Raw genomic sequence first — 225,336 nt, 5'->3', positions numbered from 1 at the left:
CCTGGTCATCCACCAGCAGGACATCCAGGCCGTGGTCAACGCGCTGTGGCGGGGCGGCGCGGCCGGCGTGCAGGTGATGGACCAGCGGCTGATCTCCACCAGCGCCGTCCGCTGCGTCGGCAACACCCTGCTGCTCCAGGGCCGGGTCTACTCCCCGCCGTACGTGGTCAAGGCGGTGGGGAGGACCGACTCCCTGCGGTCGGCCGTCGACGGGGACCCGACGATCCGGAACTACCTGCAGTACGTCCAGGCGTACGGCCTGGGCTGGAAGGTCCAGGAGAGCGGGGACCTCACGCTGCCCGGGTACTCCGGCACCACCGAGCTCCGGTCGGCGGGCGGCCAGTAGCCGGCGAGTGGCGGACCGGCCTCACCGCTGTGGGTACCGGGTCTACTCTTGTCCCCAGTCTGATACCTAGAGGGAGCACCATGTACGGCTTCATCTGGCGTCACCTCCCGGGGAACACCCTGGTCAAGGCCGTCATTTCGCTGCTCCTGATCCTGGGGATCGTCTACCTCCTCTTCACCTACGTCTTCCCGTGGGCGGAACCGTTGCTCCCCTTCGGTGACGTCACAGTGGACGGCGGCGACGGCGCCTCGGCCGGCTGACCCGGCGGGTCCGGAACTTCCCCCCAGCACCGCATCCCACGGAGACCACGCGCGCAATGACCACCCAGTCGACCCCGCCCCGCATCCTGGTCGTGGACAACTACGACAGCTTCGTCTTCAACCTGGTCCAGTACCTGTACCAGCTCGGCGCCACCTGCGAGGTGGTGCGCAACGACGAGGTGACCGTCGAGCACGCCGTCCGCCGGGCGGGGGAGGAGGGCTTCGACGGGGTGCTGCTCTCCCCCGGGCCAGGCTCGCCCGAGGAGGCCGGGGTCTGCATCGCGATGGTGCACCACTGCGCGGCGATCGGGCTGCCGGTGTTCGGCGTCTGCCTGGGGCTGCAGTCGATCGCGGTGGCGTACGGCGCGGTGGTCGGCCGGGCGCCCGAGCTGCTGCACGGCAAGACCTCGCCGGTCGAGCACGAGGACGGCGGGGTGTTCGAGGGGCTGCGCTCGCCGCTGATCGCGACCCGCTACCACTCGCTGGCCGTCGACCCGGCCACCGTGCCGGACGACCTGGTGGTCACCGCCCGGACCGACAGCGGCGTGATCATGGGCCTGCGGCACCGTGAACTGCCGGTCGAGGGCGTGCAGTTCCACCCCGAGTCGGTGCTGACCGAGGGCGGGCACCGGATGCTCGCCAACTGGCTGGCGGAGTGCGGCTTCCCGCAGGCCGTGGACCGGTCGGCCGGGCTCGCCCCGGTGATCGGCCGGGGCTGAGCGGCGTGACCGCGGTGCGTCCGGAGGGGCGTTACCAGTCGGAGTCCGGCCCGTACGGGGGGCCGCCGCAGTACGCGGGCGGCCGGCCGTACGAGGGCGCGGAGTTCGGCACCCCGCAGTACGGCGATCCCCAGCACGGAGATCCCCAGTACGGAGACCCCCGGCACGGGACCCCGCAGTACCGCGAGGGCGCGCTGGGCGGGCCGTACCCGCAGGAGCACGCCGCCCAGGGCGGGCCCGAGGACGGCTGGGGCGTCTACGAGCAGGCCGAGCGGCCCGTCGAGGACGGTCCCGAGTACCCGTGGCTGCCCGACCAGACCCTCCAGCTGCGGCTGCCCGCCGAGGACGGGGCGTCGGCCGCCGAGCCCGCCGCGCCCACCGGTGGCCGGGCCGAGCGCCGCCGGGCCGCCCAGGGGCGGACCGCCGTCCGCGCGGGCGGTGGGCGGCGCCGGGCCAAGAGCCGGGGGGCCGGGGGGACCCGCCCCAAGGAGTCCGCGGTCGTGGTGGCCGCCCGGTTGGTCGGCGAGCTGTGCATCACCCTCGGCGTGGTGATGCTGCTGTTCGTCGCCTACCAGCTCTGGTGGACCAACGTGCAGGCCGACGCGGCCGCCAGCAGTGCCCGGGACCAGCTGGAGCAGCAGTTCGACGCCCAGCCGGCCGGCCCCGGCCAGCCCGCCGCCGACCCGAACAAGCCCGAGGTGTTCGCGCCCGGCAAGGGCTTCGCCATCATCTACCTGCCCAAGCTGGGACTGAAGTTCCCGATCGCCGAGGGCACCGACAAGGCGGCGGTGCTCGACAAGGGCCTGGTCGGGCACTACCCCGGCACCGGGATGCCGGGCGACCAGGCGGGCAACTTCGCGCTGGCGGCGCACCGCAACACCCACGGCGAGCCGTTCCGGTACATCAACGAGCTCGGCAAGGGCGACAAGGTCGTGGTGGAGACCGCCGCCGGGTACTACACCTACGAGATCACCGGGGGGATCCCGCAGACCTCCCCCAGCAACGTGAGCGTGATCAAGCCGGTGCCGAACGGCGCCGGCTACGCCGGTCCGGGCCGGTACATCACGCTGACCACCTGCACCCCGGAGTTCACCTCCAAGTTCCGCCTCATCCTCTTTGGCAAGATGATCGAGGAGCGGCCGCGCAGCCAGGGCAAGCCAGCGGCGATCACGGGCGGGTAGCCGTCCGGAGGCCCGGTTTCGGAGGGGAGCAGCGCAGATGCAGGACGACGGGACCGCGCAGTCGGCCAACACGGTCCAGGAGGCCCGGGAGGCCGAGGAGGCCTTCCCCCCGCCCGGAGGCGGGGCCCGGAAGGGCCGGAGCCGGGCGCTGGCCGCGCTCGGGGTGTTCGGCGAACTGCTGATCACCGTGGGCCTGGTGCTCGGCCTGTTCGTGGCCTACTCGCTCTGGTGGACCAACGTGCAGGCGGACCGGTCCGCGGCGGACGCCTCGGACAAGCTGCGCAGCTCCTGGGCGGCCGGTCCGACCGGCGGCCCCACGGGCGGGCCGGGCGCCGCCCCCGCGCCCGCCGCGGTGCCCGCGATCGGGGACGGCGTGGGCTTCCTGCACGTCCCGGCGATGGGCCGGGACTTCCAGGTGCTGATCCGGATGGGCACCTCCACCGCCGTCCTGGACGAGGGCGTGGCGGGCGTGTACGAGCAGCCCTACAAGGCGGCGATGCCCTGGGACGAGGCGGGCAACTTCGCGCTGGCCGCCCACCGGGACGGCCACGGCGCCAAGTTCCACGACCTGGACGCCGTCCACCGGGGCGACTCGGTCGTGGTGGAGACCAAGGACAAGTGGTACGTCTACAAGGTCGACAACACCCTGCCGGAGACGTCCAAGTACGACACCGGCATCGTCGCGCCCGTCCCGACCGAGTCCGGGTACACCGGCCCGGGCCGGTACATCACGCTGACCACCTGCACGCCGGTGTACACCTCGCGGTACCGGATGGCCGTCTGGGGGAGCCTGGTGCGGGTGGACGCCATGGACGCCAAGCGCACCCCGCCGCCGGAGCTGCACTGATCCGACGGCCGGTCGGGTGACGGTCCGTCGCCCGATGCGGCGTCAACGGAACGGCCGGGGGCCCCGGGCGGGGGTAGCGAGGGGGCCCCGGGCCGGTTGGAGGGCGTGGGCCCGCCCCCCTTGGCGGCGAAACGGTACCGGCGGGGGCCCCTCGGCGGTGATCGCGACGGGCCCCCGGCCGTTTCAGAGCACTTGCCCCCCGGTCTCAGAACCAGGGGAAGAAGGGCTTAGGGGTTCCCTTTGCCGGGGGGTGTGTTGAAGGGGTCCCCCCCTTTGGCCGGATCGGCCGGCCGGGTGAACAGCTGCACCTGGGTGTTCGGGTCCAGCTGGGTGCCGGCCCCGGGGTTGCTCTGCACGACCACCGCGTTCGGGTCCTGCGGACCGCTGACCACGGTGTACTGCAGGCCGGCCTTGTTCAGCGCGGCGATGGCGTCCGACAGCTTCTGGTTCTGCATCGGCGGGACCTGGGCCTTGTCCGGTGCCTTGAAGATGGTCAGGGAGATCTTCGTGCCGGCGGGTGACTTGGTGCCCGGCGCGACCGACTGCGAGGCGACGGTGTTGACCTTGGTCGGGTCGTTGGTCTGGCTGGTCTTGGAGGTGTCGACCTGGAAGCCGAGGCCCTGCAGCTGGGTCTGCGCGTCGTCCTTCTGCGCGCCGACCACGTTCGGGACGGTCTGCTTGGTCTTGCCCTGCGAGACGGTCAGCTTGACCGGGGCGCTCGGGTCGGCGTTGGCGCCGGCCGCCGGGTCCTGGGCGACGACGGTGTCCTGCGGGGCGGTGTCGTCGTCCTTGTAGTCGGGCGGGGAGACGTTGGTGAAGCCGGCCGCCGTCAGGGCCTGCAGCGCCTGGTCCTTGGTCTTGCCGGTCAAGGTCGGCATCTGGGCCTTGGCCGGACCGGAGGAGACCTGCACCGTGATGTGGGCGTCCTCGGAGACCGAGGTGCCCGACACCGGGTTCTGGGTGCAGACCTGGTCCTTCTTGACGTTGGCGTCCGGGCAGGCGATCTTGTCGCCCTCGGTGACCACGAGCTTGGAACCGGCCGCGGCCGCGGCGGTCTTGGCGTCCGCCAGGCTCTTGCCGACCAGGTTGGGCGCGGTGACCTTCGGGGCGTCCTTGGTGCCCTTGTCGGCGAACATCGCCTGGGCCACGAAGAAGGTGCCGACCAGGACCAGCACGGCGGCCACCGCCAGCACGATCCAGGAGGTGTTGCCCTTCTTCTGCCGGTCGTCGCCGCGCCGGCCGCCGCCCTGGCCGTAGCCGTCGTCGTAGCCGTCGTGGCCGCCGCCCTGGGCACCGGCGTAGGTCTGGCCGTAGCCGTCGTCCTGGTAGCCGCCCTGGCCGTAACCCTGGCCGCCGGCCTGCGGCAGCACGGTGGTCGGGCCGCCGGGCTGCTGCGGCAGCACGTTGGTCTGGCCGTACGGGTCGTGCTGCTGCGGGTAGCCGTTCTGGTCGTAGCCGTACCCGGCGGCGCCCATGCCGTAGGCGGCCTGCTGGGCGGCGGCGACCGGGAGGCCGTCGAGGAAGCGCTCGATGTCGTCGCGCATCTCGTCGGCGGTCTGGTAGCGGTAGTCGCGGTCCTTGGCGAGCGCCTTGAGCACGATCGCGTCGATCTCGGGGCGCACCTCGGGGTCGAAGACCGACGGCGGCTGCGGCTCCTCCCGGACGTGCTGGTAGGCCACCGCGACCGGGGAGTCGCCCACGAACGGCGGGCGGACGGTCAGCAGCTCGTAGAGCAGGCAGCCGGTGGAGTAGAGGTCGGAGCGGGCGTCGACCTGCTCGCCCTTGGCCTGCTCGGGGGAGAGGTACTGGGCGGTGCCGATCACGGCCGAGGTCTGGGTCATGGTCATCCCGGCGTCGCCCATCGCGCGGGCGATGCCGAAGTCCATGACCTTGACGTTGCCCTGCCGGGTCAGCATCACGTTGGCCGGCTTGATGTCGCGGTGCACGATCCCGGCCCGGTGCGAGTACTCCAGGGCCTGGAGGATGCCGATGGTCATCTCCAGCGCCCGCTCGGGCAGCAGCCGCCGCCCGGAGTGCAGCAGCTCGCGCAGCGTGGAGCCCTCGACGTACTCCATCACGATGTACGGGATGGAGATCCCGTCGATGTAGTCCTCGCCGGTGTCGTACACGGCGACGATCGCGGGGTGGTTCAGGGACGCCGCGGACTGGGCCTCGCGGCGGAAGCGGGCCTGGAACGACGGATCCCGTGCCATGTCGGCCCGGAGCGTCTTCACTGCGACGGAACGGCCGAGCCGGGTGTCATGGCCGAGGTACACCTCGGCCATGCCGCCGCGTCCGAGGACGCCGCCGAGCTCGTACCTGCCGCCGAGGCGACGAGGCTCTTCCATAGTTCCGACCCTCTCCCTCACCCGCCGGTGAGGTTGTGACGTAGGTGTCCCCGCACGCTCTGGGTGACGCCGCGTGGGCCGTGACCGGTTCTCCGGCCGGGCCGTGCGCCACCTCGCGGGCGGCAACGGGCACACCCGCTGCTGGCGGATACGCTACCGGTCGCACCGCGCCGGACCGGAGTCAGCCGTCGGCCGATATCAGACCGGTATCCGGAGGGGGGTGTCGATCGTGACATTCACCTCACCCCTCGCTCCTACTTGCCGAGCGCGGCCTGCATCACCGCCTTGGCGATCGGGGCCGCGAGGCGGCCGCCGCTGATGCCGTCGCGGTTCTGGGAGCCGTCCTCGACCACCACCGCGACCGCGACCGACTGGCCGTCCGCGGTCTTGGCCCAGGAGGTGAACCAGGCGAACGGCAGGCCGGCGTTGTCCTCGCCGTGCTGGGCGGTGCCGGTCTTGCCGCCGACCTGGAGGCCGGGGATCTTGGCGTTGGTGCCGGTGCCGTTCTCGACCACCGAGACCATCAGGTCCTGCATCTTCTGCGCGGTGGCCGGGCTCATCGCCTGGGAGAACTGCTTCTCGGTGTGCTTGGAGATGGTGGTCAGCGAGGCCGAGCGCTCCTGGTCGACCAGGTACGGCTGCATCAGGCTGCCGTTGTTGGCGATCGCCGCGGAGACCATGGCCATCTGCAGCGGGGTGGCGCGGGTGTCGTGCTGGCCGATCGAGTCCTGGGCGGTGCCGTCCAGGCTGGGGCTGTCCGGGAAGATGCTCTTCTCGGAGCGGATCGGGGTGTCCACCGTGCTGTTGAAGCCGAACTTCTCGGCCTGCGCCCGCATCTTGTCCTTGCCGAGGTCCGCGCCCATCTTGGCGAAGACCGTGTTGCAGGACTGGTCCATCCCGGACTTGACGGTGGCGTTCTCGCAGCGCTCGTTCGGGCTCTCGTTCTTCAGCACCGTCTGGGTGTTGGGCAGGGTGTACGGGTCCGGCGTCTGGGTGGCGTCGTTGATGTTCTGGTACAGGCCGTTCTCGAACGCGGCCGTCGCGGTGACCAGCTTGAAGGTCGAGCCGGGCGGGTAGGTCTCGCGCAGCGCCCGGTTGAGCATCGGCTTGTTCGGGTCCGCGTTGAGGTCCTGCCAGGCCTTGGTGTCGCCGTTGTCGCCGCCGGCGAAGGCGCCCGGGTCGTAGGACGGGGTGGAGACCAGGGCCAGGATCGCGCCGGTCTTCGGGTCGATCGCGACCGCCGCGCCCTTCTTGTCGCCCAGGCCGTCGAAGGCGGCCTTCTGCACCTTGGCGTTGATCGTCGTGACGACGTCGCCGCCGCGCTTCTGCTCGCCGGTCAGCATGTCCAGGGTGTTGCGGAAGAACAGCCGGTCGTCGGTGCCGGAGAGGATGCCGTCCTCCAGGTTCTCCAGCTGGCTGGAGCCGAAGGACTGCGAGGAGTAGCCGGTGACCGGGGCGTACATCGGGCCGTTCAGCCAGGAGCGCTTGTACTTGTAGCGCAGGCCGTTCACGAAGTCGGAGTTCGTCACCGGCTGCCCGCTGACGATGATGTTGCCGCGCGGGTGGGCGTAGCGGTCGTAGAGCTGGCGCTTGTTGTTCTTGTTGGAGGCCAGCGAGTCGGCCTGGACGCCCTGCACCCAGTTGGTGCGCACCATCAGCGCCAGGATCAGCACCAGGCAGAAGATCGAGACCCGTCGGATCGGCTTGTTCATCGGGCGGGTCCTCCCTGGCCCTCGGTGACCGGGGCCGGTTCGGCCCCGGGACGGCGCGCGCTGTCGCTGATCTTCAGCAGGATCGCGACCAGTGCCCAGTTGGCGACCACGGACGAACCGCCCTGCGCGAGGAACGGCATGGTCATACCGGTCAGCGGGATCAGCCCGGTGACCCCGCCGGCCACGACGAAGACCTGCAGCGCCATCGCCGAGGCGAGCCCGACGGCGAACAGCTTGCCGAAGGGGTCGCGGGCGGCGACGGCGGTGCGCAGGCCGCGCTGCACCAGCAGGGCGTACAGCAGGAAGATCGCCATCAGGCCGGTCAGTCCGAGCTCCTCGCCGAAGGAGCCCAGGATGAAGTCGCTCTTGGCGGCGAAGTTGATCAGCCAGGAGCGGCCCTGGCCGAGGCCGGAGCCGGTCACCCCGCCGGAGCCGAGCGCCATCAGCGACTGGCCGATCTGCTCGGTGGCGCCCTTGGGCGGGTTCGCCGAGAAGGCGGCCATCGGGTCGAGCCAGGCGTCGATGCGGACCTTGACGTGGCTGGTGGTCATGGCGACCGCGACCGCGCCGCCGACCGACATCAGCAGGCCGAACAGGATCCAGCTGGTCCGCTCGGTGGCGACGTAGAGCATCACCACGAACAAGCCGAAGAACAGGAAGGACGTGCCGAGGTCGTTCTCGAAGACCAGGATCAGCAGGCTGAGCAGCCAGATCACGATGATCGGGCCGAGGTCGCGGCCGCGCGGCAGGTACAGGCCCATGAAGCGGCGGCTGGCCAGTGCCAGGGCGTCCCGCTTGACCATCAGGTAGCCGGCGAAGAACACGGTCAGGACGATCTTGGCGAACTCGCCGGGCTGGATGGAGAAGCCGCCCATCCGGATCCAGATCTTCGCGCCGAAGTCCTCCGCCCGGGCCGGGAAGAAGGCCGGCGCGGCCAGCAGCACCAGGGCCACCACCATCGAGATGTAGGTGTAGCGCTGCAGCACCCGGTGGTCCTTCAGGAAGACCATCACGCCGATGAACAGGGTGACCCCGAGGGCGGACCACATCAGCTGGTTGCGGGCCGCCGGGAAGTTGCCGCTGAGCAGGTGGCCCGCCTTGTCCAGGCGCCAGATCATCACCACGCCCAGCCCGTTCAGCAGGGTGGCGATCGGCAGCATCAGCGGGTCCGCGTACGGCGCGAAGCGGCGCACCAGCAGGTGGGCGACCAGCGCCAGCGAGCCCATCCCGAGGCCGTAGCCGAGCATCCCGGCCGGGACCCGGGAGTCCATCGCCAGGCCCACGTTGGCGTACGCCAGGATCGGCAGCAGCACCGCGAAGACCAGCAGGGCCAGCTCGGTGTTGCGCCGGTTCGGTGCGCCCTGGAGCGAGATGGTCGTGTTGCCGCGGCGCCGCGGCACGACACGCCCGCCCGCCGCCCGGCGTCGGGCGCCGGTGCGGCCGGTGTCGCCGCTCAGGTCGTAGCTGCTCACGTGGTGACCGCTCCCTGACGGCCGGCGGGCCCGTTCCGGGCGGGCCTATGTCGGATCACGGACGTCACTGCTTCGGGCAGGCTTCGGCCCGGCTGCGCTCGTCGTCGGAGAGTGCGGGCGGCTGCGGCGGCTGGGTCTGCTCGCTCGGGGCGGCTGCCGGGGGGGTGGCGTTCTGCGTCGGGGCAGGCGTGGCCGGGGCGGACGGGGTCGTCGTGGCGGACGGCGCGCCCGCGGCGGGGTTGCGGGGCTTCTCCCGCTCGCCCGGGGTGGTCGGGGTGGCGGCCACGAACGCGGTCTTGGTGACCGTCGTCCCCTGGGTGCCCTGGGTGCCTTGCGGGGCCGCGGCGTTCGCCGTGGCGGCCTTCTGGCACAGCTTGGCCCAGCCCACGAGGTCGCTCATGGTCTTCTGGGCGTCCGGCAGGCTGCCGACCGAGATGGTCCGGTTCACCTGGGCGCGCTGGTCCTGCGGCAGCCACTTCAGCGGGGCGTCGCTGTGCGACTCGTGCACCGAGGACAGGCTCAGACCGGCCAGGTTCTGGTTGACGCCCTGGAAGATCGCGACGTGGTCGCCGTCCTCGCCGATGTAGTACTGGTCCTGGGTCCACTGGTAGCCGAAGTACCCGGCGCCGCCGAGCAGGCCGAGCGTGACCAGGACGGCCAGCGAGGCGGTCAGGCCCTTGCGCTTGCGCTTGGCGGGCGGCTCCTCGTCGAACTCCTCGGTGCCGTACACCGAGGGCTCGGCCGGGTAGCCGTAGCCGCCCTCGCCCTCGTAGCCCTCGGCGGGGCCGAAGCCGCCCTGGCCCGGGTCGTAGCCCTCGGGCGGGCCGAAGGCGCCCTGCGGGCCGCGGCCCAGGCCGGCGGCGCGGCCGGCCGGGGTGTCCGCGATCGAGCGGTCGGCGGCGGTCGGGGCCGGCGGGGTCTCGGCGACCGCGCCGACGACCACCGGGACGTCGTTGAACTGGCCGCTCATGGTGTCCGTGGCGCCGACGTCGATGACGTCCGCCACGATGCAGGTGATGTTGTCCGGGCCACCGCCGCGCAGCGCGAGCTGGATCAGCTCCTGCACGGTCTGCTCGGGCGAGTAGTAGCTGCCGAGGGTGTCCTGGAGCGTCTGGTGGCTGACCGGGCCGGAGAGGCCGTCGGAGCAGATCAGGTAGCGGTCGCCGGCCCGGACCTCCCGGATCGACAGGTCCGGCTCGACCTGGCCGCGGCCGTCCAGGGCCCGCATCAGCAGCGAGCGCTGCGGGTGGGTCTCGGCCTCCTCGGGCGTGATCCGGCCCTCGTCGACCAGGCGCTGCACCCAGGTGTGGTCCTGGGTGATCTGCACCAGCGAGCCGTCGCGCAGCAGGTAGGCGCGGGAGTCGCCGACGTGCACCAGGCCCATCCGCTGGCCGGTCCACAGCATGGCGGTCAGGGTGCACCCCATGCCCTCCAGCTGCGGGTCCTCCTCGACCATCTGCCGGAGCCGGTCGTTGGCGCCCTGGACGGCGTCGCCCAGCAGGGTCAGCAGGTCGGCGCCCGGCACGTCCTCGTCCAGTCGGACGATCGAACCGAGCACCTCGGAGGACGCGACCTCGCCGGCCGCGGCGCCGCCCATGCCGTCGGCCACGGCCAGCAGCCGCGGCCCGGCGTAGCCGGAGTCCTCGTTCCCCTCCCGGATCAGTCCCTTGTGGGAGCCGGCGGCGAAGCGCAGCACCAGGGTCATGCGACCTGTGCCCCCCTCTGGGTCATGGACGGGATGCTGTCCCTCATGCGCTACTACTTCCGCAGTTCGATGACGGTCCTGCCGATACGGATCGGCGTGCCCGGCTGGAGCGGGGTGGGCGCGGTCAGGCGCTGCCGGTCCAGATAGGTGCCGTTGGTGGAGCCTAGATCCTCGACCGTCCACTGCCCAGTCTGATCCGGATAGATCCTGGCATGCCGGGAGGACGCGTAGTCGTCGTCCAGCACGATGGTCGAGTCGTGCGCGCGGCCCAGCGTGATGGTCTGGCCCTGCAGCGCGACGGTCGTCCCGGCCAGCGAGCCCTGGACGACCACGAGCTGGGTCGGGGCGCCGCGGCGGCGGCCGCCGCCGCCCTGGGTCGGGGCCGCCGGGGCGTTGACGGGGGCGGGCGCCGCGGCCCGTCCGGGTGCCGTGGCGGTCGCCGCGGTGCCGCCGGACGCGGCGTTGGCGCCGCGACGGGAGCTGCGGGGGTTCACCTTGGTACCGAACAGGTCGCTGCGGATCACCTGGATCGCGACGATGACGAACAGCCACAGCACGGCCAGGAAGCCCAGCCGCATGACCGTGAGGGTCAGTTCTGACATGACCGTCCCGCCAGTCGGTGAGCGAGGCGCGCGAACAACTCGGACACTACCCTTCGACCTGCCGGTAGACGATGGTGGTGGAGCCCACGACGATTCGGGAGCCGTCGCGGAGCGTAGCGCGCTGGGTGTGCTGTCCGTCCACCACGATGCCGTTGGTGGAACCCAGGTCGAGGACCATCGCAGGGGTGCCGGGGCGGATCTCGGCGTGCTTGCGGGAGACCCCGGGGTCGTCGATCCGCACGTCCGCCTCGGTCGAGCGGCCGAGCACGCAGGCCGCGCCGGTGATCTGGTGGCGGGCGCCGTTCACCTCGATCCAGCGGCGGACCGAGGCTCCGTGGCCGGCGCCGGGGAAGGCCCGGACGTTGCCGCCGGCGGGCGGGCCCGGGGGCATCGCGGGGGGCGTCGGGGGCGCGGCCGGCGGCGGGGGCGCGCCGTACTGCCCGGCGCCGCCCTGCTGCCACGGTGCGCCGGGGGCCGGCGCGGCCGGCTGGCGGTCGTAGCCGGGCTGCGGCGGGGCGTACTGCTGGGGCTCCTCGGCGGCCAGGGTGCGGCTGCGCACCCGGTACAGGCCGGTGTCCAGGTCGTCGGCCTTCTCCAGGTTCACCTGGAGCGGGCCCATGAAGGAGTACCGCTGGGCCTCGGCGTACTCGCGGACCATGCCGGCCAGCTCGGTGCCGAGCTGCCCCGAGTAGGGGCTGAGCCGCTCGTGGTCGTGCGGGCTGAGCTCGACGATGAAGTCGTTCGGCACGACGGTGCGGTCGCGGTTCCAGATGCTCGCGTTGTTGTCGCACTCGCGCTGCAGAGCGCCGGCGATCTCCACGGGCTGGACCTCGGACTTGAACACCTTGGCGAAGGTGCCGTTGACGAGACCCTCCAGCCGCTGCTCGAACTTCTTCATCATCCCCATGGGGCACCCCCTTCCAGGGTTCGTTCGCCTGCCTGCCGACCGGTGCCCTCCGGGGAGCCGTCCTCCGGGGAGTCGGTCGTGCCTACTGTCGTGCCTACTTGCGGTACTTCCGTACTGATCGTATCCACGCCGGGCCCTTCCGTACGGTTCCCGGACCGCGTGGTGCCGGGGGGTGGGCTCGGACACACAGGGTGACGCATTCCGGGTGCGGGACGCCAGGTCCGCCCGTCGTAGCCGTGCACCGCCCCTCGTCCGTCCGTTCGTCGCGCACCCGTTCGGACGTGGTCGGTCTCCCCGGGAAACGGATTCGGAGCTGCCCCCGAGGTCGTGCTAATGTTTTCCACGTCGGAAGGGCCGCCCGGAAGGGAGCCGGACCGAGGAAGCGCGAAGGCCACATGGTACCGAGCGGTTCCGAGGAACGGACGGCAAAGAAGACAACACCCATGCGCGGGTGGCGGAATAGGCAGACGCGCTGGATTCAGGTTCCAGTGCCCGAAAGGGCGTGGGGGTTCAACTCCCCCCTCGCGCACAGCGAGGCCCCGCAGATCTTCGGATCTGCGGGGCTTTTTTGTCGTCCCGCCCGGCCCTGCTCGCCCCGACCCCGACCGGCCCGCCCGGCCCCGGAGGGCGGGGGCGGGGCGGGGTCAGGACTGGCCGGCGGGGAGCTCGGCGCGGACCTCGAAGCCGCCGTCCTGGGTCGGGCCGGCGGTCAGGGTGCCGCCCAGCAGCTGGGCGCGCTCGCGCAGGCCGACCAGGCCGTGGCCGCCGCCCGGCAGGGTCTCGGCCGGGCGGCCCGGCGGTGCCTCGTTGCGGACCTCGACCCGCAGCCGGCGGCCCTTCGCCCCGACCTTCACGTGCACCACCGCCTCCGGGGCGTACTTGGTGATGTTGGTGAGCGCCTCCTGGACGGTGCGGTAGGCGGCCCGTTCGACCGCCTCCGGCCACGGGCGGTCACCGGGGTTCAGCTCGGTGTCGGCGGTCAGGCCGCTCTCCTCGATCAGCCGGGGCAGGTCGGCCAGCCGGGGCTGCGGGGCGAGCGGGGCGTCCGGGAGCGGCCCGCCGGTGCCGCGCAGCACCCCGACCATCTGGCGCAGCTCCTCCAGGGTCCGGACGGACAGCTCGCGGATGGTGCGGGCGACGGTCGCGGCGGCCGGGTCGGCGGTGCTCACCTGGAGCGCGCCGGCCTGGATGCTGATCAGGCTGACCTGGTGCGAGACCACGTCGTGCATCTCCCGGGCCAGCCGGCCGCGCTCGCTGATCAGCACCCGCTCGGCGAGCAGCCGGCTCTCCCGCTCCTGGCCGCGGGTCAGCTCGTCCAGCCGGGCGGCCAGCTCCCGGCGGGTGCGCGAGAGCAGGCCGGTGGCGGCCGGGCCGGCGGACAGCATCACGGCCTGGATGGCGTCCAGGGCGGTGTTCCGGCTGAGGTCGATCAGCGGGGTCGGCAGCGGCCAGTGGAAGAAGTCGACCAGGGTGAACAGGGCCGCGCAGGGGAACAGCACCTTGGCCCTGGGGCGCTCGGTGGCGACCGTGTAGACGGCGGTGATCGGGGCCAGCCAGATCGCCTCGACCCAGGTGCCGGGCATGGTGAGCAGCAGCACGACGACCGGGAAGCGGCGCCGCCAGAACAGCGCCACGGCGGCCAGCACGGCGAGCGACACCTGCCACCAGGTGGAGTCCCGGGACACCAGTGCGGCGTCCATCAGGGAGTAGAGGACGGGCAGCAGCAGCATCAGCCAGGGGGCGGTGCACCAGGGCGGCAGCCGTCGGGACGGCAGCTGGTCGGCGGCCGTCATGCCCCGTCGCCGGACTTGGGCCGCACCAGGCCGGCCCGGTGGGCGACCACGGCGGCCTGCACCCGGTTGGCGGCGCCGAGCTTGCCGAGGATCGCGCTGATGTGGTCCTTGACCGTGCCGGTGCCGAGGAAGAGCCGGTCGGCGATCTCGGCGTTCGACAGGCCCTCGCCGAGCAGGGCGAGCACGTCCAGCTCCCGGCCGGTCAGGGTGCGGGCCAGCGCGGTGGCCTCGGCGTCCGGGCCGCCGCCGTCCACGTAGCCGCCGATCACGGTGCGGGTGACGGTCGGGGAGAGGATGTTGCCGCCCGCCGCGAGCACCCGGACGGCGTGCACCAGCTGCTCGGGGGCGGTGTCCTTGAGCAGGAAGCCGGTCGCGCCGGCCCGCAGCGCGGTGCCGATGTACTCGTCGGTGTCGAAGGTGGTGAGCATCGCCACGGCCGGCGGGTCGGGCAGGGCGCGCAGGCGGCGCAGCACGGAGATGCCGTCGAGGTCGGGCATCCGGATGTCGAGCAGCACCACGTGCGGGCGCAGGCGCTGGACGTGCTCCTCGGCCTGTCCGCCGGAGCAGTCGCCGACCACCTCCAGGTCGGGGGCGGAACCGACGATCAGGCCGAGGCCGGAGCGGACCAGGATCTCGTCGTCGACGATCAGCACGCGGGTGGTGGTGATGGGTGCCTCCTCGGTTCGGGCGGCCGGGTTCGGTCGGTCCGCGGGGGTCGCTTTTGAGGGTAGGGGTAGCCGGGGCGGGGTGCCGAACCCATGGGGGGTAAACACCCCCGCCGAACGGCGGGGGTGGGAATCCGCTACCCGGTTCACGCAATTCTCAGGAATGGTGCGGAACCATGGAGTTGGCTGCCCTTTTCCGGCCTGCCGCTCGATGCGTGCGGTCGGTGGGCGGAGGGTGGCCGGTCAGTCCGACGGGCCCGTGCCGGCGCCCGGCGCCGGGCCGTGTGCGGATGCGCCCCACCATCTGATCGTTTGGAATTGAGCTGTGTCGTCCACTGTGAAGTCGGAGCCGTCCGCCACCTCCGCCGGGCCCCGGCCCGACGGACCGCTCGATCGCTGGCGCCCGCGGGCCGCGGCAGCCTCGGTCTGGTACCTCAGGCTGCTGGCGCTGCTGAACGTGGCGACCGTGCTGCTGGTGCCCTGGGGGAACCAGGTCAACGAGCACAACGAGGGTGAGTACTTCACCCCGTACCTGATGACCTCCGGCCTGGCGGCCGCGGTGCTGTCGGTCTTCCTCGCCGTCGCGATGCGGCGGCGCAAGCGGGCCGCGTGGATCTTCAACGCGGCGCTCAGCGGCGTCTTCGCGCTGCTCTACCTGGCGGTCATGGTGCTGCCCGGCGAGCGCTTCAACAAGCACCCGCTCAACTACATCTCGACGGTTCTGACCTGCCTGTTCGTGCTGGCGCTGCTGATCGGGCGCAAGGAGTTCACGTCCAAGGGCGACCGCTCCAACCCGAAGACCGCGGCGGCCACCTTCGTCGGCGGGCTGTTCTTCGGCGGTGCCGTCGGCGCGCTGCTGGTCTGGATCACCAACCAGCTGAACGGCGCCGGCTGGTGGGACCTCTTCCGCTACTCGGTCGGCCGGATGATCACCATCACCCCGTCCGAGCACCTGCGTTCCGTGATCGAGGCCCCGACCTGGGTGAACGCGGCGATCAACGCGATGGGCGCGGTGCTGTTCCTGCTGGTGCTGTACGTGGCCTTCCGCAGCCCGCGCGGCAAGGAGCTGCTCAACCCCGAGGACGAGGCGAAGCTGCGCGGCCTGCTGGACAAGCAGGGCGAGCGGGACTCGCTCGGCTACTTCGCGCTGCGCCGGGACAAGGCGGTGATCTTCTCCCCCAGCGGCAAGGCGGCGGTGACCTACCGGGTGATCGGCGGGGTCTCGCTCGCCTCGGGCGACCCGATCGGCGACCCGGAGGCCTGGCCGGGCGCGATCGAGGCCTGGCTCTCCGAGGCCCGCGAGCACGCCTGGGCGCCGGCCGTGATGGGCGCCTCCGAGGAGGCCGGGGTGATCTACGCCCGGCACGGCCTGGACGCGCTGGAGCTGGGCGACGAGGCGATCGTCGAGCTGGACGAGTTCTCGCTGGACGGTCGCGCGATGCGGGTGGTCCGACAGGCGTACAACCGGGTCAAGCGGGCCGGGTACACGGTGCGGATCCGCCGCCACGAGGACATCTCCGAGGAGGAGATGGCCCAGCTGGTGTCCAAGGCCGACGAGTGGCGCGACGGGGCGACCGAGCGCGGCTTCTCGATGGCGCTGGGCCGGCTCGGCGACGCGGGCGACGGCCGCTGCGTGATGCTGGAGTGCAGCGACGGGGACGGCGAGCTCAAGGCGCTGCTGAGCTTCGTGCCCTGGGGCCCGGACGGGCTCTCGCTGGACCTGATGCGCCGGGCCCGGGACACCGAGAACGGCCTGATGGAGTTCATGGTCATCGAGCTGCTGCAGCGCGCCGAGGAGGTCGGGCTCAAGCGGGTCTCGCTGAACTTCGCGATGTTCCGCTCGGTCTTCGAGCGCGGTTCGCGGCTCGGCGCCGGTCCGGTGCTGCGGCTGTGGCGCTCCGTCCTCGGGTTCTTCTCGCGCTGGTGGCAGATCGAGTCGCTGTACCGCGCGAACGCCAAGTACCGGCCGATCTGGGAGCCGCGCTACCTGCTGTTCGAGAAGAGCAGCGAGATCCCGCGGATCGGTATCGCCAGCGCGCGCGCCGAGGGGTTCATCGTCGCGCCGAGCCTGCCCGCCCTGTTCCGGCGCCGGCACGCCGGGCCCGCCGTGGTGGCGCCCCGGGTTCCGGTGGCGGCCCGGGACGGGAAGGGGTAGCCCTCCGCCGGGGGGCGGAGGGGGGCCGGACGGCCGGAGGCGGAGGGGGCCATCGGTCGTACGGGGGGTCCGGAGGGGGGATTCGTCTCCCTCCTGAGGATGACCCCGATCCCCATCCATGCCGATGTGGATTTGTTAACAGGCTTCTAATGTTGGAGTAGCTGACAAGTTCGGGGATTCGGGAGAAACGTTGTGATTCACAGGACCCACGCGGGGGGCGTGCGAAAGGGGCCGCTGGCGCTAGCCAGAAAGGCCGCTGTCGCCGAGTGGGGGACGTTGTACCTGACGGTCCGGGGCGCGGTGGTGCGCAAGAAGTTCGCCGCCTTCCCATTGGCCACGGTGGCGACGTTTCTGATCCTGCTGTTCAGCATCGTCCAGCACCTGCCGGGCGGTGAGCGGTTCGTCAACCACATCGGGGTGGTGCGGGCCTCGCTGCCGCTCGACGTCTCGCTGCTGCGGACCCCGCTGTCGCTCTACGTGCCGGCCCTGGACCTGCCGGTCTGGGGCGCGCTGGCGCAGGTGTTCGTGGTCTTCGCGATCGCCGAGGTCGTGCTCGGCCGGCGGATGACCCTGGTGGTCGCCTACGCGTGCACCCTGACGGGCACGCTGTTCGCCCGGGTGGGCGTGGCGATCGGGCCGCACCACCTGTTCGGCTTCCCGAAGTGGGTCGCCTACGTGCGGGACACCGGGCCGTCGGCCGCGGTGGTGGCACTGGCGATCTGCATCGCGTTCCGCACCCGGGCCTGGTTCACCGCCGCCACGGTGGTGGTCCTGATGGTCGGCGAGGCCGTCCTGCTGCCGAACCTGGCGGGCCTGGAACACGTGGTCGCGGTCATCACCGCGCTGCTGATCGCCGTCTCGGTCGAGGTCTTCGGGGACTTCTGGCCGCGGGTGCTGGCCGGGGTCGGTGCCGCCACCTCGGTGGCCACGGCCGCCTCCCGGGAGGTCGCGGCGGAGGCCCGGCGCCGTTCGGCGGGCGCGGTCATCCCGTAAGGAAGGCTCCATCCGGCCTGTCGGCCGCGTACGGGCGATGCCCGTACGCGGCCGTCACGCGTGCGGGAGGGGCAGCTCGAACCAGACGACCTTGCCCACCGCCTTGCGGGCGGTGCCCCAGTGCTCGGCGAGTTTGGTGACCAGGGTGAGGCCGCGGCCGGTCTCGCCGAGCTGCTCGGCCGGCTCCAGCGAGGGCAGGTTGTGGTTGTCGTCGCTGACCTCGACCAGCAGCTTGTCCACCCGGATCAGCTGGAGCTGCACCCGGTCCCGGGCGACCCGTACGGCGTTCGTGACCAGCTCGCTGACCAGCAGCTCGGTGGTGTCGCTGAGCGCCTCCAGGTGCCAGGCGGCCAGCTGCTCGCGGACCAGTGAACGGGCCCGGCGGACCTCGCGCTGGTCCACGGTGAGGTCCCAGGTGGCCACCTCGGACGGGGCGACCCCGTCGAAGCGGGCCACCAGCAGGGCGACGTCGTCCTTGCGGTCGTCCGAGTGCAGCCGGCGCAGCACCTCGTCGCAGGCCTGCTCGGGGCTCTGCTGCGGGTCGATCAGGTTGCCGCACAGCGCGGCCAGGCCCGTCCCTATGTCCCCGCCCCGGACCTCGACCAGTCCGTCGGTGCACAGCACCAGCATCGAGCCGTCCGAGACGTCGATGGTCTTGGCGACGAACGGCACCCCGCCGACGCCGATCGGCGCCCCGGCCGGGATCTCCAGCAGCTCCCCGGTGCCGTCCGGGTGCACCAGGACGGGCGGGACGTGGCCGGCGCTGGCCAGCTCGCAGGTCCGGTTGATCGGGTCGTAGACCGCGTACAGGCAGGTGGCGAGGTGGTCGTCGCCGAGCTTCTGGGCCAGGTTGTCCAGGTGCCGCAGCAGCTGGCCGGGCGGCAGGTCCAGGGCGGCGAGGGTCTGCATCGCGGTGCGGAAGCGGCCCATCGCGGCGGCCGAGTGGATGCCGTGGCCCATCACGTCGCCGACCACCAGGGCGACCCGGCTGCCGGGCAGCTGGATCGCGTCGAACCAGTCGCCGCCGACCTCGGCCTTCGGATCGCCGGGCAGGTAGCGGTGGGCGATCTGCACGCCGGGGATCTGCGGCGGGCGGGTCGGGATCATCGAGCGCTGCAGGGTGGTGGCGACCCGGGCCTCGGCGCGGTGCAGCCGGGCGTTGTCCAGCGACAGCGCGGCCCGTACCGCCAGCTCCTTGAGGGTGGCGGCGTCGCTCTCGTCGAAGGGGGCGCGGTCCGGCAGCCGGAGCAGCTTGAGGATGCCCAGCACGGTGCCCCGGGCGGACAGCGGGACCACCAGCATCGAGCGACCGGAGACCACCGGGGCCAGCTTGGCGCCGCCGAGCGCGATCGCGTAGTCCACCGCGACGTCCGCGCTGACCACCGGGACCAGCACCGGCTGGTTCAGCTGCAGGGCCAGCCCGGGCGGGGTCCGGCGCGGCATGCTGACCAGCGAGCCCTCGGAGAGCACGTGGTCCCAGGCGCCGCCGGTCTGGTTGAAGACCAGGGCGACCCGGCGCAGCATCGTGTCGTCGTCGGGACGGGAGACCGGCAGCTCGGAGTCCGAGATCAGGCCGTCCACGAGGTCCACGCACGCGAAGTCGGCGACCCGGGGGACCAGCACCTGGCACAGCTCGTGGGCGGTGAAGCCGAGGTCCAGGGTGGTGCCGACCTTGCCGCCGACCTCGTTCAGCAGGGCCAGCTGCTCGCCGGCCTGGCCGTTGGTGAGGAACGGGCCCAGCCGGCCGTTCGGCGGCCCCTCGGCGCCGGCCGGGGCGGGGACGGTGCCGGGCGGGGCCTGGTCCGGGCGGCGCGGTGGGACGCCGTGGGCGGACGACTCGACGGCGGCCTGCTGCTCGATGGCGGCTCCTCCTCCGGTGCGCTGGGGTGCCTCCCGACCGGGGGCCGGGGGCTGGGCGGGCGGGGCGCCGAGCGGCCCGCCGACGACCGCGGCGGGGCTGCCCGGGGCGCTGCCCGGTCTTGGGTCGGGCTGGGCCGGGTCGCGCTGGGCCGGTCCGTGCGGGACCGGTTCTTGGGGGGCCGGTTCGCGTGGGGCGGGCAGCGGGCCCGGGGGACGGCGGCCGGGCGCGGACTGGTCGGCCTGCGGCGGGGGACCGAGCCGGGCCGCGCGTTGCTGGGGCGTCGGGTAGCGGCGGCCCAGTCCGGCGGCCACGTGGGCGGTGCCGGCCTGGGCGTCGGAGGGCAGCACCGGCAGCACGGTGGTCGCGTCCAGCCGCAGGGCCGGCAGCCCGCCCAGGGCCGCGGCCGCGCGCAGCGGGGCCCGGTGGGCGGCGGGCAGCAGCCGGGCCAGCGGCTCGGGCAGCTCGGCTGCGGGTGGGGTGAGCGCGGCGGTCAGCCCGTGGAAGCCGCCCCGGGCGGCGGGCGCCGCCGCGAAGGGCAGCAGGCGCTCGCCGAGGGCGAGCCGCGGGCCGGTGGTGCGCAGCGGGCGGGCGTCGGCGGCGAGCGCGAGCAGCCCGCCGGACGGGCCGGGCAGCGGGTAGGCCCACCACAGCACGTCGCGCTGGTGGTCCTCGCGGTCGGTCACGGTCAGCCGCCCGGCCCACGGGCGTCCGGTGGCGGTCAGCCCGGCCAGGGTGTCGAAGGCGTCGCAGCGGCGGCGCACGGCGCAGCGGCCGAGCACCCGTGACTCCAGGGCGGGCAGCAGCCCCGAGGCCGGACGGTCGGTGGCGGCCTCGGCGCGGTGCCCGAACAGCTCCTCGGCGGCCCGGCTCCACTGGGCGATCCGGCCGGCCCGGTCGACCACGACAAGGGCGAGCCGGACCAGGGCGGCCACCCCGGTCGGGTGGTCGCCCGGCGCGGTCTGGGCGCCCGCGGGAAGCGGTGTGGAGTTGGACTCGGCCACCATGGATTCGGTCTGCTCCCGCCTGGCCGCCACGCCTGGAGGCGGCCGTTTCTCCGGAGGAAGGCACGCTGTGCGGATACCAGCGAAGCACGGACCGGGCCGGGCTCGACACCGAAACGGGGAGATTCATCAGGATCGGTTGCGTGTCATGTCCCGCGCGCCGGTTCGTACGCCTGCTTCACCCGGACGGCGGCCCGGAACGCGGCGGTAGGGTGGCAGGCCGGGCCGCCCGCGCGGCGGCCCCGCGTGACCCGGCCGGACGGACGAGACAGAGGCGAGATCGTGACCGCGCAGAGCCCCGCCCGCTGGACGGACCCGGAGCAGCAGGAGCTGGAGGAGCGGGTCGCCGCCGCCGAGCTGGCCTGGCTCAGTATGGACGTGGACGTGCAGACGCTGCGGGTCGAGATCGACAACTTCGCGCTGATCCACCACCAGCTGCTCGGCCCGCTGTACGCCCGGCTGGACGAGCTCGACGCGCTGGTCGCCGAGGCCGTCGCGGCCCGCACCGGCCACCCCGACGACCTGCGCCGGGCCGCGGAGGCGCGGCAGCAGGTCGAGGAGCTGCCCGACCTGGACGCGCTGTTCGACTCGGTGGACGCGGTGCGGGCGGAGCGGTCCGAGCGCGCGGAGCGGTCGGAGCGGGGGGAGTCCGGTGAGGGCGCGGACCAGGCCGTCCCGCCGCCGCCCGCCGCGCCGACCCGGGTGCGGCCCGGCAAGGAGGCCCAGCGGATCTACCGCGAGCTGGTCCGCCGCGCCCACCCCGACCTGACCACCGACCCCGCCGAGCAGCAGCGCCGGGCGGACTTCCTGGTCCGGGTCAACGAGGCCTACGCGTACGGCGACGCCGCCGTGCTGGAGGGCCTCGCCGCCGAGTGGTCCACCGCGCCGGAGGCCGCGCCCGCCGTCGACTCCCCCGACCGGCTGGGCTGGCTGCGCCGTCGGCTGGACTGGCTGACCGGCAAGATCACCGAGACCGCCACCGAGCAGGTCCGGCTGGAGCAGACCCCGATGGGCCAGCTGCTCGCCCTCGCCCCGCAGGACCCGGACCGGCTGCTGGAACAGCTCGCCGAGGAACTGCTCGCCAAGGCCGCCGCCCAGCAGGCCGAGCTGGAGCGGCTGCTCGGGGCTCCGGAACCGGCCCACGGGCCGACCCCGGTGGGCGACAATGGCACCGACCCCGATCGAGCCCAGGAGGGCCACACGATGTTCGCGCAGATCCCCACCACCGACGCCGCCTCCGTACCGGCCGATGCCGCCCTGCTGGACGTGCGCGAGCAGGACGAGTGGGACGCCGGCCACGTGGACGGCGCGCTGCACATCCCGATCGGCGAGGTGATCGCCCGGATCGGCGAGCTGCCGGAGCAGAAGCTGTACGTGCTCTGCCGGGTCGGCGGCCGCTCCGCGCAGGTCGTCCAGTACCTGGTGCAGCAGGGCCGGGACGCGGTGAACGTGGACGGCGGGATGTACGCCTGGGAGGGCGCGGGCCGTCCGATGGTCAGCAGCACCGGCCAGGACGCCTTCGTCCTGTAGAACCTCTGGAACCTCTGGAACCTCGCCGGGCCCGCCCGGTGACGGGTAGGGCAGGATGGGCGCGCGACGCGCCGGTACCGGCCGGCGGCGCGCCGACCGGGCGGGGAGGCCATGACGGGGAGCACCGAGCGGACCGCTGAGCCGGCCGCCGAGCGGACCGCCGAGCGGGCCGCCGAGTCGGCTGCCCCCGGGAGGGTCTGGTCGACGCCCGCGCAGCTCGTCCTCGGCCTGGCCGCCGTCGTGCTGGTGAGCGGCACCGGGCTGTTCCTCGCCGCGGTGTTCCTGCACGTCGCGCCCGACAACGTGGTGTCCCGGCAGTACCGGGACGAGGTCGACGGGGTGGTCTACCCGGAGTTCGAGCAGAACTGGAAGCTGTTCGCGCCCAACCCGCTCCAGCAGAACGTCAGCGTGGACGCCCGGGTGCGCACCGTCGCGGACGGCGGCGCCACCCGGACCCGGGACTGGACCGGGCTGACCGCGCAGGACATCGCCGCGATACGGGGCAACCCGGCGCCCAGCCACGTCGACCAGAACCTGCTGCGCCGGGCCTGGGACTTCTACGACGGCTCGCACGACCAGGACGGGAAGCCGACCAATCCGCGCGGCAGGCTCGCCGAGCAGTACCTCAAGCGGATCGCGCTGCAGCGGATCGGCCGGGAGGTGGACGGCGAGCGAGTCCTGGAGATCGAGTTCCGGGTGACCACGGCCACCGTGCCGCCGCCGTCCTGGAGCGGGGAGACCGCGCCGCCGGCGCCCAGGGCGCGGGAGCTGCCGTGGTGGCCGGTCGGGGACGAGGACTACCGGGGGTTGGGGTGAACGAGGGGGCAGCGGGGGAGGGCGTGGAGGTCGCGGAGCCGCGGAGGTTGGAGCGGGTTCCGGCGCAGGGTGGACCGTTCCCCGGGGCGGCACCGGTGGCGCGCCGCGGGCCGGTCGCGGCCGTCGGGCGGGCGATGGAGGCCTTCACCGGGCGGGCGCTCGGACGGCACCAGGCCGCGGTGGTGCGGATCGGCTTCGGGCTGGTCTGGCTCGCCTACCTGCTGCGCGAATGGCCCCACCGGCGGGTGCTGTACGGCGACCGCTCGCCCTGGTCGATGGAGCTCGCCCAGCGGCTGCTGGCCGACGACGGCGCGTTCACCGTGCTGCCCTGGTTCGGCGGGCGGCTCTGGTTCGAGCTGGTCTACCACCTGGCCCTGCTGGCCGCCCTGGCGGTGCTGCTGGGCTGGCGGACCAGGGCGAGCAGCGTGCTGTTCCTGGTCACCGTGCTGTCGCTGCAGAACCGCGACGTCTTCCTCGGCGACGGCGGCGACAACGTCGTCCACCTGATGGCCGTCTACCTGGTCTTCACCCGCTGCGCCGAGGTCTGGTCGCTGGACGCGCGCCGGGCCCGCCCCGGGTGGGGCGGGGTGGCGCTCTGGGGGCTGCTCGGCGTTGTGCTGGCGGTCTGTCAGGCCGGTGGCTTCTCCGGGGACAGCCTCAGCTGGACCGGGCCGGCCTTCCCGTACCTCGGCTGGGCGCCGCTGTTCTGGGGGCTCTGGGCGGTCGCCGGGATCTGGTGGCTGCTCGGCCGGCTGCGCCCGGCGGGCGAACCGCGGGCGGTGCTCGACGCGCTGGCGAACATGGTGCACAACTGCGCGATGCTGGTCATCGCCACCGAGGTGGTGCTGATCTACGCCACGGCCGGCTGGTACAAGGTGCAGGGCTCGCGCTGGCAGGACGGCACGGCGCTGTACTACCCGCTGCACTTGGACTACTTCGCCCCCTGGCCGGGGCTGTCCGCGCTGGTCGGCTCGGCGCTGCTGCCGGTCTTCCTGATCTCGTACGGCACGGTGATCCTCCAGGTCGCCTTCCCGTTCACGCTGCTCAACCGGCGGGTCAAGAACGTGCTGCTGGCGGTGCTGATGGCCGAACACCTGGGGATCGCGGTGGTGCTCGGACTGCCCGTGTTCTCGCTCGCGATGGTCGCGGCGGACGCGGTGTTCCTGCCGACCGGGGCGCTGCTGTGGGCGGCGGCGGGGCTCGGGCGGAGCCGTCGGCGGATCGGTCGGCGGATCAGTAGGCGGGTCGGTAGGCGGATCGGTCGGTAGGCGGATCGGTCGGCGGTGGGGGAGGCCGGCGGCCGCCTAGGATGTCGGTATGTCCTGGTTCGCCGCCCTTCGTGACACCGCGCGGACCGGGCTCACCCTCGACCGGGCGCTCACCGACCCCAAGCGGGCGCTGCGCGGGGCGGTCGCCGTGGCGCTCGTGCTCTTCCCCACCCTCGCCCTCGGCGGGGTCGGGCTCGCCACCTCGGCCGCGATGGGCGCGTTCATCGCCGGCTCGGCCACCTTCCAGCGCAGCTTCCGGCCGCGCGCCAGCCTCGCCGTCGCGGCCGGGGTCGGACTCGGGGCCAGCACCTTCCTCGGCTACCTCGCCGCCGGGGTGTACGGGCTGTTCCCGGTGCTGCTCGCGGTGTGGGCCTTCGGGGCCGGCCTCGCCTGGGCGATCGGGCCGACCGCGGGCGTGGTCACCGCCAACACCGTCTCGGTGATGCTGATCGTGGTCCAACTCCCGGTCAGCGCGACCGCGGCGCTCGGCCACGGGCTGGTTGCCGCGCTCGGCGGGGTCGTCCAGGCCGCCGTCATCACCCTGTGGCCGATCGGGAGTTGGAGCGCCCAACGGGCCGCGCTCGCCGACACCTACGCCGAACTCGCCGACTACGCCCGCCGGTTGCGCCAGGACCCGACCGCACACGTGGACCCGGAACCGTTCATGACCGCCCGGGCCGCCTCCGCCGTCACCCCCTGGCAGGAGCGCCACCGGCCGCCCGAACTGCGCGGCCTGCGCGGCATCGCCGAACGCATCCGCCCCACCCTCGCCGCGCTCGCCGACCCCAAGGTCGGCGCCCCCGAGGAAGGGCCCGAACGCGACCGGGCCCGCGAAGTGCTGGCGGCCGCCGCCGAGGTGATGGACGCCCTCGCCCGGGCCGTCCGCGGCGGCGACCCCGTCCGGCTCCCCCGGTCCGCCCCCACCCTCACCCTCGTCCGGCCGGACCAGGGGGCGCAGCTGCAGGGCGCGGCCCGGCGCTCCGCCCGGCGGCTCGGCGGGCTGCTGCGCAAGGCCGCGGACACCCTCGACCGCAACGACGAGGACACCATCACCACACCCGTGGTCGGCGCGGGCGGGGCGCTGCACAAGCCGTCGATCTCGCGGATGCTGCCGGTCGCGCTGCGGGCCGTGCGGCGGCAGCTGCGGCCGCGCTCGGCGATCTTCCAGCACGCCGTCCGGCTGTCCGGGGTGGTTACCGCGGCCTACCTGCTGGCCCGGCTGGCCGGGTTCCACCACGGGTACTGGGCGCCGATGACCGCGGCCATGGTGATGCGGCCGGACTTCGCCCAGACGTACAGCCGGGGCGTCGCCCGGTTGGCGGGGACGGTCGTGGGGGTCGCCGTTTCGACGCTGGTGGTGCAGCTGTTGCATCCCGGGGAGTGGGTGCTGGCCGGGCTCGCGGTGCTGTGCATCGGTGGGGCGTACCTGGCGTTCCGGACGGGGTACGCGCTGACGACGGTCGGGATCTCCTCGTACGTGGTGTTCCTGTTGGGGTTGCAGGCGGGGGATCCGTTGGAGACGGCCTTCGAGCGGGTGGGGCTGACGGTGCTCGGGGGGTCGCTGGCGCTGCTGACGTACGCGCTGTTCCCGACCTGGCAGACGGCGCGGCTCGGGGAACGGCTGGCGGAATGGCTGGCGGCGGCCGGGCGGTACGGGGCGGCGGTGGTCGCCTGCTACGAGGAGCCGGGGGCTCCTCGGGGGCGGACGGTGCGGGCTGCGCTGCTGGACTCGCGGGAGGCGCGGTCGGAGCTGTTGCAGGCGATGGAACGGGCCGACGCGGAGCCGGGGCGGCACGAGTCGGGGCTCGCCGGGGTGAGTCGGCGGCAGATCGACCGGGCTCGGGCGGCGGTGGGGCACTTGGGGCGGGCGGCGGTGCTGTTGGAGGCGCATCTGCCGGCTGCCGACGCGGAGCCGGTGCCGGGGGCGGCGGAGTATGCGGAGGAGCTTCGGTTGGCTACGGCGTTGGCGGCGGGGGCGTTGTTGACGGGGCGGGCGGTGGAGTTCGGGGGGGTTCGGGAGGCGCAGGTGCGGTTGGAGGAGGGGCTGGTCGGGGGTGTGGCGGGGGTGCAGGGGGATGTGGTGAGGGCGGGGACTCGGTTGGTGGGGGTGGCTTTGCGGGATTTGGAGAGGGCGTTGCGGGGGGCTGGGCGGTGAGGGGGCCGCTGCGCGGGGCTTGGGTGGGGTGGGTGGGCTTTCGGGAGGGTGGGTGGGTCCGGGGGCGGTTCCGGGGGTGGGCGCTCCGGGGGCTGGATGATTTTCCGACCGCCGACCCTGTGGGTGGGGTGTTGAGACCGTTGGCGGTCTGAAAATCATCCGTCACGCCCCTCTCCGCACCCACCCCCTCCACCGCCCCCTCCCGCAGCGCGTCCCTCTCGCCTTGGGCGGGGAGGGGGAGGTGGGTGGTGGGGGTGGGTGGGTTGGTGTGGGTTGGGGGTGGGTGGGTTTTGGTGCGGGCGCGTGGGCTTTGCCCGCGCGCCCGTTTTGGGGTGTGGGGTCAGGCGGCGTGGGCGGCTTGGAGCCAGTTGGTGAACTCGCAGGCGAAGTGCCACTGGTGGCCGGTGGGGAGGAGGTCGGGGGCGGCTTCGGGGAACTGGACGGTGAGGCGGATCCGGAGGCCGGTGGGGGTGTCGGCGAACTCGTGCATGACGCGGAGGACTTCGGTGCCGTCGGTGAGGGTGCCGGTGGCGCCGATGCGGGTCGGGAAGGTGGCGTGGTCGGGGGCGGTGATGGGGACGTCGTCGTGGAAGTGGAGGAGGAAGCGGGTCGGGGTGGTGCCGAGGGTTTCGATGATTTCGACCCGGTCGCCGGTGGAGTCGGCGAGGTAGTGCTCGGGGTTGGCGGCGAGCAGGGCGGCGCGGTCGCCGGCCTGGAGGCGGCCCTGCCACCAGGTGAGGAAGCGGTCGGCGTCGATGCCGGTGGCGGTGAGTTCGGTGACGGCGGTGCGCCAGCGGCCCTGGGAGGCGTGGGCCCAGGTGGTGAGGGCGGCGTCGGCGGCGGTGGTGTCGGGGGTGAGGAGTTCGCGCATGCGGTCGTCGCCGAGGCGCTGCTTGAGGAGGCGTAGGGCGGCGCGGGCGCGGTGGAGTTCCCAGGTGAGGACGGCTTCGGGGGGTTGGGGGGTGTTGTCGAGGGTGGTGTGGATGGTGAGGGGGGTGGAGGGGGTGAGAGGGGTGGGGGTGGAGGGGGTGAGGGGGGTGGTGGGCATGGTGGCGCTCCGAGGGGAGGGCGGTAGGCGGAGAGATTTTCTCCGGTTGGGTGGACGGTAGCATAGGGGGAGAGAGTTTCTCCGGTTAGGGAGTTTGTGGATGAGGGCCGACGCGGAGCGCAGCCGGCGCAGGATCCTGGATGCCGCGTGTGAGGTGTTCCTGGAGCGGGGGCCGGATGCCCCGTTGGATGCGGTGGTGCGGCGGGCGGGTGTGGGGCCGGGGACGCTCTATCGGCGGTTTCCGGATCGGGAGGCGTTGGTGCGGGCGCTGGTCACCGATCTGCTGGGGAGGCTCACCGAGGCTGCGGAGGAGGCGCGGCGGGAGGAGGGGGATCCGTACCGGGCCTTGCGCCGGTTCGTGCATGCGGCCGCTGATCTGCGGATGGGGGCGGCGATCGTGGTGCTGCTCGAACGGCTGGTGGTGGACGAGGAGTTGGTGGCCGTTCGGCGGGGGGCGGTGACGGCGGTGGAGGGGCTGCTGGGGGCTGCTCGGGATGCCGGGCGGGTGCGGGCGGATGTGGGGATGGGGGATCTGGTGCTGCTCTGCGTCCGGGTCTCCCGGCCGTTGCCGGGGGCGCTGGCGGCGTTGGACGCGGATGGGGCGTTGGTGCACCGGCATCTGGATCTCGCGTTGGCCGGGTTGGCTGCGGTGGGGGGTCCGGTGGGGGTGCCGCTCGGGTTCGACGAGGTGATCGCGGCTGCCGGGCGGCCCGGGGAGCCGGGGGTGGGAGAGTGAGCGGCATGGACGACGAGCTGGTGCGGGAGTGGCGGGCGGCCGAGTCGGGGGCCGTGTTGCTGGACGGGTTCCATCCGCTGAAGCACGCGTTGCGGTTCGGGGGTGAGGTCCGGCGGGTGCTGACGGCGGATCGGGGGGCGTTGCTGGCGTTGGCCGGGGAGTTGGCGCCGGATGTGGTTCCGGCGCTGGACGTGCTGGCGGTGGAGGTGGCGGAGGAGCGGTTGCGGGGGTTGGCGCCGCGGCTGCATCCGACCGGGGTGGTCGCGTTGGCGGTGCGGCCGTCCGTGGAGGCGAACCGGGCGGCGTTGGGGCTGTTGCCGCGGCGGGCTCCGGTGGTGGTGCTGGAGAATCCGCGGAACCTGGGGAACGTCGGGGCGGTGATCCGGCTGGCGGCCGGGTTCGGGGCGACCGGGGTGGTGACCACGGGCGAGTTGGACCCCTGGCACCCGACGGTGCTGCGGGGCAGTGCGGGCCTGCACTTCGCCACTGCGGTGGAGCGGGTGAGCCTGCCGGAGCTGCCGGCCGGGCCGTTGTACGTGCTGGACCCGGAGGGCACGGACATCCGGGACCTGCCGTTCCCGGACGACGCGCTGCTCGCCTTCGGCACCGAGCGGCACGGGGTCTCGGCGGAGCTCAAGGAGCGGGCCGACCATTTGGTCGCGGTGCCGATGCAGGCGGGGGTGTCCAGCTTCAACCTGGCGACGAGTGTGGCGATGGGGTTGTTCCACTGGATGTCGGGCAGGCGGTGAGGCGCGGCGTTCGGGGCGCCGCGCCTCTGGGGGAGGGTCAGCTGAAGAGGGCGCGCCAGGTGTCGGGGCCGGGGTAGCCGTCGGCTTCGGGGCCGCGCCAGCCCTGGGCGAGTTGGAAGGCCTGGGTCGCTCTGCGGTCGGCCTCCGTCCAGCGGGGGCCGGGGCCCTGGGTGTAGGAGCCGCCGAAGCCCTTGCGGACCAGCTGTTCGCCGAGTCGGCGGACGTGGTCGTTGGTCTGGCCGGGGGCGAAGTACTGGGGGCCCGGGAAGGTGGTGGTGGGGGGCGGCGGGGGCGGCAGGGGGGTGGTGGGGATGTTGCGGCCCTTGTTGTTGATCAGGAGGTTCCAGGTGTCGGGGCCGGGGTAGCCGTCGGCTTCGGTGCCGTGCCAGCCCTGGGCGAGTTGGAATGCCTGGGTGGCCTTGCGGTCGGCGTCGCCCCAGCGGGGGTCGGGGCCTTCGGTGTAGAAGCGGGAGCCGCCGCGCTGCACCAGCATCTGGCCGAGCCGGGTGACGTAGCCGTTGTTCGCGCCGGGGCCGAACTTGTCGGTGCCCGGGAAGGCGTTCGTGGGGCCGCCGCCGTCGTTGCTGGGGCTGGAGAGGCCGGTGTAGCGGTACGGGACGTAGCCGCCGGAGTTGTTCCAGTAGGCGTACGGGGTGGAGCGCTTCTTGGTGCCGGGGGAGGTCTGCTCGTAGGCGACGTAGCGGGTGCGGGAGGAGTCCGTCCAGCCGCCGAAGATCGTCACGTGCGAACCGGCCTGGGGGTTGGCCGGGTTGTTGTAGATCAGCGCGTCGCCGGGCTGGAGGTCGTCGCGGTTGATCCGCTCGGCGAAGTTCGGCAGGGTCCAGGTGGTCTGGCTGCTGCCGAGGCCCCAGGCCATCGAGACGAAGCCGGAGCAGTCCTGGCGGTAGCCGTCCGACCAGTAGCGGCCCATGCTGTACGGCACCGACTGGTCGACCCAGGCCTGGGCGCGCTGGATGACCTGGGCCCGGGTGACGGGTTGGGCGGCGAGGCGTGGGGCGGCGAAGGAACGGCCGTAGAGGTCGCTGACCTCGCCCTGGGGGGTCTGCGGGGGCTGGGCGGTGCTGCTGCTGCCGCCGGGGGTGGGGTCGGCCGCGGCGGCGGTGCCGCCGGCTATCGCGGTGCCGACGGCGGCCATCAGTACGGCGGCCCGGCGGCGGACGCTGCGGGCCGGGGCGGCGTGCAGCCGGGCGCGGCGGCGGGCGTTGCAGCCCCCGCATATGCAGTCCTCCGCCGGTTCGACCTCGTCGAAGTCGATCAGGGGGGACAGGGGGTCGGTAAGGGTCATGCTCCGCCTCTTTCCCGGTCCGGCTCCGCGTGTCATCGGGACCAAAGTCCCAAAGCGGGCGGGGTGCGGCGCGGCGGATTGGGCTGGGAGGGTGACGGCCGTTCGGCTCCGGGGTGTGGCGGGGCTCGGGCGGAGCGGGTAGTAGCGGTACGAACCTGATGCGTGATCAGCGTGGGATGGCGGGCGAGTACTCGGGCTCGGTCCAGGCCAGCGGGGTGGCGTCGGTGAGTTCGCGCACTCCGGTGACGGTCAGTTCGACCATGCGCTCGACGCCGGGGCCGGCCTGCTCGGACCAGTCGGTGCGGGCCTCGCCGGTGATCAGCAGGGCCCCGCCGGTCTCCCAGTCGGGCAGCAGCAGCCCGGCCCGCGGGTCCAGCTCCAGGTTCCCGAGGGTCAGGAACATGCTGTTGCCGCGGTACTCGGGCCAGCGGACGGTGTTCGGTCCCACCGCCTCCAGGAAGCCGGGGAAGCCGCCGCGGTGCGAGGCGTCGACCCGGCCGTCGGGCCCGGTGGTGGCGATGAAGAAGGTGTCGGAGGTGGCCACGGCCAGCTGCTGCGCCGTGGACAGGACCGTGCCCTCGGCGACCGCGCGGGGCGCGCCGGCGCCCGGACGGTCCAGCGGGGTGCGGCGCTGGATGTACTTCGGGCAGTTGGACACCACCTCCTCGGCGCGGACCACCAGCCCGCCCCGGCCGTCCGGGGCGGAGCGGCCGTTGAGCCGCATCCGGCGGCGGCCGGCCGGGTCGAGGGCGATGGTGCCGAGCTGCGCCGGGCGGGCCAGTGCCTCGGCCAGCGGATCGGCCTCGGCGGGGCGGGCGGCGATCGTCATGGTGCGCTCGTCGGGGGCCCGCAGGAAGCCGGCCGGGCCGGACAGCTGGGTCGCCCAGACCCGGCCGTCGGGGTCGGCGGCGCCGACCACCAGCATCCGCCGCTCGGTCAGGAAGTGGGCGGCCACCGCGGGGATGGTGCTGCGGATCGACCGTCCGGCGTGGTCGGCCCGGTCGGTCACCCCGGCGCGGGCCTGGGCGGTCCGCTCGCCGGGGTGGTAGGGCGTGGTGGCGGTGGTCATCGTGTTCCTAGAAGAAGCCGCAGGTCGGGGCGTCGGTGTGGGGGGCCTCGGCGGTGGTCTCGTCCACTCCGGTACGGGTGTAGACCTCCAGCCGGATGCCGTCCGGGTCGCTGAAGAAGATGCCGCCGGAGGCGGAGCCCTCGCTGTGCGGGACGACGCCGTCGTAGGCGAACTCGGCGCCCAGGGTGCGCAGCAGGTCCTCGGTGGCGCGGACCTCGTCCAGGCCCTCCACCTCGAAGGAGAGGTGGTGCAGGCCGGGCGTGGTGGTGGAGAAGGTGCCGGTGCCCTGCTGCCAGAGGGTGAGCACCAGGCGCCCGTCCCGGCCGAGCATGGCGTAGCGGCGCTCGGGGTCGGCGCCCTGGGCGGTGAGCTGGAGGCCGAGGACGGCCCGGTAGAAGTCGACCGAGCGGTCGAGGTCGGTGACGTTCAGGCCAACGTGGCCGGTCTGCAGGGTGCGGAGCGCGGTGGTGCTGGACATGGCTGGTCACTCCCTGGGCTGGGGCTTCCGGCGAGGCTGCTGCCTAACCGATGTGAATGAGGCTATGGGTTAGGTGATGGAGAGTCAACCGGTGTGGTGGGGTGAAGGGGTTAGGTTTTGGGACATGGGAAAGCCCCGTCGGACTGTTGGGTCCGGCGGGGCTCTCTCGTGGGTGGGGGTGGCTCTACGGCCATTCCCAGCGGATGCCGATGTGGCCCGGCTGCTGGTCGGGGGCCAGGACGTGGGCGCTCGCCGAGGCGCCGATCCACAACTGCTCGCGGCGGTGGTCGACGTCGGCGCCCGGCTCGCGGTCGTAGCGCTCGCAGTGCACCGGGACGGCCGCCGGGTCGAAGTGCACCTGGAGCACGTACTCGCGCACCGTGGTGGCGAAGCGGCGGCTGTACTCCATGGTCGGGCCGCCCGGCGGGATCTCCACCTCGTACTCGAAGACCGTGCTGTCGCCGAGCCCGAGCGGGCGGTCCAGCATCAGCTCTGCGACGGTCAGCCCGATCTCCGGGCGGCGGCGGACCCGGCCGAGCCGGCCGTGCCGCACCGAGGTGATCTCCGGGCAGCCGGTCGCCTCCTCGTCGGCCTTGTGCACGACCAGGCAGCGGCCGACGCCGCCGACCGTGGCGCGCACCACCTGGCGCATCCGCAGCAGGTTGGCGCGCCGCTCGGCGTCCACGTAGTACGAGTCGTGGATGCTGAGCCGCTCCAGCTCGCCGGCCGGCGGGGCGTCCAGCTCGGTGAAGATCGCGGCGATGTCCACCTCGCCCGGCCAGACGTCCTCCAGCCCGAGGTGGAGGGTGTTGGCGGCGGCGGCCCAGCGGCCGCGCGGGCGGGGCGGGCCGAGCAGTGCGGAGAGCGCGCTGTGCGGCAGGCCGAGCAGTTCCTCCAGCAGGTGGACGGCGCGCAGCGAGCTGGCCCGTTCGGGCTGGCTGCGGCCGCGGCGCCAGTAACTCAGCGTCGTGACGCTGACCCTGACTCCGCGTTGGGCCAGGGCGGCGCGGATCCGGTCCAGGCTGAGGCCGCTGGCCTCGATCGCCAGGTGCAGGGCGTCCGCGAAGCCGCCGGGCGGGGCGGGGCGGCCGGCGGACGGCGCGGGGGCCGTCGGGGTCGGAGGGGGATTCGGGGCGGGCGCCGGGGCGGGCGGGTCGGGGCGCTCCGTACGCGATCCGACCAGCCGCAGCCGCGCGGCGTCCTGAGGCTGCTGTGCGGCCATGCGGTGACTCTCCCCACCAGGTGAGTTCGGCGGCACCTGGTCGGCGCCGGGGCGCGCCGTCAGCGGCTTCACCGAGCTTTGGGGAACCCTATGCACGGTCGAGAGGCTACGTCATCAGTCGTGCGTATGACAGTGGTCACGGGAGGTGGACCGGATGGTTATCGATCTTGAAACAGTCCGGAAACATGACCGGAACCCGGGCCGCCGGAGCGGGGGGAACCGGGTGGAAACGGACACCGCCGGGGCGGGCCTTCGTCGGCGCCGCCCCGGCGGGGGTCTGGGTGGTGCTACCGGCCGGTGATCACTTGACGTTCAGGGCGACGTCGTCGATCACGAAGCTGGTCTGGTTGGAGCCGTCCTCGGTGCCGGTGAAGGTCAGGTTCACGCTCTTGCCGGCGAAGGGGGTCAGGTCCACGGTCTGCTGCACGTAGCCGGTGGCCGCGTCCGCGTTCGACCAGGTCTTGAGCGTGCTGCCGCCCGCCTGGAGGGTCAGCGTGTCGTACGCGGTGCTGCCGGTCTCCGCGGTGTCGATGTGCAGCCAGAAGGTCAGCGTCGCGGAGGCGCAGCCGGCCGGGACGGAGACGGTCTGCGACAGGGTGTCGGTGTGGGTGCTGCCGTAGCCGTCCAGCCAGGCCTTCCAGGAGCCGGAGTGGGCGGGCTGGGAGGCGTTGTCGGTGATCACACCGGAGGAGGCGGTCCACGGGGCGGTGCCGCTCTCGAAGCCGCCGTTGCCGATCAGCTGGGCGGCGGTGCAGCCGGCCGCGGGCGGCGGGGTGGTGCTGCCGCCGGTGGTGCCGCCGAGCAGGGCGGTGGTCAGGGCGTCGGCGACCGGGCTGCCCCAGCCGGTGACCTGGTCGTAGCCGGTGCCGGCCGCGTAGTCCTGGTTGGCGCCGGTGGTCACGTCGTGGAAGGTGCTGCCGTAGCTGCTGCTGTTGGCGACCGCGTACAGCTTGGGGCCGGCCTCGCCGAGGGCGGGCTGCCCGGCGGCCTTGGCCTTCTGGTTGAACTGGGCCGCGTAGCCGGACCACAGCGGGGCGGCCGCGCTGGTGCCGCCGATGACCTGCCAGGCGCCGCTGGTGTAGACCGCGAAGCCGCTCTGCGGGTCGGCGTTGGAGGAGACGTCCGGGACGGTGCGCATGGAGCCGTTGATCCCGGTGCCGGTCTGCCAGCTCGGCTTGGCGAACACGGTGGAGACGCCGCCGCCGGCGGTGCTCCAGGCGCTCTCCGAGGAGTAGCCGTTGCCGCCGGTGACCTGGAGGTTGGTGCCGCCGACACCGGTCTGGTGCGGGCTGGAGGCCGGGAAGTCGACCGCGGTGACGTTCGCGCCGCTGGTGGAGCGGGTGCAGTCCTTCGAGCCGTCGTCGCCGGAGGCGGAGAAGATCGAGATGCCCTGGGCGGCGGCCTGCTTGAAGGCGTTGTCGACGGCCGTCATCGAGGAGGCGGTGGTGTCCGGCTCGCAGGAGCCCCAGGAGATCGAGATGACCGTGGCCTTGTTGTCGGCCACGATCTTGTTGGCCATGTCGATCTCGCCCTGGTCGTTGTTGGGGGCCTCGTAGACCAGCTGGGTGGCCTTGGGGGCCGCGCCGCGGACGATCTCGCTGTCCAGCTCGACCTCGCCGATGCCCTGGCCGGGCGCGGAGTCGTAGTTGGCGCCGTCCACCGACACGGTGCTGACGGCCGGGCCGGTCAGGCCGTACTGGGCGTCGTAGCCGGTGAGGTCGGAGGACTTGTAGCCGTCGAACTCCCAGAGCGCGACGGTGGTGCCGGTGCCGGCGGCGCCGGTCTTGTCCAGGTTGTAGGCGCCCTGGTACTGGGCCGGGGTCATGCCGCGCGGGGTGGCGGTGGCGGCGTTCGGGGTGACCGAGTGCGGCGCGGCCAGGTGGTTCCTGCGCACCGCGTGGTCGTCCAGGCCGCTGATGCCCTGGACCACGGTGGCCAGGTCGGCGGGGATCGAGGCGGCGTCGTCGTTGGCGAAGAAGGCGCGCTGCTGCTGCGGGTCCAGGTAGGAGCTCTCGTGGGTGCCGAAGGCCTGGGACACCTGTGCGGTGGTGCCGTGGGCGTTGACCACCTGGCGGTTGGCGCTGACGCCGCTGACCGTCAGGCCCTGGGCGGCGAGGTACGCCTTGACCTGCTGGACGTCCTGCTCGGTCGGGCCGAACCGGGCGGTGAACTGCTCGGGCGTCAGGTACTGCCCGTACTCGGGGGTGCCGGGGGTGGCGACCGCGCCGAGGAAGCGGTCCAGCGAGGCGGCGTCACGCAGCTTCAGGCTGACGGACACCGAGATCTGCTGCTCGGCCGGGACGTCGCCCTTCTTCTCCGAGTGGGCGACCGCGGGGTTCACGGTGTTCGGGAGGGCGACGCGCGGGGCGGCGTGGGGGGTGCTGGCGGCCTGCGCGGTGGAGACGCCGAGCGAGACGGCGGTCAGCGGCAGGACGGCTATCGCCGCGGCGATGGCGAGGGAACGGTGGCGCACGGATCCTCCTCCGGCCGACTGTGGGGAGTCGGCAAGGGGCAAGGCGTTCCGAGGGGTTCAGGAACGCTGGCTAGAACATGTCAGAGCGGATCGGTGCAGTGGATCATGGTCCGGCAATCGGTTGCTAAAAAACAGTCAACTGTGGAGGCGCGGAAAGCCGGGGATTCCATACAGTGAATGGCCGGAATTCCGGGGACGGTCCATACCAATTCCCCGTGCCGGGACCGGACGTAGAATCGGGCCGAGCCGAGGGAGAGCGATGACTGACCTGATGCCGGATCCGAGGGACCACCGACCGCTGATCGGCGAGCCCCTCGCGCTCGACCTGCTCAACACCCGCTGGTCCGGAACGCCCGTCAACGACGCGCTCACCGACGTGGAGCAGTACGGGATCTGGCTCTCCTCCAACGGGCTGACCGGGCGCTGCGCGGCCGACGACGCCGGGCTGACGGCCATCCGGCAGACCCGCGAGGCGATCCTGCTGGCGGCCCAGGACGTGCGCGGGCAGGGCGAGTTGGGCGCGGAGGCACGGGACGGGCTGGACGCGGTGCTGGCCCACGGGCGGATCCGGCGGACGGCCGGGCCGGCCGGGGCCGAGGAGCGGGTCGAGACCGACCGGCCGGAGTGGCTGGCGCCCTGGCTGGCGGCGGACGACTTCCTCGGGCTGCTCGCCCAGGGCGTTCACCGGGTGAAGCAGTGCGCACACGAGGCATGCATTCTGCATTTCTTCGACACTTCGCAGAACGGGCGCCGGCGGTGGTGCCGGATGGCCGTCTGCGGGAACCGGGCGAAGGCGGCGCGGCACTATGTGAAGGCCCGGGGTTAACCGACGACCGAATGCATGGTCGGCGGGTGCGGCGTCCGTGCCGCACCCGCCGACCATGCGTGTCAGGCCTCCGCGGGGGTGCCCAGCCAGGTGGTGAGGGCTTCGCGGAGTTCGGCCTGGCCGGGGTCGACGGCGGCCCAGGCGGTGTAGCCGTCGGGGCGGATCAGCAGGACGGTGTCGGCCAGCTTGCCGTGCGGGTCGGCGGGGGCGGCGGAGACCAGGCGGTCGGCCCAGGGGGCGGTGGCGGCCAGTTCGTCGTTGCTGACCAGGACGAACTTTCCGGCGCGCAGCGCCTCGTAGAGCCGTTCGGGGGCGGCCGGGTCGCCCTCGGCGGGCTTGCTGAGGGCGGTCAGCCGGAGGTCCGGGACGCGCTTGCCGACCTGCGGGTGGGCGCCCTTGGGGGCCGGGTAGGAGATCTCGATGCCGGAGACCATGCGGGCGCCGCGCTCGGTCAGCAGGTCGAGGTGGCCGCCGATGGCGGTGAGCGCGCCGCGCAGGGCGCGGGTGGGGGCGGACTCGGCGAGGGCGAGCCGGATCAGCGTGCCGGAGGTGCGCAGCACCGTCTTGCCGACCGGGTGCCGCTCGGTCTGGTAGGTGTCCAGCAGCGCGTCGGTGGCCCGGCCCCGGAGGGCGGCGGCGAGCTTCCAGGAGAGGTTGGCGGCGTCCTGGAGGCCGGTGTTCATGCCCTGGCCGCCGGCCGGGGAGTGGCAGTGGGCGGCGTCGCCGGCCAGGAAGACCCGCCCGGAGCGGTAGTTGGGGGCCTGGCGCTCGTCGCTGTGGAAGGTGGAGCTCCAGCGGACGTCGTGCAGTCCGTAGTCCTCGCCCTGGGTGGCCTGGACGACCGCGGTGAGCTGCTCGGGGGTGGGGGTGGCGCCGTCGGCCTGCGGCTCGTTGCGGTCCCAGGCGATGACCCGGTACCAGCCGTCGCCGAACGGGGCGACGAAGGAGAAGCCGGCCTTGTTGGCGCCCACGGCGATCGCGTCGGCGGGTTCGCGCTCCAGCCGGACGTCGGCGAGCATCACGGAGTCGACCACGGACTCGCCGGGGAAGTCGATGCCGAGCAGCTCGCGGACGGCGGAGCGGACGCCGTCGGTGCCGACCGCGTAGCGCGCCCGGTGGCTCCCGCCGTCGCCGGTCTCCAGGGTGACGCCCTCGGCGTCCTGGCGCAGTCCGGTGACCTCGGCGCCGCGCAGGATCACCGCCCCGGCCCGCTCGGCGCGTTCCTGGAGCACCCGCTCGACGTTGTACTGCGGGGTGATCAGGACGAACGGGAACCGGCTGGGCAGCGTGCTCAGGTCGATGGCGACCCGGTTGAACATCGTCAGTCCGCTGAGCGGGCGGCCGGTGGCGATGAGTTCCTCGGCGAGGCCCCGGGCGTCCAGCAGCTCCAGGCTGCGGGCGTGCACGGCGAAGGCCCTGGTGAGGTTGGACTCCGTGCCGCGCTTCTCCAGGACGGTGACGCCGACCCCGGCGGCGGCGAGGTCGCCGGCCAGCAGCAGTCCGGTCGGTCCGGCCCCGACGATGATGACGTCGGTTTCGGTCGTCGGCTTCACGGCCATGTATCAGCTCCCGTTGTTCGGAGGGCGGTTGGACGCCGTTTCCGGCGCTCTCCCAGCCTCCATCATCCCGGGCGCGGGTGGAGCTGTGAACCGCCGGTCCCCCGGTGGCCGATGGCCGACCGGGGGACCGTGCGGTGGTGCGGCTCAGCTGTGGCGGCGGATCTCCACCGTGCGGAACCGGTTGGCGACGAAGGCGCCGTCGCAGTAGGCGGAGTTGGCGGCCGGGTTGGCGCCGGTGCCGTGGAGGTCGGAGAAGGCGGCGGTCTGGTTGGGGTAGACGCCGCCGGTGAGGTTGAGCGAGAGCGAGACGCCGGAGTCCAGCGCGGCCTCGACCAGCAGGGCCTCCACCTCGGGCGAGGTGGTGTAGCCGGAGGCCGTCATGGCGCCCTTCTCGCGGACCGTGGTGCGCAGCAACTCCACGGCGGCGGGGGTGGATTCGACGGCGACCGCGAAGGAGACCGGGCCGAAGCACTCGGTGCGGAAGACCGAGCGGTCGTCCGGCTTGTCGGCGTCCAGCTTGACCAGCGCCGGGGTGCGGACGGTCGCGCCGGGGAAGTCGGGCGAGACCACCGCGCGCGGGGCGAGGGCGACTTCGCCGTACTCGCCGCCGGCCGCGGCGGCCGAGCGCTGCAGCACGCCCGGGTTGACCACGGCGCCCAGGATGGCGGCGGCGCGGGCGTCGTCGGAGAGCAGGCCCTCGATGGCGGCGGCGAGGTCGGTGACCACCTGGTCGTAGGACTTGTCGCCCTGGTCGGTGCCGATGCCGCCGCGCGGGATCAGCACGTTCTGCGGGGTGGTGCACATCTGGCCGCTGTAGAGCGAGAGCGCGAAGGCCAGGTTGCCCAGCATGCCCTTGTAGTCGTCGGTGGAGTCGATGACGACCGCGTTCACGCCGGCCTTCTCGGTGTAGACCTGGGCCTGCTTGGCGTGCTCCTCCAGCCAGTCGCCGAAGGAGGTGGAGCCGGTGTAGTCGATCATCTTGATCTCGGGGCGGACCGCGAGGGCCGCGGCGACGGTGCCGCCCTCGTGCTCGGCGGCCAGGCAGACCAGGTCGGCGTCGAAGCCGGCCTCGGCGAGCACCTCGCGGGCGACGGCGACGGTCAGGGCGAGCGGCAGCACGGCCCGCGGGTGCGGCTTGACCAGCACCGGGTTGCCGGTGGCCAGCGAGGCGAACAGGCCGGGGTAGCCGTTCCAGGTGGGGAAGGTGTTGCAGCCGATCAGCAGGGCGAGGCCGCGCGGGACGACGGTGAACTCCTTGGTCATCACCAGCGGCTCGCGCTTGCCCTGGGGCTTGGTCCAGCCGGCCTGCCGCGGCAGCCGGGTCTGCTCGGCGTACGCGTAGGCGACGGCCTCCAGGCCGCGGTCCTGGGCGTGCGGGCCGCCGGCCTGGAAGGCCATCCCGTAGGCCTGGCCGGTGGTGTGCATGACGGCCTGGGCGAACTCGTGGGAGCGGGCGTTGATCCGGTGCAGGATCTCCAGGCAGACGGCGGCGCGCTCCAGCGGGGAGGCGGCGGCCCAGCCGGGCCGGGCGGCGCTCAGCGCGGCGATCAGCGCGTCCGGGTCGGCGTGCGGGTAGGTGATGCCCAGCTCGATGCCGTACGGGGAGGCCTCGCCGCCGACCTGGTCGCCGTCGCCGGGGTGGCCGGCGAGGACGAAGGGCTTGCCGAGGAGGGCGTCGAAGGCGGCCTTGCCGTCGGCCGGGCCGGTCTCGCCGTAGGCCTTCGGGAACTCGGGGTAGGCGGACCAGTAGTCGCGCTTCGCGGCGGCGGCGAGCGCGGCGTCCAGGGTGGCCTGGTGGCGCTCGACCAGCTCGCCGACGAGGGGGTGGGTGACCGCTGCGGGCATCTGTGCGCTCCTCAGAGGGGAGGACGGGACACGTCACAGAGTAACCGAACGATCGGTCGGCTCAAGAGGGTGTGGGGGACGGATTCCGGCGGATACGGCGAGGGGGCGCGTCCCGGTCGGACGCGCCCCCTGCTCGATGTCGTCGGCCCGGATCGGCCCGGGTCGGCCGGTCTACGGCACGCCCAGCTCGAAGATCACGTACCCGGCGTACCAGCCCGAGGCGACCGCGCCCGTCCCCAGGACCGTCGCCAGCACCGGCCAGCTGAGCTTGCGCATCCCCACCGCCAGCGCGATGAACAGCGGGAACGCCGGCAGCAGGTAGCGCGAGACGTTGCCGAAGATGCCCAGGCTGCCGAGCACCGAGACGATCGTGGCCAGGGTGTAGGCGGTCAGCACCAGCGGCGGGCGCAGCCGGACCAGCAGCACGATCAGCACCGGCAGGCTGAACACGATCAGGGTCGCCAGCAGGTCCGGCACCGGGAACGCGAAGGGGTAGTCGTTGCGGCCCAGCAGCACCCCGCGGATCGCCTGCCAGGTGCCCTGGCCGCCGTCGAAGTAGTGCAGCCAGGCATCGTGCTGGATCCGGAAGTAGCCGCCCCACTCGCCGGTCTTCCACCCCACCCAGGCCACGTAGCCGAGCAGGCCCAGCGGGGCCAGCAGCATCCCGGCCAGCGGGCGCAGCACCCCGCTCTCCCGCCGGTACAGCTCGACCAGCGCGGCCAGGCCGACGGCGCCGATCAGCGCCGCCGAGGTCGGCCGGTTGAGCCCGGCGACCAGGGTGATCGCCCCGGCCGCGACCCACTGCTTGGTCATCGTGAAGTAGCAGGCCCAGGCGGCCAGCGCGACGAACAGCGAGTCCGAGTAGACCGCCCACTCGGCGCCCGAGCCGGGGGCGATCGCCCAGATCCCGGCCGCGATCACGCCCGCCCGGGGGCCGGACAGCTTGTCCACCACGGCGTAGATCCCGGCCGCGGCGAACAGCGAGGCCAGCACCGAGACCAGCATCCCGGCGCCGTACAGGCCGAGGCCGGTGACGTCCGAGGTCAGCCGCATCAGGCCGGGGTAGAGCGGGAAGAAGGCGGCCGAGTTCTGCTCGATGGTGAAGCCCGGCTGGCCGCCCGGGATCGGGATCAGCGCCGGGTGGTAGCCGAACTGGGCGACCTGCTGGTACCACCAGCCGTCCCAGCTGGCCAGCACGTCCCAGGGGTTGGTGCCGCCGCCGAACCGGGCCGGCTTCTTGGCGTAGTCGCCGCCGAAGGAGAGCAGCTTCATGAAGACGGTGAAGCCGATCAGCTTGAGCACCGCGTAGCACCACACGGCCGGTCCGTAGCGCACCACCAGTGCCTGGGTGCGCTCCTGCCAGGCGCGGGGGCCGCCCGCCGGCTCCTCGGAGCGCTGCTCGGGCACGTCCTCGGGCAGGTCGGAGGAGACTGCCGGTATTGCGTTCATCAGCTGCGGACCCCAGCCTGCTGGACGTGGACGATCGTCCGGAGATTCTAGGCGGTTCGCCCCGCGGCTGGTGTGGACCAGCCGGTTCCCCCTCCGGCTGCTGTGGACCGGCCGGACCCGATCGCGTACCCCGCCGGGCGGCCGGGGATACTCGGAGGATGGCCGATCACACCACGCGCACCGCCTACACCGTCGAGTCACTGCTCGCGGTGACCGTCGACGTGTTCAACGAGCGCGGATACGACGGCACGTCGATGGAGGACCTCTCCCGGGCCGCCGGGATCTCCAAGTCCTCGATCTACCACCACGTCCGCGGCAAGGAGGAGTTGCTGCGGCTGGCCGTCGGGCGGGCGCTGGACGGGCTGTTCGCGATCCTGGCCGAGCCGGAGGCGGTGACGGGCCCGGCGGTGGAGCGGCTGGAGCACGTGGTGCGGCGCACCGCGGAGGTGCTGCTGGCGGAGCTGCCGTACGTGACGCTGCTGCTGCGGGTGCGCGGCAACACGGCCACCGAGCTGTGGGCGCTGGAGCGGCGGCGGGACTTCGACCACCAGGTGGCGGAGCTGGTGCGGGCGGCCGTCGCGGACGGCTCGCTGCGCGGGGACGTGGAGCCGCGGCTGGCCACCCGGCTGCTGTTCGGGATGATCAACTCGATCGTGGAGTGGTACCGGCCGGGGCTGAAGGCGGCCGACGGGGTCGCGGACGCCGTGGTGCACCTGGCCTTCGACGGGCTTCGGGCGCGCTGATCAACACGGCCGCGCCCTGAGCCCGCGCCTGATGAGGGCGTCTAATCGGGCGGTACCTGGTCGGTCTCTTCGAACACCAGCATGGTTTGTGTACCGAGCACCTGCGGGATGGACTGGATCCGGTTGAGGACCAAGTCCCGCAGGGCGTGGTTGTCGGCGGTGTGCACCAGCAGCAGGACGTCGAAGTCCCCGCCGACCAGGGCGATGTGGGCGACCCCGGGCAGGGACAGCAGCTGCTCGCGCACGGTGCGCCAGGAGTTCTGGACGATCTTCAGGGTGATGTACGCGGACGCGCCCTGACCTGCCCGTTCGTGGTCCACCCGGGCGGTGAAGCCGCGAATGATGCCGTCCTCGACCATCCTGGAGATCCGGGCGTACGCATTGGCCCGGGACACGTGCACCCGCTCGGCCACCGAGCGGATCGAGGCTCGACCGTCCTGCTGCAGCAGCCGCAGGATCGCCCGGTCGACCCGGTCGAGTCTGGACATCTGTTCAGCCGACATGACCCCCCACCCTCGCCGATTGGACACACTGCCACCAGTCGACCGCCGCTCGGGCCGAATGTCCACCACCTTGTCACGCTTCTGGTCAAGATGAACAGACGACCGAACAATCGGTAGGGAGCCCCCGCCACCCCAGGAGGTGCCCCGAGATGACCGTTCTCGACCACAGACACCACACGGGCGTGCCGGGCTGGATGCCCGGGGCGACCGCCCCGCGCACCGATCCGGCCCCCCTCCTCCCGGACGTCTCCCCCGTCCGGGTGCTCGGCACCCCCGCGCTGGAGAAGCACGACCCGGCGCTGCTGCGCGAGCTCTACCGGCGACTCGTCGTCGGCCGGCGCTACAACCAGCAGGCCACCACCCTGACCAAGCAGGGCCGCCTCGCCGTCTACCCGGCCTCCACCGGGCAGGAGGCCTGCCAGGTCGCCGCCGCGCTGGTGCTCGGCGAGCGCGACTGGCTGTTCCCCAGCTACCGCGACACCCTCGCCGTGGTCTCCCGCGGGGTCGACCCGCTGGAGGCGCTGACCCTGCTGCGCGGCAACGCCCACACCGGCTACGACCCCCGCGCCAGCCGGACCGCCCCGCTCTGCACCCCGCTCGGCACCCAGGCCCCGCACGCCGTCGGACTGGCGCACGCCGCCCGGCTGCGCGGCGAACCGGTGGTCGCGATGGCCATGCTCGGCGACGGCGGCACCAGCGAGGGCGACTTCCACGAGGCGCTGAACTTCGCCGCCGTGCTGCGGGCGCCGGTCGTCTTCCTGGTGCAGAACAACGGCTACGCGATCTCCGTCCCGCTCAGCGCCCAGTCCGCCGCACCGACCCTGGCCCACAAGGCGGTCGGCTACGGCATGCCGGGCCGACTGGTCGACGGCAACGACGCGCCCGCCCTGCACTCGGTGCTCACCGAGGCGGTCGAGCGCGCCCGGGCCGGTGACGGCCCGACCCTGGTCGAGGCCCTCACCTACCGGATCGAGGCCCACACCAACGCCGACGACGCCACCCGCTACCGCACCGAGCCCGAGGTGGACGCCTGGCGGGAGCACGACCCGATCCTGCTGATGGACCGCGCACTGCGCGAACTCGACCTGCTGGACGACGAGTTGGTCCAGAGCGCGGCCGACGAGGCGGAGGCGCTGGCGGCCCGGATGCGGGCCGAGTTCCACGCCGACCCGGAGCTCGACCCGATGGCGCTGTTCGCCCACGTCTACGCCGAGCCCACCCCGCAACTGCGGGAGCAGGCCGCCCAGTTGTCCGCCGAGCTGGCCGCCGAAGCCGAGGTGCAGCACTGATGTCCACCGCTGTTTCCGCCCGTACCGCGTCGATGGCGCAGGCGCTCAACTCCGCGCTGCGGGACGCCCTGCGCGAGGACCCCACCGTCCACGTGCTCGGCGAGGACGTCGGCGCGCTCGGCGGGGTCTTCCGGATCACCGACGGGCTCACCGCCGAGTTCGGCCCCGACCGCTGCCTGGACACCCCGCTGGCCGAGGCCGGCATCCTCGGCACCGCGATCGGCATGGCGATGTACGGGCTGCGCCCGGTGGTCGAGATGCAGTTCGACGCCTTCGCCTACCCGGCGCTGGAGCAGCTGTTCTCGCACGTCGCCAAGATGCGCAACCGCACCTCGGGCAAGCTCCCGCTGCCGATCACCGTGCGCATCCCGTACGGCGGCGGCATCGGCGGCGTCGAGCACCACAGCGACGCCTCCGAGGCGTACTACACCAGCACCCCCGGCCTGCACGTGGTCACCCCCGGGACGGTCGCCGACGCCTACGGGCTGCTGCGCGCCTCGATCGCCTCCGACGACCCGGTGGTCTTCCTGGAGCCCAAGCGGCTCTACTGGGGCAAGGCCGAGTTCGACCCGACCGCGCCGGTCGAGCCGATCGGCCGGGCCGTGCTGCGGCGCCCCGGCACCTCCGCCGTGCTGATCACCTACGGCCCCTCGCTGCCGGTCTGCCTGGAGGCGGCCGAGGCGGCGCGGGCCGAGGGCTGGGACCTCGCGGTGCTCGACCTGCGCACCCTGGTGCCCTTCGACGACGAGACGGTCACCCGGGTGGTGCGCTCGATCGGCCGGGCCGTGGTGGTGCACGAGGCCAGCGGCTTCGGCGGCACCGGCGCGGAGATCGCCGCCCGGGTCACCGAGCGCTGCTTCCACCACCTGGCCGCGCCCGTGCTGCGGGTCACCGGCTTCGACATCCCGTACCCGCCGCCGATGCTGGAGCACCACCACCTGCCCGGGGTGGACCGGATCCTGGACGCGGTCGCCCGGCTGCAGTGGGAGGACTGAGGATGATGCCCGTCGTACGGGAGTTCCGGCTGCCCGACCTCGGTGAGGGACTCACCGGGGCGGAGGTGGTGCGCTGGATGGTCGAGGTCGGCGAGGTGATCGCGGTCGACCAGCCGGTGGTGGAGGTGGAGACGGCCAAGGCCGTGGTGGAGGTGCCCTGCCCGTACGGCGGGGTGGTCACCGCGCGGTACGGCGCGGAGGGCGAGGAGATCGCCGTGGGCGCGCCGCTGGTGACGGTCGCGGTGGCCTCGGCGGGGGGTGTGGGCGACGAGGTGTCGGCTGCTCCTGCCGCCGTTGCCGAGGTCGAGCGGCCGTTGGTCGGGTACGGGGTGCTCGAGAGCAAGGGCGGGCGGCGGCGCCGGGTCGGTGCGGCCGCTCCGGTTGCTCCGGTCGTTCCCGCAGTTCCCGTCGCTCCCGTCGCTCCGGTTGCCGTCGCTGCGGCTCCGGCGGCGCCCGCGGCTCCGGTCGTGCTGCCGGTGATCTCGCCGCTGGTGCGGCGGTTGGCCCGGGAGCAGGGGGTCGACCTGACCGCGCTCGCCGGGAGCGGGCCGGACGGGCTGATCATGCGGGCGGACGTCGAACGGGCGGTCGCGGCGAAGGTGGCTGCTCCGGTCGTCGTTGCGGTGGCGGCCCCGGCCGGGCCGGACGAGGTCGTCCCGCTGCGCGGGCTGCGCAAGGCGGTGGCCGAGAAGCTCAGCCGCAGCCACCGGGAGATCCCGGCCGCGACCTGTTGGGTCGATGTGGACGCCACCGAACTGATGGCGTTGAGGCGGCAGTTGAATGCCACCCCGGGCCCGAAGGTGAGCGTGCTGGCGCTGCTGGCACGGATCTGCACGGTCGCGCTGGCGCGCTTCCCCGAGCTCAACTCCAGTGTGACCGAGGACGGTTCGGGCATCGTCCGGCACTCTGCGGTGCACCTGGGCTTCGCCGCGCAGGGCGAACGCGGGCTGGTCGTCCCGGTGGTCCGGGACGCGCACGCCCGCAGCACCGAGCAACTCGGCGAGGAGTTGGGCCGGTTGACCGAGTCGGCGCGGGCCGGTTCGCTGACCCCGGCCGAACTGACCGGTGGCACCTTCACGTTGAACAACTACGGGGTGTTCGGCGTGGACGGCTCGACCCCGATCCTCAACCACCCCGAGGCGGCGATGCTCGGGGTCGGCCGGATCGTGGCCAAACCCTGGGTCCACGGCGGGGAGTTGGCGGTGCGGGAGGTGACCCAGCTGTCGTTCACCTTCGACCACCGGGTCTGCGACGGCGGGACGGCGGGCGGGTTCCTGCGGTTCGTGGCGGACTGCGTCGAGCAGCCGGGGATGCTGCTGCGGCAGCTGTGAGCGGGCCGGAGCGGGCCGGGGTGGGACCGCTCCGAGCAGGGTGGAGTCGCCCTGGGTGTGCTGTTCGGCACTCAGGGCGACCGCCGATCGAGCGAGAGTAGCGCGTTCCCCGGCCGGGTGTCCGGGCTTCCCGCGATTTGTCGGATGAGCAGTTCGGGCGTGCCACGCTGCCTAGGCGTCAGCAGAGACAAGCCAGGTGGTGGCGCAGGCCGGCCGGAGGCGAAACGATTCTCTTGGGTACTCGAAACGTAGCGGTGAAGTCCCGCAGAACACTCCTGATCCGCACCGGGCACGGCTCGGCGGGGGCCGCCTCCGTCCCGGGCCTGCCGCAGTCGCCGCCCGAACCCGTGGCGGTGGCGGTGGCGACGGAGGAGGCCCGGGCCGTCCGGCCGCCGATGCCGCTGGACCCGCCCGACCTCCCGCCGATGCCGCCGGTGCACCCGGTGATCCCGCCGCCGCCCGTCGAGCCGCCGGCCGTCCCCGCGCCCAGCTACCCGCAGGCGCCCTCGACCACCGGCACCTCGCCCGCCTTCCAGCCCCTGTTCACCGATGCGCCCGGGCTCAACTGGGCAGGGCCGGGCGACAGTTGGAGCGACGCCTGGGCGGCGCAGCCGACCGCCCAGTACACCCCGCCCGGGCCGTCCGCACCGCCCGCCATCATGTCCAGCGCCGTCGTGCCGAGTGCTGTCGTGCCGAGCGCCGACGGCACCGAACTCCCGCTCACCGCACGGGACATCGAGCTGATCCGGGACAGCCTCGCGCTCGTCGAACCGGTCGCCGACCGGGCCACCGCGCACTTCTACGCCCTGCTCTTCCTGCACCACCCCGAGGTCCGCTCGCTCTTCCCCGCCGCCATGGACGTCCAGCGCGACCGGCTGTTCCGAGCCCTGCTGGCCGCCGCCCGCGGCGCCGAGGACCCGGCCGCGCTGCGCACCCGGCTGAGCGCGCTCGGCCGCGGCCACCGCCGTTACGGCACCCTGACCGGCCACTACGCCCCGGTCGGCGAGTGCCTGGTGCAGGCGCTGGCCCGGTACGCGGGCAGCCGGTGGGACGCGGAGACCGAACTGGCCTGGCGGCGCGCCTACCGGCTGATCTCCACCATCATGATCGAGGCCGCCGAGGAGGCCGCCCGCACCTCCCCGCCCTGGTGGCAGGGCGAGGTGGTCCGGCACGAGCAGCGCACCCGGGACGTCGCGGTGCTCACCGTCCGCCCCGACCAGGCGTACCCGTTCCGGGCCGGCCAGTACTGCAGCCTGGAGACGCCCTGGTGGCCGCGGGTCTGGCGGCACTACTCCTTCGCCTCCGCGCCCCGGCCGGACGGGCTGCTGACCTTCCACGTCAAGGCCGTCCAGGCGGGCTGGGTGAGCAACGCGCTGGTGCACCGGGCCGCCCCCGGGGACGTACTGCGACTGGGCCCGGCGACCGGCGCGATGACCCTCGACCACGCCTCCGGCGCCGACCTGCTCTGCCTCGGCGGCGGCACCGGCATCGCGCCGATCCGCGCCCTGGTCGAGGAGGCTGCCGAGTACGGCGCCTCCGGCCGCAGCGTCGAGGTGTTCTACGGGGCCCGCAGCGCCGCCGAGTTGTACGAGCTGGACGGGCTGCGCGAGCTGGCCGGGCGGCTGCCCCGGCTGACCGTACGGCCGGTGCTGTCCGGCACCGGCCCGGCCGAGGGCGTGCTGACCGGCGAACTGCCCGAGGTGGTGGGCCGGTTCGGCCCGTGGGACGGTCGGGAGGCGGTGCTCAGCGGCCCGCCCGCGATGATCCGGCGCGGGGTCGGGGTGCTGCTGCGGGCGGGCCTGCCGGCCGAGCGGATCCGGCACGACCTGGTCGGCGAACTGGCGGCGGGATAGCGCGCGGAGGACAGGGGGTTGGGCCGGGGTCGGACCGGGCCCGGGCCGGGGCCCGGCCGGTCAGCCGAGGTCGGGCGCGAGGAGCGCGCGGATGCCCTCGATGTTGGCGGCGAGGTACGCCCGGAGCCGGGGCGGGACGACGTTCACCGAGGTCACGCCCTCGCGGGTGAAGGGCAGCCGGACCACCTCGTACTCGCCGTTCGGGTCCGTCACCTCGGGCCCGTGCCGCCGGCTGAGGTCCATCGAGGCCAGTCGGCAGACGAAGAAGTGCTGGACCTTGACCCCGTGGGGGTGCAGCAGGGTGCCGTCGTCGTGGTGCGTGTGGCTGATGGTGTCGACGAAGGCGGGCACCACGTCCACGACCTTGCCGCCCAGCTCCTCGTCCACCTCGCGGTGCAGCGCCTCGACCACCGTGCGGTCCTCGCGCTCGACCCCGCCGCCCGGGGTGATCCAGTACGGGTGCGGCGCCCCGGGCCGGACCCGCCGGATCAGCACGATCGAGGCCGGGCCGTGCGGGTCGTCCGGGTCCAGCTCCAGCAGGATCGCCCGCGCGGTCCGTTTGACCACCGGGCGCGGCGGCGGCGGGGTTCGGTTGTCGGGGCCCATGGCGACCTCCGGGGCTGGAGCGTTGTGCGGGAGTCTCCCCGTGGAGGGAAACGGTCGAAACCCTGGGAAAGGGTCGAAACGCCGCCCCTGTTCACCCGCCTGCGGCGTTCACCGGGGGAAAAGCACACCTTTGGAAAAGGGACACCTTGTCCACTTCATCCCCGAACAGGGACGATGAGGGCTGAACGTGGATGGCCTGCACGAAACCGTCGAAAGCATGAGGTACTGGCGCCATGCAGCACAGCACAGTCCAGGGGCACCTGGTGATGAACCTCGTGGTCTCGCCCGAGCTGTCCTTCAGCATCGTGGTGGACCTGGCGTACGAGGCCGGCGATCCGTACGCGGTGCGGTTCACCTTCCACCTGCCCGGTGACGCCCCGGTCCCCTGGGTCTTCGCGCGCGAGCTGCTGCTGGACGGCCTCAGCGCCCCGTCCGGCGAGGGCGACGTGCACATCCACCCGGTCGGCGGGGAGCTCTCGGAGGTCCGCATCGCGCTGCGCTGCCCCAACGGGGACGCGGTGCTGCACGCCCCGTCGGCGCCGCTGGTCGCCTTCCTGGCGCGGACCGACCGGCTGGTGGCGATGGGGCAGGAGCTCACCGGCAAGGAGCTCGAGGCCAAGCTCGCGGACATCCTCCGGGGGTGCGACGCGGGGTGAGCGCTCCCGGCCGGGCCGGTTCCGTCGTGCGGGCGGCGCCGGTTCCGGCCGGGCCGGTTCCGTCGTGCGGGCGGCGCCGGTTCCGGCCGGGCCGGTTCGGACGAAGGGGCCCGTACCCGGTGGACCACCCGGGCACGGGCCCCTTCCACGGCCGCGTGCGACACCGCGCACGACGGGTTCAGTCGTCGTCCAGGGCCAGGTGCAGGCCCCAGGAGACCAGGCTGATGATCAGTGAACCCACCAGCGCCGAGCCGAAGGTGGTCACGTGGAAGTCCAACTCCAGCCTGGTGGACGCCCACGAGGTGAGCATCAGCATCAGGGCGTTGATCACGAAGGTGATCAGTCCCAGCGTGAGGATGAACAACGGGAAGGAGAACAGCTTCACCACCGGCTTGATCAGCCAGTTGATGAGGCCGAACACCACGGCGACGCCGAGCACCGTCAGCGCCTTGTGCTGCCAGTCGGCCTTGCCCTCGGCGAGTTGGATGCCGCTGACGATCCAGGCGGCGACCCAGATGGCCGCCGCGTTGATCAGTGTTTTGATGACGAAACCCTTCATGCCGCCCAAGCCTGACAGGCGCCCCGCCGCGGGGGAAGCTCCCATCGGACGAGTTGGTGTTGAATGCCCCTGGTCCTGGAGGTGGACGGGGCGGAGCCGACGGGCGGGGGCCCGGCGGCCGCGGCGGTGGTGACGGACGAAGGAGGACGGCAGCGGTGAAGGTGTTCCGGCTGGACGAACTGGACGCCGAGCGGGCGGCCAACGACGGTGCGTACCTGCGGTTCCTGCGCGAACCGCGGATGTCCGCCGGGCTGTACGCGCTCGCCCCCGGCGACACCGACACCCAGACCGCGCACGACCAGGACGAGATCTACCAGGTGATCAGCGGCCGCGCCGAGTTGACGGTCGGCGCCGAGACCACGACCGTCGGGCGCGGCACCGTGGTGTACGTCCCGGCCGGCACCCCGCACCGGTTCCACCACATCACCGAGGAACTGCGGGTGCTGGTGGTGTTCTCCCCGCCGGAGGACTGAGGACCGGCCCCACGGTCGTTATGGTCGTTCGCATGACCCGTAGCCTCACCGACGAGCTCTGGGCGTCGATCGAGCCGATCTACGCCGAGATCCTCGCCCACCCCTTCATCGGCGGCCTCACCGACGGCACCCTGCCGCGCGAGGCCTTCCGCCACTTCGTCGTCCAGGACTCGCACTACCTGCGCGACTACGCCCGCGCCCTCGCCGTCTGCGCCGCCAAGGCCCCCGGCGAGGCGGACGTCCGGGCCTTCGCCGACGACGCGGTCGGCGCGCTGGCCGCCGAGCAGGGCATGCACGCCGAGTTCCTGACCGCCTTCGGCGGCACCGCCGCCGAGGCCGCCGCCGAACCGGTGCTGCCGACCACCCGCGCCTACACCAGCTACCTGCTGGCCACCGTCTACGGCGGCTCCTTCGCCGAGGCGCTCGGCGCGGTGCTGCCGTGCTACTGGATCTACGCCCGGGTCGGCGAGGCACTGCTCGCCCAGGGCTCCCCCGACCCGCTGTACGCCAAGTGGATCGCCACCTACGGCGACGAGGCCTTCCAGTCCGTGGTCCGCCGGGTGCTGGCGCTCACCGACCGGCTCGGCGAGGAGCTCTCGGCGGCCGAACGCCGCCGGGTGGTCGAGCACTTCGGGACCACCTCGCGCTACGAGTGGATGTTCTGGGACGCCGCCTGGCGCGGGGAGCGCTGGCCGGTCTGATCCGGCACCCCCCGCCGTTTCTCGGGGGTCCCCCCGGGGGGTCGGATCGGGGTGATCTAGGGGTTCTCTCCGGGCCGTTGGCCCTCGTTACGGCGCCCGCGCCACCGTACGATCGAAGCATCGAAAGCAAGCGGGATGCGGTTACCGGACGGCGGCCGACCCGAGGGGAGAAGAGGAACCGACATGGCTGAGCTCTGGAAGTCGCTGCCCTCCTGGGTGCGCAACATCGTCATCCCGGTGCTGGTCCTGGTGCTGGCCTGGAACATCATCGCCTTCGTGTTCGGCGTGGTCGGCGCCCTGCTGAGCATCGTGATCAAGCTGCTGGTGGTCGTCGGCATCGCCGCCGCCGTGGTGATCCTGGTCAAGAAGGCCGCCAAGGGCTGACCCCGCTCCGCGCGCCGCGCGGAGCACTCCCGGAGGCCCGGCACCCCGTCCGCGGGGGCCGGGCCTCGGCCTTTTCCCCGGTCGGTTCCCCGCCGGTTCCCCACCGGTTCCGTTCGGAGACCGTCTGGACCTGCGGCGATCGGCTCGCTACGGTGTTGGGCGTCATGTGCAGGCAACACCGCCTGCGACGCGGGAGCTCGGAGCACCGGGCTGAGAGGGCGCTGACCGGACCGTCGACGGACGGACCGACGGCTGCGTCGACCGCAGGAACCTGGACCGGGTAATGCCGGCGTAGGGAGTAGAGGTCAGATGACCACGTTCGACGCACAGCCGCAGTCTGCCCAGAGCGCCCCCAGCAGCGAGCGCACGGGCTACCCGACCCCGGCCTGGCGCAAGGCCTACCGCGACGGATCCCGCCCCGACCTGCGGGTCCCGTTCCGCGAGGTGCAGCTCACCAACGGCCGGACCGTCCCGCTGTACGACACCTCCGGCCCGTACACCGACCCGGCGTACGAGCCCGACGTGCGCCGCGGCCTGCCCGCCCTGCGCGACTCCTGGATCCGCCTGCGCGGCGACGTCGAGGAGTACGACGGCCGCGAGGCGCGCCCCGAGGACGACGGGATCAAGCACACCTCCCCGCGCGGCGGCAACCTGCGCAACCTGGACGCCGTCTTCCCCGGCCGCCCGCGCCGCCCGCTGCGCGGCCGCGGTGGCGCCGCCGTCACCCAACTCGCTTACGCCAAGCGGGGCGTGGTGACGCCGGAGATGGAGTTCGTGGCGCTGCGCGAAGGCCTGGAGCCGGAGTTCGTCCGGGACGAGGTGGCCCGCGGCCGCGCCGTCATCCCGGTCAACGTGAACCACCCCGAGGTGGAGCCGGCCATCATCGGCACCAACTTCCTGGTGAAGATCAACGCCAACATCGGCAACTCCGCCGTCACCTCCTCGATCGAGGAGGAGGTGGAGAAGATGACCTGGGCCACCCGCTGGGGCGCCGACACCGTCATGGACCTCTCCACCGGCCGCAACATCCACACCACCCGCGAGTGGATCCTGCGCAACTCCCCCGTGCCGATCGGCACCGTGCCGCTCTACCAGGCCCTGGAGAAGGTCGACGGCAAGGCCGAGGAGCTGAGCTGGGAGGTCTACCGGGACACCATCATCGAGCAGTGCGAGCAGGGCGTCGACTACATGACCGTCCACGCCGGCGTGCTGCTGCGGTACGTCCCGCTCACCGCGCGCCGCAAGACCGGCATCGTCTCGCGCGGCGGCTCGATCATGGCCGCCTGGTGCCTGGCGCACCACCAGGAGAACTTCCTCTACACCAACTTCGAGGAACTCTGCGACATCCTCGCCGCCTACGACGTCACCTTCTCGCTCGGTGACGGCCTGCGCCCCGGCTCCATCGCCGACGCCAACGACGAGGCCCAGTTCGCCGAACTGCAGACCCTCGGCGAGCTCGGCCGGATCGCCCGCGAGCGCGACGTCCAGGTGATGATCGAGGGCCCGGGCCACGTCCCGATGAACAAGATCAAGGAGAACATGGATCTCCAGAAGGAGATCTGCGACGAGGCGCCGTTCTACACCCTCGGCCCCCTCACCACCGACGTCGCCCCCGGCTACGACCACATCACCTCGGGCATCGGCGCCGCCATGATCGCCTGGTGGGGCACCGCGATGCTCTGCTACGTCACGCCCAAGGAGCACCTGGGCCTGCCCAACCGGGACGACGTCAAGACCGGCGTGATCACCTACAAGATCGCGGCCCACGCCGCCGACCTCGCCAAGGGCCACCCCGGCGCCCAGGCCTGGGACGACGCCCTCTCCGACGCCCGCTTCGAGTTCCGCTGGGAGGACCAGTTCAACCTGGCCCTCGACCCGGAGACCGCCCGCGAGTTCCACGACGAGACCCTCCCCGCCGAACCCGCCAAGACGGCCCACTTCTGCTCGATGTGCGGCCCGAAGTTCTGCTCGATGAAGATCAGCCAGAAGATCCGCGACGAGCACGGCGACGGCTCCACGGCCGTCTCCAGCGACTTCGACGCTGAGGCGCTGGCCGGCATGCAGGCCAAGTCCGAGGAGTTCGCCGCCCAGGGCAACCGGGTGTACCTCCCGCTGGCCGACTGACATCGCACCGACGCAGGCGCTGCTCCAGGGACGGTTCCTGGAGCAGCGCTTCGGGGTGGCGGGCTCCGGCCTCCGGGCTGGTGCCGGTCCGGCGGCAGGGCCGTTGCCGCGCGGAAATCCGCTCGGTGACGCGGGGCCGTGCCTGGGATGATCCGTGCCGTGAAGCCCTGGAATGCCTTGAGCCCGGCCGAGCAGACGCTGATGCGCTGTGGTCTGTGGCAGTCGTGTCTGGCCGGAACGGCCCAGCAGTACGGAATTGATCTCCGGTGGGCCGGGGCGAACGATGCTCCGCCGCTGCGCAGCTACACCCGGGACGAACAGCGCGCTCTGGTACCGCAGTTGGCTGCGGTTGCGCTGGACCTCGTCGAGCGCGGCCTGCTCACCGTCCGGACCCGGCAGGGGCTCGGTGCTGCCCCGACCGATCCCGTGGTGACCGGCCCGGCGCTCCGGGAGGTTCTCGCCGAGCCGGCCAACTGGCTCTGGAGCCCGAAGACGGCAGTGACGTTCGACCTGCACGCCACCGAGTCCGCACGCGAGTCGTGGCACGCGAGCGCGCTTCCGGCTCCGACCGGTGACGGTCTGCCCGCCTGGGACGAGCTCTCCCGCGAGCAACAGAGGGTGCTGATCTCTGCCGCCGAGTTCAGCGGCATGCTCACCGGGCCGTTCGGCATCTGGGAGGACCTGCCGACCGAGCTGACCGGCGTGGAGCTCTCCGAGTGGGTCGATCGCCAGCTCGCTCCCCTGCTCCCGTACGTGCGTGAGGGCTGGCTCGAGGTCCGCCACTTCCCCGTGGAGACGGGCGAGGCCTTCACGGTGATACCGCTCGAAGACCTCCGAACCGCCTTCGCGGACCGCTCCCTCCGCTGCGACGACGCCGAGGAGTGGGTGGGGCTCCGCTGTGTCTTCACGTACGAGGGCCTGGCTGTCTGGCGGAGTCCGGACGGGGGTGTGGCGGAATAGCGTGGGAGACAGCCGAGGACATTTCGTACACCGGCATCAGCGCCGACGTCGCCCTGGGTCGTGATGGGTCCCGCGTGGACCGGACGGGCGGCTCCTGATGATGCCGATTCCTCTCCCCAGCTCCGCCGCTCCAGGGCCGTGGACGGTGCCCGGTACTCCGCTGCTGCCGCGGCTGGAGCTCGAGCCGACGATGTCGCGGCAGGGCGTCTTCGACGGTGCCTGGTGGCCCCGCTCGGACCGGGTGCTGGCGGAACTGCCGGACCTGATCACCGCGCTCGGTGCCCACTTCGGGCGCATCGTCCGGGTCGGTCTGGACACCTCGGCGTGGAGCGGAGTGCCCCGGTCGGTCGCGGCGAACGGCCTGACGATCAAGATCAACTGGTTCACCGGCAGCGACGCGACGATCAGCGTCACCCGGGGCTTCCAGGACCACTTCCTGCTGCTGGTGGTGCCGCCCGGCACCGCCCCGGCGACGGCGGCTTCCGCGATGGCCGGCGCCTCGGCGACCGGGAACCACACCCCGGCCGCGGAGCTCCTGCTCGGCTGACGGCCGGCGAAGGATCTCCGCGAAGAATTTTCCCGGAGGGCGATGAGTTCTCGACGCGACTCCGGTCTACCCCTGTGCAAGCGACGATGTGATTGCTGAGGGGATACCGGGATGACCGAGATGACTGCGACGACCGAGATGACCGAGGGCCTGGGCGAGCTGACCCTCACCCGGGAGCTGCCGGGCACGCCGGCCGACGTGTTCCGGGCGTACGTCGAGCCGGAGCAGTTCGTCCGCTTCTGGGGCCCGGTGGGCACCCACGTGCCGCTGGACACGGTGACCATCGAGCCGGAGGTGGGCGGGCGCTACGACAGCACCATGGTCATCGAGGCCACCGGTGACCGGTACCCGCTGAAGGCGCGGATCACCGAGATCCGGCCCGACGAGTCCTTCACGATGGCGGTGGACGGCACCGCGATGCACTCCACGCTGACCTTCACCGACCTCGGTGACGGCCGGACCCGGGTGGTGCTGCACCAGCGCGACGTACCGGCGATGTTCCTCGGCCCGCAGGCCGAGGCGGGCCTCAACTCCAGCTTCGACCGCCTGGTCGAGCACCTCGCCGCCCGGGGCTGAGGCCGTCGTTCCGCGGGTGCCGTCCCGGTCCTCCCCCGAGGGTCCGGGGCGGCACCCTGCTCTGTCAGACGGCCGCGTCGGCGACGTCCTGGGGGTACCAGCGGAGTTCGACGGTGTTGCCGTCCGGGTCCTGGACGTAGAGGGAGGTGGCGGTGCCGCGGGCGCCGAAGCGGGGGCCGGGGCCGTCGAGGACGGTGAAGACGCCGGAGTCGACGACCTCCTGCCAGTCGAGGGGCTCGACGACGAGGCAGATGTGGTCGACGTTGGACTCGTGGCGGGGGCGGTGGAAGAGGTCGATGATCGTCGCGCCGTTGACCCGGACGGAGGGGAAGGAGACCTTGCCGGCCCGCCACTCGTCGACCCGGACGGGCTCCAGGCCGAGCAGGCCGGTGTAGAAGGCGAGCGACCGCTCGATGTCGGCGACGTTGAGGACCAGGTGGTCGAGGGCGACGACGCGCATGGTGATCGGCTCCTTGCTGGGGGTTCGCTTGGTGACGGGTTCCACGATCCTCCGGCCCGGGGTGATCATCAACGACTGATCGCCGTACGATCGTTGAGTCGGATTAAACGATGCATGGTGTGAAGGGGTGGGGCGGCATGCTGGAGCGGCTGGAGATCGAGGTCTTCCTCGCCCTCGCGGGGGAACTGCACTTCGGGCGGACCGCCGAGCTGTTGGGCCTGACCACCGGCCGGGTCAGCCAGGTGGTGCAGAAGCTGGAACGCCGGGTCGGCGCACCGCTGTTCGAGCGGACCAGCCGGTCGGTCCGGATCACCCCGGTCGGGCGGCAGCTGGCCGCGGACCTCGCCCCGGTGGTGGCCGCGATGGAGGAGGCGCTGCGCCGGGCGGTGGACGCCGGCCGCGGGGTGACCGGTGAGCTGCGGGTCGCGTTCCTCGGCGAGTGGACGGCGCCGGTGCTGCTCAGGGCGGTCGCGCTGTTCGGCGAGCGGCACCCGGACTGCCGGGTGGACGTGCGGGAGGTGCAGCTCTCCAACTCCCGCTCCAGCCTGGAGGACGGCTCGATCGACATCCTGGTCGCCTCCTACCCCTTCGACGGCATGGCGATCGGCCCCGTCCTGCTCACCGAGCAGCGCGCCCTGGCGGTGCCGGCCGGGCACCCGTTGGCCGCCGAGGCCTCGGTGTCGCTCGAAGTGCTGGGGGACCACCCGGTGGTGCAGTACCCGGCGGTGACCTCGGTCGGGTTCAAGCGCGACCGCACCCCCGACCGCACCCCGTCCGGCCGTCCCGTCCCCAAGGGCCCGTCCGGCGGGACGTTCTCCGAGATGCTCAGCCTGGTCGCCATGGGCCGCGGCGTCCTCCCGGTCGGCCTGCACTGCCGCCAGTACTACCCGCGCCCCGACCTCGCCTACGTCCCGATCCACGACGCCCCGCCGATCGAACGCGGCCCGGTCTGGCTGCCGGGCAACGGCACCGAGCGGGTCCGCGAGTTCGTCCGGGCGGCGGCCGAGGTGGCCGCCGGCGCCGGGCGGACGGGCGTGGCAACGGGCGGGTGAGGGTCAGGAGATCGCGCGGAGGCGGGCCGGGGACGGCTGGGTCAGCTGCCGGAGGTGGGCGGCGGTCGCGGGGTCGGCGGGGAGTTCCAGGGTCTCGCGGTGGAGGCGGTGGAACCGGAGTTCGGGTCCGGCGGGGTGCTGGAGGCGGAGCGGGCCGCGGCCGCCGAACGGGTGCTGAGGTGGCGCGCCGTGGGTCAGGGGAGCAGCAGGCCCCAGCCGACCGCCCAGGGCACGAAGACCGCCCCGGCCAGCAGGAGCGCGCCGAGCCGGGCACGGTCCGCGACGGGCAGGGCGGCCCGTCGGCGCACGGTGGTGACGGCGGCGGTGCCGACGGCCGCGACGGTGAGCAGGGCGAGCAACTGGACGGCCAGCCACACCACCGGGCGGCCGAACAGGACGGGGCCGGGGGACATGGCGGCGGTTGCGGCCAGGAAGAGCAGGTAGCCGAGCCCGCCCAGGACGGCGGCGGTGCCGGCCGCGGACGCCCAGCGGGCGGCTCGTGGCAGGGCGGCCGGGCGGGGGCGGCGGCGGATCCGGCGGACGGCGCCGGTCAGCGCGTATCCGAGGAAGCCCGCCAGGCAGACGGCGAGGGCGAGGGCCTGGAGTCCGCCGGACTCGTACCAGGCGAGTGGGGCGAGCGGACGGCTCACGCCGTCCTGGTGCGGCGCCGGGTCGACGGACACCGGCGGCAGGGCGGTGGCGAGCCGGTGGATCCAGGCGGCCTCGTAGTCGGCGTAGTCGGTGGGCAGTTGATCGATCCGGTCGTAGCCGCCGTCGTGGGTCAGGTGCAGGTTGTGCCGGACGCCGGGGATGGTCCGGAGGGTGTAGTGGGTGTTGCCGGCCCGGTCGAGGGCCTGGCGGATGATCGGGGCGCTCTCCTCGGGGGCCGCTTCGCGGTCGAGCGTGCCCCACTCGGCCAGGACGGGCTGGTGGACCCGTTCCCATACCGGCACCGGGTCGTAGTCGGCCTCGGCGAACAGCCCGGCGGCGGTGAGTTGGCGGACCGAGGTGTCCTGAAGGGCGGTCAGCAGCGAGCCGGAGATCCCCGCGTGGCGCAGGTAGCCGCCGTAGGCCCAGGCCTGCTGGCGGGCCGGTGGGAGCCCGGCCGCTCCGGCGGTGACCAGGTACGCGACGTCGGTGGAGCGGGTGGCGGCGAGCGAGACCACCCAGGCGCCCTCGGAGAGTCCCCAGAGACCCACCTGCGCCGGTTGGACCTCCGGCCGCGAGCGCAGGAGGCGGACGGCGGCGAGGGCGTCGTCGGCGAGCTGGCCGTAGTCCCGGTGGGTCGTCGAGTAGCCGTCGGTGCGCTTGTCGTAGATCAGCGTGGTGATGCCGCGCCGCGCGTACGCCTCCGCCGCTGCCCGCAGGCCGCTCGCCGGGCCGGGACCGGCCCCGGCGACCATGACCAGCCCGGGGGTGGGGGCGCCGGTCGCGGCGGGCGGCGTCAGGATCTGGCCGTGCAGGACGGTGCCGCCGGCGCCGGTGAACTCGACCCGGGTGGCCACGGGTTGGGCGTCGGCGGGTTGGGCGCCTGCGGTGCGGTCGGCCGCGCTCGCCCGGCCGGCTCCGGGGCACAGCGCGAGCAGGGCGGCCAGCAGTGCCGCGGTCAGCAGCGCCGTCGCGGCGGTACGTGGTGGTCTGGTCCGTGCGGTGCCCATGACTGGTCTCCCCCGGGTCGGTTCCTGGTGGGTTCCAGCTTGGCGGGGCGGGCGGTGCCGGGGGGATGGTGGCGGCCACCGGACCGGGGGTGGGGATTCCCCCCGGTCGGTCGAGTCGGGCCTGGTGCGGGCCCGGTGGGGTGGGGGACGGTGGTCAGCCGACCTCGTCCGGGCCGGTGAAGTCGGGCGGGGTGTAGCCGGGGCCGGTGAAGTCGGGCGGGGTGAAGGCGGCGGGGCGGGGGCTGCGGCCCGCGGGGTCGGTGATGCCGTCGGGGCCGGGGCTGGTGAAGGCCGGCGGGCTGTAGCCGGGGCCGGTGAAGTCCGGGCTGGTGAAGCCGGGGGCCGGGCGGCCGGCGACGGCGGGCAGCCGGCTGTGGAGGTAGGGCAGCAGGCCGTGTTCGCGCAGGGCGGTGCGCCACTCCGCGCGGGCGGCGGCGAGTTCGGCGGCCAGCTCGGGGTCGGTCCCGGCCGGGACGGCGGCGGCGCCGTCGCGTAAGGCGGTGAGCAGCAGGCCGATGACGCCGACGGCCATGGCGGCGACCCCGGCGGCCAGCGCCACCCAGCCGGCGGTGACCATCGAGCGGGCGAGGACGAGGCGGGAGTCGGTGGCGCGCATCAGGTAGCCGACGAGCAGCAGGACGAGTGCGGCGGCCCAGGCGAGGATCGGGGTGAGCACGGTGAGGACGGGGAACAGCCCGGCGCCGCCGTTGGCGGAGCGCAGCTGGCTGAGCAGGCCGGGGGCGTACGGTTCGACGTCGGCCGCCGGCGGGGGCGTGGCGCGCAGGTTCTCGCGCAGCGCGGTGTAGTGGGCGTACTCGGTGGCGGCGGCCGTGTTGACGGTGTCGGCGTCGCGCAGGGCGAGGACGCGGAGCTGGTCGGTGCTGAGCGCGCCGGGGGCGCGCAGGGCGGTGAGGACGGTGCGGTCGCGCAGGGCTTCGCCGAGGAGGCGCTCGTACTCCGGGCGGTCCTCGGCGAGCAGCGGCGGGGGGTTGGACATGGGGACCCCGTTCATGCGGAACCCCCGGCCCGGCGGCGAGGACGCGGGGCCGCATCGAGGACGCGGGACACCCTCAGGACGCCGGGGCGGGCGCGGAGGCGGGCCGCCGGACGGGCGGCCGGGTGTGGTGTGCCTCATGGTAGGGGCGGGTGTGCCCGGACTGACAGTAGGTTTCCGGAACTTCGCGCCCCGGGCCGCGCGCGTGCGGGGACGCGAGCGCCGGGAACAACTGTTCCATTGGTGCCGATGAGTGAGGGGACATCAGGGTTGCTCGGCAGGGCCGAGCTGATGGTCGGACCGTCAGATCGGCAGTCGCGCGACCAGCAGCCGGCCCTCCATGGTGACCCCGCCGTCCATCGCCACCGCCAGGTCGTCCGCGTACACGTAGGGCCCCGGGATGTGCGGCGGCTGCCCGTCGTCCGCGTGCACCGCGCCGGTGAGGTACGGGATCGGGCTGTGCCCGTGCACGATCCGGGCGCCGCCGAAGGTGTCGAGCAGCTCGTGGACGGCCGTCGGCCCGGCGTCGCCGCGGAAGGCGAAGCGCTTGGTGAAGCGGCGGAAGCAGTCCCACCACTCGTCCACGCTGCCGTCGGCGAGCAGGCTGTGCACCGCGTCGTTGACGTCGGGGATGGACTCGCCGTACTCCAGGTACGCGGTGGTGTCGGAGTGCAGCAGCAGGTGCCCGTCCTCCAGCCCCATGGCGGGCAGTCGGGAGAGCCAGCTGATGTGGTGGGCCTCCAGCCGGTCCAGGTCGTTCTGCTGGCCGCCGTTGAGCCGCCAGGCGGCGAGGAAGGAGGCGGTGCCGGCGGTGGACTGGACGGGCTCGTCGCCGTACTTGGCGGCGCCGAGGAAGAGCAGTTCGTGATTGCCCATCAGGGCGCGGCAGTAGCCGCCGGCCGCGGCCGCCTCGGCGGCGAGCTGCATGACCAGGTCGATGACGCCGATGCCGTCCGGGCCGCGGTCGGTGAAGTCGCCGAGGAACCAGATCCGGGCGCGGCCGGCCGACCAGTGGCCGCCGTCGTCGATCAGGCCCTGGTGGTGGAGTTCGGCGCGCAGCTCCTCGAGGTAGCCGTGCACGTCGCCGACGACGTAGACCGGGCCGGGGGGCTCGCCGGGGCCGGGGGCCGGGTACGGGTAGGTCGGCGCGGCGGGGTCGGGCAGCGGCGGGCCGAGTTCGATGGTCGGCGGGTCGTCGCGGTCGGTGAGCTGGTCGCCGCGCTGGTCACCGAGGTGGTCGCCGCGCTGGTCACCGAGGTCGCCGAGCTGGAGGGCGGGGGAGGGCTGGTCGGGCAGGGTGGGCTCGTAGCCGGGGTGGTCCTGGGGCTCGTAGCCGCCCTCGTAGCCGACCTGACCGTGGTTCTGCGGGTGCCCCTGGTCCTGGCCGGGCCCCTGGGCGTGGACGGTGTGGCCATGCCCCTGGCCGTCCGGCCAGTGCTGTTCCAGGTAGCGGGCGCCGCCGTAGCCGCTGTAGGTCTCCGCTTCGTACGGGGTGCCCTGGTAGCCCGGGGCGGGCTCGGGTTCGTAGTAGGTGCCGTAGGGCAGCACGTCGAGGTCCGGCTGGTGGCGGGGGCCTGAGTGGGGGTGCTCAGGTCCGGGGAAGCGGTCCTCGGGTGTCATTCGCCCATCATAGGAAGACCACTCTCCCGCCGTCGTCACCTGGTGGGTATCCAATCCTCCGGAGCGTCAGCCGGGCGGTCCCGCAGGGTCCGTTTTGCCCCGACTCGGTAGGGTCTCGTGGGTTTTTCGTGGGCGCACCGGCGGCTGTTCGTCGCCCTCCCGCCCGCTGCGCTACACCTCGCCCGGGGGGCGCGGCGGGCTGATGGTGGTGCGCGGACTGCGGCGCTGGGAGGAGGCGCGGACGATCAGTTCGGTCGGCATCAGGGTGCCCGGGGGCGGGCCGGTGCCGGCGGTGCGGAAGCGCGGCGGGAAGAGCCGGGCGATGTCCACGCCGGTGCCGGAGTCGACTCCCTCGATGGCGTCGATGAGGAGGTTGACGACGGTGGTGCCGATCTTGCGCGGTTTGAGCGAGAGGGTGGTGATCGGCGGTTCGGTGGTCGCGTAGACGTCGCTCTCGCTGCAGCAGACCAGCAGCAGGTCGTCCGGCACCCGCAGGCCGTACCGGCGGGCGGCGGCCAGCAGGTCGGTGCCGTTGGGGTCGAACAGGCCGTACACCGCGTCCGGGCGGTCCGGGCGGGCGAGCAGCCGGTCGGCGGCGACGGCGCCGGCGGCCGGGTCGTGCGCGGGGTAGGCCTCGTACACCGGCTCCTGGCCGACCTTGGCGCACCAGGCGAGGTAGGCCTCGGTGGAGAGCCGGGTGTAGGTGTCGGTGCTGGTGCCGGTGAGCAGGCCGATCCGGCGGGCGCCGGCTTCGGAGAGGTGGTCGAGGATGCCGAGCACCGCGGCCTCGTGGTCGTTGTCGACCCAGGCGGTGACCGGGCAGTTGCCGGGCTTGCCGTCGCTGACCACCGGCACGCCGGACCGGTACAGCTCGCTGACCAGCGGGTCCTGGTCGGGCGGGTCGATCACCACGGTGCCGTCCAGGGCGATGTTGCCCCAGACGTCGTGGCGGGAGGAGGCGGGCAGCACCACCAGCGCGTAGCCGCGGCCGAGGGCGGCGCTGGTGGCGGCCCGGGCCATCTCGGCGAAGTAGGCGAACTCGGTGAAGGTGAAGGGTTCTTCGCCGTACGTCGTGACGGTCAGCCCGATCAGGCCGGACCGTCCGGTGCGCAGGGTGCGGGCTGCCGCCGAGGGGCGGTAGCCGAGGCGCTCGGCGACCTCGCGCACCCGGCTGCGGGTCTCGTCGGGCAGGCGGCCCTTACCGTTCAGCGCATCGGAGACGGTGGTGATCGACACTCCGGCGGCTGCTGCCACATCCCGGATGCCGGCCCGCTCCAGACGCCGTGAGGTGGTGGGACGCCGACCGCTCTGGTTGGCTGCTGCTGTCATGGCGGACCGATCGTATGGCTCCTGACAAGGGTCTGTGACCGGCGCATCGGGAGCCTTCGGAGATACGTTTCTCCAAGAGTGAGCCGGGGTGCGCCCCTTCGATACCCTCCCGAAACCAGCCGACTTACCTCTGACATGTGCCAAAGGAACCGGGCAGAATGGCTGATCTGCGCCTGTAACCCGTCCGGGCAACTCACTCCTACGGGTGAGGGCGGTCGGTATCGTGCAAGGCACCCGACCGGGGTGGTCCGGGCGCGTTCCGAGAATCCCCGGAGCGGAGCCAGGTCCCGCGGTACGGCGGCGATCCCGACCGTACGAGGACGGGCGGACCGGCAGAGAAGACGAAGGAGTACGACCGTGAGCAGTGGTACCTCAGCCCAGGGCCCGCGCCTGCGCCCGAGCCTGGACGGCATCCCCACCTACAAGCCCGGCAAGCCGGCCGGCGCCGATGCCTACAAGCTGTCCTCGAACGAGAACCCGAACGACCCGCTGCCCGGCGTCCTGGAGGCGGCGGTCGCGGCGGCCGGCTCGTTCAACCGCTACCCGGACATGGGCGTCAGCGAGCTGACCGCCGTCCTGGCCGAGCGCTTCGGCGTGCCCGCCGAGCACATCGCCCTCGGCACCGGCTCGGTCGGCGTCGCCCAGTCGCTGCTGCTCGCCACCGCCGGCCCGGGCGACGAGGTGATCTTCGCCTGGCGCTCCTTCGAGGCCTACCCGATCATCACCCAGATCGCCGGTGCCACGCCCGTCCCGGTCCCGCTCAAGGCGAACGGCGACCACGACCTGGACGCGATGCTCGCCGCCGTCACCCCGGCCACCCGGCTGATCTTCGTCTGCAACCCCAACAACCCCACCGGCAACGTGATCCACCGCGCCGAGCTGGAGAGCTTCCTGGACGCCGTCCCCGGCGACGTCCTGATCGTCGTCGACGAGGCGTACATCGAGTTCATCCGCGACGCCGAGGTGCCCAACGGCATCGACCTCTACCGCGACCGCCCCAACGTCTGCGTGCTGCGCACCTTCTCCAAGGCCTACGGCCTGGCCGGTCTGCGGGTCGGCTTCGCGATCGCCCACGAGCCGGTCGCCAACGCGCTGCGCAAGACCGCCGTCCCGTTCGGCGTCAGCCAGCTCGCCCAGGACGCCGCCGTCGCCTCGCTGCGCGCCGAGGAGGCGCTGCTGGAGCGGGTCGAGGCGCTGGTCGGGGAGCGCACCCGGGTCGTCGCCGGGCTGCGCGCCCAGGGCTGGGACATCCCGGACTCGCAGGCCAACTTCGTCTGGCTCGGGCTCGGCGAGCGCTCGCAGGACTTCGCCGCGGCCTGCGCGGCGGCCGGGGTGATGGTCCGGCCGTTCCCGGAGGGCGTGCGGATCTCGATCGGCGAGACCGAGGGCAACTCGATCTTCCTGGCGGTGGCGGAGGCCTTCCGCAAGGAGATCGACGGCTGAGGTCCGGCTGAGGACCTTTGCTCTGTAGGGGCGCACTCCGGTCGGGGTGCGCCCCTGCGGCGTTCCCGGGTGCGGGCAGTGCTGATCTGAGGGCCGTCTGAGGAAGCCCTCCCGGATGGCCGGGGATCGCTGGGAGGACGCTGGGAGTTCGGCCAACGACCGCCCACGGCCCGGCCAAGCCGCCCGCACGGGCTGGTTGATATGGGCGTGATGTCCGGATCCGGCCGGTCAGTCTTCTCCCAGCCGGTGCCCAGGGCGCCGCAAGAGCGCCCGGCGAAGCTGTGCGCCATGAAGGTGTTCCCACGGCGGCGAGGTGCCGTCCTCGTCAACTCCGCGCTCGGCGTGGCCCTGCTGGGCGGTGCGGCCCTGGTGTACACCACGGTCGACGGCAGCGGCGGCACGGCCGCCGCCAAGCCGGTCGCCCGGACCGCGACCGTCACCAAGGGGACGGTCCTGGCCACCGTGTCCGGAACCGGCACGCTGGCCTCCCCGACCGACGCGGCCCAGGACTTCACCACCGGGGGCCGGCTCACCGCGGTCAAGGTCGCGGTCGGCGACGTCGTCAAGAAGGGCCAGCTGCTGGCGACGGTCGACACCACGGCGGCCCAGCAGCAGGTGGACGCCGCCCAGTCGGCCCTCACCACGGCGAACGCCAACCTCACCAAGGCGCAGGCCGGAGTCACCACCACGACCACCGAGCCGCTGCCCGGGGCCACACCCCCGGCGAGCGGCGGCAGCGGCAGCGGTGGCGGTCGCGGGGCGGGCGGGAGCAGTACGCCCGCCCCGCAGACCACCACCATCACCACCACCAAGGTCGACGACGCGGCCGTGGCCCAGGCCCAGCAGCAGGTCGCCACAGCGCAGACCAACCTCACCAACGCCCAGGCGGCGCTGACCGGGACGACGCTCACCGCCTCGGTGGACGGGACGGTCGCCTCGGTCTCGGCGAAGGTCGGGGACACCGTCGGGGCCACCGCCTCCGGGTCCTCGTCCGCCTCCTCCGCCAAGTCCACTGGCAGCAGCGCCGGTTCGGGCACCCCGAGCGGCTTCATCGTGCTGACCAACCCGACCGGGATGCAGGTCACCGCCAACTTCTCCGAGCTGGACTCGCTCAAGCTCAAGAAGGGCGAGGCGGCCACCGTCACGCTGAACGCCCAGTCCGACACCAAGCTCAACGCGACCGTCCTGTCGGTCAGTTCGCTGCCGTCGAGCAGCGGGAGCGGCGCGGCCGGCGCCTCCGCCGTCCAGTACGCGGCCACCCTGCAGCTCAACGGGGACACCAGCACCCTGCGCACCGGCCTCAGCGCGACCGTCCAGGTGATCACCGGCGAGGCGGACAACGCGCTCTCGCTGCCGACCTCGGCGCTCTCCGGCACCGGGACCTCGCGCACCGCCACGGTGGTGCACACCGACGGCAGCACCGAGCGGGTCGATGTCGGCGTGGGCGTCGAGGGCGACAGCACCGTGCAGGTGGTCTCCGGACTCCAGGCGGGCGACAAGGTCCAACTCCCCACCACCAGTGGCACCAACGGCTTCCCGAACGGCTCCTTCCCGGGCCTGGGTGGCGGCGGTGGCGGCCGGGGCGGCAACGGCGGTGCCGTCGGCATCCCGGGCGGCGCCGGTGGCGGCGGTGGCGGTGCGGGTGGCGCCGGTGGCGGCGGCCGGGGCGGTAAGGGCTGAGCATGCAGCACGTCATCGACAAGCGCGTCCCCGCGCACCCCGTACCCGTGATCCGGATCAGCCGGCTCACCAAGTCGTACGGGCACGGCGACGCCACCGTGCACGCCCTGCGCGGCCCCTCCCGGCCCGGGACGGACCAGCCGGCCGGCGTCGACCTGGACATCGCGCAGGGCGACTACGTCGCGGTGATGGGCAGTTCGGGCTCCGGGAAGTCCACCCTGATGAACATCCTCGGCTGCCTCGACATCCCCACCTCCGGCCGCTACCTGCTGGACGGCACCGACGTCGGCCACCTCGACGAGCAGCAGCTCGCGCTGGTCCGCAACCGCAAGATCGGCTTCGTCTTCCAGTCCTTCAACCTGGTGCCGCGCACCACCGCCCTCGCCCAGGTCGAGCTGCCGCTCGCCTACGCGGGCGTCCGCGCCGCCGAACGCCGGCGGCGGGCGATGGCCGCGCTGTCGCTCGTCGGCCTCGGCGAGCGCGCCGGGCACAAGCCCAACCAGCTCTCCGGCGGCCAGCAGCAGCGCGTCGCGGTCGCGCGGGCGCTGGTCACGGCGCCCGCGATGCTGCTCGCCGACGAGCCGACCGGCAACCTGGACAGCCGCTCCACGGAGGAGGTGCTGGGCCTGATCGACGGGCTCAACGCCACCGGCCGCACGGTCGTGCTGATCACCCACGAGGACGAGGTCGCCCAGCACGCCAAGCGGGTGCTGCGCCTGGTCGACGGGCAGATCGTCAGCGACGTCCGGCAGGCGCCGGTCGACGGGCCCCCGCCCGCCCTGCGCCGGGCGGGGGTGCCGGCGTGATCCTCTGGCAGACGCTCCGCTTCGCGGTCGGCGGCCTGGCCGCCAACAAGGTGCGCTCCGCGCTGACCATGCTGGGGGTGCTGATCGGTGTCGCCTCGGTGATCCTGCTGCTCGCGGTGGGCAACGGCTCCTCCCAGGCGGTCAAGGACTCGATCACCTCGCTCGGCACCAACTCGCTGACGGTCAGCGCCGGTTCGGCGGCCGGCGGCTCGCGGGCCACCTCCTCGGTGAAGAAGCTGACGGTCGCCGACGCCAAGGCGCTGGCGAGCGACGCCGATCCGTCGGCGGTCAAGTCCGTCGCACCGGTGGTCACGACGAGTGCGACGGCGCTGTACGGGAACGTCTCGTACAGCCCCGGGTCGGTGGTGGGCACGTACCCCGCGTACTTCGAGACCTCCAACCAGAAGGTCGCGCACGGGGATTACTTCACGGACGACGACGTACTCGGCTCGCGGAAGGTCGCGGTGCTCGGCGCCACGACGGCCAAGCAGCTGTTCGACACCGAGGACCCGGTCGGGAAGAAGATCGTGCTCGGCGGGACACCGTTCACGGTGGTCGGCGTGCTGGCCGCCAAGGGCGGCAGCGGGTTCACCGACCCGGACGACGTGGTGATCGCACCGCTGCCGACCGTGCAGAACGCGTTCACCGGGTTCGGGGCGGTCAACCAGATCCTGGTGCAGGCTTCGTCCGCCGACACGACGACGGCGGCGCAGAGCGAGATCACCCGGGTGCTGCTCGGGACGCACGCGATCACCGACCCGACGAAGGCGGACTTCCGGATCACCAACCAGGCTTCGCTGCTCACCGCCCGGGAGAGCACGACGAAGACCTTCACCGTGCTGCTCGGTGCGGTGGCGGCGATCTCGCTGCTGGTCGGCGGGATCGGGATCACCAACATCATGCTGGTGACGGTCACGGAAAGGACCCGGGAGATCGGCATCCGCAAGGCGCTCGGCGCCCCTCGGGCCGTGATCCTCGGGCAGTTCCTCACCGAGTCGACGCTGCTGTCGGTGATCGGGGCCGGGTTGGGCGTGGCGGCGGGGATCGTCGGCTCGCACTTCAGCATCGTCGGCATCAAGCCGGTGGTCATCCCCGAGTCCGTGCTGGGCGCCTTCGGCATCGCCGTCGCCATCGGACTGTTCTTCGGCAGCTACCCCGCCAACCGGGCCGCCTCGCTGCGGCCGATCGACGCCCTCCGGCACGAGTAGGAGCACTTCTTCGATGGAGCACGACGAACAGGTCGCCCTGCTGGCCACCCCGCCGGACGCGCGGGACGTGAGCGCGGAGCTGGCGGCGCCGCCGCGGCGGAAGCTGCCGTGGCTGTCGCTGGTCCTCGCGGGCGGCGTGATCGCCACGGGGGCGTTCGCGGGCGGGGTCTGGTACCAGCAGGGGCAGGGCGGGACCAGCGCTGCCAAGCCCTCGGCTCGGGCCGCTTCGGCGGCCGGCCCGGCGGCGGGTGGCGGGCAGGGCACTGGGCGCCGAGGGGGTCAGGGCGGCCAGGGCGGTGCTCAGGGCGGCTTCGCGCGCGGCACGGTCAAGGCCGTCGACGGCTCGACCGTGTACCTGACCGATGCGAGCGGCAACACGATCAAGGTGACGACCGGGGACTCGACCAAGGTCCAGCTCAACAAGGAGGGCAAGGTCGCCGACCTCCAGCCCGGCCAGAGCGTGACCGTCGTCGGCACGCCCGACGCGAACGGCGGCTACAACGCCACCCAACTCATGGAAGGCGCCGCTACGGGCGGCTTCGGTGGTGGTGGCGGTGGCGGCGGCGGTGGCTTCGGCGGCGGTGCACCCAGGAACCCGTCCGGCGGCTAACCCGGAGCCGACGGACGCCGCTTCGCCCCGCTGGACTCACCCAGCGGGGCGAAGCGCTGCCGGGGAACGGGACGTTACTTGTGATGGTCGACGAGACTCCAGAACTCGAATGATCACTGACGACTCGTCGTTGGCGTCGACTTCCCGACCAGCCTCGAGATCACCTCCCCCGAGGACGCCCCGTCCTACCTCGACATCCCGCTGCACCCGGTGGACTGACCCGGAGTGGGTCTGGCCCCACCCCGGCTGTGGGGTCAGACCCGTGTCGGGTTGATCGCGGTCTCCGTAGATTCGTAATCACCACGACACGGAGGACGGAACAATGGCGATCACGGCGACGGCGGACCTGGGCAACTCCCGTACGGACGAGGCCTTTTCGACCGCGAAGAAGTGCATCACGCTGTTCGGTGCGATCGGCGCGATCACCCTGGCGACCGTCGCGGTGATGGCCTTCGCCGGGCACGAGACCACCCCGTTCATGTGGATCCGCGGGGCCATCCTCCCCGCTCTGGCGCCGGTGCTCCTGCGCATCGCCGACCGCGCGGCCGGCGGCGAGTACAAGGCCTTCGACCGGATCCGGGCCGTCTCCACCGTGATGCCGATCGCGATTCTCGGCGTCGACCTCATCCCCGGCGTCTGCCCGGCCTGGTACGCCGTCCTCCAGGGCCTGTCCGCCCTGGCCGTCCTGCCCATCGCCTTCCTCACCCGCACCAAGGCCATGGCCACCGCCTTCCCCAAGCCGTGACCACCCCGAAGCTGCGGCGGCCTCTTGCTTCCCCCGGGCAAGAGGCCGCCGCTGTTTGATTCACCAGTTCCGCGCGGTTGGCCCTGGACGCCGCACCAGTAGTCCCTACGATCCACCCGTTGCTTCAATTCGGACCGCCTCGCGCAACCCCGACACGGAGGAACCGGCATGGATCTGCGAAAAGCGCTGCTCATCGGCGCCCTGATCACCATCGCGGTGCCGGGCGGCACGGCGTACGCCAACAGTGCCGCCGTCACGGTGCAAACCCCGGGTGCCACCCTCGGCCCCACCGCCATCGACTCGTCGATCTCCACCAGTGCCAGCTGCACCAGCGGCCTGGTCTCGGCGGGCGGCATCGACCAGGCCACCGGCACCGGCACCGGCTCGAACGGCAACCACGTCCTCGGCACCGAGCCCAGCCCGGACGGGACCACCGAGTACACCGGCACCACCGGCGTCGTCGGCACCGACCTCACCCACTGGATCGCCAAGGGCGGCAGCGGCGGCCAGCTCAACTCGGCCTTCTCCACCACCCCGTACGCGCTGTGCCTGACCAGCAGCCTGATCAACCACACCCAGGTGGTGATGAACAAGGCCAACACGCCCACCACCGCGACGACCGTCGGCCTGGTCACCGCGAGCTGCCCGTCCGGCACCGCCCTGCTCGGCGGCGGCGCGCTCGTCACCCCGGGCAACACCGGCAACCTGAAGGCGATCGCGAGCTTCCCGACCTTCAACGACAGCGCGCACGACTTCGGGAAGAAGGCCGCGGCGGACGGGGACACCAACCCGGACTCCTGGACCGCGGTCGGCTGGGACAACAGCACCAACGCCTCCAACGAGACCTACGCGTACGCGATCTGCAGCGGCAGCGGCATCAACGTCAGCGGCGTCACCGTGAAGGTCCGCTTCGCCGAGGCGAGCGGCCCGTCCACGGGCTCCACCGGCCAGACCACCACCGTCAGCTGCGGGAGCGGCGACGGGACGCTGGTCAGCGGCGGCGCCGCGATCAGCGGGGGCAGCGTGACCAGCACCGACTTCACCGGCCCCGGTTCGGCGGGCGACCACCTCAACGGCAGCTACCCCAGCGACTCCTCCGGCAACCCGGTGGGCAACGGCACCACCAGCGCCGCCTCCTGGACGGCCTACACCCACACCGGCGGGATGGGATCGAGCAGCACCCACTCCGACGCCTGGGCGCTGTGCGCCAACGACGGCGTCTGAGCCGCTCCTTCTCGAAAGGCCTGAAAGGTACGAACCCGATGACCATGAAGAGACCCGCCCGGGCGGCCACCCTGGCGAAGGCCGCGATCCCGGCCGCGCTGCTCGCCCTCGCCGTACCGCAACTCGCGTACGCCGACACCGCCGACGTCACCGTCGCCTCCCCCGGCGCCACCATCGGCCCCGGCACCCCGTTCACCGGCGTCTCCGCGCACGCCGACTGCCCGGACGGCCTCGTCTCCGGCGGCGGCATCACCCAGACCACCGGCGACGACCGGGCCGGCAACGGCAACCACGTCATGGGCGTCGCACCCGGCTCGGACGACCTCAGCGAGCTCACCGGGACCCCCGGGATCGTCGGCCAGGACGTGACCCACTGGCTCGCCTTCGGCGGCAGCGGCAGCAACTACAGCCCCGACTTCTCCACCACGCCGTACGCGCTGTGCCTGTCCAGCAACCGGATCCGGCACACCCAGGTCGTCATGAACAAGATCGCCGGGCCGACCGTCTCGCAGACCGCGAAGCTCGTCACCGCCACCTGCCCGACCGGCACCCTGCTGATCGGCGGCGGCGCCCGCACCACCCCGGCGAGCGTCGGCAGCCTCAAGCCCATCGCCTCCTTCCCCACTTTCGACGACGACGCCCACGACCACGGGCAGATCGCCGCCGCCGACGGGGAGACCAACCCCGACTCCTGGACGGCGGTCGGCGGCATCGGCGGCGGCCGCGACGCCGGCAACACGACGTACGCCTACGCGATCTGCAGCGGCGACGGGGACCACGTCAAGGGCATCACCACCGAGGTGCGCTTCGGCGAACTGAGCGGGCCGACGGTGGCCGGCACCCACCAGACGGCGACGGTCGGCTGCGACTCCCCGGGCTCCTCGGGCTCCCCAGGCGAGTGGCGTCGGCCCGGCGGATGGCACCTGCTGAGCGGGGGTGCGGCGGCCAGCGGCGGCAATGTGACGACCGCCGACTTCACCAAGGCCGGCTCCGGCGGCACCCACCTCACCGGCAGCTACCCCGGCGACGCCTCCGGCACCCCGGCCACCGACGGCTCCGCCGATCCCACCTCCTGGACGGCCTCCGTCCACGTCGGCGGCTCCCCCTCACCGGCCACCTACACCGATGTGTGGGCGCTCTGCCTGGACACCCGCCACGGGGCGGGCAACCGGCGGTAGGGGTGTGGGTCTGGCCCCACCCCGGCTGTGGGGTCAGACCCGTGTCGGGTTGATCGTCGGCTCCGTAGATTCGTACTCACCACGACACGGAGGACGGAACAATGGCGATCACGGCGACGGCGGACCTGGGCAACTCCCGTACGGACGAGGCCTTTTCGACCGCGAAGAAGTGCATCACGCTGTTCGGTGCGATCGGCGCGATCACCCTGGCGACCGTCGCGGTGATGGCGTTCGCCGGGCATGCGACGACCCCGTTCATGTGGATCCGCGGGGCCATTCTCCCGGCCCTGGCGCCGGTGCTGCTGCGGATCACGGACCGCGCGGCCGGCGGGGAGTACAAGGCCTTCGACCGGATCCGGGCCGTCTCCACCGTGATGCCGATCGCGATCCTCGGCGTCGACCTCATCCCCGGTATCTGCCCGGCCTGGTACGCCGTCCTCCAGGGCCTGTCCGCCCTGGCCGTGCTCCCCATCGCCTTCCTCACCCGCACCAAGGCCATGGCCGCTGCCTTCCCCAAGCCGTGACCACCCCCAAGCCCGGCGGCCTCCTACACTCCCCGGCATGACAGCCATGGACCCAGTGATCCGCCCGGCGGCAGCGGCCGACCTCGACGCGGTGGCCGCGATCTACGAGCACTACGTACGCCACACCGTGGCCACCTTCGACGAGACCCCGCCGCTCCTCGCCACCTGGCAGCAGCGGCTGGACGACCTCACCGCCCAGGGGCTGCCCTTCCTGGTCGCCGAGGTGGACGGCGAAGTCGCCGGCTACGCGTACGCGGCCCCCTGGCGCCCCAAGCCCGCCTACCGGCACAGCGCCGAGGACTCCATCTACCTCGCGCCCGGCCACACCGGCCGAGGCCTCGGCGCCGCCCTGCTGGAAGCCCTGCTGGACGCCTGCGCCACGACCCACGTGCGCCGGATCATCGCCGTCGTCGCCGACACCGGCTCCGACGCCTCGGTCGCCCTCCACCGCCGCTTCGGCTTCACCGAGGCCGGCCGGCTCACCGCCGTCGGCCACAAGCACGGCCGCTGGATCGACACCGTCCTGATGCAACGCCCCGTCGGCTGACCCGCACCCGGGGCATCGGAGCTCCGCTCAGGACCCGCCGCTGCCGGACTCGCGCACGGCCAGGTCCCAGAGGTCCAGCCCGGCCCGGAGGAGTTCGCGCACGGCCGCGGTCTCCCCGTCCGTCCACTCCTCCTTGTCCGCCCCGTCCTCCCCGCCGAAGATCTTCTCGTAGGCGCTGTCGTGGACCGGGCCCTGGGCGGGAAGCGGCGGGCCGGCCGGCAGGCTGCGGGAGAGGTCCTCGAAGAAGTTCCACGCCTCCAACAGCAGCCCCGGCGAGGCCGCGCCGAGGTCCCGGCGCTCGACCCAACCGCGGACCGGGGCCAGATCGAGATCGTTCTCGCCCTCCCAGACGACCTCCAGGCCGTGCCTGACGCAGTGCTCCCGCAGCTTCTCGCGGTTCGGGAACGCGAGGAGCCGTCCGAGCGCGTCGACGAGCAGCCGGTCGGGCGCGTCGTCCTCGCCGGGCCGCCAGAGCAGCGTCAGGTCCCCCGTCCTGGTCGAGATGCGGTACGGAAAGTGGTCAGCCATGCGGGGGCTCCTCTCTACTGGTACCAGTCGTCGCCGCCCTGGGCGAGGCAACGGCCCAGGTAGTCCTTCAAGTCCCTTGCCACCCACCGGCGGCTGTCGCTCTCGTGCTCCCAGACGAAGATGTCCGGACGTCGAGGCGTCCGCACGAACGCGAACTGGTCCCCACCCCCGTTGTCCCCGAAGAACAGCAGGGCGTCGAACGGCATGTACAGCTGGGCGAAGGAGGGGTCGGAGCGGAACAGCAGGTTCTGCTCGACGATCTGCTCGACCGCCCACACGGAATCCACCGCGGTGTGCCCGACGATCCCGTCACTCTCCAGCAGCAACCCCCGCAGCTCCCCCGGCAACCCGAAGCCGAGCCGCCGCTCCGCCTCATCCAGCGCCGCCACCTGCGCGGGCCCCCGCAACCCCACCTCGGAAAAGGCCCCACGAGCCACATCTCTCCACATCCCCCGAACACTACCCAGCCCCCACCGAGCCCTCGCTCGAAGGCGCTCCACGCAGGAAGTCGTGGCAGCCCGCCTACACGATGCCGAAGGAGTCCGAGAGCCTCTCGCGGTTCCTGCGCGGGGAGCCGAAGCCGGTCGATCACAACACGGCGTGGCACCAGCGGGTGCGCGGCTTCGTCGCTGCGGGGCGTGCGATCGGGCGAGTGCGGGAATCGCCCTGGAGCATTCCGTCCCGTTCGCCGAGTACCTGAAAGAGCATGGGTGAGGCTCGACCCCGACCAGCTCGGCAGATCGAAGTCGGATCTGGCCGAAACGCTGAGGAGGCTCCGCCTGGAAGCCGGTCTCACAGGAGACCGGCTTTCGGCGCGTTGTGGCATCTCCCAGAGCAAGATCAGCAAGATCGAGACCGGAAGGGTGACTCCGACCCTGGTCGACGTGGAGCTCATCCTCAGGGCGCTCGGAGTGTCTGGCTCCCTCCTTCAGGAGATTTCCGCGCTGGCGCGGATCGCGAACACGGAATGGCAGGACAAGCGTGCTTCCTGGCGGCGAGGGGTCGGGAAGCGTCAGGCCGAGCTGTTGTCGCTGGAGACGGACGCGACAGAGCTGCGGTACTTCCTGCCGGCGATGATCACCGGCTTGCTGGCGACACCCGAGTACATCCGGGCGAGCCTGAGCCATTCTCCAGGTGACAAGACGGCTGTCACCGGCCGGAAGCTGGAGCGTCAGGCGGTGCTCTACGACGAATCGAAGTCGTTCACGTTCCTGCTCACGGAGCAGGCGGTGAACTGGGCCTTGATTCCACCCCCGGCAATGGTGTTCCGGGATTCTCGGGACGTCCTGCACTATCGTGAGATCTTCGCAATGTTCGAAGATCGTGCGCTGTTCGGTGATGACGCCCGCGCCCGGCTGCGTGACTGGGCGGGGCGCTATCGAGGAACACCCCGAGATCTTTAATCGATTTCGGGAATACCATGGTTCGGCTTCCCGGAATTCTCGTAATGTGCTCCTCACCGGTCGGAGAGTTCATCCGCAGGAGGGAACGCACATGGGAAAGCACGGCGGAGGATCGGGCGGGGACGGCCCCGGCAAGGCCGGTGGGGGCAGCGGCGGCGGCCACTCGGGGAAGCCGGACACCGCGCCGCACGACGGTCGGCGGGACGCGCCGCCCACCAACTTGCCCAAGCCGTCGAAGCCGTAGGGGAAAGCCATGACGTGGGACAGGCTGACCGACGAACTCCGGGAGTCCGGGGCGCTGTCGGCAGATTGGGAGAAGACGTTCCGCGGCACTCCGCGTGAGCTGTTCACCCCGGACCGGATTCTGCACGGGGGCGAGTGGATCGACCGCGCCGAACAGGCGGATCGCTGGGCCGAGTTGGTGGCATCGGACCTGGCTCTCGTGACGCAGGTCTACGACGGGACCGACACCCCGTCCTCGTCCAGCTCCATGCCCACCGTGGTCGCGCAGATGCTCCGGCACCTGGACGTGGCCGACGGCATACGGGTCCTGGAAGTGGGCACCGGCACCGGCTGGACGGCAGGTCTGCTGTCCCGCCAGGTCGGTGCGGAGAACGTGACCAGCGTCGAGCTGGACCCGGACCTCGCGAGTCAGGCCCGGAACCGCCTCCGCGCCGCCGACCTGCGGCCCACGGTCGTCGCCGGTGACGGCACGCTCGGCCACTCCGAGGGCGCCCCGTTCGACCGGGTGCACTTCACTGCGGCCGTGCAGCGGCTTCCGTCGGCGATCATCGAACAGACGGCCCCCGGCGGGGTCATCCTGGTGCCCTACGGCACGCCGTTCTGCAACGGCGCGCTGCTGCGTCTCACGGTGGCCGACGACGGGCAGTCGGCGAGCGGTCCGTTCGTCGAGGACGTGTCGTTCATGTGGGTGCGCGACCAGCGGCCCGACAGCGGTGAGTTCGACATCGAGGACATCCGGCACAGTGCGTCCGGGATCGACCCGGTGGACATGGCCCAGCAGACCCATGCCGCGTTCGCCATCGGGCTGCGGATCCCGGACCTGTTCCGCCGGGACGTGTGGACCGGCTACGACCGGTTCGGCACCGGCCGGGCCGAGATCTGGGACGGGGAGTCGTACGCCCACTGCCGCTTCGCCGACTGGGACGGGCCGCACGCCGTGTCGCAGTCCGGCCCGCGCAGCCTGTGGGACGAGGTGACGGCGGCGCACAGCTGGTGGGTTCGCAGCGGCAAGCCCGACCTCACCCGGCTCGGCATGACCGTGACCGTGTCCGGCGAACACCGTCCGTGGCTGGACGATCCCGGGAACGTCCTGCCCTGACTCCGAGGGTGCTGGTGCCCCTTGCACTGGGCAGGGGGCACCGGTAGACACGGGGGATCTTGGTTCCCCGCAGATTGGCCGTTCGATGGCTCGTACGACTCCGCCGCGTCCGCTCGATGTCGAGGCGGTGTTTCCCGAGGTGGCTGCTTTCCGGCGGGTGGCGACCCGGTTGCATCCGCGGCTCGGGGAGCCGGGGCCCAGGGACAGTTCGATGGGTGGGCCGGTGTTGTGGCCGGCTGGGGAGCCGTGGCCGCATTGTGGGGACGAGCACCCGCGGACGGGGTACTCGCCGCCGAGGAATGCGGAGGGACCGGTCCCGATGGTGGCTGTGCTGCAGTTGTTCGCCGCTGACGTGTCTGGGGTCGAACTCCCGGACGGGACAGACCTGTTGCAGGTGCTGTGGTGCCCGTTCGACCATGAGCCCGGCTTTGCGCCGAGGCCTGAGGTCTACCGCTGGGACAGCTCCCGGAGCGACCTCGAGCCGGCCGAGCCGCCCCGCCCGGTCGGTGTGGACGGCGACTATCTGCCGAATCCGTGTGTCCTGCACCCGGAGCGGGTCGTCGACTATCCGAGCTGGGACCTGCCGGGCGACGTCTTCGAGGCGCTGGGAGCGAGGTTCGAGGAGGTGGAGGAGGAGACCGGCTGGTCGTACGAGTCCCACCTGTCGGTGTCCGACGGGATCAAGGTCGGCGGCTATCCGACCTGGACGCAGGACCCGGACTGGCCCGACTGCCCGACCTGTGACCGCACCATGCGGCACCTCCTGACCGTCAACAGTGCCGAGTTCGATGGTGGGAGCTGGCGTACCGGGCTGGCCGTCGAGGACACCCCGACGGAGGGCGAGATCTGGGACCTCCCGTACGAGGAGAGGACGTTGATCCAGAGGGCGCACGGGCTGATGATCGGCGACATGGGCGGCGTCTACCTGTTCGAGTGTCCCGACTGCCCTGACCGGCCCTTCGCCTACCGTTCCGACTGCTCCTGACGGATGGCGTGGACGATCCCCGCTCCCCCTGTGAGGGGAGGGGGTCGGGCCGACGAGACGATTCGGCGGCTGCCCCCGCGCGGCGACCGTGGAGGCATGAAGCGAATCCTTCGCCCCGCCGCCTACGCCGCCGCCACCTGGTCGGCCGCGTTCTCCTTCGTCCACCTCTACTGGCTGGTCGGCGGCCGGATCGGCCTGCCGGACGGGTTGTCCGTCACCGGGAACACCCCGCTGCTGGTGATCGACATCCTCGCCATCCCGGGCTGTGCCGTCGCGGCGGTGCTCGCCCTGGCGATCGTCCGGCCGTGGGGCGTCCGGCTGCCGGCCAGGCTCCTGAGCATCGCGCTCTGGGGGATCACGGCTGTTCTGCTCGTCCACCCGCTGCCGTCCGTCCCGGACTGGCTGGCGCTCGCCGCCGGCTCCCGGACGACGGCCGACTTCGACGCGATGGGGCGTTTCGCGACGTTCCTCTACGAGCCGTTCTTCCTGGCCGGCGGTCTGCTGTTCGGCCTCGCCGCCCTCGGCCGCCACCGTCGGGTCTGAGGGACACCTGGCACTACGCCGGGTGCTCCAGGCCGATGGCGCGCAGCACGTCGGCGAGCCACACCAGGTGGTGGCCGACGGCGCGGTCCTGGTCGGCCAGCAGGTCCCGGAGGTGGTCCCAGGACTCCGACACCTGTCCGATCGTCAGCTCGCCCGGCTCCGACGTCACGTCGTACATCGCGCGCGGTGGCACCGCCCAGAAGAGGTCGTTCGCCAAGGCGACGTCCCCGCCCGCTACGCGCGCCTCGACATGCCGCATCAGCACCTCGAACGAATCGCGCACCTGATCGAGGGGCACCCGCACCGGCTCGTTGTTCATCGGCCCATCCTGCCCCGGCCCGGCGGCGCGAGCGCAGCGGGCTCTGCCCGTCCGTGCCGTGGTCGGGCGCTTCGCACGCCATCAAACGTCAGGATTCGGCCCCCTTGCCCCGACGCGTTGGCTCGATCGCTCCCTTGTGAGTGACCAACCGTGTTCGTAGCGTGACGAACGCCGTATCGCGGCTCCCACACAACGACGTGGAGGTGGCTTCGCCATGCCTGGAACACCCGACTACACCGAGCCCATCGAGCCGACGCCCGGCGTCGCCGCAGCGAACCGGAAGGCCGCGGAGGCGGCCAAGGCAGCCGACGAGAAGGACGGCCGGGACTTCGCCGATGCGACCCGGTTCATGATCGCCCCGCCGGACGTGCCCGTCATCATGTCCCGCAAGAACCCGGACAAGGTGGTCTGGGACTTCACCGCCTACGAATTCCTCGAAGACCACGAAGCCGAGTTCCCCACGGTCAACGGCAGCCTCCACCGGCAGGGCCGACTGACCGCCGTGGCAGGCCTGTTCCAGGTCACCAGCTGTCCCGCGTACCGGGTCTACCAGGTGCGCGGCTACGACCTGTCCAACATGACGATCGTCGAGACCGACACCGGCCTGGTCATCATCGACCCGCTGGCCTGCTACGAGACCGCGCAGGCCGCGCTCCAGCTGTTCCGGGACAAGACCGAGCTCAGCAAGGAGCAGCGCCCGATCCTGGGCGTCGTCTACACCCACTGCCACGTCGACCACTTCGGCGGCTCCCGCGGGCTGTTCCACGAGCTCGGCGACCCGCTGGAGCCCGGCGTGCCGATCGTCGCGCCGGAGGGCTTCCTCGAGCACGCGATCAGCGAGAACGTCTACGCCGGCCCGGCGATGGCCCGGCGCGCCCAGTACATGTACGCGGCGCAGCTGGACAAGAGCCCGCTGGGGCAGGTCGGTTCGGGCCTGGGCCTGACCGTCTCGACCGGCGAGGTGACGCTGATCCCGCCGACCGTCCACATCGGCGGGCCGGACCACCCGGAGGTCCCGAAGCAGAGCTGGCAGGAGAGCTACGTCATCCCCTGGCGGCCGGGGTTGTACGAGTTCGCCCTGGGCGGCGTCCAGATGCTGTTCCAGCTCACCCCGGGCACCGAGGCCCCGGCGGAGATGAACATCTACTTCCCGGACGCCCGGGCCCTGTGCATCGCCGAGAACGCCACCCACACCATGCACAACATCCTCAGCCTGCGCGGCGCGCAGGTGCGGGACGCGCACGCCTGGTCGAAGTACCTGACCGAGTCGATCCAGACCTTCGGCAAGGAGACGGACGTCCTGTTCGCCTCGCACCACTGGCCGATGTGGGCCGAGGCGGAGCACGAGGACCCGGGCGCGAAGGTGAGCAACGCCCGGATCCTCGAATTCCTCAACGAGCAGCGCGACATGTACGGCTACCTCAACGACCAGGCGCTGCGCCTGCTCAACGCCGGCCGGACCGGCATCGAGATCGCCGAGGAGCTGAAGACCCTCCCGCCCGGCCTCAACGACCACTGGTACAACCGGGGTTACTACGGCTCGGTGAGCCACAACCTCAAGGCGGTCTACCAGCGGTACATGGGCTGGTACGACGGCAACCCGGCGCACCTGTGGACGCTCCCGCCGGTGCAGGCGGGCGCGAACTACGTGCAGGCGATGGGCGGTGCGGAGGCCGTCATCACCCAGGCGCAGCAGGCCTACGACACCGACACCCCGGACGGCTTCCGTTGGGCCGCCGAACTGCTCAACCACGTCGTCTTCGGCGCGGCCGCCACCACGGGCACCCCGGTCCCCGAGGACGTGCTCCAGCGGGCCAAGGACCTCCAGGCCAAGGTCCTCACCCAGCTCGGCTACGGCGCCGAGAACGGCACCTGGCGCAACGTGTACCTGACCGGCGCCCAGGAGGTCGTCAACGGCCCGCAGCCGCTGATCACCAGCCAGTCCTCGGCCGACCTGATCCGCAGCACCACCCTGGAGCAGTTCTTCTCCGCGCTCGCCCGCAGCGTGGACGGGCCGACGGCCGCCGAGCAGCACCGCGTGCCGATCGCGCTCAACTGGGTGTTCACCGACACCGGCGACACCTGCACCACGACCTTGCGCAACGGCGTGCTGGTCTTCGTGCCGGGCGGCGACCGCTTCGTCGACGCCCCGGACGCGACCATCACGCTCACCCGCCGGACGCTCGACCTGATCGCCGAACGCCCCGGGTTCCAGCGGAACTTCGACCAGGCGGTGCAGGAGGGGCTGATCACGTTGGCCGGCGAGTACGCGCAGCAGGCGACGGACAGCGTCTTCGGCACGCTGACCCTGCCGAACCCGAAGTTCCCGATCGTCACCCCGTGATCCGGTGACGCGGTGATGCGACGTCCGGGCCCCGGTCTCCCCGCCGGGGCCCGGACGCCGCGTACCGGGACGCCGTAAAAGCGGGCGATTCACGGCGGACCCCGCCGCTAAACTGCGGTTCCCCGTCGCGAAGACCGTCGCGAGACCGGCCTGCGCGGCAGCCCGTAGCTTCGCCGAGAGGACGGTGTCCGGCCCATGCGTTGGTCCCAGCTGTACGTACCCACCCTTCGGGAGGACCCGGCCGACGCGGAGGCGGTGAGCCACCGGCTGCTGGTCCGCGGCGGGTTCGTCCGGCAACTCATGGCCGGGCACTACTCGTTGCTGCCGCTGGCGGTGCGGGTGCGCGCCAAGATCATGGACGTCGTCCGCGAGGAGATGGCCGCGATCGGCTCGCAGGAGTTCGTGCTGCCCACCATGCACCCCGCCGAGATCTGGCAGCGCAGCGGCCGCTGGGAGTCCATCGGTGAGGAGATGTTCCGGCTCAAGGACCGCAAGGGCGCGGACCTGGCGCTCGGGGTGACGCACGAGGAGGTCTTCACCGTGCTGGCGCAGGAGCTGCGTTCGTACCGGGACCTGCCCCAGATGTGGTACCAGTTCCAGACCAAGTTCCGGGACGAGGCCCGCCCCAAGAGCGGGCTGCTGCGGGTGCGCGAGTTCACCATGAAGGACTCGTACAGCTTCGACCTGGACGAGGCCGGCCTCGACCGTTCCTTCCGGCTGCACCAGGCCGCCTACGAGCGGATCTTCGCCCGGCTCGGGCTGCCCGCGATCGCCGTCCAGGCGTCCAGCGGGACGATGGGCGGCAGCGAGTCGGTGGAGTTCATGGCCGCCTCGACGGCCGGCGAGGACCTGGTGGTCCGCTGCCCCGGCTGCGACTACGCCGCGAACACCGAGAAGGCGACCTCGGCTCTCCCCGCGGTGGTGGACGGCCCCGGCCTCGACGCCCCCGAGCGCTTCGACACCCCGGACGCGCGGACCATCGAGGAGCTGGCCCGGCTGCACGGCGTGCCGGCCGAACGGCAGGCCAAGACGCTGGTGTACGTGGTGGACGGGCAGTTGACCCTCGTCCTGCTCCGCGGCGACCACAGCCTGGTCGAGCAGAAGCTCATCGACACCCTCGCCGCCACCGCCGTCCGCCCGGCGACGGGGGAGGAGATCCGGGCGGCGCTCGGCGCCTCCCCCGGCAGCCTGGGCGCCGTCGGCGTCCCGGCCGACCTGCCCGTCCTCGCGGACGAGGCGCTGCGCGGCCGCACCGACCTGACCACCGGCGCCAACACGGACGGGGTGCACCTGCGCGGGGTGTCCGTCGAGCGGGACGTCGCCGTGCGGCGGTGGGCCGACCTGCGGGAGGTCACCGCGGGGGAGCCCTGTCCCCTCTGCGGCGCGCCGCTGGAGGTGGCGGTCACCATCGAGGTGGGCCACATCTTCAAGCTCGGCCGCAAGTACACCGAGGCCCTCGGCGTCGCGGTGCTCGGCCGGGACGGCGAGCGGGTCGTGCCGGTCATGGGCAGCTACGGGATCGGCGTGGAACGGGCGTTGGCCGCCGTCGTGGAGACCCACCACGACGACAAGGGCATCGTCTGGCCGGTCGCGATCGCCCCCTTCGAGGTGGCCGTGGTCGTCCTCGGGACGAAGGACGAGCGGGTCGTCGAGGCGGCCGAGGGCCTCTACCGGCAGCTGCGGGCCGAGCGGGTCGACGTGCTGCTGGACGACCGCGACGAGCGGCCCGGGGTAAAGTTCCGCGACGTCGAGCTGATCGGCGTCCCGTACCGGCTCACGGTCGGTGCCCGCGGGCTGGCCGAGGGCCTGGTGGAACTCACCACCCGGGCCACCGGCGAGACCCGCTCCGTCCCGCTGGCGGAGGCGGTCGAGCACCTCCGCAAGCTGCTGACCGCCGAGGCGTAGCCGTACGGCCCGGCCGGCCCTGCGGGACCTCCGGATCGGGGGCCCTACGGGACGTCGATGCCCGCGGCGTGCAGCTTCTGCTGGATCAGTGCGCTCAGCCTGGTCCAGCCGGGGCGCTCGTCCTCGCCGTGGTGGGTGAGCAGTTCCTGGCGGGTGTCGCCGTCGGCGCGGTTGCGGAGGCCGCCGAGGGTGGGCAGCAGGGAGGGGTCGGCGATGAAGTGGCCGGCGACCTCCTCGGCGAGCTGCTCGATCCTGGGGTCGTCCGGGTCCCACTTCCCGGCGCTCCAGGTGAGCCGGACGACGGCGATGTGCCGCGGGTCCTCCAGACCGTGCTCGATCTGCGCGAGGTAGTCGTCGAAGCCCTCCGGCATCAGGGCGCGGACCAGGACCAGGGCCTCGTGGGCGGTCCGGACGTCGTCCGCGTCGAAGCCGAGTCCGGCCGGGGGCGGACGGGGTGGTGTGCGCGTTCCGGTTCGTCTTCATGCCTCCAGCGTCAGCGTTGACCTCGGGTCAAGGTCAACCCCGGTTCCGCGGGCGGGTTTCACGCCGTCCGCGGGGCGTCGGCGGGTTCACGGACGGGCGGCGAGTTCGCGGACGGTGGCGGCGACGGCCCGGTGGTCCTTGCGCAGGATCTTGGAGTGGTTGCTGGGCACCTTGGCGGCGATCCGGATGTGCGGGTGGTCGGCGGCGACCTCGGTGATGACGGCGCGCAGGCCCTCGATGGTCTTCTCGTCGGCGCCCAGGTTGCCGCCGGTGGCCAGGACGTAGCGGGTGGGGACGGTGAGCCGGTCGAGGACGGGGAGGAAGGCGTCGGGGGCGGACAGGCCGATGAGTTCGAGGTTGATCTCGGCGTGCTGCACGGCGCTCATCCGGGCGGCCAGGCCCAGGCGGCGGCAGAGCGGGAACAGCGGGCTGAGGCGGGCGAAGAGGCCGCGGATCTTGGCCTTGGCGGCGTCGTCGAGCGGCTCGACCGGCATCGCGCCGTCCACCGAGACCGCGCCCAGGACGCGCTCGGGGTGCCGCTCGGCGTAGTGCACGGCGATCATCGCGCCGTAGGACCAGCCGACCAGGATCGCCCGCTGGACGCCGCGGGCGTCCAGGACGGCGTCCAGGTCGCGCAGGGTGGCCTCGAAGGAGTAGTCGGAGGCGGTGGCGGACTTGCCGCGGGCGCGCTCGTCGTAGCGGATGTGGCGGTAGCCGTCGCCGAGGTCGGCGACCACCCGGCTCCAGTGCGACTGGTCGGCGTAGGAGCCGTTGAGGTAGACCACGGCGGTGCCGGTGCCGCCGGTGTCGCTGACGGCCAGGGCGGTGTCGTCGACCCGCACGGTGCCGCTCCAGGCGGGGACGTCGAAGGCGGCGGGGGCGGTGGCGGCGGGGGTCTGGGTGGTGGCGGGCGTCCGCATGGTTCCTTCTCCTTCTCCGGCGGCGGGCCCTTTTTGGCCCGCTGCTTTCTGATGAGGGAAAAGCTACGTTGCGTTCATTGGTCTGGCAACAAGCAGATTGCGTCGTGCGTACGTCATTGCAGGTCGGAGGCGGGAAATCATTGCAACGGATCTGCCGGTAATGCAACGGCTGGACCGTCCTTCGTTGCAATGGATTGAGGATGAACGCTATGTTGTGCGGAGAGACCACGGATCACCGAGGAGGCCGCGATGCCGGGAGGCAGACTCACCCAGCAGGAACGCCAGCAGATCGCGCTGGGGCTGGCCGACGGCCTCGCGTACGCGGAGATCGCCAGGCGCCTCGACCGGCCGACCTCGACCGTCACCCGCGAGGTGATGCGCAACGGCGGCCCCGGCACCTACCGCGCCGACCTGGCCCACCGCGCCACCGGCCACCGGGCCCAGCGCCGGCGGCAGTCCGCGCCCCAGGAGCCGAACAGCGCCCCGCAGCCGCACGGCCGGGACGCCGAGGCGGTGCGCGCCTACGAGGAGGTGCTGACCACCGTCATGATGCAGTCGGGCATGCCCAGGATGATGTCCCGGGTGCTGGCCTGCCTCTACATCACCGACGAGGGCAGCCTCACCGCCGCCGAGTTCGTCGAGCGCCTCCAGGTCAGCCCGGCGACCATCTCCAAATCGATCGCGTTCCTCGAGGCCCAGGGCATGGTGACCCGGGAGCGCGACGAACGCCGCCGCGAGCGCTACTTCATCGACGACGACATCTGGTACCGGTCGATGATGGTCAGCGCCCAGACCACCGCCCAGCTCGTCGACACCACCCGCGAGGGCGTCGGCGTCCTCGGCGCCGGCACCCCGGCCGGCAACCGGCTGGAGAGCATCGCCCGCTTCCTCGACTTCATCTCCGAATCCATCGCCCGGGCCGCCGAGCAGGGCCGCTTGGTCCTCCACGCGAGGCCCGAGGACGCCGAGCCCGAGGGCGCCGAGCCCGAAGGGGCCGAGGGGTCGGACGACGCCAACGGCTGACGCGAACGGCTGATGCCAAGGGGTGACGCCAACGGGTGACGCGGACCACATCCGCACCGTGTCACACCCTGCCCCGCTGCCCGGTCATAGAGGCAGCACAAGCAGGACGCACCAGCGCACCCGAGGGAGCACACCGTGGAAGCCCGACTGAACCCCTTCACCAGCCCGGTCATGGGCAAGGTCTACAAGCACCTCATCGCCGCGAACCAGCCGATCGCGGACTCGGCACTGCCGTACGCCACCCAGGAGTTGGTGCGGCTGCGGGCCAGCCAGATCAACGGCTGCGGGTTCTGCGTCGACATGCACTTCAAGGACGCCGTGCACGCGGGGGAGGAGGCGACCCGGCTGAACCTGGTGGCGGCCTGGCGGGAGGCCACCGTCTTCACCGACGCCGAGCGGGCCGCCCTGGAGCTGGCCGAGCAGGGCAGCCGGCTGGCCGACGGGGGCGGGGTGACGGACGAGGCGTGGGCGAACGCGGCGAAGCACTACGACGAGGAGCAGCTCGCGGCGCTGGTCTGCGTGATCGCGCTGATCAACGCGTTCAACCGCGGCAACGTCATGCTCCGCCAGCCCGCGGGCGACTACCGGCCGGGGCAGTTCGCCCAGCACTGAGCCGGGACCGCGCGGGCGGCCGGACGGAACTCCGTCCGGCCGCCCGCCGCCGTCTGCGGCCGCCTGACCCCGCCCGACCCCGCCCGCCGCCGCCGCCCGGCCCCGTCCGCCGCCGTCCGAGGCCCCGCAGGAGAGCGGAGCCGGTACGCACACCACCGAGCCCCACCCCTGGGGGCTCGGCGCCCAAAAACCGACCGTTAAGGTGTTAATCCAACATTCATCCATGCCGCATAGCCTCCGGGGGCTAGCCTCATGCTGAACGTCATCGTCCGACCGGGAGGCGAAACCCCCGTGCAAGGCACTGTCACCACACCGGGCGGCCCCGCCGTGGCCGGGGGCCAGGGCGAGGCCTTCCTCCTCGTCGTGGACGACGAGCCGAACATCCGCGAACTGCTCGCCGCCTCGCTGCGCTTCTCCGGATTCCGGGTGGCCTCCGCCGCGAGCGGGACCGAGGCGCTGGAGCTGATCGCCGTCGAGCGGCCGGACCTGGTGGTCCTCGACGTGATGCTGCCCGACCTCGACGGCTTCACCGTCGTCGAGAAGCTGCGCGAGCGCACCAACCGGGGCCAGATAGCCGGGCCCGCGCACGGGCACCCGGGCGACCACCTGCCGGTGCTGTTCCTCACCGCCAAGGACGGCGTCGGCGACAAGGTGCAGGGCCTGGCCGCCGGCGCGGACGACTACGTCACCAAGCCGTTCAGCCTGGAGGAGCTGATCGCCCGGATCCGGGCGATCCTGCGCCGGGCCGGCGGCCCCGCCGAGGACGGGCGCCTGCTGGTGGCCGACCTCAGCCTCGACCCGATCGCCCACGAGGTGACCAGGGCCGGCATCCCGGTCGCGCTCTCCCCGACCGAGTTCAAGCTGCTGCACTACCTGATGGCCAACGTCGGCCGGGTGGTGTCCAAGGCGCAGATCCTCGACCACGTCTGGGCCTACGACTTCGGCGGCGACCTCTCCATCGTCGAGTCGTACATCTCCTACCTGCGCCGCAAGCTCGACTCCGGCCCCGCTCACGGCCCCAAGCTGATCCACACCGTGCGCGGCATCGGCTACGCGCTGCGCCGCCCCCCGCAGGGCTGATCGGCCCGCCCGCCCGTGTTCACCCGCTTCACCTCCCGGCTGTCGCTGCGCGCCCGGCTCCTGGTCCTCGCCCTCGCGCTGGTGACCACCGGGCTGGTGGTCAGCGACACCTTCGTGCTGGGCACCGTACGGGCCCAGCTGGTGGAGCAGCTGGACGAGCAACTCCAGCGCTACGGCGTGCCGTTGTCGCGCAAGGCGCCGATGCAGCTGGCCACCCCGGGGGGCGGGAAGCCGGTCGTCACCGGGCGCCGGATCAGCCTGCCCAGCCAGTACCTGGTGCAGTGGCTGTCCTCGGACGGCAAGGTCCAGACGTCCCTGCGCCAGCCCCTCTCGGACAGCGACCCGGCGCCGCAGCTGGCCGGACTGGACCCGACCCAGACCGCCGCGGACACCCCCTTCGACCTGCCCGACCAGCGCGGCCACCACAGTTGGCGGGTGCTGGTGCTGCCGCTCCAGGCGCCGCGCGCGCCCGCCCCCGGGATCGGCGCGTACGCCTCGCCGGCCGCCACCCCGACCTACGTCATGGTCGCCGTCTCCCGGGAGGACGTCGACGCCACCACCGGCCGGCTGAGCACCTCCTTCCTGGCCATCGGCGGGGGCGTCCTGCTGCTGATCACCGCGCTCGGCTTCTTCGCCGTCCGGGCCGGACTGCGGCCGCTGCGGCGGATCGAGGAGGGTGCCGCCCGGATCGCCGCCGGCGAACTCTCGCACCGGATGCCGGAACTCTCCCCCGGCACCGAGGTCGGACGGCTGTCGATCGCGCTCAACGGCATGCTCACCCAGATCGAGGCGGCCTTCGCGGCCCGCGCCGAGTCCGAGGCCCGGATGCGGCGCTTCGTCGCCGACGCCTCGCACGAACTGCGCACCCCGCTGGCCGGCATCCGGGGCTTCGCCGAGCTGTACCGGATGGGCGCGCTGCCCACCGAGGCGGACGTCACCCGGACCATGAGCCGGATCGAGAGCGAGGCCGTCCGGATGGGCACCCTGGTCGAGGACCTGCTGGTGCTCGCCCGGCTCGACGAGGAACGCCCGCTCGACCTGGCCCCGATGGACCTGCGCACCCTCGCCGCCGACGCCCTGCACGACCTCACCGCGCTCGACCCCAGCCGCCCGGTCGCCCTCACCGGCCCGGCCGGCACCGGCGCGCCCGGCGCGGCGCCCGTCCTCGGCGACGAGGCGCGGCTGCGGCAGGTGGTCACCAACCTGGTCGGCAACGCCGTCAAGCACACCCCGCCCGGCACCCCGGTGCGGATCGGGGTCGGCGGCGGGCCCGACGGGGTCTGCCTGCTGGAGGTCGCCGACGCCGGGCCCGGCCTCACCGAGGAGCAGGCCCAGCGGGTCTTCGACCGCTTCTACCGGGTCGACGCCTCCCGCAGCCGGGACAACGGCGGCGGCGGCGGACTCGGCCTCGCCATCGCCACCGCCCTCACCCGCGCCCACGGCGGCACCCTCACCCTGGACACCTCACCGGGCGCCGGCGCTACGTTCCGGGTCGAACTGCCCACGAATGGTGACCGGGTTTCCTGAGTCTTTGTCGACTCGTCAATTCCGCTGCGGACCGGGCAATTGCGGAGGCCGTTTCCTTGCCGGAAACCGGCATGGAGAGTAAAGAATCCGTATGCCTATGATCAGCGCTGCCGGAGCGTCAGAAGGCGCTCGGGCAAGGGCATTTGCGCTCATTCTCCCGACCCGAAAGGGGTCATTGTGAAACTCCGCCGTACGCTGGTCTCGGCCGCCCTCGTCGCCGCCGTGATCTCGCCCGCAGCCGTCCTCTCCGCGGCACCCGCCTTCGCGGAGTCGGCTCCGGCGGCGCAGACCCGCAACGACACCGGCTCGATCGCCGCCCTGGAGAAGGCCGCCGCCGACGCGGACAAGGCCTACCAGGCGGCCAAGGCCGAGCAGGCCGCCATCGCCGCCAAGCTCGAAGCCTTCGACCCGGAGCCCTACCTCGCCAAGCTCCGCGAGGCCCAGGCCGCCGCCAAGAAGGCCACCGAGGCCCGGACCGCCGCCGAGGACGACCTCCACAAGGCGATGTCCGTCTACGACAAGGCGTCGGACGCCGAGCGCGAGAAGGCCCGGCAGGACCTGCTGAAGGCGATGGACAAGGCCAACGCCGCCATCGCCGCCGAGAAGCAGGCCAAGGAGGCCGCCACAGCCGCCGGCACGGCGGCGGACGACGCCAAGGTCGAGCTCTACCGCAAGATCAACGCCGCCAACAAGGCGGTCGAAACCGCTCTCGCCGCGAAGAACAACGCCGACAAGGCCCTCGCCGACGCCAAGGCCGCGGCGGAGAAGCCCGCCGAGAAGCCGGCTGAGAAGCCGGCTGAGAAGCCGGCGGAGCAGCCCGCCCAGCAGCCCGACACCGTCACCCCGGCCACCGACAGCACGGCGTCGACCACCTCCACCGGCACCACCAACACCGACAAGTCGACCACTACGGCGAAGACTTCGAGCTCCACCGACACCAAGGCCGCCACCACGACCACCACCGCGACCACCGGCTCGACCGCCGAGCTCGCCGAGACCGGCTCCAACCCGGCCACCCCGTACCTCGCCCTCGGAGCCGCCACCGCCATCAGCCTCGGCGCCGCCGCCCTCTACGTCTCGCGCCGCAAGAGCGCCCGCCCCACCTCCTGACCCACCCGGTTCGCGCCCGCTCGGGAGGAGGCCGCGAACCCCCACCCCACCCCGAACCGCAGGGCAGGCCCCCTCCCGGCCTGCCCTGCGGTTTCGCGTTTCCGTACCCCAAACGCCCCGTTCGGGTGAACCCTGAACCATTCACCCGATCAGCCCTCGACCGCGTGCGATGGTCCACCTGTTGCCCAGGCACCGGGAGAGCGAAGTGGACATGGACCAGAGGTCGTGGAGGGTCTGGAAGGCCATGACCTTTCCGAGGCGTGTCCGTGCAGAGATCGATGAGGGCAGCATCAGCGTCTCGCTCATCGGCGACTCTCGTCATATGGCGGTAGCCGGTGCTCTGGGGAGAGGACTGAGGAAGCAGCTTCGGGGGACGGGCTACAAGCCCCAGGTCCGATACGTGATTTCCGGTCTGAGTGCCATGAAGCCCGACCTTCTCGTGTTGCCCGAGGACACCACGGAGATCGAACACCCAGAGGGAGTGGGTGTGTTGGCGTCCGGGGTTCCACTCGTCGTCGAGATCGTGGGGTTCAGCAGCTGGCGGGAACGGGAGTTGAAGCCAGGCTTCTACGCGGGTGCGGGCATTCCGGTGTACGTCATCGTCGACGACAGCGACCACGGTGGTGCTGTCACCGTCCTTGCGAGGCCGGATCCTGGGCGCCGAGCGTATGACTTTTCGTTCCGGTACCCGTACGGCAAGAACGCGGTTATTCCGGAGGGACCCGCCGAGGGCTGTGTGATCGGCCCCGAAATCACTGGAGTGCGTAGTGTCTGACCTGGCCGTCTCCTTCAAGCGGGACCTTTCCGAGTGGCGGATCGCCCTCGTCGCCTGGCGGCTGCTGATCCTGCAGGCGGCGGATCCGGTGGTGGGGGCCGGGATGCACGAGCACTCCACTTACCGGGCGCATCCGTGGCGGCGGATCGAGCACACGTTGGGGAGCGGGCGGCGGCTGTTCTACCAGGACGAGGAGGCGCTGCGTCGGGAGGTCGCCCGGCTGGAGCGGGCGCACAAGCGGATCCGTGGCGAGATGCCGGACGGCCAGGCGTACGACGCCCGGGACGCGGCGACCAGGGTGTGGGTGCTGCTGACGCTGTTCGAGTGCGTGGTCGCCATGCGGCGGCTCGGCGGGGACGCCTACGACGCCGGGCAACTGGAGCTCGCCTACCGGGAGTTCAGGGAGGCGATCGCGGCCTTCGACCTTCCCGAGGCGGAACTCCCCAAGGCTGCCGCCGACTTGCCCGGCTACTTCGCCCGGTACACCGCCGAGAAGCTGGAGTTCACCGAGGCCGCCCGCTACCTCCTGGACGACATCCTGCACGAGGCGCCCCGCCCGCGCCGGCTGTGGTTCCTCGGGGACGCCGGGTGGCGGGTCACCCGGGCGGTGGTGGCCCGGGTGATCCGTGAGCTGACGGTGGCCGACCTGCCGCCGGCCGTACGGGAGCGGCTCGGCCTGGTCCGGACGAGGCGGGGTGCCCTGCTGTCCGTGCTGCTGCACCGCGGGGCCGGGGTCGTCGTCCCGCGCCTCCCGGAGCGGATGCGCTATCGCTCCCCGGAGGAGCAGGCCCCGCCGGGCCGGCTGCGTCCGCAGCGCCGGGACGCGCGGGGCTCCCGGGTGGACCGGTTCTTCCGGGAGGTGCTCGACCAGACCGGCGACGGTGTCATCACCGTGCACGACCTGCGGGCGATGGCCCACAACGTGTGCTGGCAGCTGGAGTTGGACGAGGCCGCCGAGGCCCGGGTGTACGCGGCCTTCGACGGGTGGTGGGAGCAGCTGCGGGTGGCGATGGACGCCAACGGGGACGGCGAGGTGAGCCGGGAGGAGTTCGTGGCGGCGACCCTGGCGGGCTGCGACCGGGACGAGGCGTACCTGGAGCGGGGGCTGCTGCCCGCGCTGCGGGCGGTGTTCACCGCGGCCGACACGGACGGCAGCGGCTTCCTGGAGTTCGACGAGTACCGCGTGGTGTTCGGCGGCCCCCGGGTGCACCCGGCCGAACTGTCGCACGGTTTCCGCCAGTTGGACACGGACGGGGACGGGCGGATCACGGTGGAGGAGTTCGTGGGCGGCTTCACCGAGTTCTTCACGGCCCGCGCCGACTCGACCTCGGGCGCCCAGCTCCTCGGTCGTCCGTAGTCGGCCGTCCGTAACCGAGCAAGCACCTAGCACGCCCCGCTCGCCGCCGCGAGCGGGGCGTGCTGCTGTCAAGCGCCGGTTCGGCCAAGAGCGACGCGCCGTCCGCCCGCTCGTTCGTTGCCGCGGCGCCGGTCGGTCCGCAGACTGTGCGCACCGCCTGCGCTCACCGTGACGCACCGCACACGGGTGTCAACGCGACCCCACCTGCGGTTCCTCCGTAAGGATGGTGGATACTGTGCTTGTGAACGTGTTCACGTTCACAAGCGGACAAGCTTGCACGCTTGTGCAACGGTCTACGGCAATAGATGAAGTTTGTCCGGAACACGCCCTGAGAACGGGCCGGTTGGGAGAGAGGGCGACGTGGAACTGGCAATCGCTCACGAGACGATCGCGCGATGGCAATTCGGAGTCACCACCGTCTACCACTTCCTCTTCGTACCGCTCACCATCAGCCTGGCCGCCATCGTGGCCGGGCTGGAGACCGCCTGGGTGCGTACGAACAAGGAGAAGTACTTCCACGCGACCAAGTTCTGGGGAAAGCTCTTCCTCATCAACATCGCGATGGGTGTCGTCACCGGAATCGTCCAGGAATTCCAGTTCGGCATGAACTGGTCCGACTACTCCCGCTTCGTCGGCGACGTCTTCGGCGCCCCGCTCGCGATGGAGGCGCTGATCGCGTTCTTCTTCGAGTCCACCTTCATCGGCCTGTGGATCTTCGGCTGGGACAAGCTGCCGAAGAAGATCCACTGCGCCTGCATGTGGATGGTCTCGCTGGGCACCGTGCTCTCCGCCTACTTCATCCTGGCCGCCAACTCCTGGATGCAACACCCGGTCGGCTACGCGATCGACCCGGCCACCGGCAAGGCGCAGCTCACCGACATCACCAAGGTGCTGTTCCAGAACACCACGCTCACCGTCGTCTTCCACACCCTGACCGCCGCCTTCCTGACCGGCGCCGCCTTCATGGTCGGCATCGCCTCCTTCCACCTCTGGAAGGCCAAGCGCAGGCCGGAGAGCGCCGACCCCAAGAAGACCGCCGTGATGCGCACCTCGCTGCGGCTCGGCCTGGTGCTCGCCGTGGTCTTCGGCGCCGGCACCGCGCTCAGCGGCGACACCCTCGGCAAGGTCATGTTCGAGCAGCAGCCGATGAAGATGGCCGCCGCCGAGGCGCTGTGGGACACCCAGTCGCCCGCGCCGTTCTCGATCTTCGCGGTCGGCGACGTCAGCAAGGGCCACAACTCGGTCGAGCTGGAGGTCCCCGGGATACTCTCCTTCCTCGCCCACAGCGACTTCAGCTCCTCCGTCCCCGGCATCAACGACACCGCGGCCGCCGAGGCCGCCGCGCACGGCGGCAACCCCAAGGACTACATCCCGAGCGTCTTCGTGACGTACTGGGGCTTCCGCTTCATGATCGGCTTCGGGATGACCTCCTTCGTCGCCGCCCTGATCGGCCTCTGGACCACCCGGCGCACGTTCCTGCTGCGCCCCGAGTTCCGTACCGGCGACACCGAGGTGCCCCGGCTGATGCTCACCCCGTCACGGGAGATGGGGCCGCTGCTCACCAAGTGGAGCTGGCGGATCGGCATCCTGACCATGGGCTTCCCGCTGATCGCCAACAGCTTCGGCTGGATCTTCACCGAGATGGGCCGTCAGCCCTGGGCCGTCTTCGGCCTGATGACCACCGCGAGCGCCGTCTCCCCGAACGTCGGCATCGGCACCCAGATCGGCGCCCTGGTCACCTTCACCACGCTGTACGCGATCCTCGCCGTCGTCGAGGTCCGGCTGCTGGTCAAGTACGCCAAGGCCGGGCCGGTGGTGACCGAGCGGCCCCCGGCCAAGGACCCGTCGCTGCGCGGCCCGTCCGCGGACGAGGACGCCGACAAGCCGCTCGCCTTCGCGTACTGACCGGCACCACAGGGGATTTGAGGATCTGACATGCAACTCCACGACGTCTGGTTCGTGCTGATCGCGGTCCTGTGGATCGGCTACTTCTTCCTGGAGGGCTTCGACTTCGGGATCGGCATCCTCACCAAGCCGCTCGCCCGGAACACCGCCGAGCGCCGGGTGCTGATCAACACCATCGGCCCGGTCTGGGACGGCAACGAGGTCTGGCTGCTGACCGCCGGCGGCGCCACCTTCGCCGCCTTCCCGGACTGGTACGCGACCCTGTTCAGCGGCTTCTACATCCCGCTGCTGGTCATCCTGGTCTGCCTGATCGTCCGCGGCGTGGCCTTCGAGTACCGGGCCAAGCGCGACGGCGCCCGCTGGCAGCGCAACTGGGAGGAGGCCATCTTCTGGACCTCCCTGCTGCCGGCCTTCCTGTGGGGCGTGGCCTTCGCCAACATCGTCCGCGGCGTGGACATCGACGCGCAGAAGAACTACGTCGGCGGACTCGCCGACCTGCTCAACCCGTACGCGCTGCTCGGCGGCCTGGTGACGCTCACCCTGTTCACCTTCCACGGCGCGGTGTTCGCGGCCCTCAAGACCGTCGGCGAGATCCGCGAGCGGGCCCGCAAGGCGGCTCTCCAGGCGGGTCTGGCCGCCGCCGTCCTCGCCCTCGCCTTCCTGGTCTGGACCCAGGCGGACAGCGGCAACGGCCGCAGCCTGGTCGCCCTGACCGTCGCCGTGCTGGCCCTGGTCGCAGCCCTGGTGGCCAACCAACTCGGCCGCGAGGGCTGGGCGTTCATCCTCTCCGGGGCGACCATCGTGGCCGCGGTCGCGATGCTCTTCCTGGCGCTCTTCCCGAACGTCATGCCGTCCACGCTGAACCCGGCCTGGAGCCTGACCGTGACCAACGCGGCCTCCTCGCCGTACACCCTCAAGCTGATGACCATCGTGGCCGCCGTGTTCACCCCGCTGGTGCTGCTCTACCAGGGCTGGACGTACTGGGTGTTCCGCAAGCGGATCGGGGTGCAGCACATCCCGGGCAGCACCCACCAGCCCGCCGCCCCGCTCGACCAGGCCTGACGCCGTGAAGCCGGTCGACCCGAGACTGCTCGCCCACGCCCGCACCACCCGTGCCTTCCTCGCCGGATCCGTGCTCCTCGGCGGGGCGGGCGCGGCCCTGGTGGTCGCCCAGGCGAGCCTGATCGCCGAGATCGTGGTCCGCGCCTTCCAGCGCGGGGCCGGCCTCGGCGAACTGACCACCCCGCTGGTCCTGCTCGCCCTGACCGCCGTCGGCCGCGGGCTGGTCGGCTGGCTCACCGAACTCACCGCGCACCGGTCCGTCGCCCGGGTGAAGTCCACCCTGCGGCGCCGGCTGCTCGACCACGCCACCGCGCTCGGCCCGTCCTACCTGGCGGGCCGGCGCACCGGCGAGCTCACCGCCCTCGCCACCCGCGGCATCGACGCCCTCGACGACTACTTCGCCCGCTACCTCCCGCAGTTGGCGCTCGCCGTGGTCGTCCCGGTGATCGTGCTGCTGCGGATCGTCGGCGCCGACTTCACCTCCGCCGCGGTCATCGCCGGGACGCTGCCGCTCATCCCGCTGTTCATGGTGCTCATCGGGATGGCCACCCAGGCCCGGATGGACCGCCAGTGGAACTCCCTCGCCCGGCTCTCCCACCACTTCCTCGACGTCGTGGCGGGCCTGCCCACCCTCAAGGTGTTCAACCGGGCCCGCGCCCAGGCCGCCACCATCGCCCGGATCACCGCCGACTACCGCCGGGCCACCCTGCGCACCCTGCGGATCGCCTTCATCTCCTCCTTCGCGCTGGAGCTGCTCTCCACCCTGTCCGTGGCGCTGGTCGCGGTCACCATCGGCTTCCGGCTGGTCGACGGCACCCTCGACCTGGAGACCGGGCTGCTGATCCTGATCCTCGCCCCCGAGGTGTACTTCCCGATCCGCCAGGTCGGCGCGCTCTACCACTCCAGCGTCGAGGGGCTCACCGCCGCCGACGAGATCTTCCGGGTGCTGGAGACCCCGCTGCCCGCCGCGGGCACCCGCCCCGCCCCCGACCTCACCGGCGCCGTGATCACCGCCGAGGGCCTGACCGTACGCCACCCCGGACGCGCCCTGCCCGCCCTGGACGGCGCCGCGCTCACCTTGCGCCCCGGCTCCAGCACCGCCCTCACCGGGCCCAGCGGGGCCGGCAAGTCCACCCTGCTGGCCGTCCTGCTCGGCCTCACCGCCCCGCAGGCCGGCACCGTCCGGATCACCGCCGCCGACGGGCGGACGCACGACCTCGCCGAACTGGAACCCGGCAGCTGGCGGCGGCAGATCGCCTGGGTGCCCCAGCACCCCCACCTGTTCGCCGGGACGATCGCCGACAACCTGCGGCTCTACCGGCCCGAGGCGCCCGACGAGCAGCTGTGGACGGCGCTGCGGGCCGCCCACGCGCTCGACTTCGTCACCGACCTGGACGCCGAACTGGGGGAGGACGGCGCCGGGCTCTCCGCCGGCCAGCGCCAGCGCCTCGCCCTCGCCCGGGTGCTGCTCGCCGACGACCGGCCGCTGGCGCTCCTCGACGAGCCCACCGCCAACCTGGACGGCGCCTCCGAGGCGGCCGTCGTGGCCGCCGTCCGGGCCCTCGCCGAGGATCCGGCGCGCACCGTGCTGGTGGTCGCCCACCGGCCCGCGCTGCTGGCGGTTGCGGACCAGCGGGTCCGGCTCGCGGGGGCACCGGTCGAGCCGCAGCAGCCGGTCGCCCCGCCCACCCACGCGGCCCCGCCCCGAGCCGAAGGGCGCGCCGGTGCCGAAAGGGAGAGCGCGAGGGAGCGACGCAGGAGCGAGGGAGCGCCGACCGTCGGCGCCGGGTCGGAGCGCCCGGAGGCGAGCGGGCGAGTCACTGCCGAGCCCGCCGCCCCCCGGCTGGCGCTGTCCGTGCTGCTCGGCGCGCTCGCCCTCGGCAGCGCCGTCGCCCTGATGGCCACCTCCGGCTACCTCATCTCCCGGGCCTCCCAGATGCCCCCGGTGCTCTACCTGATGATGGCCGTCACCTCCGTCCGCGCCTTCGGCATCGGCCGCAGCGTCTTCCGCTACGCCGAACGGCTGGTCTCCCACGACGCGGTGCTGCGCACCCTCGGCACCCTGCGGGCCGCCGTGTACCGCCGGCTGACCGTGCTCGCCCCCGCCGGGCTGCCCGCCTTCCGGCGCGGCGACCTGCTCTCCCGGCTGGTCGCCGACGTCGACGCGATCCAGGACCACCACCTGCGCTGGCGGCTGCCCGCCGCCGTCGCGGCCGTGGTCTCGCTCGCCTCGGCCGTCGCGATGGGCGCCTTCCTGCCCTCCGCCGGGCTGGTGCTCGGCCTCGGACTGCTGCTCGCCGGGGTGCTGGTGCCCGCGCTGGCCGCCCGCTGGTCGGCCGACGCCGAGCGGCGCCAGGCGCCGGCCCGCGGGCGCCTGGCCACCGCGGTGGTGGACGGCCTGACCGGCACCGCCGAACTCACCGTGGCCGGCGCGCTGCCCGCCCGGCTGGCCGCCGTCCGCACCGCCGACGCCGCCCTCACCGGCCTCGCCGCCCGCTCCGCCGCCACCACCGCGCTCGGCACCGGGCTGATCGCCCTGCTCACCGGGCTGACCGTGGTCGCCGCGGCCGCCGTCGGCATCCAGGGGGTGCGCGGCGGCGCGCTCGCACCGGTCTGCCTGGCCGTCGTGGTGCTGACCCCGCTGGCCGCCTTCGAGGCCGTCACCGGGATGCCGCTCGCCGTCCAGGCCCGCCAGCGCAGCCGCGCCGCCCGGGCCCGGCTGGACGAGGTGCTGACCGCCCCCGCGCCGGTGTCCGAGGCGGCGGAGCCGGCCGCGCTGCCCGCGCAGCCGCTGCCCGTCGCGGTGCGCGGGCTGACCGTACGGCACCCCGGGCAGGCCGTGGACGCGCTCAGCGGCGTCGACCTCGACCTCGCGCCCGGCCGCCGGATCGCCGTGGTCGGCCCCTCCGGCTCCGGCAAGACCACGCTCGCCCAGGCGCTGCTGCGCTTCCTGGAGCCCGGCGCCGGGTCCGTCACCTTCGCCGCCGGTCGTCCACAGGCTGTGGACAGTCGCGCGCTCGCGGGCGAGGACGTCCGCCGGGTGATCGGCCTCTGCGCCCAGGACGCCCACGTCTTCGACAGCTCGCTGCGCGAGAACCTGCGGCTGGCCCGCCCCGACGCGGACGAGGACGAGCTGCGCGCCGCCCTCGCCGCCGCCCGGCTGCTGGACTGGACCGAGGGCCTGCCGGACGGCCTGGACACCATGGTCGGCGAGCACGGCGCCCGCCTCTCCGGCGGCCAGCGCCAGCGCCTCGCGCTCGCCCGGGCCCTGCTGGCCGACTTCCCCGTGCTGGTCCTGGACGAGCCCGCCGAACACCTCGACCTGCCCACCGCCGACGCCCTCACCGCCGACCTGCTGGCCGCCACCGCGGGCCGGACCACCGTGCTGATCACCCACCGGCTCGCCGGACTGGACGACGGCACCGTGGACGAGGTGCTGGTGCTGGAGGCCGGCCGGGTCGCCGAGCGGGGCCGCTGGTCCGAGCTGGTCGCCGACCCGGACGGGCGGCTGCACGAGCTGTGGCGCCGGGAGCGGGAGGCGGACGGGCTGCTGGAGGCGGTGGCGGTGTGACGGCGCACCGGCCTCCGTCCGGCCGCGTCGCCCCCCGCCCGGCTGCGTCGTCCTTCGGCTGAAAAGCGTACAAACTAGGCTTTCTCCATGGACCCCACGCCGGACCTCCCCGAGACCGCCCCCGAGCCCACCCCCCACCGGGTGCCCGAGATCGCCTCGCTCGGACTGGACACCCTGGTCACCGAGGTCGCGGAACGCCTGCAGTCGGCCGCCGCGGTCACCGACCGGATGCAGCGCCTGCTGGAGGCGGTGGTCTCCATCGGGGCCGGACTCGACCTGCACGCCACCCTGCACCGGATCGCCACCGGCGCCGCCGAACTCGTCGACGCCCGGTACGCGGCCCTCGGCGTGATCGCCCCCGGCGGGCACGGCCTGGCCGACTTCATCCACGTCGGCATCGACGACGCCACCGCCGCCGAGATCGGCGAACTGCCCGCCGGCCGCGGCATCCTCGGCGCGCTCATCGACCGCCCCGAGCCGCTGCGGCTCACCGACCTCGGCGCCGACCCGCGCTCGTCCGGCTTCCCGCCGCACCACCCGCAGATGAAGACCTTCCTGGGCGTGCCGATCCGGGTCCGCGAAGAGGTGTTCGGCAACCTCTACCTCACCGAGAAGAAGGGCGGCGGCGCCTTCACCCCCGAGGACGAACAGGTCGTGCACGCGCTCGCCGCAGCCGCCGGCGTCGCCATCGAGAACTCCCGGCTGTACGAGGAGGGCCGACGCCGCGAACGCTGGATCGCCGGCGCCGCCGCCGTCACCACCGCCCTGCTCTCCACCGAGCAGGCCGAGGGCGCGCTCACCGTCGCCGCCGAACAGGTACGGGAGTTGGCGGGCGCCGCGCTCGGCATGATCCTGCTGCCCACCGGCCCGGTCGGCGAAGGGGACTGCCAGATGCGCGTCGCCCACGCCTCCGGCGAGGCCGCCGAGTTCGTCCGCGGCGAGCTGCTGCCCAAGGACAGCTTCGCCGCCCAGCTGCTGGAGGGCGACAGCGTCCACCTCGACGACATGTCCAGTGACCCCACCGTGGTGATGCGGCTCGCCCGCAGCTTCGGCCCGTCGCTGGCCGTGCCGATGGTCGCCGCCGGGCGGGTGCTCGGCGGACTCTGCGTCTGGCGCTCGCGCGGCGCGCTGCCCTTCACCGACTCCGAGAAGCAGCTCGCCGAGACCTTCGCCTCCCAGGCCGCCCTCGCCCTGCGGCTCGCCGAGGGCCAGCGCGACCAGCAGCGGCTGGCGGTCTTCCAGGACCGCGACCGGATCGCCCGCGACCTCCACGACCTCGTCATCCAGCGGCTGTTCGCCACCGGGATGATGCTGGAGAGCGCCGCCCGCCGCTCCGTCGTCCCCGAGGTCAAGGTCGGCATCGGCAACGCGGTCGACGAACTGGACGCCACCATCCAGGAGGTCCGCACCACCATCTACGCCCTTCAGCACGACAACCACGGCGACGCCCCCGACACCCTGCGCACCCGCGTCCTGCGCGAGGCCAGCCAGGCCGCCGCCGCGCTCGGCTTCAAGCCCTCGGTCAGCTTTGTGGGCCCGGTCGAGAGCCTGGTCGGCGAGAACACCGGCCGCCAACTCCTCGCCGCCCTGCGCGAGATGCTCTCCAACACGGCCCGGCACGCCCGCGCCTCCCGGGTCGGCGTGGAGGTCGACGCGACCGTCCACCTGGCCGACGACGGCCGGCCCCTCGGCGGCGACCCCGAGTCGCTCGACCGGGCCGGGCGGCCCGGCGTACTGCTCACCGTCACCGACGACGGCGTCGGCATCCCCCAGGGCGGCCGGCGCAGCGGACTGCTCAACCTCACCCGGCGGGCCGAGGCCCTCGGCGGCGCCGCCTGGCACGAGCGGGGCCCCTACCGGAAGGGCGCCATGGTGCGCTGGACGGCCCGGCTATAAGGGTTCTTACACCGATAGGTGAAAGCTGAACGAGGGAGAACTTCCCGACCAACAGCGCAAGTTGTGAACGTTCTGGGCTTTCGGCGGTTCCGTGTGCACACATAGCTTGGCTCCCGTCCCGGAGGGGACGGCGCTGATCTGTACCACTGGACGGAGGGGCAGTGGACGGTTCCGGCCGCGGTCACACCGCAGCAGGGGCGAGTCGAGGGGGGTTCCGGACCGAGCGCGCACCGGACGGGCGCTACCGCTGGCAGCTGAAGGCTCCCAACGGCCGGGTGGTGGCGATCACCCCCGCGCTGTTCGAGACGCCCGGCGAAGCCGAGCGGGGCTTCGACGGACTGCGCATCGGCGCCGCCGAACTGACCGCGCGGATCACCCATGTCCGCGACGGGATCGGATGGGTCTGGGTCATCCCCGGATCGCGCAGCCTGCCCGAGGTGCGCTCCAGCCGCGCGTACGAGCGGTACGCGACGTGCCAGAACGCCTTCCGCCGGTTCGTCGTGCTGCTCGCCAAGCAGCCACCGCGCGAGGCGCCCGTACGCGAGGCGCCTGTACGCGACGTGCCCGTGCGTGACGTGCCCGCCCGCGACCTGCCCGCGCGGGAACTCCCGCGGAGACCCGTGCCGTCGAGACGCCCCGATGGCCGCTGAGCGGCGCGGACCGCGGCTGCTGATCGTGCCCGCGGCCGACCGCTGCGTGGGCTGGGCGCTGCGCGCCGCCAACGGACGGCCGCTCGGCGTCGGCGTGCGGACGTACCGCAGCGAGGACGAACTCGCCGAAGCGGTGCGCGAACTGATCATCGAACGGGCCGCGCTGCGCTGCTCGACCGCCCAGGCCGAGGGCCGCCAGTGGGTCTGGTCCGCCCACCTGCCGGTGCGCACCACCCGCCCGGGAGCGGCCGCCGGCGTGCCGGTCGCCCGCAGCGCCCGCGGCTACCTGCGGCGCGACCAGTGCCAGGCGGGCGTCGAGGGCTTCCTGGCCGGACTGCAGTGGGTGGGGCAGGAGTTGCGGCGGTCCGGACGGGACGGCCGCTGGCCGCTGTAGCCGGTGCTCCGTCCGTGCTGTCCCGGTGAAGCGGAGGTTTCCGGCAACACCCCGAGCCGCCTCCTGGAGAAGAACGTCGACCGGGTTCGGCCACCCCGTAACGCCCCTGTCGCGTCCACGCTGACCAGTGCCTAAACCTCGTCGAACCGATGAGTCGACAATCCCCGGCCGCCCTCGACCACCCTTCCGACCGAACCTCCCGGCCGGACAGGATCTGCACTGCCGGAGCGGCCGCAGCAGACACGGCCCCCCGGCCCCGAACTCCCCCCGGAGCACGGGTTCACGCGATGTACGTCTCTCCCACGGAGGAAGAGGAACATGCGTAAGACCGCTGCCAAGCTGCTCACCGTCGCCGCGCTGGCGACCTCGCTCGTCACCGTCGTCTCCGGCGCGGCCGTCGCCGACCCGGCCGCCGGTGTCACCCCGGCCGCCCAGGACATCGTGGGCGTCGGCTCGGACACCACCCAGGCCGTGCTGAACCAGTTCTCCGCCGACTACAACGCCTCCCTGGGCTCCGGCTCCACCCTGCCGCACCTGTACAGCTGGGACGCGACCGGCGGCTCGCCGATCACCACCAAGACCGGCGCGACCTCGATCACCCGCCCGAACGGCTCCGGCGCCGGCATCGCCGCGCTGAACGCCAACACCAGCGCGACCGTGGACTTCGCCCGCTCCTCGCGCGACCCGCAGTCCACCGACCCGAACACCTTCGACTTCGTCGCCTACGCGACGGACGCGGTGTCCTGGGCGGCCCAGAACGGCGGCCACGCGCCGGCCAACCTGACCACGCAGAACCTGAAGGACATCTTCAACTGCAACGTCACCACCTGGAACCAGATCGACCCGAGCCTGTCGACCAACACCATCAAGCCCTTCCTGCCGCAGGCCAACTCGGGCACCCGCGCGTTCTTCCTGAAGACGCTCGGCGTCACCACCATCAACTCCTGCGTCACCCAGGGCGTCCAGGAGAACCAGGGCAGCGACGCCGCGCTGAACGACCCCGACGCGCTGGTCCCCTACTCCGTCGCCCACTACATCGGCCAGGTGTACTACAGCCGGGGCAGCGGCAACGACGTGCAGGGCCCGCTGACCATCCGCAGCATCGACGGCGTCGCCCCGGTCGACACCACCAACAAGGTGATCACCGACGCCTTCGCGGGCACCAACTACGCCCGCTCGGTGTACAACGTCCTGCGCCACGCCGAGTTCGTCGCCACCGACACCCACGGCACCGCGCTGCAGGCCATCTTCGGCACCAACGGCTGGATCTGCACCAACTCCACCGCGACCGCCGACCTCCAGAGCTTCGGCTTCCTGCCGCTGCCGGCCGGCGCCTGCGGCAGCACCATCCACTCCTGATCGACCCCGTACGACCCGGCGGCCACGGACCTGGTGCCCGTGGCCGCCGGCCTTCGGGCCGCCGGCCGTGGCGGACCCGGGAGGGCCGACGCTGCCGGCCACAACGCGACCCTCCCGAGTCCTGACACGACCTCCGAACCCTTCTGACCACCTGTCACCACCGCACCACCTCACCTCTCCCAGGGAGTACAACATGGCAAGAATCGGCGCCCGTCTCGCTGCCACCGGGGCGGCCGTGGTCCTCGGGATCACCGGCTTCAGCAGTGTGGCCGCGGCCGACGGCACCGTCGCCACGACCACCGCGCCCACCGGCAGCGCGGTGATCACCGTCGATCAGCAGTTCCTGGCCAACACCGCGCTCAACGGCATCGTCGTCCTCCCGCTGCCCTCGGCCACGGCGGACGACACCAACAACGTGCTCACCACGACCTTCCCGGTGACCGGTGGGGTCGCCAACATCCCGGCCTTCAACGGCTCGGTGCAGTTCGGCGGCGGCCTGCTGTTCGTGAACCTCAACAACGGCAAGAACGTGGCCTTCAAGCAGCTCGACTTCGCCGTCCGGGCCTGGAACTTCTCGGGCGTCCCGGACGGCGGTACCACCTCGGTGGCGCTGCTGGACCCGCGCGGCTTCACCCAGCGGGGGCGTACCGGCACCACCCAGACGGTGTCGGCCACCAGCCTCCAGGTGGACGCGGCCGGGGCGCAGTACCTCGACACCGCGCTCGGCACCACGTACTTCACCGGCGGCCAGTCGGTGGGCTCGCTCGCGCTGTCCTACACCCCCGGCAGCTGATCCGGCGCTCCGCGGGGAGCATTCGCCGGTCGACGGGCCCGCGCTCCGGCGCGGGCCCGCTCGTGCGCAAGGGGAGTTCCCAACTCCGTTCCAGGGGAGCCGCGTTGTGTTCTCGTACACCCTGTCGACCGGATCCGGACACGTCCGGCTGGCCGAATGGTGGGTACTGGGAGTGCCCGGCCGTCGGCATGCCCGATTCCCTTTGCGCCGGCTCCTGGGCGGCGCGGATTCGCACGGAGGTGCCCGCCATGAGAGTCCGACTGCCCGACCGGAGGGATCCGGGGTGGTGGCGCCGCCGCCTCCCGGCGGCCGCGCTGGTGTGGTCGGTGGTGGTGGCCCTCGGGGTGGTGCCGATCGGCCTGGGCGCCGGGCCGCAGGCGGTGGCGGAGTCCTCCACCGTGACGGTCCAGGGGCCGGCCCTGTTCGACCCGAAGAACCCCGGGACGCCCGGCAAGCCCGGGAGCATCACCGTCTCGCAGACCAGGGACCTCACCAACCAGGTGGTCCAGGTCTCCTGGAGCGGCTTCACGCCGACCGTGGACGGCGTCGGCAACCCGCGACCGACGGCGCACCGCGCGGACGCCACCACCTTCTACGCCGTGCGCATCTACGAGTGCCAGGGCGCGACGCCCAACATCACCGACTGCTACGACAGTTCGCTGTACGGCGGGGACGCGTCGGCGGGCTTCCAGCAGCAGGCCCCCAAGGTGACGGCCCCGGACTTCCCGAGCAACATGGTGATCGCCCCGACCGGCCCGGACGGCTCCGGAGCCGCGGACATCCAGCTGTACACCTCGGATCAGAGCCCGCACCTGGGCTGCGACGCCACCCACGCGTGCTCCCTGGTGGTGGAGGCCAACTACGGCGGGGACAGCCTCGGGGCGACCACCAAGGACCGCACGGTGGACTGCGCGAACCACACCGTCGACAAGCAGCGCTCCCGCACCACCGCAGCCGACGCGGTGTTCAACCGGGTCGCCATGAACGGGATGTCGAGCGGTGAGCAGTGCGCCTGGGCGAACGCCAAGGTGATCCCGCTGTCCTTCGCGCCGACGCCCGCCGCCTGCGACTCGCAGGCGCCCGCGTTCGTCTCCGAGGGGCTGGAGATGGCCAACCGGGCGGTCCAGAAGTGGCGGGCCGGCCTGTGCATCGGCGACTCGCCGCTGTCGTTCCAGTACCTGTCCGCCAGCGGCGAGCCGCAGGCCCGCAGCCGCTTCCTCTCCGGGACGACGGACGTGGCCCTGACGGCGCGGCCGGACACCGACCCTCCGGCGCGCCCGTACGTCTACGCGCCGCTGGCGACCTCGGGGGTGTCGGTGGTCTTCCTGGTCGACGACTCGGCGACGGGACGGCAGATCAGGGACATGAAGCTGAACGCCCGGCTGCTGGCGAAGCTGCTCACCCAGTCCTACTCGCCGAAGGGCGCCGTCGACTCGGTGAAGGGGAACCCGACCTGCATCTTCGCGGACCCGGAGTTCCTGGCGCTGAACCCGCTGCCCGACTCCTCCGGGCTCAAGTGGCCGAAGTTCTGCAACGTCAACGAGTTCGCCCCGACCGTCGTGGGCGGGACGACCGACCTGGTCTACCAGCTGACCTCGTGGATCGCCGCCGACCCGGACGCCGCGCGGTTCCTGGACGGCGAGCCCGACCCGTGGGGCATGCACATCGACACCTACTACCTGCGGCCCGCGTTCTCCGGCTACCCGGTCGACACCTTCATCCGGCAGGACTCGTCCGGGATCGACAAGCCCAAGCCCACGAACGAGGAGCAGCACTGGCGCGAGTTCGAGTGGAACCCGGTCACCTCGGGGCTCGGCGACCTGGTCCGCAGGACCCTGCAGAACAAGCCCAGTTGCATCCAGGCGACGCTCAACGGCGCGGGCGGCCATGACGCCTGCGTGCCGATGGAGCCCGGCACCCGGACGCTGTTCTCGATCATGGACACCGGCCAGGCCAAGGCCTACTCCCTCCCCGAGGCCCAACTGCTGAACCCGGCGGGCTCGTTCGTCTCGCCGAGCACCACCGGCTTCCAGGCCGCCGTCGCCGACATGACCGTCGACGCCTCCACCGGTGTGCAGTCGCTGCCGTACGGGACCGCCGACACGGCCTACTCGCGCGACCACCGGGCCTACCCGCTGACCACCGTGCAGTACGCCATGGTGCCGACCCAGGGCGTCCCGGCCGACAAGGCGGCGGCGATCACCAGGTTCCTGCGGAGCACGACGACCAGCGGCCAGGTCTACGGCAACGAGCCGGGCCACCTGGCGCCGGGCTTCCTGGCGCTCACCAGCGCCCAGCGGGCCCAGGCGGCGGACGCCGCCACCCACGTGGAGACGCAGGACGCCAAGCTGCCCGGCAACCAGGCCGCGCCGCCGAACCCGCCGGCCGTCACCCCCGCCGACGGGGGCACGGCCGGGGGCACCGCGGCGGAGGGCTCGGCGGGCGGTGCCACCACCCCGGTCAGTGCCGCGGCCGGCGACGCCACGACCGGCGGGGGCTCCGGCTCCGGCGAGGCCACGACCGGCGGCCTCGGGGCCGGCACGGCGGCGGCCGGTGGCACCGGCGCGGCGGCTGCCGCGGTCGGCGGGAAGGCCCCGAGTGCCACGCCGAGCGCGCCCGGCAAGTCGCTGAGCGCCGCGCCCGTCGCGGCCGGGACACCGGCGGCGGACCGCTCCGGCGCCGCCCGGCTGCTCCTCCCGATCGCGCTGATCGGCGGCCTGGTGCTGCTGGTCGGCGGGCCGGCGGCGCTGATCCTGGGCGGCACACCGGCTGGGGAGCGGACGCTGGCGGGGCTGCGGAGCGGCTGGTCGCGGCTGCGCCGTCGGCCCTGAGGGCACGAGGGCTCGACGGGACCGCCGTTCCGGTCCCGTCGGGCCCTCGGTCGCTCTGATCAACTCCCTGATGTGCAAAGGCAGTTGATCGGAGTCGAACGGGTGGCCGGATTCCGTCCGGCCCGCGCCGGTCGGCCGGTGATCACCGTCCGACCCGCCAACTCCTGCACCCAACTGCCTCGTTGGGGTCTCGTACACACGCGCGACCCGATGCGGCCACCTCCGGATGGCCGAATGGGTACGCACCGGAACCGCCGCCCGCCGCCAACCGGCCGTCCCCCGCACCGACTTCGCGCCACCGTCCAGTCCGGGCGCCGCCCGGCATCCGCACCCGAGCACGGAGAGCAGAGCATGACAGCCGCCGCCGAGCCCGCGGCCTCGTCCGCCGGGCCCCCGGGCACACCCGACCGCGGAGCCGACGCCGACGTCCCGCGCACCATCACCGCCCCCGCGACCCCCGGCGACCGGGTGTTCCGCGGCGTGCTGCGGGTGGCCGGGCTCTCGGTGTTCGCGATCATGGGCCTGATCGCGTTCTTCCTGCTGCTGCGCGGCTCGGACGCGCTGCGCGCCGTGGGCTGGTCGTTCCTGACCGAGCAGAAGTGGCAGACCGCGGCGCACACCTTCGGCATCGCCGCCGTCCTGCCGAACGGCCTGCTGATCGCCGTGATCGCGCTGGTCATCGCCGTTCCGGTGGCGCTCGCCACCGCGATCTTCATCTCCGAGTACGCGCCCGCCCGGCTGCGCGCCTCGCTGGTCTCGCTGATCGACCTGATGGCGGCGATCCCGAGCATCATCTACGGCCTGTGGGGGTTGTTCTTCCTCCAGCCGCGGATCATCGGTTTCAGCCGCTGGCTCTCCAACCACCTCGGCGACACGATCCCGTTCCTGAAGGTGCGCACCGGCGACATCGGGACCTCCTACACCTCCTCCACCTTCATCGCGGGCGTCGTCGTCTCGCTGATGATCATCCCGATCGTCACCTCGCTCAGCCGGGAGGTCTTCTCCCAGGCCCCACAGGGCGAGCGGGAGGGCGCCTACGCGCTCGGCTCGACCCGGTGGGGGATGGTGCGCACGGTGGTGCTGCCGTTCGGCCGGGGCGGCGTGATCGGCGCGATCATGCTGGGCTTCGGCCGGGCCATGGGCGAGACGATCGCGGTCGCGCTGATCATCTCGCCGAACTTCAAGGCCATCACCCACATCCTGGAGAACGGCGCCAACTCGATCTCGGCGCTGATCGCACTGCGCTTCGGCGAGTCGGACGCGCTCTCGCTCTCCGCGCTGATGGCGGCCGGCCTGGTGCTGTTCGCGCTGACCCTGCTGGTCAACGTGGCGGCCGGCTTCGTGATCAACCGGTCCCGTTCCGGGGCCTCCACCGCCGACTGAGGCGGCGTACGGACATGACCGGTCCCGTGCGGACCCCCGAGGACACCCCCGCCGACACCCCGGCTGAGACCCCGTCGAAGGGAACGACCCGATGACCACGCTCGACCTGCCTCCGGCCGACGCCGCGGCGCCCGGACCGGGGGCCGCCGCGCCCGCGGCCGGCCCGGCGGAGCCGCGTCCGGAGAAGCGGGTGAAGCTCGGCGGCGTGACCCGCGAGGACGTGTTCACCGTGGCCGGCTCGGCGATCGGCTCGCTGGCGCTGAACTGGATGCTGTACGAGCGGGTGCTGCCGTTCAGCGGCGCCTTCGGCTTCCTGGTCTGCTGGTACCTGCTGTTCCTGGGCGCCTACTTCACGCTCGGCCGGCTCCAGTGGGGCCCGCTGCTGGTGCGCGAGCGCTTGGTGTCCGTGGTGGCGTGGAGCGCCGGCCTGCTGGTGCTGGCCCTGATCGTCGACCAGGTCGGCTACCTGGGGGTGCGCGGGTACGAGGCGGCCCAGCACCTCAACTTCTTCACCGAGTCGATGGAGCGGACCGCCGCGCTCTCCCCGATCACCTCCGGCGGCGCGCTGAACGCGATCGTCGGCTCGCTCGAACAGGTGGGCCTGGCCACGCTGTTCGCGGTGCCGCTGGGCATCGCCGCGGCGATCTTCATGTCCGAGGTCGGCGGCCGGATGGCCAAGCCGGTGCGGACCCTGGTCGAGGCGATGACGGCGCTGCCGTCGATCGTCGCGGGCCTGTTCGTGCTCGGCATCGTGATCCTCACCCTCGGCTTCGACAAGAGCGGCTTCGCGGCCTCGCTCGCCCTCACGGTGATGATGATGCCGATCGTCACCCGGGCCTCCGAGGTGGTCATCCGGCTGGTGCCGGGCACCCTGCGCGAGGCCTCCTACGCGCTCGGCGGCAGCCAGTGGCGGACGGTGTGGAACGTCGTCCTGCCGACCGCCCGGCCCGGCCTCGTCACGGCGGTCGTGCTCGGCGTGGCGCGCGGCATCGGGGAGACCTCGCCGGTGCTGCTGACCTCGGGCTTCACCCCGCAGTTCAACGCCGACCCGTTCCACGAGCACCAGGTGTCGCTGCCGCTGTACATCTGGAACTACGTCAAGCAGCCCTACCCCGAGATGGTCGCGCGCGCCTTCGCGGCGGGGCTGACCCTGATGGCCCTGGTGCTGATCCTGTTCGTCACCGCGCGGGTGCTCGGCGGCCGCCGCCCCGGTGAGCTGACGCGCGGGCAGCGGCGCCGGATCGACCGGGAGGCGCGGCGGGCCGAGAGCGCCGCCCGGTCCACCCGGCGGGCCGGGACGGTCCGTCCGGTCGCGGTCGCCCGCTCGACCGTCGCCCGCTCGACCGGAGCCCACCCGAGCACGGCCCGAACGGCCGTCCACCCCACCGCGGCACTGCCCGGGAACAGCTGATGACCCACCCAACCACCCTCCGTACCAGAGGAGTTCTCATGTCATGGGAGGCCGCAAGGCGCTCCGTGGCCCGTGTCCTGGCGGGACTGCTGTCCTTGCTGCTCGCCTCGGGCACCCTGCTGTTCGGGCAGGCCGCACCGGCCTTCGCCGCATCGGTCGCGCTGAGCGCCGACGGGTCCAGCTGGGCCGGACCGGCCATCGACCAGTGGCGCCAGGACGTCGGGCCGCAGGGCATCCAGATCAGCTTCAACCCGGTGGGCTCGGCCGCCGGCCGGACCGCCTGGAGCAACGGCCAGGACGACTTCACCGCCTCCGACGTGCCGTTCCGCAGCTCCGAGGACACCGGCCTCAACTCCGGTGCCCGCACCAGCGGTCAGGGCACCAGGGAGAACCCGGTCTACGGCTTCTCCTACGTGCCGATCACCGCGGGCGGCACGACCTTCATGTACAACCTGGTGGTCGGCGGCAAGCAGGTCCGCGACCTGCGGCTGTCCCCGCAGACCATCGTGGACATCTTCACCAACAAGATCACCAACTGGAACGACCAGAAGGTCACCGCCGACTACGGCAAGCAGCTGCCCAACCTGCCGATCACCCCGGTGGTCCGCTCGGACGGCTCCGGCGCCACCGCCCAGTTCACCCGCTGGATGGAGCACACCCACAAGGACCAGTGGGACGCCTACTGCTCCTCGGTCAACGGCACCACCTGCGGTGACTACACCGAGTTCTTCCCGCCGTCCGGCCGGATGGTCGCCCAGAACGGCTCCGACGTCGTGGCCGGCTACATCAAGGCGGCGGCCGGCCTCGGCACCATCGGCTACGACGAGTACGCCTTCGCCAAGCGCAGCAACTGGCCGGTCGTGAAGGTGCTCAACCAGGCCGGCTACTACTCGCTGCCGACCGCCTCCAACGTGGCCATCGCGCTCACCGCCGCCAAGATCCGCGGCGTGGACGACGACACGCCGGCGTCCGACCCGAACTACCTGCAGCAGAACCTCGACGGCGTCTACACCATGGACGACCCGCGCTCGTACCCGATCTCCAGCTACAGCTACGTGATCGTGCCGCGGGCCGGCGCCGAGCTGCCCCCGCCGGGCCGCTTCAACAACGACAAGGGCGCCGCGCTCAGCCGCTTCCTCGCCTACGTGCTCTGCCAGGGCCAGGGCGAGGCCGACGGCCTCGGCTACTCGCCGATCCCGCGCGGCCTGGTGAAGGGCGGGCTGCTGCAGACCAAGTCGATCCCCGGCAACGCCAGCCCGGTCAACCCGGACACCCTGTCCAACTGCGCCAACCCGACGTTCAACTCGGCCGGCGAGCTGACCGTCCTCAAGAACGCCCCGCAGCCGAGCCCCTGCGACAAGCAGGGTTCCCCGCTGGACTGCACCGTGCAGAACGGCCAGGCGGTCAAGACCGGTTCGGGCGGCACCGGCGGCTCCGGCGGCACGGGCGGTTCCGGCGGTTCCGGGGGCACGGGCGGCGGCGCCGCCGGCGGCACGGGCGGCACCGGCCACGGCGACGGCTCCGGGGGCGGCGCGGGTGGCGGCGGTGACGCGGCCGGTACCGGCGGCGCCGCGGCGGGCGGCGACCCGAACGCCGCCGCGGCCGGGGACCCGAACGCGGGCGGCGACGGCTCCGGCGACGCGGTCGACCCGCAGACCGGCCAGGTGGTCGCGCGCGGCCGGGGCGGCTCCACCGAGGTCGCGGCCAACGTGGTCGAGGTGAGCGGCAAGCCCGAGGACTGGATGCTCTCCTCGCTGACCGCCGTCGAACTGCTCGCCGTCGTCCTCGTCCCGCCGCTGCTCGGCCGCCGGCTGCTGCGCCGGCGCAAGGGCTCGGGCGGTGCCTCGTGACGGCACCGGTCCTGGAGAAGCCGGTCGTCCCGCCGCCGTCCGTGCCGTCCGCGGTGGCCGCGGCGGGCCCGGCGGCCGGGCCGGAGACCCGGGTCACCCCCGCCCGGCGCCGCTTCCTCCAGGGCGCCTGGGCGGTCAGCCTGCTGGCCGCGCTGGTGCTGGGCTTCGTCGGCTTCCTGTTCACGCTCTCGCACGTCCAGGAGCGGCACTACCAGTCGACGGCGTACAAGACCTTCCAGGACCAGCTCGCCCGCGCCGTCGCCCCGACCGGCGCGGCCGCCGACGGCGACCCGGTGGCGCTGGTGGACATCCCGGCGATCGGCCTCCACCAGACCGTGGTGGTCGAGGGCACCACCGGCCGGGACCTGATGCGCGGCCCCGGCCACCGCCGGGACACCGCGCTGCCCGGCCAGGGCGGGGTCGCGGTGCTGTTCGGCCGCGGCGCCACCTTCGGCGCGCCGTTCGCCCGGCTGTCCGAGCTGCGGGTCGGCGACCGGATCGAAACCACCACCGGGCAGGGCAAGTTCACCTACGTCGTCAACGTGTACGGCGACGGCGACCACCCGATCACCGACCCGGCCCGCAACCGGCTGGTGCTGGTCACCGGCGACTCCGACTGGATCCCCGGCTCCACCGTGATGGTCGGCGCCCGGCTGGAGGGCGACCCGGAGCAGAACCCCGGCGGCCGCCCCGCCGCCGTCGGGTACGACAAGGCGCTGGCCGCGGACAAGGGCGCGTTGGCCACGCTGCAGCTGTGGTCGCTCGCGCTGCTGTGCGCGGTGGCCGGGGCCCTGCTGCTGGCCCGGTACTGGCGCCGCTCGACCGCCTACCTGAGCGCCGCGCCGGTGGTCGGCGCGCTGCTCTGGGCGGTCTACGAGAACGCCGCCGCCCTGCTGCCCAACCTCTACTGACGCGCGCCCGGAGGACGTACCGATGACCGACACCGCCGACACCACGCACCAGCCGCACGACGCGGCGCTCGACCCGGCCGCCGACACCCTCACCCTCCCGCCGGTCCCGCCGGCCCCCGGCCCCCACGACGGGGTGCTGGCCGGGCTGGAGACCCGGGACGTCTCCGCCTGGTTCGGCAGCCGCAAGGTGCTGGAGCGGGTCTCGCTGGCGATGCCGGCCGGCGAGGTCACCGCGCTGATCGGCCCGTCCGGCTGCGGCAAGTCCACCTACCTGCGGATCCTCAACCGGATGCACGAGATGGTGCGCGGCGCCGCCCTGGCCGGCGAGGTGCTGCTGGACGGGGACGACGTCTACCGGCCCGGACGGCGCCCCGCCGAGGTGCGGCGCCGGATCGGCATGGTGTTCCAGCGGCCCAACCCGTTCCCGGCGATGTCCATCCAGGACAACGTCTCCAGCGGGCTCAAACTGGCCGGGATCAAGGTCTCCAAGGAGGAGCGCCGGCACCTGGTGGAGACCAGCCTGCGGCGCGCCGGGCTGTGGGACGAGGTGGCCACCCGGCTGCACACCCCGGGCGGCTCGCTCTCCGGCGGTCAGCAGCAACGCCTGTGCATCGCACGGTCATTGGCCGTCTCGCCGGACATCCTGCTGATGGACGAGCCGTGCTCGGCGCTCGACCCGACCTCCACCCGCCGGGTCGAGGAGACCATCGCGGAGCTGCGCGGGCGGCTCACCATCGTGATCGTCACCCACAACATGCAGCAGGCCCAGCGGGTCTCCCAGACCTGCGCGTTCTTCCTGGCCACCCACGACACCCCGGGCCGGATCGTCGAGGCCGGGCCCACCGCCCAGGTCTTCGGCAGCCCGCGTGACCAGCGGACCTCCGACTACGTCAACGGCCGCTTCGGCTAAGGGAGTCGGAGCGCCAGGGGAGTCGGAGGGGCTCGGCGGGTCGGAGCGGCTCGGCGGGTCGGAGGGGCGCGGCGGGGCGGAGCGGCTAGCGGAGCTTGATCAGCTCCTCCAGCACCGCCGCGACGCCGTCCTCCTCGTTGCTCACCGTGTGCAGCGGCACCGCCGCCAGCACCTGCGGGTGCGCGTTGGCGACGGCGTACGCGGTGCCGGCCCAGGCCAGCATCTCCAGGTCGTTCGGCATGTCGCCGAAGGCGACCACCTCGGCCCGGTCGATCCCGTGCTCGGCGCACCAACGGGCCAGCGTGCTGGCCTTGGTGACGCCGGGCGCGCTGATCTCCAGCAGCGGGATCGGCGAGGAGCGGGTGATCTCGGCCAGGTGCCCGGCCGCCGTACGGGCCTCGGCGAGGAAGGGGTCCGGGTCGAGGTCGGGGTGCTTGGCCAGCAGCTTGAACAGGTCCCGCACCGGGCCGCCGTCCGCCAGCAGCTCCTCGGCCGGGCCGATCGCCCGCACCTCGTCGTCGCCCCACATCAGCACCTCGTACCCGGGCTCCCGGGCCCAGCCGTCCGCGTACTCGAACGCGAAGGCGGTGCCGGGCAGCTTCGCCCGCAGCGCCTCGACCACGGCCAGCGTGGTCTCCGCCGACATCGGGAAGTACTCGATCAGCTCGCCGCCGCGCCGCACGTCCACGATCGCGCCGCCGTTGGAGCAGATCGCCACCCCGTGACCGCCGATGTGCGGGCTCACCTGCTGCATCCAGCGCGGCGGCCGGCCGGTCACGAACACCACCTGCACCCCGGCCGCCTCGGCCGCCGCCAGGGCCGCGGCGGTGCGATCGCTGACGGTGCCGCCCGAGCACAGCAGGGTGCCGTCCAGGTCGGTGGCGATGAGGCGGGGAGCGCTGCGGGGTTCGGTCACCGGTCCATCTTCGCCCATCGCCGCCGCCGTCGACTCCGGCGGTACCCGACCCGCACCCGACCTGACCGTAGGGACGGGTTCCGGCCCTTCCGGCGCCGCTTTCCGGCCGATCCGCCCCCGTCCGGGGTGTCGCCGCGGCCCGGCGGGCAGGAACCCCCTGGTCACCCCGTCGGCAGGAAGAGCCATGCCCACTCGCCAGCTCCGTGACGAGCCGCCCCCGACCCTCCCCTCCCCGGATCCCGACGCCGCCTCCCGCGAGCCGGTCCTGCTCGGCGAGGTGCTCTTCCACACCCTCGCCGAGCTCGCCCGCCGCACCCCGGACCAGCCGCCGGCCTTCCCGGCGCAGCGCACCCGCCCGCACCCCTGACGGGCCTCAGCCCAGCTGGGCCAGGCCCTCGGTGGCGATCCTCTCGAAGACCGCGAGGTCGTTCTGGTAGATCGAGTCCGGGACGGGCCAGTGGATCACCAGCTCGGTGACGCCCAGCTCCCGGTAGGTGCCGGCCCAGTCCACGAAGGCGTCCAGCGACTGGAGCGGCTTCTCCGCCGTCGAGCCCTGGAGCAGCATCTTCTCCAGCGTCGCCACGTCCCGGCCCTCGGCCTCGCAGGCCGCCGTCAGCTTCTCGATCTGTGCGGCGATCACCCCGGGCGCCTGCTCCACCGGCACGTCCGCCGGGCCCTTCGGGTCCCCGTACGTCACCCAGCCCTGCCCGTACTCGGCGGCCAGCCGCATCCCGCGCGGCCCGGCGGCGGCCACGTAGAACGGCACCCGCGGCGTCTGCACGCAGCCGGGGATGTTCCGCGCCTCGACCGCAGAGTAGTACGTGCCCTCACGCGTCGTGGCGTCGCTGCGCAGCAGCTCGTCCAGCAGCGGCAGGAACTCCCCGAACCGGTCCGCCCGCTCCTTCGGCGACCACGCCTCCTGTCCCATCGCCGTCGCGTCGAAGCCCGTCCCCCCGGCCCCGATCCCCAGCGTGACCCGCCCGCCGGACACGTCGTCCAGCGTGATCAGCTCCTTCGCCAGGGTCACCGGGTGCCGGAAGTTCGGCGAGGTCACCAAGGTCCCGAGCCTGATCCGCTCGGTCGCGCACGCCGCCGCCGTCAGGGTCGGCACCGACCCGAACCACGGCTCGTCCCGGAACGACCGCCAGGACAGGTGGTCATAGGTGTACGCGGCATGGAACCCGAGCTCCTCGGCCCGCCGCCAGATCTTCTGCCCCTCGCTCCACCGGTGGATGGGGAGGATCACCGTGCTCAGTCGCATACCGCCGACCCTACGGCAGCCGTCAGCGGCTCCCGGTCGGACTCAACGCAGCAGCCAGCTCAGCAGGGCCGTCGCGATGAACACCGTGCCGGACGCCAGCCAGACCGCGCGCGCGGTCAGCCACCCCGGGCCTGCCAGGGGCCGGGACTGCGGGACGGGAGCCAGCAGCGCGTCCGCGAAGGCCCGGGCGGTCGGCGGTCGGTCCGCCGGCTCGACGGACATCGCAGCCCGTAGCAGCAGGGCGAGGTTCGGTGGGAGCTCCGCTCCGGCTGGGAGCGTCGGCAGCGTCGAGGCCGTCGGCTGCCCGGTCATCAGGGCCGTGGCGCGTCCGCCCGGGCCGAACGGCTTCCGCCCGGTCAGCAGCTCGTAGGCCACGACGGCCAGCGCGTACACGTCGGCCCTCCCGTCGAACCCGCCGGTCTGGAAGGCCTGCTCCGGTGCCATGTACGCGGGCGTGCCCGTGGTCACCGTCAGCCCGGACGCGTCGGCCAGTTGCTTCGCGCTGCCCAGATCCGCCACCAGCACCGCGGCGGGCGCGGGGCCGGTGGCGAGCAGCAGGTTGGACGGCTTGACGTCGCGGTGCACCACGCCCGCCTCGTGCAGGACCTGGACCGCGTAGCCCGCCTCCGCGGCCAGCCGCAGCGCCTCCTGCGGGTCGCACCGCCCGACCCGGTCCGCCAGGGTGCCGCCGCGTACGTAGTCCATGACGAAGTAGGGCCGGTCCTCCTGCACCCCGACGTCGTGCACCCGGACCACCCGCGGGCTGGCGATCCGGCGCAGCAGCCTCGCCTCCACCAGGAACCGCTCGCGCACATCGGCGTTGGCGGCCCAGTTCTCGGCCAGCACCTTCACCGCGACCTCGGTGTCGAGCTCCGGATCGTAGGCCTTCCAGACCGTCGCGAAGGAGCCGGCTCCGAGGCGCTCCAGGAGGAGATAACGGCCGAGCTTGCGCATGTGGCAGCATTCTGCCGGAGCCGGGGGGAGCGCGGAACTCCCGTGCGGCGGGTGGGCTGCCAGGCGGGACGAAACGGGGGATCCGGGTGTTCGAGGAAGTCGAGCTGGAACGGTTCGTGACGGCCGCTCAGGCGGGCGACGCGGAGTCGATGGAGTACCTGCTGGCCAAGCTGCGGCCGGTGGTGCTGCGCCGCTGCTCGCGCTTCCTGCCCCACCACGCCGACGCGGAGGAGGCCGCGCAGGACGCGCTGCTGTCCATCAGCACGCACCTGGGCGACTACGGCGGCCGAGGCTCCTTCCTGGGCTGGGTGACGGTGATCGCCTCGAACGCCGCCCGGTCCACCTACCGCTCGATGCGCCGGCGCGCCGAGGACAGCCACGCCGACCTCCCCGAGTCCGCCGACCCGCGCACCACCAGCGTCATCGCCGGGACCAGGCTCGACCTGATGGAGGCGCTGGCCGCGCTGGAGCAGCAGCACCCCACCCTGGTGGAGGCCTTCGTGCTGCGCGACCTGGGCGACCTGACCTACGTCCAGGTGGCCGAGGAGCTGGGCGCCCCGTTGGGCACGGTCAAGGACCGCATCCACCAGGCCCGCCGCTTCATGCGCGAGCGCCTGGTCACCGGTCCGTGAACGGCGGTCCCGCGGCGGGCGGCGGCCACGCCGTCGTCCGGCTCCGGTCCGCCGTCGCCGCCCTGGTGGCGGCCGCCGCGCTCGGGCTGGCGGCCGGCCGGTTCGTCCTGCCACCGCCCCCGGGCGGGTCCGCCCCGGCGCCCGCGTCCTCGGCGACCGGCTCCGCCTCGCCGACCGGTGCGACCGGTGCGACCGGGCCGGTGACGACCGCGAACCTGCTGGAAGCCGCGGCGTTCGGCCCGGATGTCGGCGTCGGCCGGATCCACGTCACCGACCGGTACGGCGACGGGGCGTACGCCAACGCGGCCTGCTCCGGCGAGAAGACCCTCGGCCAGACCGTCGGCGGGCCCGGTGCCCACTTCCGCGGACTGATCACCGGCACCCGCACCAGCCCGGACGACCCCACGCTGGCCGCCGACAACGTCGACCAGGTCGCCCGCGAGGTCGCCGCCGAGGCCGAGAGCCCTTCCCTGGCGCAGAACTACGCCGGGCGCCTGCTGCTGGAGGCGGCGGCCTGCCAGGAGGAACCGGCGGGGCACTGGCTCTACGGAAGGACCACCACGGTGCAGCTCGCCCCGGACGTCACCGCGAGCTGGATGGGCACGTACCAGGGAGCGCTCAACACCACCGGCAGCGCGCCCGAGGGCAAGGAGCCCTGCGGCGGCATCGCCGTGCTGCGCAGCGGCAACCACTACGGGGTGCTGGAGGTCTACGCGTGCCTGGGCACGGCCGCGATGGACCGCGTCGTCAGGACCGCTTTGTCACGGCTGTGAAACAGCCGGTCCGGGCTCCAACTTTCCCTCCTCCGGCGGCATCTCCCCGGTTGTACGAGGACGCAGCAGGCGTCCCGACCAGCAGGGGGACCAGATGACCGAGAACCGGACCGTCCAGCAGAAGTCCGTCCGCCGCAACCGGCTCGCCGCCGCGGCCTGCTTCGCCGCCTCGCTGATCACCGTCGGCGTCGTCGGCGCCCAGTCGGCCACCGCCGACCCGGCCGCGCACAGCTCCGCGCACAACTCCGTGCACCGCACCGCGGTCGCCGCGTCCGGATTCGGCTCCGCCGCCCTCGTCCAGAGCCAGGACTTCCCGAAGGGCCTGAACCCGGTCGGCGCGACCGTCGAGCTGACCGGACGCGAGGGGCTGTCCGCGTGCTCCGGCGAGGAGACGATGAGCGACCTGACCAAGGGCCAGGCCACCGGGTACGCGTCCGTGACCTGGACGCTCGACAGCAAGGCCAACCTCCACGAGCTGGCCGCGAACGCCCCCACCGAGGCCGCGGCCGCCACCTGGGAGCAGCAGCTCGTCGCGCTCGTCCAGGACTGCCAGGACGAGCCCGCCGGCCACTGGCACTACGGCGAGGCCCACACCTTGACCGCCGCCGGCGGCACCGCCCGCTGGTACCTGGCCCACAACGGCGACGGCACCGTCAGCGGAGGGGTCGCGGTCCTGCGGAGCGGCACCAGGGTCGCCCTCGTCGAGCTCAACCGCCAGCCCACCGACGCCTCGCCCTACGTCGAAGGCATCGCCACTGCGGCACTGAACCGTCTCTCCTCCTGACCGGCAGCCCCGCTCCGCCCGCGCCACCGGGCGGAGCCGGGCCGGCCCCGGACATCGAAGGGGCCCGCACGCCCAGGGGCCGTGCACCGTGTCCTCAGCCGACCCGTGGTTGTGCCCAGGCCGGGCCCAGCCGACGGAGTCAGGTCCTTCCCGCACGCGCGGGACCTCACCGCCGCCCCCGTCTATGCGCTCCTGAGGGCGGTCAGGGGGTCGGTGCGGGCGGCGCGGAGGGCCGGGTAGAGGCCGGCCAGCAGGCCGACGACCGTGCCGATCAGCGGGGCGGGCAGGGTGGTGGCGGGCTGCAGGACGGCGGTCCAGTCGCGGGCGGCGGCCACGCCGATCACGGTGACCGCGCCGAGGCCGGTGCCGATCAGCCCGCCGAGGGTGCCGAGGGCTGTGGACTCGGTGAGGAACTGGGCGGCGATGTGGCCGGTGCGGGCGCCCAGGGAACGGCGCAGGCCGATCTCCGGGGTGCGTTCCAGGACGGCGACGAGGGTGGTGTTGGCGATGCCGACGGCGCCGACCAGCAGGCAGATCCCGGCCAGGGCCAGGAAGAGTCCGGTGAGGTCGGAGGTGACGGTGTCCTGGAGGCTGTGGGGGTCCGGCGGGGGGACGACGGTGAACGCGTCGGGGGCGTCCGGGCGCAGGGCGAGGGGGAGTTGGGCCGCGACCACGGGGGCCGCGCCGATCCGGGTGGCGACCAGTGCCTGGGCGGCGCGGTCGGGCTGCGGAGAGGGGTTGCCGAAGTGTTCGAGTGCCGTGCTGGCGGGGATGAGCAGGCCGAGCAGGGCGCCGGGCTGGCGTTGGACGTCGGTGTAGACGCCGATGACGGTGTACGGGATGCGGTCGATGAAGACGGCGGGCTGGGCGTCCAGGCGGCTGATCCCGAGGCGTTTGGCGGCGGCCTCGCTGAGCAGGACGACCGGTTGGGCGGTGTGCTGGGCGAAGTCGTCCAGGGTGACTCCGGCGGTCAGGGTGGGTTCCATCGCGGTGACCGCGCCCGGGGTGACGGCGAGGACGGACAGTCCGGCGCCTTCGTCGGGGCCGTCCGGGCGGCGGGAGAGGGTCGGGGCGGCGGGCACCGGCCACCAGAGGCCGCCGGCCCGTACGCCGTCGATCGAGGTGATGCGGTGGTCGGCGTCGGCGGGGAAGTCGCTGGGCGGGTTGGTGCCGGGGGCGGTGCCGTCGGTGCGCGGTCGGTCGGTGACGGTGACGGTGGTGGCCTTGGTGAGGCTGAACCGTTCGCCGATCTGGCCGGTGGCGGTCGCGGTGAGGCCGAGGACGGCGACGAAGGCGCCGATGCCCAGGACGGTGCCGAGCAGGGTCAGGGCGGAGCGGCCGGGGCGCTGCAGGATGCCGGAGAGGGCCTCGGAGAGCAGGTCGCGGGGGCTGAGACGGGAGGGCGGCCCGGGGAGTACGGAGCGGGCCACTCAGGCCTCCTGGGGTGCGGTGAGGCGGCCGTCGCGGATGACGACCCGGCGCTGGGCGCGGGCGGCCACGGACGGGTCGTGGGTGATGACGACCAGGGTGAAGCCCTGGGCGTGCAGGGCGTCGAAGCGGTCCAGCACGGCTTCGGCGTTGGCCGAGTCCAGGTTGCCGGTCGGTTCGTCGCACAGCAGCAGGCTGGGGCGGTTGACCAGGGCGCGGGCGATCGCGACCCGCTGGCGCTCGCCGCCGGACATGGTGGCGGGCAGTGCGTCGGTGCGGTGGCCGAGGCCGACCAGGTGCAGGGCTGTCAGGGCGGCGGTGCGGCGGGTGCGGCGCGGGGTGCGGTTGTAGACCTGGGCGAGGAGGACGTTCTCCTCGGCGGTGCGGTGCGGGAGCAGGTGGAACGACTGGAAGACGAAGCCGATCCGGTGTCCGCGCAGGGTGGAGCGGTCCCGGTCGCGCAGGCCGGCGGTGTCGATGCCGTCGAGTTCGTAGCGGCCGCTGGTGGGGGTGTCGAGCAGGCCGAGGAGGTGGAGCAGGGTGGACTTGCCGGAGCCGGAGGGGCCGGTGACGGCCAGGTACTCGCCGCGGTGGACGGTCAGGTCGGTGGGGTGCAGGGCGGTGACGGGCGGGTGGCCGGGGTGGGTGCGGGCGACGCCGTGCAGGGCGATGACGGGCGGGGCTGGTGCTGCTGCTGTCGTCATTTGCCGACCACCACCTGGTCGCCGGGGCGCAGCCGGGTGCCGTCGGCCGGGGTGACGGCCACCAGGCCGTCGGCGGTGACGCCGGTGGTGACCGGGACGGTGGTGCGGTTCCCGGCGGGGTCCACCGTGGTGACGGAGGTCCGGCCGGCGGCGTTGGTGGAGATCGCGGCGACCGGGACGGCGGTGACGGGGGCGCCGGCCTTGGCCTTGAGGACGGTGAGCCGGACGTTCTTGCCGTTCATCGTGGCGGGCAGCGGGGTGTCCGGGGTGATCGTCACCGGGACGTAACTCTGGGCGCCGGGCTGGTTGTTGGGCACTCCGGGGGCCGGGCCCGCAGCGCCGGGCTGGGCGGGCCCGGCGGCCGGGGCGCCCGCGCCGCCGAGGGCGATCACCTTGCCGGCCGGGGCGGCGGTGGTCGGGGCGCCGACCTCGGCGACGGTGCCGGGGACGGTGGTGCCGGTGTCCTCGGCGAGCAGTTCGACGGCCATGCCCGGCCGCACGCCCGCGGTCTGGGCCGGGGTCAGCTGGCCGGTGACGGCCAGGCCGCCGCTGGTGAGCGACAGCAGGGTGCCGGAGACGGGTGAGCCGACCGCGCCGTTGACGGCGGTGACGGTGGCCGGGAGCGCGGGCAGGAACAGGACGTGGGCGGCCGGGACCATCGGGCCGTTGACGGCCCTGGCCTTGCCGAGGGCGGTCTGGTCGGCGGCCAACTGCTTCCTGGCGTTGGCGAGTTGCTGGTCCAGGTCGCCGGTGGGGGGCTGCTGGTTCGGTGGCGGGGTCTGGGGCGGTGCGGCGGTGCCGGCCTTCTTCTGGGCGGTGAGGGTGTCCACCGTCTGCCGGTCGGTGTCGACGGCCTTCTGGGCGGTGTCCACGGCCTGCTGGGTGGTGGCGCCGGTGGTCGGCACCGGGTAGCCGAGCCCGCGGTAGAAGGCCGACACCGCGGCGGCCGTGCCGGGCCCGTAGGAGCCCTGGTCGTCCTCGCCGCTGCCGTGGCCCAACCCGGCCAGGGCGGACTGGAGTTCGGCCACGTCGGGGCCGGTGCTGCCGGGCTTGAGGTCGCGGTAGGCGGGCACCGGCCCGGGTAAGGCGAACAGCGGCTGTCCGGACACCTCGGCGAGCAGCCTCCCGGCCGTCACGGCGTCCCCCTGCTTCACCCCCAACTTGGAGACGAACAGCGCGGTCACCTCGGTGGAGGCGGCGGCCGGGACCACGTTGTACTGGGCCGGCGGGTACACCACGGCGCGGGCGGCTATCGAGGGGGTCAGCACCTGGCTGACCACCGGCGCGGTGAGCAGGCTGCTCGGCGGCGGCGCGGTCCGCGCGGCCCGCTCCGCCGGGGACTGCACCAGCGTCGCCGCCCCCACCCCGCCCACCGCCACCAGCCCGGCCGCCAGTGCCACCCCCAGCAGCACCCGCCGCCGCCGCGCGGCCCGCGATCGGCCCGGCGGGGAAGACGGAAGAGGCTGGGCCATGTCGTCAGCGCCCATCGTCGTGGTCAACGGTGCCTCCTCCTTGACGGTGCCCTCGGGAAGAGCATGGCCTATCGGATGTCGTGCGACGTAAGGGGGTGTGGAGACGATCGGCCGACAACGAACCCGAGTTGGTACCGCAGTATCGCGGGAGCCACCCCTGGTCTGCCTTCAGCACTCCGACAGCAGGAGCCAACCACGGCGACGGCCGCCTGCCACCGCCGTCATGCCTGGCCCAGCAGCTTCTTGGCTGCGGCGATCCGTTGCTGGGAGATTTCCCTGTCTGCTTGGAGGGCCTGCTCGTTCCTGCTGATGTACACCTGCTGGTAGGCGGTCAGCACGGCATTCCAGGTGCCCAGCAGCTTCACCTGCTCTTTGCAGTTCATGTCGGCGACCGCTGTGTCCCGCTCCTCCTGTGACACCTGCTCCGGCCAGGCCGCCGAACTCGCCTGTACCGGATTCGCGTAGTTGTAACCCAGCTTGGTCATGCAGCTCTGCCAGTCCGCGAGCGCGGCGCGGACCCGGCTGTCGACGGCGGCGTGGTCGTACGCCTTGGCGCGGAGAGTGCCGACCAAGTCCGAGGCGGTGTTCTTGACGCCCTCCGCCTGGAGCCGCCGTTCGAACTCTCCCATGCAGCCCCGGTCTGCCTTGGGATCGGCGGCACCGGCCTTGGTCCCGTGATCCCCCATCAGAGCCTTTTGGTATTCGGGGCCCTGCCCGGACGGATTACCCGTACCGGAGGTGCCGTTGCCTCCTGGCCTGGGCGGCCGGTGGTACCCGGTCTGCTGCGCGGCGGAGACGGAGAGCAGGCCCAGGAGCGAGGTGTCGATGGGAGTCGGCGGGGGAGGTGTCGACACCGGCCCAGGGTCGTAGTCGAACCCCTTGGCGGTCATGCAGGTCCGGGTGGCCTGGCCCATGGCCCGGAAGATCAGCGCGGACTCCTCGGCCCCTACCGAGTAGCCGTCCAGCGGATGGGTCACCGGCGAGCCGTCTGCCGGGTCCGCGCCGATCTGCGGGACCACGGGCTCGCCCACGTTGTCGGAATCACCGCCCGCCTTCGTGTCGTTGCTGCAGCCTGCGGCGAGCACCGCTAAAGCCACGACAGAGATGACCACTTGAGCCCTGTTCAGTCGCATCTCAACGCGCCCTCTTCATGTCCGACGTCGCCTGTCGACGCAAGCCTCGCACCGTCGCGGCCCCGCCGGGGTCCGGCAACCTCCCCCGGCACCCGACCGGGCAGACCGAAAACTTCTGGAAAACCACCTGCAACCTCCGCAGGGGATGGACGTCTTTAGGTTCGAAGGCTCGGGGAACGGACCCGCAAGCCGGGGGAGCACCAGGGGCCGGCCGCCTTCGTCAACTGCAGTACGCCATATCCAGGGGGATTCCGTCATGCGCGCATACCTTTCGTCCCGTTTCGCGAAGAACGTGGCCGTCGTCACCGCCGCTCTCGCGGTCGCGGGAGGCACGGCCGGTACTGCCGCCGCCGACCAGGGCAACTGCACCGGTCAGTCGGTCGTCGACCGCCCGGGCCGGCACCCGGTGAAGGACGCTCCGGTGCATCGCGGTGGCATCACGCTGGGCTACGAGAGCCCCGGCCCCGGCACCCCGCTGACCGTCGGCCGGCCCTGGGAGTTCACGCTCAGCGAGTACAACGCGACCGGCGCCGACTACCGGAACATCGCTGTCGACCTGTTCATCCTGGGCTGGACGGAGGTCGGCCCGGGCCGACTCGGTGGGATGACCCCGCAGAACACCCACCTGGAGGCCCGGATCAACGGGGTCTGGAAGAACGTCCCGCTGAAGACCGGCTGCGACCCGGCGTTGGCGATCAACAGCACCCTGGTCGACCACTCACTGGCCGCGGGCGCCCGGTGGGAGCAGACCTTCCGACTGACGGTCGACGCCAGTGTGTCCCCCAAGCTGACGTCGTTCCAGTTCGGCGATGCCGTCACGGCGGACGGCACGTGGCAGTACCTGAAGTCGGACGGCGTCGTTCAGGCGACGTACGACATCGCCCGCCCTGCGGCCACGGCCCCCCGGCCGGCCGCCACCGAGGTGCCCGCCCCCGCCGTGCCCGCGGCAGCCGCGACCCCGGGGGCCGGCGCTCCGGCGGCCGCCAAGACCGCAGCCCCGGCCCGCGCCGTGCCGCCTGCCCGGACCATCCCGGCCCCCGTCGCACCGGCCCCGGCCGCCCCGGCACCGGTGACCACAGCGCCGGCCCAGGCCACCCCGGCACCGGCCACCACCACGCCGGCTCCGGCGACCACCACGCCGGCTCCGGCCACGGCCACGTCGGCCCAGGCCGCCCCCGCGGCCGTATCGGCGCTCGCACCTGTCGCCGCGTCCGCACCCGCCTCCGGCTCGGGCGCCGTTCCGGGCATCGCCGCAGGTCTGGTCGCCGCAGTCGGCGGGGTCGGCGCGCTGGTCGTCGCCCGGGCCCGCCGCCGGCGCCGTGCATAATCCGAACGATCACGGGGTTTCAGGGGGGATAGATGTCAGCAACGGCTGCCCACGTCCAGTCGGTCATGCCGCTGCGCGCCGGCCGGTCGACCGGCCGGGCCGTCGGCCGAGGTGCCAGGCTGCTGCTCGCGGTGCTGTTCGGAACGCCGGCCGAGTCGGCGGCTCCGAGCCGCCCGCGGTTCCAGCTGCTGCGCGGAGGCGCCGGCCGGGCCGAGGAAGGGCCGCGACCGACCGTGACCGACCTCTACCACGCCCACCGCCTGGGACTCGTGCGTCTCGCGGTGCTCCTGGTCGACGACCTGCAGAACGCCGAGGACGTGGTGCAGGAGTCGTTCACGTCGCTGTACCAGCATCACGGCGAGAACCTGGACGACCTGGACAACGCACTCGCCTACCTCCGCACCACCGTGGTCAACAACGCCCGTTCGGTGCTCCGGCGCCGGAAGACCGCACGCGCCTACGTGCCTCCGCACGAGCCGGACGCGGCCTCCGCGGAGGACCACGCCGTCCACCACGATGAGCACCGCCGGGTACTGGCGGCACTGAAGGAACTGACGCCGCGTCAGCGCGAGGTGCTGGTCCTGCGCTACTGGTCGGACCTGAGCGAGGCGCAGATCGCGGAGACCCTCAACCTCTCCCGAGGTGCCGTGAAGTCGACCGCCAGCCGGGCACTGGACGCCCTGGAGAAGAAGCTGGAGCAGGTGCGATGAGCAGACCCCGCAACCCCCGGGACTCCGGGGGCGACGACCCGGCGTCCGCCGCGAGCCGGACGGAGCTGCTGCTCCGGGCCGCACTGGCGGCCCGCGCCGACGAGGTCGGTGTGCACGACCTGCGCCCGGCCGCCCCTCCCGCCCGGACGGCACGGCGGAGCCGGCGCCTCCGCACCACCGCCCTGCCGCTGATCGGCCTCGCCGCGGCGGGTCTCGTGGGGTACTTCGCCCTCGATCACCCGATGCTCACCGGGGACCGTACGGTCCGGCCGGCCGTCCCGGTGACGAGTTCGCCCACGCCGAGTCCGACCGCCCCCACCCCGACCCCGTCGGCAAGCGCGTCGGCCTCCCCGACCGGGACACCCGACACAACGCCCTCGGCACCGGCGTCACCCCCGCCCGCCACGGACGCGCCCACCACGGACGTGCCCACCACGGACGTGCCCACCACGAGCCCCCCTGCCGGGGCGAACGCCACGTCCGGCCAGTACGTCGCCGCGACCTGGCTGAAGGCTTCGGAGCTGCCGCTGAACCCGGTCTTCCACTGGCAGGCCGCTGCCGGCACCCCGACCAACAGAACCGGTGACTTCCAATGGCTGTGGGTATGCGGTAAGGGCAGCCCGACCGGGGAACTGCAGAGCACGTCGATCTCCCTGCTGGACTTCAATGCCACGCGCAACGGGGCGAGCACACCCCGGGCGGCCCAGCTGATGTTCTACTTCAAGGACGCCGACGCGGCGGCCACGGCACTGGACCGGATCCGGCAGGACTACGCGGGGTGCGCGGCGGACAGGGCGGCGCACGGCCCGGTCGACACGACGGGTGCGACGTACGACTGGCAGATCACCCGCACGGCGAGCAGCACCGCCGGTTTCGCCTACCGCACCGTGGCCCGCGGGGCGGGGAACAAGCCGGCCGAAATGTCCAACTGGCCGCCCGACTCGCAGGAGTGGTTCGCCCGGTCCGGAAACGTCATCACGATGGTCAGCGTCTCCGGCTTCGACGCGTCGGTCGATCCCACCGGTGACGCCGCCCGGACGCTCGACGCCATGACGACCCGGCTCGGCGGCTTCCCCCGGTGAGGGACGCCGTGCACGAGCCATGGCGAGGAACTGCCGTACCAGTGCGAAGCCGGTATCACGAGCGGGAGCCCCGCCCTGGTGTCGCCAGAGGGTCACGGTGCTCGGTCACATGCCCAGGCTCTATGGGGCGGGGAGGGGCGCCCCTTCTGCGTAGGGCCGTGCTGCTGCAGAAGCCGTCACATAATCCGGCAGCTCGGGGACCGAGCGGAGCTCTCAGTTCGAATCCCTGATCCAGTTGGAACTCTTCATCAAGAATTGACTGCCGGAGCCCAATTATTTCGGCCTGAATCTTTCGGTTCCGATAATGGGAATTACGCCCTCCCCGTCCAATACTTTGAGTGTTCCCATGAGCTTTCCTTGGGCCCAGCTGTTCCATGATTTGACGATGAGATTGTAGGAGCTCTTTCGTCCGGCGCTTGTTCCTAGGATTACGCGTTCACGAAAGAATCGGTTTCGTAGAACTAGGCGAGGGTCTTTCTGGTCCATGTTGGCGCCTGAAATCAACCCACTCACCCAATCTTCGATCCTGTCCGAGTACTCGGTTCGCGATGCCTGGGCGAGAACGGCAAGGTGTGTCGGCTGATTGATCCCAGCAGCTCGATAGGCGGACGCGACCGACGGGGCCAGGCTCACTAGTTCGGGCCACGCTGCCACTGCCTTCAGAATGTCAGATGTCGGGGCCTTGGTGTCATAGAAGCCGTCGAATAGCGTCACGGGGTCCCACATCTTATAGAGATTCCCCACGATACGTGCGGCTGCCGCCACAATTACCCGGTGGGGGATCTTCAAGAGTTGAGCAGCCTGGCGACGATGACCGGCATCCAAAACGTCGAATGTCTCCACTAGGCAGTTCGGAATGACGAGCATCTCAATAGAGGTGCCCGAAATTTTGACGCCCATCAGCCGATGTTGGCCATCCAAGAGATTTCCTTCTGTGTCGAAGGCGATCCCCTGATGCGTCGTTCTCCACTCTCCTCTTTCCATGGCCCTGGCATACCGCTCATAAACGGTATCCGAAAGAACTCGGTTGTGCTCCGGGTTGCAATGGGTGAGCCACAGGCTTGCCATTTCGGGGGTCACGATCATATATGTCGGCCCCTCAGGGAGGGTGGGGAGATCCACCATTTTCGTTCTGCATCCTTCGGTGCGTGCGTCATCTACTTCAAACGCACTGTATGCCAACTCGACCAAAGGGGCAAAACTAAATTCGGAATCTGATCAATATTGACCATTTATGAGCCCTTGGATTCGGAAGTGATCGCTTCATGGCCTGTATTGCTACTGGTGTCCAGTAATGTGCCGCCAAGAGGGTTGGGCTGAGAGTGGCATGATCGCCATGAGGGAGGTGCAGTGCTTGCGGGGCATGAACAAGAGCTCATCCAGGGCATCAAATATCGAGATCTGATGGATTAGAGCTGACCGTGATTACGCGATCCAGGGCGTTTGATCGACCCTGCCTGCGGCCGGTTCGAAGAACTGGCCAGCGGGTTTGCCGGTGGCCTTGAGGATCACGGTGGCGGAGAGCATCGGATCGACGCCCGTGCTGTCCCGGTGGCAGGCGTCGGCCGGGAGGCGGCTGGTGATGGCGCCGCGGTGGTGGAGGATGTCGACCATTTCGTTGAGCGCATCCCGGTACTCGGCGTCGTTCAGTTTCAGCCAGGTTCCTCCGTCCTGTTCTGCCGACAATTTCCCTACTGTAGCGACTCGTCCGGGTTCCGACCTGGGATCTCGGGGCGGCGGGGCCCTGGGGGTGGGGTGGGAGGCGCTAGTGTGTCCGCCGCAGCTTCATCTGATCATGTGTTGAACAACGGGGGTTCTTTCGTCATGTCTGCATCCAGGAGACTGCTCGTCGCCGCTCTGGTCGCCACCGCCGGGCTGGGCCTCACCGCCTGTGGCCCGGACGACCCGTCGACCACGGGCGCCGGCAGTGCCGTCACCACCGCGGCCACGGCGCCGGCCACCGGCGGCGCGGCCCCGACCACCGCGGCGCCGGCCACCGGCACCGGCAAGCCCGCTCCGGCGGGCAAGCCCACCGACGGCGGCCCGGAGGGGTTCTGCACCCACGAGCCGCTGCCCGCCGGGCAGAAGTGGGTCAACGTGGAGAAGGGGACCAGCGCGACGGCGCTGGTCTACAAGGAGACCAAGGACGCCTGCGGCGTCGACGACGTCGCCCTCGAGCCGGTGGGCGCCGACAAGACCGCGACCTTCGCGCCCGGCGCCAAGGGCCACCTCAAGTCGGTCGTGGCCGCGCCGAAGGACGTCAGCGCGGCCGACCTGGCGAAGCACATCAACGAGTGCATCGCCACCCCCGGCAACCAGAAGGGCTTCTACCCCTGCTCCAGCGGCACCTACAAGGTCGCCCTGGACGCCTCCGGCAAGGTCGTCGAGATGTGGGAGCGCCCCAGCTCCTGACTCATGGCGGGGAGGGCCCCCTAGGGGTGGCCCTCCCCGGCGTCATACCGGGGCACTAGAGGACGTCCTCATTCCAGCTCATGGCCCCTGCGGCGCCGGGCCGTTACGTTGAGGGCGTGTCCACTGCTGTCATCAAGACCGAGGGCCTCACCAAGAGGTTCCCCCGGGTCACCGCGCTCGACCAGCTGACCGTCGAGGTGCAGCCCGGGGTCGTCGGGCTGGTCGGGGCCAACGGGGCGGGCAAGTCCACCCTGATCAAGATCCTGCTCGGGCTCGCCCCGGCGACGTCCGGCCGCGGCGAGGTGCTCGGCCTGGACATCGCCACCCGGGGGTCGGAGATCCGTGAGCGGGTCGGCTACATGCCCGAGCACGACTGCCTGCCGCCGGACGTCTCGGCGACGGAGTTCGTGGTGCACATGGCGCGGATGGCGGGGCTGCCCGCGACCGCCGCGCGGGAGCGCACCGCGGACACGCTGCGGCACGTCGGCCTGTACGAGGAGCGGTACCGTCCGATGGGCGGCTACTCGACGGGCATGAAGCAGCGGGTGAAGCTCGCCCAGGCGCTGGTGCACGACCCGAAGCTGGTGCTGCTGGACGAGCCGACCAACGGCCTGGACCCGGCCGGCCGGGACGAGATGCTCGGGCTGATCCGCCGGGTGCACAGCGACTTCGGCATCTCGGTGCTGGTCACCACCCACCTGCTGGGCGAACTGGAGCGGACCTGCGACCACCTGGTGGTGATCGACGGCGGCAAGCTGCTGCGCTCCTCCTCCACCGCCTCCTTCACCGAGGCGACCGCCGTCCTCGCCGTCGAGGTCACCGATCACCCGGAGGACGCGGTCGCCGAGCCTGGCGCCGAGGTCCGGGCGCGGCTCGCCGCCGGCGGGCTGGAGGTCCGGGCGGAGGGCTCGCACCTGCTGCTGGTCCGGCTGGCCGGCGAGGACACCTACGACACCATCCGCGACACGGTCGCCGAACTCGGCCTCGGCCTGGTCCGGTTGGAGCAGCGCCGGCACCGGGTCGCGGAACTCTTCACCGACCACGACGAAGCCGACGCCCTGGACGACGAGGCGTACGACGGCGACCACGACCAGAGCACCAGGGGAGGGACGGACGATGCCGCAGCCTCCTGACACCAGGCCCGCCGACACCGGTGTCATCCACGACATCGGCTACCGCGGCTACACCGGCCCGCGCCTCGGCCGCGCCTACGCGACCCGCTCGCTCTTCACCCAGAGCCTGCGCGCCGCCTACGGCCTGGGCCGTTCCGGCAAGTCCAAGGTGCTGCCGATGCTGCTGCTGGGCGTGGTCACCGTCCCGGCGATGATCTTCGTCGCGGCGGCGGTCGCGCTGCACCGGGACGAGCTCCCGGTCGAGTACGCCGGCTACCTCTCCAGCCTCGGCCTGGTGGTGTCGATCTTCCTCGCCGCCCAGGCGCCGGTGCTGCTCTCCCGGGACCTCCGGTACCACACCGTGCCGCTCTACTTCTCCCGCCCGATCACCCGCGCCGACTACGTCCGGGCCAAGTTCGCCGCCATGGCCTGCGCCCAATTCCTGCTGATGGCAGCCCCGTTGGTGGTGCTGTACGCGGGGGCGCTGCTCTCCGGGATGGACTTCGGGCACAACACCGGCCAGTTCCTGTACGGCCTGGCGGCAGCGGTGCTGTACGCGCTGGTGCCGACCTCGGTGGCGCTGGTGATCGCCGCGAGCACCCCGCGCCGGGGCTTCGGCGTGGCCGCCATCATGGGCTACCTGGCGGTGAGTTCGGTCATCGCCGCGATCGCGGTCGGCATCAGCAACCCGGGCCCGGGCGGTTCGGACGCGGCCCAGTGGACGGCGCTGATCTCGCCGAACGGCCTGGTGGAGGCGCTGGTCAACGAGGTGTTCGACCTCGGGTCCGGGATCGACCGCCGGCACGCCCCGGGCGGGCTGGGCACGCTGGTGTTCGCCCTCGTCGCCGTGGCGATGGTGGCCGGCTCCTACCGCCTCCTGCTGCGCCGCTACAGCCGCGTCTGATGCGACCGCCCCTGATGCAACCGCGTCCGATGCACCCGCAGTATCTGAGCGAGAAGGTCTGAGAGGGCGGCATGGCCACCATCACCATCGACAAGGTCTCCCGCTGGTTCGGGAACGTGGTCGCGGTCAACGACATCTCGATGTCGATCGGCCCCGGCATCACCGGCCTGCTCGGGCCCAACGGCGCGGGCAAGTCCACCCTCATCCACATGATGAGCGGCTTCCTGGCCCCCTCCAGCGGCGCGGTCACCCTGGACGGCGCGCCGATCTGGCGCAACCAGCAGGTGTACCGGCAGATCGGGCTGGTCCCCGAGCGGGAGTCGATGTACGACTACCTGACCGGCTGGGAGTTCGTCCTCGCCAACGCCGAACTGCACGGCCTGCCCCAGCCCGGCGCCGCCGCCCGGCGCGCCCTGGACCTGGTCGAGATGGCGTACGCCAAGGACCGCCGCACCGGGACGTACTCGAAGGGCATGAAGCAGCGGGTCAAGATGGCCTCGGCGCTGGTCCACGACCCGGCGGTGCTGCTGCTGGACGAGCCCTTCAACGGCATGGACCCGCGCCAGCGGCTCCAGCTGATGGAGCTGCTGCGCCGCTTCGGCGCGGACGGCCGGACGGTGCTGTTCTCCTCGCACATCCTCGAGGAGGTCGAGCAACTCGCCCGGCACATCGAGGTGGTGGTGGCCGGACGGCACGCCGCCTCGGGCGACTTCCGGCGGATCCGACGGCTGATGACGGACCGCCCGCACCGCTACCTGGTCCGCTCCAGCGACGACCGCCGACTGGCCGCCGCGCTGATCGCCGACGGCTCGACCACCGGCATCGAGGTGGACGAGCGGGAGCGGGCGCTGCGGATCGAGGCGGTGAACTTCCAGGGCTTCACCACCCTGCTGCCCCGGGTCGCCCGGGAGGCGGGCATCCGGCTGTACACCGTCTCCCCGGCGGACGAGTCGCTGGAGAGCGTCTTCTCCTACCTGGTCTCGGCATGACCCCCGGCTCCACCCGCGCCACCCACCGGACCCAGGAAGGGGTCGACCGACCATGAACCCGACCGTCGCCAGGCTGACCCTGCGCGGCCTGCTCGGCCGCCGCCGCGGCGCGCTGCTGCTGGTGGCCCCGGCCCTGCTGCTGATCGTCGCGGCGATCGCCGCCGGGTCGAGCGGCGACGCGCACAGCCTGACCGTCAAGATCCTCGGCCAGCTGGACCTCGGCACCCTGGCGCCGATCCTCGGCCTGGTGATCGGCACCGGGGTGATCGCCACCGAGATCGACGACGGCTCGATCGTCTACCTGCTCGCCAAGCCGCTGCCGCGCTGGCAGATCATCACCACCAAGCTGACCGTCGCGATCGGCACCACCTGGCTGTTCGCCGCCGTCCCGACGCTGTTCGCCGGACTGCTGCTGTACGGCACCAGGGACGGCGTGGCGCTCGGCTACACCGTCGCGGTGCTGGTCGCCGGGGCCGCGTACAGCGCGCTGTTCCTGCTGCTCGGCGTGGTCACCCGGCACGCGGTGGTGGCGGGGCTGGCGTACGCGCTGATCTGGGAGTCGCTGATCGGCAACTTCGTCGAGGGCGCCCGGACGCTGAGCATCCAGCAGTGGGGCCGGGCGGTCGCCGAGGCGGTGGCCGGGGACGCCGCGATCGGCGCCGACATCTCCTTCGGGGCGGCCGTCCCGCTGCTGCTGGTGGTCACTGTCGGGGCGACCGTCCTGGCCTCGGTGAAGCTGGCCGGGCTGACCCTGGCCGCCGAGGAGTAGCCCCCGCCCCATGCGACAGGGCCCGGACTCCCACGGAGTCCGGGCCCTGCAGTGTTGTGGGTGTGCCCTACAGCGTCCGGTTCCGCCCGGCGCCGAGGCCGGCCGCGCCGACCACCAGGACCAGCACCAGCATCAGCACCAGGGTGGCGTCCCAGCCGCCGGTGAGCTGGTGCAGCACACCGGCGCCGACCGGGCCGGCCGCGGCGACCAGGTAGCCGATCGCCTGGGACATGCCGCCCAGCTGGGCGGCGCCGGCCGCGGTGCCGGTGCGCAGCACGATGAACGCCAGGCCGAGGCCCAGCGAGCCGCCCTGGGCCAGGCCGAGGATGGTCGCCGACACCCAGGCGCCGGAGACCGGGGCGACCAGCAGCAGGGCGATGCCGACCCCGTTCAGGGCGGCCATGGTGACCGCGAGGGCGCGCTGGCTGGTCATCCGGCCGGCCATCAGCGGCACCAGGAAGGCACCGGCCACCTGCACCAGGTTGGAGTAGGCGAAGACCAGGCTGGCCTGGCCGCGGTCCATGCCGTGGTCGGCCAGGATGGTCGGCATCCAGGCGACCAGGGTGTAGACCAGCAGCGACGAGATGCCCATGAACAGGCTGATCTGCCAGGCCAGCGGGGACTTCCAGATGCCCTCGATCGGCTTGGCGGGCTTCGCGGTCTCACCGGCCCGGGCGGGGGTGCTCACCGCGGCCACCGCGGCCATGGCGCCCTTCGCCTGCCGGGAGCGCAGCACCTGCGGCAGCCAGGCCACCGCGGCGATCAGCGCGAGCAGCGACCAGGCGCCGAGCGAGGCCCGCCAGCCGCCGCCGAGCGCGTGCTCCAGCGGGACGGAGGTGCCGGCCGCGAGGGTGGCGCCGACCAGCATGGTGGTCGAGTAGACGCCGGTCATGGTGGCCGCGCGGTCCGGGAACTCCCGCTTGACCAGGCCCGGCATCGACACGTTGAGCACCGCGATGGCCACGCCGATCACCATGCAGCCCGCGTACAGCGCGAACACCGAGGGCAGCACCCGCAGCAGCACGCCGGCGCCGAGCACCAGCACCGCGCCGAGCACCACCCGCTCGGTGCCGAAGCGGCGGGTCAGCCGGGGGGTGAGCGGGGCGCCGACGCCCTGGAACAGCACCGGGATGGTGGTGATCAGCCCGCCCGCGGTGGTGGACAGCCCGAAGGTGTGCTGGATCTCCTTGACCATCGGGGAGATCGCGGCCAGACAGGCGCGCATGTTCAGCGCGACCAGCAGGATGCCGATCAGCAGCAGCGCGGGGTGGGCCAGGCGGCTGCGGACGGGGAGCGGGGCGGGAGTGGTGACAACCGGCTGCGGGGCACGGGTGACGGCCATGGGTGTGCAGTTCTTTCCGGGCTCGGGGGTGGCGCGGGCACGGCGGGAGGAGGCCTCCACCGGCCGCGGGCAGGACGGGAGTTGAGCAGGCAGCGGGGCTGCGTGCGGAAGCGGGGCCTGCGCCGTCCTACTTCCGGGCCGCGATGGCCGCGAGGAGCTGCTCGACGGCCGCGGTGGGCTCGGCGAGCAGCGCCCGACACGCCGTCTCGGCGCGGTCCGGGTCGCCGCTCTCGATCGCGTCCACCAGCGCCTCGTGGGTGGCCACGACCGCCTCGGGCATCTCGTGGTCGCCGAAGGCGGAGGTCATCGCCTCGCGTACGGAGGCGCCGAAGTAGTGGTACACCTCGGCCAGGGCCGGGTTGTGCGCGGCCTCGACGACGGCGGTGTGGAACTCCAGGTCGTGCTCGACGGTGGCCTCGCGGCTCGCCCGCTCGGGGTGGGTCGCGAAGACCTCGGCCTCACGGGCCAGCGCGGCCCGCATCCGCCGGACGTCCTCGGGGGTGTGCCGCAGCGCCGCCAGTCGGGCGGCCTCGGTCTCCAGCGCGGCGCGGACCTCCAGGACGTCCCGGATGCCCGAGCGCTGGACGCCGCGCAGCACGGCCGCCGGGTCGCTGGTGGACCGGACGAAGGTGCCCTCGCCCTGCCGGGAGACCAGCATCCCGGCGTGCACCAGCACCCGGATCGCCTCCCGCACGGTGTTCCGCCCGACCTGCAGCTGCTCGGCCAGCTCGTGCTCGGTGGGGATCTGCGACCCCACCGGCCAGGCCCCGCCGGCCAGCTGCTCGCGCAGCCGGTCGATCGCGGTGTCCACCAGGGAACGCCGCCCGGCCGCCTGCAAGCCGTTTCCGTCGCCGCTCATGCCGGGCCTCCCTTCGCACACCGCTCATCGGTCGTAGGTCATCCTACAACCGCTTGCCCGGTCATCCTACAACTGGGAGTGAACCGCCCCTGAACAGTCTGGTCCCTGAACAGTCCCGGGGCCGCCGGGCGCAGTGGGGCCCGGCGGCTCAGCGGGCCGGGTAGAGGCGTTCCAGGACGGCGGCGACGCCGTCCTCGTCGTTGCTCGCGGTGACTTCGTCGGCGACGGCGAGGAGTTCCTCGTGGGCGTTGGCCATGGCGACGCCGTGGGCCGCCCAGCCGAACATCGGCACGTCGTTGGGCATGTCGCCGAAGGCGATGGTGTCGGCGGCGCGCACGCCCAGGCGGCGGGCGGCGACGGCCAGGCCGGTGGCCTTGGACAGGCCCAGCGGCAGCAGCTCGACCACGCCCGCGCCGGCCATCACCACGCCGACCAGGTCGCCGGCGGCGCGCCGGGCGGCCTCGGCGAGGGCGTCGTCGGTCAGGCCGGGGTGCTGGATGTAGAGCTTGCTGAGCGGGGAGGTGAGCAGTTCGCCGCGCTCGACCCGGACGACCGGGAGGTCGGAGCCGATCAGCAGCTCGTAGCCGGGGCCGGCCAGCACCTGGCCGTCCAGGCCGTCCTGGTTGGCGGCGATGGCCAGCGGGCCGGTCTCGGCCTCGATCTTCTCGATCGCGACCGCGGCGAGCCGGCGGTCCAGGGTGAGCGAGGTGAGCAGCTTGTGCGCACCGGCGTCGTAGACCTGGGCGCCCTGGCCGCAGACCGCTATCCCGGTGTAGCCGATCTCGTCGAAGACCGGGCGGGCCCAGACGGCCGAGCGGCCGGTCACCACGATGTGCAGCGCGCCCGCGCCGGTGGCGGCGGCCAGGGCCGCGCGGGTGCGCTCGGAGACGGTCTCCGTGCTGGTGAGCAGGGTGCCGTCGAGGTCGGTGGCGACCAGCCGGTAGGGCAGGTCGCCACCGATCGGGTGTGCGGAGGAGGTCACTTGACCGGCTCGAGGACGGTCCGCCCGCCGAGGTACGGGCGCAGCGCCTCGGGCACGACGACCGAGCCGTCGGCCTGCTGGTGGTTCTCCAGGATCGCCACGATGGTGCGCGGGACGGCGACCAGGGTGCCGTTCAGGGTGGCGAGCGGGCGGGTCTTGCCGTCCTCGCGCATCCGGATCGACAGCCGGCGGGCCTGGTACTCGGTGGTGTTGGAGGTCGAGGTGACCTCGCGGTACTTGCCCTGGGTCGGGATCCAGGCCTCGATGTCGAACTTGCGCGCGGCCGAGGAGCCGAGGTCGCCGGAGGCGACGTCGATCACCCGGTACGGCAGCTCCAGCGCGTTGAGGAAGTCCTTCTCCCACTGGAGCAGGCGGCGGTGCTCGTTCTCCGCGTCCTCGGGCGTGGTGAAGACGAACATCTCCACCTTCTCGAACTGGTGGACCCGGATGATGCCGCGGGTGTCCTTGCCGTAGGTGCCGGCCTCGCGGCGGAAGCAGGACGAGTAGCCGGCGTAGCGCAGCGGCAGCTTGTCGGCCTCGATGATCTCGTCCATGTGGTACGCCGCCAGCGGGACCTCGCTGGTGCCGACCAGGTACTTGTCCTCTTCGGCGAGGTGGTACACGTTCTCGGCGGCCTGGCCGAGGAAGCCGGTGCCGTCCATGGCGGCCGGGCGGACCAGCGCCGGGGTGATCATCGGGATGAAGCCGGCCGCGGTGGCCTGGGCGATCGCCATGTTGACCAGGGCGAGCTCCAGCAGCGCGCCGGGACCGGTCAGGTAGTAGGAGCGGGCACCGGCGACCTTGGCGCCGCGCTCGGTGTCGATCGCGCCCAGCAGCTGGCCCAGCTCGACGTGGTCGCGGGGCTCGAAGCCCTCGGCGGCGAAGTCGCGCGGGGTGCCGATCTCCTCCAGGGTGACGAAGTCCTCCTCGCCGCCGACCGGGGCGGCCGGGTCGATGAGGTTCGCCAGGGAGCGGAGCAGGCGGTCCGCCTCCTCCTTGGCCGCGCTCTGCTCGGCGTCCGCGGCCTTGACCTCGGCGGCCAGGTCCTTGGTGCGCTGCAGCAGGGCGGTCTTCTCGTCGCCCTTGGCCTGGGCGACCTGCTTCCCGAGCACCCGCTGCTCGTTGCGCAGTTCGTCGAAGCGGCTGCCCGAGGACCGGCGCCGTTCGTCGGCGGAGAGGAGGGCGTCGACGACGTCGACGTCCTCGCCACGGACGCGCTGCGAGGCGCGCACTCGGTCAGGGTCCTCACGAAGCAGGCGAAGGTCAATCACAGGCCCAAGCGTACCGGGCGGGCGTTCCTCCACCGGTACCGGTTTTCCCCTGGGGATAACTCACCGGATCCTGTGGATAACTCCTGTGGGGAAAACGCCGGCCCCGGACCGGGGGCGGGTTATCCACAGCCTCGGCCCCCGGCCTGTGGATGAGGGGTGGGGATCGGGGGTCGCCGGTCGAAACCAGGGAATTGAGGTTTCAAACCTCAATGAACCTTCTCGGGTGAGGGAATTGAAGCACTCGCACGGGTGATTTGCAGGCAAGCGGGTGACTCTGGTCCGATTAGTCATCTCTGCGGCGCAAACCGATGGTCCGACCAGTTCTGGGCAATGGCTATACCGGTTTGTCGACTCATCCCCAGGCCTGTGGATAACTTCCGGCTGTGGACAGCGGGGAGGCCTGTGGACAGCGGCCTCCGGAGCCGGAGGTTCCTGTGGATGACGGTACGGTCACCCGCCGCGTTTGATCAGGCCGGTCGATAACGGTCGGAAAAGGTCAGAAAGACATGAGATGGCGCCCGGGTATCCGGAGCCGGGCCCGACTCGGGGCCCGACTCTGGGGATCACTCGGGGATCAGGGGATCAGATGTCCCCGCGCCCGTCGAGCGCCCGGGAGAGCCAGTCCGCCGCCGCGGCGAAATCCTCGTCCGAGGTCCCCGGCCGCCGGTGCCTGGACGCCTGCCGGTCCGCGCGCGGATAGGAGCCGAGGAACCGCACCTGCGGGCTGATCCGCTTGAGCCCCATCAGCGCGTCGGCGACCCGGCGCTCGGACAGGTGCCCCTCGCAGTCGATCAGGAAGCAGTAGCTGCCCAGCCCCTCACCGGTCGGCCGGGACTCGATCCGCATCAGGTTCACCCCGCGCACCGCGAACTCCTGCAGCAGCTCCAGCAGCGCACCCGGGTGGTCGTCCGGCAGCCAGACCACCATCGAGGTCTTGTCCGCCCCGGTCGGCGAGGAGACCCGCCCCGGACGGCCGACCAGCACGAACCGGGTGGTCGCGCTCTGCGCGTCCGCGATCTCCTTGACCAGCGGGTCCAGCCCGTAGATCGGCGCCGCGAACTCGCCCGCGAACGCCCCGTCGTACCGGCCCTCGGCGACCAGCCGGGCGCCGTCCGCGTTGGAGGCCGCCGACTCCCAGACCGCGTCCGGCAGGTTGGCCGCCAGCCACTTGCGCACCTGCGGCTGGGCCACCGGGTGGCTGGTCACCGTCTTGACCCCGGACAGCTCGGTGCCCGGCCGCACCAGCAGCGCGAAGGTGATCGGCAGCAGCACCTCGCGGTAGATCATCAGCGGTGCACCGGCGGCCAGTTCGTCGTTGGTCGCGGTGACCGCGCCCTCCACCGAGTTCTCGATCGGCACGAACGCCCCGGCCGCCTCCCCGCCGCGCACCGCCTCCAGCGCCAGCGCCACCGAGGACAGCGGCACCAGCTCCCGGGTCGCCGCCTCCGGCAGGGTGTGCAGCGCCGCCTCGGTGAAGGTGCCGGCCGGGCCGAGGTAGGTGTATCGGGTGGCCGACATGACGCCTCCGTTGCCAAGGGGATGTGCACGAGCGGGTGGTGCCGAAGCAGTCACCATAACGATTCCGCGGCCCCGGCAGGAAAGCGTTCCGCAGACCGGGACCGCGCTCCCGAACGGGCTTCCGAACGGGGTTTCGGAACGGGCCGCCTGACGGTCCGGCTAACCCTCCAGCAGCTGCTGCCCGAGGTAGCCCCCGGCCGGCACCCCCGGCGGGACGACGTACAGCCCGCTCGCCTCGTGCCGCAGGAAGCGGGACAGCCCGTCGCCCCGGGAGAGCTTGCGCTGCACCGGGGTGAAGCCCCGGCGCGGGTCGGCCTGGAAGGCGAGGAAGAGCAGCCCGGCGTCCGGTGAGCCGTCCGGCAGCGCCCCGTCGTGGTACGAGAAGCCGCGCCGCAGCATCGCCGCCCCGCCGTTGCCCGCCGGAGCGGCGACCCGGACGTGGGCGTCGGAGGGGACGGCGAGCCCGCCGTCCGGCCCCTGGGCGGCAAGGTCCACCGGGGTGCCCTCGCCCGAGCCGGCCGGAGCGCTCAGCGGCGACCCGTCCGACTTGCGCCGCCCGATCACCCGCTCCTGGCGCTCCACCGGCAGCTCCTCCCAGTGGTCCAGCAGCATCCGGATCCGCCGGAACACCAGGTACGAGCCGCCGGCCGACCAGGCCGGCCCGTCCCCGCCGGCGGCGCAGAACACCTTGGCGGCGAAGCCGTCCTGGCCCGGCTCGGGGTTGTTGGTGCCGTCGATCTGGCCCATCAGGTTGCGCCCGGTCATCGGACGGGCGGTCGCGCCCGGGGTACGGGCGAAGCCGGCCGACTGCCAGCGCAGCGCCGCGGTGCCGGCCGCCAGCTTCTGCAGGGTCCGCAGGGCGTGCACCGTCACCAGCGCGTCGTCGGCGCCGATCTGGACGAACAGGTCGCCGTCGCCGCGCGCCGGGTCCAGCGCGTCGCCGGGGAAGGCGGGCAGCGGTTCGAGGGCCGCCGGGCGGCGGTCGGCCAGCCCGGCCTTGTCGAACAGCGCGGCGCCGAAGCCGAGCGTGACGGTGAGCGAGCAGGGCCCGGCGTCCAGGGCGACCTGGTTGTCGAACTCCTCGGCCGGCTCCCCGGCGGTCAGCCGCTCGACCGCCTTGGTCCAGCGCTGCAGCAGGGTGCGCAGCCCGTCCCGGCCGGCCCCGTCGACCAGGTCGAAGGCGGCCAGCTGGACCCGGGCCTGCTGGGGTTCGAGGATGCCGGCCTGGTGCTCACCGCGGAACGGCACCCGGCCCGCGCCGAGCGCGCCGCCGGCCGCCGCCCCCTCGACCGGGCGGTCGCGGTAGGCGACCGCCCCGGCCACGCCCGCCCCGGCGCCGACCAGCAGTCCGGCGCCGGCCGTGCCGAGCAGGGCCCGCCGGGTGAAGCCCGTCGAGGCGCTCGTCCCGTCGTGTCCCACCGCTTCGACTTCTTCCACTGGATCCACTGCTTCCACCGCGCTCAGCCGATCTTGAACTGCTGGGTCGGGGTGGTCTGGTCGATGTCCGAGGAGCGGATCTGCACCGAGACCACCCAGGTGCCGGCCAGCGGGAGCTGGGTCGTGCCGCTCCAGCGGCCGGTGCCCTCCGGGGTGAGCGCCACCGGCAGCGGGCCGAGGTCGCGGTCCGGCAGGGTGAAGGCGAGCTGCACCTCGGGGACGTCCACCGGCTTGCCGTCGGCGCCGTCCAGCGCGAGCTTGACCTCGTTCGGGCCGGTCCGGGCCGGGTTGAGGGTGACGGTCGCGGTGCCCTTGGCGTTCGGCGTCCGGCCCTTGGTGTCGTACGGCAGCTTGAGCTCCTCCGTGCGGCCCGGCTCGGTCTGCGGGGCGGCGGGGGCGGCGTTCCCGGCCCCCGCGCTGCTCCCGGCCGCCTTCACCTCGCCCGCTACCCGCCCGGGCGGGGAGTTGGTGAGCATCGTGGTGACCACCAGCACCGCCACCGCGACCAGCGCCTCCACCAGCACCGAACGGCGCAGCCCGGCCCGGGTCGGGGTCAGCCCGCGCTCGCGGCCCGCGCTGCGCGCGGCGGCCCGCTGGCGCTCCAACTGGGCCTGCCGGAGCGGGTCCTCGCTGTGTACGGCGGCGGCGCCGACCGGCTCGGGCACCTCGGCCCGCTCGACCTCCGCCGCCTCGGCCGGGGCCGAGCGCAGCCGGGCCAGCCAGCTGCGGGAGATCCAGGCGACGCCCAGCATCACGGCCACGCAGCCGCTCTTCACCAGCAGCAGCTTCCCGTACTCGGTGCCGGTCAGCGCGCTCCAACTGCCCAGGCCCCGCCAGGACTGGTAGATCCCGGTGCCGGCCAGCACGGCCACCGAGGCGAAGGCGATCCGGGAGAAACGGTCCACCACCTCGGCGCCGACGCCCTCGCGCAGCGCGACCAGCAGCGAGGCCAGGCCGCCCAGCCAGAGCGCCATCGCGATCAGGTGCAGGATGCCGAACGGCAGCGCCAGCCAGACCTGGATGCCCACCGAGGCGTGGTCGGCGCCGACCCAGGTCGCGGAGAGTGCCACCGCCAGCACCAGTCCGGCCACGCCCAGGCCGATCCGGGCCTCGCGCTGCGGCCGCTCGGCGGCCCGCTGCTCCAGCGCGCGCAGCTCGGCGGCCTCGGTGTCCTCCTGGCGGCCGTCGGCCCCCGCGGGGGCGGCCTCCGGTGAGCCGGGCTGCGCGGGGGCCGGCTTCGGCGGCTGCCCCAACTGCCCGACCAGCAGCGACAGGAAGATCCCGGCCGCGGCGAGCAGCAGCAGCCGGGCCGCCAGCGCGGTGCCGATCCGCTCGTCCAGGGTGGCGCGCACCAGCGACAGGTCGAGGGCCTGCCCGATGCCCGAGCCGCGCTCGTACGGGCCGCGCAGCATCAGCACCGCGACGGTCGAGGCCAGCAGCGCCGTCCAGCCGGTCATCAGCAGCCGCTGCACCGGGCGCCGGGCGGCGCCGGCCGGCCAGCAGAGCAGGACGAAGGCGGCGACCCCGGCGAGCAGCGCGAAGGCCGCGTAGGCGACGGTGCGCCCGGTCCCGTACAGGGCGGCGACCAGGCCGTCCGCCTTGGCGCCCTGCAGCGCGGTGGCGGACACCGAGGTGTCCGAGGGGGCGCCGATGGAGAAGGTGAACGCCCCGCCGACCGGGTGGGAGTCCTCCGAGACGGCCCGCCAGGCGACGGTGTACGTGCCGTTGGTGAGCCCGCTGTTGAGGCCGACCCGGGCGGTGTTGCCCTTGCCGTCGGCGTGCGCCGGGTTGCCGGTGTCCACGGCCTTGCCGGCCGGGTCGAGCACCCGGACGGAGTCGCCGGACAGCGAGACCGACTCGCTGAAGGTCAGGGTCACCGCCGGCGGGGCGGTGGCGACCACCGAGTTCTGCGCCGGGTCGGTGGAGTCCAGGGTGGCGTGCGCGGACGCCGGGGCGGCGCCGGCGAGCATCAGCGCGAGCAGCGTGCCGAGCGTCCCCAGCGCCGCGGCGATGCGCAGCGGGACGGTCCGGCGGCGCGCGGCCGGGCGGCGCTGGGTGGCCCGGGCGTGGGCGCTGCGGTGGTGGGCGGCCTTCTCCATGCTGGCGGGTCCCCTAACTCTGGCCTGGGCGGTAGGTGAGCTCCTTGACCGGCACCTTGACCGAGATGGTGCCGGACTTGGCGAAGGTCAGGTCCAGTTCCAGCTCGTCGCCCAGGGCGGGGGCCTTCTGCCAGTCCATGATCATCAGGTGGGTGCCGCCGCGGGCGAGCTGCAGCGCGCCGTGCGCGGGCACGTCCAGGCTGTTCACCTGCTCCATGGTCGAGGCGGTCGAGCGGTGCATGGTGACCGACCCGGCGGCCGGACTGCTCACCTTGACCAGCTGGTCCGGCCCGCCGTCGTTGCGGACGGTCAGGTAGCCCGCGCCCATCCCGCCGGCCGGGGGCAGCGGGATGTAGGAGTCGGCGACGCTCAGCTTCGCCGGGCCGGCGTCCGCCGAGGTGCCGCCCTGGCCGCCCGTCCCGCAGGCCGCGAGTATCGCGCCGCCGCCGAGGGCGGTGGCGACCACGGCGCCCAGCAGCGCCGACCGGCGGAACCGCCGGGTGCCGGTCATCGCCGTCGTCACGCCGCGACCCCCTTGGCCAGCAGCGGCAGGTCGTGCTCGTAGGTCTTCTCCTCGGTGCCGCTCATGTAGAGCACGTGCGCCTTGTCGTCCGAGGGGAGGAAGGCCAGCACCTGAGCGCCGTGGGTGGAGGTGACGGTGCCGTCCGCGTTGACCACCGGGTCCTCGATCATGATGCCGAGGGACTTGGCGGCGGTCTTCACCCTGCCCAGGTCGCCGGTGAGGCCTATGAAGTCGGTGCCCATCGAGTCCAGCCAGGTGCGCAGCACCTTGGGGGTGTCGCGCTGCGGGTCGGTGGAGACGAAGACGACGTTGACCTTCTTCCGGTCCTCCGCGGACAGGGCCTTCATCGCGACGCCGATGTCGCCCATGGTGGTCGGGCAGACGTCCGGGCAACTGGTGTAGCCGAAGAACAGCAGGGTCGCCTTGCCGTTGGTCTGCTGCCGCAGGTCGTACGGCTGGCCGGAGGTGTCGGTCAGCTGGAGGTCCGGCTTCTCGAAGTTCTTGGCCAGCTTGGTGCCCTGGTACGGGCTGTCGTCCTTCTGCCGGGTCACCTTGGCGGCGGTCGAACCGCCGCCGGAGGAACCGCAGGCGGAGAGGGTCAGCGCGGCGGCCAGGGCGAGGGCGGCGGCGCCGGCCAGGCGGGTGGAACGGGCGGTGCGGGACATGGTGCGTGCTTCCGATCAGGCGCGGTGGACCACCGGCGGGGCCGTACCCGGAGCGGTACGGCCCCACCGGCGCGGGGGTCAGGAGGCGGAGCCGCTGTTCTTGCGGCGCAGGCCGAGCACGCCGACAGCGGTGCCGATCACGCCGACCACGATGCCGACCACGCCGAGGATCCGGGCGGTGCTGTCGCTGGACTTGGCGTCGCCGTCGGAGGCGGCGGCGTGGTCGGAGCTGTCGCCGTGGGCGCCGGCGGCGGGGGAGGCGGTGGCGCCGGCGCCGTGGTGGTCGTCACCGGCGGCGGCCTTGGTGAGCTTCAGCGTCGGGGCCGGGTGGGCCGGCTCGGGCTGGCCGGCCGGGGCCTCGTCGATCCAGCGGACGACGTCGCCGTTGTCGTAGGTCTGCAGGGCCTTGAAGGCCATGCTGTCGGCGTCGGTCGGCAGCGGGCCGAGCGAGACCCGGAACTCCTGGAACTGACCGGGGGCGATCTTGGTGCCCGGGTCGGCGGTCCAGGTGATCTTGGAGACGGCCTCGTTGACGTCGCTGCCGTGCACCTTGATGGGCTTGTCGAGCTTGGCCTTCTCGACGGCGGCGCTCCAGCCCGGCAGCGGCAGCGTCCGGACCGAGGCCAGCGGGTGGTCCAGCGGCAGGTTGACCTCGAGCTTCACCGTGCTCGCCGTGTCGCTCTCGTTCGGCACCCGGAAGTCGACGGCCGTGTAGCCGCCCTGGGCCGCCGAACCCGGGTTCACGGTGACGTGCGCGAAGGCGGGCCCGGCCAGCGCCACCACGGAGGCGGCGGCGGTCAGGGCGACGGCGGCGATACGACGGGTGGGAAGGGAACGCATGATGGGGGGTCTCCGATCGGAGCTCGGCACGTGACCCGCCGCTCTCGGCGGCGCCGCACGCGCGGACGTGGGGCAGGACCAGGGGCCGCCGTCGCCGTGGGCGGACGGAACGGCCCGGACACCGCGCACCGCACCCGGTCGGCCCGCACCCCTGCTCGGGGCGCGCGGGAACACCGGATCAGTACGCGAAGGCCCCGCGCGGCGGCCCGCGCCGCACCACGCTGTGCCGCAGCACCGCACCCGCGGGCAGCCGGCTCCCGCCGTCCCCCGCCCCGAACCGGCGGACCGGACCGGCCACGCCGAACAGACCGCGCAGCAACGCGGCCACCAGCACCAGGGCCGAGCGCAGCGGCGCCGCCCAGTGCTCTCGGGCCGCCGACGCCGCCACCCGCACCAGCCGCCACAGCGCCGCCTCGCCGCGCCGCAGCCACCAGCCCGCCACCAGCGCGGCGGCCAGGTGCCCGGCCAGCATCGACGGCGTCATCCCCAGCACGCCGCCCTGCTGCCACCAGGGCGCGGCGGCGTACGCGTGCGGATCCAGACCCGCCGAGGAGACCAACTGCTCCGGCGAGGCGCCGCCGGGCAGGCCCACCAGGGTGCCCGGCCGGGCCTCGTTGCAGATCAGCCGACCGGCCGCCATCGGCATGCTCATCGGAACGCCGTCGTGCATCCCGTGGCCGCCCAGGCCGTGGAACAGACAGTGCAGCCCCAGCTGCCCCGCGCCCAGCGCCCCGGAGATGGCCACCATCGAGCGCTCCCGCCCGCCGCACGCCACCGCGAGCACCAGCACCGCGGCGAAGCCCGTCGCCAGCGCGACCGGCGGCACGTCGCCGCCACCCGCCAGCGCGTGCCCGGCGGCCGCGATCAGCGTGCACACCAGGGCGAACGGGACCGCCCGGGCAAGCCGTAGGTCCCAGGCGGCCCCCACCGGCCGGGCCGGCTGTGCTCGCTCGGAGACAGGGGTGCCCTGGAACGGGGCGGCGGGGAGGGCAGTCATGGCCGGGCCATCATCTCATCGCGTACACCGCCGACACGGGCAGGGTGGGAAATCCCTACGAATGCCCCGTTCGGCCGCGGCGTGCACCCCACCGCATGCGCCCTTCGGCACAGACCCCATCGGCAGTCCATCCGCCGAACGGGCGGTAGCCGTCCCCGCGCACGGTTCACCGCCGAATCGCCCGGAGATACCTAGTTGTATGTGGAGCCGCAGCCAGGAGGGACCTCCCGTGGACATCTGGTGGACTCTGCACCTCAAGCGCGACCCGGCCAGCGTTCCGCTGGCCCGGCGCATCCTGCTCGGTGCCATGGCGACCGCGGGCGTCGACCCCCAGATCGCCGACGACCTCGGCGTCGCCCTCACCGAAGCCTGCGCCAACGCCGTCGAGCACGGCGCCACCGGCCGACCCGACGACGGCTTCCAGGTCACCGCCTCCATCAGCGGCGACCGCCTGCGGATCGAGGTCACCGACTCCGGGCCCGGCCTGCCCGCCCCCAGCACCCCGCTCGCCCGCCGCCCGGCCGCCCCCGCCCCGGCCGGCCACGCCCCCCGCCGCGCCCGCCGCGGCCGCGCCACCGTCCCGGCCCGCGTCCTCACCGCCCACCGCCCCCGCCGCGACGGCCACCCCTACGACACCCACGTCCTCCCCCACCGCCCCGCGGCCCCCACCCTCCGCCCGGTCGACCTCGACACCCTCCCCGACCTCACCGCCGAATCCGGCCGCGGCCTCTTCCTCATCCACGCCCTCACCGACCACGTCCAACTCCGCAACCACCCGCTCCGCGGGGCGATCGTGAGCTTCGACAAGATCCTCAAGTGGCAGGACGGCGCGCTGTTGCAGGCGTCGTAGCGGCGAGGCGCGGAGGCGCGCCGGGCGCGGACCCGGCGGAGATCCGCAGGGGCGATGGCTGTTCGGTGGTGGCCCCGGCGACGTGGTCGTGTGGCTGCGTGGGACGTCGTGGTGGACGCGGCCCTCCACCCCGTACGCGCAGGCGTGGGGGCGGACCTGGGGGAGATCCGCAGGACGATCGGCAGGGGCGACGGCTGTCGGTGGTGGCCCCCGGCGAGGCGGTCGTGCGGGCTTCGCGCGCAGCCCTCTCTCCCCGCACGCGCCCGCGCGGAGGGTGGCGGCCCGGACGGAGTCGGCGCCGGGTGTCGGCCGCCCCGGCGAGGTGCTCGGCGGCCGCCGTGCACGGCGGGTCCTTCACCCGGGGCGTTCGGTGGCGGTGGTCGGCGCCGGGGTGTTGTGAACCGGGAGCGACCGAGTGGCGGTGGCCCCCGCGGGCGGCAGGGCAGCGCGTCCGGGGTGCCGGATGGGAGTCCGCGCCGGGCGTCGGTCGCGCCGGCGAGGTGGTCGCCGGGACGCGGGGCCGCGTCGGCGGGTGCCGTCCTCGGTGGGGGTCAGTCGGTGGTGGGGCGGCGGCGGGTGAGGAGGAGGAGGGTGGTGCCGAGGACGAGGGCGGTGGTGCCGGCGATGGCGAGGGGGCGGGTGGCGGTGCCGGCGCCGGTGTCGGCGAGGTGGGTGGGGGTGGTGGCGGTGGGGGCCGGGGTGTGGTCGGTGGGGGTGAGGGTGCCGGTGTAGGTGGCGGTGAGCTGGGGGCAGGTGTACTTCTTCGCCGGGGCGGAGCCGCTCGGGAGGACCTCGGACTTGGCGGTGAAGGTGAGGCGGTGGTCGCCGTGCGGGGTGCCGGCGGCGGGCCGGACCTGGAGGGTGAGCCGCTGGCCCTGGGGGACCTGGTAGCCGCCGGTGTTGACCGGGGAGCCGGTGACGGTGAGGGGCTTCCAGGCGCCGGCGCCCGCGCGCAGTTCGAGGGGCAGGCTGCCGCTGCCGTCGGCGAGCGCGAGGGTGGTGGCGAGCTGCTTGACCGTGGTGGTGCTGGTGTTGGTGAAGGTGACGGAGAGTTCGCCCGGGGTGCCGTTGCCGCCGGTGGCCGGTATCGGGTCGGTGGTGACGCCTTCCGGGCAGTCGGTGTCGGCGCTGGTGGCGGCGGCCGTGGGCGTCGTCGCGGTGGCGGTGGCGGTCGGGGTGTCGTCGGCGAACGCGGGGGCCGTGGCGAGGGCGACCGGACCGGCGGTGAGCACGAGCAGGGTGCAGGCGGCGGGAAGGCGGGCGGGACGCATCGGTGGGCTCCAGCGGTGGGGTCGGGTTGCGTTCTCCGGGGGAAGACCACCGAGGGGCCCGAACGGTTGTCCGCGCCCCTCGGTTCACTTCACGGGGTTTCAGCCGTGCGCGCCCGCCTTGCGGCGGCGCAGGACGAACACGGTACCGGCGCCGGCGGCCAGCACGGCCGCGCCGCCGAGGGCGATCGGCAGGGTGCTGGAGTCGGCACCGGTGTGGGCCAGTTCGGGGCCGGCGGAGGCCGTGGTGGCGCCGGGCGCGGGGGCGGCGGCCGTGGTGGTGGCCGGGGCGGAGGCCGAGGGCGCCGCCGAGGGCGAGCCGGTGGTGGCCGGGGTGCCGTCGACGACCTTGAACGGCTGGGCGACCTGGTAGTTGCCGCTGAAGCCGCTGCAGCTTCCCTCCGGCCCCTGGCGGACGCCCGGGACGTCCTTGCTGAGGAAGGACTCGGAGGCGCCGTCGAGCCGGGCGAAGTAGTTCGCGCCGAGCGCCTTGCCGGTGGCGGCGAGGCGCACCTGGAGGGTGAGCTTCTCGCCCTTGGCGAGCTTGAAGGTGCCGAGGTCGACGCGGATGTAGCTCATGTTGTTCTCGATGGCGTCCTGGCTGACGGGCTTCCAGTCGCCGCCGGGGAGCTTCAGCTGGACGGTGAAGGCGTCCTTGCCCCAGGTGGGCTGGTTGGGCGCGCCCTCCTCGCCGATGTCGGTGACGAAGAAGTGGGTGCTGAGCTTCTTCAGGTCGACGGGGGTGTCGTTCTCGAAGGTCACGCTCGCCTCCTGCGGGGCGCCGCCCTTGGTCAGGGTGACGCCGGACAGGCCGCTGCCGGTGGTCTTGAGGTTCTCCAGGTGGTACCCGCCCGGGCAGGGGCCGCTGGGCGAGGGCACCGGCGCGGTCGGCAGGTGGGGCGGCAGGGTGGCGGGTCCGCCGGTGGGGGCTCCGGCGGGGGCGGTGGGGGCGCTCGGGGCCGCGGTGGCGGCGGGCGTGGCCGGGATCCCGACGGCGCCGGCGGTGGCGGCGCCGACCGAGGCGCCGAGGGCGATGGCGACCAGCGCTGCGGAGGCCATGAGACGGGAAGAGCGCACGATCAGGTGCTCCAACTCTGGAGTGCGGGAAGGCCGTGGTGGGCGACGGGGGCCCGGGCGCGGGGCACCGGGCGGGTCGCGATCGCGCACACTATCGAGCCGCGGTGGCCGGATCCCGACGGGGGTGGCGCCGTGCGTACGGCGCCCGGGGGCCCCGGGCCGTTGGTGTACGGGGGACCGGGCGCGGTGGCGGCGGGGTTGCCGGGGCCCCGGTTGCCGGGCGGCGGGGGTGGTCGGACGATGGGGGGCATGATGCACCAGATGCGAGCCGAGTTCGGCCCCGAGGGGGAGGCCGGTGGGGTGCGGCTGTGGCACATCGTCCGGGGTGCGCAGAGCGTGGCGATGTGCGGCCGGGAGCTCGATCCGGGGGCGCCGGTGCGGGAGGCGGTGGACTGGGGGCGGACCCCGGAGCTGTGCTGCCACACCTGCGGGGCGTACTTCCTGCGCGAGACGCCGTACCTGTCGGCCGAGCACCAGTGAGCGGCCGGGCGCTACGGTGCTCGGTATGGAGGAATCGCTGGTCCGGCCCCGGTCGCTGACCGCCGAGGCCGCGGGGTTGCGCTCCGGGGTGCCCGGCCTGTCCGAGTACGTCGACCGGTTCTGCGCGCTGGTCGAGCGGGTGGATCCGCTGCTCCGCGCCTTCGTGGCGGAGCCCGGGCGGCACGACCGACTGCGGGCGCGGGCACGGGAGTTGGCCGCGCTTCACCCGGAGCCGGCCGGGCGGCCGCCGCTGTACGGGGTGGCGGTGGGGGTGAAGGACATCGTGCACGTGGACGGGCTGCCCACGCACGGGGGTTCGGCCCTGCCGCCGGGTGTGCTGGCCGGGCCGCAGGCCGTGGTGGTGGACCGGCTGCTGGCGGCGGGGGCGATGGTCGCGGGCAAGACGGTGACCGCCGAGTTCGCCGCGACCGCCCCGGGGCCGACCCGCAATCCGCACCGTCCCGGGCACACCCCGGGCGGGTCGAGCAGCGGCTCGGCGGCGGCGGTGGCGGCCGGGCTGGTGCCCTTGGCGATCGGTACCCAGACGGTGGGTTCGGTGATCCGTCCGGCCGCGTACTGCGGGGTGGTGGGGTTCCGGCCGACGTACGGGCGGATCCCGATCGCGGGCGTGATCCCGAACGCGCCGAGCCTCGACACCCTGGGCGTGTTCACCGCCGATCTGGCGGGTGCGGCGCTGGTGGCCCCGCTGCTGTGCGACGACTGGCGGCCCGCGGCGGGGGACGGGGAGGCGGTGGCGGCGCCGGTGTGCGGGGTGCCGGACGGGCCGTACCTGGAGCAGGTCGAGCCGGCCGCGCTGCGGGTCTTCGAGGAGCGGGTGGCGCGGCTGGTGCGGGCCGGGGTGGCGGTGCGCAGGGTGCCGCTGTTCCCCGACTTCGCCGAGGTGGCCCGGCAGTTGCAGTTCGTCAACCGGTTCGAGCTGGCCCGCAGCCACGTCGACTGGTTCGCCCGGTTCGGCGGCCTGTACCGGCCGGAGACGGCGGCGAGCATCCGGGTCGGCCAGGGGGTCGCGGCGGAGGACCGGGAGGCCGGGCTGCGGTTCCGGGAGGGGCTGCGCGAGCGGGTGGCCGGGGCGGCCGCCGCGGCCGGGGTGGACCTGTGGCTGGCGCCGTCGGCGCCGGGCGGGGCGCCGGAGGGGCTGCACGACACGGGGCCCGGCGGGATGTCGCTGCCGTGGAGCTTCCTAGGCCTGCCCGCGCTGAGCCTGCCGGCCGGGCGGACCGCGGACGGGCTGCCGCTCGGTCTCCAGGTGGTCGGCGCGGCGGGCGGGGACGAGCGGCTGCTGGCCCAAGCGGCCGTGCTGGAGCGGGTGTTGGGATAGCAGCCCGGCCGGACGGTGGGCCGGCGGCAGGCCCCGGCCGTCAGGCGAGCGCCGGGTCGGCCGGGTCGGTGGCCGCGGCGCGGAGCAGGTGCCGCAGGAGGCGGCCGGCCCGCTGGTACGGGACGTCGTCCTCGTGCAGCACGGCCTGCGAGTTGGCCGCCTCCAGGACGGCGATCAGCGCGAAGGCGAGGTCGTCGAGGTCGGTGCCGGGGCGCAGGGCGCCGGCGGTGCGGGCCTCGGCGAGGGCTTCGACGACGGTGCCGTGCCATTCCCGGGCGCAGTCGGCCAGGGCGTCCCGGACGGCGCCGGGGCGGGCGTCGAACTCGGCGGTGACCTCGTAGAAGAAGCAGCCGCCGGGGAAGACCCGGGCCCGGGAGTAGGCGAGCCAGCTCTCGCAGAGCGCCTTGGCCCGGGCGAGGCCGGGCGGGGTGTCGGCGACCGGGGTGACGACGGCGTCGGCGAAGATCCGGCGGGCGGCGCGGACGGTGGCGAGCTGCAGCTCCTCCTTGGAGCCGAAGCCGGCGAAGACGCCGCTCTTGCTGAGCCCGAGGTCGGTGGCGAGGCGGCCGATGGAGAGGGCGTCCAGGCCCTCGACGGAGGCGATCCCGACGGCGCGGTGCAGGACGGCCCGGCGGGTCTCCTCGCCGCGCAGGACCCGTCCGTCCGTGGTCGGTGCGGCCATGGTTCGTCCTCGTTCCTCGTCGCCGTGGGGTGCCGCCCAGGGTAGTGGGCCGTCCACCGGTCCGTAGCGGGCCGGCCGCCGGTCCGAAAAACTGCACGAACGGTCGTGCTAATATCTCGCCCCGAGCAAGGAGCAAGGCCCAGGGAGCACAGCGAACAGGGGAGACCCGATGGACCCGGCCCAGGCACTGATCCGCACCGCCCTCAACCCCGCCGCCCGGATCGCCCCCGGCCCGGCCGGCCGGGCGGCCTTCGAACTCTTCCGGCGCCCGCTGCGGCGCAGCCGGGTCCGGCCCGCCGAGCAGGAGGTCCACCACCGGGCCGTCCGTGAACCGCTGGCCGTCAACGGCAAGCCGGTGGTCGGCTACCGCTGGGGCAGCGGCGAGCGGCCCGTCCTGCTGCTGCACGGCTGGCGCTCCCGGGCCTCCCGCTTCGCGCCCTTCGTCCCCCGGCTGCGCGCCCTCGGCCTCAGTGCCCTGGCCTTCGACGCGCCTGGCCACGGCGACTCCGGCGGACGCGCCACCAGCGTGCTGGAGTACGGCGAACTGGCGCGTCGACTCCAGGGCCGGTACGGGCCGTTCGAGGCCGTGGTGGCGCACTCGCTGGGCGTCTGCGCGGCCTTCGGGGCGCTCGGCGACGGCCTGCGGGCGGGCCGGCTGGCGGCCGTGTCCGGGGTGTCCGAGGTGGGCTTCTTCCCGGCCGCCTTCTGCGCCGGGCTGGGCCTGGACGCCACCGTCGAACGGGAGTTGCGCCGCCGGATCGAGCGGGACCTGTTCGCCGGGGACGCCGGCGTCTGGGAGCGCTACGACGCCGCGCACCGGGCGGCGGCGGTCGGGCTGCCGGTCCTGGTGGTGCACGACGAGGGCGACGACGTGGTGCCGCTCGGCCAGGCGCGGCGCCTGAAACGGGCGTACGGGGAGCGGCTCGACCTGGTGGTCACCCGGGGGCTCGGGCACCGCCGGATCGTCGCGGAGCCGGCCGTGGTCGACCAGGTGATCGGATTCATCTCCGCGGGACTGGAGGTCACCGCCGCATGAAGCTCGTCGAACTGCACGCCCGGGCCGTGGACTTGGCCGTGGAGGTGGTGGACACCGTCCGGCCGGAGAAGCTGGACCGGCCCACCCCGTGCGCCGGATGGACCCTGCGTCGGCTGCTGGCGCACTGCGTCGGCCAGCACCTCGGCTTCGCCGCGGCCGCCCGCGGCGCCGGGCCGGACCTGTCGCTGTTCGCGGACGCCCCGCTCGGCGCCGACCCGGCGGAGGACTTCCGCCGCACCGGCGCCGACCTCACCGCAGCCTTCCGGGAGGCGGCCGCCGCCGGGCGGGCGCTCTGGCTGCCCGAGGTCCGGGCCGACCAGCCGTTCCCGTTCGCCCAGGGGGTCGGCTTCCACCTGCTGGACACCCTGGTGCACGGCTGGGACGTCGCCGCGGCGCTCGGCGGCACCGGGCGGCTGGTCGCGGCGGTGGACGGCGACGACGCCCTGGCGGGCACGCTGCTGGCGGTGACCGGGGCCGTCCCGGACACGCCGGAGGCCCGCGGGCCGGGCCGGGCCTTCCGCCCGGGGCTGGTGCCCGGCGGCGGAGCGGGCCGGTTCGAGCGGGCCCTGGCGCTGCTCGGGCGCGATCCGGCCTGGCGGGCCCAGGGGGCCTAGCGGTTCCGGAGGCCTTGCTCGTCCGGGCCGCGCCGCTCGTCCTGGAAGCGCGGTCCGCCGATCAGGAACAGCAGCGCTGCGGCCGGAAAGCCGAGCGCGGCGCCGAGCACCACGATGAACTGCCAGAACGTCGTCATCATCCGCTCCTCGTCAGTCTGGGCCTCGTCAGTCCCGGGCCGCCCGGGCACCCGAAGGTGGTACCAAACCCGACCGGCCCTGATTGGCCGAATTGTCCAGTTGTTATCAGACGGTATGGCCGAATCGCCCCCGCTGCCACCGGACACCGGGCGCCGGCCCGCGCCACACCGGCGCAGGGGTCTGGGCGCGGGCCGGGGGCGGCGGCCACACTGTCGGGATGCAGCTACAGCTCGCAGGGGAAGCACGTCGGCCCGACCGCGAGAGCGAGGACTTCGCGGCGGCCTCGCCGGAGGCACTCGTCCTGCTGGACGGCGCCAGCTCGCCGGCCGGCCTGGAGTCCGGGTGCCGGCACGGAACCGCCTGGTACGTCCGCCGGTTGGGGGTGCACCTGCTCGCCCGGCTCACCGACCGGGTGGACCGCTCGATCGCCGAGTGCCTGGCCGACGCCATCGTGGAGACGGCCGCGCTGCACGGCGGCCGCTGCGACCTCGGCCACGCCAACACGCCCGCGGCGATGGTGGTCGCGGCCCGGCGGCACGGCGAGTCGCTGGAGTACCTGGTGCTCGGCGACTCGCTGCTGGTGCTGGAGTTCAAGGACGGCCCGCCCAAGGTGATCGGCGACAACCAGCGCTTCCCCGGCGGGGAGGGGCTGCGCCGCCAGGTCTGGGCGACCGTCCCGGGCAGCGCCGAGCGGGCCGCGCTGCACCTGGAGTACGCGCTGGCGGTGCGCGCCGCCCGCAACCGGGGGACCGGGCCGTGGATCGCCGCGGCCAGCCCGCGGGCCGCCGAGCACGCCGAGACCGGTTTCGTCCGGCTGGACCGGCTGCACGCGCTGGCCGCCCTCACCGACGGCGCCTCGCGCTACACCGAGCGCTTCGGGCTGGGCAGTTGGGGCGATGTGCTGCGGCTGCTCGCGGAGTCGGGCCCGGGCGAGCTGATCGCCCAGGTCCGCGCGGTGGAGCGGGCGGACGCGGGCTGCGAGCGCTGGCCGCGCGGCAAGACCCACGACGACGCCTCCGCCGTCTACGCGTTGCTGTAGGCGGCGGAGGCGCTGCTCAGGCGGAGGTGCGGCCCGGGCGGAGGTGCTGCCCGGGTGTGCCGGGTCAGCGGTTGTAGCCCCAGGCGAAGCTGGAGGAGTCGCCGGCCTTCTGGACCCACGGCCTCACGTAGCGGGAGGGGTCGTCGCTGGTGGAGTACCCGCCGCCGGTGATCCCGTTGTGGTCTCGACCAATTTGGCCAGTGGTTCAGACCAATCGACATTATCGCGAGCAGCCCGGAGCGGGTGTCAACACCCGTGCGACAAGAGGAAGATGGGACTCCGGAGGCTTCCGGTGCGAACATGCCGAAGGGCCCGGACCATGCGGTCCGGGCCCTTCGGGTGTGCCGACGCCGGTGGGCGTCAGTGGGCGTCGGTGGGGATGGTGCCGAGGCGGCCGGCCTGGAAGTCCTCCATGGCCTGCTGGAGCTCGCGGTGGCTGTTCATCACGAACGGGCCGTAGTGGGCGACGGGTTCGCGGATCGGGAGGCCGCCGAGGAGGACCACCTCGAAGTTGTTGTCGCGGGAGTCCTGCTTCTCGTCGGCGCGGATGGTGATCGAGTCGCCGTCGCCGAAGACGACGGCCTGGCCCCGGTGGAAGGGACGGCGCTCGCCACCGGCCGAACCGTTGCCCGCGAGGCCGTAGGCGAGGGCGTTGAAGTCGGAGCGCCAGGGCAGGGTGACCTGGGCGCCGGGGTTGATCGAGGCGTGGATCATGGTGATCGGGGTGAAGGTGGTGCCCGGGCCCTGGTGGCCGTCCATCTCGCCGGCGATCACCCGGAGCAGCGCGCCGCCGTCCTCGGAGCCGAGCAGCTTGACGCTGCCGCCGCGGATGTCCTGGTACTTCGGGGTGATCATCTTGTCCGAGGCGGGCAGGTTCACCCACAGCTGGAGGCCGTGGAAGAGGCCGCCGGACCTCACCAGGGACTCCGGCGGGGTCTCGATGTGCAGGAGGCCGGAGCCGGCGGTCATCCACTGGGTGTCGCCATCGGTGATCGTGCCGCCACCGCCGTGCGAGTCCCGGTGGATGAACGTTCCGTCGATGATGTAGGTGACGGTCTCGAAGCCGCGGTGCGGGTGCCAGGGGGTCCCCTTCGGCTCGCCGGCCGCGTAGTCCACCTCGCCCATCTGGTCCATCATGATGAACGGGTCGAGGTACTTCTGGTTGATCTTGGCGAAGGCGCGGCGGACGGGGAAGCCCTCGCCTTCGAAGCCCTCGGGGGCGGTGGCGACGGTGAGCACCGGCCGCGGGGTGGCGACGGCCGGGTCCGGCGTGGTGACGCGCGGGAGGGTCAGCGGGTTGTCGACGGTCACGGCGGGCATGTCGGCCTCCTTCGAGGGGGGTTTCTCTGGCCTACGTCCACGAGAATAGTTCAATCCTCAACAACAAGCAAGTTGAAAGTTGAACTATGTGGTGATGAAGGAGCGCGGGGCTCCTCGTTCAGGATGGGTCAGCCGTACATGCGGCGCATGGTGAAGTCGACCATCTGCTCGACCGCCTTGGCGTCGAACACCATCCGGTGCTCGCCCTCCATGTCCAGCGCGAAGCCGTAGCCGGTCGGCAGCAGGTCCAGCACCTCGGCACCGGTGACGGTGAAGTGCTTGGAGTCCTTGCCGGCGTAGCGGCGCAGCTCCTTGAGCGAGCTGAACATCGGGATCACCGGCGTCGGGGTGTTGTGCAGTGCCAGGAAGCCGGGGCGCTCGCCGCGCGGGCAGTGCACCTTCGAGGTGATGAAGATGGCCTGGAAGTCCTCGACCGCCATCGAGCCCGTGGTGAAGGCCCGCACCGCGTCCGCGAGGGACGGCGGGGAGGGCTCCGGGTACAGCGACTGCTGAGGCGCCTGCCCCTGCGCGCCGTACGCGTCCGGTCCGGGCATGCCGTTCATGCCCGGCTGCGGACCCGCCTGCTGCTGGTAGGGGTCACCCGGGTATGCGTTCTGGTCATATCCGTACACACGGACAGGCTAGCGGGAGCGCACCCGCGCGCGCTGGCGTCGATCCTGACAAGGAGTGGTCGTCCCGGCTTGTGGGACGTGACCACGTTCATACCGGATTCACCGCCGGGGGCTTGCCCAAGTTACCGCTGGGTAGCATCATGATGCCTACTGGTGGGTACGGGACGCCCGAAACGAGGCGGTCTCCCGGAAGCGACGAACCGGAGAAAACGGCCATGGGTCACTACAAGTCCAACCTGCGGGACGTGGAGTTCAACCTCTTCGAGGTGTTCGGTCGCGACCAGGTGTACGGCACCGGGCCGTTCGCGGACATGGACGTCGAGACCGCGAAGAACATCCTCAGCGAGATCGCCCGCCTCGCCGAGAACGACCTCGCCGCGTCCTTCACCGACACCGACCGCAACCCGCCGGTCTTCGACCCGGAGACCAACACCGCCCCGATCCCGGCCACGTTCAAGAAGAGCTACCAGACCTTCATGGACGCCGAGTGGTGGCGCCTGGGCATCCCGGAGTCCATCGGCGGCCAGGTCACCCCGAACTCGCTGATCTGGGCCTTCGCCGAGCAGATCCTGGGCTCCAACCCCGCCATCTGGATGTACTCCTCCGGCCCGGCCTTCGCCGGCGTCATCGCCGAGGAGGGCACCGAGGAGCAGCTCGAGGTCGCCAAGCGGATGACCGACCGCCTGTGGGGCTCCACCATGGTCCTCACCGAGCCCGACGCGGGCTCCGACGTGGGCGCCGGCCGCACGAAGGCGATCCAGCAGGAGGACGGCTCCTGGCACATCGAGGGCGTCAAGCGCTTCATCACCTCGGGCGAGCACGACATGTCCGAGAACATCATCCACATGGTGCTGGCCCGCCCCGAGGGCGGTAAGCCGGGCACCAAGGGCCTCGGTCTGTTCATCGTCCCCAAGTTCGACTTCGACTGGGAGACCGGCGAGCTCGGCGAGCGCAACGGCGTCTACGCCACCAACGTCGAGCACAAGATGGGCCTCAAGGCCTCGAACACCTGCGAGATGACCTTCGGTGCCAAGCACCCGGCCAAGGGCTGGCTGCTGGGCGAGAAGGTCGACGGCATCCGCCAGATGTTCAAGATCATCGAGTTCGCCCGGATGATGGTCGGCACGAAGGCCATCGCCACCCTCTCCACCGGCTACCTGAACGCCCTGGAGTACGCCAAGGAGCGCGTGCAGGGTGCCGACATCTCCCAGTTCCTGGACAAGACCGCCCCGCGCGTCACCATCACCCACCACCCGGACGTGCGCCGCTCGCTGCTGACCCAGAAGGCCTACGCCGAGGGCATGCGCGCGCTGGTCCTGTTCACCGCGTCCGTCCAGGACGACATGATGGCCGCCAAGCTGCGCGGCGAGAAGGACGAGGCCGCCGAGCGCCTCAACGACTTCCTGCTCCCGATCGTCAAGGGCTACGGCTCGGAGAAGTCCTACGAGCAGCTCGCCCAGTCCCTGCAGACCTTCGGTGGCTCCGGCTACCTGCAGGAGTACCCGATCGAGCAGTACATCCGCGACGCCAAGATCGACACCCTGTACGAGGGCACCACCGCCATCCAGGGCCAGGACTTCTTCTTCCGCAAGATCGTCAAGGACGGTGGCCAGGCGCTCACCGCCCTCAACGAGCAGATCCAGAAGTTCCTCGGCTCCGCCGAGGGCGGCGACGCCCTGGCCGCCGAGCGCGAGCTGCTCGCCAAGGCCGCCGGCGACCTGGAGGCCATCGTCGGCAAGCTCATCGCCGACCTGACCTCGGTCGAGCAGGACGTCAAGAACATGTACAAGGTGGGCCTCAACACCACCCGCCTGCTGATGGTCTCCGGCGACGTCGTGGTCGGCTGGCTGCTGCTGCGTCAGGCCGCGGTGGCCCTGGCCAAGCTGGAGGCCGGCGCCTCCGAGAAGGACGTGCCGTTCTACCAGGGCAAGGTCGCGGCCGCCCGCTTCTTCGCCAAGAACGTCCTCCCGACCATCGCCCCGCAGCGGGCGATCGCCGAGGGCATCGACAACGAGATCATGGAGCTGGCGGAGGAGGCCTTCTAGGCCCCGCACGCTCTTCTGACCGCCTGACGACACACCCTCACACCGAAGGGCCCGGCTGCCACCGGGCCCTTCGGTGTTGTCGCATGCCTGCTCGGCTATGCGTTGCGCAGGGCTTGGAGCGGGTCGGTGCGGGCGCCCATGGCGCGGCGCGGGCCGATCCGGCGCGGCCCCGTTCCGCCGCTATCTGACGGTGTGCGACCGGGAGGGATCAGGGTGTGAAGAAGGGCCGGTGGGAGGCGGGTTCGGGATCGTGGGGGTGTTCCGCAACCGTTGCCGGGTATCGAATGCCATGTCCGTGTACGGGCATATGCTCAAGGTGCGAAGCCGACCCCCCATCCGGCTTCGGCCCTCCCTCGACCCTGGAGCAGCATGTCGACCGCCGCCCGCCGGGCATTCTTCGACCGGACGCACACCGACGATCTGATCGCCTTCCTCGGCACCTCGCCGTCCCCGTACCACGCGGTAGCGAGCGCCGCCGAGCGCCTGGAGAAGGCGGGGTTCCGTCAGGTCGCGGAGACGGACGCCTGGGACGCGGCGGCCGGCGGGCGCTACCTGATCCGCGGTGGTGCGCTGATCGCCTGGTACCTGCCGGAGGGGGCCGGTCCGGAGACGCCGTTCCGCATCGTCGGCACCCACACCGACTCGCCCAACCTGCGCGTGAAGCCGGTCCCCGACACCGGCTCCGCCGGGTGGCGGCAGGTCGCGGTGGAGATCTACGGCGGGGTGCCGCTGAACACCTGGCTCGACCGCGACCTCGGCCTGTCCGGCAGACTCGCGCTGAAGGACGGCAGTGCGCGGCTCGTCCAGCTGGACGAGCCGCTGCTGCGCGTGCCCCAGCTCGCCATCCACCTGGACCGCCAGGTCAACGACGGCATGAAGCTCGACCGGCAGCGCCACCTCACTCCGATCTGGGGCCTCGGCCCGGTCGACGAGGGCTCGCTGATCTCCTACGTCGCCGAGCGGGCCGGGCTGGCCGCCGAGGACGTGGTCGGCTGGGACCTGATGACCCACGACGTTCAGCCCGCCTCCTACCTGGGCCGCGACCGCGAGCTGCTGGCCGGCCCGCGCCTGGACAACCAGCTCTCGGTGCACGCGGCCACCGCCGCGCTGGCCGCCGTGGCCGTCGCCGCCGCCGGGGGCGAGGTGGCGCTGCCGTACATCCCGGTGCTGGCCGCCTTCGACCACGAGGAGACCGGCAGCGAGTCGGACACCGGCGCGCAGAGCCCGCTGCTCGGCAACGTGCTCGACCGGACGATCCACGCCCGCGGCGGCAACCCGGAGGACCGCGCCCGGGCGCTGGCCGGCACCGTCTGCCTGTCCTCGGACATGGGCCACGCCGTCCACCCGAACTACTCCGAGCGGCACGAGCCGGGCCACCACCCGCTGCCGAACAACGGGCCGATCCTCAAGGTCAACGTCAACAACCGCTACGCGACCGACGGCGTCGGCCGGGCGGTGTTCGCGGCCGCCTGCGAGAAGGCCGGCGTGCCGTGGCAGAGCTTCGTGTCCAACAACGCGATGCCCTGCGGGACGACCATCGGGCCGATCACCGCGGCGCGGCTGGGCATCAAGACGGTGGACTGCGGCATCGCGGCGCTGTCCATGCACTCGGCGCGCGAGCTGTGCGGGGCCGAGGACCCGTACCTGCTGGCGAGCGCGATCAAGGCCTTCCTGGAGGGCTGAGGACGGTAGACGCGAAGGGGCCCGCCGGTTCGTCCGGCGGGCCCCTGGGTGTTTGCGTTGTTACTCCATGCCCGCCAGGACGAGCGGGAGGCGGCGGGCGCCGTCGGCGACCAGCTTCACCGGCACGCCCCAGTCCTGCTGGTGCACGTGGCAGGCCGGGTACTCGATCTCCGGGTCGTCGTCGCAGGAGGCGGCCATCGCCGAGACGTGCAGCACGCCCTCGGTCACCTCGTCCGAGAGCACCAGCTCGCGGGAGAGGGCGGAGTCCGCGCCCGCGCCGGAGACCAGCAGTTCGGGCGGGGTCGAGCTGACCAGCAGCCGGGTGGACGGGCCGTAGCGCTCGTCCAGCTTCTGGCCGCTCGGCGCCTCGAAGACCACGTCCAGCCGCAGGGCGCCCGGCGCGACCTCGGTGGCGGCGCGCTGGGTGCGGTGCGCCATCGACTCCACCCGGACGGCCTCCTCCGGCAGCCGCAGCCGGGTCAGCCGGTGCCGGGCCGACTCGACCACCACGATGTCGCCGTCCACCAGCACCGCCCCGGAGGGCTCGCGCAGGTCGGTGGCCAGGGTGGTGACCTCGCCGCTCGCCGGGTCGAAGCGGCGCAGGGCGTGGTTGTAGGTGTCGCTGACGGCCACCGAGCCGTCCGGCAGCACCGTCACGCCCAGCGGGTGCTGGAACAGGGCCTGGTCGGCGGCGCCGTCCCGGTGGCCGAAGTCGAACAGGCCGGTGCCCACGGCCGTTCGGACGGTTTTGGTTTCACGTGAAACGGAACGCAGCGCGGAGGTCTCCGAGTCGGCGACCCAGAGCTGCTCGCCGTCCGCGGAGACGGCGAGGCCGGACGGCTGGGCGAACCAGGCCTCGGCGGCCGGGCCGTCCACCAGGCCCTCGTTGGTGGTGCCGGCCGCCACGCCGACCGTGCCGGTCGCCGGGTCGTACGCCCACAGCTGGTGCACGCCCGCCATCGCGATCCACACCTGGCCGTCGAACCAGGCGACGTCCCACGGCGAGGAGAGGTCCACCTCGAGGGCCGGGCCCTCGGTGGGCGAACCCTGCCACCACTGGCGGCCGGTGCCCGCCAGGGTGGTGACGCTGCCGTCGGCCAGGCGCACGCCGCGCAGCGCGTGGTTCACGGTGTCGGCGACGACGACGTCGTACGGGCTGCCTTCGGGGAGCAGCGCGAGGCCCTGGGGCTCGCTGAACCGGGGGCTGGTGCCGTCCACCAGGCCGCGCTGCCCGTCGCCGATCCGGCGCACCACGGTCTCGCCGTCCTCGGCCATCTCGACCAGGGAGTGGTGGCCGGAGTCGGCGACCAGGAAGTGGCCGTTCGGCAGCCGCACCGCCTTGCCGGGGAACTTGAGGTCGTCGGTGCTCGGCTCGGGCGCCACGTACGGGCCGTCGCCGCGCCGCAGCGTGCCCTTGGCCTCGTGCTCCGCCTCCAGCTCCGCCACCAGCCGGGCGATCGCGTGGGCGTGCCCCTCACCGGCGTGCTGGGCGACCACGTAGCCCTCCGGGTCGATCACCACGAGCGTCGGCCAGGCGCGGACGGCGTACTGCTTCCAGGTCGCGAGCGCCGGGTCGTCCAGCACCGGGTGGTGCACCTCGTACCGGGCGACGGCGTCCACGACGGCCTGGTGGTCGGCCTCGTGCACGAACTTGGGCGAGTGCACCCCGACGATCACCACGGTGTCGCGGTGCTGCTCCTCCAGCTCGCGGAGCTCGTCCAGGACGTGCAGACAGTTGATGCAGCAGAAGGTCCAGAAATCCAGGACGGTGATCTTGCCCCGGAAGTCGGCGAGGGTGAGGTCCTTGCCGCCGGTGTTCAGCCAGCCGCCTGCTCCGACCAGTTCGGGGGCGCGTACGCGTGCACGAGATGCCATGACCTCATCCAACCGTATGTGGGGTGGGGGCATTCCGGGGGTGGGGGCCGCTGCGCGAGGCTTGGGTGTGGGGGTGGGCTCTCGGGAGGGTGGGTGCGGGGCGGTTCCGGGGGTGGCCGCTCCGGGGGCTGGGTGATTTTCCGACCGCCGACCCTGTGGGGACGTGGTTGGGCGCCGTTGGCGGTCTGAAAATCACCCGTCACGCCCCTCTCCGCAGCCACCCCCTCCACCGCCCCTCCCGCAGCGCGTCCCTCTCGCCTTGGTGGGGGGAGGGGAGGGGGGTGGTGGGGGTGGGTGGGTTGGTGCGGGTTGGTGCGGGTTGGGGTCAGGGGAGGAGGCGGAGGTCGGTGGGGGGCTGGGTGGCGGTCTGGTGGAGGAGGAGGTGGGGGCCCAGCCAGAGGGTGAGGTCGATCTGTTCGCCGGGGCGGGTGAGGGTGGTGGTGAGGCGGTCGGCGAAGGTGTCGAGTTCCTCGGGGGTGATCCGGTGGCCGGTGTAGTGGGCGGTGTGGTGGACGGGGAGGGCGGCGGCGCGGGTGGCGAGGGCGCGGGTGATGTCGTCGGGGCCCGGGGTGGGGGAGGCGGTGGTGGGGGCGGGGGCTTGGTGGAGGTGGGGGGTGAGGGTGGCCGGGAGGGTGGTGAGGGTGGGGGTTTCGGCGGCCCAGTGGACGTGCAGGTCGACGGTCTCGGGCAGGTCGGCGGGGGCGGCCGTCCAGTAGCCGTCCGCGCCGTCGGCGTCGATGCCGAAGGCGGCCTCGGTCAGGCCGTGGCGGCGCAGCAGGGCGACGGTCTCGCGGGCGTGGGCGCGGAGCACCGCGTAGGTGTCCAGGGGGTACGGCTCGCGCTTGGCGGGGGAGAGCACCAGCCGGTGGTCGTAGGGGTGCTCGGCGGCCTGGCCGGGGCGGGGGCCGAGGCGGTCGGCGGGGTCGGTGGAGATGCGGACCCACATGGTGCTGCCGCCGTCGGGGGCGGTGGCCTCCCCCCAGAGCCCGCCGTCCGCCGCGTACCGGAGGCTGAGTAGGGCGGCCAGTTCGTCGGCGGTGGGGGCGAGGCCCTCGGGCCAGCGGAGGTGGAGGACGGCGTCGACGGACATGGGGTGTTCCGGGGGGTGAGGGGGTGGGGTGGGGAGGGGCGGTGGGGAGGTCGGATGTTACGGGTGCGGAAGATCGGCCTGCCAGCGGATTTCGCCGTCCACGGTGTGCGGGGTGGGGTGGAGGCCCAGGGCCTGGGCGATGTGGGCGGAGGCGCGGTGGTCGGGGTGGATGTGGGCGATGGCGGTGGTGAGGCCGGCGGCGGTGAGGTGGGCGAGCAGGGTGCGGGCGGCTTCGGTGGCCAGGCCGCGGCGCTGCCACGGGGTGCCGACCACCCAGGCGAGTTCGGCTTCGGCGGCGGCGGGGTGGACGGTGGCCTGGACGTAGCCGGTCAGGGTGTCGTGGGTGCGGAGGCGGAGCACCCAGTTGCCCCAGATCTCGGCGGGGTCGGGGGAGCCTGCGGCCAGCCGGGCGCAGCGGGCGCGCCATTCGGCGGGGGTGGCCGGGTGGCCGCCGGTGAAGGTGTGCAGGGAGGGGTCGGCGAGGGCGGCGGCGAGTTCGTCGGCGTGTTCGGGGGTGAGGGGGAGGAGGTCGAGGCGCTCGCTGTGCAGGGGGGTGCGGGTGGCGGTGTGGAGGGGGGTGTGTGGGGTGGGGTCGGGGGTGGTGTCGGGGGTGTGGTCCATGGCGGTATTGAACAGGTGCGGCGCGGCGGTGCCGTGGGGTGGGCGGGAGGTCGGGTCGAATGGGGACTCGACACCGGCGACGGAGGAGGCCCACGTGCGGTACCTGGTCAGGGAGAAGCTGTTCGCGGTCGGCGATGACTACTGGATCGAGGACGACCGGGGGCACAAGGCCTACCTGGTGGACGGCAAGGTGCTGCGGGTGCGGCACACCTTCGAACTGAAGGACGCGCACGGGCGGGTGGTCGCGGTGGTGAAGGAGAAGATGCTCACCGTCCGCGACGCGATGAAGATCGAGGACGCCGACGGCGAGGTGGTCGCGACCGTACGGGAGAAGCTGTTCACCCCGTTCCGGGACAAGTACCTGGTGGAGCTGGCCGGCGGTGGTGAGTTGCGGATCCACGGTGACCTGGTCGACAAGGACTACCGGGTCGAGAACCAGCACGGGGACCGGCTGGCCCGGATCTCGCGCAAGTGGTTCCGGGTCCGCGACACCTACGGGGTGGAGGTCGCCGACGGCGCGGACACCGGGCTGCTGCTCGCGATCGCGGCCTGCGTCGACCACCTGGTGGCGGAGGAGCACTGAGTCACGGGGTGCCGTCCAGGACGTGCTCCCGGCCCCAGGCGCCCAGCGGGGCCAGCGCCGCGTTCAGGCGCCGTCCGGACTCGGTCAGCGCGTACTCGACCCGGGGCGGCACCTCGTCGTAGGCCTCCCGGTGCACGATGCCGTCCGCCTCCAGCTCGCGCAGGTGGGCGGCCAGCACCTTCTCGGTGATCCCCGGCACCAGCCGGCGCAGCTCGCCGAAGCGGCAGTGCGGGCGCTCGCCGAGCGCCCACAGGATCAGCACCTTCCACTTGCCGCCGATCACGTCCATCGCGGCGTCGATCCCGCAGACGTGCGCCCCCGGCCTCGGCACGGTCGCCATGCCCACCCCTTCCGACCTCGTCGCTCACCCCAGGGTAACCACCCACTCCGGAGTGCGTACTTGATCATGCGTGTGGGGCGGGGCGAGGCTGATCGGCATGGGAGAGAAGACAGTTGAGACTTCGTTCAAGGCGCCGGTCGTGCTGCTCGGCCTCGGCGCCATGGGCACCGCACTGGCCCGTGCCTGGCTCGCCGCCGGGCATCCGCTGACCGTCTGGAACCGCACCGCCGCCCGCGCCGAACCGCTCGCCGCCGAGGGCGCGGCGGTGGCGGCCACCGTCGCCGAGGCCGTCGCGGCCGGCCGGCTGGTGGTGGTCTGCCTGCTCGACGACGACTCCGTCGAACAGGCGCTGGACGGGGTGGAGCTGGCCGGGAAGGACCTGGTCAACCTGGTCACCAGCACCCCCGGCCGGGCCCGCGCCCGGGCCGCCTGGGCGGAAGCGCGCGGTGCCCGCTACCTGGACGGCGGGATCATGGCCGTCCCGCCGATGATCGGCGCGCCGGCGGCCGGGGCGTACGTGTTCTACAGCGGCTCGGGGGAGCTGTTCGAGGAGTATCGGGAGGTGTTGGCCGTCCCGGCCGGGGCGCGGTACGTCGGCGCGGACGCCGGGTACGCGGCGCTGCACGACGTGGCGCTGCTCAGCGGGATGTACGGGATGTTCGCCGGGATCGCCCACGCCTTCGCGCTGGTGCGCGGGGAGGCGGTGCGGCCCGGCGATCTGGCGCCGCTGCTGGGGAGTTGGCTCACCGCGATGGCCGGATCGGTCGAGCGGACGGCCGAGCAACTGGAGAGCGGGGACTACATGGGCGGTGTGGTGTCCAACCTGGCGATGCAGGTCGCGGGCAAGGAGACGCTGCTGCGCACCGCGGAGGAGCAGGGGGTGAGCGTCGAACTGCTGACCCCGTACTTCCGGTTGATGGAGCACCGGCTGGCCCTCGGCAGCGGCGCCGAGGACCTCACCGGGGTGGTCGACCTGCTGCGCCGGTGAGGGCCGGCCGGTAACGTACCGGCATGGCTGACCTTGAAGAACGCGCCAATGTCGTCGCGTCCGGCCCACGGCAGACCGGGGCGGGGGTGGGCGTCCGCCGACGCCGCGCCGCCGACCTCGCCGACTGCGTACGGGCCCTGGGCGACGTCCACGCCACCGACGGATACCCCGCCGAGTGGCCCGAACGGCCCGCCGCCTGGCTCACCCCGGACGGCCTGCTGGCCGCCTGGGTCGCCGAGGCGGACGGGCGGATCGCCGGCCACGTCGGTCTGATCCGCAGCGGACCCGGGGACCTGGCCCCCGGGCTGTGGAGCCTGCGCACCGGCGGCAGACCGGAACTCACCGCCCTGATCGGCCGCCTGTACGTCGCCCCGGCGGCCCGCGGCCTGGGCGCCGGCACCCGGCTGCTCGCCCACGCCGTGGTGCACGCCCGGACCCTCGGCCTGCACCCGGTGCTGGATGTGCTCGCCACCGACACCGCCGCCCTGGCGCTCTACCGGCGCCTCGGCTGGACCCTGCTCGGCAGCGGCGACCAGCGCTGGGACTCCGGGCGCACGGTCGTCGTCCACTGCTTCGCCGCCCCGAGGGGGTAGCGGCAGCGGAAGGGGGAGGGGCGCCGGGGGTGGCTCGGGTGGCCGCTGGATCGGGTGGCGACCGGTCCGCGTCGGTGTCGCCCGGGCAGGCCCGCTCCCAGGGGTCGTCGTGGCGGTGCTCGGTGCGGGTCAGGAGGCGGGGCGGTCGGGGAGGGGGCGGCGGCGGAGGGTGGGGGTGGTGAGGGACGGGGGCTGCCAGGCGCCGTCGGCGCGGTAGAGGTCGGTGCCGGGCGGGACGATGGCGTCGATGCGGTCCAGGGTGGCGTCGTCGAGGACCAGGTCGGCGGCGCCCAGGGCGGATTCGAGCTGCTCCATGGTGCGCGGGCCGAGGATCACCGAGGTGACGGCCGGGTGGGCCAGCGGGAAGGCGGTGGCCAGTTCGGGCAGGGTGCGGCCGAGGTCGGCGGCGAGTGCGGTGAAGGCCTCGACCGCGTCCAGCTTGGCGGCCGTGCCGGGCAGCGCCGGGTCGAAGCGGCCCGGGTTGAGGGCGGCGCGGCCGGTGGTGAGGTCGATCGGGCGGTCCTTGCGGTAGCGGCCGGTGAGGAAGCCGCCGGCCAGCGGGCCCCAGGTCAGCGCGCCCATGCCGAGCCGCTGCACCACCGGCAGGACGTCCCGCTCGATGCCGCGGGCGAGCAGTGAGTAGGGCGGCTGCTCGGTGCGGAAGCGGGGCAGGGCGCGGCGCTCGGCGACGTGGTGGGCGTCGACGATCTGCTCGGCGGGGAAGGTCGAGCAGCCGAAGGCGAGGATCTTGCCGGCCCGGACGAGGTCGCCCAGGACGGCGAGGGTCTCCTCGATGTCCGTGGTGTGGTCCGGCCGGTGGACCTGGTAGAGGTCGATCCGGTCGGTGCGCAGCCGGCGCAGGCTCGCCTCGACCTCGCGGACGATCCAGCGTCGCGAGTTGCCGCCGCGGCCCGGGCCCTCGCCCATCGGGAAGTGCACCTTGGTGGCGAGCACGATGTCGTCCCGGTCGCCGCGGGCGGCCAGGGTCTTCCCGACGATCTCCTCGGACTCGCCGGCCGAGTAGATGTCGGCGGTGTCGACGAAGTTGATGCCCCGGTCGAGGGCGGTGTTGATGATCCGGGCGCAGTCGTCGTGGTCGGGGTTGCCGATGGCGCCGAACATCATCGTGCCGAGGCAGTAGGCGCTGACCTCGATGCCGGTGCCGCCGAGGGTGCGGTAGCGCATGGGCGTACTCCCGTGGTCGGTGGGGTGGTGCGGGGGTGGGGCGGTGCGGGTGGTGGCGGGATAGAGGCTAGGAGTTGGAGTGCGCTCCAAGGCAAGGGGATCCCCCGGGCGGGGGAGCGGGATGGTCATGCCGGGGGAGGCCGGGGCCGGGGTGGGCGGGTGAGCCTGGGGCCATGGTGATGAGGGAGTGGGTGGGGGACGGTCGGGCGGTGGTCGGCTGGGGGCTCGGGTACGCCGGGTTCGGGCTGGGCTGCGGGCTGAGCGGGACGGCGCTGTGGGGGACCGGCTGGGTCGGGTGGGTGGTCGCCGGGGTGGGGGTGGCGGCGGTCGGGGCCGGGTGGGCGGCGGCGCGGGGGCGGCCGGGGAGGGGGCGGCCGGGGTCGGGGCGGGGGCTGACCGGGGTGTTGTGGGTGCTGTGCGGGCTGGCCGCGGTGGCGTCCTGGAGCTTGCTGATGGACGTGGTGACGCTGCTGTTCGGGCAGGCCGTGGACAGCGTTCCGGACGCGGTGCACAAGGCGTTGGCGGCGGGCGGGGCGTTGCTGCTGGCGGCCACCGCCCGGGCACGGGGGGCGGTTGCAGGTCGGGCGGTGGTGGGTCGGGCGGCGCCCTCGGTGGCTCCGGCTGCCGTCCAACTCGCGGCTTGGGCTGGGACCTTGGCCTTTGTGCCGTACGTGGTGATGAAGCTGATCTGGGCCCTGGGCGGCAGTTTCGCGGGGATCAGCGGCGACCAGATGTACGCCGACTACGTGCGCAACGGCTCCTCCGGGCTCTGGCTCACCCTGGAGCGCTGGGGGCTGGACGGCACCGTGCTGCTGGCGGCGCTCGGGGTGTTCCTGCTGTGGGGGCTGGTGCGGCCGTGGGGGCAGGTGTTCCCGCGCTGGACCCTGCCGCTGCGCGGCCGGGCCGTGCCGCGTTGGCTGCCGCTCACCCCGGCGCTGATCGGCGCGGTCACGCTGGCGCCGTACGGGCTGCTCGGGATCGGCTACCTGGTGCTGTGTACGGCCGGGGTGATCGGGATGCGGGTGGGTGCGCTGGGGACGCCGGAGCAGGCGATCCAGATCGGCTGGGTCGGGATGTGCGCGTTCGCCGGGTACGGGGTGGCGCTGGCGGTGGCCGCCCGGTCGTACTGGCGGCGGACCGGGGCGTGAGGGGGGAGGAGGTGAGGAAGGGGGTGTTTGCTGAGGTGGCAACAAAGCTTGCCGATACGGGATGGTCGGTCGCAGCCTGGCGGTGGAGGTGAGCGACGATGACCGAGAAGAACGGCGAGAACGGTACGGCGGGGCGCTACGACGCGGTGGTGGTCGGCGCCGGACCGGCGGGACTGAACGCCGCCCTGGTGCTGGGCCGGGCCAGGCGACGGGTCGCGGTGGTGGACGCGGGTGAGCCGCGCAACGCCCCCGCCGCCCACATGCAGGGCTTCCTGAGCCGGGACGGCATGCCCCCGGCCGCACTGCTCGCGGTCGGCCGCGAGGAGGTCGCCCGGTACGGGGTGGACCTGATCGACGGGCGGGTCGAACACGTCGAGCACGCCGGACCGGCCGAACTCGGCTTCGTGGTCCACCTGGCGGGCGGACCGGTGCTGCACGCGCGCCGGATCGTCGTCGCCACCGGGCTGCGGGACGGCCTGCCGGACCTGCCCGGCCTCGCCGAACGCTGGGGCCGGGACGTGCTGCACTGCCCGTACTGCCACGGCTGGGAGGTCCGCGACCGCCCGCTCGGGGTGCTCGGCACCGGCCCGGGGGCCGTCAACCAGGCGCTGCTGCTGCGGGGGTGGTCGGCGGACGTGGTGCTGTTCGCGCACACCCAGGAGCTCACCGGTGCCGACCGGGAGCGGTGCGCGGCGCGTGGCGTACGGGTGGTCGAGGGCCGGATCGTCCGGGTGGTCGCCGACGACGGGCGGCTGCGCGGTGTCGAACTCGACACCGGGCAGGTGGTCACCCGTGAGGCCGTCTTCGTCTTCCCGCAGCCGGTGCCCCGGGACGCGCTGCTCTTCGGCCTGGACTGCGCCCGGGACGACAACGGCTGGGTCACCACCGACCGGACCGGGCGCACCAGCGTCCCCGGGGTCTGGGCGGTCGGCAACGTCGTCGACCCGCGCGCCCAGGTGATCGTCGCGGCCGGGATGGGCGCGGCCGCCGCCTTCGCCCTCGACCACGATCTGGTGGACGAGGAGATCGGACGGGCGGTCGCCCTGTGCCGCGCGTCCGGGCCGGCCTTGGCCGTCTGAGCGGGGAAGCTACCACCGACCTACCACTGGAGAGGGAACATCATGTCTGCACACGAGCATGGGCATGGGCACGGGAAGCACCAGCATGGGCAGGTGCCGGCTGCTGATTTGGATTGGGACGCGCTCGCGGCGCACCTGGAACGGGAGGCCGATCTGCGGGCCGAAGCCGTGACGGCGGCCGGGCAGTGGCTGTCCGGGCTCGCCGGGGAGGGCGGGGTGCGTCGGGTGCTCGACGTCGGCGCCGGGCCCGGGGTGATCGCGGGGCTGCTCGCGGAGGTCTTCCCGGCGGCCGAGGTGGTCGCCGTCGATCAGTCGGCCGCCCTGCTGGAGCGTGCCCGGGGCCGCTCCGGGGGTCGGGTGGGCACCCAACAGGCCGATCTGCCCGAGGAGTTCGACAAGCTCGGCGAGGCCGACCTGATCTGGTCCGGGAACGCCATCCACCACCTCGGCGACCAGCAGGCCGCCCTCACCGCGCTGGCCGGACGGCTGCGGCCCGGGGGCCTGCTCGCCGTCGCGGAGAGCGGCCTGCCGCCGCGCTTCCTGCCCCGCGACTTCGGCCTCGGCCGGCCCGGCTTCCAGGCCCGGCTGGACGCGGCCCACGAGGACGGCTTCGCCGCCATGCGGGCCGAACTGCCCGGCACCACCGAGGAGATCGAGGACTGGCCGGCCATGCTGCGGCGGGCCGGACTGGTGCCCAGCGGCACCCGGACCTTCCTGGTCGACCACCCGGCGCCGCTGGCCCCCTCCGTCCGGGAGTACCTGCACACCCAGCTGGTCCGGCGGCACGACCAGCTTGCCGAGGTGCTGGGCCCGGAGGACCGGGCGACGTTGGAGGCGCTGATCGACCGGGACGGGGGGACGGGGATCTTGCGGCGGGGGGATGCGTTTTACCTGGCGGCGATGACGGTGCATACCGGGCGGCGGGGGTGAGGTTCCGCTGCGCGGGGCTGGGGTGGGGGGTGGCAGGGGAGACCGCGTCGTAGGTCGTCAGGGGGCGACTTGGAGGAAGGCCAGGACGGCCAGCACCCGGCGGTGGTCCTCTTCGGAGGGCGGCAGGTCGAGTTTGAGGAAGATGTTCGCGGTGTGCTTCTTCACGGCCCGCTCGGTGATCACCATCCGTTCGGCGATGGCCCCGTTCGAGCGTCCCTCCGCCATGAGTTCCAGGACTTCGCGCTCACGCGGCGTCAGGCGCTCCAGGGGCTTGCTGCGGCCGTTGGTGTTGACCAGCATCGCGATCACCTGGGGGTCGAGGGCGGTGCCGCCCGCGGCCACCCGGTGGACGGTGGCCACGAACTCGTCGGGGTCGAAGACCCGGTCCTTGAGGAGGTAGCCGATGGCGCCGCTGCCGTCGGCGAGCAACTCCTTGGCGTAGAGCTGCTCGACGTACTGGGAGAGCACCAGCACCGGCAGGCCGGGGATCTGCCGGCGCGCTTCCAGAGCCGCCTGCAGGCCCTCGTCGGTGAACGTCGGGGGGAGTCGTACGTCGACGACTGCCACGTCCGGGCGTTCGGTGAGGAGGGCCTGCAGCAGGTCCGGTCCGGTGTCCACCGCGGCCACGACCTCGAAGTCGTAGGCCTGCAGCATCCGGACCAGACCGTCCCTCAGGAGGAAGAGGTCTTCGGCGAGTACAACTCGCACGGCAGCTCCATCGTCAGGGTCGTGGGGCCGCCGAGCGGGCTGCGGACGGCCAGGACTCCGTCGAAGGTAGCAAGCCGGCGCTCCAGGCCGCGCAGGCCGGTGCCGCGCGAGGGGTCGGCGCCGCCGGTGCCGTCGTCGGTGATCTGGGCCTTCAGGGTGCCGTTCTCGTACCAGAGTTGGACGTCGACCCGGCTGGCGCCGGAGTGCTTGGCGGCGTTGGTGAGGGCCTCGGAGACGGCGAAGTAGACGGCCGACTCGACCGGGGCCTCGGGGCGGCCCGGCAGCTCGGCGGAGACCGTCACGTCCAGCGGGCTGTTCATGCACAGGGCCTTGACGGCGTCGGCCAGGCCGCGGTCGGCCAGTACCGGCGGGTGGATGCCGCGGACCAGGTCGCGCAGCTCGTTGAGGGCGGAGGCGGAGGCCTGGCGGGTCTCGGCGAGCAGCTGCTTCGCGGCCTCCGGGTCACGCTCGACCAGCCGCTCGGCGACGCCCAGGTTCATGCCCATGGCCACCAGCCGGGCCTGCGCTCCGTCGTGCAGGTCCCGCTCGATCCGGCGCAGTTCGGCGGCCTGGGTGGTCAGCGCGTCGCGCCGGGTCTCGGTGAGGTGCGCGACCTTGCGCTCGGCGGCCAGCGCCTCGGCCCGGGCGGTCGGGCCGAGCAGCGCCTTGGCCAGCGCGGAGTGGCCGCGCAGCGCACCGGGGGCGATCGCCAGGCCGGCCAGGATCACCGGGACGCCGAACAGGGCGGCGGTGCCGGCGGTACCCGAGTCGGTGACGTGGATCCACAGGTACCAGGTGTTGCCGCCGTGGTCGGCGATCGACTGCCAGACCTGCGGCAGCACCAGGCCGAAGACCCCGTAGGCGACCACCATGAGCGGGAGCAGCGCCACCGTGAAGCCGACCATCGGGTCGACCAGCAGCCAGAGCAGGTCGCGCCAGGTGGCCTGGTCGGCCAGCATCGCCTGGCAGCGCTGCCAGGCGCCCTTGATGCCCGGTTCGGCCTCCGGCAGCGGCTGGTAGGGGTCGCGGATCTCGATGCCGGACCAGCGGGCGGCGAGCCCGCGCCGGAGGCCGGCGAGGGCGCGGGCGGCCAGGATCACGGGCGGCACCAGCAGGACGCCGACGCCGAGGCCGACGAATCCGGCGGCGACGCCCGCGGCGGTGATCAGGGCGAGCTGCGGCACCACGAACGCGGCCAGGGCCGGGCCGCGGAGGAGGGAGACGACGGCGTTGCGCAGGACGCCGAGCGGGTTCCGCCGTCCGGTGCGGCCGGTCGTGGTGTCGGTGTTCTGCACGTTGTTCACAACTCCCGTGGTGATGCTGCTCGTCATGACCGCTCGGCCCTTTCCGTGACGGCCTCGCGGCCGGTATCCCTACCCGTTGCTTGCTGACGACATCCAGCCTGCCGTTCGCCGCCGCTCCGATCACTGGGCCCTGGACCCCTGTTGGTGGTACCTGGGTACACCCCCCGATCGACGCCCAGAGGCCATGTCCCGGGAATGCCACCCGACCTAGTGTTTCGAGGGTCGGGAAGCGGCTCGCCGCGTTCCACCAACGTGTGTGTTTCGAAGGGGAGTTCATCATGGGTGTGCGACGTACCGAGGGGAACCGGCCGGTGGTGCGGCGGGGTTGGGTGCGACTGGTTCTGGTGCTGGCGGCGGTCGGGCTGTTCCTGTACGGGCTCACGCCGGACCGGGCCCATGCGGCCACCGCCGGTGTGGGAGGCGGGAGTTCGGTGGGAAGCTCGACGGCTCCGCCTGATGAGGGGGCGGTGAAGCGGCTGTTCGACGAGGTCGTGCCGAAGCTGCTCACCGAGCACAGGATCCCCGGTGCGGCGGTCAGCGTGGTGGCCGGCGGCAAGCAGGTCTTCGCCGGTGGCTACGGCGTCTCCGACGTGCCCGGTCACAAGGCCGTCGACGCCGACCGGACCGCTTTCTTCATGGGCTCCGACGCGAAGGTGTTCACTGCCGTTGCAGTCCTTCAGGAGGTGAGGGCCGGGAAGTTGGACCTGCACGCGGACGTGAACGCGTACCTGGAGAAGTTCAAGATCAGGGACAGCTACCCGGGGCACCCGGTCACGGTGGAGAACTTGCTCACCCACACCGGCGGCTTCGACGACACCTTCATGGGGCTGGCCGAGGCCGGTCCGCAGCACGTCGGGAGCCTGGGTGACGCGCTGGCCGCCCACCAGCCGGACCGGGTCCGGGCGCCCGGGGTGGTCGCTGCGTACGACAACTACGGTGTCGCGCTGGCCGGTTACCTGGTCGAGGTGGTTTCCGGACAGCCCTTCGACCGGTATGTCGCGGAGCACGTGCTGCAGCCGCTGGGTATGGAGCGCACCAGCTTCAGCCAGCCGCACCCGGCGGCGATCGACGCCGAACTCGCCCACGGCTACCGGCCGGACGGGGACGGGCAGACCGGGACCGAGGGGCTGTACGGGCCGCTCACCCCGACCGGTGCGGCCGCCGTCACCACCGTTGCGGATATGGGACGGCTGATGCTCGCGGTGCTGAACGGTGGGTCGGTGGAGGGCCGTTCGGTCCTCGACGGGGAGGGGGCTGCTTTGCTGCTCGGCCGGCACTTCGGGCCGGACCAGCGGATGCCCGGGATGGCGTACCTGCTCGAGCAGCGTGTCCGGGGTGGTGAGCAGCTGCTGGTCAAGGACGGGGACGTGCCCGGGTTCCACAGCAATCTGGCGCTGCTGCCGGCGCGGGGGGTCGGGCTGTACGTGACCGTGAACGGGGACGGGGAGGACTCCACGGGTGGGTGGATGACGCAGCAGGTGCTGAACGGGTTCGTGGATCGGTTCTATCCGGCCCCGGCCGCCGCCGCTCCGGCGGTGGTGGGTGGGGGGCTCGGGAAGTTCACCGGGGACTACCGGTCGACGCGGGTCAGCCAGTCGAACCTGACCAGGGCGTCGGCGCTGATGGGATCGGTGCATGTCGCTGCGCGGGGTGGGGAGTTGGTCGTCTCCGGGCCGGTGAGCCGGGATCCGCAGGAGGGTGAGACGCGGTGGCAGCAGGTGGAGCCGGGGCTGTTCCAGCAGGTGGGTGGGAGCGCCCGGATCGCCTTCGAGTTGGACGGGGGCGGGGAGGTCGTGTCGATGCTGACCGACAGCGATCCGACCGTCGCCTATGAGCCGTTGGCCTGGTACCAGGCCCCCGGGCTGCACCAGTGGGTCGCTCTCGGGAGCTTGGTGGTGCTGGGGCTGACGGTGATCGGGTGGCTGGTGGCCGCGGTGGTGCGGTCGGTGCGGGGCAAGGGGCGAGCCGGGCAGCCGGTGGTGCGGTTGCTGGGGTGGGTGACCGGGGTGCTGCTGGTCGCCGCCACGGGGTGCTTCGCCCTGCTGACCTCGGACTCCAATGAGCTCAACCAGACGCTGTTCCTGGGGGATTCGCCGCTGTTGACGGTGGTGCCGGCGATGTACCTCGCGGGGCTGGTGCTGGCTCTGCTGATGGTGGTCTGTGCGGTGGTGGCCTGGGTGCGCGGGTGGTGGGGGGTGTTCGGGCGGCTCCACTACACCGTGGTGGCGGTGGCGGCGGTGCTGTTCCTGCTGCTGGCCGGGGGCTACGACCTCATCGGGACCGGGCACTTGGCGGGCTCCTTGGATCTGATCGGGTGAGGCGGGAGAGGACGGCCACGGCCCCCGGCGGCGGCGCCGGGGGCCGTCGGGTGTCAGGCGACGATCTGCCAGGAGGTGGCGGGGGTGGGTGGGCGGAGGGAGAGGTCGTGCCAGCGGGCGGTGCGGCGGGTGGGTCCGGGGGCGGGGAGCGTTCGGGCGTTTCGGAGGAGCAGGACGGTGAGGGTGGCGATCTCTTCGGGGGTGAGGTCGTGGGTGGTGTGGAAGAGGGTGGGGCGGTCGGTCATCGGGGCCTCCGGGTGGTGGGGAACCCCGACGGCCCCGACGCGGGGCGTCGGGGCCGTCGAGGGGTGGTGAGGGGGTGGAGCGGGGGCTGGTCAGGCGCGCTTGACCAGGAGGAGGCGGTGCATGGGGGTGTCGAGGAGGGCGACGCGGCGCAGGCCGGCGTCGGCGAGCCACTGGTCGTAGTCGTGGACGGTGAAGGCGTCGCCGCCGCCGGTGGCGAGCATGGAGGCGGCGAAGAGGCGGAAGAAGCGGTTCTGGGTGTTCCCGTCGGTGCTGTCCTCGTCGACGATGTGGTCGGCGATGGCGATGACGCCGTCCTCGGTGAGGGCCTTGGCGGAGCGGAGGAGGAGTTCGCGGGCCGACTCGGGGGTCTGGAGGTGGAAGATGTTGACGAAGAGGGCGACGTCGACGCCGGTGCCCCAGTCGTCGGACCAGAAGTCGGCGATCTCCGGGTTGAAGCGGTCCGCGACGCCGAGGCGGTGGGCCTGGGCGTTGGCGATCGGGACGATCCGCTCGGCGTCCAGGGCGCGGGCGTTGAGGCCGTTGAACTCCTGGAGGAGCAGCTGGCTGTAGATGCCGGTGCCGCAGCCGACGTCGAGGAGGGTGCGGCCGGTGCCGTCGGTCCAGCCCTGTTGGCGGAGGGCGTCGGCGAGGGTGGCGGCGATCGGCGGGGCCCAGAAGTTGATGCCGCGGACGAGGGAGGTGTAGTCCTCCTCGGAGATCTGGTTGAGCTGCTGGGAGCCCTCGGAGTTGCGGGCGCCGGTGCGGACGTTGGTGGCGAGGTTGCGCCAGGCGCCCCAGGCGACGTTGCGGTCGTGCCGGATCTTGCCGACCAGGCTGTACAGGCCCTCGGGGGCGAAGACGTCGTGCATCTCCGGTGGCAGGGTGTAGACGGCCTGGCCGTCCGCCGCGCGGCTGCGCTCGACCACGTCGTAGGCGGCCAGCCCGTCCAGCAGGACGCGGGTGGCGCGCAGATCGGTGCCGAGCCGGGTGGAGAGCTCGCCGGCGGTGGCCGGGGCGGCGATCAGGGCGGTGAAGGCGCCGAGGTCGTGGGCGGCCTCGATGACGCCGGTGGCCCAGATGCCGATGAGGTGCTCGTACATCCGGTGGGCGGCGTTGACGCCGGTGCCGCGGCCGGGGAGCAGCTCGGTGTCGACGAGCGGGGTGTGGTTGTCGAAGGTGCGCACGGCGGGGATGGTCATGGTCGTTTCTCCTAGTCGGGGTTGACGGTGCGTCTGGTGCGGCCGGTCACAGGACGATTCCGCCGTCGATCTGCAGGACCGAGCCGGTGAGGTAGGCGGACTGCGGGCCCGCCAGGAAGGCGACCGAGTCGGCCACCTCGTCCGCCGTGCCGAAGCGGCCGAGCGGGATGTGCTTGAGGGCGTCGGTGCGTTGGGCGTCGGTGAGCACCGAGGTCATGTCGGTCTCGATCATGCCGGGGGCGACCGCGTTGACCCGGACCCCGTAGCGGCCGACCTCCTTGGCCAGGGCGCGGGTGAGCGCGATGATGCCGGCCTTGGAGGCCGCGTAGTTGCTCTGGCCGGGGTTGCCGTAGACGCCGGAGACGGAGCTGAGGGTGATGATCGAGCCGCCGCGGCGCTTGACCATCGGGAAGGCCACCGCCCGGCAGAGGTTGGCGGTGCCGGTCAGGTTGGTGTCGGTGACGGACCGCCAGTCCTCGTCGGACATCAGGAGCAGCGGCTTGTCGCGGGTGATGCCGGCGCTGGCGACGGCGACCGTGATCGGGCCGAGTTCCTGTTCGGTGCGGGTGACCCAGGCGCGGACGGCGGCGGCGTCGGTGACGTCGACCTTCTCGGCCAGGACGGTGGCGCCGAGGGCGTCGAGCTCCTTGGCGAGGAGGTCGGCGGACTGCTGGTCGGACTGGTAGCAGAAGCTGATCGCGAAGCCCTCGGTGGCGAGGCGCAGGGCGGCCGCCTTGCCGATGCCGCGGGAGCCGCCGCTGATCAGGACGGTGCCGGGGTCGCTCATCGGTCACCGCCGGTGAGGCGCAGGACGGCGCAGGCGGCCAGGCCCTGGTGGTCGAGCGAGGCGATCACGGCGAGCCGGCCGGCCGCCGCGGGGTCGCCTTCGGCCAGGGACAGGACGGTGGTGAGGGAGAAGACGGTGCCGGCCGACCCGGTGTCGCCGAGCAGGTCGGGGACCCGGTCGACGGCCTCGCGGCCGAGCAGGTCGGCGAGCTGGTCGCGGGCCGGCTGCCCGGTGACGGCCGCGGCCCAGACCTGGTCGGGGGTCGCCCCGGCCTGGGCGAGGGCGTCGTGGACGGTGGCGGCCAGGGCCGCCTGCGGGTCGTCGTCGACGTCCAACCGGACGTCCAGGGCCAGCAGTTCGGCCAGCACCCGGCGGCCGGGCGGCAGCGTCCGCTCGGTCTCCACCAGCAGGACGGCGCTGCCCTCACCGCTGGGCCGGTCGGTCTCCCCGGCCAGCCAGTCGCGGGTCTCGGACTGCTCCTCCACCGCGCCGACCAGGGCGCGTTCGGCGCGGCCGGCCGCCAGCAGGCGGCGGGCGTAGCCGAGGGCGAGCAGGCCGCCCGCGGCCCCGCCGGCCAGGGTGGTGTTGGGGCCCTTGAGGTCGAAGCGGATGGCGGTGGCCGCGGCCGGGCCGTTCATCAGCACGTTCGGCATCAGCTGGGCGGGCACGTCGTAGGGCTTGTCGCCCTCGAAGGAGGCCCGGCTGAACCCGGCGGCGCTGTGGGCGCTGCCGAGGGTGGTGCCGAGGACGAGGGCGGTGCCGCTGCCGGTGGCGATCGGGTGCTGCGCGGCCTCGGCCTCGCCGAGCAGTTCGCGGACGGCGGTGACGGCCAGGCCGGTGGCCCGGTCGAAGGTGCGGGTGCCGGCCTTGCCGAGCACCTTGCGGGTCTCGAAGTCGGGGACCTGGTGGGCCGGTTCGCCCCGGCCGACCCCGGCCGCGAACGCGTCGCGGCCGAGGCCGAAGGGGGAGACGGCGGACCACGCGGTGATCAGCGGCCGGTCCCGGTGGATCGTGCGCTCCTTCATCGGCTGGGCTCCTCCTCGTGGCGTCCCAGGACGACGGAGGCGTTGTTGCCGCCGAAGGCCAGTCCGTTGTTGACCACCACCCGGAGGTCCGCGGGGACGGAGTGGTTGGGCACGCAGTCGATCTGGCACTGGGGGTCGGTGGTGCGGTGGTTGACGGTGGGCGGGATGAACCCGTGGGCCAGCGCGAGCGCCGAGGCGGCCGCGCCGAGCGCGCTCGCCGCGCCCATCGAGTGGCCGAGCATCGCCTTGAGGGCGACGGTGCGCGGCGGGGTGTCGCCGAAGACCTCGCGGATCGCGCGGGTCTCGGTGATGTCGTTGGTGGGGGTGCCGGTGCCGTGGGCGGAGACCAGGTCCACCTCGGCCGTCTTGACCCCGGCGTCGTTGAGCGCCAGCTCCATGCAGCGGGCGACGCTCGACTGGTCGGGGGCGGTCGGGTGGTGGGCGTCGCAGTTGAGCCCGTAGCCGAGCAGTTCGGCGTAGATCCGGGCGCCGCGGCGCCGGGCGGAGTCGAGCGTCTCCAGGACGAGGACCCCCGCGCCCTCGGCCGTGAGCAGCCCTTCGCGGTCGGCGTCGAACGGACGGCAGACGTCGGAGGAGACCAGGCCGAGCCGGCTGAACCCGGCGAAGGTGCGGCGGCAGAGCGCGTCCGCGCCGCCGACGACGGCGATGTCCGCCTCGCCGGTGCGCACGGCGTCGAAGCCGTCGCCGATCGCGTAGTTCCCGGCCGCGCAGGCGGTGCCGAGGACGGTCGGGACCACCCGGGGGAGCCGCAGCTCCCGGGCGATCGCCAGGGCCAGCTGGTGGGCCGGCAGGCGGCCGGCCACCAGCTGGTCGGCCGGGTGCTCCGGCCCCTCGGCGACCGACTCCGCCATCAGCTTGTCCAGCTCGGGGGCCTCGCCGTCGGTGGTGCCGATGGTGATCTGGGCCCGGAGCCCGGCGAGCTCGCGCTCGTCGAGCCCGGCGTCCCGGACGGCCATCCGGGCCGCCGCGACGGCGAACTGGGTGGCGCGGCCGAGCTGTTCGACCGGGAGGCGGTGGATCCACTGCTCCGGCTCGAAGCCGCTGACCTCGTGGCCGGAGGTGCGGAGGAACCCGGTGGTGTCGAAGCTGGTGATCGGACCGGCGCCGCAGCGGCCCTCGCGCAGGGCCGCGGTGAAGTCCTCGACGCCGTTGCCGATGCTCGACAGGACGCCGATGCCGGTCACCACCACGCGCTGCGGCTCGTTCATCGCGCGGTCGCCCGGGACAGGACGTCCAGCACGGCGGCCAGGTTGACCATGTTGGACAGCTCCTCCTGCGGGATGGTGACGTGGAACTCCTTCTCCAGGCGGGCGAGGACCTCGATGGCGTTCAGCGAGTCGGCGCCGTAGTGGTCGATGAAGTGGTCGGTGAGGGTCAGCTCGTCCAGTTCGAGGTCGAGGCAGTCGGCGACGATCTCGCGGACCTTGGACTCGTCGATGGCGATGGTGCTCATGGGGTGCTCCTCGGCTGTGTCGTGGTGCTCGGGTGGGTGGTGCTCGGGTGGTGGTGTTCGGGGCGTGTTCAGGCGGTGGCGTCGATCAGGCTCTGCGGGCGCAGGTCCGTCCAGGTGCGCTCGATGTGGTCGAGCGCCTCCTGCCGGGTGCTCGCGCCCTTGACGGTCCGCCAGCCGGCCGGGACCTCGGCGAAGGCGGGCCAGAGGCTGTGCTGGTTCTCGTGGTTGGCGAGGACGAGGAAGGTGCCCTGCTCGTCGTCGAACGGATTGCTCATGATTTCTCGGTCCTTTCGGAATTCCCGGAAATCGTCCGGCTTTCGGGCGCAGTGGCCCCCGGGTGGTATTTCCGGGGTGGTCGCCGGTTCTTCCGGGAGGTTATTTCAGGGCGGCCGACAGGGTCTTTCCGATGAATGCGGCCGGCGCCGGTTCGAGCATGGAGTCGTGGTCGCTGTCGACCGGGTGCCGGAGGATCCGGCCGGTCACGTGCTCCCGCCAGGACTCCGCGTCCGGGTCGCCCGGGGCGACGCCGTGGGTGGCCGTGAACAGGAGGAGGTCCCCCTGGTAGTGGCCGGGGCGGTGGGTCTCGCCGAGCGCGCTGTGGGTGCGGATCACCCCGAGCAGTCGGACCAGCTCGGTCTCGTCCAGCTCCGCGAGCGCGTTGCCGGCCTCGGCCAGGCGCCGGCGTGCGGTGCCGGGGTCGAGCGGGCCGTCGCCGGGGAGGCCGGCCCGTTCGAGCAGTTCGGCCAGGACGGCCCGGTCGTCCGGCGCGTCCTCGGCGGGTGCGCCGGTGCCGGGGTAGCCGTCCAGGTCGGCGAGCAGTTCGACCTGTGCGCCGCGGGCCTGCAGCTGGACGGCGATCTCGTGGGCGACGAGCCCTCCGAACGACCAGCCGAGAATACGGTAGGGCCCCTGCGGCTGGATTTCCAGCATTTCTTCGAGATATTTTCCGGCGATTTCCCGGACGGACCTCGGGGCCGTTTCCGGCGAGCTTATCCCGGCGGCCTGGAAAGCATACAAGGGAATGTCCGCGTCAATTTCCGCGGCGAGGGTCAGGAACGGCCAGCCGAGTCCGACGGCGCCGTGCACGCAGAACAGCGGGCGGCGGGTGCCGGTCGGCCGGATCGCCAGGACGGGCGCGAACGGGTCCTCGGGCACACCGGTGCCGTCGACCGCGCCGGCCACCAGGGCCAGGCCGGCCACGGTGCGGTGGGCGAAGACGTCGGCTGGGGTGAGCGACAGTCCGGCCGTGCGGGCGCGGCTGACCAGTTGGATGGATTTCAGGCTGTCGCCGCCCAGCTCGAAGAAGCCGTCCTCGGCCCCGACCCGGTCCAGGCCGAGCACGTCGGCGAAGACCCGGGCCAGGGCGAGTTCGACCGGTCCGTCGGGCGCGCGGCCGTCCGAGCGGGCCACCGCCCGGTCGGCGGCCCCGGGGGCGGGCAGTGCCTTGCGGTCCACCTTGCCGTTCGGGGTGAGCGGCAGGGCCTCCAGCGGGACGTAGGCGGACGGGAGCATGTACTCCGGTAGGACGGCGGCCAAGTGGGCCCGCAGTGCGGCCGGTTCGGGTCGTTCCGGGCCGGCGGGCACGAGGTAGGCGACCAGTCGGCGCGTGCCGGGGGAGTCCTCCAGGTCGGTCACCGCGGCCCGTTCGACCAGCGGATGGTCCGTCAGGACGGCTTCTATTTCGCCGAGTTCGATCCGGAAGCCGCGGATCTTCACCTGGTGGTCCACCCGGCCGAGGTAGTCGACCGAGCCGTCCGGCCGCCACCGGGCGAGGTCCCCGGTGCGGTACATCCGGGTGCCGGGCGGCCCGTACGGGTCGGCGGTGAAGCGTTCGGCGGTCAGGCCCGGGCGGTCCAGGTAGCCCCGGGCGAGGCCCGCGCCGGCCAGGTACAGCTCGCCGACGACCCCCGGTGGCACCGGGCGCAGTGCGGCGTCCAGCAGCCGGACCTGGTTGCCGGCCAGCGGGCGGCCGATCGGCGGGGTGCCGTCCTGGTCGGGCGGGACGTCCGCGACCAGCGACCAGATGGTGGCCTCGGTCGGGCCGTACAGGTTGTCGACCTTCGCGGCGGCGCCGGTCAGCGCCGCGGCCAGGGCCGGGGGGAGCGCCTCGCCGCCGGTCAGGACGTGCAGTCCGGCCAGGGCCCGTGGTCGGGTGGTGACCAGCGCGTGCCACAGCGTCGGGGTGGCCTGGAGGACGTCCGGCCGGCTGTCGTCGATCAGTCCGGCGAGCAGTTCCGGGTCGCGGACGGTCTCCAGCGGGGCGAGCACCAGCCGGGCGCCGCCGAGCAAGGGGCCGAAGAGCTCCAGGTTGGCGATGTCGAAGCCGAAGGTGGTGACGGCCAGCAGGGTGCGTCCGGGGGTGAGGTCGAGCCGGCCGGCCAGGTCCAGCAGGTGGTTGACCAGTGCGCCGCGCGGCACCACGACGCCCTTGGGGCGGCCGGTGGAGCCCGAGGTGTAGATGACGTACGCGGCGTGCTCGGGGCGTACCGGCGCGGCCGGGTGCGGGTGGCCCGCGGGCTGCCGCTCGACCAGGGCACGGGTGGCCGGGTCGTCCAGCAGCAGGAGCGGGCCGGCGTCCAGGCCGGGGACGGCGGCGGCCGTCCCGGCCGTGGTGACGGTCAGCACCGGCCGGGCGTCCTTGACCATTCCGGCGATCCGGTCGGCCGGGTAGGACGGGTCGATCGGCAGGTACGCGGCCCCGCTCTTGACCACCGCGAGCGCCGCGACCACCAGGTCGACCGAGCGCGGCAGGGCGATCGCCACCAGCCGGTCCGGTTCGGCGCCCTGGTCGATCAGGGTGCGGGCGAGCCGGTTGGCCCGCCGGTGCAGTTCGGCGAAGTCGAGCTGCCGGTCGGCGAATTCGAGCGCGATCCCGTCCGGGTGGGCGTCCGCGGTGGCCTCCAGCAGGGCGGCCAGCGACTGCCCGTCGCCGTGGGCGGCGGCGCCGGTCCCGACGGCCAGCAGTTCCTCCTGCTCGCCGGGCAGCAGTACCGGGGCGGCGCCGATCGGCCGGTCCGGCCGGTCGACCAGCACGCCCAGCAGGTGCACCAGCCGGTCGGCCAGGCGCTGGGCGCCGGCCGCGCCGAACAGGTCGGTGCTGTACTCCAGTCGGCCGTCGAGGCCGCCGGGGCCGTCCGGGCCGGAGCGTTCGGCGAGTTCGAAGGAGAGGTCGAGCCGGGCCACGCCGAGCTCGGCCGCGCCCGCCTCGGCGGTGATGCCGGGCAGCTCCAGCCGGGCGGCGGCGTTGTTGTGCAGGGCCAGCAGGGTCTGGAACAGCGGGTTGCGGGCCGGGGCGCGCTCGGGGCCGAGGGCGTCGACCAGCTTCTCGAACGGCAGGTCCTGGTGGGCGTAGGCGGCCAGGTCGACGGCCTTGACCCGGTCCAGCAGTTCGCGGAAGGTCGGGTCGCCGGACAGGTCGGTGCGCAGCACCAGGGTGTTGACGAACATGCCGACCAGGTCGTCCAGGGCGTCGTCGGTGCGGCCGGCGATCGGGGTGCCGAGCGGGATGTCGGTGCCGGCACCGAGTTTGCCGTACAGGGTGGCCAGTGCGGCCTGGAGCACCATGAACAGGCTGGCCCCGCTCTGCCGGGCCAGGGCGGTCGCCCGGCGGTGCAGTTCGGCCGGGACGGCGAAGCGGACGGCGGCGCCGCGGTAGCCGGCGGTGGCCCGGCGGGGGGTCTCCACCGGGAGCTGGAGCTCCTCCGGCAGTCCGGCCAACTGCTGCTTCCAGTAGGCGGTCTGGCGGGCGAGGAGGGACTCGTCGTCGCCCTCCGCGCCGAGCAGTTCGCGCTGCCAGAGCGCGTAGTCGGCGTACTGCACCGGCAGCGGCGTCCAGGCGGGGGCGCGGCCGGCCAGCCGGGCGGTGTAGGCGGTGGAGAGGTCGCGGGCGAGCGGCCCGTTGGACCAGCCGTCCCCGGCGATGTGGTGGATCACCACGACCAGCAGGTGGTCCTCGGGGCCGGCCGCGAGCAGCGTGGCGCGGATCGGCGGCCGGTTCGCCAGGTCGACGGTTCCGCTGGCGAACTCCTGCGCCGCCTGCGGGAGTTCGGCCTCCGGGAGTTCGCGGACGGGCAGCTCGACGGCGGCCTGCTCGACGGAGAGGACCCGCTGGTACGGCAGGCCGTCGCGGTCCGGGAAGACGGTGCGCAGACTCTCGTGCCGGCCGACCACGTCGGTCAGCGCGGCGGTCAGCGCGGCGCGGTCCAGCGGGCCGCGCAGCCGCAGCGTCCAGGGCAGGTTGTAGGTGGCGGAGGGCCCCTCCAGCCGGTCCAGGAACCAGAGCCGCTGCTGGGCGTACGACAGCGGCAGCAGGTCCGGGCGGGCCCCGGCGGTCAGCGCGGGGCGGACGGCGTCCCGGGTCAGCCGCCCGGCCAGCGCGGCCACGGTGGGCGCCTCGAAGACCGTGCGCAGCGCCAGTTCGGCGCCGAGCAGCGTGCGCACCCGGCTGACCAGCCGGGTGGCGAGCAGCGAGTGGCCGCCGAGCTGGAAGAAGTCCTCGTCGATGCCGACCTCCGGCAGGTCGAGCACCTCGGCGAAGGCGGCGCACAGCACCTCCTCCTGCGGGGTGCGCGGGCCGCGGCCGGTCGAGGCGGCGAGCTCGGCCTCGGGCAGCGCCTTGCGGTCCACCTTGCCGTTGGGGGTCAGCGGCAGGGCGTCCAGCACCACCAGGGCGGACGGCACCATGTACTCGGGCAGCAGCGCGGCGGCCGCGGCCCGGCACCGGGCCGAGTCGACCGGGCCGGTCAGGTAGCCGACCAGCCGGGCGTCGCCGGCCCCGCCGCGGCGGACCACCACCACGGCGTCGCCGACCTGCTCGATCGAGCGCAGCGCGGCCTCGACCTCGCCGGGCTCGATCCGGTGGCCGCGGATCTTGACCTGGTGGTCGACCCGCTCCAGGAACTCCAGCTGCCCGTCCGGCCGTCGGACCACCCGGTCGCCGGTGCGGTACATCCGCGCGCCCGGCAGCGGGCTGAACGGGTCGGCGACGAACACCGCGGCGGTGCGGCCGGGCTGGTCGAGGTAGCCGCGGCCGACGCCGCGCCCGCCCACGTACAGCTCGCCGGGGACGCCGTCCGGGGCGGGGCGCAGCGCGTCGTCCAGGACGTACAGCCCGGTGCCGCGGACGGCCCGGCCGATCGGGGCGCGCACCGAGTCCAGCTCGGCCGGGGAGCCGATCACGGCGTGGGTGACGTCGTCCGAGCATTCGGTCGGCCCGTACGCGTTGACCAGCGGGACCGCCGGGTAGCGGGCGAACCAGCGGTGGGCCAGGTCGGCGGGCAGCGCCTCGCCGGTGACCACCAGCTTGCGCAGCCCGTCCAGGACGGGCGGCTCGGCGCCGTCGTCCCAGCTGTCCAGGGCGGTGCGCAGCAGCGAGGGGACGACCTCCAGCACGGTGACGCCCTCGGGGGCGACCAGGCCGAACAGGGCCTGCGGGTCGGCGGCGAGTTCGCGGCCGGTGACCCGCAGCCGCCCGCCGACGACCAGCGCGGCGAGCATCTGCCAGACCGAGATGTCGAAGGTGACCGGGGCGTTGTGGACCAGCACGGTGTGCCCGTCCAGCTCCAGGTCGGCGACCTTGGCGAGCAGGTGGTTGACCATGCCCGCCCGGTGCACCATGGCGCCCTTGGGGCGGCCGGTGGAGCCCGAGGTGAAGATGACGTACGCCAGGTCGTCGCCCGTGCCGCGCGGGGCGGGCGGCCGCTCGGCGGTGGCCGCTCCCGGCTTGAGGGTCGAGATGTCCAGGACCGGGACGTCCAGCCCGGCCTCGGCCAGCAGTTCGGCGGCCAGGGCGCGCTCGCCGGGGCCGACCAGCAGGGCGCCGACCCGGGCCTCGGCGGCCAGCACGGCGCCGCGCTTGACCGGCGCGGCGACGTCCAGCGGCAGCCAGGCCGCGCCCGCGCCGAGCACGCCGAGGACGGCGGTGACGAAGCCGCAGCCGGGCGGGGCCAGCACCCCGACCGGTCCGTCCGCGGCGCCCGCCCCGGCCAGTGCCCGGGACACGGCGCCGGCCCGGCCGGCCAGTTCGCGGTAGCCGAGCCGCTCGGTGCCGTCGGAGACGGCGACGGCCGTCGGGGTGGTCCGGGCGAACTCCTGGACCCGCGCCACCACATCCGTCCACGGGTCGGTCTCGGCCGGCTCCGGGGCGGGGACGGCCAGCCGGGCGCGCTCGCCGGGCAGCAGCAGGTCCAGCTGCCCGAGCGGGCGGTCCGGCTCGGCCTGGGCGGTGCGCAGCACGTGGCGCAGCCGCTCGGCCACGACGGCGGCCTCGGCCGGGGTGAACCGGCCGGTGTCGTAGCCGACTTGGAGGCGCAGCCGCTCGCCGGGCAGGGCCATCAGGCTGAGCGGGTAGTGGTTGGCGTCGCCGGCCCGCAGCCCGGTCAGCCGCAGTCCGGCGACCTCGCCGGCCAGCGCCTGCGGGTCCAGCGGGTAGTTCTCGAAGACCAGCACGCTGTCGAAGAGGTCGCCGACCCCGGCGAGGCGCTGGATGGCGTTGAGGCCGAGGTGCTGGTGCGGGAGCAGGACGGACTGGCGGTCCTGGAGGGCGCTCAGCAGCTCGGTGAAGCTCTGCGCCGGGTCCAGGTCGACCCGGACCGGCAGGGTGTTGATGAACAGCCCGACCATGCCCTCGACGCCGGGCAGCTCCGGCGGGCGGCCGGAGACGGTGCCGCCGAAGACGATGTCGCGCAGCCCGGTGAGGGTGCCCAGCACGGTGGCCCAGGCGCCCTGCACCACGGTGTTGACGGTCAGGCCGCGGGCGCGGGCCCAGCCGGTGAGCGCGGCGAACTCCCGCTCGTCCAGCTCGACGGCGTGCTCGCCGGGCATGCCGCGCCGGGGTGGCTCGACGCCGGCCGTGCCGGACAACCGGGTGGGCTCGGTGAAGCCGTCCAGCGCGGCCGTCCAGGCGGCCTCGGCGGCGGCCCGGTCCTGTCGGGCCAGGTGGGCCAGGTAGGACTTGTACGGCGCGGGGCGGGGCAGCGAGGCGCCGCCGTCGGCGTAGCAGGCGAACAGCTCGCGCACCACGACCGGCATCGACCAGCCGTCGAACAGGATCTGGTGGGCGGTCAGCACCAGCCGGTACTGCCGGTCGCCCAGCCGCAGCAGGCTGAACCGCAGCAGCGGCGGGCGGGCCAGGTCGAAGGGGCGCAGCCGGTCCTGCTCGGCCAACTCGTCCGCTGCGGTGAGCAGGTCCCGCAGGTCGACCTCGCGCCAGTCCAGCGGGACCTCGCGCGGTACGACCTGCACCGGGTCGCCGTTCCTGCGGTAGCGGAAGGCGGCCCGCAGGTTGGGGTGGCGCTCCAGCAGCGCGGTGACCGCCCCGCGGAGCCGGGCCGGGTCCAGGGCGCCGGCCAGGTCCAGCACCAACTGCACGGTGTAGACGTCGAGTTCCTCGCGGTGGTACTGCGCGTGGAACATCAGCCCTTCCTGCAGTGGTGCCACCGGCAGGATGTCGCTCAGATTGGAGCTCCGCCCGGGTCGTCGCCCGGTGCGGGGCTCGGCCGAGGCCGTGGTCACAGCTCGTCCCCCCAGTCGTCCATGTCGTCCTCGAATTCGTCGATCTCGTCCTGGCTGAGTGCCACCAGGTCGAGGTCGGACGGCGTCCAGCCGCCGGCGCCGGGCTCCCGGGTGTGCCGCACCAGGGCCCGCAGGGCGGCGAACCAGCCGTCGGCCACGGCCTCGGCGTCGGCCTGCGCCAGGGCCTGGCCGGCCCAGGTCCAGCGGGCGTTCAGCCGCGGTCCGTCCGGGCCGTCCTCGGTCACCGCGTTGACGTCCAGGACGTGCGGCAGCGGCATCCCCGGGTCGGACCCGGCGGCCAGGGCGGCGGACTGCTCGGTCAGCGACCAGTCCTCGCCGGTGGGCGCGGGCAGCCGGCCCAGGTAGTTGAAGCCGAGCTGCGGCCGGGCGGCGCCGGACAGCTCCGCGGCGCCCGTTTCGTCCAGGTGCCGCAGCAGGCCCCAGCCGAGCCCGTGCCCGGGCACCATCCGCAGGTGTTCCTTGACCAGCTTGAGGCTGTGCCCGGCGGCCGGGCCGCCGGCCAGCGCCTCCGCGAGGTCCACCGGGCCGGGGTCGAGCCGCAGCGGGTAGGCGGTGGTGAACCAGCCGACCGTGCGGGACAGGTCCACGCCGGGGGCGAACTCCTCGCGCCCGTGGCCCTCCAGCTCCACCGGTACCGCGCCCTCCGGCTGTCCGGTGCGCCGCCGCCAGTCGGCGACGGCGAGCGCCAGGGCGGTCAGCAGCACGTCGTTCACCTCGGCGTGGAACGCCCCGGTGACCTCGGTGAGCAGCGCCGCCGTGGTGTCGCCGTCCAGGACGCGGTGCAGCGTCCGGGCGGTGGCCACGGTGTCCACCGCCGGGTCGGCGGCCCGGTGCCCGAGCGGGCCCTCGCCGCCGGCCGACTCGCCGCGCCACCAGTCGAGTTGGGCGCGCAGCTCGGGCGTGCCGGCGGTCCGCTCCAGCAGTGCGGACCAGTGCCGCAGCGAGGTGCCGACCGGCTGCAGCCGGACCGGCTCGCCCGCCCGGACGGCCCCGTGGGCGCGGGCCAGGTCGGGCAGCAGCACCCGCCAGGACACCCCGTCGACCACCAGGTGGTGCAGGGTGAGCAGCAGCTCGCCGCTCGCCGGGTGCCAGAGCGCCTGGACCATCACGCCCTCGGACGGCGCCAGCCGCCCGCGGTTCGCGACCGCCTCGGCGGGCCAGTCGGCGGCCGGTCCGTCGAGGACCCGCAGCAGCGCCCCGGCGTCCACCGTGCCGGGCTCGGTGACCAGCAGCGACCAGTCCGGCAGCAGCCGCATGCGCAGCCCGTCGTGGTGGTCGAGCAGCGCCTGGAGGGCCGCGGTCAGCGACTCCCGGGTGGCGTCGGCCGGGGTGCGGACCAGGACGGCCTGGTGGAAGCCGTCCACCGGCCCGCCGAGCTCGCGCAGCCAGTGCCCGATCGGGAGCTGGCCCAGCGGGCCGACGCCGTCCTCGGTGCCGACCGTGGCGACCGCCTCCCCGTCCTCGCCGTCGCGGGCCACCACGGCCAGCGCCGCCGGGGTCCGGTGGGTGAAGACGTCCTGCGCGGTGACCACCAGGCCGGCCGCGCGGGCCCGGCTGACCAGCTGGATGGAGACGATGCTGTCGCCGCCCAGGTCGAAGAACCCGTCGTCGGCGCCGACCCCGGGCAGTCCGAGCACCTCGGCGAAGACCGCGCAGAGCGCGGCCTCCCGGGCGTCGGCCGGGGCCCGGCCGGTGGAGGCGGCGGCGTAGTCGGGCGCGGGCAGCGCCCGGCGGTCCAGCTTGCCGTTGCCGGTCAGCGGCAGGGTCTCCAGCGGGACGAACGCGGAGGGCACCAGGTAGTCGGGCAGCTCCGCCGCGAGCGCGGCCCGCAGCTCGCCGACCGGCAGGCCGGCCGGGGTCACGTAGGCGACCAGCCGCTTGTCGCCGGGGCGGTCCTCGCGGACGACCGCGGCGGCCTGCTCGACGCCGGGCTGCGCGAGCAGCGCGGTCTCGATCTCGCCGAGCTCGATCCGGAAGCCGCGCAGCTTGACCTGCTCGTCGACGCGGCCGACGTAGTCCAGCTGGCCGTCGGCCGTCCAGCGCACCAGGTCCCCGGTGCGGTACATCCGGTCGTTGACAGTGCCGAAAGGGTCGGCGGTGAAGCGCTGGGCGGTGAGCTCCGGCCGGTGCAGGTAGCCCAGGGCGACCCCGGCGCCGGCCACGTACAGCTCGCCGATCACGCCCGGCGGGACGGGCCGCAGGGCCTCGTCCAGCACGTACACCCGGGCGCCGGCCAGCGGTCGGCCGATCGGCGGCTTGACCGCTCCGGCCAGCGGTTCGCTGACGGTGGCGCAGACCGTGGTCTCGGTCGGGCCGTACGCGTTGAGCATCCGCCGGCCCGCGGACCAGCGCTCGACCAGCTCGGGCGGGCACGCCTCGCCGGCCGTGATGAGGGTCAGCCCCTCGGGCATCGGCAGCCGGGCGGGCCAGGCGGCGAGCACCGTCGGCGGCAGGCAGACCACCTCGACGCCGGCCGTCGCGACCAGCTCGGCGAGCGGCTCGCCGGGCGCCCGGTCGGCCTCCGCGGCCAGCACCAGGACGGCGCCGTTCAGCAGTGCGGTGAGCAGCTCCCAGGCGGCGGCGTCGAAGCTGAACGAGGCGAACTGGAGCAGCCGGGTGCCCTCGCCGACGCCGAAGCGGTCGTGCTCGGCGGCCAGCGCGGCCGCCGCCCGGTGCGGCACCAGCACGCCCTTGGGGCGGCCGGTGGAGCCGGAGGTGTAGATCACGTACGCCGGGTGGTCCGGTCCGAGCGGGACGGTCCGGTCGGCGTCCGTCGGGTCGTGCGCCGGGGCGGCGGCGATCGCGGCGGCGGTCGCCGGGTCGTCCAGCAGCAGCACCGGCGCGGCCTGCTCAGATCCGGCCTGCTGCGCTCCGGCCTGCGGCTCCGGCAGCCGGGCGGCCACCGAGCCGTGGCTGAGCACCGCGAGCGGCGCGGAGTCGGTCAGCAGGTAGGCGATCCGCTCGCGCGGGTACGCCGGGTCGACCGGCAGGTAGGCCGCGCCCGTCTTGAGGACCGCGAGCACCGCGACGACCGCGTCGACCGTGCGCGGCAGCGCCAGGGCGACGATCCGTCCGGGGCCCGCGCCCAGGGCGATCAGGTGGTGGGCGAGCCGGTTGGCGCGCTCGTTGAGCTCGCCGTAGCCGACCTCGGCGCGCACGGCGCCGTCCTCGAACCAGTGCAGCGCGGGCCGCTCGGGTGCGCGGTGCGCCTGCTCCTGGAAGAGCGTCGGCAGCTGGACCGCGCCGACCGTGGTCGGGGTGGCGGCCCCGCTCCAGGTGCCGAGCAGCCGCTCGCGCTCCTCGGGCAGCAGGGCGTCCAGGCCGCTGAGCGGCCGGTCGGGGGCGCCGGTCAGCAGGCCGATCAGGTGGGTCAGGCGGTCCGCCAGGCCCTGCGCGGTCCGCTCGGTGAACAGGTCGGTGCTGTACTCCAGGGTGCCGGTGAGGCCCGCCGGCTCGCCCGCGGCGCCGTGCTGCTCGACGAGTTCGAAGGCCAGGTCGAACTTGGCCGTGCCGTTGCCGACCGGGCTGACCTCGGCGGTGATCCCGGGCAGTTCGGGGCGGGCCCCGGCGTTGTTCTGGAAGGCGAGCATCACCTGGAAGAGCGGCTGGCGGGCCAGCGAGCGGCCGGCGCCGAGCCGGTCGACCAGCTTCTCGAAGGGCACGTCCTGGTGCGCCAGGGCGGCCAGTACGGTCTCCCGGGCCCGGCCGACCAGCTCCCGGAAGGTCGGGTCGCCGGAGAGGTCGGTGCGCAGCACCAGGGTGTTGACGAAGAAGCCGATCAGGCCGTCCAGGGCGTCGTCGGTGCGCCCGGCGACCGGGGTGCCGAGCGGGATGTCGGTGCCGGCGCCGAGCTTGCCGAGCAGCACGGCCAGCGCGGCCTGCGCCACCATGAACGGGCTGGCGCCGGTGGACCGGGCCAGCGCGGCCAGGGCGCGGTGCGCCCCGGCGTCCAGCCGCAGCGGCACGGTGGCGCCCCGGTAGCTGGGCACGGCCGGCCGGGGGAAGTCGACCGGGAGGGCCAGCTCCTCCGGCAGATCGGCCAACTGGTCTGCCCAGTAGTCGAGCTGACGGTTCATCAGTGAGGCGGGGTCGTCCTGCTCGCCGAGCAGTCGGCGCTGCCAGAGGGTGTAGTCGGCGTACTGGACCGGCAGTTCGGCCCACTCCGGGGCGTGGCCGGCCAGCCGGGCGCGGTAGGCGCTCTGCAGGCCGTCGACCAGCGGGCGCACCGACCAGCCGTCGGCCGCGATGTGGTGCTGCACCAGCAGCAGCACGTGCTCCTCGACGCCGGTCTCGAACAGCACCGCGCGCAGCGGCGGTTCGGCGGCCAGGTCGAAGGGGGTGCCGGCCCGGGCGGCCAGTTCGGCCTCCAGTTCCTCGGCCGGGCGGCCGGTGAACGGCACCACGGGCAGCTCGGGGCCGGCCTCGTCGACCGGGAGCACCAGCTGGTGCGGGCGGCCGTCCTCGGCGGGGAAGACGGTGCGCAGGCTCTCGTGCCGGGCGACCACGTCGGCCAGCGCCTCGGCGAGCGCCGCCCGCTCCAGCGGGCCGGTCAGCCGGACCGCGTGGGAGAGGTGGTAGGTGGCGCCGGCCGCGTCCAACTGGGAGAGGAACCACAGCCGTTGCTGCCCGGGCGAGAGCGGGACCCGCTCCGGCCGCGGGCCGGCCGCGAGCTCCTCCCGGGCCGGCTCGGCGCCGTCCGGGTCGAGGGCCATGGCGAGGGCCAGGGCGAACGGGGTGGGCGCCTCGAACAGGGTGCGGATCGGCAGTTCGACGCCGAGCCGGGCGCGCAGCCCGGTGACCACCCGGCCGGCCAGCAGCGAGTGCCCGCCGAGCGCGAAGAAGTCATCGTCGGCGCCGACTTCGTCCAGCTCCAGCACCTCGGCGAACAGCGCGCACAGCAGCGCCTCGCGCTCGGTGGCCGGGGCCCGCCGCTCGCCGCGCAGCGCCCCGAAGTCCGGGACGGGCAGGGCCTTGCGGTCCACCTTGCCGTTGGGGGTCAGCGGCAGCGCCGCCAGCGGCACCAGCACGGCCGGGACCATGTAGTCGGGCAGCGTCCGGGTGAGTTCGGCGCGGACGGCGGCCGGGTCGGCGCCGCCGGTCAGGTGGGCGACCAGCCGGGTTCCGCCGGAGGGGTCGCGGGCGACGGTGACCACCGCGTCGGCGACGCCGGGGACGGCGCGCAGCGCGGCCTCGACCTCGCCGGGCTCGATCCGGTGGCCGCGGATCTTGACCTGGTGGTCGACCCGCTCCAGGAACTCCAGCTGCCCGTCCGTGCGGTGCACCACCCGGTCGCCGGTGCGGTACATCCGGGAGCCGGGCGCGGCCGCGTACGGGTCGGCCACGAAGGCCCCGGCGGTGCGCCGCGGGTCGTTGAGGTAGCCGCGGCCGACGCCGCGCCCGCCCACGTACAGTTCGCCGGGCTGGCCGGCGGGGACGGGCTGCAGCGAGTCGCCGAGGACGTAGAGCCGGGTGTCGCGGACCGGGCGGCCGATCGGGGCGCGCACCGAGTCCAGCTCCGCGGCGGAGCCGATCAGGGCGTGGGTGACGTCGTCCGAGCACTCGGTCGGGCCGAAGGCGTTGACCAGCGGGATGCCGGGGCAGAGCGTGAACCAGCGGCGGGCCAGGTCGGCGGGCATCGCCTCGCCGGTGACCACCAGCCGGCGCAGCAGCCCCAGTCCGGGCAGCGGCGCGCCGGCCTCCCAGGAGTCCAGGGCGGCGCGCAGCAGTGAGGGGACGACCTCCAGCACGGTGACGCCCTCGGCGTCGGCGAGCGCGAACAGCGCGCCCGGGTCGGCGGCGAGCTCGCGGGACACCACCCGCAGCCGACCGCCCGCGACCAGCGGGCTGAGCATCTGCCAGACCGAGATGTCGAAGGTGACCGGGGCGTTGTGCACCACGGTGTCGGCCTCGGACAGCTCCAGGTCGGCGTGCTTGGCGAGCAGGTGGTTGACCATGCCGTCGCGGTGCACCATGGCGCCCTTGGGGCGGCCGGTGGAGCCCGAGGTGTAGATCACGTAGGCCAGTTCGGCGGGTCCGCCGGCGGGCGCCAGCAGCTCCTCGTCCCGGGCCCCGTCGAGGGCGAGCACGGCGGGGCGCTGTGGCAGGGCGCCGAGCAGGGCGTCGGCGTAGGCCCGCTGGTCCTCGCCGTGCAGCAGGACGACGGCGCCCGCGGCCTCGACCAGCGCCGCGCCGCGGGCGGCCGGGGCCCGGACGTCGAGCGGCAGCCAGGCGGCGCCGGCACCGAGCACGCCGAGGACGGCGGTGACGAAGCCGGTGCCGGGGGCGGCCGCGATGGCGACCAGCCGGTCCGGTCCGGCGCCGGCGGCGAGCAGCCGGCGGGAGAGGGCGCTGGCCCGGGCGACCAGTTCGGCGTAGTCGAGCCGGCCGGCGTCGTCCTGGACGGCGACGGCGCCGGGGCGGGCCAGGGCGAGTTCGCGGATCCGGGGCAGCACGTCGGTGAAGGCCTCGGGCTGCTGCCCGTAGCTGTTCCACTCGATCAGGACGCGCTCGCGCTCGGCGGCGGGCAGGGCGGTGATCCGGCCGACCGGCAGCTCGGTGGAGACGGTGGCGAACTCGTCCAGGTAGCCGAGCAGGGCGTCGCGGAAGAGGTCGAGGCGCTCCTGCGGGTAGCGGTCGGCGTCGCCGTCGACGCGCAGCTCGCAGCCGTCCTCGTCGTTGTCCAGGAAGAGGATCTGGAGGTCCGGGACGGGGCCGGTGGACAGGTTGCGGACCACGGCGCGGCAGCCGCCGAGGGCGAACTCGCCGCCGGTCTGCAGCACGTTGACGGTGGGGCCGAAGGTGCGGCCGGCGTCGCCGGTCAGTCCGAGCCGGCGGCGGATCGCGTCGTGCCGGTGGCGCTGGTGGCGCAGCGTGCCGCGCAGAGCGGCGGCGACCTGGGTGAGCAGGCCGTCGCGGCCGAGCGCGGGGTGGGCGGAGACCGGCAGCGGCAGGAAGTTGGCGCGCATGCCGGGCACGGACTGGGCGAGCGGGGTGGTCCGGGCGGCGACCGGGAGGGTGAGCACGACCCGGTCGGTGCCGCAGAGCTGGGCGAGGCAGCCGGCGGTGGCGCCGATCAGCAGGGTCTGCCAGGTGACCCGCTCGGCCCAGGCGGCGTCCTGCAGCCTGGTGACGGTGCCGGCCGGGATCAGGCCGGTGCTGCGCAGGGTGCTGCGGGCGGGCGCGCCGAGGTGGCCGGAGAGCACGGTGGGCTCGATGCCGTCGGCCAACTGCTCGGCCCAGTAGGCGCGGTCGCGCTCGTGGGCGGGGGAGGCGAGGTAGTCGCGCTCCTCGGCGAGGAGTTCGGCGAGGGTCGGGTCGGCGGCGGGTTCGGCGCCGGGCAGGTCGTACTCGGCGGCGAGCCGGCGGTAGACCAGGGCGCGGCTGAAGCCGTCCACCAGGATGTGGTTGGCCCGGACGTACAGCCAGGCCAGTTCCGGGCCGAGCAGGACGAGGGTGGCGGCGAGGGCGTCGGGGCCGAGGGAGGACGGACGGTGCCGCTCGGTCTCCAGAAACGTTTCAGCAGCGGCGAGCGGGTCCGGCTCGCCGGTCAGGTCGAGGACCGGCAGGGGCCGCGCACGGGGCGGTTCGACGATCTGCACCGGCAGGCCGTCCCGCTCGGTGAAGCGCACCCGCAGGCACTCGGTGCGGTTCAGCACGCGCTGCCAGGCGGCCCGCAGCCGCGCGTGGTCCAGCGGGCCGGTCAGCTCCAGGCGGTCCGCCATGGTGAACACCGGATTGCCCGGGTCGAGTTGCTGGGCGAACCACATCTCGCGCTGGGCGTCGGACAGCGGCAGTTCTTCGGGACGCTCTTCTTCCGGCCGCTCGTCTTCCAGCGGCTCTTCTTCAAGATGTGGCGCGGTGTGACGCATCGTCATCTTACCCCCGTGGCAATGGCGTTGTGCGGCGCCTGGCGGTCGAGCGCATCCAGTGCGTCGACGCCGTAGATGTCGCGCACCCACGCGCTCTGGTAAATGGTGTCGAGGTAGCGGTCGCCCAGGTCGGGCGAGACGGCGACGGCGACCACGTCCTCGTCGGGGCGGTGCCGCGCCAGCCAGGCCGCCGCCCCGCTGACCACCGTCCCGGTGGAGCCGCCGAACAGGAAGCCGCCGCGGGCCAGTCGGTGACAGGTGCGGACGGTGTCCAGCTCGGGCACGTGCAGCACGTCGTCGACGAAGCTCTCGTCCAGCAGGGCCGGCCGGACGCCGGCGCCCAGTCCGGGGATCATCCGCGGGCCGGGCTCGCCGCCGAAGGTGACCGAGCCGATGCTGTCCACCGCGACGATCCGGGTGGCCGGCCGGTGCTCCTTGAAGTAGCGGGCGCAGCCCATCAGCGTGCCGGTGGTCCCGGCGCCGACGAACAGCACGTCCAGGTCCGGGAATTGGCGGTGGATCGACGGCGCGGTGGTGCGGTAGTGGGCGCGCCAGTTGTCCGGGTTGGCGTGCTGGTTGAGCCAGACGTAGCGCGGCGAGGAGGCGCACAGCTCGCGGACGAAGTCCAGTCGGGCACCGAGGAAGCCGGTTTCCGGCGAGGGCTCGGTGATCATGTGGACCTTGCCGCCGAGGGTTTCGATGAGCTGGCGGGTGGACAGATTGGTACGTGGGTCGACGACGCAGATGAACTGGTAACCGCGGACGGACGCGATCATGCTCAGCGCCATCCCGAGGTTGCCCGAGGAGGACTCGACCAGGATGGAGTCCCGGTTCAGCCGCCCGTCCCGCTCGGCCGCGTCGACCATGCTGAGGGCCGCTTTGAGCTTGACGGAGCCGGCGAAGTTGAAGCCTTCGCACTTCAGGTACAGCGGGTAGTCGAACATCGTCCGCAGGTCGACGAAGAGCTCGTCCTCGTTGAACTCCTGCGGCGTTCTGATGATGGGCATCGCCCGTCCCCCTTCGGAGTCGAGAGAGTGACGGGACGTCAGTCCCAGATGATGTCGTCGCCGTGCACCGAGCCGGCGGTCAGGCTGGTCGGGGCGGCCTTGCCGGCCGGGCCGTCCCAGATGATGTCGTCGCCGTGCACGGCACCGGCGGTCACGCGGGCCGGGGCGGTCTTGCCGGCCGGGCCGTCCCAGATGATGTCGTCGCCGTGCACGGCACCGGCCGTCGCAGCGGCCGGGGCGGCCGTCGCGGTGGCGGCGCCGGCGACCGGCGCGGTGAGGGCGGCACCGGCGACCAGCAGGCCGAGGACGGCGGCGGTGCGGGCGGCGACAATGGTGATGCGGCTCATGGTGAAACCCCCGGGTGGCAATGGGGCCGCGGGCCGTGAAATCGGCGGCGGCGAGACAGGTCAAACGGATGAGTGCTGTGCCTGGTTCAATTCCCGCGGTGAATAACCGCGCGGGACCGGCTCTCGAATCCTCCGGAAGGGGGTTCGGGCCCCCTTCGGCATGACCAAGTCTGTCTCGCACACACGTTCCGTGCCACCGTTCTCCATGTCAGGGTCCTGCCCTGGCAGCACCCTGCACAGCGCCCGTACCGCGGGTCACTCCTCCAACAACGGCAGCCGGTCGTCGCTGAATTCGGCCGCCAGTCGCCATCCGCGCAGTTCAGGCGCATCCCGCAGGCAACGGCTGGTGATCCGGTGCGCGGCGGAATCCTGCTCTCCGGATTTCGGCGGTCCGAGAAAGAAGACCAGATCGGCACCGAGGGGGTCGATCTCGACGTAAACGTGCTCCAGTCCGTCGGCCGGCTCGGCGGCTTTCCGGAGCAATTCGACGAGTTTGTCGGGCGTGACCTGTTCCGGCCCGACCATACCCCTGACCAGACGCCCGACAGTGATATACATGTCAAATCCTCTCGTGGGTGGACCCGCTCGAAGCCCGCAGGAAAGGGCCTGCCCGAAACGGCGGGTGGCCGTGGGCGGGGTGTCGTAGCATGCCCCCGAGATCCGGCAATGACGTGGCGTCATCAGGTTCGTAATATCGGGGGGGCAGGCGGTGCTGTCAGTGTTAGGACTGGATCCCGACGCCGAGGCCGTGTACCGGGCGGTGCTGATGCGTCCGGAACTCGGCATCGGGGGTGTGGCGCAGGACCTCGAGTGGCCCGAACAACGCGTCCGGGACGCCCTGGACGGACTGGCCCGGCTCACCCTGATCAGGCACTCCGAGCTGGAACCCGGGCACCTCCTCCTGGTGAACCCCGAGGTGAGCCTGGCCATGCTGATCGGCCGGCAGGAGGCCGAACTCGCCGAGCGGCAGCGCCAGATAGCGCAGAGCCGGCTCGAGGCGGCCAAGCTGGTCGCCCAGTACGCGGAGCACCGCAAGGGTGAACGCGGCCTGGGCGTCGAACAGTTGGAGGGGGTCGACCAGATCCGGCTCCGGCTGGAGGAGCTCTCGCACTCCTGCACCGCCGAGATCATGGGCTTCGCGACCGGTGGCGGGCAGTCGCCGGCCGCTCGAAGAGCCGGCCAGGTCGCCGACCAGGAGGTCTTCGACCGGGGCGTGCAGATGCGCAGCATCTACCTGGAGAGCGCCGCCAACGACGGCGGCACCATCGCCCACCTGGAGTGGCTCACCGAGCGGGGCGCCCGGGTGCGGACAACCCCGTCGCTCCCGATGCGCCTGGTGATCTTCGACCGCAAGGTGGCGGTCGTCCCGACCGATCCGGACGACACCAGCGTGGGGGCCCTGGTGCTGTCCGGTCCCGGACTGGTCTCCGCGCTCTGCGCGCTGTTCGAGTACGTCTGGGAGAACGCCACCCCGTACGGGAAGTCCCCGGCCAAGGGGGCCGAGGGCCTCAACCCGCAGGCGATGGCGGTGCTCAGCCTGCTCGCGCAGGGCCACACCGACGAGGTGGTGGCCCGCAAGCTCGGCGTCTCGGTGCGCACCTCGCGCCGGATCACCGCGGAACTGATGGCCTGGCTCGGCGGCCGGAGCCGCTTCCAGGCCGGGGTGATCGCCGGCGAGCGCGGTCTGCTGCAGGGCGGCGGTCCGGTGCGCGAGGGCGACTGAGCGCGGTCCGCGACCCGCGCGCCGACGCGGACGGCCGGTCCGGGCGGGACAGTTGGCGTCCCGCCCGGACCGGCCCGCCGGGTGGAGCGTCAACGGGTCACCGCGGTGCGGTAGACCCGCAGGTTGACCGGGACCAGCACCGCGAGCAGGGCCGCCACCACGATCGCCGCGAGCAGCACCGGGTGGCGCTCCGGCAGGCTGCCGCCGACCACCGCCGGGGCGTTGCCCCACAGCTCCCGGCAGGCCGCGGCCAGCAGGCTGACCGGGTTCCACTCGGCCACCGCGCGCAGCCAGGCGGGCAGCCCGGACAGCGGCATGAACGAGTTGGACAGGAAGGACAGCACGACCAGGAACAGCGCCGAGACGCCGTTGATCGCCTCGGCGTTGCGCATCAGCATGCCGACCAGCGCGCCCAGCCAGAGCATCGCGTAGGCGAAGGCCAGCACCAGGACGAAGCCCAGCGCCGCCGAGCCGACGTCCGTGTGGATCCGCCAGCCGACGCCGAGGCCGGCCAGCGAGACCGCGAAGGTGGCGGCCGCGGCGGTCAGCAGGTCGGCCGCGGTGTGGCTGACCAGGACGGCCGAGCGGCCCATCGGCAGCGAGCGGAAGCGGTCGATCAGGCCGGTGCGCAGGTCGGTGGCCACGCCCAGCGCGGCCACGCCGACGCAGGTCAGGCCGACCTGGGCGAACACCCCGGCCATCACGTAGTCGTGGTACTCGCCGGAGCCGGCCACGGTCACCACGCTGGCGAACAGGTAGCCGAGCACGACCACCATGGTCACCGGGGTCAGGGTGATCGCGATGATCTTCTCCGGGGTGCGCCGCAGGTGCCGCAGGTGGCGGCCGATCAGCGCGGCGGTGTCTCCGAGGGCCGTGCCGAGGCCGGCCGGGGCGCCGATGTCGCTCACTGCTGGTCTCCCGTCCGTCCGGCGGCGACCGCCACCGGTTCCCGTTCGTCGTCCTTCTCGTCGTGCGTACTCAGCTCGTCGCGCTGGGCGCCCCGCGCGATCGGCAGCGCGCCCTCCTCGGGCGCCCGGCCGACCTGGGTGCCGCGCCCGGTCAGGTGGAAGAACACGTCGTCCAGCGACGGACGGCGCAGCGCGAAGTCCGTCACCGGCACGCCGGCCCGCTCCAGGGCGACCGCGGCGGCGGCGATCGTGCCGATGCCGTCGGCCAGTTGGACGGTGATCCGGCGCCCGGTGCGGTCCACCTCGGGCTTGGCGGCGGCCACCGGGGTGAGCACGGCCAGGGCCTGCGGCAGGGCCGCCTCGGTGCCGACGCCCACCTCCAGCCACTCCTCGCCGACCTTGCGCTTGAGCTCGTCCGGGGTGCCCTCGGCGATCACCGTGCCGGTGTCGATGACCAGGATCCGGTCGGCCAGGAAGTCGGCCTCCTCCAGGTACTGGGTGGTGAGCAGCACGGTCACCCCCTGGGCGACCTGCTCGCGCACCATCTCCCAGAGCACCAGCCGGCTCGCCGGGTCGAGCCCGGTGGTCGGCTCGTCCAGGAACAGCACCTCGGGCCGGCCGATCAGCGCGGCGGCCAGGTCCAGCCGGCGGCGCATGCCGCCGGAGTAGGTCTGGGCCGGCTTCTCGGCGGCGTGCTCCAGCTCGAACCGGGCGAGCAGCCCGGCCGCCCGCTCCCGGGCGCCCTTGCGCCCCAAGTGCAGGAGCCGGCCGAGGAGTTCGAGGTTCTCGCGGCCGGTGAGCAGCCCGTCCACGGCGGCGTACTGACCGGCCAGGCCGATCCGGCGGCGCACCTGGCGCTGCTGGCGCACGACGTCGAAGCCGGCCACCTCGGCCCGGCCCTGGTCCGGTTCCAGCAGGGTCGCCAGCAGCCGGACGGTGGTGGTCTTGCCGGCGCCGTTGGGGCCGAGCAGGCCGAGCACGGTGCCGGCGGCCACCTCCAGGTCGACGCCTCTCAGCGCGTGGTGGTCGCCGTATCTCTTGCCGAGTCCGGTCGCCCTAATGGCGGTGTCCATCATTCATTCCCCCTTCCACGGAGGTCTGTGGATCGTTCGGAAAGAAGACGCCGGAGCGCATTGCCGGCGCGGAATCACGGAATTCACGGGAATCGTTCGGCGGTCGGCCCGGTCGGGCGGTGAGGTGCTCGACGGCCGGTCGGGCGGTGAGGTTCTCGACGACCGGTCGGCCGCGTCCGTCGGCCGGCCGACTCTTCCCGAATCATTGGCCCGGCGTCACTCGAATGTGGCCCGCTCGAATGGTTGTCCCTCAACGGGAACCGACCGTAGCACCGGGGAAACGGGCCCGGTAAGGGGCTCCGGCCCGGCTCCCCTGGCAGTAGCTTGCCACCGCAGCATGCTGCAACTCCCAGGGGCTCCACAGCCGTTCGCGAGGGCCTACGGTCATGGGTATTCCGCCGGTCCCCCTCATGCCGGTGAGGACACATCCAACCCGTTCTGTCGCCACCGCGGCTTGATCATTGCCGCCGATCGCAGGAGAGGTAATGGCACGTCAAAGCAATTTCGCGGCCCGGCTGGGCGAGTGGAGTGCCCAGCACCGCAAGACCGCCGTCTTCGGCTGGATCATCCTGGTCGTCCTGGTCACCGTGCTCGGTGGCATGGTCGGGCAGAAGAGCCTGACCCAGGCCGACTACGGGACCGGGGAGTCCGGCAAGGCCGCCCAGGTCCTCAAGGACGCCGGGATCAACGACCCGGTCAACGAGCTGATCCTGGTCCACAGCGACGCGCTGACCGCGGACTCCGCGGAGTTCCGCGGCGCCGTCCAGGCCACCGCGGACGCGGTGAACAAGACCGGTCTCGCGGAGAACCTGCGCGACCCCTACACCACCCAGGCCTTCTCGGCCGACAAGCACTCGGCGCTGATCATGTTCGCCGTCACCGGCGACCCGGACACCGCGGCCGACCGGATCGACCCGGTGATCACCGCCGTCCACGACACCGCCAAGGCCCACCCCCAGGTGACGCTCGGCGAGTTCGGCGGCGCGACCGCCCTCAAGGGCATCAACGACAGCCTCGGCGACGACTTCGCACGCGCCGAACTGACCGCGCTGCCGGTCGCGTTGGGCATCCTGCTGGTGGTCTTCGGCGCCTTCGTGGCGGCCGTGCTGCCGGTCGCCCTGGCGGTCACCGCCTGCATCGGCGCGCTCGGGCTGCTCGCGCTGAGCAGCCAGGCGGTGCCGGTGGACGGCATGACCAACTCGGTGATGTTCCTGATGGGCCTCGCCGTCGGCGTCGACTACTGCCTGTTCTACCTGCGCCGCGAGCGCGAGGAGCGGGCGGCCGGGCGGGACAAGGCGACCGCGCTGCGGATCGCCGCCCACACCTCGGGCCACTCGGTGATGGTCTCCGGCCTCACCGTGATGGTCGCGATGGCCGGCATGTTCCTCTCCGGACTGACGGTCTTCGAGGGCTTCGCGATGGCCACCATCGAGGTCGTCGCGGTCGCGGTGGTCGGCTCGATGACCGTGCTGCCGGCCCTGATGTCGATGCTCGGCGACAAGGTCGCGGCCGGCCGGATCCCGTGGATCAGCAAGCGCCGCCAGGCCGCCGCGGCCGGCCCGAAGCCCGCCAACGCGCTGCTGCGCGGGGTGCTGGCCCGTCCGGGGATCTTCGCCGCGCTGGCCGCCGCCGTGCTGCTGGCGCTGGCGCTGCCGGCGCTCGGCATGAAGACCGAGAAGCTCGGCATGGACAAGCTGCTGCCCTCGGACAACCCGCTGATCCCGGTCTCGCAGCAGATCGACCGCGAGTTCCCCGGTTCGCCCTCGCCCGCCACCGTGGTGGTCAAGGCCGACACCATCGACTCGCCGCAGGTCGCCAAGAGCATCGAGGACTTCAAGCAGGCCGCGCTGGCGTCCGGAAAGACCGGCAACCAGATCGACGTGCGGTACTGGAAGGACAAGAACATCGCCGAGATCAGCGTTCCGCTGGCGGGCAACGGCACCGACGCCACCTCCAAGGCGGCCCTGTCGGCGCTGCGCGGGCAGATCGTCCCGCAGACCCTCAAGACCGTCCCGGGCACCACCGCGCTGGTCGCCGGTGACCTCGCCTTCTCGGTCGACTACAACGACCAGCTGGACCGAAGCATCGTCCCGGTGTTCGCCTTCGTCATGGGCGTCACCTTCCTGCTGATGCTCTTCTCCTTCCGCTCGCTGACCATCTCGATCACCTCGATCCTGCTCAACCTGCTCTCGGTGGCGGCCGCGTACGGCGTGATGACCGCGGTGTTCCAGCACGGCTGGGGCGCCTCGATCGTCGGCACCAAGGCGCCGGGGGCGATCGAGTCCTGGATGCCGCTGTTCGTCTTCGTGGTCCTGTTCGGCCTGTCGATGGACTACCACGTGTTCGTGGTCTCCCGGATCCGCGAGGCGTACCTGTCGGGCAAGTCCAGCCGGGAGGCGGTCGGCCTGGGCATCCGCAACACCGCCGGGGTGGTCACCAGCGCCGGTCTGATCATGGTCGCGGTGTTCGCGGTCTTCGGCACCCTGGGCATGCAGGACTTCAAGCAGCTCGGCATCGGCCTGGCGGTCGCGGTCCTGCTGGACGCCACCCTGGTCCGCGCGGTGCTGCTGCCCGCGGTGATGGCCCTGCTCGGCGACGCCAACTGGTACCTGCCGCGCTGGCTGGGCGGCCGCCGCACCACCCGGGCCGCCCACGCCGCCGGGGCCGCCCCGGTCGCCGGCGACCGCGAGCCGGCCGGCACCGCCTACGTCGGCTGACCCGGCCCCGCCCGCCCGTCCCGCATCGTCCGATCCCCGCCCGCCCAGGGCGGACCCGACTGGAGCCACCACCGTGTTCGAGTTCAGAGTCATCGACGGCACCACCGCCCGCGAGGTCATCGCGGGAGCCCGCCCGCGGATCGTCCAGGAGGTCCGGGAGACCTACCTGACCCACGGCGCTGGCGAGTCCGTGAACCCCGACAGCTACTTCCTGCGGTTCCCGGCCAAGCCGGACGCCCGGATCATCGCCCTGCCGGCCTACCTCGGCGGCGGCGTCGGACTGGCCGGGATCAAGTGGATCAGCAGCTTCCCGGCCAACATCGAGCGGGGTTTCCCGCGCGCCTCGGCCGCCCTGCTGCTGAACGACTACGAGACCGGCTACCCCTTCGCCGTCCTGGAGGCCTCGCAGATCAGCGCGGCCCGCACCGCGGCCTCCGCCGTGCTCGCCGCCGAGGTGCTCAGCGGCGGCCGCACGGCGGGGCGGCTCGCGGTGGTCGGCGCCGGCATCATCGCCCGCAACATCCTGGAGTTCTTCGGCGCCCAGCAGTGGGAGATCGACGAGCTGGTGGTGCACGACCGCAAGGCCGAGTACGCCGGGGCGCTGGCCGACCACGCCGACGCCCAACTGGGCTACCCGGCACGGGTGGTGGAGGACCTGGGCGAGGCGCTCAAGGGCGCCGACGTGGTGGTGCTGGCCACCACCGCGGGCGAGCCGTACATCCTCGACCCGGAGACCTTCGCCCCCGGCCAGCTGGTGCTCAACATCTCGCTGCGCGACCTCGCCCCGGAGATCATCGGCGGCGCGTACAACGTGCTCGACGACGTGGAGCACTGCATGAAGGCCAACACCTCGCCGCACCTGGCCGAACAGCTCTACGGCAACCGGGAGTTCGTCACCGGCACGCTCGCCCAGGTGATCGAGGGCGAGGTCGCGGTCGGCACCGACCGTCCGGTGGTCTTCTCGCCCTTCGGCCTCGGCGTGCTCGACCTGGCGGTCGGCGCGCTGGTGCACGACGAGGCGGTGGCGGCCGGCAAGGCGACCGAGATCCCCGGCTTCTTCGCGGAGACCAGCCGCTGGTAGTGCCCGCCGCGGGCCCGCCCCACCGGGCCCGCCGCCCCCGGGCCCGCCCCCCACGCCGGGCCCGTCACCACCGACGAGGGCCCCGACCGCTCACCGCGGTCGGGGCCCTCGTGGTGGGTGCGCCGGTTCAGCCCACGGCGGCGCCGAAGCGCGCCGTCCAGGCCGCCAGGTCCTCGTCGGTGATCTTCGCGAACAGCACCGGCGGCACGGTGAACGGCGTCCCGGCCGGGACGAGGTCCAGTGCCCGCGCCTGGTCCGCGGTGATCCAGCCACCGGTCTCCCCGTCCAGGGCGAAGGCCCCGCGCATCGCCGCCGCCGCGGTCGGGATGAACGGCTCGGACACCACCGCGTACAGCCGGATCAGGTTCATCGCCGTCCGCAGGGTCAGCGCCGCCGCCTCCGGGTCGGTCTTCACCTGCAGCCAGGGCGCCTTCTCGTCCAGGTACGCGTTCCCGGCGCTCCACAGCGCGCGCAGCGCCTGCGCCGCCTTGCGGAAGTTGAGCGCCTCCAGCTGGGTCTCGTACTCGGCCAGCAGGCCGGCGATCTGCTCGCCGAGCCGCTCCTCGGCCGCCCCGGCCCCGGCACCGGCCGGGACGTCGTCGCCGAAGCGCTTGCGGCTGAACGAGAGCACCCGGTTCACGAAGTTGCCGAGGGTGTCGGCGAGGTCCTTGTTGACCACCGAGGCGAAGAGGTCCCAGGTGAAGCTGGAGTCGTCCGACTCGGGGGCGTGCGCCATCAGGAAGTAGCGCCAGTAGTCGGCCGGCAGCAGCTCCAGCGCGACGTCGGTGAAGATGCCGCGCTGCTGGCTGGTGGAGAACTTCCCGCCGTAGTAGGTCAGCCAGTTGAAGGCCTTGACGTAGTCGACCTTCTTCCACGGGCGGCGCGAGCCGAGGATCGTCGCCGGGAACATCACGGTGTGGAAGGGGACGTTGTCCTTGGCCATGAACTCGGTGTAGCGGACGGTGTCGTCGGCCTCGTACCACCAGGACTTCCAGTCCCGCCGCTCCCCGGCCGGGGCGGCGTCCGCCCACTCCTTGGTGGCGCCGATGTACTCGATCGGGGCGTCGAACCAGACGTAGAACACCTTGCCCTCGGCGGCCAGTTCGGGCCACACGTCGGCCGGCACCGGGACGCCCCACTCCAGGTCACGGGTGATCGAACGGTCCTGGAGGCCCTCGGTCAGCCACTTGCGGGCGATCGAGGAGGCCAGCACCGGCCAGTCGTCGCCGTGGGCGGCGATCCACCGCTCGACCTCCTCGGTCAGCTTCGACTGGAGCAGGAACAGGTGCCTGGTCTCCCGGACTTCGAGGTCGGAGCTGCCGCTGATCGCCGAGCGCGGCTCCAGCAGGTCGGTCGGGTCCAGCACCCGGGTGCAGTTCTCGCACTGGTCGCCGCGCGCCTTGTCGTAGCCGCAGTGCGGGCAGGTGCCGACGATGTAGCGGTCCGGCAGGAAGCGCCCGTCGGCGTTGGAGTACACCTGGCGGATCGAGCGCTCCTCGATGAAGCCGTTGCGCTGCAGCTCGCGGGCGATCTCCTGGGTGATCTCGCGGTTCTGCGGCGAGGAGCTGCGGCCGAAGTGGTCGAAGGACAGCCCGAAGCCGTCGTAGACCGCCTTCTGGGCGTCGTGCGCCCGGGCGCAGAACTCGGCGACCGGCAGCCCGGCCTCCTGCGCGGCCAGTTCGGCGGGCGTGCCGTGCTCGTCGGTGCCGCAGATGAACAGCACCTCGTGGCCGGTCCGGCGCAGGTAGCGGGAGTAGACGTCCGCCGGGAGCATCGACCCGACCATGTTGCCCAGGTGCTTGATCCCGTTGATGTACGGAAGGGCGCTGGTGATCAGGTGCCGAGCCATCCTCGGATGCTCCGATTTCTCCCGCACGCGCACCCCACCCGGAGTGCGGTGCCAGGCGCAGGGGTCCACTGTGGGCTGCCAAGCCTACCGCCGGGCGTCCCGCCACCCGGTCCGTGGCGGGGGCGCGGCCGCTTCACGGACGGGTGAAGTCGGCGTACCGGTCGAACTCCCCGGCCTTCACCCCGCGGACGAAGGCGGCCCACTTGCGCGGCGTCGTCCGCACGACCACATCGGGCAGGTCCGACTCGCGGATCTCCACCAGCCCGCCCATCGCTCTGACCTCGACGCAGTCGGTGCTCTCACCGCTGGCCGACGCCTTGCGCCACACGTTCATGCGAAGTCTTTCAGTAAGGCCCGGATGAAGTCCCGGGACTCGACCGTCCCGAGCGCGATCGCCGCGGTCCTCTCCTTGATCCGCCGGTAGGAGGCCAATTCCGCTTCGGAGTGCACGAACTTCGGCCCGTGTTCGAGGTCGATCTGGACGGTGTCGAGATCCGGGACGGGCCCGCGGGCGAGATACAGGCTCTCCCCGCCCGCGGTGTAGGTGGGGACGCTGAACGGGATCACCCGGATCTCCAGGCCCGGCCGCTCGGAGTTCTCCAGCAGGTTCGCCAACTGCGCGCGCAGCACCTCCGGTCCGCCGAACTGCATCCGCAGCGCGGATTCGTGCAGGATCGCGCTGTACGGCTTCGGGCGGTCGACGAAGATCTGCTGGCGGCGAATCCGGAATGCCTTCCGCACCCCCGCCTCCTGCCGGTGCTGCGGGGGCAGCCGCTCGAACACCGCGGCCGCGTAGTCCGGGGTCTGCAGCAGTCCGGGGATGAAGGTGCTGTTCAGGATGGAGAGCGAGTCGGCGTGGTGCTCCATCTCCGCGATGTCGACCATCCCGTTGGGCACCTGCCCCCGGTAGCCGTCCCACCAGTACTTCCGGCGGTCCTGCGTCATCGCCAACAGCGCGTCCAGGTACGGGCCCTCGGGGCAGCCGCAGGTGCGTGCCCAGGTCCGGAGCCGCTCGGCGCTGATGCCCGACTTCCCGTTCTCCATCTGGGAGATCTTGGGCAGGTCGGTGCCGATGGTGGCGGCCAGGCTCTTGGGCGTCACGCCCACGCGTTCGCGCATCTTGCGCAACTCGATCCCCAGGCGCTGTTGGCGCACGGTCGGCGACAAGCGGGGTGGCATGACTCTCTTCTCCGGATCGCGGCTACGGTCGATGCTTCCGGTGAAGTGTGCCGTGCACACCGGGCCCTAGCTAGCGAATTGGGGGATACCCCACGATGGAGTGAACGTCCAGTCCCTCAGTAGCAACTCTGGCACCCTGACTCTATGGTCATCCGTGTCACTCGCTGACTTGTTGTCCCCTAAACAGTCGCCAAGTCGCCTATCGGCCCTGCCAATCAGCAGTAAATACACACCAGATGCACGGTCAGGGCGTTCGGCATCACCGACCGGAGACAGCCGTGCCCCTTCCTCCCCCTCCCCGCCCCCCACAACCGCACCCGCACCGCCCCCACCTTCCCCGGCGCATTTCCGCAACCCGGTGAATGCGCTTCTGGTCGCCGGATTGTCCGCCCTCCTCCTCGCCGTGCTATTCGTCGGCTGGCTGGTCTGGCTGGTCAACATGCAACCCCGGGAACTCCGGCCGAGAAAACGCGAGTTCGTCCCCCGCCATTCCGGCCCCGCCGACCCCGAATAAACCGCCCGCCGGGGCCGGCGCCGGCCGTCAGCCCCGCGAAAGGCGGTCCGTCAGGCGGGACTTGGCGGGCGGCCACTCGTCGGCGAGCATCGAGAAGTAGGCGCTGTCGCGCCAGGTGCCGGTGGGGCGCAGGCGGTGGCGGCGCAGGACGCCCTCGAACTGGGCGCCGAGGCGCTGGATGGCGTTGCGGGAGCGCTCGTTGAGGGCGTCGGTCTTCCAGAAGACCCGGCCCATGCCGAGCTCCTCGAAGGCGTGGGTGAGCAGCAGCAGCTTGGCCTCGGTGTTCACGGCGGTCCGCCAGACCGAGCGGGCGTACAGGGTGCCGCCGATCTCGACGGACTCGTCCTTGGCGCTGAAGTCGTGGAAGCCGGTGATGCCGACGGCGGTGCCGCCGGCGAGCTCGACGGCGGCGAAGTAGACCGACTCGCCCGCGGCGGCCTCGGCGATGCGTGCGTCCACGATCTCGCCGAGTTCCTCCTCCGTGGCGGGCGGGAGACTCATGGTCCAGCGCCAGACCTCGGGGTCGGAGCCGACGGTGGCCCAGAGGTCGGCGAGGTGGCGGCGCTCCAGCGGCTCCAGACGGATGTGGCGGCCGGTGAGGGTGACGGGTGCGGGCAGCTTCGCGGTCATGCCCCCGAACGTAGCGCGGCTCTGCACTAGACGCAATGGAGTTATGTGTTAGTGCAAAAGTGGGAGGGCAAGCGAAAGGCCCTGCGGGACGCGAACGTCCCGCAGGGCCCTCGAAGGCGGTCGGCCGGTGACCGGGCCGCCCTCGGGCTGCCCTCAGACAGCGATCAGGCGGCGATCAGGCTCAGATGAACGAGTTGATCTGGATCGTCTCGTCCCGGCCCGGGCCGACGCCGATGGCGGAGATCGGCGCGCCGGACATCTCCTCCAGCGCCTTCACGTAGGCCTGGGCGTTCTTCGGCAGCTCGGCGAAGGTCTTCGCCTTGCTGATGTCCTCGGTCCAGCCCGGCAGCGTCTCGTAGATCGGCTTGGCGTGGTGGAAGTCCGACTGGTTGTAGGGGAGTTCCTCGACCCGACGGCCGTCGATCTCGTACGCGACGCAGACCGGGATCTGCTCCCAGCCGGTCAGCACGTCGAGCTTGGTGAGGAAGAAGTCGGTGAGGCCGTTGACCCGGGTCGCGTAGCGCGCGATGACGGCGTCGAACCAGCCGCAGCGGCGGTCGCGGCCGGTGGTGACACCGCGCTCGCCGCCGATCCGGCGCAGCGCCTCGCCGTCCTCGTCGAGCAGCTCGGTCGGGAACGGGCCGGAGCCGACGCGGGTGGTGTAGGCCTTGAGGATGCCGATGACCCGGTCGATCTTGGTGGGGCCGATGCCGGCGCCGGTGCAGGCGCCGCCCGCTGTCGGGTTCGACGAGGTCACGAAGGGGTACGTGCCGTGGTCGACGTCGAGCAGGGTGCCCTGGCCGCCCTCCAGCAGGACGACCTTGTTCGCCTTGAGGGCCTCGTCCAGGACGAGGGTGGTGTCGGCGAGGAAGGGCCTGATCTTCTCCGCGTAGCCCAGGTACTCCTCGACCACCAGGTCGGCCGGGATGGCGCGGCGGTTGTAGAGCTTGACCAGGATCTGGTTCTTGTCGTGCAGCGCCGCCTCGATCTTCTGGCGCAGGATCGACTCGTCGAACAGGTCCTGGACGCGGATGCCGACGCGGTTGATCTTGTCCGCGTAGGTCGGGCCGATGCCGCGGCCGGTGGTGCCGATCCGGCGCTTGCCGAGGAAGCGCTCGGTGACCTTGTCGATGGTGCGGTGGTACGGCGTGATCAGGTGGGCGTTGCCCGAGATCAGCAGCTTGGAGGTGTCGATGCCGCGGTCGTTCAGGCCGGCCAGCTCGGAGAGCAGCACGCCCGGGTCGATGACGACGCCGTTGCCGATGACCGGCGTCACGTTCGGGCTGAGGATGCCGGAGGGGAGCAGGTGCAGGGCGTACTTCTGGTCGCCGATGACCACCGTGTGACCGGCGTTGTTGCCGCCCTGGTAGCGGACGACGTAGTCGACGGAGCCGCCGAGGAGGTCGGTGGCCTTCCCCTTGCCCTCGTCCCCCCACTGAGCGCCAACGAGCACGAGTGCCGGCACAGGCGTACACCCCTTCCGGTTGGGGCATCCTGCGTAGGCCGCAGTCTGCCCCGAGATAGACGAAGCCCCTGGCGCAATGGCGCAAGGGGCTCTTGCACCGAGAGATTACCTGAGGAAGGACCGGTCGTGTCGTCCCTGTCCACGCCTGGAACCGGCGGTCCCGAGCCCCTTCTGCTGCTGCTCGACCCGGTGGCCCGGCAGACCGACGGGGAGTCGGTGCGGATCGCGAAGGACGTGCTGTGCGGGGGTGCGGACGTCAAGGTGGCCTATCCGGAGAACCCGACCGAGCTCGATCGGATGCTTTCGCACCGGGGTCGGCGGCGACCGGTGGTGATCGGTTCCGACCTCGCGCTGCAGCGGGTGCTGCAGGCCCTGCACCGCCAGCGTGAGCTGGGCGCGGATCCGGTGGGCATGGTTCCGGTCGGCCGGGCGGAGGAGCTGGCGACGGCCCGTGCGCTGGGCGTGCCGGGGGAGCCGGTGCGGGCCGCGCGGGCGGTGCTCTCGGGGGCGCCGCGCACCTTCGACCTGCTGGTGGACGACGGTGGTGGGGTGGCGCTCGGCGGGGTGCGGATCACCGGCGGCGGTGCGCGCCGCCCGGGGGGCCGTCCGGGTGGATGGCGTTCGCTATGGGCGAAACTGGCTGCGGCCGAGCAGGCGAACGCACTCACCTCCGACGCGGTCGACCACAGCCCCCGGGTCCGGGTGGAGGCGGACGGCCGGCTGCTGGCCGACGTGCACCGCCCGGTCCGGCTGGTGGAGCTGACCCTCACCGGCGCCGGGGGCTCCGGCGAAGACGGCGCGGGGGTGCTGGAGGTGGTGGTCCGCGCGTCCGGCGCGCTGGTGCGGGCGCGGGCGGCCAGCGTCTCGGTGGTCGGGCGCGGCTTCGGCTACGAGGCGGACGGCCACCCGGTCGGTCCGGTCCGCGCCCGGACCTGGACGGTGCACCCGGACGCCTGGGGTCTGCTGCTGCCCGCCGCGTGACCTCCGGGTGAACGTCGGGTGAGCAGGCTCACGTTCCGGGCCGCCCGGCGACCACCGTTCCGTACGCGGAAAGCCCCAACGGGCGCGAACCGCAAGGCCAACCGCCGTCCGCCGGAATTCCCCCACCCGAATTCCCCGCCCCGTAAGGGGTTTTGTCTACGCGCGTTACTCCGCGATCGCCGGTCGAAGCGGACGTCCCGGGTTCCGGAAGCCCTGGTCAACTGCCCTAGACTCGAAGGCGTGCCACGTGGTGACGGAAGACTCAACCACGATCTTCTTCCCGGTGAGAAAGGCCCCCAGGACGCTTGTGGCGTCTTCGGTGTCTGGGCTCCCGGCGAGGAGGTCGCCAAGCTCACGTTCTTCGGCCTTTACGCCCTGCAGCACCGCGGTCAGGAATCCGCGGGGATCGCAGTGAGCAACGGCTCCCAGATTCTCGTCTTCAAGGACATGGGACTCGTCTCCCAGGTCTTCGACGAGGCCTCCCTGGGGTCGTTGCACGGGCATATCGCCGTCGGACACGCCCGCTACTCGACCACCGGTTCCTCGGTCTGGGAGAACGCCCAGCCGACCTTCCGGGCGACCGTCCACGGTTCGCTGGCCCTCGGGCACAACGGAAACCTGGTGAACACCGCCGAACTGGCGGCCATGGTCGCCGAACTGCCCGGCGAGGAGCACGTCTCGCGCTCCGGCCGGACCGCCGCGACCAACGACACCGACCTGGTGACCGCCCTGCTGGCCGGCCACCCGGACCTCTCCATCGAGGAGACGGCCAAGGTCGTGCTGCCAGCGGTCAAGGGCGCCTTCTCGCTCGTCTTCATGGACGAGCACACCCTCTACGCCGCCCGTGACCCGCAGGGCATCCGCCCGCTGGTGCTCGGCCGGCTGGAGCGCGGCTGGGTGGTCGCCTCCGAGACGGCGGCGCTCGACATCTGCGGCGCCTCCTTCATCCGCGAGGTCGAGCCCGGCGAGCTCATCGCCATCGACGAGAACGGCATGCGCACCTCGCGCTTCGCCGAGGCCAAGCCCAAGGGCTGCGTCTTCGAGTACGTCTACCTGGCCCGCCCCGACACCTCCATCGCCGGCCGCAACGTGCACCTCTCCCGCGTGGAGATGGGCCGCCGGCTGGCCAAGGAGGCCCCGGTCGAGGCCGACCTGGTGATAGCGACGCCCGAGTCCGGCACCCCCGCCGCGATCGGCTACGCCGAGGCCAGCGGCATCCCGTACGGCTCCGGCCTGGTGAAGAACGCCTACGTGGGCCGCACCTTCATCCAGCCCAGCCAGACGATCCGCCAGCTCGGCATCCGGCTCAAGCTGAACCCGCTGCGCGAGGTCATCGCCGGCAAGCGCCTGGTGGTGGTGGACGACTCGATCGTCCGCGGCAACACCCAGCGCGCGCTGGTGAAGATGCTGCGCGAGGCGGGCGCCGCCGAGGTGCACATCCGGATCTCCTCGCCGCCGGTGAAGTGGCCCTGCTTCTTCGGCATCGACTTCGCCACCCGCGCGGAGCTGATCGCCAACGGCATGACCATCGAGGAGATCGGCCGCACGCTCGGCGCCGACTCGCTCTCGTACATCTCGATCGACGGCATGATCGAGGCCACCAAGCAGCCCAAGGACAAGCTCTGCCGGGCCTGCTTCGACGGCGAGTACCCGATGGAGCTGCCGGACCCGGCGCTGCTCGGCAAGCTCCTGCTGGAGGCCGAGATCAAGGGCGGCCAGCAGCAGCCGGCCGTCCGCGGCAAGCCGACCAGCGGCAGCGACCTGGACGGCGTCCAGTCGCTGCTCGGCGGGGCGGGCGCGGCCGACGCGCTGCGCCGCCCGTAGCGAATCCACGGTGGGGTCCCGCGAACCGGGGCCCCACCGCTGTTTCCGAACCCCCCACCTGACCCGAAAGGGCCGCACGCAGTGACCAGCAACCAGAACGGCGCCACCTACGCCGCCGCCGGTGTCGACATCGAGGCGGGCGACCGCGCCGTCGAGCTCATGAAGCAGTGGGTGAAGAAGGCCAACCGCCCCGAGGTGGTCGGCGGTCTCGGCGGTTTCGCCGGCCTCTTCGACGTGTCCGCCCTCAAGAACTACGAGCGGCCGCTGCTGGCCTCGGCCACCGACGGCGTGGGGACCAAGGTGGCCATCGCGGCCGCCATGGACAAGCACGACACCATCGGCCACGACCTGGTCGGCATGGTCGTGGACGACCTCGTGGTGTGCGGCGCCGAGCCGCTGTTCATGACCGACTACATCTGCGTCGGCAAGGTCGTCCCGGAGCGGGTCGCCTCGATCGTCAAGGGCATCGCCGAGGGCTGCGCGCTGGCCGGCTGCGCCCTGGTGGGCGGCGAGACCGCCGAGCACCCGGGCCTGCTCGGCCCGGACGAGTACGACGTCGCGGGCGCCGGCACCGGCGTGGTCGAGGCCGACGCGCTGCTGGGCTCCGAGCGGGTCCGGGCCGGCGACGTGGTGATCGCGATGGCCGCCTCCGGCCTGCACTCCAACGGCTACTCGCTGGTCCGCCACGTGCTGCTGAACGAGGCCGGCTGGAAGCTGGACCGCAAGGTGGAGGAGTTCGGCCGCACCCTCGGCGAGGAGCTGCTCGAGCCGACCCGGATCTACTCGCTGGACTGCCTGGCGCTCACCCGCGCCACCGAGGTGCACGCCTTCTCGCACGTCACCGGCGGCGGCCTGGCGGCCAACCTGGCCCGGGTGATCCCGGACGGCCTGCACGCCCGCCTGGACCGCGGCACCTGGACCCCGCTGCCGGTCTTCCGGACCGTCGCCGAGGTCGGCAAGGTGGCCACCCTGGAGATCGAGAAGACGCTCAACATGGGCGTCGGCATGGTCGCCGTCGTCCCGCCGCACTCGGTGGACGCGGTGCTGTCGATCCTGGAGGACCGCGGCGTCGAGGCCTGGCTGCTCGGTGACATCGTCGACCGCACCGACGAGCACGAGGCCGGCGCGACCCTGTACAACGCCTACGAGGGCTTCACCACGGGCTGACGGCCCGTCGCACGCGCCAAGGGCCCCTCCGGTGCACCGGAGGGGCCCTTACGCACGTCAGGGGCGTTCAGCCCGCGCCGGGCGATCCGCCCCGAGCTGCGACCGGAGGCGAGCGGGCGACCAACACAGGAACGCCGAAGACCGGTCCGGCGCCCAAGGGCGTCAGGACCGGTCCGGCGAAGCTGCGGTCTACGAGCGGCGGGAGGCCTGCGACGGCCCGGTGCCCGGCTCAGTGTCGTCCTCGTCGTCGAGGTCGGCGTAGCGGGCGGCGTACTCCGCGTACGGGTCGTCGTCCTCCACCTCCTCGATCGGCTCCGGCTCGATCGGAGCGGTGGACGGCGATGCGCCCAGCTCGTTGGACAGACGGTTAGCATCGAACCCGCCGCTGTTGTACTTCAGCTCGCGGGCGACCTTCGTCTGCTTGGCCTTGGCCCGGCCGCGCCCCATGGGTCGACCCCCTCAACGATGGGGCTCACGGCCCCGAGTCTGACACGTGTTCATGATCAGGACCGGCCTGCCCGAATGGGAGGACCGTCCCTTGGAGCATTAACGGTACCTGTTTCCGCCGCTGGACGGTACGTCGTGGTTGTGACGTGGCGCGCACCGACCGCACCCGAGACCAGGTCTTCCCTGGTCAGGGGAGGTTTTGCGGCGTTTTGCACGCTGTACAGAGGTGTCTCGGGTCCGTCGTTCCAGGACTGATTATCCCCCCTAGGGGGGCGTTGGATCACCCGATCGGACGCAGAAGTGAGAATCCGGTTCCACATCGTGATGCGCGGGGGGCCGAAGGTGACGGCCCCCCGCGCGTCCGGCGCCCGGGAGGGGTCCGGCGGGGGTCCGGATCAGCCGCGGCGGGAGCCCGGCAGCAGGACCGTGCGCAGCGCGCTGATCTCGCGCATCCGCTTCTCGGCCAGGCGGTCGGCGGCGACGGCCGGCGGGATGCCGTCGGAGGCGGCCCGGGTGAAGATCTCCAGGGTGGTGTCGAAGATCTTGGTGGCCTTGTTCTTGGCCCGCTCGAAGTTGAAGCCGTCGATCTCGTCGGCGACCTGGATCACGCCGCCGGAGTTCACCAGGTAGTCGGGGGCGTAGAGGATGCCGCGGTCGGCCAGGTCCTTCTCGACGCCCGGGTGGGACAGCTGGTTGTTGGCCGCGCCGCAGACGATCGAGGTGCCGGACTCGCCGAGCGCCCCGACCACGTCGTCGGTCAGCGCGCCGCCGAGGGCGCAGGGGGCGTAGACGTCCAGCTTGGCCTGGAGCAGGGCGGTGGTGTCGGCGACCACCTCCACCTCCGGGTGAGCGGCGCGCACCCGGTTGACGGCGGCCTCGAAGGGGTCGGTGACGACGACGGTGGCGCCGTCCGCGACCAGGTGGCCGACCAGGTAGTGGCCGACCTTGCCGACGCCCGCGACGCCGACCCGCTTGCCGCGCAGGGTCGGCTGGCCCCAGCGGGCCTGGGCGCTGGCGCGCATGCCCTGGAAGACGCCGAAGGCGGTCAGGATGGACGAGTCGCCGGCGCCGCCGTGCTCGGGCGAGCGGCCGGTCACGAACTCGGTCTCGCGCGCGATGACGTCCATGTCCTGGACGTAGGTGCCCACGTCGCAGGCGGTGATGTAGCGGCCGCGCAGCGACTCGACGAAGCGGCCGTAGGCCCGGAGCATCGCCTCGTTCTTGTCCTTGTTCGGGTCGCCGATGATGACGGCCTTGCCGCCGCCGAGGTCGAGCCCGGCCAGCGCGTTCTTGTAGGACATGCCGCGGGACAGGTTCAGCGCGTCCTCCAGGGCCGCCTCCTCGGAGGCGTACGGGAAGAAGCGGGTGCCGCCGAGGGCCGGGCCGAGCGCGGTGGAGTGGATGGCGATGATCGCCTTGAGCCCGGAGCTGCGGTCGTGGCAGAGGACGACCTGCTCGTGGCCGTCGCTGGCGCCGTCCTGCTCGGTGCGGAAGATCCTGCTGAGCACACCGGGTGCGGGGTGCGTGGCGGGGGTCTGTACGTCGGTCACTGTGGTGACTCCAGTATCGAGGGCCCGCTGCTGTGGTGCGGGCGTCTGGGGCGAAGAATAGTCGCGCGCGCGGGCCCGATCAGCCCTCTTGTCCGAGCTTGTGCCCATTGTCCGAGGGGTGAGACGGGAGGGGGGTTCCGGTGCGGGCGCGAACGGTTCGGGGTCGCGCCCTCCCGGGGCCGCGCGGCGCGTGCGACCATGCAGGACGTGACCGTCGTGCGTACCTCCGTACTGCCGCCCTACGCCGCCCACCTGCGCGTCTACGAGCCCTTGGCGGCCTTCCCGGAGCCCGAGCGGGCGCGCTGGCAGGCCTACGCGGCGGAGCACGGGCCGGACGCCGCGGCGGCGGAGCAGTCGGTCGCGGCGGCGGTGCTGGAGGAGCAGCGGGAGGCGCTCGCGGAGCTGGCCGCCCGCACGCCCCGGGCGCTGCCGGAGCAGGAGAGCGGGCGGGCGTACCTGCGGATCCTGGACGGCGTACTGTACGTGTGCCCGTGGGCGACCAGGCTGCGCAGTTGGCAGGCGCTGGAGGAGCTGCGGGCGGGGGCTCCGGTGGCGCTGCTGGACACCGCGGTGCCGCCGGTGACCCGGGCGGCCGCCGAGGCGGACCGGGAGCGCTGGCGGGCCGGGCACCCGGACGCCAGGCCGTGGATCCTCACCAGCCGGTGGGAGGTCCCGGTGCGCTGGTTCCTGCCGTTCGGGGACGAGGACCGGTGCTTCGTTCCGGGGGGAGCGGGCACGGAGGAGGGGGAAGGGGAGCGGGGGAGGCCGGCGGCGCTGTTCTACCTGGTGCCGATGGCCCAGGCACGGCGCCGGGTGGCGCGGGCCTACCGGGCGCTGCGCGAGGCGGTGCCGGAGGGGGAGCTGGTGCGGGGGGCGGAGCAGGTCGGGCGGTGGCTGGAGGAGTTCCACCCGCGCTCGCTGGTGGAGCTGGACTATGGGGGGCTGGTGCATCTGCTGGGGGCGGAGCGGTTGTTGGCGGACCGTTCGGCGGGGGAGCTGGAGGACGGGCTGCGCGCGCTGCGGGCGGGGGACACCGCCGAGGCGCTGCGGGCGTACGGGGAGCTGACGGGGCGGTGGCGGCGGGTGCTGGCGCTGCGGCACGCGAACTGACGTCCGACCGCCCGTGTATGACTGTAAGAGGTCTTTGGTCCACAACGGTGCCGACCAAGGTCCCGGTTCGGGTCAATAGCTGCCGAACGTGACACTACTCACCGTTGACGCGAACTTACCCCTATGTGCAAAAATGGGACAACCAGCCCAACTTCACGTGAGCGTGCCCACTTTTGGGTGGTTCTGGAGTCGATGCGCGCTTTGCGGGGAAACGGAGGGTCTGGTCCCCTCGTAACCGGACGTCACGGCCGTGTGACTGTCCGCTATGGGGTGGTCCATCGCCATCCGTCGGCCTTGAACCCGTGAGGGGTCAATTTTGGCGGTTTGGTCGATAGGGCTGGACGGATGGTGTAGTTGTAGACACCAGGACAAGCCGTTCGTCCTATAACCGACTCGGCCCGTCTATGCCATTTCGGGCATCGCGGGCCAAGGTGCAGAATTTGAAGGATAGAACCGCCCTGGTTCGGTTCTCCCGAGGAGGCCGCTCATGACCGCTCGTACCCCTGATGCTGAGCCGCTGCTGACGCCGGCAGAGGTTGCCACCATGTTCCGCGTGGACCCGAAGACGGTCACCCGCTGGGCCAAGGCGGGCAAGCTCACGTCGATCCGCACGCTCGGTGGTCACCGCCGCTACCGTGAGGCGGAGGTGCGCGCTCTGCTGGCGGGGATTCCCGCTCAGCGCACTGAGGCCTGATAGGCCAAAGGCTCTTTAAAGGGGCCGCTTACCGGACTCCGCCGGGTCCGGTAAGCGGCCCCTTTGTCGTACCCGGAGCCGGGCTTCCGGGGGGTCGGAATGCTGAACTCCGGATAACGATTTGGTGCGCGTGGTGCGGGGGGGATTTACAGTGAATAACAGTGCAATTTTACATATTAAATTAGTGGAGTGCGGAACGGGCCGTTTCGGGGAGGGTTCCCGGGGGGTGCGGGTGACGACCGTCACGCGGTCCACCACTTGTGGTCTAGACCTAGTCCGGGGTAAGGGTCGGACGACGAAAAAGCGAGAGGCCCGGAACCTTGACGATTCCGGGCCTCTCGCACTGCGGCGATCCTGACGGGACTTGAACCCGCGACCTCCACCTTGACAGGGTGGCGAGCTAACCAACTGCTCCACAGGACCAGAGTTTTCTGATCTCGTTCACTCGCTTGCCGCGCTGCGAACAAGACAGACTGTAGCCCATGCAGGGCCCCCAGGTCGAACTGGCTCCTGAGGGCCCCTCCGCGCACCCGCAGCTCAGGGGCGGCGCCGGGGTCACAGCGTGGCCCGGGCCGCCTCCATCGCCTTGGTGATCCGCTTCTCCGAGACCGGGCTCGGCGTGCCCAGCCCCTGGGCGAAGAAGCTGACCCGCAGCTCCTCGATCATCCAGCGGATCGCCCGCACCTCCGCCGAGGGCTGCTGCCCGGCCGGCACCGCCGCCAGCAGCTCCCCGTAGGCCTGCTGCACCTGCTGGACCTTCAGCAGCTGCTGGGCGTCCCGCTGCGGGTGGTTGGGCAGCGCCTCCAGCCGGCGGTCCACCGCCAGCAGGTAGCGCTTGAGGTCGGGCAGCCGCTGCCAGCCGGTGGCCGTCACGAAGCCCGGGTGCACCAGCGAGGCCAGGTGCAGCCGGACGTCGTTCACCGCGTTCAGCAGCACCGGGCTGCTCACCGACTTCAACCGGGTCGAGGCCTTGTGGAAGGCGATCAGCGCGGTGGCCGTCTTGAGCGTGGTGTCCGCGGACAGGTCGTACAGGTCCGTCCGCACCTTGTCGTGCAGCTTGGCGAAGGCCGCCTCGTCCCAGGCCGGGCCGCCGGCCAGGGTCATCAGCCGGTCGGTCGCGGCGGCGACCACGTCCTCGAACAGGGCGGCGATCGAGCCGTGCGGGCTGTGCGAGAGCGCCAGCTTGGCCTGGTTGCCCAGCCGGCCCTGGATCGACTTGGCCGGGGAGGTGGTGGTCAGCATCAGCAGCCGGCGGGTCCCCTCCCACATCGCCCGGGTCTGCGCCTGCGGGGTGTCGAACAGCTTCACGCCGACCGCGTCGCCCTCGTCCACCAGCGCCGGGTAGGCGCGCAGCGAGTGGCCGCGGGAGCGCTGCTCGAAGGTGCGCTGGAGCACCGGCAGCCCGGCCGGCCAGGCGGTCAGCCCGCTCTGCTCGATGCCCTGCCCGGAGGCCGCCGAGGAGAGCGTCTCCTTGAGCTTGGGCTTGAGCTTCAGCCGCAGCTCCTCCAGGTCCTTGGACTCGGCGAGCCGGCGCTTCCCGTCCACCACCCGGAAGGTGACCTTGAGGTGCTCCGGGACCCGTTCGTCGTCCCAGGCCTCCGGCGGCACCGTGACGGCCGTCAGGCGCTTGAGGGCGTGCTCCAGGGACGGCAGCAGCCCCTCGGCGGAGCCGAAGGTGTTTGCAGACTGGCGGTCCTTCACCGCGCGCAGCGCCGCCCGGGCGAAGTCCGGGGCCGGTACGAAGTTGCGCCGGATCGCCTTCGGCAGCGACTTGATGTACGCGGTGACCAGCTCCTCCCGCAGGCCGGGGATCTGCCAGTCGAAGCCCTCCGCGGTGACCTGGTTGAGCACCGGCAGCGGGATGTGGACGGTCACGCCGTCCGCGTCGCTGCCCGGCTCGAACTGGTAGGTCAGCTTGAAGCGCAGCTTGCCCTGCTGCCAGTGGTCCGGGTAGTCGGCCTCGGTGACGCCGTCCGCGGCGTCGTTGATCAGCATCGACTTCTCGAAGTTCAGCAGGTCCGGCTGCTCGTGCCGGGCCTTCTTCCACCAGGAGTCGAAGTGCCGGGTGGAGACGACCTCCTCGGGCAGCCGGGCGTCGTAGAAGTCGAACAGGGTCTGGTCGTCCACCAGGATGTCCCGGCGGCGGGCCCGGTTCTCCAGCTCCTCGACCTCGCCGAGCAGCTTGCGGTTCTCGGCGAAGAACTTGTGGTGGGTCTCCCAGTCGCCCTCGACCAGCGCGTTGCGGATGAACAGCTCGCGACAGAGCTCCGGGTCGATCCGGCCGTAGTTGATCTTGCGCTGGGCGACGATCGGCACCCCGTAGAGGGTCACCTTCTCGTACGCCAGCACCGCGCCGGACTTCTTCTCCCAGTGCGGCTCGCTGTAGCTGCGCTTGATCAGGTGCCCGGCCAGCGGCTCGACCCACTCGGGCTCGATCTTCGCGTTGATCCGGGCCCACAGCCGGGAGGTCTCCACCAGCTCGGCCGACATCAGCCAGCGCGGCGGCTTCTTGAACAGGCCGGAGCCCGGGAAGACCGCGAAGCGGGCGCCGCGCGCGCCGCCGTACTCGCGCTTCTCCACGTCGAACAGGCCGATATGGGAGAGCAGTCCGGCCAGCAGCGACTGGTGGATCCGGTCCGCGTCCGGCTCGGCGTCGGGGTGCGGCTCCTCGATCGTCACGCCCAACTGCTTCGCCACGGTGCGCAGCTGGGTGTAGACGTCCTGCCACTCCCGTATCCGCAGGTAGTTGAGGAACTCGGACTTGCACATCCGGCGGAACGCCGAGGAGGACAGCTCCTTCTGCTGCTCCCGGACGTAGCGCCACATCGCCAGGTAGGAGAGGAAGTCGGAGGTCTCCGAGTTGAACCGGCGGTGCCGTTCGTCGGCGGCCTGGCGCTTCTCGGCCGGGCGCTCGCGCGGGTCCTGGATGGACAGCGCGGCGGCGATCACCATGACGTCGCGCACGCAGCCGTTCTTGTCCGCCTCCAGCACCATGCGGGCCATCCGCGGGTCCACCGGGAGCTGGGCGAGCTTGCGGCCGAGCGCGGTCAGCCGCTTGCGCGGGTCCTTCTCCTCCGGGTCCAGCGCGCCCAGCTCGTGCAGCAGGTGGACGCCGTCCTTGATGTTGCGCGAGTCCGGCGGGTCCAGGAACGGGAAGGCGGCGATGTCGCCCAGGCCGGCCGCCGTCATCTGGAGGATCACCGAGGCCAGGTTGGTGCGCAGGATCTCGGCGTCGGTGAACTCCGGTCGGGAGAGGAAGTCCTCCTCCGAGTACAGCCGGATGCAGATGCCGTCCGAGGTACGGCCGCAGCGGCCCTTGCGCTGGTTGGCGCTGGCCTGGCTGATCGCCTCGATCGGCAGCCGCTGCACCTTGGTGCGGTGGCTGTAGCGGGAGATCCGGGCGTTGCCCGGGTCGATCACGTACTTGATGCCGGGGACGGTCAGCGAGGTCTCGGCCACGTTGGTGGCCAGCACGATCCGGCGGCTGTTGGAGCGCTGGAACACCCGGTGCTGCTCGGCCGAGCTGAGCCGGGCGTACAGCGGGAGGACCTCGGTGTTCCGCAGCTTCAGCTTGGTGAGGGCGTCGGCGGTGTCGCGGATCTCGCGCTCGCCGGAGAGGAAGACCAGGATGTCGCCCGGGCCTTCGTCCTGCAGCTCCTGGGCGGCCTCGCAGATCGCCTGCACCTGGTCGCGGTCGCGGTCCGCCTCGTCGGCCTCGTCCTCGCCGTCGTCCACGACGGGGCGGTAGCGGACCTCGACCGGGTAGGTGCGGCCGGAGACCTCGATGACCGGGGCGTCGCCGAAGTGCCGGGCGAAGCGGTCCGGGTCGATGGTCGCGGAGGTGATCACGACCTTGAGGTCGGGGCGGCGGGGGAGCAGCTGCTTGAGGTAGCCGAGCAGGAAGTCGATGTTGAGGCTGCGCTCGTGCGCCTCGTCGATGATCAGGGTGTCGTACTGGCGCAGATCGCGGTCGGTCTGGATCTCGGCCAGCAGGATGCCGTCCGTCATCAGCTTGACCAGGGTGTCCCGGCCGACCTGGTCGGTGAACCGGACCTTCCAGCCGACCGCCTCGCCGAGCGGGGTGTCCATCTCCTCGGCGACGCGCTCCGCGACCGTCCGGGCGGCGATCCGGCGCGGCTGGGTGTGGCCGACCAGACCGCGCACCCCGCGGCCCAGCTCCAGGCAGATCTTCGGGATCTGGGTGGTCTTGCCGGAACCGGTCTCACCGGCGACGATCACCACCTGGTGGTCCCGGATCGCCGCCAGGATGTCGTCCTTCTTCTGGCTGACCGGGAGCTCGGCGGGATACGTGATCTTCGGCACCGCGGCGCGGCGCTGCTCGACCAGCAGCGCGGCGCGGTCGATCTCGGCGGCGATCTCGGCGGCGATCTGCTGGCGGGCCTCCGGCTTGCGGACCCGGCGGGCCCCCTCCAGTCGGCGCCCGATCCGCACCTCGTCGCGCAGGGTCAGCTCGGGCAGGCGGGCGGCCAGCTCACCGATTCCGGGACCCTCGGCGGGGACGGGGGCGGACTGGACTGCGGGAGAACTCACTGCGGGCATCCCTCTAGGTTCGCAAGGAGGCACGGCGGAGCGCACCTCGGTTTTCGAGCCCCTCCAGTGTCACAGCCGCCGGTGCGGAATCGCGAACGCCGGGCGCCCCGGGCAACGGTCGGCGGGCGGGCGGGTGCGGCAAGCGGGTGCGGCACGTGTCGGGTGGGTTGGGTGGGCCGGGCAACGGTCGGCGGGGGTTTCGGACTCTGGAGGGCGAGGAGGTGCTCATGGGAGCCCACGAGACCGCTCGGGACGACGAGTTCCGGGCGTTCACCGGCAGTGCGTGGTCACGGCTGCTGCGGACGGCCTACCTGCTGGCGGGGGACCGGCACGGCGCGGAGGACCTGGTCCAGCAGGCCCTGGAACGGGCCTACGTCCACTGGAACAAGGTCCGGGGGGCGGACGACCCGAACGCCTACGTGCGCCGCATCCTGGTCAACGAGCACGCCCGGCGGTTCCGGCGCAGACCGGCGGAGTACCTGGTCGAGGCCTTCCCCGACCGGCCCGCCCCGGCCGGCCCCGACCCGGACGACCGGGCCGTGCTGCTCTCGGCGCTCGCCAAACTGCCGCCGCGCCAGCGCGAGGCCGTCGTCCTGCGGTACTGGGAGGACCTCAGCGAGTCCCAGACCGCGGCGGCGATGAACTGCTCCGTCGGCACGGTGAAGAGCCAGGCCGCCAGGGGACTGGCCAAACTGCGGGAGTCCTCCTCTCTCTACGGACTGACCAGCATCGGAGGTAGCAGCAGATGAGTACGGAGTCCATGCCCGGGGACGAGGACGTGGAGGCGGCCGAGGCCACCGTCTCCTGGGAGCTGGGCGAACTGGCCGAGAGCGTCGAGGCCGGACCGGTGCCGTACGACCGGCTGCTGGCCGGGGGGCGGCGGCGGCTGCGGCGGCGCCGACTGCTGACCGGCGCGGCGGTCGCGGGGCTGGTCGTGGCGGTCGGCGGGGCGGGGACGCTGCTCGGCGGGGCGGGGACGACCTTCGGCGGGTACGGGCGCACCGGTGACGCCTCGGTGGCGGCGGTCTCCTCGGCGCCGGTGGCGGTCGCTCCAGCGGGGGCGGGGGCTTCGGCTTCCCCGGCGGCTTCCGCGGCGATGGGGGTCACCCCGACGGCCACTCCGTCGGTCTCGCCCGTTCCGTCCGGGGCGGCCCGGGACCCGTTCACGCCGCTCCGGGTCAAGATCAACGAGGGCACGGTGAAGGGCCATGCCCTGGAGGCCTGGATCGCCCTGTGGCCGGCCGCCTCCACCGCGGAGGACGGCCTGACCCAGGACCGGCTGATCCAGCAGGAGCGCAGAACCGTCGACCCGCGCCTGCCGGAGCAGCCCATGGGGGGCGCCATCATGCCCTGGACCCCGCACACGGACCGGGCCGACGTCTACCTGGTCGTGGACGGCAAGCGGCAACCGGGCGACTTCGTGGACCCGGTCCCCGCCGCGGGCGGGACGGCGCAGGACGATGCGGGTGCCGTCATCGGCGGCGTGGTGCTCAACCGCGTCGTCGACACGGGGGGCAGTCCGCAGATGGTGGTCGTCAAGGTCCGGCCCGAAGTCGAGAGGGTCGTGGTCAGGTTGAGGACCGGCGGCTCGATCGAAGCGGAGCCGGTGGCGGTCGGCGACTCCCCGGTCCGCTGGTACGCCGTCATCCGCAGCCCGGGATCCACCAACAACACCGCTGTCTCCTACGCCGCCGACGGGTCGGTGCTGCGCACCCAGACCACCTGGTGGTGACCCGGCGCCCCGGCGTGCCCCGCACCGCCGCTGGGGCCGGATGGGTCAGGGGTGGAGTGCGGCCTCGTCGGCGTCGGGGAGCCAGTCGCGGGCCGGGTCGTACTCCAGCCACCGGCTGCGGGCTGCCTCGGCGGTGAACGCCCGTAGCAGGGAGTCCAGTTGGGCGTTCTGATCGGCGGTCCGGTCGGTGCGCCAGAGCAGTGACCAGGCGTACAGCGGGGTCGGGTCCGCGAGCGGGACGGTCCGTACGTCCGGGCGGGCGGGCAGCGGGCCGTCGGCCGGGACGAGGGAGAAGCAGCCCGGATCCGCGCCGACCTGGTCCAGGAAGTGCTCCAGGCCCAGATTGGTCGAACCGACCCGGTCGACGATGCCGAAGCGGGTGGCGAAGCGGGTCAGGAAGTCCAGGCGGTCCACCGCCGCCGGATAGCGCAGCACACTGCCGCGCAGCTCGGCCGGGCTCAGGACGTCGCGGCCGGCCAGCGGATGGTCCACGCTCAGCAGTGCGTCCACCGGCTCCAGGCGGACCAGCCGGTGCGTCAACCCGGCGTCGGTGCCGTCCGGCAGGGTGTGCACCCGGCCGAAGCCGGCATCCGACTCCCCGCGCAGCAGCGCCGCCGCCACCGAGGGCAGGTCCCGCCCCGGCACCGGCTCCACCTCCAGGCCCGGCGCCGCGTCCACCGCCTGCGCGAGGGTGCGCATCGGTGCGTACAGGTGGCCCCACACGTCGATCCGCAGTGGCCGTCCGGTCCCTCGTACGGCTGCCACGGCCTGCTCGGCCTGCGCCAGCAGGCGTCTGGCCGGCTCCAGGAAGCGGGCGCCTGCGGCGGTCAGGGTCACGCCGCGGGGGTCGCGGTCCAGGAGGCGCGCTTCGAGGGCGGTCTCCAGGCGGGCGACGCGCTTGGACAAGCCCTGCTGGGTGATGCCGAGTTGGGTGGCGGCGTGGCCGAAGTGCAGGGTTTCGGCGGTGGTGACAAAGGCTCGTACGTGTGCCAGATCCAGATCCACCTCGGCACCTTAGCTCGGGGGGTGGGGGCCGCTGCGCGGGGCTTTGGTGGGGGTGGGGGCTTTCGGGAGGGTGGGTGGGTCCGGGGGCGGTTCCGGGGGTGGGCGCTCCGGGGGCTGGATGATTTTCGGACCGCCGACTCTGTGGGTGGGGTGTTGAGACCGTTGGCGGTCTGAAAATCACCCGTCACGCCCCTCTCCGCACCCACCCCCTCCACCGCCCCCTCCCGCAGCGCGTCCCTCTCGCCTGGGTCGGGGAGGGGGTGGGGTGGTGGTTGGGGTGGGTGGGTTGGTGGGGCGACAACTGTTGGTTGTGGGTGGGGGTGGGTGGTTGTTGGACCGGGTGGGGGTGGGCGGGGTGGGGTGGGGGTCTGCCGAGTGAGGGAGTGCGGGGATGAAAGCGCTGGTGGCGACGGGGGACGCGGGGGAGCCGGTGCGGTTCGCGGAGGTGGAGCAGCCGCGGCCGGGGCCGGGGGAGGTGTTGGTGAAGGTGGAGGCGTTCTCGGTGAACCGGGGGGAGACCTTCCAGTTGGAGGCGCCGAAGCCGGGGTGGCGGCCGGGGAAGGATGTGGCGGGGTTGGTCGTGCAGGCTGCGGCTGACGGGTCGGGGCCTGCGGTGTGTCGGCGGGTGGTGGGGCATCCGCCGGCGGGTGGGTGGGCCGAGTACGTGTGTGTGCCGGCCGGGTCGTTGGCCGAGTTGCCGGACGGGTTGGATGCCGTACGGGCCGCGGCGCTGCCGTTGGCCGGGCTCACCGCGTTGCGGCTGCTGCGGACGGTGGGGGCGGTGGCCGGGCGGCGGGTGCTGATGACCGGGGCCTCGGGTGGGGTGGGGCACTACTTCACCGAGTTGGCTGCTGCGGCCGGGGCCGAGCTGACCGTGGTCACGGCTTCGCCGGAGCGGGGTCGGCGGCTGGCCGAGTTGGGGGCGGCCGAGGTGGTGCACGAGCTCGGGGAGGCGCGCGGGTCGTACGACCTGGTGCTGGAGTCCACGGGTGGGGTCGCCCTGCCGGCGGCGTTGGCCCGGTTGGCGCGGCGGGGCACTCTGGTGTGGTTCGGCCAGGCCTCGCGGACGCCCGTCACGCTGGACTTCTTCGACTTCTTCAAGGGCCCCGAGTCGGCCACCCTGCGGCACTTCCACTACGCCGATTCCGACGTCCCGTACGGCGAGGACCTGGCCACCCTGGTGCGGCTGGCGGCGGCCGGCCGGCTGACCCCGGAGATCGGCCGGGTCGCGCCCTGGGAGGAGACCGCCAATACCCTCACCGACCTGCGCGATCGCCGGATCCGCGGCAAGGCCGTCCTGACCCTCGCCTGATTGGAGAATCATCGTGTCCTTCATCGACACTCCCGGCCTGCTGCCCGCGTTCGTGGCGGAGGTGCGTCCCCGGGCCCACGGGGCCGGGCTGGATCTGTACGAGTACGACCGGGTGGCCGGCGGGCTGGCTTCTCTGGAGGAGTGGCCGGAGGCGTTCGGTGGGGTTGGGCGGCGGTATGTCGCGGAGGGGGAGCAGGCTGAGGTCGAGGGGCGGGCGGTTACTGCGGGTGCCGCCTACCGTTGTGCCGCGCGGTGGTTCCACGCGGGCTGCCTGATGCCGCATCCCGACCGGGCCGGCGCCGCGCGGCTCGCGGGCGAGGCGGACGAGGCGATGCGGCGGTCGTTGGCGCTGCTGGAGCCGGAGGCGCGGCGGGTCGAGGGTGAGGGCTTCGCGGGGTGGCTGCGCCGGCCGGGGGCGGCTGCGGCGCCGGTGGTGCTGGTGGTGCCGGGGATGGACTCCTCGAAGGAGGAGTTCCACGCCCTGGTCGAGGCGCTGTTGGCCCGGGGCGTCGCCGTGCTGGCGATGGACGGGCCGGGGCAGGGCGTGCTGGCGGCGACCAGCGCGCCGGAGCCGGACTACCACCGGGTGGTGGGCCGGGCCCTGGACGCGCTGGCGGACCTCGACGGCCTGGACCTCGACCGTACGGCCGTGATCGGTCTCAGCCTGGGCGGCTACTACGCGGCGAAGGCCGCCGCCCACGAGCCGCGGCTGCGCGCCGCCGCGACGGTCAGCGGCCCGTACCGGTTGGAGTGGGAGGCCCTGGTGCCGTTCGTCACCGAGACCTTGATCCAGCGCTGTGGGAGTGTGGCGGCGGCCCGCGACTTCGCCGACCGGCTGGACCTGACCGCGCTGGCCCCGACGATCACCCTCCCGCTGCTGGTGGTCGAGGGCGGCGAGGACCGCATCCCGGGCGTCGTCAATGCCACCGTCCTCGCCGAACACGCCCCGAACGCCGAGCTGTTGCTCGTCCCGCACGGCAACCACCTGCTCGGCACCGCCCTCCCCGACTGGCTCCCCACCACCGCCGACTGGCTCGCCACCCGCCTGGCCTGACGGCGGTCAGTAGGGGAGGAGGTCCCCGGTGGCCAGGTCGAAGCCGAACGGCTCCGGGATGTGCAGGGTCTCCCCGAACGCGATGTCCTCGCGGCGGTGGTACCTGGTGGCGTCGGGCCTGCTGAACAGGGTGACGGTCTTCTGCCGCGCGTCGATCAGGAGGTACAGGGGGATCCCCATCAGCGGGTAGTCGCGCAGCTTCGCCACCCAGTCGTTCTCCGGGTTGGAGGGGGAGGCCAGTTCGACCGCGATGGCGGCCAGTTCGGCCGGCACCCGGTTGGCGGTGGTGGCCAGGGCGTCGTCCGGAAGGTAGGTCAGGTCGGGGTTGCGGCTCTTGCCGACCTGGGGCGAGATCAGATCGGTGTTCTCGCTCGGCAGCAGGCCGGCCGGCGCGTGGGCGTCGAACTGCCGCCGGACCACCAGCAGATTGCGCTGGTGGATGCCGGACGGGCTCACCATCATGACGATGGTGTCGCCGGAGAGCTCGACCTTGAACCCGTCGGGCAGGCTCCTGCGGGCCTCCTCCAGGAGCTCGAAGTGTTCCGGGGTCATGAGCGCCAGGCCTCCTGAACCGAATTCGCAGGTATCGGACACCCAGGGTAGTCGGGCCGGGTGGTGTCGGCTGGCGGAAGCCCCGTGGCGTTCGCCGCGGGGCTTCCGGTTGTGGGGGTTCGGGATGCTCTTATGGATGTCAAGCAGCGGTGATGAGCTGCTCGGCGGTGGTGTTCGGTGTGGTGGGTGCGGTTAGGACCCGGTAGATCTCGCGGG

Annotated in this window: 193 protein-coding genes, 2 tRNA genes, 1 pseudogene and 1 riboswitch (1 of these 197 only partly in view); of the genes and pseudogenes, 107 read left to right on the top strand and 89 right to left on the bottom strand. The window is 72.9% G+C overall.

Annotated features, from left to right (window positions below; genetic code table 11):
* From ACFVXG_RS10145 to ACFVXG_RS10125, 5 genes are all read left to right on the top strand, one after another.
* On the top strand, positions 1–346 hold the 3' end of the coding sequence (locus tag ACFVXG_RS10145) for a DUF881 domain-containing protein (protein ID WP_387926098.1). 416 nt of this gene lie to the left of the window's left edge; 346 of the gene's 762 nt are visible here — the last part of the coding sequence; the start codon falls outside the window, past its left edge; its stop codon occupies positions 344–346.
* Between the two features lie 80 nt (positions 347–426).
* Positions 427–606, top strand: coding sequence for a hypothetical protein (locus ACFVXG_RS10140; protein WP_387926097.1), 180 nt, complete (start codon positions 427–429; stop codon positions 604–606).
* Between the two features lie 56 nt (positions 607–662).
* Positions 663–1,325 carry an aminodeoxychorismate/anthranilate synthase component II gene (locus ACFVXG_RS10135; RefSeq protein WP_387926095.1) on the top strand — a complete coding sequence of 221 codons (663 nt, stop codon included), beginning with the start codon at positions 663–665 and terminating at the stop codon, positions 1,323–1,325.
* 5 nt (positions 1,326–1,330) lie between these two features.
* Entirely contained in the window at positions 1,331–2,506 is a 1,176-nt protein-coding gene (locus ACFVXG_RS10130) for a class E sortase (protein ID WP_387926094.1), read from the top strand.
* 37 nt (positions 2,507–2,543) lie between these two features.
* On the top strand, positions 2,544–3,353 hold the full coding sequence (locus ACFVXG_RS10125; RefSeq protein ID WP_387926092.1) for a class E sortase: 810 nt from the start codon (positions 2,544–2,546) through the stop codon (positions 3,351–3,353).
* Between the two features lie 227 nt (positions 3,354–3,580).
* On the opposite strand, the gene pknB is transcribed toward ACFVXG_RS10125, so the two are convergent.
* The 6 genes from pknB to ACFVXG_RS10095 form a co-directional block, all read right to left on the bottom strand.
* Positions 3,581–5,701 carry a Stk1 family PASTA domain-containing Ser/Thr kinase gene (pknB, locus tag ACFVXG_RS10120; RefSeq protein WP_387926090.1) on the bottom strand — a complete coding sequence of 707 codons (2,121 nt, stop codon included), beginning with the start codon at positions 5,699–5,701 and terminating at the stop codon, positions 3,581–3,583.
* Between the two features lie 254 nt (positions 5,702–5,955).
* Positions 5,956–7,413, bottom strand: a complete 1,458-nt coding sequence (locus tag ACFVXG_RS10115) for a peptidoglycan D,D-transpeptidase FtsI family protein (RefSeq protein WP_387926089.1) — start codon at positions 7,411–7,413, stop codon at positions 5,956–5,958.
* A complete protein-coding gene (locus ACFVXG_RS10110) occupies positions 7,410–8,813 on the bottom strand; it encodes an FtsW/RodA/SpoVE family cell cycle protein (RefSeq protein WP_387926496.1) in 1,404 nt (467 codons plus the stop codon). The genes ACFVXG_RS10115 and ACFVXG_RS10110 overlap by 4 nt, the downstream gene beginning before the upstream one ends.
* A gap of 136 nt (positions 8,814–8,949) precedes the next feature.
* Positions 8,950–10,590 carry a protein phosphatase 2C domain-containing protein gene (locus ACFVXG_RS10105; RefSeq protein WP_387926087.1) on the bottom strand — a complete coding sequence of 547 codons (1,641 nt, stop codon included), beginning with the start codon at positions 10,588–10,590 and terminating at the stop codon, positions 8,950–8,952.
* A gap of 53 nt (positions 10,591–10,643) precedes the next feature.
* A complete protein-coding gene (locus ACFVXG_RS10100; protein ID WP_387926085.1) occupies positions 10,644–11,192 on the bottom strand; it encodes an FHA domain-containing protein in 549 nt (182 codons plus the stop codon).
* A 46-nt stretch (positions 11,193–11,238) separates the two neighbouring features.
* The gene (locus ACFVXG_RS10095) at positions 11,239–12,099 is read right to left on the bottom strand and encodes an FhaA domain-containing protein (RefSeq protein WP_387926083.1); all 861 of its coding nucleotides are present in this window, start codon (positions 12,097–12,099) and stop codon (positions 11,239–11,241) included.
* Positions 12,100–12,544: 445 nt separating this feature from the next.
* Between ACFVXG_RS10095 and ACFVXG_RS10090 the strand changes: the two genes are divergently transcribed.
* Positions 12,545–12,628 (top strand) — tRNA-Leu (locus ACFVXG_RS10090).
* 115 nt (positions 12,629–12,743) lie between these two features.
* On the opposite strand, the gene ACFVXG_RS10085 is transcribed toward ACFVXG_RS10090, so the two are convergent.
* Positions 12,744–13,892 (bottom strand): sensor histidine kinase, encoded by a 1,149-nt coding sequence (locus tag ACFVXG_RS10085; protein WP_387926081.1) that lies wholly within the window; start codon positions 13,890–13,892, stop codon positions 12,744–12,746.
* Entirely contained in the window at positions 13,889–14,539 is a 651-nt protein-coding gene (locus tag ACFVXG_RS10080) for a response regulator (protein ID WP_387926494.1), read from the bottom strand. Before ACFVXG_RS10080 ends, ACFVXG_RS10085 begins: the two co-directional genes overlap by 4 nt.
* Positions 14,540–14,882: 343 nt before the next feature.
* Between ACFVXG_RS10080 and ACFVXG_RS10075 the strand changes: the two genes are divergently transcribed.
* Both ACFVXG_RS10075 and ACFVXG_RS10070 read left to right on the top strand, forming a co-directional pair.
* Positions 14,883–16,712 carry a phosphatidylglycerol lysyltransferase domain-containing protein gene (locus ACFVXG_RS10075; protein ID WP_387926079.1) on the top strand — a complete coding sequence of 610 codons (1,830 nt, stop codon included), beginning with the start codon at positions 14,883–14,885 and terminating at the stop codon, positions 16,710–16,712.
* A 276-nt stretch (positions 16,713–16,988) separates the two neighbouring features.
* Positions 16,989–17,705, top strand: coding sequence for a hypothetical protein (locus ACFVXG_RS10070; protein WP_387926077.1), 717 nt, complete (start codon positions 16,989–16,991; stop codon positions 17,703–17,705).
* Between the two features lie 54 nt (positions 17,706–17,759).
* On the opposite strand, the gene ACFVXG_RS10065 is transcribed toward ACFVXG_RS10070, so the two are convergent.
* Positions 17,760–20,600 (bottom strand): SpoIIE family protein phosphatase, encoded by a 2,841-nt coding sequence (locus ACFVXG_RS10065; RefSeq protein WP_387926076.1) that lies wholly within the window; start codon positions 20,598–20,600, stop codon positions 17,760–17,762.
* A 249-nt stretch (positions 20,601–20,849) separates the two neighbouring features.
* Between ACFVXG_RS10065 and ACFVXG_RS10060 the strand changes: the two genes are divergently transcribed.
* From ACFVXG_RS10060 to ACFVXG_RS10045, 4 genes are all read left to right on the top strand, one after another.
* Positions 20,850–22,097, top strand: coding sequence for a rhodanese-like domain-containing protein (locus ACFVXG_RS10060; protein ID WP_387926074.1), 1,248 nt, complete (start codon positions 20,850–20,852; stop codon positions 22,095–22,097).
* Between the two features lie 111 nt (positions 22,098–22,208).
* Positions 22,209–22,913, top strand: coding sequence for a DUF5819 family protein (locus tag ACFVXG_RS10055; protein WP_387926072.1), 705 nt, complete (start codon positions 22,209–22,211; stop codon positions 22,911–22,913).
* A 95-nt stretch (positions 22,914–23,008) separates the two neighbouring features.
* Positions 23,009–24,181 (top strand): HTTM domain-containing protein, encoded by a 1,173-nt coding sequence (locus tag ACFVXG_RS10050; protein WP_387926071.1) that lies wholly within the window; start codon positions 23,009–23,011, stop codon positions 24,179–24,181.
* A 49-nt stretch (positions 24,182–24,230) separates the two neighbouring features.
* Positions 24,231–26,336: an FUSC family protein gene (locus ACFVXG_RS10045; protein ID WP_387926069.1), complete on the top strand. Its 2,106-nt coding sequence runs from the start codon at positions 24,231–24,233 to the stop codon at positions 26,334–26,336.
* Positions 26,337–26,676: 340 nt separating this feature from the next.
* Here the strand turns inward: ACFVXG_RS10045 and ACFVXG_RS10040 are convergent, their stop codons facing one another.
* On the bottom strand, positions 26,677–27,384 hold the full coding sequence (locus ACFVXG_RS10040; protein WP_387926067.1) for a hypothetical protein: 708 nt from the start codon (positions 27,382–27,384) through the stop codon (positions 26,677–26,679).
* Positions 27,385–27,484: 100 nt separating this feature from the next.
* On the opposite strand from ACFVXG_RS10040, the gene ACFVXG_RS10035 reads away from it, so the two are divergent.
* Positions 27,485–28,120, top strand: coding sequence for a TetR/AcrR family transcriptional regulator (locus tag ACFVXG_RS10035; RefSeq protein ID WP_387926066.1), 636 nt, complete (start codon positions 27,485–27,487; stop codon positions 28,118–28,120).
* A gap of 5 nt (positions 28,121–28,125) precedes the next feature.
* Positions 28,126–28,869, top strand: coding sequence for a TrmH family RNA methyltransferase (locus tag ACFVXG_RS10030; protein ID WP_387926064.1), 744 nt, complete (start codon positions 28,126–28,128; stop codon positions 28,867–28,869).
* Positions 28,870–28,906: 37 nt separating this feature from the next.
* Here the strand turns inward: ACFVXG_RS10030 and ACFVXG_RS10025 are convergent, their stop codons facing one another.
* The 5 genes from ACFVXG_RS10025 to ACFVXG_RS10005 all read right to left on the bottom strand — a co-directional run bounded on the left by ACFVXG_RS10025 (position 28,907) and on the right by ACFVXG_RS10005 (position 35,417).
* Positions 28,907–30,175 carry a peptidoglycan-binding protein gene (locus ACFVXG_RS10025; RefSeq protein ID WP_387926063.1) on the bottom strand — a complete coding sequence of 423 codons (1,269 nt, stop codon included), beginning with the start codon at positions 30,173–30,175 and terminating at the stop codon, positions 28,907–28,909.
* A 166-nt stretch (positions 30,176–30,341) separates the two neighbouring features.
* Positions 30,342–31,244, bottom strand: coding sequence for a pyridoxamine 5'-phosphate oxidase family protein (locus ACFVXG_RS10020; protein WP_387926061.1), 903 nt, complete (start codon positions 31,242–31,244; stop codon positions 30,342–30,344).
* A 7-nt stretch (positions 31,245–31,251) separates the two neighbouring features.
* Positions 31,252–31,722, bottom strand: a complete 471-nt coding sequence (locus ACFVXG_RS10015; protein WP_387926059.1) for a VOC family protein — start codon at positions 31,720–31,722, stop codon at positions 31,252–31,254.
* Positions 31,723–31,906: 184 nt separating this feature from the next.
* Positions 31,907–32,944, bottom strand: coding sequence for an XRE family transcriptional regulator (locus tag ACFVXG_RS10010; protein WP_387926057.1), 1,038 nt, complete (start codon positions 32,942–32,944; stop codon positions 31,907–31,909).
* A 301-nt stretch (positions 32,945–33,245) separates the two neighbouring features.
* The gene (locus ACFVXG_RS10005; protein ID WP_387926055.1) at positions 33,246–35,417 is read right to left on the bottom strand and encodes a protease pro-enzyme activation domain-containing protein; all 2,172 of its coding nucleotides are present in this window, start codon (positions 35,415–35,417) and stop codon (positions 33,246–33,248) included.
* Positions 35,418–35,676: 259 nt separating this feature from the next.
* Between ACFVXG_RS10005 and ACFVXG_RS10000 the strand changes: the two genes are divergently transcribed.
* Complete coding sequence (locus tag ACFVXG_RS10000; protein ID WP_387926053.1) at positions 35,677–36,243, top strand: CGNR zinc finger domain-containing protein; 567 nt, start codon at positions 35,677–35,679, stop codon at positions 36,241–36,243.
* Positions 36,244–36,305: 62 nt separating this feature from the next.
* On the opposite strand, the gene ACFVXG_RS09995 is transcribed toward ACFVXG_RS10000, so the two are convergent.
* The 3 genes from ACFVXG_RS09995 to ACFVXG_RS09985 all read right to left on the bottom strand — a co-directional run bounded on the left by ACFVXG_RS09995 (position 36,306) and on the right by ACFVXG_RS09985 (position 41,096).
* Positions 36,306–37,802, bottom strand: a complete 1,497-nt coding sequence (locus tag ACFVXG_RS09995; protein WP_387926052.1) for an FAD-dependent monooxygenase — start codon at positions 37,800–37,802, stop codon at positions 36,306–36,308.
* Between the two features lie 144 nt (positions 37,803–37,946).
* The gene (gene paaN / locus ACFVXG_RS09990) at positions 37,947–39,647 is read right to left on the bottom strand and encodes a phenylacetic acid degradation protein PaaN (RefSeq protein WP_387926050.1); all 1,701 of its coding nucleotides are present in this window, start codon (positions 39,645–39,647) and stop codon (positions 37,947–37,949) included.
* Positions 39,648–39,818: 171 nt separating this feature from the next.
* Positions 39,819–41,096 (bottom strand): hypothetical protein, encoded by a 1,278-nt coding sequence (locus tag ACFVXG_RS09985; protein WP_387926048.1) that lies wholly within the window; start codon positions 41,094–41,096, stop codon positions 39,819–39,821.
* A 158-nt stretch (positions 41,097–41,254) separates the two neighbouring features.
* On the opposite strand from ACFVXG_RS09985, the gene ACFVXG_RS09980 reads away from it, so the two are divergent.
* On the top strand, positions 41,255–41,839 hold the full coding sequence (locus tag ACFVXG_RS09980) for a TetR/AcrR family transcriptional regulator (protein WP_350507325.1): 585 nt from the start codon (positions 41,255–41,257) through the stop codon (positions 41,837–41,839).
* Between the two features lie 41 nt (positions 41,840–41,880).
* On the opposite strand, the gene ACFVXG_RS09975 is transcribed toward ACFVXG_RS09980, so the two are convergent.
* Positions 41,881–42,342 (bottom strand): Lrp/AsnC family transcriptional regulator, encoded by a 462-nt coding sequence (locus tag ACFVXG_RS09975; RefSeq protein WP_387926045.1) that lies wholly within the window; start codon positions 42,340–42,342, stop codon positions 41,881–41,883.
* A gap of 149 nt (positions 42,343–42,491) precedes the next feature.
* Here ACFVXG_RS09975 and pdhA point away from each other — a divergent pair, with 149 nt between their 5' ends.
* The 4 genes from pdhA (at position 42,492) to ACFVXG_RS09955 (ending at position 47,810) form a co-directional block, all read left to right on the top strand.
* Positions 42,492–43,631, top strand: coding sequence for a pyruvate dehydrogenase (acetyl-transferring) E1 component subunit alpha (pdhA, locus tag ACFVXG_RS09970; protein ID WP_387926044.1), 1,140 nt, complete (start codon positions 42,492–42,494; stop codon positions 43,629–43,631).
* A complete protein-coding gene (locus ACFVXG_RS09965; protein ID WP_387926042.1) occupies positions 43,631–44,626 on the top strand; it encodes an alpha-ketoacid dehydrogenase subunit beta in 996 nt (331 codons plus the stop codon). Before pdhA ends, ACFVXG_RS09965 begins: the two co-directional genes overlap by 1 nt.
* Before the next feature lie 5 nt (positions 44,627–44,631).
* Complete coding sequence (locus ACFVXG_RS09960) at positions 44,632–45,957, top strand: dihydrolipoamide acetyltransferase family protein (RefSeq protein ID WP_387926492.1); 1,326 nt, start codon at positions 44,632–44,634, stop codon at positions 45,955–45,957.
* A gap of 254 nt (positions 45,958–46,211) precedes the next feature.
* A complete protein-coding gene (locus ACFVXG_RS09955) occupies positions 46,212–47,810 on the top strand; it encodes a globin domain-containing protein (protein ID WP_387926040.1) in 1,599 nt (532 codons plus the stop codon).
* Positions 47,811–47,870: 60 nt separating this feature from the next.
* On the opposite strand, the gene ACFVXG_RS09950 is transcribed toward ACFVXG_RS09955, so the two are convergent.
* On the bottom strand, positions 47,871–48,416 hold the full coding sequence (locus ACFVXG_RS09950) for an NUDIX domain-containing protein (RefSeq protein WP_387926038.1): 546 nt from the start codon (positions 48,414–48,416) through the stop codon (positions 47,871–47,873).
* Positions 48,417–48,649: 233 nt separating this feature from the next.
* Here ACFVXG_RS09950 and ACFVXG_RS09945 point away from each other — a divergent pair, with 233 nt between their 5' ends.
* Positions 48,650–49,072, top strand: coding sequence for an SsgA family sporulation/cell division regulator (locus ACFVXG_RS09945; protein WP_387926036.1), 423 nt, complete (start codon positions 48,650–48,652; stop codon positions 49,070–49,072).
* A gap of 178 nt (positions 49,073–49,250) precedes the next feature.
* Here the strand turns inward: ACFVXG_RS09945 and ACFVXG_RS09940 are convergent, their stop codons facing one another.
* Complete coding sequence (locus ACFVXG_RS09940; RefSeq protein ID WP_387926035.1) at positions 49,251–49,631, bottom strand: phage holin family protein; 381 nt, start codon at positions 49,629–49,631, stop codon at positions 49,251–49,253.
* 155 nt (positions 49,632–49,786) lie between these two features.
* Between ACFVXG_RS09940 and ACFVXG_RS09935 the strand changes: the two genes are divergently transcribed.
* From ACFVXG_RS09935 to ACFVXG_RS09905, 7 genes are all read left to right on the top strand, one after another.
* The gene (locus tag ACFVXG_RS09935; protein WP_350507331.1) at positions 49,787–50,104 is read left to right on the top strand and encodes a cupin domain-containing protein; all 318 of its coding nucleotides are present in this window, start codon (positions 49,787–49,789) and stop codon (positions 50,102–50,104) included.
* 32 nt (positions 50,105–50,136) lie between these two features.
* Positions 50,137–50,805 (top strand): thiaminase II, encoded by a 669-nt coding sequence (gene tenA, locus ACFVXG_RS09930; RefSeq protein WP_387926033.1) that lies wholly within the window; start codon positions 50,137–50,139, stop codon positions 50,803–50,805.
* A gap of 183 nt (positions 50,806–50,988) precedes the next feature.
* Positions 50,989–51,189 (top strand): DUF5326 family protein, encoded by a 201-nt coding sequence (locus ACFVXG_RS09925; RefSeq protein WP_350507333.1) that lies wholly within the window; start codon positions 50,989–50,991, stop codon positions 51,187–51,189.
* Between the two features lie 179 nt (positions 51,190–51,368).
* Positions 51,369–51,504: riboswitch (TPP riboswitch) on the top strand.
* The gene (gene thiC, locus ACFVXG_RS09920) at positions 51,499–53,313 is read left to right on the top strand and encodes a phosphomethylpyrimidine synthase ThiC (RefSeq protein WP_387926031.1); all 1,815 of its coding nucleotides are present in this window, start codon (positions 51,499–51,501) and stop codon (positions 53,311–53,313) included. Its footprint overlaps the riboswitch before it by 6 nt.
* Positions 53,314–53,460: 147 nt before the next feature.
* Positions 53,461–54,273, top strand: coding sequence for a hypothetical protein (locus ACFVXG_RS09915; RefSeq protein ID WP_387926029.1), 813 nt, complete (start codon positions 53,461–53,463; stop codon positions 54,271–54,273).
* A 145-nt stretch (positions 54,274–54,418) separates the two neighbouring features.
* Entirely contained in the window at positions 54,419–54,820 is a 402-nt protein-coding gene (locus ACFVXG_RS09910; protein ID WP_387926028.1) for a DUF5994 family protein, read from the top strand.
* Positions 54,821–54,931: 111 nt separating this feature from the next.
* Positions 54,932–55,396 (top strand): SRPBCC domain-containing protein, encoded by a 465-nt coding sequence (locus ACFVXG_RS09905; protein WP_387926026.1) that lies wholly within the window; start codon positions 54,932–54,934, stop codon positions 55,394–55,396.
* 64 nt (positions 55,397–55,460) lie between these two features.
* On the opposite strand, the gene ACFVXG_RS09900 is transcribed toward ACFVXG_RS09905, so the two are convergent.
* Entirely contained in the window at positions 55,461–55,856 is a 396-nt protein-coding gene (locus ACFVXG_RS09900; RefSeq protein WP_387926024.1) for a VOC family protein, read from the bottom strand.
* A gap of 110 nt (positions 55,857–55,966) precedes the next feature.
* Between ACFVXG_RS09900 and ACFVXG_RS09895 the strand changes: the two genes are divergently transcribed.
* The gene (locus ACFVXG_RS09895; RefSeq protein ID WP_387926022.1) at positions 55,967–56,908 is read left to right on the top strand and encodes a LysR family transcriptional regulator; all 942 of its coding nucleotides are present in this window, start codon (positions 55,967–55,969) and stop codon (positions 56,906–56,908) included.
* Positions 56,909–57,102: 194 nt separating this feature from the next.
* Here the strand turns inward: ACFVXG_RS09895 and ACFVXG_RS09890 are convergent, their stop codons facing one another.
* From ACFVXG_RS09890 to ACFVXG_RS09875, 4 genes are all read right to left on the bottom strand, one after another.
* Positions 57,103–58,566, bottom strand: a complete 1,464-nt coding sequence (locus ACFVXG_RS09890) for an alpha/beta hydrolase family protein (protein ID WP_387926020.1) — start codon at positions 58,564–58,566, stop codon at positions 57,103–57,105.
* A gap of 154 nt (positions 58,567–58,720) precedes the next feature.
* Positions 58,721–59,563 (bottom strand): hypothetical protein, encoded by an 843-nt coding sequence (locus tag ACFVXG_RS09885; protein WP_387926019.1) that lies wholly within the window; start codon positions 59,561–59,563, stop codon positions 58,721–58,723.
* Between the two features lie 300 nt (positions 59,564–59,863).
* The gene (locus tag ACFVXG_RS09880) at positions 59,864–61,180 is read right to left on the bottom strand and encodes a metallophosphoesterase (RefSeq protein WP_387926017.1); all 1,317 of its coding nucleotides are present in this window, start codon (positions 61,178–61,180) and stop codon (positions 59,864–59,866) included.
* A gap of 171 nt (positions 61,181–61,351) precedes the next feature.
* Entirely contained in the window at positions 61,352–62,509 is a 1,158-nt protein-coding gene (locus tag ACFVXG_RS09875) for a LacI family DNA-binding transcriptional regulator (protein WP_387926015.1), read from the bottom strand.
* Positions 62,510–62,866: 357 nt separating this feature from the next.
* Between ACFVXG_RS09875 and hisC the strand changes: the two genes are divergently transcribed.
* The 10 genes from hisC (at position 62,867) to ACFVXG_RS09825 (ending at position 72,474) form a co-directional block, all read left to right on the top strand.
* Entirely contained in the window at positions 62,867–63,952 is a 1,086-nt protein-coding gene (gene hisC, locus ACFVXG_RS09870) for a histidinol-phosphate transaminase (RefSeq protein WP_387926013.1), read from the top strand.
* 288 nt (positions 63,953–64,240) lie between these two features.
* Positions 64,241–65,632 carry an efflux RND transporter periplasmic adaptor subunit gene (locus ACFVXG_RS09865; protein WP_387926011.1) on the top strand — a complete coding sequence of 464 codons (1,392 nt, stop codon included), beginning with the start codon at positions 64,241–64,243 and terminating at the stop codon, positions 65,630–65,632.
* A gap of 2 nt (positions 65,633–65,634) precedes the next feature.
* Positions 65,635–66,438 carry an ABC transporter ATP-binding protein gene (locus tag ACFVXG_RS09860; protein WP_387926009.1) on the top strand — a complete coding sequence of 268 codons (804 nt, stop codon included), beginning with the start codon at positions 65,635–65,637 and terminating at the stop codon, positions 66,436–66,438.
* Positions 66,435–67,646, top strand: a complete 1,212-nt coding sequence (locus ACFVXG_RS09855; protein WP_387926008.1) for an ABC transporter permease — start codon at positions 66,435–66,437, stop codon at positions 67,644–67,646. The genes ACFVXG_RS09860 and ACFVXG_RS09855 overlap by 4 nt, the downstream gene beginning before the upstream one ends.
* A 13-nt stretch (positions 67,647–67,659) precedes the next feature.
* Positions 67,660–68,256, top strand: coding sequence for a hypothetical protein (locus ACFVXG_RS09850; protein WP_387926007.1), 597 nt, complete (start codon positions 67,660–67,662; stop codon positions 68,254–68,256).
* A 322-nt stretch (positions 68,257–68,578) separates the two neighbouring features.
* Positions 68,579–69,001, top strand: coding sequence for a hypothetical protein (locus ACFVXG_RS09845; protein ID WP_387926006.1), 423 nt, complete (start codon positions 68,579–68,581; stop codon positions 68,999–69,001).
* A 168-nt stretch (positions 69,002–69,169) separates the two neighbouring features.
* On the top strand, positions 69,170–70,225 hold the full coding sequence (locus ACFVXG_RS09840; protein ID WP_387926004.1) for a hypothetical protein: 1,056 nt from the start codon (positions 69,170–69,172) through the stop codon (positions 70,223–70,225).
* A gap of 38 nt (positions 70,226–70,263) precedes the next feature.
* The gene (locus ACFVXG_RS09835; protein WP_387926002.1) at positions 70,264–71,403 is read left to right on the top strand and encodes a hypothetical protein; all 1,140 of its coding nucleotides are present in this window, start codon (positions 70,264–70,266) and stop codon (positions 71,401–71,403) included.
* Between the two features lie 101 nt (positions 71,404–71,504).
* Positions 71,505–71,927, top strand: a complete 423-nt coding sequence (locus tag ACFVXG_RS09830) for a hypothetical protein (protein WP_387926000.1) — start codon at positions 71,505–71,507, stop codon at positions 71,925–71,927.
* Positions 71,928–71,964: 37 nt separating this feature from the next.
* Positions 71,965–72,474 carry a GNAT family N-acetyltransferase gene (locus ACFVXG_RS09825; RefSeq protein ID WP_387925999.1) on the top strand — a complete coding sequence of 170 codons (510 nt, stop codon included), beginning with the start codon at positions 71,965–71,967 and terminating at the stop codon, positions 72,472–72,474.
* A gap of 27 nt (positions 72,475–72,501) precedes the next feature.
* Here the strand turns inward: ACFVXG_RS09825 and ACFVXG_RS09820 are convergent, their stop codons facing one another.
* Both ACFVXG_RS09820 and ACFVXG_RS09815 read right to left on the bottom strand, forming a co-directional pair.
* The gene (locus ACFVXG_RS09820) at positions 72,502–73,002 is read right to left on the bottom strand and encodes a hypothetical protein (protein ID WP_387925997.1); all 501 of its coding nucleotides are present in this window, start codon (positions 73,000–73,002) and stop codon (positions 72,502–72,504) included.
* A gap of 14 nt (positions 73,003–73,016) precedes the next feature.
* Positions 73,017–73,391: an SMI1/KNR4 family protein gene (locus ACFVXG_RS09815; protein WP_387925995.1), complete on the bottom strand. Its 375-nt coding sequence runs from the start codon at positions 73,389–73,391 to the stop codon at positions 73,017–73,019.
* Between the two features lie 137 nt (positions 73,392–73,528).
* Between ACFVXG_RS09815 and ACFVXG_RS09810 the strand changes: the two are divergent.
* From ACFVXG_RS09810 to ACFVXG_RS09790, 5 genes and pseudogenes are all read left to right on the top strand, one after another.
* A pseudogene (locus tag ACFVXG_RS09810) lies at positions 73,529–73,702 on the top strand (DUF6879 family protein); the annotation flags it as partial.
* Positions 73,703–73,712: 10 nt separating this feature from the next.
* Positions 73,713–74,405, top strand: coding sequence for a Scr1 family TA system antitoxin-like transcriptional regulator (locus ACFVXG_RS09805; RefSeq protein ID WP_387925994.1), 693 nt, complete (start codon positions 73,713–73,715; stop codon positions 74,403–74,405).
* Between the two features lie 253 nt (positions 74,406–74,658).
* A complete protein-coding gene (locus tag ACFVXG_RS09800) occupies positions 74,659–75,747 on the top strand; it encodes a protein-L-isoaspartate O-methyltransferase (RefSeq protein WP_387925992.1) in 1,089 nt (362 codons plus the stop codon).
* A 319-nt stretch (positions 75,748–76,066) separates the two neighbouring features.
* A complete protein-coding gene (locus tag ACFVXG_RS09795; RefSeq protein WP_387925990.1) occupies positions 76,067–76,732 on the top strand; it encodes a DUF1963 domain-containing protein in 666 nt (221 codons plus the stop codon).
* A gap of 96 nt (positions 76,733–76,828) precedes the next feature.
* Positions 76,829–77,275 (top strand): DUF3995 domain-containing protein, encoded by a 447-nt coding sequence (locus ACFVXG_RS09790; protein WP_387925988.1) that lies wholly within the window; start codon positions 76,829–76,831, stop codon positions 77,273–77,275.
* 13 nt (positions 77,276–77,288) lie between these two features.
* On the opposite strand, the gene ACFVXG_RS09785 is transcribed toward ACFVXG_RS09790, so the two are convergent.
* Complete coding sequence (locus tag ACFVXG_RS09785; protein ID WP_387925987.1) at positions 77,289–77,594, bottom strand: hypothetical protein; 306 nt, start codon at positions 77,592–77,594, stop codon at positions 77,289–77,291.
* A gap of 214 nt (positions 77,595–77,808) precedes the next feature.
* Here ACFVXG_RS09785 and ACFVXG_RS09780 point away from each other — a divergent pair, with 214 nt between their 5' ends.
* Positions 77,809–79,938, top strand: a complete 2,130-nt coding sequence (locus ACFVXG_RS09780; protein ID WP_387925985.1) for an alkyl/aryl-sulfatase — start codon at positions 77,809–77,811, stop codon at positions 79,936–79,938.
* 195 nt (positions 79,939–80,133) lie between these two features.
* Complete coding sequence (locus tag ACFVXG_RS09775) at positions 80,134–81,843, top strand: proline--tRNA ligase (protein WP_387925983.1); 1,710 nt, start codon at positions 80,134–80,136, stop codon at positions 81,841–81,843.
* A gap of 44 nt (positions 81,844–81,887) precedes the next feature.
* Here ACFVXG_RS09775 and ACFVXG_RS09770 read toward each other — a convergent pair whose 3' ends face one another.
* Both ACFVXG_RS09770 and ACFVXG_RS09765 read right to left on the bottom strand, forming a co-directional pair.
* Positions 81,888–82,214 carry a hypothetical protein gene (locus ACFVXG_RS09770; RefSeq protein WP_387925981.1) on the bottom strand — a complete coding sequence of 109 codons (327 nt, stop codon included), beginning with the start codon at positions 82,212–82,214 and terminating at the stop codon, positions 81,888–81,890.
* A 198-nt stretch (positions 82,215–82,412) separates the two neighbouring features.
* A complete protein-coding gene (locus tag ACFVXG_RS09765; RefSeq protein ID WP_387925980.1) occupies positions 82,413–83,246 on the bottom strand; it encodes an alpha/beta fold hydrolase in 834 nt (277 codons plus the stop codon).
* A 249-nt stretch (positions 83,247–83,495) separates the two neighbouring features.
* Here ACFVXG_RS09765 and ACFVXG_RS09760 point away from each other — a divergent pair, with 249 nt between their 5' ends.
* The 21 genes from ACFVXG_RS09760 to ACFVXG_RS09660 all read left to right on the top strand — a co-directional run bounded on the left by ACFVXG_RS09760 (position 83,496) and on the right by ACFVXG_RS09660 (position 111,656).
* Entirely contained in the window at positions 83,496–84,269 is a 774-nt protein-coding gene (locus ACFVXG_RS09760; protein WP_387925978.1) for a helix-turn-helix domain-containing protein, read from the top strand.
* Between the two features lie 135 nt (positions 84,270–84,404).
* The gene (locus ACFVXG_RS09755) at positions 84,405–84,881 is read left to right on the top strand and encodes a carboxymuconolactone decarboxylase family protein (RefSeq protein WP_387925976.1); all 477 of its coding nucleotides are present in this window, start codon (positions 84,405–84,407) and stop codon (positions 84,879–84,881) included.
* Between the two features lie 291 nt (positions 84,882–85,172).
* Positions 85,173–85,961, top strand: coding sequence for a response regulator transcription factor (locus ACFVXG_RS09750; protein ID WP_387925974.1), 789 nt, complete (start codon positions 85,173–85,175; stop codon positions 85,959–85,961).
* A gap of 15 nt (positions 85,962–85,976) precedes the next feature.
* Positions 85,977–87,488: a sensor histidine kinase gene (locus ACFVXG_RS09745; RefSeq protein ID WP_387925972.1), complete on the top strand. Its 1,512-nt coding sequence runs from the start codon at positions 85,977–85,979 to the stop codon at positions 87,486–87,488.
* Positions 87,489–87,665: 177 nt separating this feature from the next.
* Positions 87,666–88,598 carry an LAETG motif-containing sortase-dependent surface protein gene (locus ACFVXG_RS09740; RefSeq protein ID WP_387925970.1) on the top strand — a complete coding sequence of 311 codons (933 nt, stop codon included), beginning with the start codon at positions 87,666–87,668 and terminating at the stop codon, positions 88,596–88,598.
* Between the two features lie 211 nt (positions 88,599–88,809).
* Complete coding sequence (locus tag ACFVXG_RS09735; protein WP_387926491.1) at positions 88,810–89,373, top strand: Uma2 family endonuclease; 564 nt, start codon at positions 88,810–88,812, stop codon at positions 89,371–89,373.
* Entirely contained in the window at positions 89,366–90,730 is a 1,365-nt protein-coding gene (locus tag ACFVXG_RS09730) for an oxygenase MpaB family protein (protein WP_387925969.1), read from the top strand. The genes ACFVXG_RS09735 and ACFVXG_RS09730 overlap by 8 nt, the downstream gene beginning before the upstream one ends.
* Positions 90,731–91,090: 360 nt before the next feature.
* Positions 91,091–92,635, top strand: coding sequence for a cytochrome ubiquinol oxidase subunit I (locus tag ACFVXG_RS09725; RefSeq protein ID WP_387925968.1), 1,545 nt, complete (start codon positions 91,091–91,093; stop codon positions 92,633–92,635).
* A gap of 30 nt (positions 92,636–92,665) precedes the next feature.
* Entirely contained in the window at positions 92,666–93,697 is a 1,032-nt protein-coding gene (gene cydB / locus ACFVXG_RS09720; RefSeq protein ID WP_387925966.1) for a cytochrome d ubiquinol oxidase subunit II, read from the top strand.
* Between the two features lie 4 nt (positions 93,698–93,701).
* Positions 93,702–97,268, top strand: coding sequence for a thiol reductant ABC exporter subunit CydD (cydD, locus tag ACFVXG_RS09715; RefSeq protein WP_387925964.1), 3,567 nt, complete (start codon positions 93,702–93,704; stop codon positions 97,266–97,268).
* Between the two features lie 87 nt (positions 97,269–97,355).
* Complete coding sequence (locus ACFVXG_RS09710; protein WP_387925962.1) at positions 97,356–99,164, top strand: GAF domain-containing protein; 1,809 nt, start codon at positions 97,356–97,358, stop codon at positions 99,162–99,164.
* 278 nt (positions 99,165–99,442) lie between these two features.
* A complete protein-coding gene (locus tag ACFVXG_RS09705; protein ID WP_387925961.1) occupies positions 99,443–99,814 on the top strand; it encodes a hypothetical protein in 372 nt (123 codons plus the stop codon).
* A complete protein-coding gene (locus ACFVXG_RS09700; RefSeq protein WP_387925959.1) occupies positions 99,804–100,208 on the top strand; it encodes a hypothetical protein in 405 nt (134 codons plus the stop codon). The genes ACFVXG_RS09705 and ACFVXG_RS09700 overlap by 11 nt, the downstream gene beginning before the upstream one ends.
* 318 nt (positions 100,209–100,526) lie before the next feature.
* Positions 100,527–101,567, top strand: coding sequence for a PstS family phosphate ABC transporter substrate-binding protein (locus ACFVXG_RS09695; RefSeq protein WP_387925957.1), 1,041 nt, complete (start codon positions 100,527–100,529; stop codon positions 101,565–101,567).
* Between the two features lie 193 nt (positions 101,568–101,760).
* Positions 101,761–102,360 carry a hypothetical protein gene (locus ACFVXG_RS09690; protein ID WP_387925955.1) on the top strand — a complete coding sequence of 200 codons (600 nt, stop codon included), beginning with the start codon at positions 101,761–101,763 and terminating at the stop codon, positions 102,358–102,360.
* 248 nt (positions 102,361–102,608) lie between these two features.
* A complete protein-coding gene (locus ACFVXG_RS09685) occupies positions 102,609–105,191 on the top strand; it encodes a hypothetical protein (protein ID WP_387925954.1) in 2,583 nt (860 codons plus the stop codon).
* 351 nt (positions 105,192–105,542) lie between these two features.
* Positions 105,543–106,574 (top strand): phosphate ABC transporter permease subunit PstC, encoded by a 1,032-nt coding sequence (pstC, locus tag ACFVXG_RS09680; protein WP_387925952.1) that lies wholly within the window; start codon positions 105,543–105,545, stop codon positions 106,572–106,574.
* A 91-nt stretch (positions 106,575–106,665) separates the two neighbouring features.
* On the top strand, positions 106,666–107,985 hold the full coding sequence (gene pstA / locus ACFVXG_RS09675; RefSeq protein ID WP_387925950.1) for a phosphate ABC transporter permease PstA: 1,320 nt from the start codon (positions 106,666–106,668) through the stop codon (positions 107,983–107,985).
* 38 nt (positions 107,986–108,023) lie between these two features.
* Positions 108,024–109,835: a substrate-binding domain-containing protein gene (locus tag ACFVXG_RS09670; protein ID WP_387925949.1), complete on the top strand. Its 1,812-nt coding sequence runs from the start codon at positions 108,024–108,026 to the stop codon at positions 109,833–109,835.
* Positions 109,832–110,746: a sortase gene (locus tag ACFVXG_RS09665; protein ID WP_387925947.1), complete on the top strand. Its 915-nt coding sequence runs from the start codon at positions 109,832–109,834 to the stop codon at positions 110,744–110,746. Before ACFVXG_RS09670 ends, ACFVXG_RS09665 begins: the two co-directional genes overlap by 4 nt.
* A gap of 133 nt (positions 110,747–110,879) precedes the next feature.
* Entirely contained in the window at positions 110,880–111,656 is a 777-nt protein-coding gene (locus ACFVXG_RS09660; RefSeq protein WP_387926489.1) for a phosphate ABC transporter ATP-binding protein, read from the top strand.
* A gap of 85 nt (positions 111,657–111,741) precedes the next feature.
* Here ACFVXG_RS09660 and ACFVXG_RS09655 read toward each other — a convergent pair whose 3' ends face one another.
* On the bottom strand, positions 111,742–112,590 hold the full coding sequence (locus ACFVXG_RS09655) for an HAD family hydrolase (protein ID WP_387925945.1): 849 nt from the start codon (positions 112,588–112,590) through the stop codon (positions 111,742–111,744).
* Positions 112,591–112,756: 166 nt separating this feature from the next.
* Between ACFVXG_RS09655 and ACFVXG_RS09650 the strand changes: the two genes are divergently transcribed.
* The gene (locus tag ACFVXG_RS09650) at positions 112,757–112,939 is read left to right on the top strand and encodes a hypothetical protein (protein ID WP_387925943.1); all 183 of its coding nucleotides are present in this window, start codon (positions 112,757–112,759) and stop codon (positions 112,937–112,939) included.
* A gap of 6 nt (positions 112,940–112,945) precedes the next feature.
* Here ACFVXG_RS09650 and ACFVXG_RS09645 read toward each other — a convergent pair whose 3' ends face one another.
* Positions 112,946–113,833, bottom strand: coding sequence for an LLM class flavin-dependent oxidoreductase (locus ACFVXG_RS09645; protein WP_387925941.1), 888 nt, complete (start codon positions 113,831–113,833; stop codon positions 112,946–112,948).
* A 42-nt stretch (positions 113,834–113,875) separates the two neighbouring features.
* On the bottom strand, positions 113,876–114,787 hold the full coding sequence (locus ACFVXG_RS09640; RefSeq protein ID WP_387925939.1) for a serine/threonine-protein kinase: 912 nt from the start codon (positions 114,785–114,787) through the stop codon (positions 113,876–113,878).
* Positions 114,788–114,873: 86 nt separating this feature from the next.
* On the opposite strand from ACFVXG_RS09640, the gene ACFVXG_RS09635 reads away from it, so the two are divergent.
* The 3 genes from ACFVXG_RS09635 (at position 114,874) to ACFVXG_RS09625 (ending at position 116,976) form a co-directional block, all read left to right on the top strand.
* Positions 114,874–115,419, top strand: coding sequence for an RNA polymerase sigma factor (locus tag ACFVXG_RS09635; RefSeq protein ID WP_387925937.1), 546 nt, complete (start codon positions 114,874–114,876; stop codon positions 115,417–115,419).
* On the top strand, positions 115,416–116,192 hold the full coding sequence (locus tag ACFVXG_RS09630) for a hypothetical protein (RefSeq protein ID WP_387925935.1): 777 nt from the start codon (positions 115,416–115,418) through the stop codon (positions 116,190–116,192). Before ACFVXG_RS09635 ends, ACFVXG_RS09630 begins: the two co-directional genes overlap by 4 nt.
* Positions 116,193–116,286: 94 nt before the next feature.
* Positions 116,287–116,976, top strand: coding sequence for a hypothetical protein (locus ACFVXG_RS09625; protein WP_387925934.1), 690 nt, complete (start codon positions 116,287–116,289; stop codon positions 116,974–116,976).
* 182 nt (positions 116,977–117,158) lie between these two features.
* On the opposite strand, the gene ACFVXG_RS09620 is transcribed toward ACFVXG_RS09625, so the two are convergent.
* The 4 genes from ACFVXG_RS09620 to ACFVXG_RS09605 form a co-directional block, all read right to left on the bottom strand.
* Positions 117,159–118,406: an ABC transporter permease gene (locus ACFVXG_RS09620; protein WP_387925932.1), complete on the bottom strand. Its 1,248-nt coding sequence runs from the start codon at positions 118,404–118,406 to the stop codon at positions 117,159–117,161.
* Positions 118,407–119,108, bottom strand: coding sequence for an ABC transporter ATP-binding protein (locus ACFVXG_RS09615; protein WP_387925930.1), 702 nt, complete (start codon positions 119,106–119,108; stop codon positions 118,407–118,409).
* Positions 119,105–120,607 (bottom strand): peptidoglycan-binding protein, encoded by a 1,503-nt coding sequence (locus ACFVXG_RS09610; protein WP_387925928.1) that lies wholly within the window; start codon positions 120,605–120,607, stop codon positions 119,105–119,107. Before ACFVXG_RS09610 ends, ACFVXG_RS09615 begins: the two co-directional genes overlap by 4 nt.
* A gap of 194 nt (positions 120,608–120,801) precedes the next feature.
* Complete coding sequence (locus ACFVXG_RS09605; RefSeq protein WP_387925926.1) at positions 120,802–121,713, bottom strand: hypothetical protein; 912 nt, start codon at positions 121,711–121,713, stop codon at positions 120,802–120,804.
* Between the two features lie 256 nt (positions 121,714–121,969).
* Here ACFVXG_RS09605 and ACFVXG_RS09600 point away from each other — a divergent pair, with 256 nt between their 5' ends.
* From ACFVXG_RS09600 to ACFVXG_RS09590, 3 genes are read left to right on the top strand one after another with little or no spacing between them, the layout of a single operon-like run.
* Positions 121,970–123,040 carry a hypothetical protein gene (locus ACFVXG_RS09600; RefSeq protein WP_387925924.1) on the top strand — a complete coding sequence of 357 codons (1,071 nt, stop codon included), beginning with the start codon at positions 121,970–121,972 and terminating at the stop codon, positions 123,038–123,040.
* Positions 123,041–123,072: 32 nt separating this feature from the next.
* A complete protein-coding gene (locus ACFVXG_RS09595) occupies positions 123,073–123,750 on the top strand; it encodes an RNA polymerase sigma factor (RefSeq protein ID WP_387925922.1) in 678 nt (225 codons plus the stop codon).
* On the top strand, positions 123,747–124,832 hold the full coding sequence (locus ACFVXG_RS09590; RefSeq protein ID WP_387925920.1) for a hypothetical protein: 1,086 nt from the start codon (positions 123,747–123,749) through the stop codon (positions 124,830–124,832). Before ACFVXG_RS09595 ends, ACFVXG_RS09590 begins: the two co-directional genes overlap by 4 nt.
* Positions 124,833–125,105: 273 nt before the next feature.
* Here the strand turns inward: ACFVXG_RS09590 and ACFVXG_RS09585 are convergent, their stop codons facing one another.
* Together ACFVXG_RS09585 and ACFVXG_RS09580 are read right to left on the bottom strand one after the other, a co-directional pair.
* Positions 125,106–125,918 (bottom strand): hypothetical protein, encoded by an 813-nt coding sequence (locus tag ACFVXG_RS09585; RefSeq protein ID WP_387925918.1) that lies wholly within the window; start codon positions 125,916–125,918, stop codon positions 125,106–125,108.
* 339 nt (positions 125,919–126,257) lie between these two features.
* Positions 126,258–126,518 (bottom strand): hypothetical protein, encoded by a 261-nt coding sequence (locus tag ACFVXG_RS09580; protein WP_387925916.1) that lies wholly within the window; start codon positions 126,516–126,518, stop codon positions 126,258–126,260.
* A 138-nt stretch (positions 126,519–126,656) separates the two neighbouring features.
* Here ACFVXG_RS09580 and ACFVXG_RS09575 point away from each other — a divergent pair, with 138 nt between their 5' ends.
* The 5 genes from ACFVXG_RS09575 (at position 126,657) to ACFVXG_RS09555 (ending at position 131,018) form a co-directional block, all read left to right on the top strand.
* Positions 126,657–127,244, top strand: coding sequence for a hypothetical protein (locus ACFVXG_RS09575; protein ID WP_387925914.1), 588 nt, complete (start codon positions 126,657–126,659; stop codon positions 127,242–127,244).
* 80 nt (positions 127,245–127,324) lie between these two features.
* Entirely contained in the window at positions 127,325–128,377 is a 1,053-nt protein-coding gene (locus ACFVXG_RS09570; RefSeq protein ID WP_387925912.1) for an ABC transporter ATP-binding protein, read from the top strand.
* Entirely contained in the window at positions 128,361–129,260 is a 900-nt protein-coding gene (locus tag ACFVXG_RS09565; RefSeq protein ID WP_387925910.1) for an ABC transporter permease, read from the top strand. Before ACFVXG_RS09570 ends, ACFVXG_RS09565 begins: the two co-directional genes overlap by 17 nt.
* 71 nt (positions 129,261–129,331) lie before the next feature.
* Positions 129,332–130,249, top strand: coding sequence for an ABC transporter ATP-binding protein (locus ACFVXG_RS09560; RefSeq protein ID WP_387925908.1), 918 nt, complete (start codon positions 129,332–129,334; stop codon positions 130,247–130,249).
* Between the two features lie 52 nt (positions 130,250–130,301).
* Positions 130,302–131,018, top strand: a complete 717-nt coding sequence (locus tag ACFVXG_RS09555) for an ABC transporter permease (RefSeq protein ID WP_387925906.1) — start codon at positions 130,302–130,304, stop codon at positions 131,016–131,018.
* Between the two features lie 67 nt (positions 131,019–131,085).
* On the opposite strand, the gene ACFVXG_RS09550 is transcribed toward ACFVXG_RS09555, so the two are convergent.
* From ACFVXG_RS09550 to ACFVXG_RS09500, 11 genes are all read right to left on the bottom strand, one after another.
* Complete coding sequence (locus tag ACFVXG_RS09550) at positions 131,086–132,360, bottom strand: CynX/NimT family MFS transporter (protein WP_387925904.1); 1,275 nt, start codon at positions 132,358–132,360, stop codon at positions 131,086–131,088.
* 127 nt (positions 132,361–132,487) lie between these two features.
* Positions 132,488–133,219 carry a FadR/GntR family transcriptional regulator gene (locus tag ACFVXG_RS09545; RefSeq protein ID WP_350507399.1) on the bottom strand — a complete coding sequence of 244 codons (732 nt, stop codon included), beginning with the start codon at positions 133,217–133,219 and terminating at the stop codon, positions 132,488–132,490.
* A gap of 148 nt (positions 133,220–133,367) precedes the next feature.
* A complete protein-coding gene (locus tag ACFVXG_RS09540; protein WP_387925902.1) occupies positions 133,368–134,201 on the bottom strand; it encodes an HAD family hydrolase in 834 nt (277 codons plus the stop codon).
* Entirely contained in the window at positions 134,198–135,472 is a 1,275-nt protein-coding gene (serS, locus tag ACFVXG_RS09535) for a serine--tRNA ligase (RefSeq protein ID WP_350507401.1), read from the bottom strand. The genes ACFVXG_RS09540 and serS overlap by 4 nt, the downstream gene beginning before the upstream one ends.
* A gap of 582 nt (positions 135,473–136,054) precedes the next feature.
* On the bottom strand, positions 136,055–136,990 hold the full coding sequence (gene pheA, locus ACFVXG_RS09530) for a prephenate dehydratase (RefSeq protein WP_387925899.1): 936 nt from the start codon (positions 136,988–136,990) through the stop codon (positions 136,055–136,057).
* Between the two features lie 159 nt (positions 136,991–137,149).
* On the bottom strand, positions 137,150–138,427 hold the full coding sequence (efeB, locus tag ACFVXG_RS09525) for an iron uptake transporter deferrochelatase/peroxidase subunit (RefSeq protein WP_387925897.1): 1,278 nt from the start codon (positions 138,425–138,427) through the stop codon (positions 137,150–137,152).
* A 23-nt stretch (positions 138,428–138,450) separates the two neighbouring features.
* On the bottom strand, positions 138,451–140,526 hold the full coding sequence (locus tag ACFVXG_RS09520; protein ID WP_387925896.1) for a FixH family protein: 2,076 nt from the start codon (positions 140,524–140,526) through the stop codon (positions 138,451–138,453).
* 13 nt (positions 140,527–140,539) lie between these two features.
* Positions 140,540–141,049 carry a copper chaperone PCu(A)C gene (locus ACFVXG_RS09515; protein ID WP_387925894.1) on the bottom strand — a complete coding sequence of 170 codons (510 nt, stop codon included), beginning with the start codon at positions 141,047–141,049 and terminating at the stop codon, positions 140,540–140,542.
* Positions 141,046–141,714: an SCO family protein gene (locus ACFVXG_RS09510; protein WP_387925892.1), complete on the bottom strand. Its 669-nt coding sequence runs from the start codon at positions 141,712–141,714 to the stop codon at positions 141,046–141,048. Before ACFVXG_RS09510 ends, ACFVXG_RS09515 begins: the two co-directional genes overlap by 4 nt.
* Before the next feature lie 78 nt (positions 141,715–141,792).
* Positions 141,793–142,554, bottom strand: coding sequence for a YcnI family protein (locus tag ACFVXG_RS09505; RefSeq protein ID WP_387925891.1), 762 nt, complete (start codon positions 142,552–142,554; stop codon positions 141,793–141,795).
* 178 nt (positions 142,555–142,732) lie between these two features.
* Positions 142,733–143,551: a hypothetical protein gene (locus tag ACFVXG_RS09500; RefSeq protein ID WP_387925889.1), complete on the bottom strand. Its 819-nt coding sequence runs from the start codon at positions 143,549–143,551 to the stop codon at positions 142,733–142,735.
* A 229-nt stretch (positions 143,552–143,780) separates the two neighbouring features.
* Between ACFVXG_RS09500 and ACFVXG_RS09495 the strand changes: the two genes are divergently transcribed.
* Positions 143,781–144,401: an ATP-binding protein gene (locus ACFVXG_RS09495; RefSeq protein ID WP_387925887.1), complete on the top strand. Its 621-nt coding sequence runs from the start codon at positions 143,781–143,783 to the stop codon at positions 144,399–144,401.
* Between the two features lie 551 nt (positions 144,402–144,952).
* On the opposite strand, the gene ACFVXG_RS09490 is transcribed toward ACFVXG_RS09495, so the two are convergent.
* A complete protein-coding gene (locus ACFVXG_RS09490; protein ID WP_387925886.1) occupies positions 144,953–145,672 on the bottom strand; it encodes a hypothetical protein in 720 nt (239 codons plus the stop codon).
* A 99-nt stretch (positions 145,673–145,771) separates the two neighbouring features.
* Complete coding sequence (locus ACFVXG_RS09485) at positions 145,772–146,746, bottom strand: LAETG motif-containing sortase-dependent surface protein (protein WP_387925884.1); 975 nt, start codon at positions 146,744–146,746, stop codon at positions 145,772–145,774.
* A 249-nt stretch (positions 146,747–146,995) separates the two neighbouring features.
* Between ACFVXG_RS09485 and ACFVXG_RS09480 the strand changes: the two genes are divergently transcribed.
* Together ACFVXG_RS09480 and ACFVXG_RS09475 are read left to right on the top strand one after the other, a co-directional pair.
* On the top strand, positions 146,996–147,226 hold the full coding sequence (locus ACFVXG_RS09480) for a hypothetical protein (RefSeq protein WP_387925882.1): 231 nt from the start codon (positions 146,996–146,998) through the stop codon (positions 147,224–147,226).
* Between the two features lie 25 nt (positions 147,227–147,251).
* Positions 147,252–148,565, top strand: a complete 1,314-nt coding sequence (locus ACFVXG_RS09475; protein ID WP_387925880.1) for an amidase — start codon at positions 147,252–147,254, stop codon at positions 148,563–148,565.
* A gap of 40 nt (positions 148,566–148,605) precedes the next feature.
* On the opposite strand, the gene ACFVXG_RS09470 is transcribed toward ACFVXG_RS09475, so the two are convergent.
* On the bottom strand, positions 148,606–149,247 hold the full coding sequence (locus ACFVXG_RS09470; protein ID WP_387925878.1) for a TetR/AcrR family transcriptional regulator: 642 nt from the start codon (positions 149,245–149,247) through the stop codon (positions 148,606–148,608).
* 169 nt (positions 149,248–149,416) lie between these two features.
* Between ACFVXG_RS09470 and ACFVXG_RS09465 the strand changes: the two genes are divergently transcribed.
* On the top strand, positions 149,417–150,283 hold the full coding sequence (locus tag ACFVXG_RS09465) for an alpha/beta hydrolase (RefSeq protein ID WP_387925876.1): 867 nt from the start codon (positions 149,417–149,419) through the stop codon (positions 150,281–150,283).
* Positions 150,280–150,897, top strand: a complete 618-nt coding sequence (locus ACFVXG_RS09460) for a TIGR03086 family metal-binding protein (protein WP_387925874.1) — start codon at positions 150,280–150,282, stop codon at positions 150,895–150,897. Before ACFVXG_RS09465 ends, ACFVXG_RS09460 begins: the two co-directional genes overlap by 4 nt.
* Here ACFVXG_RS09460 and ACFVXG_RS09455 read toward each other — a convergent pair.
* Positions 150,894–151,034, bottom strand: a complete 141-nt coding sequence (locus tag ACFVXG_RS09455; protein ID WP_387925872.1) for a hypothetical protein — start codon at positions 151,032–151,034, stop codon at positions 150,894–150,896. The genes ACFVXG_RS09460 and ACFVXG_RS09455 overlap by 4 nt on opposite strands.
* Positions 151,035–151,252: 218 nt before the next feature.
* Here ACFVXG_RS09455 and ACFVXG_RS09450 point away from each other — a divergent pair, with 218 nt between their 5' ends.
* The gene (locus ACFVXG_RS09450) at positions 151,253–152,074 is read left to right on the top strand and encodes an integrase (RefSeq protein WP_387925870.1); all 822 of its coding nucleotides are present in this window, start codon (positions 151,253–151,255) and stop codon (positions 152,072–152,074) included.
* A 360-nt stretch (positions 152,075–152,434) separates the two neighbouring features.
* Here ACFVXG_RS09450 and ACFVXG_RS09445 read toward each other — a convergent pair whose 3' ends face one another.
* Together ACFVXG_RS09445 and ACFVXG_RS09440 are read right to left on the bottom strand one after the other, a co-directional pair.
* Positions 152,435–153,394: a pirin family protein gene (locus tag ACFVXG_RS09445; RefSeq protein WP_387925868.1), complete on the bottom strand. Its 960-nt coding sequence runs from the start codon at positions 153,392–153,394 to the stop codon at positions 152,435–152,437.
* Between the two features lie 128 nt (positions 153,395–153,522).
* Positions 153,523–154,026: an SseB family protein gene (locus ACFVXG_RS09440; protein WP_380408510.1), complete on the bottom strand. Its 504-nt coding sequence runs from the start codon at positions 154,024–154,026 to the stop codon at positions 153,523–153,525.
* Positions 154,027–154,241: 215 nt separating this feature from the next.
* Between ACFVXG_RS09440 and ACFVXG_RS09435 the strand changes: the two genes are divergently transcribed.
* Together ACFVXG_RS09435 and ACFVXG_RS09430 are read left to right on the top strand one after the other, a co-directional pair.
* Positions 154,242–156,071, top strand: a complete 1,830-nt coding sequence (locus tag ACFVXG_RS09435) for an acyl-CoA dehydrogenase (protein ID WP_387925866.1) — start codon at positions 154,242–154,244, stop codon at positions 156,069–156,071.
* Positions 156,072–156,440: 369 nt separating this feature from the next.
* Positions 156,441–157,754, top strand: coding sequence for a M18 family aminopeptidase (locus ACFVXG_RS09430; protein WP_387925864.1), 1,314 nt, complete (start codon positions 156,441–156,443; stop codon positions 157,752–157,754).
* Between the two features lie 60 nt (positions 157,755–157,814).
* On the opposite strand, the gene ACFVXG_RS09425 is transcribed toward ACFVXG_RS09430, so the two are convergent.
* The 3 genes from ACFVXG_RS09425 to ACFVXG_RS09415 form a co-directional block, all read right to left on the bottom strand.
* Positions 157,815–159,629 carry an NHL domain-containing thioredoxin family protein gene (locus ACFVXG_RS09425; protein ID WP_387925862.1) on the bottom strand — a complete coding sequence of 605 codons (1,815 nt, stop codon included), beginning with the start codon at positions 159,627–159,629 and terminating at the stop codon, positions 157,815–157,817.
* A 325-nt stretch (positions 159,630–159,954) separates the two neighbouring features.
* On the bottom strand, positions 159,955–160,719 hold the full coding sequence (locus ACFVXG_RS09420; RefSeq protein WP_387925860.1) for a hypothetical protein: 765 nt from the start codon (positions 160,717–160,719) through the stop codon (positions 159,955–159,957).
* Between the two features lie 57 nt (positions 160,720–160,776).
* On the bottom strand, positions 160,777–161,340 hold the full coding sequence (locus ACFVXG_RS09415; RefSeq protein WP_387925858.1) for a GNAT family N-acetyltransferase: 564 nt from the start codon (positions 161,338–161,340) through the stop codon (positions 160,777–160,779).
* Positions 161,341–161,434: 94 nt separating this feature from the next.
* On the opposite strand from ACFVXG_RS09415, the gene ACFVXG_RS09410 reads away from it, so the two are divergent.
* Positions 161,435–161,923: an LURP-one-related/scramblase family protein gene (locus tag ACFVXG_RS09410; protein WP_387925856.1), complete on the top strand. Its 489-nt coding sequence runs from the start codon at positions 161,435–161,437 to the stop codon at positions 161,921–161,923.
* Position 161,924: 1 nt separating this feature from the next.
* Here the strand turns inward: ACFVXG_RS09410 and ACFVXG_RS09405 are convergent, their stop codons facing one another.
* Complete coding sequence (locus ACFVXG_RS09405; protein WP_387925854.1) at positions 161,925–162,263, bottom strand: winged helix-turn-helix transcriptional regulator; 339 nt, start codon at positions 162,261–162,263, stop codon at positions 161,925–161,927.
* 97 nt (positions 162,264–162,360) lie between these two features.
* Here ACFVXG_RS09405 and ACFVXG_RS09400 point away from each other — a divergent pair, with 97 nt between their 5' ends.
* Together ACFVXG_RS09400 and ACFVXG_RS09395 are read left to right on the top strand one after the other, a co-directional pair.
* A complete protein-coding gene (locus ACFVXG_RS09400) occupies positions 162,361–163,251 on the top strand; it encodes an NAD(P)-dependent oxidoreductase (RefSeq protein WP_387925852.1) in 891 nt (296 codons plus the stop codon).
* 23 nt (positions 163,252–163,274) lie between these two features.
* Positions 163,275–163,844 (top strand): GNAT family N-acetyltransferase, encoded by a 570-nt coding sequence (locus ACFVXG_RS09395; RefSeq protein WP_387925850.1) that lies wholly within the window; start codon positions 163,275–163,277, stop codon positions 163,842–163,844.
* 129 nt (positions 163,845–163,973) lie between these two features.
* Here ACFVXG_RS09395 and ACFVXG_RS09390 read toward each other — a convergent pair whose 3' ends face one another.
* Positions 163,974–165,029 (bottom strand): aldo/keto reductase, encoded by a 1,056-nt coding sequence (locus ACFVXG_RS09390; protein WP_387925848.1) that lies wholly within the window; start codon positions 165,027–165,029, stop codon positions 163,974–163,976.
* Positions 165,030–165,202: 173 nt separating this feature from the next.
* Here ACFVXG_RS09390 and ACFVXG_RS09385 point away from each other — a divergent pair, with 173 nt between their 5' ends.
* From ACFVXG_RS09385 to ACFVXG_RS09375, 3 genes are all read left to right on the top strand, one after another.
* Positions 165,203–166,177 carry a hypothetical protein gene (locus tag ACFVXG_RS09385; RefSeq protein ID WP_387925846.1) on the top strand — a complete coding sequence of 325 codons (975 nt, stop codon included), beginning with the start codon at positions 165,203–165,205 and terminating at the stop codon, positions 166,175–166,177.
* A 98-nt stretch (positions 166,178–166,275) separates the two neighbouring features.
* Complete coding sequence (locus tag ACFVXG_RS09380) at positions 166,276–167,256, top strand: NAD(P)/FAD-dependent oxidoreductase (protein WP_387925844.1); 981 nt, start codon at positions 166,276–166,278, stop codon at positions 167,254–167,256.
* A gap of 93 nt (positions 167,257–167,349) precedes the next feature.
* Positions 167,350–168,186, top strand: coding sequence for a class I SAM-dependent methyltransferase (locus tag ACFVXG_RS09375; RefSeq protein ID WP_387925842.1), 837 nt, complete (start codon positions 167,350–167,352; stop codon positions 168,184–168,186).
* Between the two features lie 57 nt (positions 168,187–168,243).
* On the opposite strand, the gene ACFVXG_RS09370 is transcribed toward ACFVXG_RS09375, so the two are convergent.
* Positions 168,244–168,894 carry a LuxR C-terminal-related transcriptional regulator gene (locus ACFVXG_RS09370; RefSeq protein ID WP_387925840.1) on the bottom strand — a complete coding sequence of 217 codons (651 nt, stop codon included), beginning with the start codon at positions 168,892–168,894 and terminating at the stop codon, positions 168,244–168,246.
* Positions 168,858–170,225: a sensor histidine kinase gene (locus tag ACFVXG_RS09365; protein ID WP_387925838.1), complete on the bottom strand. Its 1,368-nt coding sequence runs from the start codon at positions 170,223–170,225 to the stop codon at positions 168,858–168,860. Before ACFVXG_RS09365 ends, ACFVXG_RS09370 begins: the two co-directional genes overlap by 37 nt.
* Before the next feature lie 251 nt (positions 170,226–170,476).
* Between ACFVXG_RS09365 and ACFVXG_RS09360 the strand changes: the two genes are divergently transcribed.
* A complete protein-coding gene (locus ACFVXG_RS09360; protein ID WP_387925837.1) occupies positions 170,477–172,516 on the top strand; it encodes a serine hydrolase domain-containing protein in 2,040 nt (679 codons plus the stop codon).
* A gap of 53 nt (positions 172,517–172,569) precedes the next feature.
* Here ACFVXG_RS09360 and ACFVXG_RS09355 read toward each other — a convergent pair whose 3' ends face one another.
* From ACFVXG_RS09355 to ACFVXG_RS09300, 12 genes are all read right to left on the bottom strand, one after another.
* Entirely contained in the window at positions 172,570–172,761 is a 192-nt protein-coding gene (locus ACFVXG_RS09355) for an acyl-CoA carboxylase epsilon subunit (RefSeq protein WP_387925835.1), read from the bottom strand.
* A 90-nt stretch (positions 172,762–172,851) separates the two neighbouring features.
* Entirely contained in the window at positions 172,852–173,961 is a 1,110-nt protein-coding gene (locus ACFVXG_RS09350) for a methyltransferase (RefSeq protein WP_387925834.1), read from the bottom strand.
* Positions 173,962–174,007: 46 nt separating this feature from the next.
* Entirely contained in the window at positions 174,008–174,748 is a 741-nt protein-coding gene (gene fabG / locus ACFVXG_RS09345; RefSeq protein ID WP_387925832.1) for a 3-oxoacyl-ACP reductase FabG, read from the bottom strand.
* Positions 174,745–175,773 carry a beta-ketoacyl synthase N-terminal-like domain-containing protein gene (locus ACFVXG_RS09340; protein WP_387925830.1) on the bottom strand — a complete coding sequence of 343 codons (1,029 nt, stop codon included), beginning with the start codon at positions 175,771–175,773 and terminating at the stop codon, positions 174,745–174,747. The genes fabG and ACFVXG_RS09340 overlap by 4 nt, the downstream gene beginning before the upstream one ends.
* Positions 175,770–177,002 carry a beta-ketoacyl-[acyl-carrier-protein] synthase family protein gene (locus ACFVXG_RS09335; RefSeq protein WP_387925828.1) on the bottom strand — a complete coding sequence of 411 codons (1,233 nt, stop codon included), beginning with the start codon at positions 177,000–177,002 and terminating at the stop codon, positions 175,770–175,772. Before ACFVXG_RS09335 ends, ACFVXG_RS09340 begins: the two co-directional genes overlap by 4 nt.
* Complete coding sequence (locus ACFVXG_RS09330; RefSeq protein WP_387925826.1) at positions 176,999–177,247, bottom strand: acyl carrier protein; 249 nt, start codon at positions 177,245–177,247, stop codon at positions 176,999–177,001. The genes ACFVXG_RS09335 and ACFVXG_RS09330 overlap by 4 nt, the downstream gene beginning before the upstream one ends.
* A gap of 68 nt (positions 177,248–177,315) precedes the next feature.
* Positions 177,316–177,522 (bottom strand): MbtH family protein, encoded by a 207-nt coding sequence (locus ACFVXG_RS09325; protein ID WP_030289532.1) that lies wholly within the window; start codon positions 177,520–177,522, stop codon positions 177,316–177,318.
* Between the two features lie 100 nt (positions 177,523–177,622).
* Positions 177,623–184,684 carry an amino acid adenylation domain-containing protein gene (locus ACFVXG_RS09320; RefSeq protein ID WP_387926487.1) on the bottom strand — a complete coding sequence of 2,354 codons (7,062 nt, stop codon included), beginning with the start codon at positions 184,682–184,684 and terminating at the stop codon, positions 177,623–177,625.
* Between the two features lie 71 nt (positions 184,685–184,755).
* Positions 184,756–192,654 carry an amino acid adenylation domain-containing protein gene (locus ACFVXG_RS09315; RefSeq protein WP_387925824.1) on the bottom strand — a complete coding sequence of 2,633 codons (7,899 nt, stop codon included), beginning with the start codon at positions 192,652–192,654 and terminating at the stop codon, positions 184,756–184,758.
* A complete protein-coding gene (sbnA, locus tag ACFVXG_RS09310; RefSeq protein ID WP_387925822.1) occupies positions 192,651–193,655 on the bottom strand; it encodes a 2,3-diaminopropionate biosynthesis protein SbnA in 1,005 nt (334 codons plus the stop codon). Before sbnA ends, ACFVXG_RS09315 begins: the two co-directional genes overlap by 4 nt.
* Positions 193,656–193,693: 38 nt before the next feature.
* Complete coding sequence (locus ACFVXG_RS09305) at positions 193,694–194,002, bottom strand: hypothetical protein (protein WP_387925820.1); 309 nt, start codon at positions 194,000–194,002, stop codon at positions 193,694–193,696.
* Between the two features lie 255 nt (positions 194,003–194,257).
* Complete coding sequence (locus ACFVXG_RS09300) at positions 194,258–194,560, bottom strand: hypothetical protein (RefSeq protein ID WP_387925818.1); 303 nt, start codon at positions 194,558–194,560, stop codon at positions 194,258–194,260.
* Between the two features lie 160 nt (positions 194,561–194,720).
* Between ACFVXG_RS09300 and ACFVXG_RS09295 the strand changes: the two genes are divergently transcribed.
* Positions 194,721–195,725, top strand: coding sequence for a LuxR family transcriptional regulator (locus ACFVXG_RS09295; protein WP_387925817.1), 1,005 nt, complete (start codon positions 194,721–194,723; stop codon positions 195,723–195,725).
* Between the two features lie 89 nt (positions 195,726–195,814).
* Here ACFVXG_RS09295 and ACFVXG_RS09290 read toward each other — a convergent pair whose 3' ends face one another.
* Both ACFVXG_RS09290 and ACFVXG_RS09285 read right to left on the bottom strand, forming a co-directional pair.
* Positions 195,815–196,633: an ABC transporter permease gene (locus ACFVXG_RS09290; protein WP_387925815.1), complete on the bottom strand. Its 819-nt coding sequence runs from the start codon at positions 196,631–196,633 to the stop codon at positions 195,815–195,817.
* The gene (locus tag ACFVXG_RS09285) at positions 196,630–197,706 is read right to left on the bottom strand and encodes an ATP-binding cassette domain-containing protein (protein ID WP_387926485.1); all 1,077 of its coding nucleotides are present in this window, start codon (positions 197,704–197,706) and stop codon (positions 196,630–196,632) included. The genes ACFVXG_RS09290 and ACFVXG_RS09285 overlap by 4 nt, the downstream gene beginning before the upstream one ends.
* A 485-nt stretch (positions 197,707–198,191) precedes the next feature.
* On the opposite strand from ACFVXG_RS09285, the gene ACFVXG_RS09280 reads away from it, so the two are divergent.
* Together ACFVXG_RS09280 and sbnB are read left to right on the top strand one after the other, a co-directional pair.
* The gene (locus ACFVXG_RS09280) at positions 198,192–200,423 is read left to right on the top strand and encodes an MMPL family transporter (protein WP_387925813.1); all 2,232 of its coding nucleotides are present in this window, start codon (positions 198,192–198,194) and stop codon (positions 200,421–200,423) included.
* A gap of 73 nt (positions 200,424–200,496) precedes the next feature.
* Complete coding sequence (gene sbnB, locus ACFVXG_RS09275) at positions 200,497–201,504, top strand: 2,3-diaminopropionate biosynthesis protein SbnB (protein WP_387925811.1); 1,008 nt, start codon at positions 200,497–200,499, stop codon at positions 201,502–201,504.
* Between the two features lie 127 nt (positions 201,505–201,631).
* Here sbnB and metG read toward each other — a convergent pair whose 3' ends face one another.
* The 3 genes from metG to ACFVXG_RS09260 form a co-directional block, all read right to left on the bottom strand.
* A complete protein-coding gene (gene metG, locus ACFVXG_RS09270) occupies positions 201,632–203,353 on the bottom strand; it encodes a methionine--tRNA ligase (RefSeq protein WP_387925809.1) in 1,722 nt (573 codons plus the stop codon).
* Positions 203,354–203,486: 133 nt separating this feature from the next.
* Entirely contained in the window at positions 203,487–203,687 is a 201-nt protein-coding gene (locus tag ACFVXG_RS09265; protein ID WP_387925808.1) for a DUF397 domain-containing protein, read from the bottom strand.
* Entirely contained in the window at positions 203,684–204,532 is an 849-nt protein-coding gene (locus ACFVXG_RS09260) for a helix-turn-helix domain-containing protein (RefSeq protein ID WP_387925806.1), read from the bottom strand. Before ACFVXG_RS09260 ends, ACFVXG_RS09265 begins: the two co-directional genes overlap by 4 nt.
* Before the next feature lie 382 nt (positions 204,533–204,914).
* Here ACFVXG_RS09260 and ACFVXG_RS09255 point away from each other — a divergent pair, with 382 nt between their 5' ends.
* Positions 204,915–205,046 carry a hypothetical protein gene (locus ACFVXG_RS09255; protein ID WP_387925805.1) on the top strand — a complete coding sequence of 44 codons (132 nt, stop codon included), beginning with the start codon at positions 204,915–204,917 and terminating at the stop codon, positions 205,044–205,046.
* Positions 205,047–205,073: 27 nt separating this feature from the next.
* On the opposite strand, the gene ACFVXG_RS09250 is transcribed toward ACFVXG_RS09255, so the two are convergent.
* Together ACFVXG_RS09250 and ACFVXG_RS09245 are read right to left on the bottom strand one after the other, a co-directional pair.
* Entirely contained in the window at positions 205,074–205,676 is a 603-nt protein-coding gene (locus ACFVXG_RS09250) for a GNAT family N-acetyltransferase (protein ID WP_387925803.1), read from the bottom strand.
* Between the two features lie 181 nt (positions 205,677–205,857).
* The gene (locus ACFVXG_RS09245) at positions 205,858–207,141 is read right to left on the bottom strand and encodes an adenylosuccinate synthase (RefSeq protein ID WP_387925801.1); all 1,284 of its coding nucleotides are present in this window, start codon (positions 207,139–207,141) and stop codon (positions 205,858–205,860) included.
* A gap of 126 nt (positions 207,142–207,267) precedes the next feature.
* Here ACFVXG_RS09245 and ACFVXG_RS09240 point away from each other — a divergent pair, with 126 nt between their 5' ends.
* The 3 genes from ACFVXG_RS09240 (at position 207,268) to purM (ending at position 211,113) form a co-directional block, all read left to right on the top strand.
* The gene (locus ACFVXG_RS09240) at positions 207,268–208,122 is read left to right on the top strand and encodes a diacylglycerol kinase (protein WP_387925799.1); all 855 of its coding nucleotides are present in this window, start codon (positions 207,268–207,270) and stop codon (positions 208,120–208,122) included.
* Between the two features lie 240 nt (positions 208,123–208,362).
* Positions 208,363–209,946 carry an amidophosphoribosyltransferase gene (purF, locus tag ACFVXG_RS09235; RefSeq protein WP_350510127.1) on the top strand — a complete coding sequence of 528 codons (1,584 nt, stop codon included), beginning with the start codon at positions 208,363–208,365 and terminating at the stop codon, positions 209,944–209,946.
* A gap of 81 nt (positions 209,947–210,027) precedes the next feature.
* On the top strand, positions 210,028–211,113 hold the full coding sequence (gene purM, locus ACFVXG_RS09230; protein WP_387925797.1) for a phosphoribosylformylglycinamidine cyclo-ligase: 1,086 nt from the start codon (positions 210,028–210,030) through the stop codon (positions 211,111–211,113).
* Between the two features lie 189 nt (positions 211,114–211,302).
* On the opposite strand, the gene ACFVXG_RS09225 is transcribed toward purM, so the two are convergent.
* Both ACFVXG_RS09225 and ACFVXG_RS09220 read right to left on the bottom strand, forming a co-directional pair.
* Positions 211,303–211,560 carry a DUF3073 domain-containing protein gene (locus ACFVXG_RS09225; protein ID WP_387925795.1) on the bottom strand — a complete coding sequence of 86 codons (258 nt, stop codon included), beginning with the start codon at positions 211,558–211,560 and terminating at the stop codon, positions 211,303–211,305.
* Between the two features lie 395 nt (positions 211,561–211,955).
* Positions 211,956–213,110, bottom strand: a complete 1,155-nt coding sequence (locus ACFVXG_RS09220) for a Glu/Leu/Phe/Val dehydrogenase dimerization domain-containing protein (RefSeq protein WP_387925793.1) — start codon at positions 213,108–213,110, stop codon at positions 211,956–211,958.
* Between the two features lie 198 nt (positions 213,111–213,308).
* Here ACFVXG_RS09220 and ACFVXG_RS09215 point away from each other — a divergent pair, with 198 nt between their 5' ends.
* Positions 213,309–214,220 carry a hypothetical protein gene (locus tag ACFVXG_RS09215; protein WP_387925791.1) on the top strand — a complete coding sequence of 304 codons (912 nt, stop codon included), beginning with the start codon at positions 213,309–213,311 and terminating at the stop codon, positions 214,218–214,220.
* Between the two features lie 487 nt (positions 214,221–214,707).
* Entirely contained in the window at positions 214,708–214,914 is a 207-nt protein-coding gene (gene bldC, locus ACFVXG_RS09210; RefSeq protein WP_014137253.1) for a developmental transcriptional regulator BldC, read from the top strand.
* 349 nt (positions 214,915–215,263) lie between these two features.
* Here the strand turns inward: bldC and ACFVXG_RS09205 are convergent.
* Together ACFVXG_RS09205 and hrpA are read right to left on the bottom strand one after the other, a co-directional pair.
* Positions 215,264–215,337: transfer RNA gene (locus tag ACFVXG_RS09205), tRNA-Asp, on the bottom strand.
* Positions 215,338–215,469: 132 nt separating this feature from the next.
* On the bottom strand, positions 215,470–219,474 hold the full coding sequence (gene hrpA, locus ACFVXG_RS09200) for an ATP-dependent RNA helicase HrpA (RefSeq protein WP_387925789.1): 4,005 nt from the start codon (positions 219,472–219,474) through the stop codon (positions 215,470–215,472).
* Positions 219,475–219,692: 218 nt separating this feature from the next.
* Here hrpA and ACFVXG_RS09195 point away from each other — a divergent pair, with 218 nt between their 5' ends.
* Positions 219,693–220,214, top strand: a complete 522-nt coding sequence (locus ACFVXG_RS09195) for a SigE family RNA polymerase sigma factor (RefSeq protein WP_387925787.1) — start codon at positions 219,693–219,695, stop codon at positions 220,212–220,214.
* Positions 220,211–221,197 (top strand): hypothetical protein, encoded by a 987-nt coding sequence (locus ACFVXG_RS09190; RefSeq protein ID WP_387925785.1) that lies wholly within the window; start codon positions 220,211–220,213, stop codon positions 221,195–221,197. The genes ACFVXG_RS09195 and ACFVXG_RS09190 overlap by 4 nt, the downstream gene beginning before the upstream one ends.
* A gap of 45 nt (positions 221,198–221,242) precedes the next feature.
* Here the strand turns inward: ACFVXG_RS09190 and ACFVXG_RS09185 are convergent, their stop codons facing one another.
* Entirely contained in the window at positions 221,243–222,202 is a 960-nt protein-coding gene (locus ACFVXG_RS09185) for a LysR family transcriptional regulator (RefSeq protein WP_387925784.1), read from the bottom strand.
* 391 nt (positions 222,203–222,593) lie between these two features.
* Between ACFVXG_RS09185 and ACFVXG_RS09180 the strand changes: the two genes are divergently transcribed.
* Positions 222,594–223,514: a zinc-binding dehydrogenase gene (locus ACFVXG_RS09180; protein WP_387925782.1), complete on the top strand. Its 921-nt coding sequence runs from the start codon at positions 222,594–222,596 to the stop codon at positions 223,512–223,514.
* Positions 223,515–223,527: 13 nt separating this feature from the next.
* Positions 223,528–224,568, top strand: a complete 1,041-nt coding sequence (locus ACFVXG_RS09175; protein WP_387925780.1) for an alpha/beta hydrolase family protein — start codon at positions 223,528–223,530, stop codon at positions 224,566–224,568.
* Positions 224,569–224,574: 6 nt separating this feature from the next.
* On the opposite strand, the gene ACFVXG_RS09170 is transcribed toward ACFVXG_RS09175, so the two are convergent.
* On the bottom strand, positions 224,575–225,120 hold the full coding sequence (locus ACFVXG_RS09170) for a Uma2 family endonuclease (RefSeq protein ID WP_387925778.1): 546 nt from the start codon (positions 225,118–225,120) through the stop codon (positions 224,575–224,577).
* Between the last annotated feature and the right edge of the window lie 216 nt (positions 225,121–225,336).

Origin of the sequence: Kitasatospora sp. NPDC058162 (genome assembly GCF_042884005.1) — a bacterium.
Classification (GTDB): domain Bacteria; phylum Actinomycetota; class Actinomycetes; order Streptomycetales; family Streptomycetaceae; genus Kitasatospora.
The sequence above is the reverse complement of the archived record's forward strand: the minus strand, read 5'-3'. Positions and strand labels throughout refer to the sequence as shown.

What these genes read in the sequence shown, in the direction of transcription:
- ACFVXG_RS10140 (WP_387926097.1), top strand. Translation starts at nt 427, where the DNA reads ATGTACGGCTTCATCTGGCGTCACCTCCCGGGGAACACCCTGGTCAAG.
- ACFVXG_RS10135 (WP_387926095.1), top strand. Translation starts at nt 663, where the DNA reads ATGACCACCCAGTCGACCCCGCCCCGCATCCTGGTCGTGGACAACTAC.
- ACFVXG_RS10125 (WP_387926092.1), top strand. Translation starts at nt 2,544, where the DNA reads ATGCAGGACGACGGGACCGCGCAGTCGGCCAACACGGTCCAGGAGGCC.
- pknB (WP_387926090.1), bottom strand. Translation starts at nt 5,701, where the DNA reads ATGGAAGAGCCTCGTCGCCTCGGCGGCAGGTACGAGCTCGGCGGCGTC.
- ACFVXG_RS10115 (WP_387926089.1), bottom strand. Translation starts at nt 7,413, where the DNA reads ATGAACAAGCCGATCCGACGGGTCTCGATCTTCTGCCTGGTGCTGATC.
- ACFVXG_RS10105 (WP_387926087.1), bottom strand. Translation starts at nt 10,590, where the DNA reads ATGACCCTGGTGCTGCGCTTCGCCGCCGGCTCCCACAAGGGACTGATC.
- ACFVXG_RS10100 (WP_387926085.1), bottom strand. Translation starts at nt 11,192, where the DNA reads ATGTCAGAACTGACCCTCACGGTCATGCGGCTGGGCTTCCTGGCCGTG.
- ACFVXG_RS10095 (WP_387926083.1), bottom strand. Translation starts at nt 12,099, where the DNA reads ATGGGGATGATGAAGAAGTTCGAGCAGCGGCTGGAGGGTCTCGTCAAC.
- ACFVXG_RS10085 (WP_387926081.1), bottom strand. Translation starts at nt 13,892, where the DNA reads ATGACGGCCGCCGACCAGCTGCCGTCCCGACGGCTGCCGCCCTGGTGC.
- ACFVXG_RS10055 (WP_387926072.1), top strand. Translation starts at nt 22,209, where the DNA reads ATGACGGGGAGCACCGAGCGGACCGCTGAGCCGGCCGCCGAGCGGACC.
- ACFVXG_RS10045 (WP_387926069.1), top strand. Translation starts at nt 24,231, where the DNA reads ATGTCCTGGTTCGCCGCCCTTCGTGACACCGCGCGGACCGGGCTCACC.
- ACFVXG_RS10040 (WP_387926067.1), bottom strand. Translation starts at nt 27,384, where the DNA reads ATGCCCACCACCCCCCTCACCCCCTCCACCCCCACCCCTCTCACCCCC.
- ACFVXG_RS10035 (WP_387926066.1), top strand. Translation starts at nt 27,485, where the DNA reads ATGAGGGCCGACGCGGAGCGCAGCCGGCGCAGGATCCTGGATGCCGCG.
- ACFVXG_RS10030 (WP_387926064.1), top strand. Translation starts at nt 28,126, where the DNA reads ATGGACGACGAGCTGGTGCGGGAGTGGCGGGCGGCCGAGTCGGGGGCC.
- ACFVXG_RS10025 (WP_387926063.1), bottom strand. Translation starts at nt 30,175, where the DNA reads ATGACCCTTACCGACCCCCTGTCCCCCCTGATCGACTTCGACGAGGTC.
- ACFVXG_RS10020 (WP_387926061.1), bottom strand. Translation starts at nt 31,244, where the DNA reads ATGACCACCGCCACCACGCCCTACCACCCCGGCGAGCGGACCGCCCAG.
- ACFVXG_RS10015 (WP_387926059.1), bottom strand. Translation starts at nt 31,722, where the DNA reads ATGTCCAGCACCACCGCGCTCCGCACCCTGCAGACCGGCCACGTTGGC.
- ACFVXG_RS10010 (WP_387926057.1), bottom strand. Translation starts at nt 32,944, where the DNA reads ATGGCCGCACAGCAGCCTCAGGACGCCGCGCGGCTGCGGCTGGTCGGA.
- ACFVXG_RS10000 (WP_387926053.1), top strand. Translation starts at nt 35,677, where the DNA reads ATGACTGACCTGATGCCGGATCCGAGGGACCACCGACCGCTGATCGGC.
- ACFVXG_RS09995 (WP_387926052.1), bottom strand. Translation starts at nt 37,802, where the DNA reads ATGGCCGTGAAGCCGACGACCGAAACCGACGTCATCATCGTCGGGGCC.
- paaN (WP_387926050.1), bottom strand. Translation starts at nt 39,647, where the DNA reads ATGCCCGCAGCGGTCACCCACCCCCTCGTCGGCGAGCTGGTCGAGCGC.
- ACFVXG_RS09985 (WP_387926048.1), bottom strand. Translation starts at nt 41,096, where the DNA reads ATGAACGCAATACCGGCAGTCTCCTCCGACCTGCCCGAGGACGTGCCC.
- ACFVXG_RS09980 (WP_350507325.1), top strand. Translation starts at nt 41,255, where the DNA reads ATGGCCGATCACACCACGCGCACCGCCTACACCGTCGAGTCACTGCTC.
- ACFVXG_RS09975 (WP_387926045.1), bottom strand. Translation starts at nt 42,342, where the DNA reads ATGTCGGCTGAACAGATGTCCAGACTCGACCGGGTCGACCGGGCGATC.
- pdhA (WP_387926044.1), top strand. Translation starts at nt 42,492, where the DNA reads ATGACCGTTCTCGACCACAGACACCACACGGGCGTGCCGGGCTGGATG.
- ACFVXG_RS09965 (WP_387926042.1), top strand. Translation starts at nt 43,631, where the DNA reads ATGTCCACCGCTGTTTCCGCCCGTACCGCGTCGATGGCGCAGGCGCTC.
- ACFVXG_RS09960 (WP_387926492.1), top strand. Translation starts at nt 44,632, where the DNA reads ATGCCCGTCGTACGGGAGTTCCGGCTGCCCGACCTCGGTGAGGGACTC.
- ACFVXG_RS09950 (WP_387926038.1), bottom strand. Translation starts at nt 48,416, where the DNA reads ATGGGCCCCGACAACCGAACCCCGCCGCCGCCGCGCCCGGTGGTCAAA.
- ACFVXG_RS09945 (WP_387926036.1), top strand. Translation starts at nt 48,650, where the DNA reads ATGCAGCACAGCACAGTCCAGGGGCACCTGGTGATGAACCTCGTGGTC.
- ACFVXG_RS09940 (WP_387926035.1), bottom strand. Translation starts at nt 49,631, where the DNA reads ATGAAGGGTTTCGTCATCAAAACACTGATCAACGCGGCGGCCATCTGG.
- tenA (WP_387926033.1), top strand. Translation starts at nt 50,137, where the DNA reads ATGACCCGTAGCCTCACCGACGAGCTCTGGGCGTCGATCGAGCCGATC.
- ACFVXG_RS09925 (WP_350507333.1), top strand. Translation starts at nt 50,989, where the DNA reads ATGGCTGAGCTCTGGAAGTCGCTGCCCTCCTGGGTGCGCAACATCGTC.
- thiC (WP_387926031.1), top strand. Translation starts at nt 51,499, where the DNA reads ATGACCACGTTCGACGCACAGCCGCAGTCTGCCCAGAGCGCCCCCAGC.
- ACFVXG_RS09915 (WP_387926029.1), top strand. Translation starts at nt 53,461, where the DNA reads ATGATCCGTGCCGTGAAGCCCTGGAATGCCTTGAGCCCGGCCGAGCAG.
- ACFVXG_RS09905 (WP_387926026.1), top strand. Translation starts at nt 54,932, where the DNA reads ATGACCGAGATGACTGCGACGACCGAGATGACCGAGGGCCTGGGCGAG.
- ACFVXG_RS09900 (WP_387926024.1), bottom strand. Translation starts at nt 55,856, where the DNA reads ATGCGCGTCGTCGCCCTCGACCACCTGGTCCTCAACGTCGCCGACATC.
- ACFVXG_RS09895 (WP_387926022.1), top strand. Translation starts at nt 55,967, where the DNA reads ATGCATGGTGTGAAGGGGTGGGGCGGCATGCTGGAGCGGCTGGAGATC.
- ACFVXG_RS09890 (WP_387926020.1), bottom strand. Translation starts at nt 58,566, where the DNA reads ATGGGCACCGCACGGACCAGACCACCACGTACCGCCGCGACGGCGCTG.
- ACFVXG_RS09885 (WP_387926019.1), bottom strand. Translation starts at nt 59,563, where the DNA reads ATGTCCAACCCCCCGCCGCTGCTCGCCGAGGACCGCCCGGAGTACGAG.
- ACFVXG_RS09880 (WP_387926017.1), bottom strand. Translation starts at nt 61,180, where the DNA reads ATGACACCCGAGGACCGCTTCCCCGGACCTGAGCACCCCCACTCAGGC.
- ACFVXG_RS09875 (WP_387926015.1), bottom strand. Translation starts at nt 62,509, where the DNA reads ATGACAGCAGCAGCCAACCAGAGCGGTCGGCGTCCCACCACCTCACGG.
- ACFVXG_RS09865 (WP_387926011.1), top strand. Translation starts at nt 64,241, where the DNA reads ATGAAGGTGTTCCCACGGCGGCGAGGTGCCGTCCTCGTCAACTCCGCG.
- ACFVXG_RS09860 (WP_387926009.1), top strand. Translation starts at nt 65,635, where the DNA reads ATGCAGCACGTCATCGACAAGCGCGTCCCCGCGCACCCCGTACCCGTG.
- ACFVXG_RS09850 (WP_387926007.1), top strand. Translation starts at nt 67,660, where the DNA reads ATGGAGCACGACGAACAGGTCGCCCTGCTGGCCACCCCGCCGGACGCG.
- ACFVXG_RS09845 (WP_387926006.1), top strand. Translation starts at nt 68,579, where the DNA reads ATGGCGATCACGGCGACGGCGGACCTGGGCAACTCCCGTACGGACGAG.
- ACFVXG_RS09840 (WP_387926004.1), top strand. Translation starts at nt 69,170, where the DNA reads ATGGATCTGCGAAAAGCGCTGCTCATCGGCGCCCTGATCACCATCGCG.
- ACFVXG_RS09835 (WP_387926002.1), top strand. Translation starts at nt 70,264, where the DNA reads ATGACCATGAAGAGACCCGCCCGGGCGGCCACCCTGGCGAAGGCCGCG.
- ACFVXG_RS09830 (WP_387926000.1), top strand. Translation starts at nt 71,505, where the DNA reads ATGGCGATCACGGCGACGGCGGACCTGGGCAACTCCCGTACGGACGAG.
- ACFVXG_RS09825 (WP_387925999.1), top strand. Translation starts at nt 71,965, where the DNA reads ATGACAGCCATGGACCCAGTGATCCGCCCGGCGGCAGCGGCCGACCTC.
- ACFVXG_RS09820 (WP_387925997.1), bottom strand. Translation starts at nt 73,002, where the DNA reads ATGGCTGACCACTTTCCGTACCGCATCTCGACCAGGACGGGGGACCTG.
- ACFVXG_RS09800 (WP_387925992.1), top strand. Translation starts at nt 74,659, where the DNA reads ATGACGTGGGACAGGCTGACCGACGAACTCCGGGAGTCCGGGGCGCTG.
- ACFVXG_RS09795 (WP_387925990.1), top strand. Translation starts at nt 76,067, where the DNA reads ATGGTGGCTGTGCTGCAGTTGTTCGCCGCTGACGTGTCTGGGGTCGAA.
- ACFVXG_RS09790 (WP_387925988.1), top strand. Translation starts at nt 76,829, where the DNA reads ATGAAGCGAATCCTTCGCCCCGCCGCCTACGCCGCCGCCACCTGGTCG.
- ACFVXG_RS09785 (WP_387925987.1), bottom strand. Translation starts at nt 77,594, where the DNA reads ATGAACAACGAGCCGGTGCGGGTGCCCCTCGATCAGGTGCGCGATTCG.
- ACFVXG_RS09780 (WP_387925985.1), top strand. Translation starts at nt 77,809, where the DNA reads ATGCCTGGAACACCCGACTACACCGAGCCCATCGAGCCGACGCCCGGC.
- ACFVXG_RS09775 (WP_387925983.1), top strand. Translation starts at nt 80,134, where the DNA reads ATGCGTTGGTCCCAGCTGTACGTACCCACCCTTCGGGAGGACCCGGCC.
- ACFVXG_RS09770 (WP_387925981.1), bottom strand. Translation starts at nt 82,214, where the DNA reads ATGCCGGAGGGCTTCGACGACTACCTCGCGCAGATCGAGCACGGTCTG.
- ACFVXG_RS09765 (WP_387925980.1), bottom strand. Translation starts at nt 83,246, where the DNA reads ATGCGGACGCCCGCCACCACCCAGACCCCCGCCGCCACCGCCCCCGCC.
- ACFVXG_RS09760 (WP_387925978.1), top strand. Translation starts at nt 83,496, where the DNA reads ATGCCGGGAGGCAGACTCACCCAGCAGGAACGCCAGCAGATCGCGCTG.
- ACFVXG_RS09735 (WP_387926491.1), top strand. Translation starts at nt 88,810, where the DNA reads ATGGACCAGAGGTCGTGGAGGGTCTGGAAGGCCATGACCTTTCCGAGG.
- cydB (WP_387925966.1), top strand. Translation starts at nt 92,666, where the DNA reads ATGCAACTCCACGACGTCTGGTTCGTGCTGATCGCGGTCCTGTGGATC.
- ACFVXG_RS09710 (WP_387925962.1), top strand. Translation starts at nt 97,356, where the DNA reads ATGGACCCCACGCCGGACCTCCCCGAGACCGCCCCCGAGCCCACCCCC.
- ACFVXG_RS09700 (WP_387925959.1), top strand. Translation starts at nt 99,804, where the DNA reads ATGGCCGCTGAGCGGCGCGGACCGCGGCTGCTGATCGTGCCCGCGGCC.
- ACFVXG_RS09695 (WP_387925957.1), top strand. Translation starts at nt 100,527, where the DNA reads ATGCGTAAGACCGCTGCCAAGCTGCTCACCGTCGCCGCGCTGGCGACC.
- ACFVXG_RS09690 (WP_387925955.1), top strand. Translation starts at nt 101,761, where the DNA reads ATGGCAAGAATCGGCGCCCGTCTCGCTGCCACCGGGGCGGCCGTGGTC.
- ACFVXG_RS09685 (WP_387925954.1), top strand. Translation starts at nt 102,609, where the DNA reads ATGAGAGTCCGACTGCCCGACCGGAGGGATCCGGGGTGGTGGCGCCGC.
- pstC (WP_387925952.1), top strand. Translation starts at nt 105,543, where the DNA reads ATGACAGCCGCCGCCGAGCCCGCGGCCTCGTCCGCCGGGCCCCCGGGC.
- pstA (WP_387925950.1), top strand. Translation starts at nt 106,666, where the DNA reads ATGACCACGCTCGACCTGCCTCCGGCCGACGCCGCGGCGCCCGGACCG.
- ACFVXG_RS09670 (WP_387925949.1), top strand. Translation starts at nt 108,024, where the DNA reads ATGTCATGGGAGGCCGCAAGGCGCTCCGTGGCCCGTGTCCTGGCGGGA.
- ACFVXG_RS09655 (WP_387925945.1), bottom strand. Translation starts at nt 112,590, where the DNA reads ATGGGCGAAGATGGACCGGTGACCGAACCCCGCAGCGCTCCCCGCCTC.
- ACFVXG_RS09650 (WP_387925943.1), top strand. Translation starts at nt 112,757, where the DNA reads ATGCCCACTCGCCAGCTCCGTGACGAGCCGCCCCCGACCCTCCCCTCC.
- ACFVXG_RS09645 (WP_387925941.1), bottom strand. Translation starts at nt 113,833, where the DNA reads ATGCGACTGAGCACGGTGATCCTCCCCATCCACCGGTGGAGCGAGGGG.
- ACFVXG_RS09640 (WP_387925939.1), bottom strand. Translation starts at nt 114,787, where the DNA reads ATGCGCAAGCTCGGCCGTTATCTCCTCCTGGAGCGCCTCGGAGCCGGC.
- ACFVXG_RS09625 (WP_387925934.1), top strand. Translation starts at nt 116,287, where the DNA reads ATGACCGAGAACCGGACCGTCCAGCAGAAGTCCGTCCGCCGCAACCGG.
- ACFVXG_RS09615 (WP_387925930.1), bottom strand. Translation starts at nt 119,108, where the DNA reads ATGACGACAGCAGCAGCACCAGCCCCGCCCGTCATCGCCCTGCACGGC.
- ACFVXG_RS09605 (WP_387925926.1), bottom strand. Translation starts at nt 121,713, where the DNA reads ATGCGACTGAACAGGGCTCAAGTGGTCATCTCTGTCGTGGCTTTAGCG.
- ACFVXG_RS09600 (WP_387925924.1), top strand. Translation starts at nt 121,970, where the DNA reads ATGCGCGCATACCTTTCGTCCCGTTTCGCGAAGAACGTGGCCGTCGTC.
- ACFVXG_RS09595 (WP_387925922.1), top strand. Translation starts at nt 123,073, where the DNA reads ATGTCAGCAACGGCTGCCCACGTCCAGTCGGTCATGCCGCTGCGCGCC.
- ACFVXG_RS09590 (WP_387925920.1), top strand. Translation starts at nt 123,747, where the DNA reads ATGAGCAGACCCCGCAACCCCCGGGACTCCGGGGGCGACGACCCGGCG.
- ACFVXG_RS09585 (WP_387925918.1), bottom strand. Translation starts at nt 125,918, where the DNA reads ATGATCGTGACCCCCGAAATGGCAAGCCTGTGGCTCACCCATTGCAAC.
- ACFVXG_RS09575 (WP_387925914.1), top strand. Translation starts at nt 126,657, where the DNA reads ATGTCTGCATCCAGGAGACTGCTCGTCGCCGCTCTGGTCGCCACCGCC.
- ACFVXG_RS09570 (WP_387925912.1), top strand. Translation starts at nt 127,325, where the DNA reads ATGGCCCCTGCGGCGCCGGGCCGTTACGTTGAGGGCGTGTCCACTGCT.
- ACFVXG_RS09565 (WP_387925910.1), top strand. Translation starts at nt 128,361, where the DNA reads ATGCCGCAGCCTCCTGACACCAGGCCCGCCGACACCGGTGTCATCCAC.
- ACFVXG_RS09560 (WP_387925908.1), top strand. Translation starts at nt 129,332, where the DNA reads ATGGCCACCATCACCATCGACAAGGTCTCCCGCTGGTTCGGGAACGTG.
- ACFVXG_RS09555 (WP_387925906.1), top strand. Translation starts at nt 130,302, where the DNA reads ATGAACCCGACCGTCGCCAGGCTGACCCTGCGCGGCCTGCTCGGCCGC.
- ACFVXG_RS09550 (WP_387925904.1), bottom strand. Translation starts at nt 132,360, where the DNA reads ATGGCCGTCACCCGTGCCCCGCAGCCGGTTGTCACCACTCCCGCCCCG.
- ACFVXG_RS09545 (WP_350507399.1), bottom strand. Translation starts at nt 133,219, where the DNA reads ATGAGCGGCGACGGAAACGGCTTGCAGGCGGCCGGGCGGCGTTCCCTG.
- pheA (WP_387925899.1), bottom strand. Translation starts at nt 136,990, where the DNA reads ATGTCGGCCACCCGATACACCTACCTCGGCCCGGCCGGCACCTTCACC.
- ACFVXG_RS09520 (WP_387925896.1), bottom strand. Translation starts at nt 140,526, where the DNA reads ATGGAGAAGGCCGCCCACCACCGCAGCGCCCACGCCCGGGCCACCCAG.
- ACFVXG_RS09510 (WP_387925892.1), bottom strand. Translation starts at nt 141,714, where the DNA reads ATGTCCCGCACCGCCCGTTCCACCCGCCTGGCCGGCGCCGCCGCCCTC.
- ACFVXG_RS09505 (WP_387925891.1), bottom strand. Translation starts at nt 142,554, where the DNA reads ATGCGTTCCCTTCCCACCCGTCGTATCGCCGCCGTCGCCCTGACCGCC.
- ACFVXG_RS09500 (WP_387925889.1), bottom strand. Translation starts at nt 143,551, where the DNA reads ATGACTGCCCTCCCCGCCGCCCCGTTCCAGGGCACCCCTGTCTCCGAG.
- ACFVXG_RS09490 (WP_387925886.1), bottom strand. Translation starts at nt 145,672, where the DNA reads ATGCGTCCCGCCCGCCTTCCCGCCGCCTGCACCCTGCTCGTGCTCACC.
- ACFVXG_RS09480 (WP_387925882.1), top strand. Translation starts at nt 146,996, where the DNA reads ATGATGCACCAGATGCGAGCCGAGTTCGGCCCCGAGGGGGAGGCCGGT.
- ACFVXG_RS09475 (WP_387925880.1), top strand. Translation starts at nt 147,252, where the DNA reads ATGGAGGAATCGCTGGTCCGGCCCCGGTCGCTGACCGCCGAGGCCGCG.
- ACFVXG_RS09470 (WP_387925878.1), bottom strand. Translation starts at nt 149,247, where the DNA reads ATGGCCGCACCGACCACGGACGGACGGGTCCTGCGCGGCGAGGAGACC.
- ACFVXG_RS09465 (WP_387925876.1), top strand. Translation starts at nt 149,417, where the DNA reads ATGGACCCGGCCCAGGCACTGATCCGCACCGCCCTCAACCCCGCCGCC.
- ACFVXG_RS09460 (WP_387925874.1), top strand. Translation starts at nt 150,280, where the DNA reads ATGAAGCTCGTCGAACTGCACGCCCGGGCCGTGGACTTGGCCGTGGAG.
- ACFVXG_RS09455 (WP_387925872.1), bottom strand. Translation starts at nt 151,034, where the DNA reads ATGACGACGTTCTGGCAGTTCATCGTGGTGCTCGGCGCCGCGCTCGGC.
- ACFVXG_RS09450 (WP_387925870.1), top strand. Translation starts at nt 151,253, where the DNA reads ATGCAGCTACAGCTCGCAGGGGAAGCACGTCGGCCCGACCGCGAGAGC.
- ACFVXG_RS09445 (WP_387925868.1), bottom strand. Translation starts at nt 153,394, where the DNA reads ATGCCCGCCGTGACCGTCGACAACCCGCTGACCCTCCCGCGCGTCACC.
- ACFVXG_RS09435 (WP_387925866.1), top strand. Translation starts at nt 154,242, where the DNA reads ATGGGTCACTACAAGTCCAACCTGCGGGACGTGGAGTTCAACCTCTTC.
- ACFVXG_RS09430 (WP_387925864.1), top strand. Translation starts at nt 156,441, where the DNA reads ATGTCGACCGCCGCCCGCCGGGCATTCTTCGACCGGACGCACACCGAC.
- ACFVXG_RS09425 (WP_387925862.1), bottom strand. Translation starts at nt 159,629, where the DNA reads ATGGCATCTCGTGCACGCGTACGCGCCCCCGAACTGGTCGGAGCAGGC.
- ACFVXG_RS09420 (WP_387925860.1), bottom strand. Translation starts at nt 160,719, where the DNA reads ATGTCCGTCGACGCCGTCCTCCACCTCCGCTGGCCCGAGGGCCTCGCC.
- ACFVXG_RS09415 (WP_387925858.1), bottom strand. Translation starts at nt 161,340, where the DNA reads ATGGACCACACCCCCGACACCACCCCCGACCCCACCCCACACACCCCC.
- ACFVXG_RS09405 (WP_387925854.1), bottom strand. Translation starts at nt 162,263, where the DNA reads ATGGCGACCGTGCCGAGGCCGGGGGCGCACGTCTGCGGGATCGACGCC.
- ACFVXG_RS09400 (WP_387925852.1), top strand. Translation starts at nt 162,361, where the DNA reads ATGGGAGAGAAGACAGTTGAGACTTCGTTCAAGGCGCCGGTCGTGCTG.
- ACFVXG_RS09395 (WP_387925850.1), top strand. Translation starts at nt 163,275, where the DNA reads ATGGCTGACCTTGAAGAACGCGCCAATGTCGTCGCGTCCGGCCCACGG.
- ACFVXG_RS09390 (WP_387925848.1), bottom strand. Translation starts at nt 165,029, where the DNA reads ATGCGCTACCGCACCCTCGGCGGCACCGGCATCGAGGTCAGCGCCTAC.
- ACFVXG_RS09385 (WP_387925846.1), top strand. Translation starts at nt 165,203, where the DNA reads ATGGTGATGAGGGAGTGGGTGGGGGACGGTCGGGCGGTGGTCGGCTGG.
- ACFVXG_RS09380 (WP_387925844.1), top strand. Translation starts at nt 166,276, where the DNA reads ATGACCGAGAAGAACGGCGAGAACGGTACGGCGGGGCGCTACGACGCG.
- ACFVXG_RS09365 (WP_387925838.1), bottom strand. Translation starts at nt 170,225, where the DNA reads ATGACGAGCAGCATCACCACGGGAGTTGTGAACAACGTGCAGAACACC.
- ACFVXG_RS09360 (WP_387925837.1), top strand. Translation starts at nt 170,477, where the DNA reads ATGGGTGTGCGACGTACCGAGGGGAACCGGCCGGTGGTGCGGCGGGGT.
- ACFVXG_RS09355 (WP_387925835.1), bottom strand. Translation starts at nt 172,761, where the DNA reads ATGACCGACCGCCCCACCCTCTTCCACACCACCCACGACCTCACCCCC.
- ACFVXG_RS09350 (WP_387925834.1), bottom strand. Translation starts at nt 173,961, where the DNA reads ATGACCATCCCCGCCGTGCGCACCTTCGACAACCACACCCCGCTCGTC.
- fabG (WP_387925832.1), bottom strand. Translation starts at nt 174,748, where the DNA reads ATGAGCGACCCCGGCACCGTCCTGATCAGCGGCGGCTCCCGCGGCATC.
- ACFVXG_RS09340 (WP_387925830.1), bottom strand. Translation starts at nt 175,773, where the DNA reads ATGAAGGAGCGCACGATCCACCGGGACCGGCCGCTGATCACCGCGTGG.
- ACFVXG_RS09335 (WP_387925828.1), bottom strand. Translation starts at nt 177,002, where the DNA reads ATGAACGAGCCGCAGCGCGTGGTGGTGACCGGCATCGGCGTCCTGTCG.
- ACFVXG_RS09330 (WP_387925826.1), bottom strand. Translation starts at nt 177,247, where the DNA reads ATGAGCACCATCGCCATCGACGAGTCCAAGGTCCGCGAGATCGTCGCC.
- ACFVXG_RS09325 (WP_030289532.1), bottom strand. Translation starts at nt 177,522, where the DNA reads ATGAGCAATCCGTTCGACGACGAGCAGGGCACCTTCCTCGTCCTCGCC.
- ACFVXG_RS09315 (WP_387925824.1), bottom strand. Translation starts at nt 192,654, where the DNA reads ATGACGATGCGTCACACCGCGCCACATCTTGAAGAAGAGCCGCTGGAA.
- sbnA (WP_387925822.1), bottom strand. Translation starts at nt 193,655, where the DNA reads ATGCCCATCATCAGAACGCCGCAGGAGTTCAACGAGGACGAGCTCTTC.
- ACFVXG_RS09305 (WP_387925820.1), bottom strand. Translation starts at nt 194,002, where the DNA reads ATGAGCCGCATCACCATTGTCGCCGCCCGCACCGCCGCCGTCCTCGGC.
- ACFVXG_RS09300 (WP_387925818.1), bottom strand. Translation starts at nt 194,560, where the DNA reads ATGTATATCACTGTCGGGCGTCTGGTCAGGGGTATGGTCGGGCCGGAA.
- ACFVXG_RS09285 (WP_387926485.1), bottom strand. Translation starts at nt 197,706, where the DNA reads ATGGACACCGCCATTAGGGCGACCGGACTCGGCAAGAGATACGGCGAC.
- ACFVXG_RS09280 (WP_387925813.1), top strand. Translation starts at nt 198,192, where the DNA reads ATGGCACGTCAAAGCAATTTCGCGGCCCGGCTGGGCGAGTGGAGTGCC.
- metG (WP_387925809.1), bottom strand. Translation starts at nt 203,353, where the DNA reads ATGGCTCGGCACCTGATCACCAGCGCCCTTCCGTACATCAACGGGATC.
- ACFVXG_RS09265 (WP_387925808.1), bottom strand. Translation starts at nt 203,687, where the DNA reads ATGAACGTGTGGCGCAAGGCGTCGGCCAGCGGTGAGAGCACCGACTGC.
- ACFVXG_RS09260 (WP_387925806.1), bottom strand. Translation starts at nt 204,532, where the DNA reads ATGCCACCCCGCTTGTCGCCGACCGTGCGCCAACAGCGCCTGGGGATC.
- ACFVXG_RS09250 (WP_387925803.1), bottom strand. Translation starts at nt 205,676, where the DNA reads ATGACCGCGAAGCTGCCCGCACCCGTCACCCTCACCGGCCGCCACATC.
- ACFVXG_RS09225 (WP_387925795.1), bottom strand. Translation starts at nt 211,560, where the DNA reads ATGGGGCGCGGCCGGGCCAAGGCCAAGCAGACGAAGGTCGCCCGCGAG.
- ACFVXG_RS09215 (WP_387925791.1), top strand. Translation starts at nt 213,309, where the DNA reads ATGCAGGACGTGACCGTCGTGCGTACCTCCGTACTGCCGCCCTACGCC.
- bldC (WP_014137253.1), top strand. Translation starts at nt 214,708, where the DNA reads ATGACCGCTCGTACCCCTGATGCTGAGCCGCTGCTGACGCCGGCAGAG.
- hrpA (WP_387925789.1), bottom strand. Translation starts at nt 219,474, where the DNA reads ATGCCCGCAGTGAGTTCTCCCGCAGTCCAGTCCGCCCCCGTCCCCGCC.
- ACFVXG_RS09195 (WP_387925787.1), top strand. Translation starts at nt 219,693, where the DNA reads ATGGGAGCCCACGAGACCGCTCGGGACGACGAGTTCCGGGCGTTCACC.
- ACFVXG_RS09190 (WP_387925785.1), top strand. Translation starts at nt 220,211, where the DNA reads ATGAGTACGGAGTCCATGCCCGGGGACGAGGACGTGGAGGCGGCCGAG.
- ACFVXG_RS09180 (WP_387925782.1), top strand. Translation starts at nt 222,594, where the DNA reads ATGAAAGCGCTGGTGGCGACGGGGGACGCGGGGGAGCCGGTGCGGTTC.
- ACFVXG_RS09170 (WP_387925778.1), bottom strand. Translation starts at nt 225,120, where the DNA reads ATGACCCCGGAACACTTCGAGCTCCTGGAGGAGGCCCGCAGGAGCCTG.